The 230,686-nt window shown below is 54.6% G+C and carries 208 protein-coding genes, 3 tRNA genes, 3 rRNA genes and 1 pseudogene (2 of these 215 cut by a window edge); 83 read left to right on the top strand and 132 right to left on the bottom strand.

Translation table 11 applies throughout. From position 1 onward, the window contains the following. Both lysM and AC6I8L_RS04640 read left to right on the top strand, forming a co-directional pair. Positions 1 to 168, top strand: partial view of a peptidoglycan-binding protein LysM gene (lysM, locus tag AC6I8L_RS04645; RefSeq protein WP_045833917.1) — the end only. 270 nt of this gene lie to the left of the window's left edge; only the last 168 of its 438 coding nucleotides appear in the window; its start codon lies beyond the left edge, outside the window; it ends in the stop codon at positions 166 to 168. 15 nt (positions 169 to 183) lie between these two features. Further along, on the top strand, positions 184 to 747 hold the full coding sequence (locus AC6I8L_RS04640; protein WP_058961445.1) for a SadB/YajI family lipoprotein: 564 nt from the start codon (positions 184 to 186) through the stop codon (positions 745 to 747). Positions 748 to 806: 59 nt separating this feature from the next. Here AC6I8L_RS04640 and secF read toward each other — a convergent pair whose 3' ends face one another. From secF to queA, 5 genes are read right to left on the bottom strand one after another with little or no spacing between them, the layout of a single operon-like run. After that, positions 807 to 1,775 carry a protein translocase subunit SecF gene (gene secF, locus AC6I8L_RS04635; RefSeq protein WP_058961446.1) on the bottom strand — a complete coding sequence of 323 codons (969 nt, stop codon included), beginning with the start codon at positions 1,773 to 1,775 and terminating at the stop codon, positions 807 to 809. Between the two features lie 10 nt (positions 1,776 to 1,785). Next, a complete protein-coding gene (secD, locus tag AC6I8L_RS04630) occupies positions 1,786 to 3,633 on the bottom strand; it encodes a protein translocase subunit SecD (RefSeq protein WP_072017072.1) in 1,848 nt (615 codons plus the stop codon). Between the two features lie 25 nt (positions 3,634 to 3,658). Further along, positions 3,659 to 3,991: a preprotein translocase subunit YajC gene (gene yajC, locus AC6I8L_RS04625; protein WP_034831018.1), complete on the bottom strand. Its 333-nt coding sequence runs from the start codon at positions 3,989 to 3,991 to the stop codon at positions 3,659 to 3,661. Between the two features lie 25 nt (positions 3,992 to 4,016). Beyond that, complete coding sequence (tgt, locus tag AC6I8L_RS04620; protein ID WP_034831015.1) at positions 4,017 to 5,141, bottom strand: tRNA guanosine(34) transglycosylase Tgt; 1,125 nt, start codon at positions 5,139 to 5,141, stop codon at positions 4,017 to 4,019. Positions 5,142 to 5,179: 38 nt separating this feature from the next. Beyond that, complete coding sequence (gene queA / locus AC6I8L_RS04615; RefSeq protein ID WP_058961447.1) at positions 5,180 to 6,250, bottom strand: tRNA preQ1(34) S-adenosylmethionine ribosyltransferase-isomerase QueA; 1,071 nt, start codon at positions 6,248 to 6,250, stop codon at positions 5,180 to 5,182. Positions 6,251 to 6,355: 105 nt separating this feature from the next. Between queA and AC6I8L_RS04610 the strand changes: the two genes are divergently transcribed. The 3 genes from AC6I8L_RS04610 (at position 6,356) to AC6I8L_RS04600 (ending at position 10,145) form a co-directional block, all read left to right on the top strand. Continuing rightward, the gene (locus tag AC6I8L_RS04610) at positions 6,356 to 6,937 is read left to right on the top strand and encodes an ACP phosphodiesterase (protein ID WP_058961448.1); all 582 of its coding nucleotides are present in this window, start codon (positions 6,356 to 6,358) and stop codon (positions 6,935 to 6,937) included. Positions 6,938 to 7,100: 163 nt separating this feature from the next. Further along, positions 7,101 to 7,910, top strand: coding sequence for an inositol monophosphatase family protein (locus tag AC6I8L_RS04605; RefSeq protein ID WP_058961449.1), 810 nt, complete (start codon positions 7,101 to 7,103; stop codon positions 7,908 to 7,910). A 282-nt stretch (positions 7,911 to 8,192) separates the two neighbouring features. Further along, the gene (locus AC6I8L_RS04600) at positions 8,193 to 10,145 is read left to right on the top strand and encodes an acyltransferase family protein (protein WP_058961450.1); all 1,953 of its coding nucleotides are present in this window, start codon (positions 8,193 to 8,195) and stop codon (positions 10,143 to 10,145) included. 136 nt (positions 10,146 to 10,281) lie between these two features. On the opposite strand, the gene proY is transcribed toward AC6I8L_RS04600, so the two are convergent. The 6 genes from proY to phoB form a co-directional block, all read right to left on the bottom strand. Then, positions 10,282 to 11,637 carry a proline-specific permease ProY gene (gene proY, locus AC6I8L_RS04595; RefSeq protein ID WP_058961451.1) on the bottom strand — a complete coding sequence of 452 codons (1,356 nt, stop codon included), beginning with the start codon at positions 11,635 to 11,637 and terminating at the stop codon, positions 10,282 to 10,284. A 67-nt stretch (positions 11,638 to 11,704) separates the two neighbouring features. After that, the gene (brnQ, locus tag AC6I8L_RS04590) at positions 11,705 to 13,024 is read right to left on the bottom strand and encodes a branched-chain amino acid transporter carrier protein BrnQ (RefSeq protein WP_058961452.1); all 1,320 of its coding nucleotides are present in this window, start codon (positions 13,022 to 13,024) and stop codon (positions 11,705 to 11,707) included. 402 nt (positions 13,025 to 13,426) lie between these two features. Then, positions 13,427 to 14,530 (bottom strand): cobalamin-independent methionine synthase II family protein, encoded by a 1,104-nt coding sequence (locus AC6I8L_RS04585; RefSeq protein WP_058961453.1) that lies wholly within the window; start codon positions 14,528 to 14,530, stop codon positions 13,427 to 13,429. A gap of 173 nt (positions 14,531 to 14,703) precedes the next feature. Then, positions 14,704 to 15,624 (bottom strand): PstS family phosphate ABC transporter substrate-binding protein, encoded by a 921-nt coding sequence (locus tag AC6I8L_RS04580; protein WP_058961454.1) that lies wholly within the window; start codon positions 15,622 to 15,624, stop codon positions 14,704 to 14,706. Between the two features lie 92 nt (positions 15,625 to 15,716). Further along, positions 15,717 to 17,027: a phosphate regulon sensor histidine kinase PhoR gene (gene phoR, locus AC6I8L_RS04575; RefSeq protein ID WP_058961455.1), complete on the bottom strand. Its 1,311-nt coding sequence runs from the start codon at positions 17,025 to 17,027 to the stop codon at positions 15,717 to 15,719. 15 nt (positions 17,028 to 17,042) lie between these two features. Then, positions 17,043 to 17,732 (bottom strand): phosphate response regulator transcription factor PhoB, encoded by a 690-nt coding sequence (gene phoB / locus AC6I8L_RS04570; protein ID WP_034830536.1) that lies wholly within the window; start codon positions 17,730 to 17,732, stop codon positions 17,043 to 17,045. 197 nt (positions 17,733 to 17,929) lie between these two features. Here phoB and sbcD point away from each other — a divergent pair, with 197 nt between their 5' ends. The 3 genes from sbcD to AC6I8L_RS04555 all read left to right on the top strand — a co-directional run bounded on the left by sbcD (position 17,930) and on the right by AC6I8L_RS04555 (position 23,427). Beyond that, complete coding sequence (sbcD, locus tag AC6I8L_RS04565) at positions 17,930 to 19,141, top strand: exonuclease subunit SbcD (protein WP_058961456.1); 1,212 nt, start codon at positions 17,930 to 17,932, stop codon at positions 19,139 to 19,141. After that, the gene (locus tag AC6I8L_RS04560; RefSeq protein WP_058961457.1) at positions 19,138 to 22,815 is read left to right on the top strand and encodes an AAA family ATPase; all 3,678 of its coding nucleotides are present in this window, start codon (positions 19,138 to 19,140) and stop codon (positions 22,813 to 22,815) included. Before sbcD ends, AC6I8L_RS04560 begins: the two co-directional genes overlap by 4 nt. A 192-nt stretch (positions 22,816 to 23,007) precedes the next feature. Then, complete coding sequence (locus AC6I8L_RS04555; protein WP_058961458.1) at positions 23,008 to 23,427, top strand: cell envelope integrity TolA C-terminal domain-containing protein; 420 nt, start codon at positions 23,008 to 23,010, stop codon at positions 23,425 to 23,427. Here the strand turns inward: AC6I8L_RS04555 and qhpR are convergent. After that, positions 23,387 to 24,448, bottom strand: coding sequence for an AraC-like transcriptional regulator QhpR (gene qhpR, locus AC6I8L_RS04550; RefSeq protein ID WP_058961459.1), 1,062 nt, complete (start codon positions 24,446 to 24,448; stop codon positions 23,387 to 23,389). The two genes, AC6I8L_RS04555 and qhpR, sit on opposite strands and share 41 nt — an antisense overlap. Before the next feature lie 471 nt (positions 24,449 to 24,919). Beyond that, complete coding sequence (locus AC6I8L_RS04545) at positions 24,920 to 25,924, bottom strand: phosphotransferase enzyme family protein (RefSeq protein ID WP_058961460.1); 1,005 nt, start codon at positions 25,922 to 25,924, stop codon at positions 24,920 to 24,922. A gap of 270 nt (positions 25,925 to 26,194) precedes the next feature. Here AC6I8L_RS04545 and eat point away from each other — a divergent pair, with 270 nt between their 5' ends. Next, positions 26,195 to 27,559 (top strand): ethanolamine permease, encoded by a 1,365-nt coding sequence (gene eat, locus AC6I8L_RS04540; RefSeq protein ID WP_034830527.1) that lies wholly within the window; start codon positions 26,195 to 26,197, stop codon positions 27,557 to 27,559. Positions 27,560 to 27,624: 65 nt separating this feature from the next. Here eat and mak read toward each other — a convergent pair whose 3' ends face one another. Next, positions 27,625 to 28,536, bottom strand: a complete 912-nt coding sequence (mak, locus tag AC6I8L_RS04535; RefSeq protein WP_058961461.1) for a fructokinase — start codon at positions 28,534 to 28,536, stop codon at positions 27,625 to 27,627. A gap of 145 nt (positions 28,537 to 28,681) precedes the next feature. Here mak and rdgC point away from each other — a divergent pair, with 145 nt between their 5' ends. Next, the gene (rdgC, locus tag AC6I8L_RS04530; protein WP_034830523.1) at positions 28,682 to 29,593 is read left to right on the top strand and encodes a recombination-associated protein RdgC; all 912 of its coding nucleotides are present in this window, start codon (positions 28,682 to 28,684) and stop codon (positions 29,591 to 29,593) included. Positions 29,594 to 30,134: 541 nt separating this feature from the next. Here rdgC and AC6I8L_RS04525 read toward each other — a convergent pair. From AC6I8L_RS04525 to aroL, 8 genes are all read right to left on the bottom strand, one after another. Beyond that, positions 30,135 to 30,326: a hypothetical protein gene (locus tag AC6I8L_RS04525; protein WP_058961462.1), complete on the bottom strand. Its 192-nt coding sequence runs from the start codon at positions 30,324 to 30,326 to the stop codon at positions 30,135 to 30,137. Between the two features lie 155 nt (positions 30,327 to 30,481). Continuing rightward, a complete protein-coding gene (gene ppnP / locus AC6I8L_RS04520; protein ID WP_034830521.1) occupies positions 30,482 to 30,766 on the bottom strand; it encodes a pyrimidine/purine nucleoside phosphorylase in 285 nt (94 codons plus the stop codon). A gap of 104 nt (positions 30,767 to 30,870) precedes the next feature. Next, positions 30,871 to 31,548 carry an AroM family protein gene (locus AC6I8L_RS04515; protein ID WP_058961479.1) on the bottom strand — a complete coding sequence of 226 codons (678 nt, stop codon included), beginning with the start codon at positions 31,546 to 31,548 and terminating at the stop codon, positions 30,871 to 30,873. Positions 31,549 to 31,550: 2 nt separating this feature from the next. Then, positions 31,551 to 32,483, bottom strand: a complete 933-nt coding sequence (locus AC6I8L_RS04510) for a DUF1177 domain-containing protein (protein WP_034830519.1) — start codon at positions 32,481 to 32,483, stop codon at positions 31,551 to 31,553. A 15-nt stretch (positions 32,484 to 32,498) separates the two neighbouring features. Then, a complete protein-coding gene (locus tag AC6I8L_RS04505) occupies positions 32,499 to 34,058 on the bottom strand; it encodes an OPT/YSL family transporter (protein ID WP_058961463.1) in 1,560 nt (519 codons plus the stop codon). Positions 34,059 to 34,228: 170 nt separating this feature from the next. Beyond that, positions 34,229 to 34,981, bottom strand: a complete 753-nt coding sequence (locus AC6I8L_RS04500; RefSeq protein ID WP_034830515.1) for an IclR family transcriptional regulator — start codon at positions 34,979 to 34,981, stop codon at positions 34,229 to 34,231. A 290-nt stretch (positions 34,982 to 35,271) separates the two neighbouring features. After that, the gene (locus AC6I8L_RS04495) at positions 35,272 to 35,463 is read right to left on the bottom strand and encodes a YaiA family protein (RefSeq protein WP_058961464.1); all 192 of its coding nucleotides are present in this window, start codon (positions 35,461 to 35,463) and stop codon (positions 35,272 to 35,274) included. A gap of 111 nt (positions 35,464 to 35,574) precedes the next feature. Beyond that, positions 35,575 to 36,099 carry a shikimate kinase AroL gene (gene aroL, locus AC6I8L_RS04490; protein WP_058961465.1) on the bottom strand — a complete coding sequence of 175 codons (525 nt, stop codon included), beginning with the start codon at positions 36,097 to 36,099 and terminating at the stop codon, positions 35,575 to 35,577. Positions 36,100 to 36,385: 286 nt separating this feature from the next. Here aroL and AC6I8L_RS04485 point away from each other — a divergent pair, with 286 nt between their 5' ends. Then, a complete protein-coding gene (locus AC6I8L_RS04485) occupies positions 36,386 to 37,090 on the top strand; it encodes a DUF2076 domain-containing protein (protein WP_058961466.1) in 705 nt (234 codons plus the stop codon). On the opposite strand, the gene AC6I8L_RS04480 is transcribed toward AC6I8L_RS04485, so the two are convergent. Beyond that, positions 37,091 to 37,534: a YaiI/YqxD family protein gene (locus AC6I8L_RS04480; protein WP_058961467.1), complete on the bottom strand. Its 444-nt coding sequence runs from the start codon at positions 37,532 to 37,534 to the stop codon at positions 37,091 to 37,093. A 141-nt stretch (positions 37,535 to 37,675) separates the two neighbouring features. Between AC6I8L_RS04480 and proC the strand changes: the two genes are divergently transcribed. After that, positions 37,676 to 38,488, top strand: coding sequence for a pyrroline-5-carboxylate reductase (proC, locus tag AC6I8L_RS04475; protein ID WP_034830503.1), 813 nt, complete (start codon positions 37,676 to 37,678; stop codon positions 38,486 to 38,488). A gap of 62 nt (positions 38,489 to 38,550) precedes the next feature. Here proC and AC6I8L_RS04470 read toward each other — a convergent pair whose 3' ends face one another. The 7 genes from AC6I8L_RS04470 to AC6I8L_RS04440 form a co-directional block, all read right to left on the bottom strand. Continuing rightward, positions 38,551 to 40,086: an FAD-dependent oxidoreductase gene (locus AC6I8L_RS04470; protein ID WP_058961468.1), complete on the bottom strand. Its 1,536-nt coding sequence runs from the start codon at positions 40,084 to 40,086 to the stop codon at positions 38,551 to 38,553. A 159-nt stretch (positions 40,087 to 40,245) separates the two neighbouring features. Next, positions 40,246 to 41,394 carry an N-acetylglucosamine-6-phosphate deacetylase gene (locus AC6I8L_RS04465; protein ID WP_064511358.1) on the bottom strand — a complete coding sequence of 383 codons (1,149 nt, stop codon included), beginning with the start codon at positions 41,392 to 41,394 and terminating at the stop codon, positions 40,246 to 40,248. A 1-nt stretch (position 41,395) separates the two neighbouring features. Further along, positions 41,396 to 42,169 (bottom strand): 6-phosphogluconolactonase, encoded by a 774-nt coding sequence (locus tag AC6I8L_RS04460; RefSeq protein WP_058961470.1) that lies wholly within the window; start codon positions 42,167 to 42,169, stop codon positions 41,396 to 41,398. Between the two features lie 2 nt (positions 42,170 to 42,171). Next, complete coding sequence (locus AC6I8L_RS04455) at positions 42,172 to 43,695, bottom strand: sodium:solute symporter family protein (protein WP_058961471.1); 1,524 nt, start codon at positions 43,693 to 43,695, stop codon at positions 42,172 to 42,174. Between the two features lie 235 nt (positions 43,696 to 43,930). Continuing rightward, the gene (locus tag AC6I8L_RS04450) at positions 43,931 to 44,233 is read right to left on the bottom strand and encodes a PsiF family protein (RefSeq protein WP_034830548.1); all 303 of its coding nucleotides are present in this window, start codon (positions 44,231 to 44,233) and stop codon (positions 43,931 to 43,933) included. Between the two features lie 136 nt (positions 44,234 to 44,369). Next, positions 44,370 to 44,624 (bottom strand): anti-adapter protein IraP, encoded by a 255-nt coding sequence (iraP, locus tag AC6I8L_RS04445; protein WP_034830496.1) that lies wholly within the window; start codon positions 44,622 to 44,624, stop codon positions 44,370 to 44,372. 210 nt (positions 44,625 to 44,834) lie between these two features. After that, a complete protein-coding gene (locus AC6I8L_RS04440; RefSeq protein WP_167347131.1) occupies positions 44,835 to 44,981 on the bottom strand; it encodes a hypothetical protein in 147 nt (48 codons plus the stop codon). Between the two features lie 253 nt (positions 44,982 to 45,234). Between AC6I8L_RS04440 and AC6I8L_RS04435 the strand changes: the two genes are divergently transcribed. Then, positions 45,235 to 48,315 (top strand): beta-galactosidase, encoded by a 3,081-nt coding sequence (locus AC6I8L_RS04435; RefSeq protein ID WP_058961472.1) that lies wholly within the window; start codon positions 45,235 to 45,237, stop codon positions 48,313 to 48,315. On the opposite strand, the gene AC6I8L_RS04430 is transcribed toward AC6I8L_RS04435, so the two are convergent. Further along, complete coding sequence (locus AC6I8L_RS04430) at positions 48,254 to 49,561, bottom strand: multidrug efflux MFS transporter (protein ID WP_058961473.1); 1,308 nt, start codon at positions 49,559 to 49,561, stop codon at positions 48,254 to 48,256. The genes AC6I8L_RS04435 and AC6I8L_RS04430 overlap by 62 nt on opposite strands. 393 nt (positions 49,562 to 49,954) lie before the next feature. Here AC6I8L_RS04430 and AC6I8L_RS04425 point away from each other — a divergent pair, with 393 nt between their 5' ends. Continuing rightward, positions 49,955 to 50,209, top strand: a complete 255-nt coding sequence (locus AC6I8L_RS04425; protein WP_034830488.1) for a biofilm development regulator YmgB/AriR family protein — start codon at positions 49,955 to 49,957, stop codon at positions 50,207 to 50,209. Positions 50,210 to 50,323: 114 nt separating this feature from the next. Here the strand turns inward: AC6I8L_RS04425 and AC6I8L_RS04420 are convergent, their stop codons facing one another. The 3 genes from AC6I8L_RS04420 to AC6I8L_RS04410 all read right to left on the bottom strand — a co-directional run bounded on the left by AC6I8L_RS04420 (position 50,324) and on the right by AC6I8L_RS04410 (position 54,030). Next, positions 50,324 to 50,641: a hypothetical protein gene (locus tag AC6I8L_RS04420; RefSeq protein WP_058961474.1), complete on the bottom strand. Its 318-nt coding sequence runs from the start codon at positions 50,639 to 50,641 to the stop codon at positions 50,324 to 50,326. 172 nt (positions 50,642 to 50,813) lie between these two features. Continuing rightward, positions 50,814 to 51,113 carry an I78 family peptidase inhibitor gene (locus AC6I8L_RS04415; RefSeq protein ID WP_045833892.1) on the bottom strand — a complete coding sequence of 100 codons (300 nt, stop codon included), beginning with the start codon at positions 51,111 to 51,113 and terminating at the stop codon, positions 50,814 to 50,816. Between the two features lie 322 nt (positions 51,114 to 51,435). Beyond that, the gene (locus AC6I8L_RS04410) at positions 51,436 to 54,030 is read right to left on the bottom strand and encodes a bifunctional diguanylate cyclase/phosphodiesterase (RefSeq protein WP_058961475.1); all 2,595 of its coding nucleotides are present in this window, start codon (positions 54,028 to 54,030) and stop codon (positions 51,436 to 51,438) included. Between the two features lie 215 nt (positions 54,031 to 54,245). Here AC6I8L_RS04410 and AC6I8L_RS04405 point away from each other — a divergent pair, with 215 nt between their 5' ends. Next, positions 54,246 to 54,893 (top strand): CPBP family intramembrane glutamic endopeptidase, encoded by a 648-nt coding sequence (locus AC6I8L_RS04405; RefSeq protein ID WP_034830547.1) that lies wholly within the window; start codon positions 54,246 to 54,248, stop codon positions 54,891 to 54,893. 42 nt (positions 54,894 to 54,935) lie between these two features. Here the strand turns inward: AC6I8L_RS04405 and AC6I8L_RS04400 are convergent, their stop codons facing one another. After that, on the bottom strand, positions 54,936 to 55,121 hold the full coding sequence (locus tag AC6I8L_RS04400; protein ID WP_034830477.1) for a hypothetical protein: 186 nt from the start codon (positions 55,119 to 55,121) through the stop codon (positions 54,936 to 54,938). A 213-nt stretch (positions 55,122 to 55,334) separates the two neighbouring features. Here AC6I8L_RS04400 and AC6I8L_RS04395 point away from each other — a divergent pair, with 213 nt between their 5' ends. After that, entirely contained in the window at positions 55,335 to 55,505 is a 171-nt protein-coding gene (locus AC6I8L_RS04395) for a hypothetical protein (protein WP_007887091.1), read from the top strand. Between the two features lie 111 nt (positions 55,506 to 55,616). Next, the gene (locus tag AC6I8L_RS04390) at positions 55,617 to 55,850 is read left to right on the top strand and encodes a hypothetical protein (protein ID WP_034830475.1); all 234 of its coding nucleotides are present in this window, start codon (positions 55,617 to 55,619) and stop codon (positions 55,848 to 55,850) included. Between the two features lie 111 nt (positions 55,851 to 55,961). Here the strand turns inward: AC6I8L_RS04390 and yniD are convergent, their stop codons facing one another. The 6 genes from yniD to AC6I8L_RS04360 all read right to left on the bottom strand — a co-directional run bounded on the left by yniD (position 55,962) and on the right by AC6I8L_RS04360 (position 61,663). After that, positions 55,962 to 56,069: a small membrane protein YniD gene (gene yniD, locus AC6I8L_RS04385; RefSeq protein WP_097117533.1), complete on the bottom strand. Its 108-nt coding sequence runs from the start codon at positions 56,067 to 56,069 to the stop codon at positions 55,962 to 55,964. Positions 56,070 to 56,147: 78 nt separating this feature from the next. Beyond that, positions 56,148 to 56,576 (bottom strand): OsmC family protein, encoded by a 429-nt coding sequence (locus tag AC6I8L_RS04380; protein WP_034830472.1) that lies wholly within the window; start codon positions 56,574 to 56,576, stop codon positions 56,148 to 56,150. A 66-nt stretch (positions 56,577 to 56,642) separates the two neighbouring features. Beyond that, the gene (gene lldD, locus AC6I8L_RS04375; RefSeq protein ID WP_479398062.1) at positions 56,643 to 57,833 is read right to left on the bottom strand and encodes an FMN-dependent L-lactate dehydrogenase LldD; all 1,191 of its coding nucleotides are present in this window, start codon (positions 57,831 to 57,833) and stop codon (positions 56,643 to 56,645) included. Continuing rightward, positions 57,833 to 58,618: a transcriptional regulator LldR gene (gene lldR / locus AC6I8L_RS04370; RefSeq protein ID WP_034830467.1), complete on the bottom strand. Its 786-nt coding sequence runs from the start codon at positions 58,616 to 58,618 to the stop codon at positions 57,833 to 57,835. The genes lldD and lldR overlap by 1 nt, the downstream gene beginning before the upstream one ends. After that, the gene (lldP, locus tag AC6I8L_RS04365; RefSeq protein ID WP_058961477.1) at positions 58,615 to 60,264 is read right to left on the bottom strand and encodes an L-lactate permease; all 1,650 of its coding nucleotides are present in this window, start codon (positions 60,262 to 60,264) and stop codon (positions 58,615 to 58,617) included. The genes lldR and lldP overlap by 4 nt, the downstream gene beginning before the upstream one ends. Positions 60,265 to 60,493: 229 nt before the next feature. Further along, positions 60,494 to 61,663 carry a cyanate transporter gene (locus tag AC6I8L_RS04360; protein ID WP_479398061.1) on the bottom strand — a complete coding sequence of 390 codons (1,170 nt, stop codon included), beginning with the start codon at positions 61,661 to 61,663 and terminating at the stop codon, positions 60,494 to 60,496. A gap of 87 nt (positions 61,664 to 61,750) precedes the next feature. Here AC6I8L_RS04360 and AC6I8L_RS04355 point away from each other — a divergent pair, with 87 nt between their 5' ends. Together AC6I8L_RS04355 and AC6I8L_RS04350 are read left to right on the top strand one after the other, a co-directional pair. After that, on the top strand, positions 61,751 to 62,611 hold the full coding sequence (locus tag AC6I8L_RS04355; protein ID WP_058961528.1) for a LysR family transcriptional regulator: 861 nt from the start codon (positions 61,751 to 61,753) through the stop codon (positions 62,609 to 62,611). 89 nt (positions 62,612 to 62,700) lie between these two features. Beyond that, positions 62,701 to 64,068: an amidohydrolase family protein gene (locus AC6I8L_RS04350; RefSeq protein ID WP_058961529.1), complete on the top strand. Its 1,368-nt coding sequence runs from the start codon at positions 62,701 to 62,703 to the stop codon at positions 64,066 to 64,068. A gap of 78 nt (positions 64,069 to 64,146) precedes the next feature. On the opposite strand, the gene AC6I8L_RS04345 is transcribed toward AC6I8L_RS04350, so the two are convergent. Next, positions 64,147 to 64,344, bottom strand: a complete 198-nt coding sequence (locus AC6I8L_RS04345) for a hypothetical protein (RefSeq protein ID WP_058961530.1) — start codon at positions 64,342 to 64,344, stop codon at positions 64,147 to 64,149. A 388-nt stretch (positions 64,345 to 64,732) separates the two neighbouring features. On the opposite strand from AC6I8L_RS04345, the gene dbpA reads away from it, so the two are divergent. The 3 genes from dbpA to AC6I8L_RS04330 all read left to right on the top strand — a co-directional run bounded on the left by dbpA (position 64,733) and on the right by AC6I8L_RS04330 (position 69,058). Continuing rightward, complete coding sequence (dbpA, locus tag AC6I8L_RS04340; RefSeq protein WP_058961531.1) at positions 64,733 to 66,112, top strand: ATP-dependent RNA helicase DbpA; 1,380 nt, start codon at positions 64,733 to 64,735, stop codon at positions 66,110 to 66,112. 126 nt (positions 66,113 to 66,238) lie between these two features. Further along, positions 66,239 to 67,201: a chemotaxis protein gene (locus AC6I8L_RS04335; protein ID WP_058961532.1), complete on the top strand. Its 963-nt coding sequence runs from the start codon at positions 66,239 to 66,241 to the stop codon at positions 67,199 to 67,201. Between the two features lie 300 nt (positions 67,202 to 67,501). Further along, a complete protein-coding gene (locus tag AC6I8L_RS04330; protein WP_058961533.1) occupies positions 67,502 to 69,058 on the top strand; it encodes a methyl-accepting chemotaxis protein in 1,557 nt (518 codons plus the stop codon). A 53-nt stretch (positions 69,059 to 69,111) separates the two neighbouring features. On the opposite strand, the gene AC6I8L_RS04325 is transcribed toward AC6I8L_RS04330, so the two are convergent. The 11 genes from AC6I8L_RS04325 to proB all read right to left on the bottom strand — a co-directional run bounded on the left by AC6I8L_RS04325 (position 69,112) and on the right by proB (position 81,753). After that, positions 69,112 to 70,401 carry an HAAAP family serine/threonine permease gene (locus tag AC6I8L_RS04325; RefSeq protein WP_058961534.1) on the bottom strand — a complete coding sequence of 430 codons (1,290 nt, stop codon included), beginning with the start codon at positions 70,399 to 70,401 and terminating at the stop codon, positions 69,112 to 69,114. A 497-nt stretch (positions 70,402 to 70,898) separates the two neighbouring features. Then, the gene (locus AC6I8L_RS04320) at positions 70,899 to 71,894 is read right to left on the bottom strand and encodes a glycosyltransferase family 2 protein (protein WP_058961535.1); all 996 of its coding nucleotides are present in this window, start codon (positions 71,892 to 71,894) and stop codon (positions 70,899 to 70,901) included. Continuing rightward, positions 71,891 to 73,198 (bottom strand): oligosaccharide flippase family protein, encoded by a 1,308-nt coding sequence (locus AC6I8L_RS04315; RefSeq protein ID WP_058961536.1) that lies wholly within the window; start codon positions 73,196 to 73,198, stop codon positions 71,891 to 71,893. The genes AC6I8L_RS04320 and AC6I8L_RS04315 overlap by 4 nt, the downstream gene beginning before the upstream one ends. A 1,179-nt stretch (positions 73,199 to 74,377) precedes the next feature. Then, complete coding sequence (locus AC6I8L_RS04310) at positions 74,378 to 76,123, bottom strand: putative phage tail protein (protein WP_058961537.1); 1,746 nt, start codon at positions 76,121 to 76,123, stop codon at positions 74,378 to 74,380. 201 nt (positions 76,124 to 76,324) lie between these two features. Beyond that, a complete protein-coding gene (locus AC6I8L_RS04305) occupies positions 76,325 to 76,618 on the bottom strand; it encodes a hypothetical protein (RefSeq protein WP_058961538.1) in 294 nt (97 codons plus the stop codon). Next, positions 76,615 to 76,959, bottom strand: coding sequence for a DUF7940 domain-containing protein (locus AC6I8L_RS04300; protein WP_176505737.1), 345 nt, complete (start codon positions 76,957 to 76,959; stop codon positions 76,615 to 76,617). Before AC6I8L_RS04300 ends, AC6I8L_RS04305 begins: the two co-directional genes overlap by 4 nt. A 2-nt stretch (positions 76,960 to 76,961) precedes the next feature. Further along, on the bottom strand, positions 76,962 to 77,429 hold the full coding sequence (locus AC6I8L_RS04295; protein WP_034825324.1) for a glycoside hydrolase family protein: 468 nt from the start codon (positions 77,427 to 77,429) through the stop codon (positions 76,962 to 76,964). 181 nt (positions 77,430 to 77,610) lie between these two features. Further along, positions 77,611 to 77,889, bottom strand: coding sequence for a transcriptional antitermination N peptide (locus AC6I8L_RS04290; RefSeq protein ID WP_034825325.1), 279 nt, complete (start codon positions 77,887 to 77,889; stop codon positions 77,611 to 77,613). Positions 77,890 to 78,302: 413 nt separating this feature from the next. Next, complete coding sequence (locus AC6I8L_RS04285) at positions 78,303 to 79,034, bottom strand: S24 family peptidase (RefSeq protein ID WP_058961539.1); 732 nt, start codon at positions 79,032 to 79,034, stop codon at positions 78,303 to 78,305. Positions 79,035 to 79,385: 351 nt separating this feature from the next. Next, entirely contained in the window at positions 79,386 to 80,639 is a 1,254-nt protein-coding gene (gene proA, locus AC6I8L_RS04280) for a glutamate-5-semialdehyde dehydrogenase (protein WP_058961540.1), read from the bottom strand. Between the two features lie 10 nt (positions 80,640 to 80,649). After that, the gene (proB, locus tag AC6I8L_RS04275) at positions 80,650 to 81,753 is read right to left on the bottom strand and encodes a glutamate 5-kinase (protein ID WP_058961541.1); all 1,104 of its coding nucleotides are present in this window, start codon (positions 81,751 to 81,753) and stop codon (positions 80,650 to 80,652) included. Between the two features lie 246 nt (positions 81,754 to 81,999). Here proB and ompC point away from each other — a divergent pair, with 246 nt between their 5' ends. Continuing rightward, the gene (gene ompC, locus AC6I8L_RS04270; RefSeq protein ID WP_058961542.1) at positions 82,000 to 83,118 is read left to right on the top strand and encodes a porin OmpC; all 1,119 of its coding nucleotides are present in this window, start codon (positions 82,000 to 82,002) and stop codon (positions 83,116 to 83,118) included. 112 nt (positions 83,119 to 83,230) lie between these two features. Here the strand turns inward: ompC and crl are convergent, their stop codons facing one another. The 3 genes from crl to gpt all read right to left on the bottom strand — a co-directional run bounded on the left by crl (position 83,231) and on the right by gpt (position 85,569). Next, positions 83,231 to 83,632: a sigma factor-binding protein Crl gene (crl, locus tag AC6I8L_RS04265; protein WP_058961543.1), complete on the bottom strand. Its 402-nt coding sequence runs from the start codon at positions 83,630 to 83,632 to the stop codon at positions 83,231 to 83,233. A gap of 109 nt (positions 83,633 to 83,741) precedes the next feature. Next, positions 83,742 to 84,989: an esterase FrsA gene (gene frsA, locus AC6I8L_RS04260; RefSeq protein ID WP_034825336.1), complete on the bottom strand. Its 1,248-nt coding sequence runs from the start codon at positions 84,987 to 84,989 to the stop codon at positions 83,742 to 83,744. 121 nt (positions 84,990 to 85,110) lie between these two features. After that, positions 85,111 to 85,569: a xanthine phosphoribosyltransferase gene (gpt, locus tag AC6I8L_RS04255; RefSeq protein WP_007887137.1), complete on the bottom strand. Its 459-nt coding sequence runs from the start codon at positions 85,567 to 85,569 to the stop codon at positions 85,111 to 85,113. Positions 85,570 to 85,825: 256 nt separating this feature from the next. Here gpt and pepD point away from each other — a divergent pair, with 256 nt between their 5' ends. The 4 genes from pepD (at position 85,826) to AC6I8L_RS04235 (ending at position 91,215) form a co-directional block, all read left to right on the top strand. Further along, positions 85,826 to 87,286 carry a beta-Ala-His dipeptidase gene (gene pepD, locus AC6I8L_RS04250; protein ID WP_058961544.1) on the top strand — a complete coding sequence of 487 codons (1,461 nt, stop codon included), beginning with the start codon at positions 85,826 to 85,828 and terminating at the stop codon, positions 87,284 to 87,286. A gap of 330 nt (positions 87,287 to 87,616) precedes the next feature. After that, a complete protein-coding gene (locus AC6I8L_RS04245; RefSeq protein WP_058961545.1) occupies positions 87,617 to 89,122 on the top strand; it encodes a sugar ABC transporter ATP-binding protein in 1,506 nt (501 codons plus the stop codon). Then, a complete protein-coding gene (locus tag AC6I8L_RS04240) occupies positions 89,119 to 90,117 on the top strand; it encodes an ABC transporter permease (RefSeq protein ID WP_058961546.1) in 999 nt (332 codons plus the stop codon). The genes AC6I8L_RS04245 and AC6I8L_RS04240 overlap by 4 nt, the downstream gene beginning before the upstream one ends. Positions 90,118 to 90,144: 27 nt before the next feature. Next, a complete protein-coding gene (locus tag AC6I8L_RS04235) occupies positions 90,145 to 91,215 on the top strand; it encodes a sugar ABC transporter substrate-binding protein (protein ID WP_034825344.1) in 1,071 nt (356 codons plus the stop codon). Between the two features lie 73 nt (positions 91,216 to 91,288). Here AC6I8L_RS04235 and dinB read toward each other — a convergent pair whose 3' ends face one another. Then, positions 91,289 to 92,344: a DNA polymerase IV gene (gene dinB, locus AC6I8L_RS04230; protein WP_038648775.1), complete on the bottom strand. Its 1,056-nt coding sequence runs from the start codon at positions 92,342 to 92,344 to the stop codon at positions 91,289 to 91,291. 243 nt (positions 92,345 to 92,587) lie between these two features. Between dinB and dpaA the strand changes: the two genes are divergently transcribed. After that, on the top strand, positions 92,588 to 93,331 hold the full coding sequence (dpaA, locus tag AC6I8L_RS04225; protein WP_058961547.1) for a peptidoglycan meso-diaminopimelic acid protein amidase: 744 nt from the start codon (positions 92,588 to 92,590) through the stop codon (positions 93,329 to 93,331). On the opposite strand, the gene AC6I8L_RS04220 is transcribed toward dpaA, so the two are convergent. Both AC6I8L_RS04220 and lpcA read right to left on the bottom strand, forming a co-directional pair. After that, complete coding sequence (locus tag AC6I8L_RS04220; protein WP_058961548.1) at positions 93,302 to 94,069, bottom strand: class II glutamine amidotransferase; 768 nt, start codon at positions 94,067 to 94,069, stop codon at positions 93,302 to 93,304. The genes dpaA and AC6I8L_RS04220 overlap by 30 nt on opposite strands. Positions 94,070 to 94,118: 49 nt before the next feature. Continuing rightward, complete coding sequence (gene lpcA, locus AC6I8L_RS04215) at positions 94,119 to 94,697, bottom strand: D-sedoheptulose 7-phosphate isomerase (protein ID WP_034825351.1); 579 nt, start codon at positions 94,695 to 94,697, stop codon at positions 94,119 to 94,121. Positions 94,698 to 94,940: 243 nt separating this feature from the next. On the opposite strand from lpcA, the gene fadE reads away from it, so the two are divergent. Then, positions 94,941 to 97,385 carry an acyl-CoA dehydrogenase FadE gene (gene fadE / locus AC6I8L_RS04210; RefSeq protein WP_058961549.1) on the top strand — a complete coding sequence of 815 codons (2,445 nt, stop codon included), beginning with the start codon at positions 94,941 to 94,943 and terminating at the stop codon, positions 97,383 to 97,385. A 124-nt stretch (positions 97,386 to 97,509) separates the two neighbouring features. On the opposite strand, the gene mtnK is transcribed toward fadE, so the two are convergent. Next, positions 97,510 to 98,709, bottom strand: a complete 1,200-nt coding sequence (mtnK, locus tag AC6I8L_RS04205) for an S-methyl-5-thioribose kinase (protein ID WP_058961550.1) — start codon at positions 98,707 to 98,709, stop codon at positions 97,510 to 97,512. Between the two features lie 105 nt (positions 98,710 to 98,814). On the opposite strand from mtnK, the gene mtnA reads away from it, so the two are divergent. Continuing rightward, positions 98,815 to 99,834, top strand: a complete 1,020-nt coding sequence (mtnA, locus tag AC6I8L_RS04200; protein WP_058961551.1) for an S-methyl-5-thioribose-1-phosphate isomerase — start codon at positions 98,815 to 98,817, stop codon at positions 99,832 to 99,834. 168 nt (positions 99,835 to 100,002) lie between these two features. Here the strand turns inward: mtnA and AC6I8L_RS04195 are convergent, their stop codons facing one another. From AC6I8L_RS04195 to AC6I8L_RS04185, 3 genes are read right to left on the bottom strand one after another with little or no spacing between them, the layout of a single operon-like run. Beyond that, on the bottom strand, positions 100,003 to 100,545 hold the full coding sequence (locus AC6I8L_RS04195; RefSeq protein WP_034825366.1) for a 1,2-dihydroxy-3-keto-5-methylthiopentene dioxygenase: 543 nt from the start codon (positions 100,543 to 100,545) through the stop codon (positions 100,003 to 100,005). 1 nt (position 100,546) lies between these two features. Beyond that, positions 100,547 to 101,230 carry an acireductone synthase gene (gene mtnC, locus AC6I8L_RS04190; RefSeq protein WP_058961552.1) on the bottom strand — a complete coding sequence of 228 codons (684 nt, stop codon included), beginning with the start codon at positions 101,228 to 101,230 and terminating at the stop codon, positions 100,547 to 100,549. Continuing rightward, complete coding sequence (locus tag AC6I8L_RS04185; RefSeq protein ID WP_058961553.1) at positions 101,227 to 101,841, bottom strand: methylthioribulose 1-phosphate dehydratase; 615 nt, start codon at positions 101,839 to 101,841, stop codon at positions 101,227 to 101,229. Before AC6I8L_RS04185 ends, mtnC begins: the two co-directional genes overlap by 4 nt. 130 nt (positions 101,842 to 101,971) lie before the next feature. Between AC6I8L_RS04185 and AC6I8L_RS04180 the strand changes: the two genes are divergently transcribed. From AC6I8L_RS04180 to AC6I8L_RS04165, 4 genes and pseudogenes are all read left to right on the top strand, one after another. After that, positions 101,972 to 103,132 carry a pyridoxal phosphate-dependent aminotransferase gene (locus AC6I8L_RS04180; protein WP_058961554.1) on the top strand — a complete coding sequence of 387 codons (1,161 nt, stop codon included), beginning with the start codon at positions 101,972 to 101,974 and terminating at the stop codon, positions 103,130 to 103,132. Next, positions 103,120 to 103,890 (top strand): amidohydrolase, encoded by a 771-nt coding sequence (locus AC6I8L_RS04175; RefSeq protein ID WP_058961555.1) that lies wholly within the window; start codon positions 103,120 to 103,122, stop codon positions 103,888 to 103,890. Before AC6I8L_RS04180 ends, AC6I8L_RS04175 begins: the two co-directional genes overlap by 13 nt. Positions 103,891 to 104,007: 117 nt before the next feature. Beyond that, positions 104,008 to 104,319: pseudogene (locus tag AC6I8L_RS04170) on the top strand (type II toxin-antitoxin system HigB family toxin). After that, the gene (locus AC6I8L_RS04165; protein ID WP_034825376.1) at positions 104,316 to 104,732 is read left to right on the top strand and encodes a helix-turn-helix domain-containing protein; all 417 of its coding nucleotides are present in this window, start codon (positions 104,316 to 104,318) and stop codon (positions 104,730 to 104,732) included. The pseudogene AC6I8L_RS04170 and the gene AC6I8L_RS04165 overlap by 4 nt, the downstream one beginning before the upstream one ends. Before the next feature lie 44 nt (positions 104,733 to 104,776). Here AC6I8L_RS04165 and katG read toward each other — a convergent pair whose 3' ends face one another. The 10 genes from katG to hpxU form a co-directional block, all read right to left on the bottom strand. After that, positions 104,777 to 106,975: a catalase/peroxidase HPI gene (gene katG, locus AC6I8L_RS04160; protein ID WP_058961556.1), complete on the bottom strand. Its 2,199-nt coding sequence runs from the start codon at positions 106,973 to 106,975 to the stop codon at positions 104,777 to 104,779. Positions 106,976 to 107,238: 263 nt separating this feature from the next. Next, positions 107,239 to 107,574, bottom strand: coding sequence for a hydroxyisourate hydrolase (uraH, locus tag AC6I8L_RS04155; RefSeq protein WP_034825380.1), 336 nt, complete (start codon positions 107,572 to 107,574; stop codon positions 107,239 to 107,241). Then, positions 107,571 to 108,065 (bottom strand): 2-oxo-4-hydroxy-4-carboxy-5-ureidoimidazoline decarboxylase, encoded by a 495-nt coding sequence (gene uraD / locus AC6I8L_RS04150; RefSeq protein WP_058961557.1) that lies wholly within the window; start codon positions 108,063 to 108,065, stop codon positions 107,571 to 107,573. The genes uraH and uraD overlap by 4 nt, the downstream gene beginning before the upstream one ends. A gap of 11 nt (positions 108,066 to 108,076) precedes the next feature. Continuing rightward, on the bottom strand, positions 108,077 to 109,336 hold the full coding sequence (hpxK, locus tag AC6I8L_RS04145) for an allantoate amidohydrolase (RefSeq protein ID WP_058961558.1): 1,260 nt from the start codon (positions 109,334 to 109,336) through the stop codon (positions 108,077 to 108,079). After that, positions 109,333 to 110,568, bottom strand: a complete 1,236-nt coding sequence (locus tag AC6I8L_RS04140; protein ID WP_058961559.1) for a pyridoxal-phosphate-dependent aminotransferase family protein — start codon at positions 110,566 to 110,568, stop codon at positions 109,333 to 109,335. Before AC6I8L_RS04140 ends, hpxK begins: the two co-directional genes overlap by 4 nt. A gap of 20 nt (positions 110,569 to 110,588) precedes the next feature. Then, positions 110,589 to 111,320, bottom strand: coding sequence for an amino acid ABC transporter ATP-binding protein (locus AC6I8L_RS04135; protein WP_058961560.1), 732 nt, complete (start codon positions 111,318 to 111,320; stop codon positions 110,589 to 110,591). Further along, positions 111,301 to 111,957, bottom strand: a complete 657-nt coding sequence (locus AC6I8L_RS04130) for an amino acid ABC transporter permease (protein ID WP_058961561.1) — start codon at positions 111,955 to 111,957, stop codon at positions 111,301 to 111,303. Before AC6I8L_RS04130 ends, AC6I8L_RS04135 begins: the two co-directional genes overlap by 20 nt. Continuing rightward, positions 111,954 to 112,622: an amino acid ABC transporter permease gene (locus AC6I8L_RS04125; protein ID WP_038648825.1), complete on the bottom strand. Its 669-nt coding sequence runs from the start codon at positions 112,620 to 112,622 to the stop codon at positions 111,954 to 111,956. Before AC6I8L_RS04125 ends, AC6I8L_RS04130 begins: the two co-directional genes overlap by 4 nt. 4 nt (positions 112,623 to 112,626) lie before the next feature. After that, positions 112,627 to 113,412, bottom strand: coding sequence for a transporter substrate-binding domain-containing protein (locus AC6I8L_RS04120; protein WP_058961562.1), 786 nt, complete (start codon positions 113,410 to 113,412; stop codon positions 112,627 to 112,629). A 194-nt stretch (positions 113,413 to 113,606) separates the two neighbouring features. After that, positions 113,607 to 114,446 (bottom strand): MurR/RpiR family transcriptional regulator HpxU, encoded by an 840-nt coding sequence (hpxU, locus tag AC6I8L_RS04115; protein WP_058961563.1) that lies wholly within the window; start codon positions 114,444 to 114,446, stop codon positions 113,607 to 113,609. A 179-nt stretch (positions 114,447 to 114,625) separates the two neighbouring features. Here hpxU and AC6I8L_RS04110 point away from each other — a divergent pair, with 179 nt between their 5' ends. From AC6I8L_RS04110 to hpxZ, 4 genes are read left to right on the top strand one after another with little or no spacing between them, the layout of a single operon-like run. Beyond that, on the top strand, positions 114,626 to 116,212 hold the full coding sequence (locus AC6I8L_RS04110) for a gamma-glutamyltransferase family protein (RefSeq protein ID WP_058961564.1): 1,587 nt from the start codon (positions 114,626 to 114,628) through the stop codon (positions 116,210 to 116,212). Positions 116,213 to 116,223: 11 nt separating this feature from the next. Then, the gene (hpxX, locus tag AC6I8L_RS04105) at positions 116,224 to 116,409 is read left to right on the top strand and encodes an oxalurate catabolism protein HpxX (RefSeq protein ID WP_034825399.1); all 186 of its coding nucleotides are present in this window, start codon (positions 116,224 to 116,226) and stop codon (positions 116,407 to 116,409) included. Continuing rightward, positions 116,406 to 117,803: an AtzE family amidohydrolase gene (locus tag AC6I8L_RS04100; RefSeq protein WP_058961565.1), complete on the top strand. Its 1,398-nt coding sequence runs from the start codon at positions 116,406 to 116,408 to the stop codon at positions 117,801 to 117,803. The genes hpxX and AC6I8L_RS04100 overlap by 4 nt, the downstream gene beginning before the upstream one ends. Positions 117,804 to 117,805: 2 nt before the next feature. Continuing rightward, a complete protein-coding gene (gene hpxZ, locus AC6I8L_RS04095; RefSeq protein WP_058961566.1) occupies positions 117,806 to 118,189 on the top strand; it encodes an oxalurate catabolism protein HpxZ in 384 nt (127 codons plus the stop codon). A gap of 107 nt (positions 118,190 to 118,296) precedes the next feature. Here the strand turns inward: hpxZ and puuE are convergent, their stop codons facing one another. Genes puuE through AC6I8L_RS04080 form a run of 3 tightly spaced genes read right to left on the bottom strand, consistent with a single transcriptional unit; the run spans position 118,297 to position 120,741 of the window. After that, positions 118,297 to 119,256 carry an allantoinase PuuE gene (puuE, locus tag AC6I8L_RS04090; protein ID WP_058961567.1) on the bottom strand — a complete coding sequence of 320 codons (960 nt, stop codon included), beginning with the start codon at positions 119,254 to 119,256 and terminating at the stop codon, positions 118,297 to 118,299. Between the two features lie 34 nt (positions 119,257 to 119,290). Beyond that, positions 119,291 to 120,022 carry an allantoin racemase gene (gene hpxA, locus AC6I8L_RS04085; RefSeq protein WP_058961568.1) on the bottom strand — a complete coding sequence of 244 codons (732 nt, stop codon included), beginning with the start codon at positions 120,020 to 120,022 and terminating at the stop codon, positions 119,291 to 119,293. Beyond that, on the bottom strand, positions 120,019 to 120,741 hold the full coding sequence (locus tag AC6I8L_RS04080; protein WP_058961569.1) for a GntR family transcriptional regulator: 723 nt from the start codon (positions 120,739 to 120,741) through the stop codon (positions 120,019 to 120,021). The genes hpxA and AC6I8L_RS04080 overlap by 4 nt, the downstream gene beginning before the upstream one ends. 145 nt (positions 120,742 to 120,886) lie before the next feature. Between AC6I8L_RS04080 and AC6I8L_RS04075 the strand changes: the two genes are divergently transcribed. After that, positions 120,887 to 122,380, top strand: a complete 1,494-nt coding sequence (locus AC6I8L_RS04075) for an NCS1 family nucleobase:cation symporter-1 (protein ID WP_034825407.1) — start codon at positions 120,887 to 120,889, stop codon at positions 122,378 to 122,380. A gap of 79 nt (positions 122,381 to 122,459) precedes the next feature. On the opposite strand, the gene AC6I8L_RS04070 is transcribed toward AC6I8L_RS04075, so the two are convergent. Together AC6I8L_RS04070 and dnaQ are read right to left on the bottom strand one after the other, a co-directional pair. Further along, positions 122,460 to 122,536 (bottom strand) — tRNA-Asp (locus AC6I8L_RS04070). Positions 122,537 to 122,670: 134 nt separating this feature from the next. Continuing rightward, a complete protein-coding gene (dnaQ, locus tag AC6I8L_RS04065) occupies positions 122,671 to 123,402 on the bottom strand; it encodes a DNA polymerase III subunit epsilon (RefSeq protein ID WP_034825408.1) in 732 nt (243 codons plus the stop codon). 53 nt (positions 123,403 to 123,455) lie between these two features. Here dnaQ and rnhA point away from each other — a divergent pair, with 53 nt between their 5' ends. Continuing rightward, entirely contained in the window at positions 123,456 to 123,923 is a 468-nt protein-coding gene (gene rnhA, locus AC6I8L_RS04060; protein WP_058961570.1) for a ribonuclease HI, read from the top strand. Here the strand turns inward: rnhA and AC6I8L_RS04055 are convergent. Further along, entirely contained in the window at positions 123,908 to 124,642 is a 735-nt protein-coding gene (locus tag AC6I8L_RS04055; protein ID WP_058961571.1) for a class I SAM-dependent methyltransferase, read from the bottom strand. The genes rnhA and AC6I8L_RS04055 overlap by 16 nt on opposite strands. Before the next feature lie 40 nt (positions 124,643 to 124,682). Between AC6I8L_RS04055 and gloB the strand changes: the two genes are divergently transcribed. From gloB to AC6I8L_RS04035, 4 genes are all read left to right on the top strand, one after another. Beyond that, positions 124,683 to 125,438 (top strand): hydroxyacylglutathione hydrolase, encoded by a 756-nt coding sequence (gene gloB, locus AC6I8L_RS04050; protein ID WP_058961572.1) that lies wholly within the window; start codon positions 124,683 to 124,685, stop codon positions 125,436 to 125,438. A 71-nt stretch (positions 125,439 to 125,509) separates the two neighbouring features. Then, positions 125,510 to 126,880: a murein transglycosylase D gene (mltD, locus tag AC6I8L_RS04045; RefSeq protein ID WP_034825415.1), complete on the top strand. Its 1,371-nt coding sequence runs from the start codon at positions 125,510 to 125,512 to the stop codon at positions 126,878 to 126,880. Between the two features lie 305 nt (positions 126,881 to 127,185). After that, a complete protein-coding gene (locus AC6I8L_RS04040; RefSeq protein WP_182058504.1) occupies positions 127,186 to 128,505 on the top strand; it encodes an MFS transporter in 1,320 nt (439 codons plus the stop codon). Between the two features lie 7 nt (positions 128,506 to 128,512). Continuing rightward, on the top strand, positions 128,513 to 129,208 hold the full coding sequence (locus AC6I8L_RS04035; RefSeq protein WP_058961573.1) for a cyclase family protein: 696 nt from the start codon (positions 128,513 to 128,515) through the stop codon (positions 129,206 to 129,208). Here the strand turns inward: AC6I8L_RS04035 and AC6I8L_RS04030 are convergent. Both AC6I8L_RS04030 and AC6I8L_RS04025 read right to left on the bottom strand, forming a co-directional pair. Beyond that, positions 129,205 to 130,005: an endonuclease/exonuclease/phosphatase family protein gene (locus AC6I8L_RS04030; protein ID WP_058961574.1), complete on the bottom strand. Its 801-nt coding sequence runs from the start codon at positions 130,003 to 130,005 to the stop codon at positions 129,205 to 129,207. The two genes, AC6I8L_RS04035 and AC6I8L_RS04030, sit on opposite strands and share 4 nt — an antisense overlap. A 148-nt stretch (positions 130,006 to 130,153) precedes the next feature. After that, entirely contained in the window at positions 130,154 to 131,332 is a 1,179-nt protein-coding gene (locus tag AC6I8L_RS04025; RefSeq protein WP_058961575.1) for an MFS transporter, read from the bottom strand. A 100-nt stretch (positions 131,333 to 131,432) separates the two neighbouring features. Here AC6I8L_RS04025 and yafC point away from each other — a divergent pair, with 100 nt between their 5' ends. Further along, a complete protein-coding gene (gene yafC / locus AC6I8L_RS04020; protein ID WP_058961576.1) occupies positions 131,433 to 132,341 on the top strand; it encodes a DNA-binding transcriptional regulator YafC in 909 nt (302 codons plus the stop codon). Between the two features lie 12 nt (positions 132,342 to 132,353). Here yafC and dkgB read toward each other — a convergent pair whose 3' ends face one another. The 7 genes from dkgB to gmhB all read right to left on the bottom strand — a co-directional run bounded on the left by dkgB (position 132,354) and on the right by gmhB (position 139,521). Beyond that, the gene (gene dkgB / locus AC6I8L_RS04015; RefSeq protein ID WP_058961577.1) at positions 132,354 to 133,157 is read right to left on the bottom strand and encodes a 2,5-didehydrogluconate reductase DkgB; all 804 of its coding nucleotides are present in this window, start codon (positions 133,155 to 133,157) and stop codon (positions 132,354 to 132,356) included. Between the two features lie 170 nt (positions 133,158 to 133,327). After that, positions 133,328 to 133,404 (bottom strand) — tRNA-Asp (locus AC6I8L_RS04010). Positions 133,405 to 133,505: 101 nt separating this feature from the next. Beyond that, positions 133,506 to 133,621: ribosomal RNA gene (rrf, locus tag AC6I8L_RS04005) — 5S ribosomal RNA — on the bottom strand. A 105-nt stretch (positions 133,622 to 133,726) separates the two neighbouring features. Beyond that, positions 133,727 to 136,633 (bottom strand): 23S ribosomal RNA (locus AC6I8L_RS04000). A 215-nt stretch (positions 136,634 to 136,848) separates the two neighbouring features. Beyond that, positions 136,849 to 136,923: transfer RNA gene (locus AC6I8L_RS03995), tRNA-Glu, on the bottom strand. Positions 136,924 to 137,012: 89 nt separating this feature from the next. Further along, a 16S ribosomal RNA gene (locus tag AC6I8L_RS03990) occupies positions 137,013 to 138,552 on the bottom strand. Together the 16S, 23S and 5S rRNA genes with 2 tRNA genes alongside form the textbook arrangement of a ribosomal RNA operon. A gap of 408 nt (positions 138,553 to 138,960) precedes the next feature. Continuing rightward, entirely contained in the window at positions 138,961 to 139,521 is a 561-nt protein-coding gene (gmhB, locus tag AC6I8L_RS03985) for a D-glycero-beta-D-manno-heptose 1,7-bisphosphate 7-phosphatase (RefSeq protein ID WP_058962050.1), read from the bottom strand. Between the two features lie 188 nt (positions 139,522 to 139,709). On the opposite strand from gmhB, the gene metN reads away from it, so the two are divergent. The 6 genes from metN to proS all read left to right on the top strand — a co-directional run bounded on the left by metN (position 139,710) and on the right by proS (position 145,267). Next, positions 139,710 to 140,741: a methionine ABC transporter ATP-binding protein MetN gene (metN, locus tag AC6I8L_RS03980; protein WP_058962051.1), complete on the top strand. Its 1,032-nt coding sequence runs from the start codon at positions 139,710 to 139,712 to the stop codon at positions 140,739 to 140,741. Then, positions 140,734 to 141,387, top strand: a complete 654-nt coding sequence (locus AC6I8L_RS03975; protein WP_058962052.1) for a methionine ABC transporter permease MetI — start codon at positions 140,734 to 140,736, stop codon at positions 141,385 to 141,387. Before metN ends, AC6I8L_RS03975 begins: the two co-directional genes overlap by 8 nt. Before the next feature lie 37 nt (positions 141,388 to 141,424). Next, positions 141,425 to 142,240 (top strand): MetQ/NlpA family lipoprotein, encoded by an 816-nt coding sequence (locus tag AC6I8L_RS03970; protein ID WP_034829430.1) that lies wholly within the window; start codon positions 141,425 to 141,427, stop codon positions 142,238 to 142,240. 115 nt (positions 142,241 to 142,355) lie between these two features. Beyond that, positions 142,356 to 142,757: an envelope stress sensor lipoprotein RcsF gene (rcsF, locus tag AC6I8L_RS03965; protein WP_058962053.1), complete on the top strand. Its 402-nt coding sequence runs from the start codon at positions 142,356 to 142,358 to the stop codon at positions 142,755 to 142,757. Next, a complete protein-coding gene (gene tsaA / locus AC6I8L_RS03960; protein ID WP_034829435.1) occupies positions 142,754 to 143,458 on the top strand; it encodes a tRNA (N6-threonylcarbamoyladenosine(37)-N6)-methyltransferase TrmO in 705 nt (234 codons plus the stop codon). Before rcsF ends, tsaA begins: the two co-directional genes overlap by 4 nt. A gap of 90 nt (positions 143,459 to 143,548) precedes the next feature. Next, positions 143,549 to 145,267: a proline--tRNA ligase gene (gene proS, locus AC6I8L_RS03955; protein WP_058962054.1), complete on the top strand. Its 1,719-nt coding sequence runs from the start codon at positions 143,549 to 143,551 to the stop codon at positions 145,265 to 145,267. A 30-nt stretch (positions 145,268 to 145,297) separates the two neighbouring features. On the opposite strand, the gene arfB is transcribed toward proS, so the two are convergent. Then, positions 145,298 to 145,708 carry an alternative ribosome rescue aminoacyl-tRNA hydrolase ArfB gene (arfB, locus tag AC6I8L_RS03950; protein WP_058962055.1) on the bottom strand — a complete coding sequence of 137 codons (411 nt, stop codon included), beginning with the start codon at positions 145,706 to 145,708 and terminating at the stop codon, positions 145,298 to 145,300. Positions 145,709 to 145,924: 216 nt separating this feature from the next. Between arfB and AC6I8L_RS03945 the strand changes: the two genes are divergently transcribed. Beyond that, positions 145,925 to 146,125: a YaeP family protein gene (locus AC6I8L_RS03945; RefSeq protein WP_013507964.1), complete on the top strand. Its 201-nt coding sequence runs from the start codon at positions 145,925 to 145,927 to the stop codon at positions 146,123 to 146,125. Further along, positions 146,112 to 146,375, top strand: a complete 264-nt coding sequence (rof, locus tag AC6I8L_RS03940) for a Rho-binding antiterminator (RefSeq protein ID WP_058962056.1) — start codon at positions 146,112 to 146,114, stop codon at positions 146,373 to 146,375. Before AC6I8L_RS03945 ends, rof begins: the two co-directional genes overlap by 14 nt. Before the next feature lie 40 nt (positions 146,376 to 146,415). Here rof and AC6I8L_RS03935 read toward each other — a convergent pair whose 3' ends face one another. From AC6I8L_RS03935 to rpsB, 21 genes are all read right to left on the bottom strand, one after another. Further along, a complete protein-coding gene (locus AC6I8L_RS03935; RefSeq protein WP_034829444.1) occupies positions 146,416 to 146,724 on the bottom strand; it encodes a c-type cytochrome in 309 nt (102 codons plus the stop codon). Between the two features lie 14 nt (positions 146,725 to 146,738). Then, positions 146,739 to 148,040, bottom strand: a complete 1,302-nt coding sequence (gene tilS, locus AC6I8L_RS03930; RefSeq protein WP_058962057.1) for a tRNA lysidine(34) synthetase TilS — start codon at positions 148,038 to 148,040, stop codon at positions 146,739 to 146,741. A 53-nt stretch (positions 148,041 to 148,093) separates the two neighbouring features. Beyond that, entirely contained in the window at positions 148,094 to 148,483 is a 390-nt protein-coding gene (locus tag AC6I8L_RS03925; RefSeq protein ID WP_058962058.1) for a VOC family protein, read from the bottom strand. Positions 148,484 to 148,555: 72 nt separating this feature from the next. Continuing rightward, positions 148,556 to 150,706, bottom strand: coding sequence for a lysine decarboxylase LdcC (locus tag AC6I8L_RS03920; protein WP_058962059.1), 2,151 nt, complete (start codon positions 150,704 to 150,706; stop codon positions 148,556 to 148,558). Between the two features lie 331 nt (positions 150,707 to 151,037). Continuing rightward, positions 151,038 to 151,997: an acetyl-CoA carboxylase carboxyl transferase subunit alpha gene (accA, locus tag AC6I8L_RS03915; RefSeq protein WP_034829454.1), complete on the bottom strand. Its 960-nt coding sequence runs from the start codon at positions 151,995 to 151,997 to the stop codon at positions 151,038 to 151,040. A gap of 12 nt (positions 151,998 to 152,009) precedes the next feature. Next, on the bottom strand, positions 152,010 to 155,492 hold the full coding sequence (gene dnaE, locus AC6I8L_RS03910; RefSeq protein ID WP_058962060.1) for a DNA polymerase III subunit alpha: 3,483 nt from the start codon (positions 155,490 to 155,492) through the stop codon (positions 152,010 to 152,012). A gap of 31 nt (positions 155,493 to 155,523) precedes the next feature. Next, a complete protein-coding gene (gene rnhB / locus AC6I8L_RS03905; RefSeq protein ID WP_058962061.1) occupies positions 155,524 to 156,150 on the bottom strand; it encodes a ribonuclease HII in 627 nt (208 codons plus the stop codon). Beyond that, positions 156,143 to 157,291: a lipid-A-disaccharide synthase gene (lpxB, locus tag AC6I8L_RS03900; RefSeq protein ID WP_058962062.1), complete on the bottom strand. Its 1,149-nt coding sequence runs from the start codon at positions 157,289 to 157,291 to the stop codon at positions 156,143 to 156,145. Before lpxB ends, rnhB begins: the two co-directional genes overlap by 8 nt. A gap of 3 nt (positions 157,292 to 157,294) precedes the next feature. Beyond that, positions 157,295 to 158,083: an acyl-ACP--UDP-N-acetylglucosamine O-acyltransferase gene (gene lpxA, locus AC6I8L_RS03895; protein WP_034829465.1), complete on the bottom strand. Its 789-nt coding sequence runs from the start codon at positions 158,081 to 158,083 to the stop codon at positions 157,295 to 157,297. A gap of 3 nt (positions 158,084 to 158,086) precedes the next feature. Beyond that, the gene (fabZ, locus tag AC6I8L_RS03890; RefSeq protein WP_013507953.1) at positions 158,087 to 158,542 is read right to left on the bottom strand and encodes a 3-hydroxyacyl-ACP dehydratase FabZ; all 456 of its coding nucleotides are present in this window, start codon (positions 158,540 to 158,542) and stop codon (positions 158,087 to 158,089) included. Between the two features lie 196 nt (positions 158,543 to 158,738). After that, positions 158,739 to 159,764, bottom strand: a complete 1,026-nt coding sequence (lpxD, locus tag AC6I8L_RS03885) for a UDP-3-O-(3-hydroxymyristoyl)glucosamine N-acyltransferase (protein WP_045813806.1) — start codon at positions 159,762 to 159,764, stop codon at positions 158,739 to 158,741. Positions 159,765 to 159,767: 3 nt separating this feature from the next. Continuing rightward, a complete protein-coding gene (locus AC6I8L_RS03880; protein WP_034829472.1) occupies positions 159,768 to 160,268 on the bottom strand; it encodes an OmpH family outer membrane protein in 501 nt (166 codons plus the stop codon). Positions 160,269 to 160,363: 95 nt separating this feature from the next. Next, positions 160,364 to 162,775 carry an outer membrane protein assembly factor BamA gene (gene bamA, locus AC6I8L_RS03875; protein WP_058962063.1) on the bottom strand — a complete coding sequence of 804 codons (2,412 nt, stop codon included), beginning with the start codon at positions 162,773 to 162,775 and terminating at the stop codon, positions 160,364 to 160,366. 51 nt (positions 162,776 to 162,826) lie between these two features. Next, positions 162,827 to 164,176 (bottom strand): sigma E protease regulator RseP, encoded by a 1,350-nt coding sequence (gene rseP, locus AC6I8L_RS03870; RefSeq protein WP_058962064.1) that lies wholly within the window; start codon positions 164,174 to 164,176, stop codon positions 162,827 to 162,829. A 12-nt stretch (positions 164,177 to 164,188) separates the two neighbouring features. Continuing rightward, positions 164,189 to 165,046 carry a phosphatidate cytidylyltransferase gene (cdsA, locus tag AC6I8L_RS03865; protein ID WP_034829478.1) on the bottom strand — a complete coding sequence of 286 codons (858 nt, stop codon included), beginning with the start codon at positions 165,044 to 165,046 and terminating at the stop codon, positions 164,189 to 164,191. Between the two features lie 18 nt (positions 165,047 to 165,064). After that, positions 165,065 to 165,817 carry a (2E,6E)-farnesyl-diphosphate-specific ditrans,polycis-undecaprenyl-diphosphate synthase gene (gene ispU, locus AC6I8L_RS03860; protein ID WP_034829480.1) on the bottom strand — a complete coding sequence of 251 codons (753 nt, stop codon included), beginning with the start codon at positions 165,815 to 165,817 and terminating at the stop codon, positions 165,065 to 165,067. Positions 165,818 to 165,983: 166 nt separating this feature from the next. Then, positions 165,984 to 167,186 (bottom strand): 1-deoxy-D-xylulose-5-phosphate reductoisomerase, encoded by a 1,203-nt coding sequence (gene ispC, locus AC6I8L_RS03855; protein ID WP_201785694.1) that lies wholly within the window; start codon positions 167,184 to 167,186, stop codon positions 165,984 to 165,986. Positions 167,187 to 167,301: 115 nt separating this feature from the next. Continuing rightward, complete coding sequence (frr, locus tag AC6I8L_RS03850; RefSeq protein WP_034829486.1) at positions 167,302 to 167,859, bottom strand: ribosome recycling factor; 558 nt, start codon at positions 167,857 to 167,859, stop codon at positions 167,302 to 167,304. Between the two features lie 143 nt (positions 167,860 to 168,002). After that, the gene (gene pyrH, locus AC6I8L_RS03845) at positions 168,003 to 168,728 is read right to left on the bottom strand and encodes a UMP kinase (protein ID WP_034829488.1); all 726 of its coding nucleotides are present in this window, start codon (positions 168,726 to 168,728) and stop codon (positions 168,003 to 168,005) included. A gap of 154 nt (positions 168,729 to 168,882) precedes the next feature. Next, positions 168,883 to 169,734, bottom strand: a complete 852-nt coding sequence (gene tsf / locus AC6I8L_RS03840; RefSeq protein WP_034829489.1) for a translation elongation factor Ts — start codon at positions 169,732 to 169,734, stop codon at positions 168,883 to 168,885. 181 nt (positions 169,735 to 169,915) lie between these two features. Further along, positions 169,916 to 170,635, bottom strand: a complete 720-nt coding sequence (gene rpsB, locus AC6I8L_RS03835; RefSeq protein WP_034829491.1) for a 30S ribosomal protein S2 — start codon at positions 170,633 to 170,635, stop codon at positions 169,916 to 169,918. A gap of 320 nt (positions 170,636 to 170,955) precedes the next feature. On the opposite strand from rpsB, the gene map reads away from it, so the two are divergent. The 5 genes from map to AC6I8L_RS03810 all read left to right on the top strand — a co-directional run bounded on the left by map (position 170,956) and on the right by AC6I8L_RS03810 (position 176,908). Further along, entirely contained in the window at positions 170,956 to 171,750 is a 795-nt protein-coding gene (gene map / locus AC6I8L_RS03830; protein ID WP_034829494.1) for a type I methionyl aminopeptidase, read from the top strand. A 67-nt stretch (positions 171,751 to 171,817) separates the two neighbouring features. Continuing rightward, the gene (glnD, locus tag AC6I8L_RS03825) at positions 171,818 to 174,472 is read left to right on the top strand and encodes a bifunctional uridylyltransferase/uridylyl-removing protein GlnD (RefSeq protein WP_058962066.1); all 2,655 of its coding nucleotides are present in this window, start codon (positions 171,818 to 171,820) and stop codon (positions 174,470 to 174,472) included. A 76-nt stretch (positions 174,473 to 174,548) separates the two neighbouring features. Further along, on the top strand, positions 174,549 to 175,373 hold the full coding sequence (gene dapD / locus AC6I8L_RS03820) for a 2,3,4,5-tetrahydropyridine-2,6-dicarboxylate N-succinyltransferase (RefSeq protein ID WP_038648942.1): 825 nt from the start codon (positions 174,549 to 174,551) through the stop codon (positions 175,371 to 175,373). Positions 175,374 to 175,667: 294 nt separating this feature from the next. After that, the gene (locus AC6I8L_RS03815) at positions 175,668 to 176,060 is read left to right on the top strand and encodes a DUF3461 family protein (protein ID WP_034829501.1); all 393 of its coding nucleotides are present in this window, start codon (positions 175,668 to 175,670) and stop codon (positions 176,058 to 176,060) included. Positions 176,061 to 176,203: 143 nt separating this feature from the next. Beyond that, the gene (locus AC6I8L_RS03810; RefSeq protein ID WP_058962067.1) at positions 176,204 to 176,908 is read left to right on the top strand and encodes a FadR/GntR family transcriptional regulator; all 705 of its coding nucleotides are present in this window, start codon (positions 176,204 to 176,206) and stop codon (positions 176,906 to 176,908) included. Positions 176,909 to 176,916: 8 nt separating this feature from the next. Here the strand turns inward: AC6I8L_RS03810 and AC6I8L_RS03805 are convergent, their stop codons facing one another. The 4 genes from AC6I8L_RS03805 to dgt all read right to left on the bottom strand — a co-directional run bounded on the left by AC6I8L_RS03805 (position 176,917) and on the right by dgt (position 182,685). Beyond that, on the bottom strand, positions 176,917 to 178,185 hold the full coding sequence (locus AC6I8L_RS03805; protein ID WP_058962068.1) for an alginate lyase family protein: 1,269 nt from the start codon (positions 178,183 to 178,185) through the stop codon (positions 176,917 to 176,919). A 25-nt stretch (positions 178,186 to 178,210) separates the two neighbouring features. Beyond that, positions 178,211 to 179,368, bottom strand: a complete 1,158-nt coding sequence (locus AC6I8L_RS03800) for a CdaR family transcriptional regulator (protein WP_034829508.1) — start codon at positions 179,366 to 179,368, stop codon at positions 178,211 to 178,213. Between the two features lie 241 nt (positions 179,369 to 179,609). Continuing rightward, positions 179,610 to 181,055 carry a serine endoprotease DegP gene (degP, locus tag AC6I8L_RS03795; protein ID WP_058962069.1) on the bottom strand — a complete coding sequence of 482 codons (1,446 nt, stop codon included), beginning with the start codon at positions 181,053 to 181,055 and terminating at the stop codon, positions 179,610 to 179,612. A gap of 136 nt (positions 181,056 to 181,191) precedes the next feature. Next, the gene (gene dgt, locus AC6I8L_RS03790; protein ID WP_058962070.1) at positions 181,192 to 182,685 is read right to left on the bottom strand and encodes a dGTPase; all 1,494 of its coding nucleotides are present in this window, start codon (positions 182,683 to 182,685) and stop codon (positions 181,192 to 181,194) included. Between the two features lie 98 nt (positions 182,686 to 182,783). Between dgt and mtnN the strand changes: the two genes are divergently transcribed. From mtnN to AC6I8L_RS03775, 3 genes are all read left to right on the top strand, one after another. Continuing rightward, positions 182,784 to 183,482 (top strand): 5'-methylthioadenosine/S-adenosylhomocysteine nucleosidase, encoded by a 699-nt coding sequence (mtnN, locus tag AC6I8L_RS03785; RefSeq protein WP_166934113.1) that lies wholly within the window; start codon positions 182,784 to 182,786, stop codon positions 183,480 to 183,482. After that, positions 183,475 to 184,284: a vitamin B12 ABC transporter substrate-binding protein BtuF gene (gene btuF, locus AC6I8L_RS03780; RefSeq protein ID WP_479398035.1), complete on the top strand. Its 810-nt coding sequence runs from the start codon at positions 183,475 to 183,477 to the stop codon at positions 184,282 to 184,284. The genes mtnN and btuF overlap by 8 nt, the downstream gene beginning before the upstream one ends. Positions 184,285 to 184,391: 107 nt before the next feature. Further along, positions 184,392 to 184,643 carry a hypothetical protein gene (locus tag AC6I8L_RS03775; protein WP_034829521.1) on the top strand — a complete coding sequence of 84 codons (252 nt, stop codon included), beginning with the start codon at positions 184,392 to 184,394 and terminating at the stop codon, positions 184,641 to 184,643. A 35-nt stretch (positions 184,644 to 184,678) separates the two neighbouring features. Here the strand turns inward: AC6I8L_RS03775 and erpA are convergent, their stop codons facing one another. Then, positions 184,679 to 185,026, bottom strand: coding sequence for an iron-sulfur cluster insertion protein ErpA (gene erpA, locus AC6I8L_RS03770; protein WP_034829523.1), 348 nt, complete (start codon positions 185,024 to 185,026; stop codon positions 184,679 to 184,681). Between the two features lie 222 nt (positions 185,027 to 185,248). On the opposite strand from erpA, the gene hemL reads away from it, so the two are divergent. Continuing rightward, a complete protein-coding gene (gene hemL / locus AC6I8L_RS03765) occupies positions 185,249 to 186,529 on the top strand; it encodes a glutamate-1-semialdehyde 2,1-aminomutase (RefSeq protein ID WP_058960858.1) in 1,281 nt (426 codons plus the stop codon). A gap of 194 nt (positions 186,530 to 186,723) precedes the next feature. Here hemL and fhuB read toward each other — a convergent pair whose 3' ends face one another. From fhuB to hrpB, 6 genes are all read right to left on the bottom strand, one after another. After that, entirely contained in the window at positions 186,724 to 188,700 is a 1,977-nt protein-coding gene (gene fhuB, locus AC6I8L_RS03760) for a Fe(3+)-hydroxamate ABC transporter permease FhuB (RefSeq protein WP_058960859.1), read from the bottom strand. Beyond that, positions 188,700 to 189,578 (bottom strand): Fe(3+)-hydroxamate ABC transporter substrate-binding protein FhuD, encoded by an 879-nt coding sequence (gene fhuD / locus AC6I8L_RS03755; protein ID WP_058960860.1) that lies wholly within the window; start codon positions 189,576 to 189,578, stop codon positions 188,700 to 188,702. Before fhuD ends, fhuB begins: the two co-directional genes overlap by 1 nt. A 9-nt stretch (positions 189,579 to 189,587) precedes the next feature. After that, a complete protein-coding gene (gene fhuC / locus AC6I8L_RS03750; protein ID WP_058960861.1) occupies positions 189,588 to 190,382 on the bottom strand; it encodes a Fe3+-hydroxamate ABC transporter ATP-binding protein FhuC in 795 nt (264 codons plus the stop codon). A gap of 95 nt (positions 190,383 to 190,477) precedes the next feature. Further along, the gene (gene fhuA, locus AC6I8L_RS03745) at positions 190,478 to 192,685 is read right to left on the bottom strand and encodes a ferrichrome porin FhuA (protein WP_058960862.1); all 2,208 of its coding nucleotides are present in this window, start codon (positions 192,683 to 192,685) and stop codon (positions 190,478 to 190,480) included. A gap of 214 nt (positions 192,686 to 192,899) precedes the next feature. Then, positions 192,900 to 195,446, bottom strand: a complete 2,547-nt coding sequence (gene mrcB, locus AC6I8L_RS03740; protein ID WP_058960863.1) for a bifunctional glycosyl transferase/transpeptidase — start codon at positions 195,444 to 195,446, stop codon at positions 192,900 to 192,902. A 98-nt stretch (positions 195,447 to 195,544) separates the two neighbouring features. Further along, positions 195,545 to 198,016: an ATP-dependent helicase HrpB gene (gene hrpB / locus AC6I8L_RS03735; RefSeq protein ID WP_058960864.1), complete on the bottom strand. Its 2,472-nt coding sequence runs from the start codon at positions 198,014 to 198,016 to the stop codon at positions 195,545 to 195,547. Positions 198,017 to 198,041: 25 nt separating this feature from the next. Between hrpB and thpR the strand changes: the two genes are divergently transcribed. From thpR to panD, 9 genes are all read left to right on the top strand, one after another. After that, positions 198,042 to 198,581, top strand: a complete 540-nt coding sequence (thpR, locus tag AC6I8L_RS03730) for an RNA 2',3'-cyclic phosphodiesterase (RefSeq protein WP_058960865.1) — start codon at positions 198,042 to 198,044, stop codon at positions 198,579 to 198,581. Beyond that, complete coding sequence (sfsA, locus tag AC6I8L_RS03725; RefSeq protein WP_058960866.1) at positions 198,582 to 199,298, top strand: DNA/RNA nuclease SfsA; 717 nt, start codon at positions 198,582 to 198,584, stop codon at positions 199,296 to 199,298. Positions 199,299 to 199,556: 258 nt separating this feature from the next. Continuing rightward, the gene (dksA, locus tag AC6I8L_RS03720; RefSeq protein ID WP_034829547.1) at positions 199,557 to 200,012 is read left to right on the top strand and encodes an RNA polymerase-binding protein DksA; all 456 of its coding nucleotides are present in this window, start codon (positions 199,557 to 199,559) and stop codon (positions 200,010 to 200,012) included. Between the two features lie 70 nt (positions 200,013 to 200,082). Further along, the gene (gene gluQRS / locus AC6I8L_RS03715) at positions 200,083 to 201,018 is read left to right on the top strand and encodes a tRNA glutamyl-Q(34) synthetase GluQRS (RefSeq protein WP_058960867.1); all 936 of its coding nucleotides are present in this window, start codon (positions 200,083 to 200,085) and stop codon (positions 201,016 to 201,018) included. A gap of 36 nt (positions 201,019 to 201,054) precedes the next feature. After that, entirely contained in the window at positions 201,055 to 202,470 is a 1,416-nt protein-coding gene (pcnB, locus tag AC6I8L_RS03710; RefSeq protein ID WP_236699748.1) for a polynucleotide adenylyltransferase PcnB, read from the top strand. Beyond that, on the top strand, positions 202,467 to 202,952 hold the full coding sequence (gene folK / locus AC6I8L_RS03705; protein WP_058960868.1) for a 2-amino-4-hydroxy-6-hydroxymethyldihydropteridine diphosphokinase: 486 nt from the start codon (positions 202,467 to 202,469) through the stop codon (positions 202,950 to 202,952). The genes pcnB and folK overlap by 4 nt, the downstream gene beginning before the upstream one ends. Before the next feature lie 82 nt (positions 202,953 to 203,034). Beyond that, entirely contained in the window at positions 203,035 to 203,829 is a 795-nt protein-coding gene (gene panB, locus AC6I8L_RS03700; protein ID WP_058960869.1) for a 3-methyl-2-oxobutanoate hydroxymethyltransferase, read from the top strand. A 15-nt stretch (positions 203,830 to 203,844) separates the two neighbouring features. Beyond that, positions 203,845 to 204,699 (top strand): pantoate--beta-alanine ligase, encoded by an 855-nt coding sequence (gene panC, locus AC6I8L_RS03695; RefSeq protein ID WP_058960870.1) that lies wholly within the window; start codon positions 203,845 to 203,847, stop codon positions 204,697 to 204,699. A gap of 40 nt (positions 204,700 to 204,739) precedes the next feature. After that, positions 204,740 to 205,120, top strand: a complete 381-nt coding sequence (gene panD / locus AC6I8L_RS03690; RefSeq protein ID WP_034829560.1) for an aspartate 1-decarboxylase — start codon at positions 204,740 to 204,742, stop codon at positions 205,118 to 205,120. Between the two features lie 37 nt (positions 205,121 to 205,157). On the opposite strand, the gene AC6I8L_RS03685 is transcribed toward panD, so the two are convergent. The 3 genes from AC6I8L_RS03685 to hpt form a co-directional block, all read right to left on the bottom strand. After that, the gene (locus AC6I8L_RS03685) at positions 205,158 to 205,928 is read right to left on the bottom strand and encodes an ABC transporter permease (RefSeq protein ID WP_034829563.1); all 771 of its coding nucleotides are present in this window, start codon (positions 205,926 to 205,928) and stop codon (positions 205,158 to 205,160) included. Further along, positions 205,925 to 206,848, bottom strand: a complete 924-nt coding sequence (locus AC6I8L_RS03680) for an ABC transporter ATP-binding protein (RefSeq protein ID WP_034829565.1) — start codon at positions 206,846 to 206,848, stop codon at positions 205,925 to 205,927. Before AC6I8L_RS03680 ends, AC6I8L_RS03685 begins: the two co-directional genes overlap by 4 nt. A gap of 245 nt (positions 206,849 to 207,093) precedes the next feature. Beyond that, the gene (gene hpt / locus AC6I8L_RS03675) at positions 207,094 to 207,630 is read right to left on the bottom strand and encodes a hypoxanthine phosphoribosyltransferase (protein WP_039331277.1); all 537 of its coding nucleotides are present in this window, start codon (positions 207,628 to 207,630) and stop codon (positions 207,094 to 207,096) included. 166 nt (positions 207,631 to 207,796) lie between these two features. Here hpt and AC6I8L_RS03670 point away from each other — a divergent pair, with 166 nt between their 5' ends. Then, positions 207,797 to 209,086 carry a cystathionine gamma-synthase family protein gene (locus AC6I8L_RS03670; RefSeq protein WP_058960871.1) on the top strand — a complete coding sequence of 430 codons (1,290 nt, stop codon included), beginning with the start codon at positions 207,797 to 207,799 and terminating at the stop codon, positions 209,084 to 209,086. A gap of 248 nt (positions 209,087 to 209,334) precedes the next feature. Here the strand turns inward: AC6I8L_RS03670 and cueO are convergent, their stop codons facing one another. Next, complete coding sequence (gene cueO, locus AC6I8L_RS03665; protein WP_058960872.1) at positions 209,335 to 210,957, bottom strand: multicopper oxidase CueO; 1,623 nt, start codon at positions 210,955 to 210,957, stop codon at positions 209,335 to 209,337. A 177-nt stretch (positions 210,958 to 211,134) separates the two neighbouring features. Here cueO and AC6I8L_RS03660 point away from each other — a divergent pair, with 177 nt between their 5' ends. The 3 genes from AC6I8L_RS03660 to speD all read left to right on the top strand — a co-directional run bounded on the left by AC6I8L_RS03660 (position 211,135) and on the right by speD (position 213,269). Next, positions 211,135 to 211,482, top strand: coding sequence for a YacC family pilotin-like protein (locus tag AC6I8L_RS03660; RefSeq protein ID WP_007888732.1), 348 nt, complete (start codon positions 211,135 to 211,137; stop codon positions 211,480 to 211,482). Between the two features lie 108 nt (positions 211,483 to 211,590). Next, complete coding sequence (gene speE, locus AC6I8L_RS03655; RefSeq protein WP_058960873.1) at positions 211,591 to 212,454, top strand: polyamine aminopropyltransferase; 864 nt, start codon at positions 211,591 to 211,593, stop codon at positions 212,452 to 212,454. Positions 212,455 to 212,459: 5 nt separating this feature from the next. After that, positions 212,460 to 213,269, top strand: coding sequence for an adenosylmethionine decarboxylase (speD, locus tag AC6I8L_RS03650; protein WP_058960874.1), 810 nt, complete (start codon positions 212,460 to 212,462; stop codon positions 213,267 to 213,269). Positions 213,270 to 213,387: 118 nt separating this feature from the next. On the opposite strand, the gene AC6I8L_RS03645 is transcribed toward speD, so the two are convergent. From AC6I8L_RS03645 to dtnK, 3 genes are read right to left on the bottom strand one after another with little or no spacing between them, the layout of a single operon-like run. Next, entirely contained in the window at positions 213,388 to 214,149 is a 762-nt protein-coding gene (locus AC6I8L_RS03645; RefSeq protein WP_034829581.1) for a DeoR/GlpR family DNA-binding transcription regulator, read from the bottom strand. A gap of 6 nt (positions 214,150 to 214,155) precedes the next feature. Continuing rightward, complete coding sequence (locus AC6I8L_RS03640) at positions 214,156 to 215,136, bottom strand: D-threonate 4-phosphate dehydrogenase (protein WP_034829583.1); 981 nt, start codon at positions 215,134 to 215,136, stop codon at positions 214,156 to 214,158. Then, positions 215,129 to 216,400 (bottom strand): D-threonate kinase, encoded by a 1,272-nt coding sequence (gene dtnK / locus AC6I8L_RS03635; protein WP_058960875.1) that lies wholly within the window; start codon positions 216,398 to 216,400, stop codon positions 215,129 to 215,131. The genes AC6I8L_RS03640 and dtnK overlap by 8 nt, the downstream gene beginning before the upstream one ends. 189 nt (positions 216,401 to 216,589) lie before the next feature. Between dtnK and AC6I8L_RS03630 the strand changes: the two genes are divergently transcribed. The 6 genes from AC6I8L_RS03630 (at position 216,590) to AC6I8L_RS03605 (ending at position 223,566) form a co-directional block, all read left to right on the top strand. Then, the gene (locus AC6I8L_RS03630) at positions 216,590 to 217,738 is read left to right on the top strand and encodes an iron-containing alcohol dehydrogenase (protein WP_058960876.1); all 1,149 of its coding nucleotides are present in this window, start codon (positions 216,590 to 216,592) and stop codon (positions 217,736 to 217,738) included. Between the two features lie 17 nt (positions 217,739 to 217,755). Then, positions 217,756 to 218,640 (top strand): dihydrodipicolinate synthase family protein, encoded by an 885-nt coding sequence (locus AC6I8L_RS03625; protein ID WP_034829589.1) that lies wholly within the window; start codon positions 217,756 to 217,758, stop codon positions 218,638 to 218,640. Positions 218,641 to 218,694: 54 nt separating this feature from the next. Continuing rightward, on the top strand, positions 218,695 to 219,648 hold the full coding sequence (locus tag AC6I8L_RS03620; RefSeq protein WP_058960877.1) for a phosphoglycerate dehydrogenase: 954 nt from the start codon (positions 218,695 to 218,697) through the stop codon (positions 219,646 to 219,648). Between the two features lie 150 nt (positions 219,649 to 219,798). Further along, positions 219,799 to 221,118 carry an MFS transporter gene (locus AC6I8L_RS03615; RefSeq protein ID WP_058960878.1) on the top strand — a complete coding sequence of 440 codons (1,320 nt, stop codon included), beginning with the start codon at positions 219,799 to 219,801 and terminating at the stop codon, positions 221,116 to 221,118. 70 nt (positions 221,119 to 221,188) lie between these two features. Next, the gene (locus tag AC6I8L_RS03610) at positions 221,189 to 222,526 is read left to right on the top strand and encodes an MFS transporter (RefSeq protein ID WP_058960879.1); all 1,338 of its coding nucleotides are present in this window, start codon (positions 221,189 to 221,191) and stop codon (positions 222,524 to 222,526) included. Further along, positions 222,523 to 223,566, top strand: coding sequence for a cyclase family protein (locus AC6I8L_RS03605; RefSeq protein ID WP_058960880.1), 1,044 nt, complete (start codon positions 222,523 to 222,525; stop codon positions 223,564 to 223,566). The genes AC6I8L_RS03610 and AC6I8L_RS03605 overlap by 4 nt, the downstream gene beginning before the upstream one ends. Before the next feature lie 243 nt (positions 223,567 to 223,809). On the opposite strand, the gene yacL is transcribed toward AC6I8L_RS03605, so the two are convergent. From yacL to AC6I8L_RS03590, 3 genes are all read right to left on the bottom strand, one after another. Continuing rightward, the gene (yacL, locus tag AC6I8L_RS03600) at positions 223,810 to 224,172 is read right to left on the bottom strand and encodes a protein YacL (RefSeq protein WP_058960881.1); all 363 of its coding nucleotides are present in this window, start codon (positions 224,170 to 224,172) and stop codon (positions 223,810 to 223,812) included. Positions 224,173 to 224,346: 174 nt separating this feature from the next. Next, entirely contained in the window at positions 224,347 to 226,944 is a 2,598-nt protein-coding gene (gene acnB / locus AC6I8L_RS03595; protein WP_072017054.1) for a bifunctional aconitate hydratase 2/2-methylisocitrate dehydratase, read from the bottom strand. Positions 226,945 to 227,181: 237 nt separating this feature from the next. Continuing rightward, positions 227,182 to 228,177 carry an aldo/keto reductase gene (locus AC6I8L_RS03590; RefSeq protein ID WP_058960882.1) on the bottom strand — a complete coding sequence of 332 codons (996 nt, stop codon included), beginning with the start codon at positions 228,175 to 228,177 and terminating at the stop codon, positions 227,182 to 227,184. 98 nt (positions 228,178 to 228,275) lie between these two features. Here AC6I8L_RS03590 and AC6I8L_RS03585 point away from each other — a divergent pair, with 98 nt between their 5' ends. Together AC6I8L_RS03585 and AC6I8L_RS03580 are read left to right on the top strand one after the other, a co-directional pair. Next, the gene (locus tag AC6I8L_RS03585; protein WP_058960883.1) at positions 228,276 to 229,175 is read left to right on the top strand and encodes a LysR family transcriptional regulator; all 900 of its coding nucleotides are present in this window, start codon (positions 228,276 to 228,278) and stop codon (positions 229,173 to 229,175) included. A 280-nt stretch (positions 229,176 to 229,455) separates the two neighbouring features. Further along, positions 229,456 to 229,602 carry a Hok/Gef family protein gene (locus tag AC6I8L_RS03580; protein ID WP_097118356.1) on the top strand — a complete coding sequence of 49 codons (147 nt, stop codon included), beginning with the start codon at positions 229,456 to 229,458 and terminating at the stop codon, positions 229,600 to 229,602. Between the two features lie 144 nt (positions 229,603 to 229,746). Here AC6I8L_RS03580 and lpdA read toward each other — a convergent pair whose 3' ends face one another. Further along, positions 229,747 to 230,686, bottom strand: partial view of a dihydrolipoyl dehydrogenase gene (lpdA, locus tag AC6I8L_RS03575; protein WP_034829692.1) — the 3' portion only. 485 nt of this gene lie beyond the right edge of the window; 940 of the gene's 1,425 nt are visible here — the last part of the coding sequence; its start codon lies beyond the right edge, outside the window — the gene reads right to left on this strand; the stop codon is at positions 229,747 to 229,749.

Genomic DNA, 230,686 nt, shown 5'->3' with positions numbered 1-230,686 from the left:
CCAGAAGCCGATTTCTATACGGTGAAAAAAGGAGACACCCTGAGTGCGATTTCCAAACAGGTCTACGGGAATCCCAATGAATACAACAAGATTTTCGCAGCAAACAAGCCAATGCTGACGCATCCTGATAAGATCTACCCCGGCCAGGTATTACGTATTCCGAAATAACAGAAAGGACAATGCATGACGATCAGGACGTTTTGGGCGCCCGCCGCACTTTCGCTGCTGGTGCTCAGTGGTTGTAGTTCAACGCCGACTTCACCGCAGGTCAAAGAGTTACATCAGGAAGTCAGCCAGCTTAACCAGCAGATGCGCAAGCTCACCAATCAGGCAACGGCGCTGGAAATTCAGGGTCAACTCAATGGGCAATCGACCCAGGGGGCATGGCTGTTGCCGCAAGCCAACACTCCCGTCGAGTTACAGACGCAGGTGGGCAAATTGCGCCTGTCACTGTCTCGCGTCGAGGGGGAAGCCAGTGGTAGTCGCGCCAACCTGAATATCCGTTCCACCGATGACCAGCCGGTCCCTGCCCTAACCGCCACGGTGGTGTGGGGTGAACTGGATCCGGCGAGTGGCAAACCGCTGAATGTGGAGAGTCTGAGCCAGACCATTCAGGTTGAGGCGAGTCTGATGCCACGCAGTTCGGTAACAGTGCCGCTGCGCCTGAGCGGACTGACGCCGGAGCAACTCGGCTTTGTGCGCGTGCATGATGTGCAGAGCACAGCAGCCACCAAAACCGCGCCCTGATCAGCAGGCATAAAAAAACGGGCTGCCCTTAGGCTGCCCGTTTCATTTCATCAGCAGAATTAAGGCAGGATCGAAGGCTGATCTGCGCCCTCTTTCTCCACTTTCTGCACCAGCATGTGTTCACGCTTCATACCCAGTTTCAACGCCAGAGCAGAAGAAACATAGATAGATGAAACGGTACCGATGGTGACACCGATCAGCATGGTCAGCGAGAAGCCTTTCAGCAGCGCACCACCAAAGATGAACAGAATCAGAATCATCGCCAGCGTGGTCAGCGAGGTGATCAGGGTACGGCTCAACGTTTGGGTCAGCGACACGTTGGTGATGTCGTAAGAGGAGCCGCGACGGATCTTGCGGAAGTTCTCACGAATACGGTCGGAAACCACGATTTTATCGTTAAGCGAGTAACCAATCACCGACATCAGTGACGCGACAATCGTCAGGTCGATCTCGATGTGTGACAACGCCAGAATCCCGCAGGTGATGATTACGTCATGCGCCAGTGCCAGCACAGTGCCCAGCGCCAGACGCCACTCAAAGCGGAAGCCGATATAGATCAGAATCGCAATCAGTGCCGACAGCAGCGCCATCGCACCGGCTTGCGCCAGATCGCTACCCACGCTTGGGCCGACGAACTCAATGCGCTTCACGGTCGCGTTCTGCTGCGTCGTCTCATTGATGGAGGTCACGACTTTGTTGCCGAGCTCCTGACCTGCTGCACCGGTGGCTGGCGGCATACGCACCATCACGTCACGGCTGCTGCCAAAGTTCTGCACCAGCGGCTCCTGGAAGCCCGCTTTCACCAAACCTTCACGCAGTGCGTCCAGATCGGCCGGTTTTTCCAGGTTAATCTCAATCACCGTTCCGCCGGTAAAGTCGAGGCCCCAGTTGAAGCCTCGCACACCGATAATGGCGATAGACGCCACAATCAGCAGACCGGAGATGATGAATGCCAGCGTATCCCAGCGCATAAAGTCGACGACCTTACGCCCGTGGTTCAGCTGCTCAATACTATAGTCCTGTGCCACAACGCACTCCTCAGATGGACAGCTTGTTGATGCGTTTGCCGCCGTAAACCAGGTTAACGATGGCACGGGTGCCGACGATAGCGGTGAACATTGAAGTCGCGATACCGATAGCGGTGGTGATCGCAAAGCCTTTAATGGAGCCGGTACCGACCGCATAAAGAATGATAACTTTGATCAGCGTGGTGACGTTGGCATCGACGATACTGGAGAAGGCGCCTTTGTAGCCCTCATGAATCGCCTGCTGTACCGAGCGTCCGTTACGCAGTTCTTCTTTAATACGTTCGTTAATCAACACGTTGGCATCGACAGCAACCGCCAGCGTCAACACGATACCGGCAATCCCCGGCATGGTGAGGGTCGCACCCGGCAGCAGTGACATGATGCCGACAATCAGCACCAGGTTGCACAGCAGCGCGCTGGTCGCAATCAAACCAAATTTCTTATAGAACACCACCATAAACAGAATGGACGCGATCAGACCCCACAAGCAGGCTTCGAGACCCTGAGTGATGTTCTGCTGGCCCATTGTTGGACCAATGGTACGCTCTTCCACAATCTGAATTGGCGCGATCAACGCACCGGCACGCAGCAGTAGCGACAGCTGACGCGCTTCGTTCGGGTTGTTGATACCGGTGATGCGGAAGCTGTTACCGAGGCGCGACTGAATGTTCGCCACGTTAATCACTTGCTCCTGTTTCACCAGGATTGCACGACCGTTGGCGTCTTTCTTACCGCTGTCCTTGTACTCCACAAACAGGGTCGCCATCGCTTTACCGATGTTGTCCTTGGTGAAGTTCGACATCATGTTACCGCCCGCGCCATCCAGTGAAATGTTCACCTGCGGCTGGTTGTACTCGTCCATACTGGACGTCGAATCGGTAATATGGTCACCGGTCAGAATCACACGCTTGTACAGCACCACTGGCTGGCCTTCACGCGTCTCTTTCACTTCCGAATCACCCGGCACACGGCCACTCGCCGCGGCAGTTGGATCAACGGTGGTGTTTACCAGACGGAATTCCAGGGTCGCAGTGGCACCCAGAATCTCTTTGGCACGCGCCGTGTCCTGAATACCCGGCAGTTCCACCACGATGCGGTCAGAACCCTGACGCTGCACCAGTGGCTCGGCAACGCCAAGCTGGTTCACACGGTTACGCAAGATATTGATGTTCTGCTGAACCGCATACTCACGGGCTTCGCTCAGACGCGCATCGGTCATCACCGCACGCAGCGTATCGCTGCCGACGCTGGAGATCACCAGATCGCGATGACGCGGTGACAGGTAGCTGATCGCCGCATCACGGCTGGCGCCGTCGCGGAAACGCACTTCTACACCGTAGTTAGCGATTTTATTGACGTTGGTATACGGGATGCTTTTGTCGCGCAGGTCACTGCGCAGGCCATCGGCATTCTGCTCTTGCAGCTTGCCCAGAGCGGTATCCATATCCACTTCCATCAGGAAGTGTACGCCGCCACGCAGATCAAGACCGAGTTTCATCGGCTGTGCAGCCAGCAGGGTCAGCCAGCGCGGGGTTGCCGGCGCGAGGTTGAGTGCCACAACATAGTTGTCGCCCAACGCGGTAGTGATGGCATCACGCGCGCGCAGCTGTGCATCCTGATTGTCAAAACGGGCCAGAATGGCGCCATTTTCCAGAGCGAGGGATTTGCTCTGGATATTATCTTGTTTTAATAAAGTCTGGACCTGATCCAACGTCTGTTCACTGGCGGCGCCACCGCGCGCACCAGTGATCTGAACGGCCGGATCCTCTCCATAAAGGTTAGGAAGCGCATAGAGCAGGCCGACGAGAATCACGACGACCAGCATGATGTACTTCCACAAAGGATAACGGTTTAACACGGCAGTTCCCTTCGGGAAGAAAAAATTACAGCGCCTTCATAGTACCTTTCGGCAGAACGGCGGCCACGAAATCACGTTTTACAACTACTTCAGTGGTGTCGTTCAGGGCGATAGAAACGTAGCCGTTGTCAGCCACTTTGGTCACACGACCTACCAGGCCACCGCTGGTCAATACTTCATCACCTTTAGAGATGGAATCCATCAGCTTCTTGTGATCTTTAGAACGTTTCTGCTGCGGGCGCAGAATCATGAAATAGAAGATCAGACCAAACACCACCAGCATGATCACCAGAGAATAAGGACTTCCCTGAGACGGAGCGCCTGCTGCGGCAACGGCGTCAGAAATGAAAAAGCTCATTAAATTTCCCTCATTGATAGAATTATCAGACGTTTAACGGTGGAACCGCTTTACCCGTCCGTTGGTAGAACTCGCTAACAAAGTGCTCTAATTTACCCTCTTCGATGGCCTTACGTAAACCCGCCATCAGACGCTGGTAATAGCGCAGATTGTGAATCGTATTCAGACGTGCGCCCAGTATTTCGTTACAACGATCAAGATGATACAAGTAGGCGCGACTGTAATTGCGACAGGTGTAACAATCACACTCCGCATCCAGCGTTGTCGTGTCATCTTTATACCGGGCGTTACGGATTTTCACCACGCCATCGGTCACAAACAGGTGACCATTACGCGCATTACGCGTTGGCATGACGCAGTCAAACATATCGATACCGCGGCGAACGCCTTCCACCAGATCTTCTGGCTTGCCGACGCCCATCAAATAACGCGGTTTATCTTGCGGAATTTGCGGACAGACGTGTTCCAGGATACGGTGCATGTCCTCTTTAGGTTCACCCACCGCCAGGCCGCCCACAGCGTACCCATCAAAGCCGATATCTACCAGACCTTTAACCGAGACATCTCGTAAATCTTCGTAAACACCGCCCTGAATAATGCCGAACAGCGCATTTTTATTACCGAGTGAATCAAAGCGATCGCGGCTACGCTGCGCCCAGCGCAGTGACATCTCCATCGAACGTTTGGCGTAATCCCAGTCTGCTGGATACGGCGTACACTCGTCGAAAATCATTACCACGTCTGAACCGAGGTCGTACTGAATTTCCATCGATTTTTCCGGATCGAGGAAAATCGGATCGCCGTTGATCGGGTTACGGAAATGCACACCCGCTTCGGTGATCTTACGAATGTCACCGAGGCTGAACACCTGGAAGCCGCCGGAGTCAGTGAGGATCGGTCCCTGCCAGTTCATGAAATCGTGCAGGTCACCGTGCAGTTTCATGATCTCCTGGCCCGGGCGCAGCCACAGGTGGAAGGTATTACCGAGCAGGATCTGCGCACCGGTGTCTTTCACTTCTTCCGGCGTCATGCCCTTTACGGTGCCGTAGGTGCCCACAGGCATGAATGCCGGGGTTTCCACCACACCACGATCGAACACCAAACGGCCACGGCGCGCGCGCCCGTCGGTGGTATCTAATTCAAATTTCACATTGACCTCATTAGATAATCAGAGAAACAGTCTGATTATTAAGCTCCAACCACTTCGTCAGGAGCCTGTGGATTACGGGTGATGTACATGGCATCCCCGTAGCTAAAGAAACGGTACTGCTCTGCCACTGCGCTTTGATAAGCCGCCATGGTATTTTTGTAACCGGCAAATGCTGACACCAGCATAATCAGCGTCGATTCCGGCAGATGGAAGTTGGTGATCAGCGCATCAATCACCTGATAGTGATAGCCGGGATAGATGAAGATCTGCGTGTCGTCGAAGAAGGGTGCAATCAGCGCATCCTGAGCCGCCTGCGCCGCGCTCTCCAGAGAACGCACGGAGGTGGTGCCCACCGCGACCACTTTGTTGCCACGCGCTTTACACGCCAGCACCGCATCCACCACATCCTGCGGCACTTCGGCATACTCAGAGTGCATGATGTGGTCATTGATGTTCTCGACGCGCACCGGCTGGAAGGTACCTGCGCCAACGTGCAGCGTGACAAATGCCATTTCGATGCCTTTCGCGCGCAGCGCGTCCAGCAGCGGTTCGTCAAAGTGCAAACCGGCGGTCGGCGCGGCTACCGCACCCGGACGCGCACTGTAAACGGTTTGATAAAGTTCGCGATCCGCTTCTTCGTCCGGACGATCAATATACGGCGGCAACGGCATATGGCCGACGCTGTTAAGGATATCCAGCACTGCGCGGTCATCCGCAAATTCGATTTCAAACAGCGTATCGTGGCGCGCGACCATGGTGGCTTTGACGCTTTCGTCATCGCCCAGCAGCAGCTCTGCACCCGGCTTCGGCGCTTTTGAGGCACGCACGTGCGCCAGCACGCGTTTGTCATCCAGCATGCGCTCTACCAGCATCTCGATTTTGCCGCCACTGGCTTTTCGGCCGAAGACACGCGCCGGAATAACGCGGGTATTGTTAAACACCAGCAGGTCGCCCGGATTGAGTTTATCCAGTACGTCGGTAAACACTTCATGGCTTAACGCCCCACTTGGGCCATCCAGCGCCAGCAAGCGGCAACCGCTGCGCTGCGCCTGCGGATAGTGGGCGATCAAAGATTCTGGCAACTCAAAAGCAAAATCGGCTACACGCATGCATCACTTCTTTCAGGACTCAAAAAACAGGCGGCATAGTTTAGCGGAAAAGCGGCAAATTCTGAACAACTGGCTGCATATCTGTGATTCTGCCTATAATGCGCCATGAACTTTCTCGCTCACCTTCACCTCGCACAGCTGGCAGACAGCTCCCTGCTGGGCAATCTGATGGCCGACTTCGTGCGCGGCAATGTGCAATCGCAATGGCCGGAACCGGTTGTGGCGGGCATCGCTATGCATCGCCGACTGGATGTTTTGACGGATAACCTGCCGGAAGTGCGTGAAGCGCGGCAATTCTTTCGCGCTGAAACTCGTCGCGTTGCGCCCATCACGTTGGATGTCATCTGGGATCACTTCCTCGCGCTGCACTGGGACCAGCTGCACCCTTCCCAATCGCTGGTCGCGTTCACGGCGGCAGCCGAGCGTGAAATCATGCCGCAACTGCCCGGCACGCCAGAAGGATTCATCGAACTCAATTCGGTGATGTGGCGTGAACGCTGGTTTGAGCACTATGCCGAACCCGCGCGTTTGGCTCGCGTGCTTAATGGTATGGCACACCGCCGCCCGCGTCTGGCAGCACTGCGCGACTCCTATCAGGATTTCGTCGATCATTATCAACAACTTGAACCGCTGTTCTTCCAGTTCTATCCGCGCCTGATGGACGCTGCGCGCCACCAGCAACTCTAAACCGCTTTTTTTCACAATCCCTGCATTTCCGCCTCTTGCCAGCCGCAGTCATCTGCGGCTTAATGAAACCTTTCTTTACTTTTGTTAAGTAGGTCACACCGCCAGGTCGCCTGTTTCGGCGTTTTTTGTCACTTCGTTTGCCAGAAAATGATAAGAGGGAAAGATGTCATCAGCTACGCTAACCGAACTTGACGCGCGTTATCACTTTGCCTGTGATGTCGCTAAAACTGCAGCCAGCCGTGCTTTATCCTGGTATCAGCAGCGTCATCAACTGGTGATTGAGCATAAAAAGGATTTACAGGATGTGGTCAGCGAAGCCGATCGCAACGTGGAAGAATTGGTCAAGCACCTGATTTACGAACGCTTTCCCGATGACGCTGTATTGGGTGAAGAGAGTGGTGGTGAAACTACCGGTGCGCGCTTTGTCTGGGTCATTGACCCGATTGATGGCACCAGTAACTTCCTGAATGGATTACATAACTGGTGCGTGTCACTGGCGATTGTCTGTGAAAATGAGCCGGTAATTGGCGTGGTCTGCGATCCCAACCATCATGAGACCTTCCATGCCTGTCGCGGTAAAGGTGCCTGGGTCAATGAAAAGCGCATTCAGGCGCACCGCGCTCAGCATCTCAATCAGGGCGTGCTCGGCATTAGTAGTTCCAACAGCCAACCGGTGGAACCGTTGACAGCCTTTATTGGTGGCTTGCTGTCACAGGGCGGGATGTTCATCCGTAATGGCTCTGGCGCATTAATGAGTGCCTGGGCCGCAGCTGGTCGTTTAATTGGTTATTACGAAGCGCATATGAATCCTTGGGACGGTTTACCCGGTATTGTATTGATGCGTGAGGCCGGCGGCATAACCAATGATTACCTTGGTCACAACGGTCTGCAGCAGGGCAATCCTGTGCTGCTCGCCAATAGCGTTATCTACCCTCAGCTCAAAGCACTGTTACCCGCGCATATCAGCCTGTAGCCGATTCACCACATCATGAAAGATAAGCCTGAAGGATAATCCGGGCTTATCTTTTCGCTATTTATGCTTCAGCGGTGTAAATACAAATACCACCTTAATCTGCGATTATTCTAATTTTCTTCCGCCCTGATATTTAGCGGCTAAAAGCGCGTATTCTGTCAGCGTCAATCATCCCTTGTAATACCCATTTTTCTCCTTTGTAACTTTTTTCGGCGACAGGATGCGCCGATTTATTTTTTCTGGAACGCATAACCATTCTTATTCTAACTTCTGGGTTAAATTATGACTGCGAATGCCTCTCACCGTTATCGGGCGGATATTGACGGCCTGCGCGCCGTCGCCATCATTCTGGTGGTGCTCTTTCACTCCGGCGTCACCTCGCTGCAGGGCGGCTTTATTGGTGTCGACCTCTTCTTTGTTATTTCCGGCTTTCTGATCGGCGGTATTATCAGCAAGGAAATATCCGAGGGTCGCTTCTCATTTTATCAATTCTATTTACGCCGCATTAAACGTATCGCTCCCGCGTTATTTTTCATGATGACGATATTGCTGCTACTGGGCTTCATCCTGCTCTCACCGCTAGAGTTCAGCCAGCTGGCCAAATACAGCCTGGCGGTATTTATCGCCGTACCCAATATGCTGCTACTCAAGAGCGGTGACTATTTCAGTACCGATTCCGATTTAAATCCCCTGCTCATGACCTGGTCATTGGGAATAGAAGAACAGTTCTATATTGTGCTGCCATTCATTCTGCTTTTGGCCGTACGACTCAAACGTTCGATGCGCTCTGTGGTACTGATACTGAGTGTGATCTCTTTGGTGGCCTGTATCGGGATCACACCGTTTGCCACCACCCATGCCTTTTATCTGTTGCCAACCCGCGCCTGGGAACTCGGTGCCGGTGTGCTGCTGGCGCTGTGGAAACCACAACCCCTCACCGGCCGAGCGGCCAGCCTGCTCAATCTGCTGGGCTGGATGATGATTATCTCCGCCAGCCTGTTGCTCAGTAGCCATAGCCAATTTCCGGGCTGGTTGGCGATCATTCCCGTGCTGGTGGGTTGCCTGATGATCGGTGCGCGCAGCGAGCTTAACCAGTTACTGTTAGAAAATCCGCTGATGCGCTTTATCGGCAAGATCTCTTATTCCTGGTACCTGTGGCACTGGCCGCTGCTAAGTCTGGCGCGCATCTGTAGCGATCACCCCCTTACCGTCTGGCAAGGTTTGATGATCTGCGGCGCAGCGCTGGGTCTGGCCTGGTTTTCGTGGCGCTTTGTCGAGCAGCCCTTCCGCCAGACGCGCATGGGCACGCGTTGGGTGATCCCCGGCTACTGTGCCTCATCCCTGATTGCGGCGGGTGCGATGCTGCTGTTGTGGCAAACCGGGGGCATGAAATCGCGGGTTAGTGAACTCGTCGTGAATGCGGACAGCTGGAAAATTTCGGCGCAGCGTAATCCGTGCTTGCTTGATTACGGGGCAAACCTGCCCTCCAGGCATGAGGAGTGTCATCCAAACACCGATCGCCCCGGTATCGCCTTAATTGGCGACAGTCACGCTGCCGCACTGCGTGCTTCGGTGTCGGGCTATGCACAACGTCAGCATAAACCGCTGTATCAACTCACTAAAGCCTCCTGTCCGTTCCTGATTGGTGCCACACGCGTGGTGAGCCAAATGCCACATCATGCGCAACAATGCATCACCTTTAATCAGGAAGTGCTGAAGATGGTGCTGAGCGACAAGGTGGACGAAGTGGTAATCAGCGCCTATTGGGCATCGGGTATGAGCCTGTTGCCAGGTGCCGGTTTCCGCGAAACCGATCATCCTGAAAAGAGTAATCTTCAGGCGCTGCAAGCGGGTATGGATCGCGTGGTGGCTCAGCTGACTCAGGCGGGCAAAAAGGTCACGGTAATAGAGGATGCGCCTTCAGTGGACGTTGACCCGCTGCGCTACAGCAATAACCGTAACATTCCGATTCGTCGCGAACTGAGCGCCTGGCTGAGCAAGTGGGAAGCTCCGCCGCTGCTCTCTGAGCGCACCCGATTGTTCCAGTTCCCGGAAGAGGCCGTGGAGAAATTATTGCAGCGCTATAAGCAACAAGGCGTACGCGTGCTATCACTGCGAGAGAATCTGTGTAATGAACAGGGCTGTTTGATCACCAGCGGAGGATTGCCGCTCTATTATGACGACAATCACCTGAGTCCGGCGGGTGGCGAGATTGCGTTGGGGAGCAATTGGTAGTTGCGCTACGATCTGAAACGTTGAGCACGTTTACCCTGCTCAAAAGCTCAGGGCGGGAATCTCTCCCGCCCTGAAGGATAACCCTCTGACCACGCTTAACGGGCAAGCACTCCGCCCGTTATGCGCATCGGGATAATCAGGCTTTACGTTTCTTCGCCAGCGGCCAGGCCAGCAACAGCAGCACAATCCACGCGAAGCCAACATACAACGACACGCGCGTATCGGGGAAATAACCGATCAGGGCAATGATAAACACCAGGAAGGCCACGCCAACCCAGGCGGTTTTGCTGCCGCCAGGCAGCGCAAATTGCAATTTACCCGCCTGCTCTTTGCCAATCTTGCGGCGAAACGCAATTTGCGACAGCAGAATCATGATCCACACCCACACCGTGGCAAAGGTCGCCAGCGAGGCGATCACCAGGAACACTTTCTCCGGCATCAGGTAGTTGAGATACACGGCGATCAGCATCGCCACCATCATCACCACTACCGTGACCCACGGAATTCCGCGATCCGAGACCTTCTGGAACATCTTCGGGGCATGGCCCTGCTGCGCCATGCCGTGCAGCATACGTCCGACGCCAAACACGTCGCTGTTGATCGCCGACAGTGACGCCGTCAATACCACAAAGTTAAGAATCGATGCCGCCGCCGCAATGCCCAGATGCTGGAAAGTCAGCACAAAGGGACTGCCGGAGGTGCCGACCTGGTTCCACGGATAGATCGACATGATGACAAACAGCGTGCCGACATAGAACACCAGAATGCGCAGCGGAACCGAGTTGATGGCGCGCGGAATCGACTTCTCAGGCTCTTCCGCTTCACCGGCGGTGATACCGATAATTTCAATGCCGCCATAGGCAAACATCACCATCTGCAGTGACAGCAGCATGCCGACAATGCCGTGAGCGAAGAAGCCGCCGTTGGTCCACAGGTTATGGATACCCGTAGGCTGACCGCCGTTGCCGATGCCCCAGAAAATCATGCCAAAACCGGCGATGATCATGATGATAATGGTGGCGACTTTGAAGAAGGAGAACCAGAACTCGACTTCACCAAACACCTTCACGCTCATCAGGTTAATGGCACCGATAATCAGCACCACCGACAGCACCCAAATCCAGTGCGGTACTTCCGGGAACCACACGCCCATGTAGATACCAAAAGCCGTCACGTCGGCAATCGCCACAATCAGGATTTCAAAACAGTAGGTCCAGCCGGTGATGTAACCTGCTAACGGCCCCAGATAGTCCTGCGCGTAGCGCGAAAACGAGCTGGCCTGCGGGTTATTCACTGACATCTCACCCAAAGCACGCATGATGATGTACGCCACCGCACCGCCGATGATGTACGCCAGCAGCACGCTGGGCCCTGCCATTTTGATCGCATCCGCCGAGCCGTAAAACAGCCCGGTACCGATTGCCGATCCCAGCGCCATAAAACGGATGTGGCGCGTGCTCAGTCCGCGTTTGAGCTTGTTGGTTTCTTGCATAACACCAATACCTTGTAAATGAAAAAACCACGGGCAAGCCCGTGGTTGAAATTAACAGCAATGTCGATTACGAGTGGGCAGCGACCTGTTCGCGTCCTTTTGCCCGATCGACCACCGCGGCAATCACCAGCATCACCAGCGATGGCGGCAACCAGGAAAGTCCCTGATCGGCCAGCGGCAGATGCTGGCTAAACAGCGGCAGCACATCTTTAAAGTTGGTAGTTTTGATGGCATCAACGATGCCAAACAGCAGGCTCACCAGCATGGTTGGCGCGATGATACGCGAGCTTTTATTCCACCATTTCAGGGTGAAGCTCAGCACCACCAGCACGATGCACGGTGGATAAATCGCCGTCAGCACCGGAATCGAGATCTGAATCAGGTGGCTCAGGCCGAGATTCGACACCACCATCGAGAACAGACCCAGAATAAAGACCAGCGCCTTATACGACAACGGCAGGTATTGCGCAAAGAATTCTGCACAGGCGCAGGTCAGGCCAACCGCCGTGACCATGCAAGCCACGAAGATCAGTGCTGCCAGGAAGAAGCTGCCCATGCCGCCAAAGGTCTGCTGCACATACGCATGCAGAATCGCTGCACCATTGGCATTCTGATCAACCAGGCCAGCACTGCCAGAACCGAGTTTGAACAGGCTCAGGTACACCAGCGTCAAGCCAACACCGGCAATCACGCCCGCCAGCATGGTGTAACGGGTCAGCAGTTTAGCATCTTCAACACCGCGAGAACGCGCCGCATTGACGATAACAATACCGAACACCAGCGCCCCCAGCGTATCCATCGTCAGATAGCCGTTAACGAAGCCACTGGAGAAGGCCGCACGCTGGTAATCAGCCGTGGCAGGCGCGATACCCCCCGCAGGCCACAGCAGTGCTGCCACACCCAGAACGGTCAGCGCCACGATTTTCAGCGGAGCGAGAAAGTGGCCGACGGTGTCCAGCAATTTGCCAGGATACAGGGAAATGCCAATCACCAGCGCAAAGTAAATCAGGCTGTAGATAAACAGCGGCAGCGCGCCATCACCGGTCAGCGGAGCAATCCCCACTTCAAACGACACGGTCGCCGTACGCGGCGTGGCGAACAGTGGGCCCACTGCCAGATAGCAAACCGTTGCCAGCAGCAGACCTGCGGCTTTACCAATTGGCGAGCTGAGGGCATCAATGCCGCCGCCCACGCGCGCCAGGGCGATAACGGTCATCACCGGCAAGCCAACGGCCGTAATCAGAAAGCCGAAAGCGGCAACCCAGACGTGTTCGCCAGACTGAATCCCCACCATCGGTGGAAAGATAATGTTTCCTGCGCCTACGAACAGGGCAAACGTCATGAAGCCCAGCGCCAGGATATCCCTGGAGGTTAAACGATGTGTCATAAACTTCTGTACTGCCTGTAGCTGATGTTGCGGTGGAAGTTGAGTGCGTGTTGTCCTCTGCATGCACAAAAACAAAGGCTTATCTGATGAGTTCAGAGCGTTATGCGGGCCTAATCGTTAAAGCGCAGGTGATTTAATCTACTTTTCTTCTGTTCGCAGAGGGATAAATCGACAACGGCGCAAATTAAAACGTTTATAGCGAAGAAAGGCAATACGAGATCGGAAAACCAGAAGGATATAACAAGAAAGTGACGCAAAGCAGTGTATCAGCGGGGAATAGCGTGAAAACACCTCAGATGATTTGCTTAAAGTTTCCGCATCACGGGAGATCTCCTCGCAAAACCGGGCTTTAAAATGCACAAAAGGCGCGATTTACGCGCCTGTTTGCACAAGTTTACAGCATCACCACACCTGATTGGCGATATCGACCACCAGACGAATCTTCTGCCACTGTTGCGCTTCCGTCAGGCTGTTGCCCTCTTCCGTTGAAGCAAAGCCACACTGTGGGCTGAGGCAAATCTGGTTCAGGCTCACAAACTGAGAAGCTTCCTGCAGGCGCGCTTTCACCTGCTCCGGATCTTCCAGTTCACCGTTCTTAGTCGTGATCAGACCCAATACCACTTGCTGATGGCCGGGTTTGATAAAGCGCAGCGGCTCAAAACCACCGGAACGCTCGTTGTCATATTCGAGGAAGTAAGCATCAATATTCACCTGACCAAACAGAATCTCGGCCACCGGCTCATAGCCACCTTCGGAAATCCAGGTTGAGCGGAAGTTGCCGCGGCACACATGCAGACCAATGGTCAGGTCAGCCGGTTTATCTTCCAGCGCTTTGTTCAGCACCTCAGCGTAAATACGCGCCAGTTCCTGCGGATCTTCACCGCGCTCACGGATCTGCTGCTGCTGATCCGAAGAGCACAGGTAAGCCCAAACAGTGTCATCCAGCTGCAGAAAACGGCAGCCCGCCGCGTAGAAAGCCGCGATCGCATCTTTGTATGTCTGCGCCAGGTCAGCAAAGTACTCTTTCAGATCGGGATAGACGGTGGCATCGATCACTTTACGGCCACCACGGAAGTGCAGCACGCTTGGGCTTGGGATGGTCATTTTCGCCACGGCGTCGCCCGCAATGCTTTTCAGGAAGCGGAAGTGATCCAGCATCGGGTGATGTGGATTAAAGGCCACCTTGCCGGTGACTTTCACGCCGTGCGCTTTGGTTTGCACGCCGTTGAACTGGATGCCCTGCTCCGCTTCAAATAGCTCAACGCCTTGCAGATCGCCAAAGAAGTCAAAGTGCCACCAGGCGCGACGGAACTCGCCGTCGGTGACCACTTGCAGGCCGTTAGCGCGCTGCTGCTCGACCACGTGGCGGATTTCTTTATCTTCTACCTGACGCAGCTGCTCAGCCGTGATCTCGCCATTGGCAAACTGCACGCGCGCTTGCTTGATCGCCGCAGGGCGCAGAAAACTGCCGACGGTATCGGCACGGAACGGTTGTTGTTGTGGCATGTTCACTCCTGGCTAAACGCATAATTGCGTCAGGGTATAATTTCACCCGGTTATTTATAGCCATCTGGATGGCTAAATGTCCAGAAAGAGTGACATGCTGAAACAAATTGGGCAATGGAAGAAAATTCAGGTGACGTGAATAAAATTCATGATCGGGTGCTCGTTCTTCCATTTTACTCAATGGCGGCACGTGCCTGAGCCATCTGGCTTTCGGAAAGTGGCAAATACCCGGCTTCAGTTACCCGGCGCTGCCCTTCAGGTGATAACACCTGATGCAGGAACGCATTCACCAGCGGCGGCAGCGGTTTGCCCGGCGCTTTATTGACGTAAATATAGAGCGGACGCGACCACGGATAGCGGCCGCTGCGAATGGTTTCGGCGTCCGGCATCACGCTATCGCCGCTGGCAGTGACGATGGGCACCATCTTCACGCCGCTTAAGTGAAAACCAAAACTGGCATAACCAATGCTGTTGGGTGTTGCCGCGACGGCCTGCACCACCGCCGCCGAGCCGGGAAACTCCGCGACGTCCGAGCGGAAATCCCCTTTACACAGCGCCTGCTGTTTGAAGAAGCCCCAGGTACCTGATGCCGAATTACGGCCAAAACGCTGAATACTGCGTCGCGCCCAATCTCCCTGGTTGAGGCCAAGATCGCCCCAGTGCTGCGGCACCAAGTGCGCACCACACAGACGAGTGACAGAGAAAAGGGCATCGAGTTGCGGTTGATCGATACGCGTTAGCGGGTTGTCCTGATTGACCACCACCACCAGCGCATCCATCGCCACCGGCACCGCCAGCGGGGGATAGCCGTAGCGCGTGGTAAACAGTTGGCGTTCATCAATTTGCATCGGGCGGCTCATCGCCCCGAGCTGGGCAGCGCCTGCCGCCAGCGCGGTGGGTGCGGTTGAGGATCCAGCCGCCTGTACCTGAACGTTAACGCCCGGTGACTGGCGGCTGAAATCCTCGCCCCATAAGGTCATCAGATAGCCGAGGGTGTCGGAACCGACGCTGCTCAAATTGCCGGTGAGCATGGTTTGTTGGCTTTGTGCCTGCGTAGAGCACAGCAGCAACGTGAACAGCAACAGCGATCTCATCAGGTCTTCCGCAAATCAGGTCAGGAACATTGAACTGCACATTCTGTCGCGCCGCGATTCATCACGCAATCAATTGCGCCACTTCATCGTGCTTAACTGACCTTACTGTGCACGCTCTTCGCCACAATCAAACGTGGCGGCAGCACGAAACTAAAACAGGTTTCCTGATGCGGAATACTGGTGATTTCCAGCCGTGCATTATGGTGGCTCAATGCATGCTTAACGATCGCCAACCCTAAGCCACTGCCCCCGGTGGCGCGCGATCGGGCTTTATCCACCCGATAGAAACGCTCGGTGAGGCGCGGCAAATGCTCCTCGCTGATCCCCGGTCCGTTATCGCACACTTTGAACTCCGCGCCCTCTTTGTTACGCAGCCAGCTAATATCGAGGCGCGTCCCTTCCGGCGTGTGATTCACCGCGTTGTACACCAGATTGGAAATGGCGCTGCGCAGCTGTTCATCATTACCGAAGACTTTGAGGTGCGGATCGGTGTGGAAATGGATGCTGTGTCGGCCCTGGCTGAGCGTTTCCGCCTCGCGCTGCAGCAGTTGCAGCATGCCTGGCACATCCACCGTCTCTTTGAGATCGATAGCCGGGGCGGCCTCGATACGCGACAAGGTCAGCAGCTGTTTCACCAGGCTATCCATGCGGCGCGTTTGCTCCTGCATGGTGTGCAACGCCTTGCCGCGCGTGCGCTCGTTCATCGCCGCATCGTCCATCATTTCCAGATAGCCCTGCAACACCGTTAGCGGGGTACGCAGTTCATGACTGACGTTAGCAAAGAAGTTACGCCGCGCCCCTTCCAGCTGATGCATCTGGGTGACATCGCGCGCCACCATCAACCATTGTCCTTCGCTATAGGGCATCACACGAAATTCCATATGATGTTGATTGTTCAGCACCAGCGTCAGCGGCTTGTCAAAATCGCGTTGGCGAATATAGCGTGAAAACTCAGGATAGCGCAGCAAGTTGAGGATGTTCTGGCCATTATCTTCCGGCCAGCGCAGCCCGAGATGCTGTTGTGCCAGCCCGTTGCACCAGAAAATGGTGCCCTCTTCGGTGGTCAGGATCACTGCATCGGGCAGAGATTCCGCGCCGCTACGAAAGCGCTTAATCAGGTTACCCAGCTCGCGACGTCGACGGCGGTTACGCAGTTGCATCTGGTACAAGCCGTAGAACAAGGGCTCCCAGCTACCGCGACCGGCGGGCGGCGTCATGGAACGATCGACCCACAGCCAGTGCGACAGACGCATCAGATTTCTAAAGTGCCAAAACATCACACCCGACACCGCGATCAGCAGTAGCCAGGGCAGATAACCGAACAACAGACCAAGCACCAGCGCGGGCAAACAGACCAGCGCCAGCTCAGTCAATAATCTCTTCCAGGAGAGTCGTTCCAGCACGGTAAAAGACTCCGTTTAGTAGCGGGCAGAGAAACGATACCCTGTTCCGCGTACGGTTTGAACCATGCGATCGTGGCCAGATACTTCCAGTGCTTTACGTAAACGACGGATATGCACATCAACGGTACGATCTTCCACGTAGACGTTGGTGCCCCATACATGGTTCAGCAGCTGTTCGCGGCTGTAAACACGCTCCGGGTGTGTCATAAAGAAGTGCAGCAATTTATATTCGGTCGGTCCCATTTCCAGCGGGGTACTTTCCGACATCACGCGATGTGAGGACGGATCGAGGCTCAGGCCCTGCATCTCAATCACCTCTTCCACCGCCATCGGTGAAATACGGCGCATCACCGCTTTAATACGTGCCATCAGCTCTTTCGGTGAGAAAGGCTTGGTGATGTAGTCATCCGCGCCCACTTCCAGACCGCGCACGCGATCTTCTTCTTCACCGCGCGCCGTCAGCATCATCACCGGGATGTCGCGCGTCATGGCTTCACGTTTCAAATGTTTAATAAACTGAATACCGCTGCCGCCAGGCAACATCCAATCCAGCAGAATTAAATCAGGCCAGGGTTCGATTAGCTTACCAATCGCGCTGTCATAGTCTTCTGCCTCAATAGGCTGGTAATCATTCTGTTCCAGCACGAAACATAACATTTCACGGATGGGAGCTTCGTCTTCCACAACCAAAATGCGCTTAGCCATTATAACTCCTGCTTTTGTGACAATAGGTCACTGGGATTTGCGGCGCCATTATGCGTCAGTTTTATGACACTTTTATGAAAAACCCTCCCTATGATAGATAGTGATAAAACAGAAATGTGACAACGATTATCGCTTTTTTTTCTTTGCGATCTGAAGAGGTTATAATTCGCCTTCGCTTAACGAAGCAGGGAGTATTCATGCGCATCATTCACACCGCGGATTGGCATCTCGGTCAGTTCTTTTACAGCAAAAGCCGGGCGGCCGAGCATCAGGCCTTCCTGGACTGGCTGCTGGCACAGATTACCCAGCATCAGGTGGATGCTTTAATCATCGCGGGAGACCTGTTTGATACCGGTTCGCCACCGAGCTATGCGCGTGAAATGTTTAACCGCTTCGTGGTGGCGCTACAGCCGACGCACTGTGAACTGATTGCGCTGGCGGGCAACCATGATTCCGTCGCGACCCTGAATGAATCACGCGAGTTACTCGCCTGTTTAAATACGCGAGTGATCACCAGCGCCACACCACAGGGCGAACAGCAGGTGCTGACGCTGCATCAACGCGATGGCACGCCGGGCGCACTGCTGTGCGCGATTCCCTATTTACGTTCGCGCGATATTTTGCGCAGCCAGGCGGGGCAATCCGGGCGCGAGAAGCAGATCTCACTGCTGGAAGCGATTGAGCAGCATTATCAGCAGTGTTATGCCGCAGCGCTGGCCGAGCGGGCAAATCGCGCACTTCCCATCATTGCCACCGGTCATCTCACCACCGTTGGCGTGACGAAAAGCGACTCGGTGCGCGATATCTATATCGGCACGCTGGATGCCTTCCCGGCGCAGGCGTTTCCCGCCGCGGATTACATTGCCCTTGGCCATATTCACCGTGCGCAGCGCATTGCCGATAGCGATCATATTCGCTACAGCGGCTCACCGATTCCGCTCAGTTTTGACGAACTGGGCCGCGAAAAGAGCGTGTTCCTGCTGGAGTTCAGCGCTCAGCTGGATAGCGTCACTCCCCTCCCGATCCCGCAGTTCCAGCCGATGCAGATGTTAAAAGGCTCAATGGCGGAGATCGAACAACAGTTGGGCGAGTTTAGCGAGGGAGATCGCGAGCAGCCCGTCTGGCTCGATATTGAAATCACCACGCAAGAATATCTCAGCGATTTGCAGCGCCGCGTTGAGCAACTGACCGAAGCCCTGCCGGTGGAAGTGCTGCTGGTGCGCCGCAGCCGTGAACAGCGTCAGCGCAGCCTGGCGCGCATGGATAATGAAACGCTAAGCGAATTGAAAGTCGAAGAGGTGTTCGCCCGCCGTCTGGCGCAGGAAGAGCAGTTGGATGCCGAACAAGCCGAACAGCTCACGCAACTGTTCCGCACCACCCTCGCCGCGCTGGAGAACCCGTCCGCATGAAAATCCTGACGTTACGTTTTAAAAACCTCAATGCGCTGCGCGGTGAATGGTTTATCGATTTCCGCCGTGAACCCTTTGCCAGCAACGGATTGTTTGCCATTACCGGCGCGACCGGCGGGGGGAAAACCACCTTGCTGGATGCCATTTGCCTGGCGCTTTATCACCAGACGCCGCGCCTTGGCGTGCTGTCGCAGACACAAAACGAACTGATCACCCGCGACACCGCCGAATGTCTGGCAGAAGTGGAATTTGAGATCAAAGGCGAAGCCTGGCGCGCCTTCTGGAGCCAGAACCGCGCACGCGGCCAGGCGGATGGCAAATTGCAGGCACCGCGTGTCGAGCTGGCGCGCGTGGCGGATAACCAGATTGTGGCCGATAAGGTGGGTGACAAACTCAAGCTCATCGAAACCCTTTCTGGCCTCGATTTTGACCGTTTCACCCGTTCAATGATGCTGTCGCAAGGCCAGTTCGCTGCCTTCCTCAACGCCAAGCCGGGCGAACGCGCCGAACTGCTGGAAGAACTCACCGGCACCGAAATTTACGGCCAAATCTCGATGCAGATTTACGAGCGCTGGCGCACCGCACGCAGCGATCTGGAGACACTGCGCGCCCGCGCTGGCGGCATGATGCTGCTGGATGAGACGCGTCGCACAGAGCTGATGCAGCAGGTTGAAGCCTTAACGGCGCAGGAAAAAACGCTGAGCGAGCAGCTTGAGCAAGCGCAACAGCAACAACAGTGGCTGACGCACTCGCAACAGCTGGCGCAGGAGCAGCAGCAAGCCGCACAGGCGTACCAGGATGCCGAACAGGCATGGCAGCAGGCGGAGAGCGATCGCCAACGCCTGGCGCGCGCGGAACCGGCTGAAAAGCTGCGAGAAAAACTTCAGCAGCGTGAGCAGTTGCAACAAGATTACCAGCTCGCAACCCAGCAGGCGCAGCAGCTCCACACGCAGCAGCAAAATGCACAAACCGCGCTGCAGCAGGGTGAAAAAAGTTATCAGGCGGCACAACAGGCGCGTGAGCAGGCACTCGCCGATCAGCGGCAGCTGGAAACCTTGCTTACCGAACAGGTGATTCCGCTCGACCAACAGCTCGCCAGCCTCGCACAGCAGTTGGCGGAGCAGCAGCGCCTGCATGCGCAACAGTCACAGACATTGCAGCAAAGCCAGATCGCGCTCAGTCAGCATCTGCTAACACGTGAGCGCTTACAACAGCAGCTGGCAGAGCAGCAGACATTTCGCAGCCGTGAAGCGGCGGTAGCAGACTGGGGGCCAGAACTGACGCGCTGGCAAGCTGATATCGCCCGTTTCGATGAACGCGAGCAGGCGCTGACACAACTTCGTGCGCAACAGCAGCAGCAAAACGCGCAGCTGACCCAGCAGCAGCAGGCGATTGCCGAAGGTGATCGCAGGTTACAACCTCTGCAGCAGGCTGAGACGCAGGCCAGCCAGCAACGTCAGCAAGCGGAGCAGGTACTCACTTCACTTGAGACTGAAATCAGCAGCACCTCACTGCGTGACGCGCTGACACAGCATCAACAGCAGCGCGCGGCACGCCACCAGCTCAGCTTACTGGCGGCACGCTGGCAGTCGCTGCAGCCGCAGTTGCAGCAGCGGCAACAAAAACTCACGCTGTTACAGCAACAGCATCAGCAAGACGAACGCGCTTTGCAGGCACTGCGCGACGATTACAAACGTGAGAACCAGACGCTGCTCGATCTGCGCAAAATCTGCGAGCTGGAGCGCACCATTGCACAGTTGGCTGATGAACGCGCCCGGCTGCAGCCCGATCAGCCCTGCCCGCTGTGCGGTTCGTGCCAGCATCCGGCTATTGCGCAGTATCAGCAATTACAACCGGGTGAAAACCAGCAGCGGCTGGCGGCACAGGAAGCGCGGGTTAACAGACTCAAAGAATCAGGCACGGCGAAAAGTGAACAGCACAAGCTGTCGCTGCAACAGCAGCAGGTGCTGCAACAGGAGATTGCCGAATTCGAACAGCAACTCGCGGTGGCGCGCGAGCAGTGGCAAGCTTTCAGCAGTGAGCTGGCACTTACCTGCACGTTAGATCAGCAGGAAGTCTTTACGGCGTGGCAACAGCAGCAGGATGCGCAGGAAGCCACGCAGCAGCAGCAACTGCAGCAGCGCGAAAATGCGGCGCGAGCGTTACAACAGGCCAAAGACGCGCATCTGGTACAGCAACAACAGTGGCAGCAGCAGCATAGCGCCCAACTGCTGGCACAACAGCAACTGAACAACCTGCAGCAAACGCTGGATGAACTTAATCAGCGGGAAACTCAGGAACACAGCGCCTGGCAGCAGTTAGCGCAGCAACTGGAACAGCAGCTTACGGCACATCAGTTTGCGCTGCCCGAACGCGATGCCCGTGCCAGTTGGCTGGCTACGTTGCAGCAGCGCTGGCAAGCCTGGCAGCAGAGTGAGCGCTTGCTGGCCGAGTTACAGCCGCAACTGGCTAAAGCCGACAGCGAGCAGAACAACCTGCAAAGCAACCTGATGCGCGAGCAGCAACAGCTGGAGACATTGCAGCACGCGCTCAGCAGCCTTCAACAGCAGCACGCAGAACAGCAGCAGCAGCGTCAGCAACTGTTTGGCGATCGTCAGGTGAGCGTTGCGCGTCAGCAGCAGCAGGCCTTGCTGCAACAGTGCGAACAGGCGCTGGCGCAGCAGTTGCAACTGTGGCAGCAGGCACAAAGTCAGCTGCACAGCCTGAATGGTCAGTGTGAGCAAATTGATAGCCAAATTCAGGCCATGCATCTGCGTATGCAGGCGGCAGAAACGGCGTTTAACAGCGCACTCCAGCAGAGCGACTTCGCCGACGAGCAGACATTGCGCAGCGCGTTGCTGGACGAACAGGACATTCAGCATCTGCGCCAGCATCTGCAAGCCCTGGAGCAACAGCGTCAGCAGCAGATCGCGCTGCGCCAACAGCTGGCGCAGCGCGTCACTGCCCATCAGCAACAGCGCCCTGCCACGCTGAGTGACGAAGTGGCGGCGGGTATCGCTGAACAGCTGGAATCCCTGCGTCTGGCCCTGCGCGACAATGCCCGCCAGCAAGGTGAAGCACAGCAGCAGTTGCACAGCGACGCCCAACAGCGTCAGCAGCAGCAATCATTACTGACGCAGATTGCCAACGACGAGGTGGAGCTGACGCAACTGGGTCGCCTGAATGATTTAATCGGTTCAGCCAAAGGCGACAAATTCCGCCGCTTCGCCCAGGGATTAACGCTCGATCATCTGGTATGGCTGGCGAACCGTCAGCTGGATCGCTTACACGGACGCTACCTGTTGCAACGCCGTGTCACCGATGAGCTGGAGCTGGAAGTGGTCGATACCTGGCAGGCCGATGCCACGCGCGATACCCGCACGCTGTCCGGCGGCGAAAGCTTCCTGGTGAGTCTGGCACTGGCGCTGGCGCTGTCTGATTTGGTCAGCCACAAAACGCGCATTGAATCGCTGTTCCTTGATGAAGGCTTCGGCACGCTGGACGCCGAAACACTCGACACCGCGCTGGATGCCCTCGACGCATTGAACGCCAGCGGTAAAACCATCGGCGTGATCAGCCACGTTGAAGCGATGAAAGAGCGGATTCCGGTGCAGATCAGGGTGCGGAAGATGAATGGACTGGGTTACAGCAAGCTGGAGTTGCCAGGGGAATAAACGTCCGGCCCGCCATCAAATGAGCCTCTTTTCACAGGGTGCGGCTGTCTGGCCGCACCTGACATTCAGCTGTGCGTCGTGCGAGCCATTGAGCGAAAAATTCTGGATCTAATCAGAGTCAGAGAAATGCCATAGCAATCCCCTTACTGCTCGGTAAACTGGCCACCATGTTTTGCAAATCTGGGCAAATAGATGAACGCATTTCGCCGTGTTGCTGGCACATTGTTGTTGAGTACCCTACTCAGCGCCTGCCAGCATGCCCCATCGCATCCCATGGAAAGTATGACCAACCTGTGCCAGCCACAGAGCGAACCGGGCAGCGCATCCTGCAAATGGGCTGATGAGATGCAGCGACAGCTCAACCGGAAATTCACCGACGCGGTACATTACGCAGGACAGCAATGCATGGTGCGACTGGAGTGGCAAAACAGCGGGCGCTATGCAGTCACGCAGACGCAAGGTGATGAAACCCTGTGTCTGCGCGCCTGGCGGTTAATTGGTCAGTCGAAAGGATTACCGCCGCCGCCGGATCGTACCCAGCCCGCGTGGTTCGGCTTTGCACCGCATCAGGCTAACTCGCCAGCCCATCCTGTCGCCACTGGCGCGGGCTAATGCCAAACCAGCGCCGGAATGCGCGTGAAAACGCACTGACTTCGGAATAGCCCAGCAGCAGCGCCATCTCCGAGATGGGTAGCTGCTTCTGTTGCAGATAATGCGTGGCCATTTCGCAACGCACTTTATCCACCAGCGCGGTGAAGCTGATGCCCTCTTCGCGCAGCCGCCGTTGCAGCGACCAGCTCGACAGCCCCATTTTATCCGCGATCTCTTCCAGCACCGGTTCGCCCTGCATCAACGATAAGTTGACCTGCGAACGCGCCTGCTCCACCACGCTTTGCAGTGAAGCGCTGCTATTCAGACGGCGGATGGCATCCTGCATCACCATTAACAACATCGGATCCTGCTCTGGCATGGTGCGCAGCAGATCGCGTTTAGGGATCAGCAGTGAGTTGAACGGTTGATCGAACCATACCGGCGCATCAAACACTTTGCAGTGCTCGTGCCACTGCTCCGGCCGGGGATGCTCAAAATGCACCTCGCGCGGCGCCCAGTTTTTGCCGGCCACGTGACGGATCAGATTGAGGAACATGCCGAGCGTCAATTCCGCATCCTGCCGACGCGACAGGATCGCCCCGTGTCGCACCTGATAATCCAGCCGCCAGCAGTCGCCTTTATCGACCAGGCGCGTCAGCGTATCGTGCTGATGCCAGGGGAAAGCATTCACCACGTTATGCAGCGCCTGCTCCAGCGTCGGTGAGCATAAGCCGATATAGCCAATCAGCCCTAATGACTGCGGTTTGAACTGCTTGCCGTAATGCAAACCGAAGTTATCAAAACCAGAGTGGCGCGCCGCTTCTTCCATCACACGGCAATAGTTGACCAGACCAAGGCTGAGCGTTGGGCTGGCCAGCAGTTCGGAATCAATGCCGCTGATACCAAAAATACGATCAACATCGCCGCCTTTGTCGGTGATGAAGGTGCTTAAGCCGGTGGCCGCTGCCGCCAGTACGCCACGGTTGTTGGCCTGAGCTGAGAGCGAATTGTACGCTTCAGAGGGAGTCATCAGTGATTGCATCGGAACCTCACAGGGATCGCGCGAGTGAAACTAATGGTGGGATCCAGCAAGATTCGTACCATGACGCACTCAGTGGTCGTCATCAATGACGATGCGGCAAGGTTCGGGAGTATTCTCCGGCATGCGCGTTGGTGCACACGCGGCCCAATGGTCCGGTGACGTACCGTAACGTGCACATTGCTGCACACCTGGCTAAAAGCAGCCCAATGATCCGGTGATATTCGGTAACGTGCGCATTCCTGCTCAACAGAATAAAAGCGGCTCAATGGCCCGGTGGCATTCAAAATGCATGCACATTGATGCACATCTGGCTAAGCGCGGCCCAAAGGTCCGGTTGCATTTAGTTTCGCCGCGACCGCTTTCTGTTCATATCATAGCGGCGCGATTTATCGCGCAACGGCGTGAAGGTCATCTCACAGAGCGCAATAAATTGCGCCGCTACGACGCACTGCTGCCCGCTACTGGTGCAACTCAAACACCAACCGGCAGCTGATTGGTTTCCAGATAGCGACGGCATAGACGCACCGAGTGATCGGCCCAACGCGGCCCCAGGCTCAGCGCCATCTCGGTGTCTGCATGGGTGCCCATCCATGCGGTCATCTGGATACGACGTTGAATCAACAGCGTCGGCACCAGCGCCATCTCCTCATCAGTGATGTGCGCCACACGCTCGTAGCCCTGGATCCAGTTATCCACCCATTCGGCGGCACGCGGATGATGCTCAACAAAACTGATCGCCGCCGCCAGATCGTGCAGATACCAGCCCATGCCGCAGTCATCAAAATCGATCACCCGGGTTTCACCTTTGTGCAGCAGCAAATTGGTGAGGCGCAGATCAGCGTGGATCAAGCCATAACGATCCTGTCCTTTACCAAAGCCCTGCAACTCTTGCCCGACCCGCGCCACCGCTTCAGCCACGATGCCATGATCGGCAGGATTGAGATTGGGCGCATCCTGCCAGCGGCCCCAGTGGCTGTGATCGCTGACCATGGTGTGATGATCCCAGATGATACGCTGGAAGCCAGCCGGTTTTTGCCAGCTGCGACTGTGCTGATGCAGGCGCGCAGTGATGTGCCCGAGCTGCTGGAAGGCTTTGGGATCGACCTCGGTGGTGGGCATCTCGCCCTCGATCCAGTGGAACAGTACCGCATGTCGCATGCCTCCATCGGGCATGGCTATTGTCAGCACCGTTTCGCCATCACTGGCCGGGATCGCCTGCGGCACCATAATGCCAATCTCACGCAGCGCGTCGAGCCACAGCAGCTCACTCTGGATATCCGCTTTGCTGTGATAGTCAGGTCGATGCAGGCGCAACGCATAACGTTTACCGCCCGCCAGCAACAGAAAGGTGGCGTTCTCCGAGCGACAAAGTAGCTTTAGCTCGCCGTGGAATGGCGCGGGGTAACAGGCCAGCGCCTGCTGTGCCAATAGCGTCATTGCAGCATCGGTCAGGGAATCGGATTGTTTCGCGCTCATTCATTTTTCTCCAGCATCAATCTTATGGGTAGCAAGTGTTATCAGCATGGGATGACAGCGTTCTGACTGCTTGACCGCAGATAACCCAAAGTTGACCGCAGCGTACATCTGGCACTTTTCTTGCCTCAGAGTTGACCGTGGAGGACAAAACTCACTGCGCCTGCGTCAAGTTTTCCCGCTGCAGGCGGCGGCATTATCACTTCACTGTAGTGCATAGAACAAAACAGCGCGGTGCAGCCGCCGCACAACAATCACGACGGGGAGACGATTATGACGAGTAAGCTCAAACCCACGCTGGGCACTCTGCATTTGTGGGGTATCGCGGTTGGACTGGTAATTTCCGGGGAGTATTTTGGCTGGAGTTATGGCTGGGGCGTGGCGGGCACGTTGGGGTTCCTGATCACCACCGCGCTGATCGCCACCATGTATACCTGCTTCATTTTTAGCTTTACCGAACTGACCACCGCCATTCCACACGCCGGTGGCCCGTTTGCTTACAGTCGCCGCGCCTTTGGTGAAACCGGCGGTTTGATTGCCGGTCTGGCGACGCTGATTGAGTTTGTGTTCGCCCCGCCGGCGATTGCCATGGCGATCGGTGCCTATCTCAACGTGCAATATCCCGATCTCAACCCGAAAACCGCCGCCGTCGGTGCGTATCTGGTATTTATGACTCTCAATATCCTCGGCGTGAAGCTGGCGGCGATGTTTGAGCTGGTGGTGACGGTGCTGGCGGTGCTGGAACTGCTGGTGTTTATGGGCGTAGTGTCGCCGGGATTCAGTATCGCCAATTTTGCCGCTAACGGTTGGGCGGGAAGCGATCACTTCGGCATGCCAGCCCTTTCGGGCATCTTCGCGGCTATTCCGTTCGCCATCTGGTTCTTCCTCGCCATTGAAGGCGCCGCCATGGCCGCCGAAGAGGCCAAAGATCCGAAGCGCACCATTCCCAAAGCTTACATCACCGGTATTCTGACGCTGGTGGTACTGGCGATTGGCGTGATGCTGCTGGCGGGCGGCGCAGGCGACTGGCGTAAACTGTCTGACATCAACGATCCGCTGCCGCAGGCGATGAAGATGATCGTCGGCGAGCATTCAAACTGGATGCATATGCTGGTGTGGATTGGCTTGTTCGGACTGGTCGCCAGCTTCCACGGCATTATCCTCGGCTATTCACGTCAGTTCTTTGCCCTGGCGCGCGCCGGTTATCTGCCGCAGGGGCTGGCAAAACTGTCACGTTTCCAGACGCCGCATCGCGCCATTATTGCCGGTGGCGTAATCGGTATCGCGGCAATCTACAGTGATGGTCTGATCAACCTGCAGGGCATGACGCTGACGGCAGCGATGATCACCATGGCGGTATTTGGTGCCATCGTGATGTACCTGATGAGTATGCTGAGCCTGTTCAAATTGCGCCGCACCGCACCCGACATGGAACGCAGCTTCCGCGCGCCGGGCTATCCGATAATTCCCGGTATCGCGCTGGTGCTGTCACTGGTGTGTCTGATTGCCATGCTGTGGTTCAACCCGGTGATTGGCGGCCTGTTCGTGGGGATTATGGTGGTGGGATATATTTACTTCCTCGCGACCAAAACCCAGCGTCAAAATGCGCCGCAGGATGCGATGTTGATGGGTGAGTAATCACGGGACCAGAGGGCGCAAAACTGCGCCCTCGTCCAAAGGTCGCTATTGAGGCGACCTTTTTTCTAGGATTTCAGCGGCCACAACCATGCTGCGCCGCGCACGCCACTTGAATCGCCGTGCACCGCTTTCAATACCGGCGTTTCACACTCGCGACCAAACACCCACTGCTTCATCAGGGCTGGCACTGTCTGATACAGGCGATCGTTATTACTCATCCCGCCGCCCAGCACGATCACATCCGGATCGAGCAAATTCACCACTTGCGCCAGCGACTTAGCTAAGCGCATTTCGTAACGGCTCATCGCCAGCTCTGCTACCGGATCCTGCTGCTCAATCAGTTTGATGATCTCTGCGCCCTTCAATGCTTTACCGCTCAAACGCTGATAATCGATGGCAAAGCCGGTACCCGATACAAAGGTTTCAATACAGCCCTGCAAACCGCAATAGCAAGGTACTTCTTCGCGATGGCGAAGTTCATCTTCATCCATCCAAGGCAAAGGATTGTGGCCCCACTCGCCCGCATTACCATTGCCGCCAATGCGCGATTCACCGCCAATCGCCACGCCCGCGCCCGAACCGGTGCCGATGATCACCGCGAACACCAACGGCTGACCCGCGCCTGCACCATCCACCGCTTCGGAAACCGCTAAACAATTCGCGTCATTGGCGATGCGCACGTCACGATTCAGCGCCTGCGCCAAATCCTTGTCCAGCGGCTGTCCGTTCAGCCAGGTGGAGTTGGCGTTTTTTACCCGCTGGGTGTACGGCGAAATGGTGCCGGGAATGCCAATGCCCACCGTGCCTTTCTCGCCGGTTTTCTCTTCTGCCAGCAGCACTAAATCCACAATCGCCTGCACCGTGGCAGCATAGTCATCGCGCGGGGTATTGACGCGGTGACGGAACAGCTCTTGCCCCTGATCGGAGAGCGCAATCACTTCAATCTTGGTACCACCTAAATCAATCCCAATACGCACGATTTATTCCTCATTATTCGTTCAGGTGACAGATACAGTAGAAGGCTGAATCGGGAAAGGCAATGAAACCAATCCGATGTTTCGCTATCATGCGCGCTGACTTTGAGACTTGTGCGCCCGATCGCACCCACGGTAAGGAATCCCGATGTTGTGGTTTAAAAATATGATGGTTTATCGTCTGAATCGTGACATCCCACTGTCCGCAGACGATCTGGAAAAACAGCTCGACGCCTTCACGTTTTCGCCGTGCGGCAGCCAGGATATGGCGAAAACCGGCTGGGTTTCACCGATGGGCAACCGCGGCGAAGCGCTGACGCATGAAATCAACGGCCAGATCGTGATTTGCGCCCGCACCGAGCAAAAGATCCTGCCTTCGCCGGTGGTGAAGCAGGCGCTGGAAGCGAAGATCGATAAGCTGGAAGCGGAACAGAGCCGCAAGCTGAAGAAGACCGAAAAAGACTCGCTGAAAGATGAAGTGCTGCATAGCCTGCTGCCACGCGCTTTTAGCCGTTTCAGCCAGACGTTCATGTGGATCGATACCGTGAACAACCTGATCATCGTCGATTGCGCCAGCGCCAAAAAAGCAGAAGACACTTTAGCGCTGTTGCGTAAGAGCATCGGTTCACTGCCGGTGGTGCCGCTAACGCTGGAAACCCCGATTGAGCTGACGCTGACCGAATGGGTGCGTTCTGGTGAATTGCCGGCCGGTTTCGCGCTGATGGATGAAGCAGAGCTGAAAGCGATTCTGGAAGACGGCGGCGTGATCCGGTGTAAGAAACAGGATCTGATCTCCGATGAGATCGCCACCCACATCGAAGCTGGCAAAGTGGTGACCAAACTGGCTCTGGACTGGCAGGAGCGTATTCAGCTGGTGATTGCCGACGATGCCTCGATCAAGCGTCTGAAGTTCAGCGACACGTTGCGTGAGCAGAATGACGACATCGACCGCGATGATTTTGCCCAGCGTTTTGATGCCGATTTCACCCTGATGACCGGCGAACTGGCCGCGTTGATCAGTAATCTGGTGGAAGCGTTAGGCGGCGAAGCCAAGCGCTGAAGCCTTTATTGATCACCCCCCGCTGTAGCGTAGTGCTTGTCCGTTAAGCGACGGTTGATAACGCAGTCTGGTGCCGTTCAGGGGCTGGCGGTCCTCGCGCCGCTAACGCGGTACCTTCACTTCATTCATCTGCCTGACGGACCGGCGGGGATGGCACATCGTGTGCCGCCCCGCCTTTCGCCCGCATCCATGCGTGCTCTCCTGGCATCCTCATTACGTTCCGCGCTGCGGATTGCCAGCCCCTGAACGGCACCAGCCTGCTCTGAAGCTTCAGTGCGTGTTGTTAAAGAGGGCACGATAGTGAAGGTCAGAGCACCTCTGCTGCTGCAAGGGCTATCCGCAGCGCTGAGGCTGCAACGTTGTGCCAGGAGACTGGCGCATGGATGCGCCAGTCAGTTCGGGTCGGCCATGGATGGCCATACCCGAACGATCCGCCCGGCACGACGTTGCAGCCGAAGGCACCGCGAAGCGGCGTGAGGACGGCCCGGCAGCAACAGAGGTGCACTGGCCCGCACTTCCGCACAAAAGAAAACACGGCAATTTACCGATGTCTCGTTCTGGCAATGCGTAATTTCGCCAGAGCTTCCCTCAATGTCATTCCCTGATCGTTTGCGATTTCATGTTTTGCGATTATTGCCAATTCAAACAATGCGTTCTTCTGGCGTTCATCTTCAGGCTGTTCAGGACTAACCAAACGTTCAAGCGCGGCTTTATTGAATATGATCTGTACCATGGGAAAACATCCTTTCCTATTCTCATGAAGATAGCTTTACCAGACTCAACATAGACACACCTCAGTTTGATTCCTGGCTATGCTGAAGCCAAAAAGAAACCGGGAATGCTAAAAGCATTCCCGGCTTAATAATGACTCATGCTGAAAGTCAGCGTTTACAAGTAGCGGCACAGATAAGACGTTGGCTCAGCCACCTGCAAGTGGAATTCGCTGTGGCCCGGCACGTTGAAAACCGAACCGGCTTCGTACCATTTCCACTCGGTTTCACCTGGCAGCAGCACCTTCAGTGCGCCGCTCACGACCGTCATCTCTTCCGGCTGTCCTGTACCGAAGGTATATTCACCTTCTGCCATCACGCCAACGCTGGCACGGCCAATGGTCACGCTGTCGAAACCAATGGATTTCACTTTCCCGTCGAAATACTCACTTACGTTGAGCATGTTACTTCCTCACAGCACATTATGGTGTCTGGCAGATTACAAGGGAACTCGCTGATCTGTCACGCGAAAAAGCAATACAGATCGCGACTTGTGATCGGCCTCAGTCAGACGATCAACTCTGCCGCTAACTTCGCCACCAGCACGTTGGATAACAGTACCGGAATGCCCAGCATTTTCTGCAGGAAATCCCGGTGCTTCTGGTGATAGCCAATACAGTCGAGCACCACCACATCCGCCCCCTGCTCTTGCAGCGACAGGCCCGCCTCGATCAAATCATTTTGCTGTGCCAGATAAGGGCTGGCGACGGCAAAGCATGGCTCGCTGTTCAGATTCCGCCATTTACTGGCCTGCTCAGCGATCTGCTCTTCTACCGGCACGACAATCCCCACTTTATGTTCCTGCACGATGGCCTTGACCAGTGGTGGGATAATGCGGTCCGGCTCCAGCAACAGCGCCTTTTCGGTTTTCAGCGTGCCAAATTCACCGGTACACAGCAGCAAAATCGTATCGTAGCCCTGCTGTTCCAGCGCCGTAATCTTGCGTTGCAGTCCCTGCTCAACTTTTGGCCCCGACAGGCGCACCTGCTCGCCGGTGGTCATACGCGAAACCAGCACTTTCTCACCCGCTTCAGGCGAGAAGAACTGCTCCACCTCAGCGAGTGTCAGCCCGTCGAGTAATCCGGCATGAGCGACTTGCTCTTCCGGTAAGTGATCCTGCAGCAGCGGCAGAATATCGCTACGCGGGGATTGACCAATCGTTAAGGTAACCAGGGACTGTTTCATCATTAAGCTTTCCGCGTACGCAGGTGACTGAGACTACCATACAAAGAGTGTAGTAATGCGTACTCTTGTTTGTCATAGAACTGACAGGTTTCACGGCCAAACTCTTTCGCCACTTCCACCGCAAACTTCACGGTCGCCGCTATATCGACTTCATGGCTGGCACCGGTGCCGCAACCTGGCACGACCGATTCCGCGCAGATCGCCACGCCAACCACTGGCACATCGGTGGCGGTTGACGGCTGCAGGATGCTGTTAAGGTGATACACACCATTGCCATAAGGCGTGATGTCCTGCGTAGTGATCGGGAAGGTCACAGCAGGAAGACCGCTGGTCATCTCCATAATGCGCAGCAGATCTTCTGATACGCGCAGGATGTAACCCTCTTTCACTGTCGGCGAAATCGCGTAGCCTTTATGATTCAGGATACGGTTACCTTTGGTGGTATCGATGGAGAGAATCGCGTCCACGCCGTCGATCACTTCGTTGTCATTCATGGTGATGTCATCGCATGGCGAGTCCATGAAATCCACCGGCTCATGCGGACGGGTTGGCGCATCCGGACAGATGTGAGTAGTGATAATCACGTCACCCGCCAGCACATCGCCTTTGGTCTGCATCTGTGCCAGCTTCAGCGCACTGCTCACCGCCGCCACTGCGCCATCTGCATCCGACACCATACCGATACGCGTTGGACGCGCACCGATGCCACCTAAACGACCGACAATGCCCAGCGTGGGTGCGGTGCCGCCTTTGCTCTTGCCCTGCGCACCAGGAATATCAATGCGCACGAAATCAGTACGCCCTTTCGGGCCGGTGACGCGCTTGAAGCTGGCGGTCACGCCTGGGTAACTGGCAAAAAGATCCACCACCTGCTGGCCATCCACGTAGGCGCTATCGAGTAACTCAAAAACCTGCAGTGTCTGCTGTAAACTCATATTGAATTCCCTGGGTTATTTCTTGGTGCTACTGGCAAAAAGAGAATGGAAGAAGCTGTACAGCGCGTCGCCCGCAATAAACCCTGCGGCCATCACCTCCATCGGTGAACGTCCACGCTCGCCCCACACTCGAATGATCAGGATACGCAGTGCGATCCCCACCATCACCGCCCAACCTGCTGCGGCGTTGTTGATTAACAAACCGGTCGCCAGCAATACGCCTAACTGACGCTTCGGCCCACCGATAAACTGAATAATCGCCCCCGGAATCGCCCACATCAGCAAACTTCCGGCAATGCCTGGCTCGGCACCGGCCTGAATGGTTTTGGCGTAAACGCGTGCCACTGGCGGCAGCAGGTTTTCGGCGAAGAACAGGTTGTGTGCGTACCACACCACTGGAATACAGATCACAAAGGCGATCATCGCGGCGATTAACTGGATACGGCGGCCCCACAGCTCTTGCTGCAGATCGGCACCGTTACCGCGCAGGATAAAACCGGCTTTCAGGTCGTAGCCCATATCAGCAAAGGCAGGTCCTGTTGCGGCGGTGAAGCCACACAACAGGCAGAGCGCCAGCGGCGGGAAGCCGAGCAGAATACCGAGGATCAGGGTTATCAGCGCTACGGCAAAGGCCGGGAACCAGCCTGAGTGCATCGCGGCGATGCCGACAATCAATTCATGCACGAAGGCAGCAAACGCGGCATACACGATAAACAGCACCAGCATCGGCAAGCCCATCTGGCTCCACAAACCGCCCGCCAGTGCCAGCAGCGTGGAGATGATGATGTAGCCAACGGTGCCGAAGCCGAGAGAACGCTTCACTTCGCTGTCGCTGCGGCTGACATTCAGCTGATCGTTGCGACGGCTGACAATCACCTGCACGACCTGAATCAGCGCCACCAATCCTGCGCCGACCATCATGCCGTGTGGGATATACAACGCATTGATATCGATACCAGCAACCGGTTGCGCATAAGCACGCAACAGAAAACCAATACCCAACATGCTCAGCGCCCAGATATTGCCAATAAAAGCAGTACCGAAGGCCGACATGGGGATTTTCAACATCGAACCGGCAATGCCGCCGACAATACCCACCACCAGCAACCACGCCTGACGGCCGCCTTTATCGCCGGCTTTGATCGCTTCCGCGGCTGCTACGCCCGGTGGCCACGCATTGCTGGCCGGGAACACGCGGGTATCGAACAAGCGGTATAGCAGATAGGCATCCAGCAGCATCGCCGCACTGACACCGACAAACAGCGGCAGTACCAGCTGCGGTTCACCCAGCGCCCACGGCACGGCAATCGGCATCAGCAGACTGTTCGCCGCACCAAAGGTGGCAGAAGAGATGGCGGTTTGCGCAAGGTTCTGTACTTCGATGGAGCGATAACGACGGAACCATTGCAGAGGAATGCGCGCCAGCAACATGGCAAACAGCGCACCGATAATAGAGGTATTGGGTGTCACCCCAATGGTGGTAATCAGCTGAACCCCGATGATGGCACCTGCTACAGACAGCAGAACCAGCATTAAGCCCACGCCGATACTTTTTATTGGATTATGTTGACGCATATTATCCCCGTATTTTCACCCTGTAGAAAACGCGTAATACGTTTTATGCCCGACACGCGGGACATCAACGCTTTTAATAAATCGTTCCCTGATTTTTGAAATAGGCAGGTCCGAAGACCTGCTATTTCCCTGGTGTGGCGCGAATAAACGCCTTTAAATCGAAAATAAGGTTATGCGCCGTATTTCTCGGCCATCAATGCAGCCGTTGCGCGCAGTTCGCTGAGCAGCGCGTCCGGATAACCCGGGGCCGCTTCTTGCGAGAGAAACGAGAGACACAGTGCGGCACTTTCGCCGCGATGCTTATTGGTGACCGCCACCGCCAGTGAGCTGATGCCTGGCAACGTCTCATTGCGTGCCAGTGCCCAGCCCTGCTGGCGAATCACCGCTAATTCTTTACAGAGTGCATCAATGTTCAGCGGCGAGTTTGCGGATGCGGCTTGCCAGTCATCGGCAAAACGCGCACGCACTTCGTCATCACTCAACTGTGCCAGCAGCACGCGCCCGGTAGAGGTACCAGAAAGGGAAACACGCGTACCTGGCGGCGTGACGAGTTGGGTGAAAAAACGGCCGTGATACATGCGCATCACCAGAACGTCTTGCCCATCCAGCACGGAGATGTACCCCATACAACCACTGCTAGCCGCCAACTGCGCCATTGGCGCAGAAGCGCTATCCACCAACGGCGTAGATAAGTAGTGCCCCGCAACTGAAAGCAACACACGACCAATCTGGAAACAGCGACTATCGGGATCACGCTCAAGCAATCCTTCACTTTCCATGGTCGCCAGCAGGCGAGAAACGGTACTTTTCGGCAATCCCAACGCGTCAACCACCTCGGTGAAGGTCAGGCCCGGATGGCCCTGCGTCACGCCAAAGCGCTGGAAAAGCTTAAGTACGGCAGCGGCGTTTTCGAGTGTGGTCATGGCGTCGGTTTCACTATGTGGAACTGAGTTCCTATATCAATACAGTGAAAGTAATTCGCTCTGCTGATCGGGTCAAGCGCAAATTTTGAACCGGCTAAATTTGCGTCGATTTAACGCAGCATAAAATACGGCGCAAACTGAAAATAAAGTAACGTTATCAGGCAAGCAGGAATAACAGCAAAAAAGGATGGCGGTTCTGGCGGGCATATTAGTCATTTTAAGGCAGTTGAAAATAACTGTTTAGCCACGGAAAGTAATCACTGATTAACAGGCGTCCCTGCCCGCGAGATTTACTCTTTATCCGCGTCTTCATAACGCGCTTTGGCATCCTGCGCTTCGGCTTCAGTTTTGTGCTCACTGATCAGTGAATCGGGCTTCGGATGGTCAGCGCGTAACTCATACCAGGTCACGGTATTGTCTGCCGCGCCTTTCTCTACGGCAACGATGCGCGCTTCTCGCGGGTACGGTGGTTTGGTTGGCATAGATTTCCCTCTTATGTCTGGTTTCCACACAGACAGCGGCGATCCCCCTGTCTCTAATAAAGTATAGACAATGGAGGATCGCGAGAAAAAAGAGGGATAAATCTGAAGGGGTTAGCTGGCGCGGGCGAGCGAGAGGGATTGCAGAATTTGATCAACAACCTGATCTGGCGCCTGCATGGCATTCACTTCATGGTGCGCGGTCTGGCGGTAAAGATGCGCGCGCTCGCGCAGAATATCGCTCATCTCCTCGGCAATCGGACGACCGGTTAGCGTCGGGCGCTGTGCGGCTTCGGGCTGACGTTCAAGACGATCGGCCAGTACCGTTGACGGGGCATTTAACCAAATCACCTGCCCATGTTCGCGCATAAAGCGACGATTCACCTCAGCCAACACCATCCCGCCGCCGGTGGCAATCACCGTTGCCGGCGCTGTGACCGCCCGCAGCGATTCAGTTTCGCGCGCACGGAAGCTGTCCCAGCCTTCAGCCGCGACGATTTCCGCCACGGTGCGTTGCGTCGTGAGCTGCAGGTTATGATCGGTATCGCTAAAGGCATAACCAAGCGCCTGAGAAAGGGCCTGGCCGATGGTGGTTTTACCGCAACCGCGTGCGCCGATCAGATAGATGGGTAATGACATCCGGGCTCATCCTCCGCCGTATTTATGCCGCACGGGCAAGGTCATCAGGTCAATATTGCGTCGCATGATACCTGGATTTTATTTTATCAGCCACCCGCGAAGCACGATTTACGCGTATTTACGGCCCTGAATTCATTATCAACATGATTAATAAAGATAAAATGATGCGCGTTTCGTGCATCAACCTATTTGTAAGCACGGGCAACATTTCCTTACCAGGCCACTGATTTACTTTCTGTCACGTTGACCACATATAAGGAGGTACGAATCATTGGAGGTTCACACCATGCAGAACGAAGAACAACAGTTAATTGATAATCTCTTTAGCCGACTGAAACAGGCTGAAACCCAGAGCGGACCGCGTGATGCCGGTGCCGAACAGCTGATTAAACAGCACTTGCAGAGCCAGCCTGGTGCGCCTTATTACATGTCACAGGCAATCCTGATTCAGGAAGCAGCGCTGAAAAAACTCAACGCTCAGGTGGCCGATCTGGAGAATCGCCTGGCACAGGCTCAGCAACAACAACAGCAAGCACCGCAGCAGAGCAGCGGTGGTTTCCTGTCGAGTCTGTTTGGCGGCGGTTCTCGCCAGTCTGCGCCGCAGCAGCAACAGCCAGTGTGGGGCAGCGCGCCGCAGCAGCCTCAGCAGCAATACGCGCAGCCCCAACAGCAATATGCGGCTCCGCCTGCGCGCGGCACGGGTTTCCTCGGTGGTGCATTACAGACAGCTGTAGGTGTGGCCGGGGGTGTGGTGATGGCCGATATGCTCACCAGCATGTTCCATCATTCTCAGCCGGAAGAGATTGTGAATATCATCAACGAACCGGCGCTGCCGCAGGTGGATAACAGCCTCGATACCTTTAACGGTAATGACAGCAACAACGCCTTCCTGAACGACAACGCCAGCTGGGATAACAACAGCTTTGCGGATAACAACGACTTCAGTGACTTTGGTGGCGGCGACTACGACGACGATGACAGCTTCGTCTGATTAGCGCTGGCGTAACCACTTATCCAATTCGTTAGCAAACAGCTGGCGGTCACGTTGGTTTAGCGCCGACGGGCCGCCACTTTGCACTCCACTCGCTCGCATTGTTTCCATAAAATCACGCATGGTCAGACGCTGACGAATGGTATCCGGTGAGTAGCGCTCGCCGCGCGGATTCAACGCCGCAGCGCCCTTCTCCAGCACTTCTGCCGCTAAGGGAATATCCCCGGTGATCACCAGCTCGTCCGGCTGCACACGCTTCACAATCTCGTTATCAGCCACATCAAATCCCGCCGCGACCTGCAGCGTTTTCAGCCACGGTGATGGCGGTACGCGCAGCGGCTGATTCGCCACGAAAGTCACGGTGATTTTGGCGCGTTCGGCGGCTCGGTACAGCACTTCTTTGATGACATTGGGGCAGGCATCGGCATCAACCCAAATCGACATGTGTTTTCCTTTTTCCTACAGAATTGCAGGCGATCTTGCCCGCTTGCGGCAGAATGGCAAATATTTTTACGCGGCTTGTTATTCAGCACAGCTGTCGTAAGCTAACTCGCACGAGAAAATGAACACTTAAAGGATAGAGCGATGCTGGAGAAGAAAATCGGGTTTATCGGCTGCGGCAATATGGCGAAGGCCATTATCAGCGGACTGGTCAACAGCGGGCTGATTGCCCCGGCTAACATCTGGGTTTGCGACCGCAAACCGGCCACCAATCAGGCGATGGCAGAGCAATATGGCGTGACAGCGGCTGAAAGCCCAGAGAGTCTGGCACGTGAAGTCGATATCCTGTTTGGTGCCGTGAAACCGAATGTGATTCTCAAAGTGCTGAAAGATCTCGCGGGTCAATTGAAGAAGGATTCGCTGGTGGTGTCGATCGCCGCAGGCGTCACCCTCGATTCACTGGCCGCCGTGCTGGGGCACGACCGCAAAATCATCCGCGTGATGCCGAATACACCGTCGCTGGTGAACGAAGGCATGACTTCGATTACCCCTAACGTACTGGTGGAACCGCATGAAGTCGACGAAGTGGTTGGCATCTTCGAGAGCTTCGGCAAAGCGGCGGTGGTAAATGAATATCTGATTCATGCCGTGGTCGGTGTGAGTGGTTCGGCTCCGGCCTACGTATTTATGTTTATCGAAGCAATGGCAGATGCTGCCGTGCTCGGCGGTATGCCGCGTGCGCAGGCTTATCAATTTGCCGCGCAGGCGGTAAAAGGTTCTGCGCAGATGGTACTGGAAACCGGTAAACACCCTGGCGAATTGAAAGATATGGTGTGCTCACCTGGCGGTACCACCATCGAAGCGGTGAAAGTGCTGGAGGAGAAAGGCTTCCGCGCGGCGGTGATCAACGCGATGCAGCAGTGCATGGCCAAGTCCGAAGCATTAAGTAAGCAGTAACCTATTGGGTTTCATCAGGTGCGTCTGTCCGCGCACCTGATCCCGCCCAGTCTTGCCCCCCTTTACGCGCCCTGTCCCTGATAGGCTTCAAATAGCGCTAGCCCTTGCGCCAGCGTCATCGGTTGCTGCATGGCTTCCACCAGCGTCGCGGTCAGCGTGTACATCCCAGCTGAACACACCGCCGCGATGATGCCCTGACGACAGTAAAAGGCGATAAAGCTTTTGTCCTGAAGCGATCCCAGCAGTCGGTAGTCGTCCCACTCTTCGGCATGGCCCAGATATTCGTAGCGCGTGCCGTAGTGCGCAGTCCAGAAAAACGGCACGCGATCATACATCACTCCTTTACCCAGCATATTGAGTGCCGCGATACGTCCCTGCTGATGTGCCACACGATAGTGTTCAATGCGCTGCGGGCCACGCGGCGTGAGATAACTGGCAATATCACCCGCGACCCAGATATTTTCAGCAACGCGTAGCTGCCCATCGGCGAGCAGGCTGCCATCGTCCTGCAGTGGCAAATCGTGGATGAAATCTGTCGCCGGTTTCACGCCAGTGGCAAACAGCACCTGAGTTGCTGGCACGGATTTACCCCCTTTTAGGCGCACCGCACGCACCTGCTCATCCCCTTCCAGCGCTTCCGGCTTACCCTCAACAAATTTCACCCCATTGCTGCGATGCAGTTCGTAAAAATGGCGTCCAATCTCTTCACCAAACTGCTTTGCAAACGGCAGTGGATGACGGGCAATCACCGTGACATCCACATCCCGATTGCGCAGCGCGCCCGCCATCTCCATACCGATAAAGCTATTGCCGATTATCACCAGCTGCTCTGTTTGATCCACCTGTTTGAGCAGTTCATCCGCCTGATTTAGCGAACGTAACAGATGCACCCCCTGCAAATCCTTACCGGGGATGTTAAGCGGCTGCGGCACGCCGCCGCTGGCAATAAGTAGCTGGTCAAATTTCACTGTCTGACCATCCGCAAGAATCAACGTCTGATCCTGCGCCTTGAGTTGCGCGACCTCACCCTGAATGCGCTGTAGCGAACCCAGCACATCCGGCTTAAGCAGTTTAGGCACATCCTCGATCGCCATTTTTCCCGAGGGCACAAATTTGCTCAGCGCGGTGCGATCGTAAGGGGCGGCAGATTCGCGCTCCACCAGCACAATGCGGCCACTAAAACCTTCATCACGTAGCGTCCAGATCGCCGCACTGCCTGCGGCTCCAGAACCTAAAATCACGCACACCGGCGATTCGCCCTGAGCGGCGGGGGCGCTGGCAGGCGACATCGCCTGCGGATTGACCAGCACCTTGCCCTGTTCAACACGCACCGGATAGCGTTTAAGATTGGCCAATGCCAGCGGCTCACACATTTTGCCATCACGCAGTTGAAATACCGCCTTGTGCCACGGACACACCAGCTTACCGCCGCAGATTGCGCCCTGCTCTAACGGCGCTCCCGCATGGGGACACTTTGCCTGCAACGCCTGCACCCGTTCGCCATCGCGAACCAGCACCATATCGATATCACCCACGGTGAATTTGGTGGGTTTGCGCTGCGCCAGCGACTTGAGTTCCACGACAGATTGATAGCTCACGATTAGCCTCCTGCGTTGTTATTGGATTTGACGACATTACATCCCTACAAACAGTAAGCCTGGCAAAGCAGGAGGATTTCGCTGGAGAAACAAAGCGTAACGGCGGATAAGCTATTACTTATCACACCGTTAGTGAGGAAAATAAAATCGCGCTTCAGGCTAAGCCGTTTGCCACACCTTTTTGCCCTGTTTGATACACGCAACTAACGCCACGCTCCCATCTGGCTGGGGTTTCAGCAACAACACATCCGCCGGCGCGCCGGGTGCCAACCCATGCTGCTGTGGCAAATCTAACTGCCGTGCCGGACGAATCGATGCCATCTCAATCGCCTGCGGCAAAGAGGCTAATTGTTGCCGCAGCAGAAAATTGACGCCATCCAGCAGCCCACGCGCGGAACCGGCCAGCAGCTGGGGCGCATCCGCCATGCTGAGCCGCCCTTCCACGCTCAACTGCACACGTCCACCTATTGCCGAATCGTAAATCCCTGGCGGCTGCCCGGCAAAGCAGGTCACATCACTCACCAGCAGCGCCTGCTCGCCTTTTGCCCGCATAAAGACTTTCAACACCTCTGCGGGCAGATGATTACCATCGGCAATCAGCGTGGCCGCCAGCGCATCTTCCGCCAGCTGCTGCCAGATGTAATTGGGATGGCGCGGCAGTTGCAGGTGCGCACCATTGCCCAGATGAGTTGAAAGCGAAGCGCCTGCCAGCACCGCATCATGAATCTGCGCGGCAGAGGCCGAAGTGTGCCCAATCGCCACCCGAACCTGCTGCGCCACGCAATGCCGGATGAGCTCGCCGCTTTGCGGCCATTCCGGTGAGAGCGTCAGCAAACCAATGCGCTGCTGCGCGGCCCGTTGCCAGCTTTCAAACAGGAACATATCCGGCGCACAGATCGCCTCCCGTGGATGCGCACCACGCGGGCCGTCCTCCGGTGACAAAAATGGCCCTTCCAGATGAAAACCCGGCACCGCCAGCGCGACGTCCGAATAGTGCTCACAGGCGCTGGCCAGCTGCTGCAACGCTTGCGCAATCTCCCCGGGCTGAGCGGTGATCACCGTCGGCATAAAGCTGGTGACCCCTTGTTGCCACAACGCGCGCGTGGCATCCAGCACATCCTGTTCGCTAAAAGGAAAGTGATTAAAGTCCACGCCCTGAAAGCCGTTAACTTGCAAATCCACCAGCCCCGGCGCCAGAATCAGATCGTTGTCGGGCTCTGGCAACGATCGCACCTCTGCCAGCAGGCCTTCACACATGTAGAGCTCAATCGGATCCAGCGTGCGGTAATCGCGACCGCGTAATAGCATTTCAGTCAAAAATCACCTCCGCGCAGGCATCGGCGTCGGTATATAGCGTGCAGTTGGGATGCTGGCGCAATCGGGTTGCCGGGCAAGCCGTGGATATCGCGTCGTGCAATGTTGCCTGCACCGCTGCCCGTTTGGTCGCACCCGGCACCATGCAGAACAACCTGGTGCCACGCATCAAAGCGGGAATGGTCAGCGTCACCGCGTGCGTCGGCACCTGCTCGAGTGTGGGGAAACAGCCGTCGTTGACCTGCTGCTGACGGCAGGCGTGATCCAGTTGCACTGTCTTGACGCTAAGCGGATCGCTGAAATCCGCTACCGGCGGATCGTTAAAGGCCAGATGGCCATTTTCACCAATGCCCAGACAGACCACATCGATCGGTGCCGCCTCCAACTTGCGCGCATATTCGCGACACACTCCCGCAGGATCGCCACCTGAAGGGATGAGATACACTTCGCCAGGTTGTACCCGGTCAAACAGATGTTCACGCAGGAAATGGCTAAAGCGCTGCGGCGCATCTTCATTCAACCCAATGTATTCATCCATATGGAACGCGTGAATACGCGACCAGTCGAGATTCGGCGCGGCAGCCAGCGCGGCAAGAAACTCATGTTGTGAGGGGGCGGCAGCAAATACCATCCGCACCACCCCCTGCTGTTGCAGTAATTGCTGCAAATGGGCGATGGCATCCTCTGCCGCCGCGATACCTAATGCATCACGATGGGCGAAGCGCTTGACCCACAAGCGGTCGCGCTTTCCCTGTTGTAAAAGCGTCATTCTTATTCCTCCTGAGAAGCGTTGTGACTTTTCGGCCAGTGCGCACTGGCGGGCATATCCTGATCCTGATTGAGTGCCGCGAGCAGCGCGTCGACTTCCGGACTGACCGGTGCACGACGCAGCCATCCCATCACCACAAACAGCATCAGCGATGACATCACGGGGGCGGCCACCTGAGTGGCAGTGCTGACATCAGTAAAGATAAATTTCACGCAGAAAAAGGTGCCCACGCCCACGGCCCAACTCATCAGCGCCGCGGCACTGCCGCTACGACGAAATGCGGGCAGTAAGCCTAAAAGCATCGGAATCGAAATGGGCCCCACTAATCCACCGAACCAGATAATCAGCAGAGACAGCACACCGCCGAAACGGCTGGCATTCATGGCGATAATCAACGTGGTGATGATGAAGAGAAAAGCCGTCAGACGCGCGACGAGCAGCGAGCTTTTACCGCGCTGAAAATGGCGCGGCAGCATGCCGGGAAGAATGTCACGCGTAACCACCGCCGTGATGGCATTGGCATCTGATGAAGTCATCGACAGTGTGTGAGTGAACATCGCCACCAGCACTAATCCTATTAACCCATTCGGTAGTAATTCCATCGCCATCACAGAGTATGAACGTGAGGGATCGCTAAGATTGGGGAACAGCAGCGGTGCCGCCCACATCGGCCAGAACAGTATCAGCGGCCAGATCAGGTAAAGTGCGGCCGAGAGCAACGCCGCTTTACGTGCATCGCGACCCGCCGGTGCGGCGATGAAGCGCTGTGCCAGATTCCAGGTGCCGCCGTTGTAGCTCAGGGTGTAAATCACAAAGTAGGCGAGGATAAAGCCGAGCGTATACGGCTCCTGAACGATGTCGGTGTGGGTGGCAGGCAGGTGTTGCCAGATGGTGAGTAGCTCGCCGAAACCGCCCAGATGCATCGCCACGGCCACCACCATGACCATCGCGGCGACAAACTGCACCACAAACTGGCCGAAATCATTGCAGGCATCGGCCCATAAACCGCCCATCACGGTATAAAACAGGCTAAGCGCCCCGGAGATACAGATGCCAATCAACGGATCTAACCCGGTAAAGACATTGATGATTACGGCAATGGCGGCCCATTTGGCGCCGACGTCGAAGGTTTTCAGCAGCACCCCACTCCACGCCAGCACCATTTGCGTTGGCAGGTTATAACGCGTGGCGAGGTACTCCATCGGCGATTCGATATTCATATGGATTCGCAGTCTGGCCCAGCGTGGAGCAAACAACCGCGACCCGATTAATACCGCAACGGAGATGGGAAACGCCCACCAGAAATAGATGGTGATGCCCATGTTATAAGCCACTGCCGCATAGGCCACGAACACGGCCGCACTGTAGCCGGACATATGATGCGAGACGCCCGACAACCACCAGGGCATTTTCCCGCCTGCCGCAAAGAAATCACGCGTGCTGCCGACTTTACGCATCGCCCAGAGCGTAATGGCCACTATCATCAGCGCATAGAGCGCCATCACAGCATAATCAAGCACATTCATAGCCGTCTCCACAGGTCAAATCTGCCCGACGAAAGCATCCGGTTCGAGGGGAAGGATAGATTATTTTTTAATTAGTCCTTATTTAGGATTAATGCATCCTGGCAGCATCACCGCGTTTAAAATGTGACGACGCTCCGGCTATTACTTTTTCTTCTGACCGGTGAATGGGAGCGAGTGAGAAGCAATAAAAAAGGGCTCATACACAGTATGAACCCTTAAATCAGGTGCAATTCGATTAGGCTTTTTTCAGGCAGGAACTCATAAAGGTCTTACGTGCATCGCCGCTGAGTTTTTTATCAGCCGCGTCGGTATTACAGGTTTTCATCTTCATTTGCTGCGGCGTCATGCTGCCCATCTTGCTGTCTTTTTTCAGACAGTCGCTCATGAAGGATTTACGCGCATCCCCTTTTAAATCCTGAGAAGATGCGTGTTGATTACACATGGTCATTTTATTTTGTTGGGCGGTTTTCTCTGCTGCACCCGCATTGCCCGCCAACAGCAGGCCTGCTGCTATCATTGCCAAAAGACACGATTTCATTGCCGGAATCTCCATAGAATTATTGCCTCTTAATCATGGCAGGAAATAAGCAATGCAGAAAAAAATATATTCCCTCGTCCAGAGCTTGCTGCGAGCACGCTAACAGCAAAATCGGTTCTTCAGCGTGGCGTGACGCTTACACGCGGGGATGATTCAGCAGCTTTTCAACGTAGTTACGCAGCAGAGTGGTATCTGGGGTTTCTGCCGCAGGGGCAAGTGGAGGCATCGCGGTGGCGATACCGGCCGCAATCTCGTTGAATTGTTCAGGATCCAGCTTACGCAGCATGGCCGTCAGCACAATTTCTAATGCCTCTACCTGGACCACTAATTCTTTTGACTCTTCTTCTTTCTCAGCCAGTTTTAGCAGAAGTTCCGCGATAAGGTTTTTCATGCGACAGGCTCAATAAGAGATGGAAAACAGACGTTAGCATTGAGGGGGTTAAAACAACAGGGATTTTTGGCGGTTTGCTTAAATTTTAGAATAAGCGCAGCGTTAAAAAAGAAACGGAATTTCAATATGTAACGGCGAAACGTTTCACTTCATTGGTCATGCTTCTTCGAAACGTTTCGCGCGTAATCATGCATTAACGTCTGGCGCTAATTAATGGGGTCCCATAAAGCCATGCCCTGGACCGCCACCGCCGCCAGGACCACCCCAACCGCCTCCGCCACCCGGCGGTGGGAAGATACAACCGCTCAGCGCGGCCACCAATGCCACAACGGCAGCGATTTTAATAATACGGACCATAATTACCTCTGGATGGTGAAATCGGGCTGAGTGTATGAGGCGGTAACGGGCACGACAATACAGAATTCTCTGCAACCCGGCGCTATTCATCTCTGCTCACCACGCTTAACAAATTACTGGCACTACGCCCGCAAAAAAACCACAGAGGCATCATCATATTGAAGAAAATTTCAACCATTGCGGGCGGTCGATCACTTTACACGCCGCGCGAAATGACGCAATGTGAGCGCATTACAATCAATGAGATCTTACCATGACCCTGCCCACCCTTTCTCTCAGTGATATCCTGGCGCGTCGCGACTGGGAAAATCCGGTGATCACTAGCCTGAACCGTCTGGGTGCCCATCCGCCGTTTTCCAGCTGGCGCGATGAAGTCAGTGCGCGCGACGATGCCCCTTCTCCATCACACCAGTTACTGAATGGACACTGGAGTTTCAGCTATTTCTCACAGCCTGAAGCGGTGCCACAAAGCTGGTTGCTGCAGGATTTGCCTGGCGCGCACTCCCTGCCCGTGCCTGCAAACTGGCAGCTGCATGGCTTTGACGCGCCAATCTACACTAACGTGCAATATCCGATTCCTGTGAACCCGCCGTTTGTTCCTCAGGAAAACCCCACCGGATGTTATTCGCTCACATTCAATGTCGATGAGAGTTGGCTGACGCAAGGACAAACGCGCATTGTGTTTGACGGCGTTAACTCGGCCTTTTTCCTGTGGTGTAACGGCCAGTGGATCGGCTATTCACAGGACAGCCGCCTGCCCGCCGAGTTTGATCTCAGTCAGGCATTACAGCGTGGCCAGAACCGACTGGCAGTGATGGTGTTGCGCTGGAGCGATGGCAGCTATTTAGAAGATCAGGATATGTGGCGCATGAGCGGGATTTTCCGCGACGTCAGCCTGCTGCATAAGCCATCGACTCAACTGGCCGATGTGCAAATCGAAACGGCGCTGAGCCCGGAATATATCCGTGGCGATCTGCGCGTGAGTGTCAAAATTCACGCCGGCGAACACCCGCTTAATCAGTGCCGTCTGCGTGTGAGCCTGTGGCAGGACGAAACCTGCATCGGCAGTGAAGAACAAGCGCCGGGCAGTGCGGTGATTGACGAACGTGGGCATTACCCAGAGCGCGCGCTGCTGGTGCTGCCGATAAAAAATCCCCTGCTGTGGAGTGCGGAAACGCCCCATCTCTATCGTGCCGTGGTGACGCTATTGGATGACAACGGGCAGGTGATTGAAGCCGAAGCCTACGATGTCGGCTTCCGGCGTGTCAGCATTGAAAACGGTCAACTGTGCGTCAACGGCAAGGCCCTGCTGATTCGCGGCGTTAACCGTCATGAACATCATCCGGAAAATGGCCAGGTGGTGGATGAAGCCAGCATGCGGCGCGATATTGAATTAATGAAACGCCACAACTTCAACGCCGTTCGCTGTGCGCATTATCCCAACCATCCGCTGTGGTATCGCCTGTGCGATGAATATGGCCTGTATGTCGTCGATGAGGCCAATATTGAAACCCACGGCATGCAGCCCATGAACCGTTTATCGGCCGATCCACGCTGGTTCGCCGCCTATAGCGAGCGCGTCACGCGCATGTTGCAGCGCGATCGTAACCACGCTTGTATCATCATCTGGTCACTCGGCAATGAGTCCGGCCATGGCAGTACCCATGATGCGCTCTATCAATGGGTGAAAAGCAGCGATCCGACCCGTCCGGTGCAATATGAAGGCGGTGGCGCCAATACTGCCGCCACCGATATTGTCTGCCCAATGTATGCGCGCGTTGATCAGGATCAGCCCTTCCCTGCCGTACCGAAGTGGTCATTGAAAAAATGGATTGGCCTGCCGGGTGAAACGCGTCCGCTGATCCTCTGCGAGTATGCGCACGCCATGGGCAATAGCTTCGGTGGCTTCGCCAAATACTGGCAGGCTTTCCGTCAGTTCCCGCGCCTGCAGGGCGGTTTTGTCTGGGATTGGGTCGATCAAAGCCTGACGCGTTATGACGAACAAGGCCAGCCATGGCAGGCTTACGGCGGCGATTTTGGCGACACGCCTAACGACCGCCAGTTCTGTATGAACGGTCTGGTGTTTGCCGATCGAACGCCGCATCCGGCTTTGTTTGAAGCGCAGCGTGCGCAGCAATTCTTCCAGTTCCAGCGCGATGCCAGTAATGCCTGGCGTTTCACGATCTCCAGCGAGTACCTGTTCCGCAGCAGCGATAATGAAGTGCTGCGCTGGTCGATTGAACAGGATGGCGTTTCCGTCGCGCAGGGCGAACTGCCGCTGCATCTCGTCGCGCAGGGCAGCCAGACGATTAATATTCCAGCCGCTGAACATTTACAAGGGAATGCGTGGCTGAATCTCGCGGTACATCAGATCGCTGCCACCGCATGGTCGGAAGCCGATGCCCGCGTGGCCTGGGATCAGTGGCCGCTGCCCGCCGCGTTAATGCCTCGTGTGATTGATGCCACGCCCACCGCGCCAGAGCTGATAGCCAATCACGATTTGGTTGCCGTGCAACTGCCGCAACAGCGTTGGCACTTCTCGCGCCGCAGTGGGGAATTGGTGCAGTGGTTTGTTAACGATGAAGAGACAATGCTGACGTCATTGCAGGAGTGCTTTGTACGCGCGCCGATTGATAACGATATCGGCACCAGTGAAGCCGCCAATGTCGATCCCAATGCCTGGGTGGAGCGCTGGAAACACGCGGGCTATAACCAGCTGGAAGCAGTGCTGCAGGATATGCAGGTCGATAGTCTGAAACACAGCGTGCTGATTGAAACCTGGCATCAGTGGCAGGCCAATGGGCAGGTGATCTTTACCAGCCACAAGCGTTATCAGATCGGTGGCAACGGTGAGTTGAGCGTCAGTGTCGAGGTGCAACAGGCGCCGGGCTTGCCTGCTCCCGCGCGCATCGGGTTGCGTTGTCAGTTGAGGAGCGCGCCGCAGAGTGTGAGCTGGCTCGGCCTGGGCCCGCATGAAAACTATCCGGATCGTCAGCTGGCGGCGCAGTTTTCACACTGGCAGCAGCCGCTGACTTCGCTGAGTACCGCCTATGTGTTTCCCGGTGAAAATGGATTGCGCTGCGGTACGCGCCAGCTTGATACCGGCAGCTGGCAGGCGAGCGGCGATTTTGCGTTCTCGCTCAGCCGCTTCAGCCTCGAACAGCTGCGTGATACCTCGCATCGCCATCTGTTGCGGGAAGAAGAAGGCTGTTGGCTGCACCTTGATGGCTTCCATATGGGCGTGGGCGGTGACGATTCCTGGAGCCCCAGCGTCAGCCCGGAGTTTTTGCTTTCTCAGCAGCAGTGGCACTACGCGCTGACGCTGCGCCAGTAGACTTCTTCGCCGCCTCACCTTGCTGGCTCAGCGGTGGAGACAGCTCGGTTTTCGGGCGGCGATAGAAGCGGCGCAGAAGCAGGACATTCAACAGCACCACCACGGCGGTAGCGAAGAAGACCCAGCGATAGCCGGTCGCAGCAGACACCGCCGCACCCAATAGCGGGCCGGCCACGTTGCCGAGATACATAAAGGATTGGTTGTAGCCAAAGATGCGTCCGGTGACATTATCGCGCGAGTGGCGTACCAGCAGCGTTTGTACTGCAGGCATCATCGCGCCATCGGCAAAGCCCAGCAGGAAACGCAGCACGCCTAACTGAGTGGCGCTGGTAACGAATGACATCGCCATCAGCAACACCAGAGAAAACAGCATGGTGCCCATCAGAATGCGCTGCGTGCCAATGCGATCGCCCAGCTTACCCAAACGAGGGGCGGAGATCAGCGCCGAAACGCCCGGCAGTGCGGCAATCACTCCACTGAGGAAGGCCAGATTCTGCGCATCGGGCGCCAGCTCACGCACGAACAGCGTCAGGATCGGGTTCACCGAGCCGTTACACATCTGGATCACCATGGTGGTGACGAACAGACACATCATCAGGCGAGGATTGTCGAGGCTGCGGAACACCTCGCGTCCGCTCATTTTGTCCTGCTTGCTCACTGGCGTGTAGCCGGTCTCTTTGATCAGGAACAACGTGACAAGGAAGCTCACCATCAACAGCACTGCCGTGACAATAAACACCATGCGCAGTCCCAGCCAGTCAGCCAGAAGCCCGCCAATCATCGGCCCCAAAATCACGCCGCCAATTTGTCCGGTGGAGACACAGCTCAATGCCCAGCCGCTGCGCTCACGCGGAACCTGAGCGGCCACCAGCGCCATCGCATTAGGAATATAACCGGATGTCAGGCCCATTAGCGCACGCAGCAGCAGCAGTTGCCATGCTTCGGTCACAAACGCCTGCAGCAGAATCACCGCGCCCATGCCAAAGGATGCGCGTAACAGCATCAGCTTGCGCCCTTTGCGGTCAGCCAGACTGCCCCACAGCGGTGCCACCGCAGCAGATACGATGAAGGTGATACTGAAGGTGAGACCCGACCAGACGCTCAGTGCATTGGTGCCATGGATACCGAGTTCCTCAACGTAGAGCGGCAGGAAGGGAATGATCTGGCTGATGGCCAATCCAGTGAAAAAGCAGCCAAACCAGACCGAAATCAGATTGACCTTCCAGGACTCGATGGAGCGTAGCATGGGCATCTACATCAGAAAAAATGAAATGAGGGTTCAGTCTAACAACCTCATAACATCGCTGGACGGCAAAACATGGCATCGGGTTAAAAACGCAGTTTTCCGCTGCCGTGCGTGATTCTGCTCACAGCAAATAGTGTAAGGGGCACGATTTTTAGTGTCTTTATGTGCTGAAACAAACAACTCAGCAAGATAAGCGCATCGCGATAGAGAGCAAACGTGAAAAAATATGTCTATCCATTACTGACAATATTCGACGCCGCATCTATGTTTAAAAAATCACCGGCCATCGCTGGCGAGGCGCTGCCCGTTCTGGACAGTTCCCATGCTTAACCCATGTTTCCCAATGCTGCCAATAAACGGCGGTGGGCATCGTTGTCTCTGCGGAGGTCAGCCATGAGAGCACATCCTAACAGCGCCAGCCGGGCGATTACCGACTACTTCAACAGTCCTGCCTGGCATGCGCCGCACGAGAGCGATCTGCTGGCAGCGATCATGCGCGAATTGATGGATGATGGTCAGCCCGCGACCAGTAAAGCGATCATTGCGCGGGTGATTGCCAAACTGGAGTTTGAAGGGGATGAGCAGCAGCTCCAAAGCTATCGCAATCTGTTGGCGCAGTTGCTGGAAGACAGGCAACAAAAGCCGTAAGGTGCCGTCATTAAACCACCGAAGAAATCGCCTTGTGTGCGGCGGATTTAAAGGACATTTACAGCGTTCAGGGATTTCAAGACGCGCCGTAAGCGGGCGCGCCTCCATATCGTGTTACTTCACTGCGCGCAGGTGATCGGCCTCGCTGACCACCGCTTTTCCGCTTGTACGCTGGTACAGGCACAGCTCACGCCCAATCTGATTTTTCATGTGCTTCTGCGGATAACGCCCTTCCAGCAGTACCGCGTCGTAGCCGACGCTGTCGTCATACTGAATCGGTTTCCCCACCACCTTCACCCCTTTCAGGCCGCTGGCTTTCAGACAGGCTTGCTGCCGGGTTTGGCTGTTTTGCTGCCAGGCGGCTTCGCTCGAGGCGTGCGCCAGTGGACTTAATAGCAGGGTGATTAGCAGAATTTTTTTGGTGTGTCTCATCGTCGCTCCTCATCAATCCAGTACGGATTAATAGATAAAAAAATTCCCGCCGAGGCGGGAAGAAACAAGACGAGCATTGCATATTCGAGAGTGACGAGGAAATCTCCGTAATGCGCAGCTATCCTCGCCCGGCGCCATGACAGCCCGATGACAATGCGATGTCCGTTTGAATTTATCCGCAATAAACCCGCGAAATTTTACCACTCTGATCAGCAGTAAAATTCAGGCGGCGCAGGTTGAAGTCCATGGTGACGGCACCGTTCCACGGAATGGCGCGCACCGGCACCGCAAAGCGTTGGGTATCAAGGCTACTCAGTGGCTGGCCGATATAATTCTGATATTGCGATGCGCCACACTGATCGGTTTCGGGATCGTGGCTGACGGCAGCGGTGCTGTCTGGTTTGCTGGCGGACTGACAGGCGGTTAAGGCAAAAAAGGCCGTGGCCAGTAACGCTTTTCCATAATGGGTCACAAGTTTCTCCTCCTGGATAGAAAACGAACCGTTCCCGAGAGTAACAAAGCAAGCCGCTGATGTGAAAATAATGCCAGTGGATTAATCGAAGAATTGTGCTCTAACACGAGATTTCCCTCTCACTTCCCAGGATTAATCGCACGTCGTGTCTAAAATTTATGCGCTCAGACACTACAATTAACTAAGAATTATCTGAGGAGACGATAATGGAACTCGCCATTTTTATCGGTTTTGCCATCCTGATGACCGTGATTGCGGTGCGGGTGCGTTAAGCCCTGATGATACTGGCGGCTAAACGGCCGCCACGACGGAGAAGCCGCACTTATTGAGCGGCTTCTTTTTCATCCTGCAAGCGCACTTTAAACGCCCCAAGTGGCATTGGCTTGCCGAGAAAATAGCCCTGCCCCTCTTCACAGGAAAGCGCCTTCAGCTCATTGAGCTGCGCTTCGGTTTCAATCCCTTCTGCCGTGATGGTGAGTGCAAATGCCCGCGCCAATCCGACAATCCCCGCCACCACTGATTGCGCCTGCCTGGATTCCGGGAACTCTTTCATCCATGATCGATCGATTTTCAAGCCATTGAACGGGAAGGTTTTGAGATAGCCTAAGGCAGCATAGCCAGTACCAAAATCATCCACCGTCAGCCGCACGCCCAGCGCACGCAACCCCTGCATGATTTCCAGCGCACGATCGGGATGCTCGAAGGTCACGTTTTCAGTGATCTCCAGTTCCAGCCGTGTGGCTGGTAAACCGCTCACCGCCAGCGCGTGTGCGACACGATCCACCAGATCGCTGTTACGGAATTCCACCGGAGAGATGTTCACGGATACGTAACGCTGGTCGCCCCAATCGCTGGCATCATGGCAGGCGCGCATTAGCACCCAGTCACTGATGGCAGCGATCAACCCATTCTCTTCCGCCAGCGGAATAAAGCGGTCAGGGGTAATCCATTGATCCTCAGCCACTTGCCAGCGAATCAGCGCTTCTGCGCCAGCCAGCTGTCCACTTTGCAGCTGGTAACGCGGCTGATAGTGCAGGGAAAACGTATTGTTGCGGAGTGCCTCTTCAATCGCCTGCACCATATCGCGTTTCGATTGAATATGGTTGGCCATATCGTTGGAGTACCACACCCAGCGATCGCGTCCAGCCGTGCGTGCCTGACCGAGTGCAATGTCCGCCAGTCGCAGCAAGGCTTCCGGCTGGCTGGCATCCTGCGGTGCGCTGACAATCCCCATGCTGGCGGTAAGGCTCAGTTGGTGTGATCCGGTGATAATTGGCTGATGGACGGCGCGCTGCAGCGCACGGCAACGATACTCCAGCCCGGCACGCGAGCTTTCGCGCAGCAACAGAATAAACTCATCCCCGCCCAGCCGTGCCGCCAGTTCATCGGGACCAATCAGATTTTTCAGCCGCTGAGAAATCTCATTCAGCACCACATCGCCCACCGCATGGCCCCATGAATCGTTGATCGGTTTGAACTGATCCAGATCGAAGCTGATCACAAACAGCGGTGACGCTTGCGTGGCGTGTTCCAGATGCGTGGTCAGAAATTCCTGCAGTTGCATGCGGTTGGCGAGGCCAGTGAGCAGATCGTGGCGTGACAGGAACTGGATGCGCGCTTCCGCATCCACTTCATGGGTGATATCAGATACTGCACCGCGAAAGCCGGTACGCAAGCCGTTGCGGCGAATAGTTTTCGCCATCAGTTCACCGATACGACGCTCACCATTGGCGGCCATAAACTGGCAGCGCAGCGGCACATGCTGCATTTCATCGCCCTGACGCAGCAGCCAGGCCACCAGTGAATGGCTAGGATGGCTAAGGAGTTGATCTAGCGGGCGTCCAATCCAGCTTTTAATATCGTGTCCGGTGACTGCCGCAAAGCGCGAGGAGAGATAGCAAAGGCGCCCCTGATCGTCCACTTCCCAAATCCAGTCCGAAGCGGCTTCAGCCAGGTCGCGGAAACGCTCTTCACTGTTGGCCAGTTCACGCTGGCTGATGGCCAGCATTTCAAAGCGACGATCGGAAATGACGGCGTTATGCAGCGCATGGCGAATGACACGGCGTGTCACCAGCGCAACTGCCAGCGCCGTAAACAGCAACAGTGGCATCATCAGCCAGATCACGCCAAAACCGGGATTTTTGGCCTGCCAGCGCAATACCAGCGGCTCGCCCTGAATCACCGGTTCGGCCAGCCGCGGTTCATACAACGCATCGTTTAAGCCATTGGCGATGCGCGGCGCAATAACATTGAGTGCCTTGCCAAAGGCCTGCAATTTTTCCGGGGTCATGATGTTGACGAACACCATCACCGAAGCTGGGCCCGGAATAGTGGGAAGATCGGGTACCTTGCCTGGCGTGATCGGCGCGGCTACCACCAATGCCGGCTGTTGATTGATTATCGCATTGCGCGTAATGCCATCGTCAGGCTGGTGACGCGCGGCGGCCAACAACAGTGCAGTTTGCCCGCCCAGCCAACTCTCCAGCGAAGCCTCTGACAATTTGCCATCTACTACCGCATAGCGCGTTTTGCCGGCACCATCGATGACAAACACGCCGTCATAGTGATACTCCTTATACAGTCCCGGCCCTAAGTTCTCCTCGTCCCACGCCCAGACTTTATTTACCGTCAGGTGCAGATTCTTCCAGCCTTCACCCCAGTTGGCGTAATCACGTACATCGGTGATCATCTTCTCCTGCTGCTGTTGCCAGGCCTGGCGCATCAGGTTGACATCCTGCTGGATGGAGTCAGTGTTTTGTCGATGGGCAATCACCAGCACCATTACGACAGAAAGCAATAGCACGCCAAAGAGTAGCGACGTTAAGGTGCGCAGACTGCGTCGCGTCACCCGTACCGTGTGTGCTTCCATATTAGCCCTGGCAGGCAAGGTCGCGTGCCGGTGATACTCAGAATTCATGCAATGTGCTCGCAAACAGAGGCAGCAAAAAAGAAGACAGGGTGCGCTTTCGATGCGCCTCCGTCCTGTAATGGTTTTTTTGGTTATCGGCGCAGGCCGCTGCAGATTTAGTCCTCGCGGCGGAATTTTTGAGCAGTGCAATTCTGTGTGGGGCCATCTCGACAGCAATGATCGCCATTGCTACTATGCGTTTTCCTCTGCCCATTGAGCTGACTATGGACACCCAATCCGACAAAGTGACGCTGACGCTGTTCTACGCCGCGAGCTTTGTGGTGTATTACGTTGTGACCATGCTGATTACGCTGTTTCCCAACTACGGGGCGCTGCGCAATAACGGTTTACTGGTGCCGGTGCTCTGCTTGTTTGAATTCGCGGTGATCTACCCGCTGTATCGTTTTTACTGCCAACGCCGGACTGACATTCCACTGGGATATCTGCGTCCCGGCCAGGCGTTGCTGTTTGTGGGTGCGCTGGTGGCGCTGATGGTGGCGCAGACGCAATTCCTGCAACCGGAAGGCTGGTTGATTGCGCAGAGTCAACAGGGACGCAGTTCGATGCTGATCCTGCTGCTGACTGCGGTGCTGCTGGCACCGGTGTTTGAAGAGGTGTTGTTCCGCGGTTTTCTGTTACAAGGATTTTTGTTGTGGGCACCGAAGAGTCGCTTCGCCTGCATGCTGCTCACCTCGCTGCTGTTCGCCGCGATGCACACGCAATACGTGCATTGGGAAACCATCGTGGCCCTGACGCTGTTTTCACTGTTGCTGTGTTACGCCCGTCTGCGCAGTAATAGCCTCGCGCTGCCCATCTTCCTGCATACGCTGAATAACCTGATCGCGATTCTGCCCGCCTGGTTTTACGCATAAAAAAACAGCGCAATCTCTTGCGCTGTTTTCAGAATTAAAGCATCAGGAAATCGCCGAGTCTTTGTGTTTGTCCGCCTCAAAATGGGCTTTGAACTGCTCGTAGATAGAAATCATGTTTGAAGCATCGCCTTGCATTGGGCTGAGTTTGCCTGCACGCACCAGTTCAATCACCAGTTGCAGTGCGGCTTGTTTAGGGCTGCTAGCCGGATGGGCAATTTCGTTCAACATTGGTCACTCACTCATCATTTTTGTCAGGGCCGCACAGTTTAGCCCAGATTGTACTGCTGTTGTGCGTCGGTCTGGTTATAATCTCGCCGTTCGCACCACAAGGCCGCTCGGGGTGATCATTGACTCTGCTGCCGTTTGGCTATACTGGATTAAAAAAAGGAACGAACAGCCACTGCTTCCGTATCATCAGGAACGTGTTTAAGGAGTCCAATCATGCTGATTGGTTTTGTGTTGTTAGTGAGCGCGTGTGGACATGATGCCTGTGACGCCTTACCGGTGTCAGAACGTATCTACCCAACCAAAGTGGCCTGTGAGCAAATGGCCGACCGCATCCATAAAGTTCGACCGAATGTGGTCCTGCTGTGCGGGGAAGTGCACCGTTAATTCGGTGCCAGTTTTATTTAAGCTGTACAAAAATAAGCCAGACGGCATTGCAAGATCGGCGCTTAGCGTCCAAAATATAAGCTGCTTTACACTATTACCGTTGTGAATCCCATGAAGAAAACTCGCCCCCGTCGTCCAAACGGACGCTGGGTTTATTACATTTTGTATGATGGCATTCTCTGGCCCTGCCCGGTGCGCTGGGAGTGGGAGAGCAGCTTTGAAGGCTGGTTGCCATTCTACTACTCGCCGACTTTTGAGTTTGTGGCGGGCGACCCACGCAAGGCCTATCGCATTGCGCGCAGCAGTGTGCGTAATGTTCGCCATCCGGACAGCGAGTACGCCTGAATCAACCAAGTTGCCATGGCAACCAGGAGGCGGTCAGCAGATAGTGCACCCCTTCCAGCACCAGAATCACCATCACTAGCACGCCGAGCTTATGGCGGCAGATCCAGTCTTTCAACCCCATATCATCGCCGCCCAGCGAATCAGCATCAGCGCGCCGCAGATGCACAGCAGCACCACAATCATTTTCCAGTGTTTAGTTGCAGCCAGTTTTTTCCCCACGCATCCTCCAGACGGCAGAAAGCAACGATGCGCCCTGAGGCGCATCGTTATTCTACCGCTGGTAAAGCGTAAGGGCGATTAATTATTCAGCGTATAGTCCAGGCTAATTTCAGCATTCAGGACTTGTGACACCGGGCAGCCAGCTTTAGCTTTCTGAATAATCTCATCAAATTTGGCGCTATCGATGCCCGGCAGCGCGATGGTGCTGGTGAGGGCGATTTTAGTGATGGCAAAACCTTCACCCTTTTTGTCCAGCGACACATCCGCCGTGGTGTCGATACTTTTTGGCGGATGGCCAGCCTGACCCAGCATCAGCGACAGCGCCATGGAGAAGCATGCCGCATGTGCTGCACCGATCAGCTCTTCCGGATTGGTGCCCTTCTCACCCTCAAAGCGGGTATTGAAGCCATAAGGCTGGTTGCTCAGCACGCCACTTTCGGTGCTCACGGTACCCTTGCCTTTGATGTCGCCTTCCCAATGGGCCGATCCTTTCTTATGAATGGTCATGTCATTCCTCCTGTTAGTCAGACAGCAGTCAGTATAGACAACGCCTCTCATTTTGCTTTCCGCAACTCAGCTCACGGCACGTGGTCGAGCCGGATGTAAACCCGCTTCGCTCAGCAGCGCATTCGCCTGCACCAGCGAGTCCTGGGTGATCTCGGCAATGGTTTTGGCCCCGGTCAGCGTCATCGCCACTTTCATCTCTTTTTCGATCAAATTCAGCAAATTCTCAACGCCACGCTGACCACGGGTCGCCAGTGCGTAGATAAAGGCGCGGCCCAGCAGTACCGTGTCTGCACCCAGTGCGATCATGCGCACCACATCCAATCCATTGCGGATACCGCTGTCGGCCAGAATGGCAATATCGCCTTTCACCGCGTCTGCAATGGCGGGCAGAGCGCGCGCCGATGACAGCACGCCATCCAGCTGGCGTCCACCGTGGTTCGACACCACAATACCGTCCGCACCGAAGCGCACCGCATCTCGCGCATCTTCGGGATCCAGAATACCTTTGATCACCATCGGGCCATCCCAGAATTCGCGAATCCACTCCAGATCTTTCCATGAAATCGACGGGTCAAAGTTGTTCGCCAGCCAGCCAATGTAATCTTCCAGTCCGGTAGGTTTACCGAGATAGGCTGAGATATTACCGAGATCGTGCGGACGGCCATGCAGACCCACATCCCACGCCCACTGCGGATGCGTTACCGCCTGCCAGTAGCGACGCATCGCCGCGTTTGGCCCGCTCATGCCCGAATGCGCATCGCGATAGCGTGCGCCCGGTGTCGGCATATCCACGGTAAAGACCAGTGTCGAGCAGCCCGCCGCTTTCGCGCGTTCCAGTGCGTTACGCATGAAGCCACGATCGCGCAGCACATACAGCTGGAACCACATCGGACGATTAATGGCTGGCGCCACCTCTTCAATCGGACACAGCGATACCGTGGAGAGCGTGAACGGAATACCTTTCAGTGCCGCTGCTCGCGCGGCCTGCACTTCCCCGCGTCGCGCGTACATGCCGCACAAACCCACGGGCGCTAACGCGACCGGCATCGACAGCGTTTCGTTGAACAGTTTGGTTTCCAGACTGAGATCGGACATGTTCTTCAGCACCCGCTGACGCAGCGCCACGTCCGACAGATCGGACACATTGCGCTTCAGGGTGTGTTCGGCATACGCGCCGCCGTCAAGATAGTGGAACAGGAACGGGGGCAGGATGCGTTGCGCCGCGGCGCGATAGTCACTGGCTGCAGAGATGATCATCAGTTTTTTTCCTTACGATTATCCAGGGATTCGCCTGGCAAGCGGGTAATGCGCGCCTGCCGGGCTTCATCTTCATGGAGCGATTTCAAGGTGGTATGTACAAAGCCGAGGTGATCCATCGCCGCCTGGCGTGCCGCCTCGGCATCACCGGCCATCACCGCATCGAACATCGCCTGGTGCTGTTCATTCAGGCGATTAAAGATCACCGGCTGGGTGTACATGCGCTGACGGCTGTGCAGTACCGAGGACTGCAGCAAATCGAAGAAACCACGCATGGTTTGCAGCAGCACCACATTGTGCGAGGCCTCAGCGATGGCGAGATGGAAGCGCAGGTCGGCTTGTGCCGCGATATCGGGATCATCACAGTCGTGCATCTTGAGCAGGGCATCAAAAGCGAGGCGCAGCTTCTCTTTATCCGCTTCAGTGGCACGCAAGGCGGCGTGCCAGGCGGTGCTGGCTTCGATAGCGTGGCGCGCTTCCAAAATATCCCAGCGATAATCGGGATCGTCCGCCAGCAGTTGGCGAATCGGCTCAACAATACGCTGTTCCGACCAGGGCTCCTGCGGCTCACACAGCCAGGTACCGCCGCCGCGTTTACTGATTAACACGCCGCTACTGATCAGCTGCTGAATCGCCTCACGCAATGATGAGCGTGACACACCGAACTCAGCGGCCAGCTGGCGCTCGGCCGGTAAGCGCATACCCGGCTCCAGCTGGTGTTCCTCAATCCAGGCGAGCAATCGCGCCCGTAGCGTTTCCGCTAATCGCGGCGTGTTTTCTGTCATGGAATCATCCAGGTTAAGACATAAGCTTGCAGCGTAGTGATCAGCCCCACCATACAGGTGAAGATCAGACTGTGTTTAACGGTAAAGCGGAACAGATCCGACTCTTTACCCACCAGCCCCACGGCGGCGCAGGCGATGGCGATCGACTGAGGTGAAATCATCTTACCCGTCACGCCACCCGTGGTGTTGGCGGCCACCAGCAGCACATCCGACACACCAATCTGCTGCGCGGTGGTGGCCTGCAACGCCGCGAACAACGCATTTGAAGAGGTATCAGATCCTGTCAGAAACACGCCAAGCCAGCCAAGGAACGGCGAGAAGAAAGTAAAGGCATTGCCGGTGTGCGCCAGCGCTAAGGCCAGTGTGGCAGACAATCCGGAGTAGTTGGAGATAAAGGCGAAGGCCAGCACCATACCGATGGAGTAGATGGGCAGTGCCAGTTCTTTCAGCGTCTCACCGAAGGTCTGGATCGCCGCAGCGGGCTTCATACGCAGCCAGATCACGGACAGCACCGCCGCCACGATAATCGCTGTACCGGTGGCTGACAGCACATCAAACTTGAAGATGGCCGCATAAGGCGTTGCCGCACTCACCACCGGCGGCATACGTGCCACCAGCTCATGCAGCAGCGGTACCGGAACGCTGAACACCCAGTCATACATCACGCCACCTTTAGCAAACAGCGCCTTGAACGGCGGAATGCTCCACAGGGTGACGGTAGCCGTGAGGAACAGGAATGGCATCCACGCGCGCACAATCTGGCCCAGCGTATAGCGCTGAGAGGTTTGCGTCGGGTCAACGGCGGTTTTCTCATCGAAACGGAAAATACGTACTGGCTTCCAGCGGCGCAGGAACAGCGTGAGGCAGATAAGAGAGGCCAGTGACGAGATGATGTCCGGCAATTCCGGGCCGAGGAAGTTGGAGCTGAGGAACTGCGCAATGGCAAACGACCCACCGGCGACGATCACCGCTGGCCATGTTTCCTTGATACCGCGCCAGCCATCCATAATCGCCATGATCCAGAACAGCACAATAAGGGTCAGGAACGGCAATTGACGCCCGGCCATCTGGCCAATCTGGAAGCTGTCAAGTCCGGTGACTTGACCGGCGACAATAATCGGAATCCCCATCGCACCAAAGGCTACTGGCGCGGTGTTGACGATCAAGCATAAGCCAGCCGCGTACAGCGGATTAAAGCCCAATCCCACCAGCAGGGCTGCGGTGATTGCCACCGGTGCGCCAAAACCCGCCGCCCCTTCGAGAAACGCGCCGAAGGAGAATCCGACGATCAGCATCTGCAAGCGCTGATCGGGTGTGATGGAGAGGATCGAAGCACGGATGATGTCGAATTGTCCGGTTTTCACCGAGATTTTATACACAAATACTGCCGCGACGATGATCCAGGCGATTGGCCACAGGCCGTACAGGAAGCCATACACCACGGAAGCCAGCGCCTGGCCCAACGGCATGCCATACAGGAACAGCGCCACCAGCACTGCAATCACCACCGTGGCGGTGCCCGCCTGATAGCCTTTCAGCTTGAGCTTCAGCAGGGCGAAGAAGAAAAACACAATCGGGATCACCGCCACCAGGCTGGAGAGCCACAGATTGTTGAGAGGATCGTAGTTTTGTTGCCACACCGGCATGCCGTTATCTCCAGAGGTTACCAGATGAGTGCAGCGCAACGGCAATGCAGGTTTGCGCCGCAGGTCTTGCCCTTCTGCTCAATGAAATTGGTAGGACCAAATTGCAGTGTGGGGGCTTTCTGGCTCCAGATAGTTAATGCATTGTTAACCTAAAGCAACGAGGTTGGGGTTATTTTTCGTGTTATGTGACGATGCGGCAACATTTAAATCGTTTTGGTAGGACCAATCATCATTCTGTCTGACCAAAGGCCCGACGATAACTGTGGGGATGAAAGCGAAGATTCAGCACGATCAATCCCACCGTTACGGCGCCCTGCATCATCCACACGCTGGTAAAACTGTGCGTCAGCACCTGCAACTGACCGGCGATAAACGGCATACACCCGGCGATGATGAAACCTGCGCCCTGCATAAACGCCACCAGGCGTGCACCCGCCTGCGGATGTGGCAGGTGATCGAGCGCCAGCACCATCGCCAGCGGGAACGCAGCCCCTAAACCAAATCCGGCAATCGCCGCCCACAACCATGGCGCCATCAGGGGGGCAAACAGGAAGCCGCACATACCGACCAGCTGGCAAACCAGACTAATGATCAGCTGTGGACGGCGATCCGCCTTGCGCGCCAGCAAGGGCATCAACAGCGCGCCAGCCACCTGGCAAAGGATCATCCCCCCCAGTAACGAGCCGCCCGCCTGTGCTGACCAGCCAAGGTGGTGATAAGCATCCGGAAGCCAGGCGACGCAGGTGGCATAACCGCCATTGACAAGGCCAAAACTGAGTGCCAGCGACCAGGCGCGCGGTTTGCGCCATAGCGAGGGCATAGATACCGACTCTGCGCTTTGCGCCACCGGCACACGCACGATCCACCACAGCACAATCGCCAGCAATACGGGCAGTGCCCAACCGGTGAGCGCCAGTGACCAGCCGAAATGCGCACTGAGCCACGGCGAGAGTGCTGCCCCCAATCCTCCGCCGCCCATTAACGCGCCCGCCCACAACCCGGTAACGGGGGCGCTGCGCTGGGCAAAGCGCTGGCGGATCAACCCTGGCATCGCCATCTGCACCACGCCAACCCCCAGCCCGGCAAAAAGCGCGCTGACCACCAGCCATTGCCCGTCGTGAATCACACTGCGTGCGGCCAGCGCCAGCAGCAGCAGGACCAGCCCGGCGATCAACAAACGTTGCAGCGGAACACGTTGCATCAGGGAGGCGCTGAGTAGCGCCACCGCGCCCATCATCACCATCGGTACGGCGGGTAACAACGAAGCGGCAATGGAAGAGAGGCTCATGGCCTGGCGCAGTTCGCCCAGCAATGGGCTAACAGAAGTCAGTAACGGACGCATATTGAGCCCGGCCAGCACCAAAGCGGCGAGCGTCAATCCGTTGGAATGTCGGTTCATACACAATCCTGCAGTAGAAAGGTTGTCAGGGTCGCAGCAATGGTTACTATTTGGAAATGAAATAACACCATAGCGATCAGTGGAAAAATGAATCGTCAGCCGATGTTTACGCCACAGCAGTTACTCAGTTTTGTTGCGGTATGCGAAACCGCCAGCTTTACGCGCGCCGCCGACCGCGTGCATCTATCGCAATCCACCGTCAGCCAGCAGGTACGCCGCCTTGAAGAGATGATCGGTAAAGCGCTGCTGGAACGCACCTCGCATCAGGTGGTGTTAACTGAAGAGGGAGAGAAATTACTGGGCTATGCCCGCCGGATCATTGCGCTTAACGGCGAAGCGCACGATGTGCTGAGCGACAAGTGGCGCGATGGCGTCCTGCGCCTCGGCGTACCAGAGGATTTTGCTGCCCCCACCGCAGCACTGCTGGCGCAGTTCAGCCGCGAACATCCGCAGCTGCGCCTCGACGTGATGAGCGGCATGTATGTCGACTTGCATCGTGCGTGGCAGCGAGAAGAGCTGGATATCATGCTGATCAAGCAACCCGGCGGTGAACGCCCATTGGCAGCGCGACCGGAACCCCTGCTGTGGCTGGACAGCGCCGAACACCCCTGCTTTGAGCAGACGCCAGTGCCGCTGGTGGTATTTCCCCAGCAGGGACTGTATCGCGAGGAGATGTGTCAGACGCTGGATGCGCTGGGCCGCAGCTGGCGCATCAGCTACAGCAGCGCCAGTCTGGTGGCACTCGCCAGTGCCAGCGCGGCCGGATTAGGTTTAACGCTGCTGCCTGCCAGTTGTCGCCTGCCCGGCCATCGTGTGCTGGACGAAGCCGCAGGCTTACCGCCGATCAGCCACTTTGAGCTGGCGCTGTTTTGCCGCTCTCCACAGGACGATTTGCAACAGGCGCTGGCCGTGGCGTTAGTGGAATTTTGCCAGTTAAAGTGGCAGTGATTTTCCCACTGCTCAGCAGTGGGAAATATCGCAGCGCCGCAGCCCGGGTTTTGCCAGATTAACGTTTTCCTTGTTGACTGGAGCCTCTGATGCACCGCACTTCACCCAGCCGTCGTGATTTTATTAGCCAGGGCGTACGCCTCACAGCTGCCGGTAGCCTGCTGGCAGCCGGTATGAACGCCGCCGCCTCATCGCCCTCTTCCGCCGCAGCGCCAATCTCTACGCAGCCCCCGCGCGTAACCCATTACCAATTGCTCAACGTACGCCTCGAGGAAGGCTTTGAGCGTGAGGGCAACGACATCATCGCGACGCGCACTGCGCTTTACGATATCACCGTCAAAGATGGCAAATTTGCTGCCATCGACGCCGCCGGCAAAGCACGCAACGCCGACATTCCGCAGTGGGATGCCGAAGGTTCGCTGCTGTTGCCGCGCACCCGTGACATGCACATCCACCTGGATAAAACATTTTACAGTGGCCCCTGGCAAGCCCCACGTCCGCGCCAGGGCAAAACCATAATGGATATGATTGCCCGTGAGCAGGTACTGATCCCGCAGTTACTGCCCACCTCACAGGCGCGTGCCGAAGCTTTGATCGGTTTGCTGCACAGTAAAGGCACCACCGAAGCACGCAGCCACTGCAACATCGATCCGGTGAGTGGCCTAAAAAGCCTGGAGCATCTGAAGCGGGCGCTGGCGAACCACCCCGAATTTCCCTGTGAAATTGTCGCCTTCCCACAGCACGGTTTACTGCATTCCAAAGTGGATGGCCTGATGCGCGAAGCGATGCAGATGGGCGTGCAGTACGTTGGCGGATTGGATCCCACCAATGTGGATGGCGCGATGCAGGCCTCGCTGGATGCTATGTTCCAGATTGCGCTCGATTTTGATCGTGGCGTCGATATCCATCTGCACGAAACCGCACCTTCTGGCGTGGCGGCCATTCAGTATATGGTGGACACCATCGCGAAGAACCCGCCGCTCAAAGGCAGAGTGACGCTGAGCCATGGCTTTGCGCTGGCCACGCTGGAAGGCAAAACGCTCGATAAGATGATTGCAGGCATGGCTGAACAACAGATGAGCGTGGCGTCCACCATCCCCATCGGCAAACTCACCATGCCGTTACCGCAATTGCAGGCCGCGGGCATCACGGTAATGACCGGCACCGACAGCGTGATCGATCACTGGTCACCGTTTGGCACCGGCAGCATGCTGGAGAAAGCCAACCTGTATGCACAACTCTATCGCGGTTCGGATGAGTTTGGTTTGAGCCGGGCACTGCACATTGCCACCGGCGGTATCTTGCCGCTATCGAACCAGGGCGAGCGCCAGTGGCCGAAAGTCCAGGATGACGCCAGCATGATGCTGGTTGAGGCGAGCTGCTCCGCTGAGGCTGTCGCCCGCATCTCGCCGGTACGAGCCACCGTCCACAGCGGTATGCCGGTGTTCAGCGTCTGAGATCAAAAAAGCCTCCTTACGGAGGCTTGATGAACGGTAAATGCAGGGGCGGCAAGCGCCCCATACGAGTTGCTGGATTTACGATAACATCTGAATAGCCAGCGCATACAAACGCTGGTTTTCATCGTCGCTAGCTGGCTCTTCTTCCGCGTAACAGGCAATCATGGAGCTGACTTTATCCGAAGATAAGGCCTCTCCGTGCAGATGCAGGGTTAACACGGCGCGGCCGACGATTTTCAGAATGTCTTCGTTTTGTCCCTGGACGTAAAGACTCAAAGTGGACCTCTGAATATATTATTGTTTGCCAAATGGCGCACCAAATATAAAGCAAAACGGCAGGTTATTTTAATCGGAATTTTACCCATCTTAAGTGACACATAAGCGTAACATAGACAAAAACAGGTCAAAAAGACGCTATATAGTCCCTTTATCAACGCTAATTGCACCTTTTCATTCAGGAAAGACGTTTCACACGTTTTGAAGCAACTGGCCATTCAGAAGTAAATGATTAGAACTTTACATCTATTTTAGTTGGTTATTTAACCAAATAATCGCCACGCTAATTGATTTCATGGTGTTATCAATTACGCAATTTGCATTGCCGATAGCAGCCCTTTCTGCGAGACTGACCGCCGCAATCCTGACCGCTATTTGAGACATTCCCGTGACCGCTTTTTCTACCCTGACGCAACTCCCTGCCAGCCAACTCGACAACCTGCGCGAGATGGGCTTCGACGCCATGACACCGATTCAGGCCGCTTCTCTGCCCGCTATTCTTGCAGGGCGCGATGTGCGTGCGCAGGCGAAAACCGGCAGCGGCAAGACGGCCGCCTTTGGGATCGGCCTGCTGCAGCGCATTGACAACACCCGAACCCAAACTCAGGCGTTGATTCTATGTCCAACGCGTGAACTGGCCGATCAGGTGAGTAATGTGCTGCGTCAGCTGGCACGTTTTACCCGCAACATCAAAATATTGACGCTGTGCGGCGGTCAACCGATGAGTGCGCAGCGCGATTCGCTGGTGCACGCACCGCATATTGTGGTCGGCACGCCGGGCCGCATCCTTGATCACCTGAAGCGCGACAACCTCGATCTCACCGCACTGCAAACGCTGGTGTTAGATGAAGCCGATCGCATGCTGGAGATGGGTTTCCGCGACGATATGGAAGCGATTATTAGTTTCACGCCGGATGCACGCCAGACGCTGCTGTTCTCTGCCACCTGGCCGGATACCATCGCCAGCCTCAGCCAGCGTTTCCAGCGCGATGCATTGGCCGTGGCCACGGAAGACAAAGCGGAACTGCCTGCTATTGATCAGCAATTTATCGAAGCCAGCGTCAGTGAGCGTGGCAATCTGCTCAGTGCCCTGCTCAGCCAGCAGCAGCCCGCTTCTTGCGTGGTGTTCTGTAATACCAAACGTGAGTGTGATGACGTCGCAGCGGCATTGAACGATCGTCAAATCAGTGCACTGGCACTGCATGGCGATCTGGAGCAGCGCGATCGTGAACGAGTGCTGATCCGTTTCGCCAACGGCAGCATCCGCGTGCTGATTGCCACCGACGTGGCTGCACGCGGGCTGGATATCAAATCGCTGGCGTTGGTGGTGAACTTCCAGCTGGCATGGGATCCTGAAGTGCATATCCATCGCATCGGTCGTACCGGTCGTGCAGGCGAAAAAGGACTGGCGGTCAGCTTCGTCGCGCCCGATGAAATGGTGCGTGCTAATGCGCTGGAAGAGTATCTGAGCCAGAAACTCAACTGGGTTTCCTCCGCTACCCTGAAAGGGAAAGCGGCGCAAGCTCTGCCTGCCACCAAAATGACGCTGTGCATTGATGGTGGGCGCAAAGCCAAAATCCGCCCTGGCGATATCCTCGGCGCGCTCACCGGTGAAGCCGGATTCAGCGCTGATCAAATCGGTAAGATCGACCTGACGCAAACCCACGCTTATGTGGCGATCGATGCCGCACAAGCGAAGAAAGCGCTGATCAAACTGAAAGAAGGCAAGATCAAAGGCAAAAGCGTCCGCGCCATCCTGCTGAAGTAATCCCCTATGCGCGAGGGTATTCACTCTCGCGCTAAATTTTCTGCCCCGCCCCTTCATTTTTTTTCCGCGCTGCCGATAAGTTAATCATTGCCCCTTTACCCAGCCCAGATTCCGCTTGAGGCCATGATGGATAATTTTCAGAAAGAGATCGATGAACGCGCTAACCTTGCGCTTTCCAATAAATTCGAACTGCTGCTGTTCCGCCTGGGTTCCGATCAGCTGAAAGGCAAATCTGAGCTATACGGCATCAACGTGTTTAAACTGCGCGAAATCGTACCGATGCCCACCATTACCCGTGCAGCGGGTATGCAGTCACCGCTGCTCGGTATGGCCAGTATTCGCGGTCAGTTTATCCCGGTCATCGACCTGCCCGCAGTGACCGGTTGTAAACCGGAAACCGGCCTCAATCTGCTGCTGGTGACCGAATATGCGCGCAGCACCCAGGCCTTCGCGGTGGAGTCGGTGGAGAATATCGTCCGTCTCGACTGGAACCAGGTGCACACTGCCGAAGCCGGCATTGGCAGCCGCAATATCACCAGTATCGCCTGCCTCGATACCGACGGTCAGAGCAACAATCTGGCAATGGTGCTGGACGTTGAGCAGATTCTGTATGACATCATCCCTTCGGTGCGTGGCGTTGAGCCAAGTGCTGAGACGGCGAAAGATTTCAACCTCAAGCCTGGCCAGGTGGCGATTGTCGCGGAAGACTCCAAAGTGGCGCGTCAGTTGCTGGAACAGGGTCTGAAAAGCATGGGCATTCCGGCCATCATGCATAACACCGGTCTGGAAGCCTGGATCAAAATTAACGAGATGCAGAAAGAAGCCGCAGCGGCAGGCGAGTCGATACACGACAAAATCGCACTGGTGTTAACCGATCTGGAAATGCCAGAGATGGATGGCTTTACCCTGACGCGTAATATCAAACGTGATGATGCATTGCGTCAGATTCCGGTGGTGATCCACTCCTCGCTCTCCGGCAGTGCCAACGAAGACCACGTGCATAAAGTCGGTGCCGATGGCTATGTGGCGAAATTTGAGATTAATGAACTGTCGAGCGTGATCCATCGCGTGCTGGAAAAGAAACGTTAATCCTTTCTAATCTCCCCTACCTCCCTATAAGGCGCGTTATTCGCGCCTTTTTTACGTCCTGCCTTCCCAGATAAAACCGATCCACTCATTAATCATGTTAACGGTTTTGTGACGCACCTCTAAAAAATTAAAGTTAAAACATTAACAACCGATAACTGATAGCGCTTGAACCGGCGCTGCCATACCAGATTAATTACGCCCGGAAAGTATCTTTACCTTATAAAACATCAGCCTGATGCGGGCCCTCAGCCTGCTTTTCCGTCTTGAAAACAACACTATTTAGCATTACGGGGAGAACCAATGTTGAGCTTAAAGAATATGAAAGTGGGCGTCCGTTTAGGGATAGCCTTCGCACTTGTTGTGGCCCTTCTGGGCGTAGTCGGTGTGACGTCGATTATGAAAATCAACAACATTAAAAACGGCATCACCTCTATTGTGGAAGACCGCTATGTCAAAGTCCGTCTGGGTTTTGACGTGCGCGATGGTGTGAACGATCAGATCAAATACTTACGCGGCATGGTGATTGATACACTGCGCCCGGAATATAACGTGCAACGCTATAAGCAGCTGGATGAGGCAACCGAACGCACCAACAGCGCCATGAAAAAGATCGAAGCCATTCAGGTTACCGAAATCGGTAAAAAGAAAATCGCCGGTCTGCTGGCCGCCAGCCAGCTGTTTGAGCAGCAAAAGAATGAAGTGCTGGAACTGGTACGTGCAGGCAAGCTCGAGGAAGCCAGCACTTATGTGCTCAAGAAAATCACCAGTACCCAGAACGCCTACCTTGATAGCGCGGTGGCTTTCGCCAACTCACAGTCCGATCAGCTGCGCAAAGAAGGCACTGGCATTATTGATGACGGCTCGACTGCGATTGAAATCACACTGATCTTCTCGGCGATTGCGATTGCCGCCTCCGTGCTGCTTGGCTTTATGCTGACGCGCTCAATTGTCCGCCCGCTCAATGAAGCGGTTGGCATCGCCGAGAAAGTGGCGGCGGGCGATCTCAGCTCCCACATCGAGGTCAGCGGCAAAGATGAAACCGCCGTGCTGATGCAGGCACTGCAGGCGATGAACGATAACCTGCTGACCATCGTGTCCAACGTGCGTGCCGGTTCTGACACGATTGCCGTGGCCTCAAATCAGATCTCCAGCGGCAACATCGATCTCTCATCCCGTACCGAGCAGCAGGCCAGCTCGCTGGAAGAGACCGCCTCCGCCATGGAGCAGATGACCGCCACCGTGAAGCACAATGCGGATAACGCGCGTGAAGCCAATCAGCTGGTGGCCACCACCTCAACCGTTGCCAAAGAGGGTGGCGTGGTGATGGAACAGGTCATCGAGAAGATGGAGGCGATCACTCTCTCTTCTAAAAAAATTGTCGATATCATCAGCGTGATCGACTCCATTGCCTTCCAGACCAACATTCTCTCGCTTAACGCTGCGGTTGAAGCTGCTCGCGCCGGTGAACAAGGCCGTGGATTTGCTGTGGTCGCCACCGAAGTGCGTAATCTGGCACAGCGCTCCGCCTCTGCCGCGAAAGAGATCAAAGTCCTGATTGAAGACTCAGTCTCGAAAGTGGATGAAGGCAGCCGTCTGGTGACGCACGCGGGAACCACCATTGGTGAAGTGGTGAACAGCGTGAAGAGCGTGGCGGATATCATGAGTGAAATTACCATTGCCAGCAGCGAGCAGAGCAGTGGTATTAGTGAGATCAATCTGGCGATTACTCAGATGGAAGCGGTGACTCAGCAAAACGCCGCGTTAGTTCAGGAAGCGTCCGCCGCTTCTCAGGCATTGCAGGAACAGGCCGATCGTCTGGCGCAGTCAATGAGCGTCTTCAAGACAGCGGCAGTGTAGGACAGAGCGGCGCGAGGAGTCGCGCCGCCCTTTTACATCAATGCATCAATGCATCAATGCATCAGCGAATACGCAATCGACGAAATCGCTAACAGGCCAACAATCACCACAAACACATTGCTGATTTTGCCACTGTACTGACGCATCGCCGGGACTTTCTGAATGGCGTACATCGGCATCAGGAACAGAATCATCGCAATGATTGGCCCGCCCAGGGTTTCAATCATGCCGAGAATACTCGGGTTCCAGGTGGCAACCAGCCAGGTCGTCAGCAGCATAAAGCCGGTTGTGACGCGGTTCAGACGCTGAGGCGACACGTTTTTTCCCCGGCTGCGCAGCGATTTCACCACAATTCCATTGAAGCCTTCACGCGCACCCAGATAGTGGCCGAGGAACGATTTGGTGATCGCCACCATCGCCACAATCGGTCCCATCCAGGCAATCATCGGCACATTAAAGTGGTTCGCCAGATAGGAGAGAATTGTGATGTTCTGCTCTTTCGCCGCCTGCAAATCCGCCGGTGACAGGCTCAGCACACAGCTGAACACAAAGAACATCACCGTCACCACCATCATCAAGTGTGCGCTAGCGAGAATGCGTGAGCATTTCTTTTCCGCTGCTGCGCCATACTCGTTGCGCTTCGCCACCGCGAACGACGAGATAATCGGCGAGTGGTTAAAGGAGAACACCATCACCGGAATTGCCAGCCACAGCGTCATCCAGATACTGCTATCGCCCGAACCCTGGCTGAACGACAGCGTTTCCAGGGCTGCGCCGTGCCAGTGTGGCACCAGATAGGCGGCCAGTAGCATCAGCACCGCGACAAACGGGAACACCAGCACGCTCATTGCCTTGACGATCATTTGCTCGCCAAAGCGTACCACCGTCATCATGCCGATGATCAGTACCAATGACAGCAGCACGCGCGGCGGCGAGACCATCCCGAGTTGATGCACGATAAAGCTGTCGACGGTGTTGGTGATCGCCACGCTGTACATCAGCAGGATCGGGAAAATAGCGAAGAAATAGAGCAAGGTGATGATCTTGCCTGCGCCCACACCGAAATGCTCTTCCACCACTTCAGTAATATCTTCACCGGGGTTTTTACCCGACAGCACAAAGCGCGTCAGAGCTCGGTGTGCATAGTAGGTCATCGGGAACGCGAGGATTGTCATAATAATCAGGGGGATTAGACCACCTGCTCCTGCATTGATAGGCAGGAACAAAACGCCTGCGCCTATCGCTGTACCGTAGAGGCCCAGCATCCACACGGTATCACTCTTACGCCAGCCTGTTGAACGGGCCTCAACCGTGCCCTGCGCAACGGTTTGTGAGTTGTCCATCTGTCTCTCCAGAATTTAAAGCTTTTAAACAATGCTGCCGAAATCACGGCGGCTAAACATGCCATTGGTGCGACGGGGCACATGCTACGCGTTTTTGACGACTTAAGGTTGCCTGAACGCAAGACATGCATCACAAAGCCGTCATAAATGCGCGAATCGGTTATTAAATCAACAAAAATGCATGATTCACGCGCGCAAACGTTTGCATGGAGCGCTATTTGACCTGAGAGCATGAAGGAGTGCAAGGATTTGTCGGGTTCGATTTGCAGGCTGAACGGGATGCTGACAGGAGAGTGATGCGCGAGTGGGAGGCGTTGAAAGTGGGCTATGCGGACGGGGAAAATGTGGCAACGGCGAACCGTTGCCACAGGCACTGCAGTAGAGAAAGGTGAAACTCCCCCGGCAACTGCTCTCTGGCGAAGCCAATGTTCCACTCGGTATTCTGAGGAATATCCGCAGCAGACAATGACAGAGAATAATCCCGGGAGAATTTCAAATCAGAATGCGCGCATTCTGTAGAGTGCATAGAGGAAATAGTACGCTGTGATAGTATTCAAATTCATAATCATGTACTTCAGTTTTTCATTTTTATTCAGCAGAATGAAAATACCTTTCGAGTATTTCCCCCGCTTTATTTCATTAATTTCCTGCGCGATATCTTCAGGTGAAAACGACGAATGATACATCGCCGTGACAATTTGCATATCTAACGCCAGCACGCGTTTTGAAATGCCCTTTAGCAGGTAATCGAGATTACTCCCCTGATATTTCTCAACGATAGAATCATACAGCGTGGTCAGAAACTGTTTTCTGACTTTGAGCTCGCTGTAATGCACCTTTTGCTTGGATAATGAACCGGCAACATCTTCATAATGGTAAGCCGTTCCCTGAGTGACCAGAAAATTGCTAATACAGCTGAAGAATTTGAGGTTAAATAAAAGATCCTCACTCATTGAGATCCCCTCAATAAAGCGCAGATTCAGCTCACTCAGTATCTGACGGCGATAACACTTATTATGCAAATAACCAATGTTGTCGCTCATCTCCAGCTCACCGAGCACATAAGGAATATCCTCGTTGCTGAAGAAGCCAGCCTGAGAGACCTTGCCCACACGGCCGTCGTTGAGGTTTCCTACCATCAAATCTACCGACTCCGTTGGCCATGCATCCAGATTCAGTTTGAAGATCATTAGAAAATCATCATCCACCCAATCATCTGCATCGAGGAAAAGAACATATTCCCCACTGGCCTGTTGCAATCCGCTGTTGCGAGCCGCGCTGACACCGGCGTTCCTTTGGTTTATTACCGTGACCTGAGAATAACGTGAAAACTCCTCCAGTACGTTTAGGGTTGAATCAGTGCTACCATCATTGACCACCACAATTTCATAATCGCTGAACGTCTGATTAAGCACACTCAGCAATGTCCGCTTGATGGTTTTTTGTGAGTTATAGACGGGAATAATAATACTGAAAAGTGGTTTTTCATTCATGATAAACTCTCTTTACTGTCTGAGGTTTTGTAATTGACAAATAACTGCCATAGTTTCCTGGGGTTGATAAAAATCTGATGAATACGCATCACCGGTTGCGCAGTGAAGAAATAATTAAGCAGCGAGAAAGAGAGGAATTCGGTTAATACCACGCTGAGGGCAGCGCCGGTTAAACCCAAAAGCGGCACCAATAAAATGGACGATGCCAGGCAGATAATTAATACCGCAAAGGTCTTTTTCACTAAAAAGCGATAACCGTTGTACTTAATAATAAAACGGTCCATGAGGCTGCTGAGCACACCACACATCGCGCCCACACTGAGCAGCAGCGTCGGCGCGATGGCATCGAGATACGCCTCGCCGTAAAAGTCACGGATAAACCAGCCTGCGAGTTGCCATATCGCCATGATCACAATGGCGGACACCCCCACGACCAGCAGATGCAGTTTTTGCGCTTTGACAATTGACTGCTCATCATCACGCTCGGCAAAGAACGCCGGAAAAAATGAGGCCAACAAGGCATTAGGTAAAAACACCCATGAGGTTGCCAGCGTCATGGCAACAGCAAATATCCCCGCCTCCTTTACACCGAGGAAATACGAAACGCTGAGTTGGTTGACGCGGGTATAAATCGCGATAGCGATCACCGAGAACACCAGCGAAATGCCAGAAGCCACCATGTAGCGCGAATACTTTTTGATGTGGCGCAGCGCCGGAATCGGCCCCTGGCGATGATAGCGCCAGAAAATCGCCAGCTTGATGCTGAACGGCAGCAACGTAGCCAGCACAATGGGGATCGCCAGAAACTGAGGGTCCAGTTGCAGATACGAAATAATGAAGCGCACTGACAGACTGATGGCGAGGCCGATCACGTTGGCGATCACATTGAGTCGAGCGTTGAGCATGGCCTCGTTGTAGATATTGACCAGATCAATCGACGAGAACAGACAGGCCATCGCCGCTGCGCAGATAAATACCAGCGCTTCACGGCTCCACGCCTCTCCCATGATCACCATGCCGCTGAGCGCTAAACCGCAGTAAATCAGCATCACCAGCAGAAAAGTCGCCATCATCAGGCGAATACCTGAATGACGATTTTGCGAAATACGCTTCAGCAAAATCACATCGCTGCCCATCACGGCGATCGACTGAATAAACTGAAACACCAGCATGGAGAGTGAGATAATGCCGAAGGTGGTCGGTCCAACATATTTCGCGACATAGGACGTCACAAAAATCAGACCAAACACTGCGATGAGTTTTTCAGCAATCATCCACATCGAATTTTTTAATTTATCTTTCACAGATCAACCTCAGTGAGAATCATGACTAAGCCAAACTTCACGTCCCTTTCGTCCGACTTAACATTAACTTTGATTTATTTAGGAGTTTCCTCAGGCAGAAATCGCCGGCCTTTTAACTCTCATGAAACGGTGGGTTAAATAAGATTATCGCTAATAAAATCGTGCAATTTTATTATTCATTCATTTAACTAAAAGCGCAGGCTACCGCCCCTGGCTTACAGCTACCAGTGTACTGACAACCTGTTACGGGCTATTTTTGGCGTAAAGAAACTACACTGTACTCAGACGAGCTCAGTTAAATATCATGCAGTTACATTAAATATCATGTTAAAGACATGATGACGCTTAGTGCAATCACCGTGACATCAATAAGAAACGCCAATTATCAATATGCCATTCAATATGATTAAAACAGGTGCAGCCTACTGAATTTTTTTGCACCACAAGAAATGCCGACCGGGATTGAAAAGGTACATCTAAAGACGGCCTTCTCAACGAACGTTACGACATTAACGATTTTGCTGTATGCCCTGCCTTTCTATTATCTCGATGCGTCTTTCGCTGTTCGATAATGGCAAGTGGCGTTAATTCAACATGGCTCTCGCAGCCGTGTTGCAATGGGCTCAGGGCCCTAATTTTGCGATCTGATTCAAACTTTTAATCGCATTCTCACCAGACAACGCGATGAGGTCAATGGCCTGGAGGTTAATACGGAATTTACTTAGCTGGAAATGGGATATCGCAGAAGGGGAAAGATTAGCGCGGATGAATCGGTTTTCAGAAAACTGATTAAGGCGACAGTCAAATACTGTTAGGAATAATAAGATCGAAATGGACTTACAAGACCATTTTTCGCTAACACCTTGTTCTGTAAGTTAACCTGCAAATTATCCGGGCAAATTAAACTGTAATGAATCTGGAGATAAGAACGGAGCTGATATATCGAACCGTTTTATTGCCTGGTGCCGTACTGAAAACTACACCATCTCCAGATTAACGTTTTTTTGTACGCATTAACGTAAATAAAAAGAGAATTAACACATTCCATCTGAGAATATCGCCATCCTATGCGGCTGGCGTGCCAGGAACCACTGTTAAAGAGACAACGCACCTGAGACGCTCTGCGTGTATTTTGGTCAAAAAAAAAGCGAGGCCGCAGCCTCGCCAGATAGATGGGTCTCAGTCGTAGTAGGGCAGTTTACGGTCAATACCGTTGATATTGACCAGCACAAAGCCGGTTGGCGCGGTTTTATTGGTTGGCGTGCCGGCGGCAGTGGCTACTGTCAGCACGCCCTTCTCATTAGCACCAATCCCCGCCAGCCCATTGTGCATGCCAAAGCGTGCGGCTGGCTTCAGTGTGCCCATGTTGGTGGTATCGGTAACAACCGACAGATCAGACTGGAACAGCGAGCATGAGCCTGAATCGAAACGCGTTGGGCCGGTGGTTTTCAGGTTCAGCATGGTGTCACCACTGTTCGCTTTCAGCTTCACCCACACCACGGCATAAGTGGTACCGACACGGCCGTAACGCATATCCAGGATGGCGGGCTGCCCCATATGAAAGGCATCCGCCCACACCGTTTCCAGCCGTTGCAAATTGATCCAGGTTTTGCCGCTACTTGCCACGTTAACCGGGGTGCCGGCGGTGCCGGTGGGCTGGGTGGCATCGGCTTTACCAATAAACTCCATCACCCACTGCTGGTTCGCATTCGGGAAGAACAGCTGCCCCAGGCGATACCAGTTGTCAGTTGACGTGTTATTGGTGATCTTGTAGCCGCTATAATAGCCGGCACGTAGCGATCCGGTCAGGAAACTACCGTAACTCTCGTCGCGACGATAACCATATTCGAAGGTGGAGAGCCATCTGCCGGCCACCAGATCGTTCGACACTTTCGCGCCAGATTGCAGGTTGATTTGACGCATCACCACGCGCGCATTATTGAGATTGAAAGGATTGCCGCAATCCTCAATATTGAGCGTATCAATGGTCCAGCCACCATCCGACAAGTCTCCTGGATTGCGCGTGTGCTCGATCCACACATTGCGCAAAATCCCCTGTGTACAGCGCGGCATATACAACGTGGCGTCACCATAACCCGTCTGGAAGTTACAGTTACAAATCTCAATCGCGGTAGAGTGATCCCATACCCCATTCGGTGAATTTGACCAGCCCACATCGAAGACGCGCGCATAGGTGTAGAGGGTATAAATCTGGTCAAATTTGGTGTCCAGCGTATCCAGCACTTTAATCACCGTGCCGCCGTTATTCTGTGCGCGGAAACAGTAGATGTTTACCGTGGTGCCTTCGATACAGGTATTTTCGAAGAACGGCTGAACATTGCTGCACATATCGGCAGTGATGGTGCCTTTGTTGGTGGTGATATCGGCCGAGGCCTGACCATTCCAGGCAATGCCGCGAATTGAGGTGCGGCGCGCCTTCACCTTGAATACCGGGTTGGCACTCTTATCCGAGATAATCGTGGTACGCGGCAGCGAACCCAGCTCAACATCATCACCCTGCAGACCGAAGAAGGCGTTATCGGTGCCGCTGATATCAATTGGACTGATCAGAAACTTCCCGCCGGGAAAACGAATCGGCAGGTCCTTAATATTACCGCTGTAATTCTGCGTCCAGGTTAGCATGCGATTAACCGCGTCCGTGTCATTGGCATAACCGTCTCCTTTGGCACCAAAGTGATAGACGTTCACGTCAGAAGGATCGTTAATCACGCGTTTCCAGTAAAAGCCATTACCGATGGCTAAGGTACCGCCATCGTCTGTCGCAGTAGTGGTGCCAATAAAACCGGTGAAGTCACCGCCTCCATGGAAGGTGGAGTCCGCGTTGTAGCGGCGCAAAAACGCCAGATCGCCATTTTTAGTCGGCGTGGTGGTGCGCAGTTCTGCGAATGAATTAACTTCGATCATCATAGCCTCCTCGGCCTTTTCAGGTTTGCAATGCAAGTGTGGGAACGGCGTTACTGCGCCAATCGGCCGCAGTGCTGATCCCAGAGATCGTTGTGGTTGTTGATGGCGCGCACGGTGCGAACATCCATACGCTCGGCATCATTGCCGTGGGTGTAAATCGGGGAGAAAAGTGTGCAAGCAGAGTCGATAACGACGGGGGATTCAGGGCTGGTTGTATTTCGAGTGCTGCAGCTTGTCGCGAGCAGCAGCGTCATCAAGATTAAGATTGCTGGCTTCCACACGTTTAGCCTCCTCGCGCAACTGTTGTTGCTGCTGGTTAACCGCGACAGCCTGCACGGCCGCTTTGTTCGCGGAGTCCACCTCTGATTTGGCTTGTTGCTGCACCTTGCCAATCTTTCTGCCACCGAAGTAGCTGACCACCAGTGCCGCAACAATGCCCGCCAGCGCAGCCAGCCAGTGCCAGCTGCCACCAAGCAGTGAAGTAATAAGCGTCATGGTTTCTCCTCCAGCGTCTTGCGCTGTTCAATCAGGTTTTTCTGTCGGACAAACTGCGCCAGAACCCCCATCGCCACCATGAAGGCACCAATCAACCCGAGGTAGTTGTGGGGAAGAATGTCTTTGATGTCCTGAGGCAATGCATTCCAGGCATCCAGCGCGGATGAGGGGAAGGATTGCGCCCAGGCGCTGAGCATCGAACCCAATGAAGCCAGCCATACTGACCAGGTTTTGAACAACAGACGCGCATGCTTCACAAACTCCAGCGTGGTAAAACGCTGGAGCAACAACAGCACAATCACTGCTGCCAGCACCGCGATGACAAACACCATCCATCTCATGTTCATAACAGCCCCCGATAAATGTCGTAGCTGCCGCTGCGCATGACTTCAGCGTGACGCCGTGCGCGCCCGGGCGTTTGCCGTGCCCACAAGCTGTCGAGCATGGCATTGGCGGCGCCATTAAAGTCCCCCTGGGTGATGGCGCTCAGCATGCCGCGAAACAGGGATAACCCATCAACGCCCAATTGATATGCCATGCTGATCAGCACATCACAGCGCGCCTCACTGCACTTGCTTAGCGCTTGCTGCACCAGAGCACGCTGGTTCATCTCCAGCACTTTGTTCTCCACAATGCACTGCTTCCACACATCCCCGACTCGTCGCGGTACCTGGAAGATGTAGTTGCTGAGTGAGGCTCCTTTAGGCCCGATGCGGATACCGCCGGCCACGGTAGGAAACCCTTGCGTATCAAGGTAGGGCGCCTCGCGGTAGCCCTCTTCAAAATTCAAAATGGCAATAATCTGGCTCATAGCGATTCCTCTTTGACGGGCGCAACGATGCAAAAATGACTGCGCAGAGACTCCAAAACATAAATCTCACTGATCTATCCGCCCTTCTGAGACCACGCGTAATCCGCGCTACGCTCAAGCCAGGCTAAACAGTGAGCAATAACGAAACGTTCCGCTTAAAGCTGGGAAATATGACAAGGATTTAGCGCACGGCGTACAAATGGACGTGGGGCAGACAGCAGTTGTCGAAGCTGGCGCTTTCGGCCTGACGTGGTGTGGGGGCCATTACCGCACAGTCGACTCGCGATTGCGTCTGGCGCTGGCAGATGCGTTCTGCGCTACGCAGGCTTGGATTATCGGGCTCAAGGCCTAAGGCGCAGTCGATACTGCGCTTCAGGCGGCTAAGTGACTGGCGGCGTCGGTGACGGCGGGTGCGCGCGTTCCCGGTGAAGACTGACTTGCCATACTGGATAATCGCCATAACTCCTCCTGTGAATGAGTCTTTGGCGATGGGGTGGCAGGCGCGGCGTGTCGGCTGAAGCCGAGGCGTCCGTGATTCCACTGCAAACACTCGACATCGACCCGCCCGGCTGCGTTCGCGGCCAGGGATAAGCAGAGGAGAGTGAAGTCAGAAGAGAGCTGACGACGCTGCATAATGCGCATCCACCCCATCCCAAAATTCACTGACTTTGGGTGGTGGGTATCGCGCTTGTGCAGCGCCTCAATTGTTTAAGAGCGGGCTCATCCGGGAGCAGTGATGTCGTCCTTCCATGGTCAAATTATTAACAGGTTCTAATGCATTGGCAAACACCAACAGTTAATTTTTTATTTACCAACGGTTAAATTTATGATTTCAGCCGGAATATTTTTTTACCTGCTCAGCGCGTTTTGTGATCAACCTAAAATCTGGTAATCACGCGCCTGGCTCATGATGACGCGCGCCACGACCTGCAATGAGGCCGCCTCATCCAGCGTTAAGTACCAGGTCTCATAGCGCTTGTTGTCGGAGATGACCGCGACCTTTCTGTGTTGCAACTGCAGACGTTTGAGATAAAGTTGATCATCCAGCGTAAACAGGTAAATCCCGTCTCCGTCAAAGCGATGCACGCTGATGTCCACGAACAGCTGATCACGTGGCGCAAAGGTGCCGGCCATCGAATCATTGTTTAGCGCGATGAGGCGGATGCTCTCTGCCGGACGGCCGCTGAACAGCACGCGTGCCTCATCCAGCCCATACTCGATAGCCTGAATGGTTTCGACCAGTTCATCACGCGCAGCAATGCCCCGGGCGCTTCGCTGCCCAATATCCAGACTCTCGACGCGGAACCGATGTTGCGGGTCAATAAGTGCATGCTGGCTCACCGTGGCATCGGGTTGCTCCATACCAAACTGCAGCCACTCTACGCGCACGTCCAGCAACTGGCTGAGCGCCAGTAGATTACTGTCATCCGGAATCGATTGAGCGTTAAACCATTTCCAGACTCCCGGTGTTGAGATCCTGCATCCCCTTTTCTGCAGCGCCTGTGCAACCTGTTTGTTTCGTCCATGTCCGACAATTCCCGCGCTATCACACGCGGCAATCAGCCTGGCAGTAAAAGCTTGTCTGCTACTCTCTTTTTTAACCATCAGTTAATAATCTGCCATCAGTTAAAGACTGAATGTTATTTTCTTTTTTGCTACCAGTTCATTTTATATTACCGTCAGTTTACTACCCAACAGCTTTTATCAATGAAGCTGGATGATCATTATCCTCTTCGACGGGGTGGAAACCAGCAATGAATGCCCTACAGCTTGTTCTGACAGGGGTTTTCAGGATTGTTCTGTGACGCTGATACCAGCACCTAAAACAAAAAATGCGCGAAAAAGCGCGTCGGCGCCATAGATGACAGAAATAAATCAAAAAGCTCTGGAAATAATTGGATCGGAAGCAAAAAAATGGGCACCCTTACGGTGCCCATTGTGTTGCAGAAGTGAAAATTAGCCGCGCAGCGTATCGTCGCCCCAGCCAATCCACTTGTAGGTCGTCAGCGCTTCCAGCCCCATCGGGCCACGCGCATGCAGCTTCTGCGTACTGACCGCGACTTCCGCGCCCAGACCGAACTGCCCGCCATCGGTGAAACGCGTACTGGCATTGACATAAACGGCGGAGGAATCGACCTGATTCACAAAGCGGTTGGCGTTGCCAATGCTGCGCGTCAGGATGCCATCCGAATGCTGCGTACCGTGTTCGCGAATGTGCGCAACCGCATCGTCGAGATCCGCCACCAGCTTGACGTTAAGATCGTTGGATAACCACTCATCGTCATACTGTTCGGTTTTCACCGCCACCACGCTGGCCGGGCCGTTTTGCAGCAGCGACAGGACATTTTCATCGCCGTGCAGCGGGATGTTTTCCTGCGCCATGCGCTGCAAAAATGCAGGAATAAAGCGTTCAGCCTGATCGCGGTGAATCAGCAAGGTTTCCAGTGAATTGCAGGCGCTTGGACGCTGTTTTTTCGCATTAACAATCACCTCCAGCGCGGGTTCGATTTCCATGGTTTCATCAAGATAGAGATGACACACACCGATACCCCCGGTGATCACCGGAATCGTCGAATTTTCACGACACAGCTTGTGCAGCCCTGCACCGCCGCGTGGAATCAACATATCGACGTAGCGATCAAGTTTCAGCAGTTGGTTAACCAACTCGCGATCCGGGTTTTCAATCGCCTGCACCGCACCTTTTGGCAGGCCATGCTCGCTCAGCGCGTTTTGGATTACGCGAACGGTAGCCGCGTTAGTGCGATAGGTCTCTTTACCGCCGCGCAAAATCGCCGCATTGCCGGTTTTCAGGCACAGAGAAGCCACATCCACAGTGACGTTAGGACGCGCTTCATAAATCACCCCAATCACGCCCAATGGCACACGGCGACGTTCAATACGTAAACCGCTGTCCAGCACGCCGCCATCGATCAACTGTCCGACCGGATCGGCCAAACGGCACACCTGACGCACATCGTCAGCGATACCTTTCAGACGCTGTGGATTGAGCGTCAGGCGATCCAGCAATGCCGCGCTCATGCCATTCTGCCGCGCATCGGCCAAGTCCAGCTCGTTAGCCGCCAGAATGTCGGCACTTTCCGCTTCCAGGCGATCGGCAATCGTCAGCAGCACCTGATTTTTTTGTTCAGTGGAGAGTTCTGCCAGCTTGTACGACGCTGCACGCGCCGCTTTTCCCATTTCTTCTAACATCATCTGCTCCTTAACTGACGATCATGTCGTCACGATGCACCGCAACCGGACCATATTCGTAACCGAGGATGTCGCTGATTTCCTGGCTGTGATGACCGGCAATCATGCGCATGGCGTCGCTGTTGTAGCGCGTCACGCCGTGAGCGATATCGCGGCCTTGCAGGTTACGAATGCGGATCACTTCGCCACGAGAGAAGTTGCCCTGCACTTCACGCACGCCTTTCGGCAGCAGTGAGCTGCCGCGCTCTAATACCGCAGCCAGCGCACCGTCATCAATCACAATTTCGCCAGCCGGCGGGGCGCCGAAGATCCAGCGCTTGCGGTTCTCCAGCGGTGATTGCTGTGCGTGGAAACGGGTGCCGACCGGTTTGCCATACAGCACGTCGCTGATCACATCCGGGCGGCTACCCGCCGCAATGATCACGTCGATACCGGCGCGGCAGGCCACATCCGCCGCCTGCAGTTTGGTCGCCATGCCACCCGTGCCGAGGCCGGAAACACTGCCTCCGGCCAGCGTGCGCAACGCATCATCAATCTGGTGCACATCGCTGATCAGTTCCGCTTCCGGATCGGTGCGAGGATCGGCGGTGAACAGGCCCTGTTGATCGGTCAGCAGCAGCAGTTTATCCGCGCCGCCGAGCATCGCCGCCAGCGCAGACAGGTTGTCGTTATCGCCCACTTTGATTTCAGCGGTAGCAACAGCATCGTTCTCGTTAATCACCGGCACGATGTGGTTATCGAGCAGCGCACGCAGCATGTCACGTGCGTAGAGGAAGCGTTCACGATCTTCCATATCCGCACGCGTCAGCAGCATCTGACCGATATGAATCCCGTAAATTGAGAACAGCTGCTCCCACAGCTGAATCAAACGGCTCTGCCCCACTGCAGCCAGCAGCTGCTTTGAGGCGATGGTGGGCGGCAGTTCGGGGTAACCCAGGTGTTCGCGTCCGGCGGCAATCGCGCCTGATGTGACGATAACGATACGATGACCCGCCGCGTGCAGTTGTGCACACTGACGAACCAACTCCACCATGTGCGCACGATTCAGCCGACGCGAACCGCCGGTGAGGACGCTGGTACCCAATTTGACCACAAGGGTCTGACTGCCACTCATGTTTTTCCTGCCATATAAGAAAAAAATTCTGCGAAGGGACGTTTTATCAGGAGTGAGCGAGGAAGCCAATAACAGCAAGGGGAAAAGCACAAAAATCCCCTGACAATGCAGTAGACCAAAAGTTCGCGATTAACAAGAAATCAGAAAAACTGTCATAAAACTTTCATCACCAGTCGGTAAAAAGTCCCCTGTTTTACAAACCCTTTCAAGGGTACAACAAATTTTACTCATTGGGATTGATAGCAAATGAAGAAGAGCACACTGGCATTAGTCGTATCAGCGCTGGCATTGACCTCCGCTGCTCACGCCGCAGAAGTTTATAACAAAGACGGTAACAAGCTGGACTTCTACGGCCGCGTTAAAGCTGAGCATTACTTTAGTGATGCCGCTTCAAACGATGGTGACAAATCTTACGTTCGTATCGGCTTCAAAGGTCAGACCCAGATCAACGATCTGATGACCGGCTACGGCCAGTGGGAATACCAGTACAACGTTAACAACTCTGAAGGTTCTGACGCTAACTCAGGCAACAAAACCCGTCTGGGCTTTGCAGGTCTGAAATTCGGTCAGTACGGTTCATTCGACTACGGTCGTAACTACGGCGTGCTGTACGACGTTGAGGCATGGACTGACGTATTCCCAGAGTTTGGTGGTGACGGTACTGCGCGTACTGATAACTTCATGACTGCACGTGCGACTGGTGTTGCGACTTATCGTAACAGCAACTTCTTCGGTCTGGTTGATGGCCTGCGCTTCGCGCTGCAATACCAGGGTAAAAACGACTCTACCAGCGCCAACGCACGTGGTAGCGCCACCGACACTTCTCGCCAGAACGGCGACGGTTACGGTGCATCTCTGGGCTACACCATCGGCAGCACTGGCATCAGCCTGATGTCAGCCATCACCTCTTCTGACCGTACTAACCAGCAGCAAGCGCGTGCTTACGGTTCTGGTGACAAAGCGGATTCATGGGGCGCGGGCATCAAGTATGACGCTAACAGCGTTTACCTGGCCGCAATCTACACCGAAACCCGCAACATGACCCCAATCAGCGGCACCAACTCAGTGACCGGTTTAAGCGTGTCAGGTGCAGCGAACAAAGCACAGAACATTGAATTGGTTGCTCAGTACCAGTTCGACTTTGGCCTGCGTCCGTCCATCGGCTATGTGCAGACCAAAGGTAAAGACATCGAAGGTATCGGCGATGCGGACCTGGTTAAATACATCGACGTTGGCGCGACTTACTACTTCAACAAGAACATGTCTACCTTCGTTGATTACAAAATCAACCAGCTGAACGACGACAACCGCCTGTCACTGAACAACGACGACATCGTTGCTGTTGGTCTGACTTACCAGTTCTAAGTCGTCTGATTTACCCTCAATGTGTCTATAAAAAAAGAGCCGGCTCATCACCGGCTCTTTCTTCTTTTTGTCTGTTTAGCTGGCTTAACAGCCGAGCCCGACGATGGCGTGCTTAAGCGCTGAGCTTGACCGGCTCTTCTTTAAAACCCGATGCCGGTTTGAGATCCAACTTAAGATCCTTCAACACCGCTTTCAAACGCTCATGGAAATTACGCAGCGTACTTTCCACTCTCTCGTTGTTCTCTTTGCCTTTGATCGTTTCCACACCCCAGTCACCGTCTTTATCAAACAACCCAAAGTGGTATTCATAGGTGAAATGGTCTTCGTGCGCTTCCAGCGTCATCCACCAGCCCCAAAATTCACGGAGTTCAGGAGCAGGTTTAACGTTGACACATGCCGCCAGGCAATCGAAGAAAAAACGCTGCTCTTCGCATTTTCCTTCACGGATGTACGGCCCCAATTCGGTGAAGCGCTTCAGCAGGCGACTACGGGGATGACCACTCGGTAACGTCATGCTAATTCTCCCTCAAATAACCGTAAAATTGTTTCTCGCTACGCGAATCACGCGCGCAACGCAAAATATTCCGGATATAAGTAGTAGCAGAGCGTCGAATTTTTGCCAGTCATACACCCAATTGTTTTGCTAACCAGTCACAGATTTGATTTAACGCTTTCTCAAAACTGGAGAACACCGGCGTGGCGGGTATTGCCAATACTTTGCCCTGTGCGGAAGAGTTGGCAATCAATTGAGCCTCTTCTTCTGGGCTGAACAAATCGCCCGGCCAGTATGCCGCCAGCATCGGCGTCGGCGTGCGACGCCCCAACAGACCCTGCACCTTCAGTGAATAGCGATTGAGCTCAATGCGCAGGTTGCTGTCAGACGCGGACGGCATCCCCAGGCGACTGGCCAGCATGTCCATGTACATGTCCGGTAGTTGCTGCTGGCGTTGCTCATCGACAAACACGTTATGCACCATCGCGCCCAGTGTCGCGACCGCACGCAGGCGTGGCACTTCCAGATAAGCCAGTCGGGTGGCGACATTGGCGCCAAAGCGATAGCCAAACAGCGCAACGCGCGTGTGATCAATCCACGGCACATTGCTCAGCTCACGCAGCACCTGCTGGTGAAGCTGGCTGGTGTCCTGGTTCAGCTTCCATTTGCTGCTGAAGCCCACAGAGGGCATATCCAGCGTCAACATGGCGATGCCACGCGGGGCCAGATAATCGTGGAACAAGCGATAATGATCGCTCTGCAGCGAATCCAGGCCACCGCACAGCAGCACCGTTGGGTATGGGGCTTTGGCCTCAGCAGGCATATGCAGGAAACCGGTGACCGGGCTGCCACCGCTGATCTGGAAGGTCAGCGCTTTCAGCTCACCCGGCAGACGCTGCGTGGCCTCTTCGTATGCCCGGTTTGCCAGCACCTGTGCCTGATCGGCCAGATCATCGCCTTTGATATAGGGATAGGCGGCAATACTGTAGAGATTAGATGCGCGCATCCACTGATGCCCAGCTTCCTCGTGATCTTCATTCTCCATCGCGCGCTGTTGCCATAAGGCGGCCTGCTTCGACCACTCAAAGTTCCAGTTCCCACCGCGATAACCAATCACCGTGTCGAGTTGGGTGTCATCAGTGTGCTCATACTCACTGATAGCGATGCGCGCCAGCACTTCGCTGATCTCCTGCGGAGACAGGCCGCGCCACGTCCACAGCAGCTTGTTGAGCATGCGATACCAGCAAGGTTGGGTATCCCCTTCGAGGGTGTTGTGCACCTGAACCGGATGATGGTGCTGACGGTGCACCAGAGAGGAGGTTTCCGGGTGTTTAAAGCGGGGCTTAAAAAGCTCTTCGCTGAGGTTTTTATCCGACATCTTAGACGTTCTCCCGCGATAGTCGCATAGATGCCTAAGAGTGTACTGCACCCGCATGTTGGGTGCGAGGCGTAGAATGCACAACGCCCGGCATAACCGGGCGTTGTTTGCGTTGCATCAATCAGCTTTTGACGATTGGCGGGATGTAAACCACGCCCATGTCCCACGGCTGTTCGATCCAGGTGTTCTGCGGAATATCGACAATGTAGTCGTCCACCAGCGCACGGCCAGCGGGCTTAGCGAAGATGGTGCAGAAACGCGCTTTTGGATACATATCGCGAATCGCCTGCGCGGTGCCGCCGGTATCCACCAGGTCATCAATCACGATGAAACCTTCACCGTCGCCTTCCGCACGCTTCAGCACTTTCATTTCGCGCTGATGATCGTGGTCATAGCTGGAGATGCAGACGGTATCGACATAGCGAATACCCAGTTCACGCGCCAGCAGCGATGCCGGAACCAGACCACCACGGCTTACCGCAATGATACCTTTCCACTGTTCCACAGGAAGCAGGCGCTGGGCCAGTTTACGGGCATGGATCTGCAACATGTCCCAGGTGACGACGTATTTTTCGCTCATAAAAGAAATCCCGACCAACAATCGTTGGTTTAAAAAATAGACAAGGGGGAAAAGGTTGCGCGAGATTATAAGGATCTGACGCGTTAAAAACCAGCATCTGTCGAACTGGATGCAGGATTTTAGCGCGCCTGAGTACGCACCCGGTGAAAAACAGTGATATTCTCAGCCACATCACGTCAGATGTGCTGACGGCGATCTTTCACTGGAACCCGGCGTGCGAGCGGTATGTCCGCCGCGCTGACACAGGAGATGCATTGTGTCTGAATTGTCGCAACTTTCCCCCCAACCGCTGTGGGATATTTTCGCTAAAATCTGCTCCATCCCACATCCTTCTTATCATGAAGAAGCACTGGCTGAGCACGTGGTCAGCTGGGCAAAAGAGCAAGGATTTTGGGTTGAGCGCGATCAGGTCGGCAATATCCTGATTCGCAAACCGGCTACTGCGGGTATGGAAAAACGTACTCCGGTTGCGCTGCAGGCGCACCTTGATATGGTGCCGCAGAAGAACAACGATACGGTGCACGACTTCACTAAAGACCCGATCCAACCTTATGTTGATGGTGAGTGGGTCAAAGCGCGCGGCACCACGCTGGGCGCAGACAACGGCATTGGTATGGCTTCTGCGCTGGCGGTGCTGGCCGATAACAGCCTGACCCACGGCCCGCTGGAAGTCCTGCTCACCATGACCGAAGAATCGGGCATGGATGGCGCATTTGGTCTCCAGCCAAACTGGCTGCAGGCCGATATCCTGATCAACACCGACTCAGAAGAAGAAGGTGAGATCTATATGGGTTGCGCAGGCGGTATTGATTTCATCTCCACCCTGCCATTAAGCCGTGAAGCCGTACCTGCGGGCTTTGAAACCCTGAAGCTAACGCTGAAAGGCCTGAAAGGCGGCCACTCCGGTGCCGATATTCATCATGGTCTGGGCAACGCCAACAAGCTGCTGGCGCGTTTCTTTGCGGTCTACGTGCAGGAACTGGATGTGCGTCTGATTGAGTTCACTGGCGGCACGCTGCGTAATGCGATTCCGCGCGAAGCTTTTGCCACGCTGGCGATCGACAGCCATAAAGTGGATGCCCTCAAATCGGCTGCGGCTCATTTCCAGGCCACGCTGCTGAACGAGCTGGGCATTAAAGAGAAGAACATTGCGTTAACCACCGAGCCGCTGGCACATCAGGGCCAGGCGCTGACCACCGAAAGCCGCGATCGCTTCATCAACCTGCTGAACAGCACCCCGAACGGTGTGATTCGCAACTCTGACGTGGCCAAAGGCGTGGTGGAAACCTCGCTGAACGTCGGCGTGGTGACCATGGATCAAGACAATGCCGAAATCATCTGCCTGATTCGTTCACTGATCGACACCGGCAAAGATTGGGTGGTGGAAACCCTGACTTCACTGGGCCAGTTGGCTGGCGCGAAAACCGCACCAAAAGGCGGTTATCCTGGCTGGCAGCCTGATGCTGATTCACCGGTGATGGCGCTGACGCGTAAAACCTACGAAGCCCTGTTTGGCAAAACGCCAAACATTCAGGTGATTCACGCGGGTCTGGAGTGTGGTCTGTTCAAGAAGCCGTATCCGAACATGGATATGGTGTCGATTGGGCCAACCATTACCGGTCCACACTCACCGGATGAGCAGGTGCACATTGAGAGCGTCGGTCTGTACTGGAAACTGCTGACTGCGCTGCTGAACGTGGTGCCAGAGAAGGCGTAAGTCTTTGCGATGCTGTAAGGAACCAGGCTAAGGCCTGGTTTTTTTATGCCTGCAATCCTGAGGTTAAGGATTCTCTTGCTAATAAGGTCGCAATATTTGCCGGAACCCATTTTGAGACCGACAGTAACATGCAGCATATTTCACTATAAATCCTGCTTATTACCCCAGCATTCTACCACTCCACACTCCCTCTCTAGTTTTAGCCGCCGTTACGCCCAGATGTCTGGATGGCTAATAAGATTTCGTGCTAGCTTATGCGCTTTCGTTTGTTGCCCAGCGTTATGGGTTCAGAAAAAATGCCACCCACTCTTTTAATGAAAGGCCTGTCCCATGAGTGCGATTAACCGCCTGGAGATGCGTAATATCTCCATCGCTTTTGGCGGTTTTGCCGCACTGACCCAGGTCGATTTTCTGACCGAGGGCGGATCGGTGCATGCGTTGACCGGAGCCAATGGCGCAGGAAAATCCACCCTGATGGCGGTGCTATCCGGCGCGCACAGTGATTACAGCGGCGAGATTCTGCTGGACGATGCGCCGGTCTCCATTCGTTCACCGCGCGATGCCAAAAAACTCGGTATTCATTTGGTGCAGCAGGAGGTGGATGTGGCGCTGGTGCCGCAGCTCAGCGTGGCAGAAAACATTCTGCTCGATCAGCTGGCAGAACCCGGCCATGTCTATAGCTGGCGTGAAATCCGTCGCCAGGCGCGTGCCCTGCTCAATCAGCTGGAAGTGAACATCGATGTTAATCGTCTGGTGGAACGCTGCTCACTGGCGGAGAAACAACAAATCCTGCTGGCGCGCGCCCTCTCCCATCACTGCCGTTTTCTCATTCTGGATGAACCGACCGCGCCGCTGGATCAGCATGAAAGCGAGCGTCTGTTTACCGTGGTGCGTCGTTTACAAAGCAACGGCATTGGCGTGGTGTTTATCTCCCACCGCATTCACGAACTCAAAGCGATTTGCGATCGCTTAACCGTGCTGCGTGATGGCCGCTTGATTGAAAGCAGCCCGATGGCGGCACTGAGTGGCGAGCAGATTGTTGAGAAAATGCTGGGGCACCAGTTGACTGATGTCTATCCACCTCGCCGTGAACAGAGTGAGCAACCGCTGCTGCTGTCGGTGGAAGGTCTGCACGATGATCAACTGCTGGCGGACATTTCACTGCATCTGCGCAAAGGCGAAATCCTCGGCATTGCCGGCTTAGCGGGTGCAGGGAAAACCGAGCTGTGTAAGGCGCTGTTTGGCGCAAGCAAAAGCCGCGTCGAAAAAGGCGAGCTGCACGGCAAACCGTGGCGGCCGCGTTCACCGCACGATTCGGTGGAAAACCGCATGGCGCTGGTGCCGGAAGAGCGTCGCAAGGAAGGTATTTTTATCGATGAACCGGTGAGCATGAACCTGAGCGTCAGCGCGGACAACAGTTTTTCCCGCTGGAGCCTGTTCGGTCATCGTCAGGCCTGGCGCTGGGCTGAAGAGGTGATTCAGCGCCTCAACGTGCGTACCACCGGCCCGGCGCAGATTCTGCGTCGTCTGTCAGGCGGCAACCAGCAAAAAGTGGCAATTGGCAAATGGCTGCGCAACAACGCTGACGTGCTGATCTTTGATGAGCCGACCAAAGGTGTCGATATCAAAGCCAAAACCGATCTGTTCAGCCTGATTGACGGCCTGGCACGCGAAGGCAAAGGCATCATCTACGCTTCGGGCGAGTTTTCCGAACTGGTCGGCTTATGTGACCGTATTTGTGTGCTCTGGGATGGGCGCATTGTGGCAGAGATGGAAGGTCGTCAGGCCACAGAAGAGATGCTATTGCTTTATTCCACCGGAGGAACCCCTGCGTGAGCAGCAAAGAACTATCCCTGAACCCGCAGGTTTCTCTGCGTCATAAACTATTCGATTTTCTCTATAAATGGGGCATGTTGCTGACCGTGGTGATTCTGATCGCTGGGTTTGGTCTGGCATCGGACAGCTTCCTCGAGCCCACCAACATCATCAACATCCTGCGTTCGATTGCTATCGTCACGGTAATTGCGATTGGTGTGTCGATTTCGCTGACCATCGGCGGCTTCGATTTGTCGGTAGGCTCAACCGCCTCACTGGCCAATGCGCTGGTGATTTCGCTGTTTGTCTGGCACGGCTTTGGCACCACCGAAGCCATTATCATCACGCTGCTGCTGTGCACTCTGGTGGGGCTGCTCAACAGCTTCCTGATCGTGATTCTGCGCATTCCCGACATGCTGGCTACACTGGCCACCCTGTTTGTCATACAGGGCGTGGCGATGACTTACAGCTTCGGCGGTTCGATTACCGAGAATATGGTGATGCCAAGCGGCGATATGGCGGAGGGCACTATCCCCGCAGCGTTCGGTCTATTGGGTCAGGTGCCGACCATTGTGATCATCATGCTGGTGGTGACGATTGTGGCACAGCTGGCGCTGTCATTGACCAAGCATGGCCGTCGCATGTACGCGCTGGGTGGCAATCCAGAAGCCGCACGCCTTTCCGGTATTCGCACCACGCGCTACCGCGTTTTGGCCTATGTACTCGCATCGCTGCTGGCCGGATTAGGCGGCATTCTGCTGGCATCGCGTATTGGATCTTCGCAGGTGAACGCCGGCAGTGGATATTTGATGGATGCCGTTGCCGCGGCATGGATCGGCTTCTCGCTGGCCGGTTCCGGCAAACCTAACGCGCTCGGTACGCTGGTGGGCGCGGTGATTCTGGGTGTGTTGCAGAACGGGCTGGTGATGTTGTCCGTGCCTTATTACGTCATGGACATTATCAAAGGCCTGGTGCTGGCTCTGGCCCTGGCGATTACCTACATTCAGCGCCGCTAAGGCGCGTTTACTGAGAAAGAGATTCTAATGAAAAAAATTACCCTTTCGCTGCTGGCATTAAGCCTGCTGAACGCCAGCGCTGCCTTTGCCGATACCGTTACCCCGGTTCCCGCAGCGATTGCGAATCACGAAGGTCCGGTGCGCATCGCCATCATCCGTAACCTGGGGTCTGACGATAACACCACGCAGTTTATTGCCGGTGCCATTCAGCAAGGTCGTCAACTGGGCTTTAAAGTCAGTACTTTCCTGAGTAACGGCGATGATGCGCGTTTCCAGGACTTTGTTAATCAGGCGATCAGCCAGAAATACGATGGCATCATTCTCTCTCACGGCAAAGAACCCTACTCCACCGCTCTGGTGCAACACATTGTCGATGCAGGTATCAAACTGTCCGTCTTTGATACCCCGGTAAATACGCCGGTCAATGGCGTTACCGTCACTGCGCAAGATGATGCCTCGCTGGCGCAGGCGTCACTGGGTCAGTTGATCAGTGATTTCCATGGTAAAGCCAACATCATCAAACTGTGGGTCGCAGGCTTCCCGCCGCAGGAACGTCGCCAGGTGGTGTATGAGAAACTGCTGAAAGAGAATCCAGGCATTCATCAGCTGGAATCCATTGGCGCAGTTTCTACCGATGTACAGGGCGACACCGCCAACAAAGTGGGTGCGATCCTGGCAAAATATCCAAAAGGTAAAATAGATGCGATTTGGGCGTCGTGGGACGCGTTCAGTCAGGGTGCTTATAAAGCGCTACAAGAGAATGGTCGTACTGAAATCAAAATCTACAGTATTGACGTGTCCAACCAGGACTTGCAGTTGATGCATGAGAAGAACAGCCCATGGGTGCAGACGGTCGCGGTCGATCCAAAAACCATCGGTGCGGTCAATATGCGCTTAGTGGCCAATAAAATCGCGGGTGAAGCCACTCCGGCAAGCTACGAGTTTAAAGCGTCTTCCATTTCGCAGCAGTTGCTGAATAGCCAGCAAGGGGCGATTAACGTAGCAACCCTGAACAAGATTATTCCAGGCTGGGGTGTGAACAACGATTTTGTTGCGCCGTGGTTTGCCACGCTGGAAGCGAAGTACGCTAAGAAGTAATTCAGTGGCCGAATAGGGCATCCTGGCGGCGCTTCAAGCCGCCAGGATGATAGCCAAGGCCATACTCAAGGTTTTACCAACCCAACACTAGCTGCCGCTCCAATTGCGGATCCACCAGCGTCACATGCAATCCCACCAACCGCACGCCGCGCCCGGCACGCCTTTCATCCCATGCCTGCCGCGCCACTGCGATCATGTCATCCTTGTTCAACACCGGCCAGACATGCTCCTGCGTGGTCTGCTGGAAATCATTAAATTTGAGCTTCACGCCCTGACGCGCGATTTGCTTGTCGGGACGGATATTTGTCAGGCGTCGATCCAGCTCAGCATAGAGGTAATCAATGATTGCCAGACACTGCTCCCAGTTGTGGATGTCCTCCATCAATGTGCGTTCGACACCGAGCGATTTGCGTTCGCGCTCCACCACCACATCGCGTTCATCAATGCCGTTGCTGCGTTCCCAGAGCACGCGGCCGAATTTACCAAATCTCTTCAGCAGCAAGGCGAGATCGGCTCTCTGCACATCGGCGCAGGTGCGCAGTCCCATCTCTTCCAGTTTTTTGGTCGCCACTTTTCCTACGCCAGGAATTTTGCTCAACGGTAGCGTCAGTAAAAAGTCCGGCATCACTTGCGGTGTAATGACGTATTGCCCGTTGGGCTTATTTAAATCGGAAGCGATCTTGGCGAGGAATTTGATCGGCGCAATGCCAGCCGAGGCGGTTAAACCGGTTTCGCGCAGGATATCGGCACGTATCGCCTGCGCCATTAGCGTCGCTGATCCCTGACAATGCTCGCTATCGGTGACATCAAGATACGCTTCATCCAGTGATAAGGGCTCAATCAATGGGGTGTAGCGTGCGAAAATATCGCGTATCTGGCGTGACGCCTCTTTATAGGCATCGAAGCGTCCAGGCAGTAATTTCAGATGCGGGCAGAGCTTGAGCGCCATTGCCGTCGGCATCGCGCTGCGCACGCCATATTTGCGCGCGGGATAGTTGGCGGTGCTGATGACACCACGCTGCACACGGCTGCCGCCAATGGCGATAGGTATATCCGTTAATGAAGGATCGTCGCGCATTTCAACGGCCGCGAAAAAGCAGTCCATATCGACATGAATGATTTTGCGCATACGCCCTCCGAATACTGGATAAGTATACAGCAGTAAAAAACTTCGGCAATATTTGTTGAGCGATGAATTAAAGTTTACAAAATTCTGGTCGTAATCCCTTTAGGATTGCACCATTTTCACGGAGACTGTCTTGATTAAACCTCAGACAATGTTAATGTTGCGCTGCGGTAGCGGATATTTCCGATAATGCAATACCAAGACGCTCAGCGTCATCGTCTCTCTTCACTTCAAGGTACACACAGAATGGGCAGAATCGCATTGTGGCTTGCGATGATTCTTATGCCAGTCCTTAGCTGGGCCATTTCGCCAGAGCCAACGCAACTGTCGGCACCGGTGAGCAAAGAGTTAAAGAAACAATTACTTGGCACTCCTGTTTTTATTCAGATCTTCAAGGAAGAGCGTACGCTGGAACTGTACGGCAAAATCGGTAATGAATATCGTCTGCTGGACAGCTATCGCATTTGTAATTTCTCTGGCGGATTAGGGCCTAAGCGTCGTCAGGGCGATTTTAAAAGTCCGGAAGGGTTTTATAACGTTAAGCTGAACCAGTTAAAACCGGACAGCCGTTTCTACCGCGCGATTAATACCGGCTTCCCGAATCAATACGATCGTGATAAAGGCTATGACGGTAACTATTTGATGATTCACGGTGATTGCGTCTCAATTGGCTGCTACGCCATGACCAACGCATCAATGGACGAGATCTTTACCTACGTCAACGCTGCGCTGCGCAACGGTCAGCAGGATGTACAGATCAATATCTATCCGTTCCATATGACCGATAGCAACATGCAGCGTCATCGCTACTCAACGTACATCAACTTCTGGCGTGAACTGCAGCCGGGTTATGCGTACTTTGAGAAGTACCACATACCGCCAACGGTTAACGTGACGACGACGGGTCAATATGCGGTGAACAGCACGCCGGTGATTTCTACACCGGATGCTGCCTCGAAGTCATTCCTGGCGCTCACCCAGGCAAAATAATGCCCACTCGCCTGGCACTATTCGGTGCCAGGTTTCATTTCCTGTCAGCGGCTGTGTCGCAATCACCGTCACAACGTCCTTCGGTGTTGTCTGCTGCATAAAATCAATTTCTACATCCTGATCGAGCAATTTGGCTTTGCCAAAAGGCGCACGACGAGTGATCCAATACAGATTGGTCGAGCAGAACGCCATCAGATAACGACCGTCCGACAGCAGCATGTTAAACACGCCCTTCTCGCGCATCTCAGCCGCCAGCTCAGCAATGTAGCGAAATACCGCCGGCCAGTTGCCCGGAGTGCGCGGATAACGCTCAGACAGCTTATGCAGGATCCAGCAAAACGCTTTCTCACTGTCCGTTTCGCCAACGGGGCGGAAAGTCCCGGTTTCCAACTGTTTGTAGCCTTTCAGCTGCCCGTTGTGCGCGTAGGTCCAGTTACGTCCCCACAGCTCACGGGTAAACGGATGGGTGTTTTCCAGCGACACTTCACCACGATTCGCCTGGCGGATATGAGCGACCACGGAATGTGATTTGATCGGATATTCCTGCACCAAACGGGCGATCGGTGAGTTAAAGCTGGGCTGAGGATCTTTGAATGTGCGGCACCCTTTTCCTTCATAGAAAGTGATGCCCCAGCCATCTTTATGTGGCCCGGTTCCGCCGCCACGCTGCACCAGACCGGTAAAACTGAAACAGATGTCCGTGGGGACATTGGCGCTCATCCCGAGCAATTCGCACATAGCAACCGCCTTAAGTCAGCACTCCCGCGTGAGCAGGAGTGACGCGTCATTACTTAACCATCTCTTTTTCGATCAGCAGCATCAGGATATGAATCACTTTAATGTGAATCTCCTGAATGCGGTCAGCGTAGCCAAAATGCGGTACGCGAATTTCGATGTCCGCTGTGCCTGCCATTTTGCCGCCATCTTTACCGGTCAGGGTAATCACTTTCATCCCTTTGGCGCGTGCCGCTTCGACCGCTTTGATGATGTTCGCCGAGTTACCTGAAGTGGACAGGCCCAGCAGCACGTCGCCTTCACGGCCTACGGCTTCGATATAGCGCGAGAACACATGGTCATAACCAAAATCGTTGCTGACGCAGGAAAGGTGGCTCACATCAGAGATGGCAATCGCCGGGTAGCCAGGACGATTTTCACGGTAGCGCCCCGTCAGCTCTTCAGCAAAGTGCATCGCATCACAGTGAGAACCACCGTTGCCACAGGAGAGCACTTTGCCCCCTGCTTTGAAGCTGTCTGCCAGCAAGACTGCCGCGCGCTGAATCGCGTGAATGTTCGCTTCGTCACTCAGGAATTTATTAAGCGTATCGGCTGCTTCATTAAGTTCTGAGCGAATAATGTCCTGATACATAGGGATGTCCTTTAGAGGAAAGATTTACTCTGCAAGTTTAACGGAATGGGACAAAGCCGCAAAGCGCCTGCATCGGGGAAAAAGGCCCAGGCTTTGCCATTCCTGCTCTGTTGGTGTCCAGAGAGTGCGATTTTGTGAGTTCTGTTGTAATTGCGATGTAAACAGATTGCTAAAAAGCGATCACTGCTCTAAACCTTACCCTATAACAGGTCAGACCTCTTACAACTTACGGAGCGGTTCATTATGTTGCTTGCCTCGATTGTCGCGACGCTGATTGTCATTAGCGCCCTCTTTTACCATCAAGTTTCGCTGCGGCTCAGCAGCGTAATCCTGTTGCTATGGACCGCCGGGCTGGCTGCTGCAGGCCTGTGGACGCCGTGGCTGCTGCTGCCACTGGCGATTATCCTGCTGCCCTTCAATCTGCCGGCCATGCGTCGCAGCATGTTCTCCAAACCTGCGCTGCACAGCTTCCAGAAAGTGATGCCGCCGATGTCGCGTACGGAAAAGGAAGCGATTGATGCCGGTACGACCTGGTGGGAAGGGGATCTGTTTCGTGGCAAGCCAGACTGGCAGAAACTGCACAACTATCCGCAGCCACGTCTGACGGAAGAGGAACAAGCCTTCCTCGAGGGGCCGGTCGAAGAAGCCTGTCGTATGGCGAATGATTTCCAGATCACTCACGAACTGGCCGATCTTCCGCCGGAACTGTGGGCGTATCTCAAGCAGCATCGCTTCTTCGCCATGATCATTAAGAAAGAGTATGGCGGCCTCGAATTCTCCGCCTATGCTCAGGCGCGCGTCTTGCAAAAACTGGCGGGCGTTTCCGGGATCCTGGCGATCACCGTGGGTGTACCTAACTCACTCGGCCCAGGCGAACTGTTGCAACATTACGGCACCGATGAGCAGAAAGATCACTATTTACCACGTCTGGCACGCGGCGATGAAATTCCGTGCTTCGCGCTGACCAGCCCGGAAGCGGGTTCGGATGCGGGTGCCATTCCGGATACTGGCGTGGTGTGCATGGGCGAATGGCAAGGCCAGCAAGTGCTGGGCATGCGCCTGACATGGAACAAGCGTTACATTACGCTGGCACCGATTGCTACCGTGCTTGGACTGGCCTTTAAACTCTCCGATCCCGATCATCTGCTGGGTGAGACGGAAGAGCTGGGCATTACCTGCGCCCTGATCCCGACGCAAACACCGGGCGTAGAGATTGGCCATCGCCACTTCCCGCTTAACGTGCCGTTCCAGAACGGTCCAACACGCGGTAAAGATATTTTCGTGCCAATCGATTTCATCATCGGTGGCCCGTCGATGGCCGGTCAGGGCTGGCGTATGCTGGTTGAATGTCTGTCAGTCGGTCGCGGTATCACCTTGCCTTCCAACTCGACCGGTAGTCTGAAAAGCATTGCGCTGGCAACCGGAGCTTATGCGCATATCCGTCGTCAGTTCAAAGTCTCTATCGGTAAAATGGAAGGCATCGAGGAACCGCTGGCACGCATTGCCGGTAACGCCTACGTGATGGATGCGGCGGCTACACTTATCACTAGCGGCATTATGCTGGGTGAAAAACCGGCGGTGCTGTCGGCGATTGTGAAATATCACTGCACCCACCGCGGCCAGCGCGCCATTATCGATGCGATGGATATCGCCGGCGGTAAAGGCATTATGCTGGGCGACAACAACTTCCTGGCGCGAGCTTATCAGGGCGCACCGATTGCGATTACCGTGGAAGGCGCCAATATCCTGACGCGCAGCATGATCATCTTTGGCCAGGGCGCGATTCGCTGCCATCCATGGATGCTGGAAGAGATGAACGCTGCGGCGAAAAACGATCTGGTGGCCTTTGACCGTGCCTTGTTCAGCCATATTGGCCATGTCGGTAGCAACAAAGTGCGCAGTCTGTGGCTCGGTTTAACCGGAGGCCGCACCAGCGCGTCGCCAACCCGCGACGTGACCCGCCGCTACTATCAGCAGCTCAACCGCCTGAGCGCCAACCTGGCACTGCTGTCAGATGTGTCGATGGCAGTGTTAGGCGGCAGCCTGAAACGTCGTGAACGTATCTCAGCACGTCTGGGGGATGTGCTGAGCCAGATGTATCTCGCCTCTGCCACCCTGAAACGCTTTGACGACGAAGGCCGCAATGAAGCCGATCTGCCGCTGGTGCACTGGGGCGTGCAGGATGCGCTGCATCAGGCTGAAGTGGCGATGGATGACCTGCTGCGTAACTTCCCTAATCGCCTGGTGGCAGGCGCGCTGCGCATGGTGATTTTCGCCGGTGGCAAACACTGCCCGGCACCGTCTGACAAACTGGATCACAAGCTGGCGAAGCTGTTGCAACTGCCGTCAGCCACCCGTACGCGTCTGGGCCGTGGCATGTACCTGACGCCAAGCGAACACAATCCAGCAGGCCAACTGGAGCAGGCGCTGCAGGATGTGATGGCAGCGGAAGTGATTCATGAACGTCTTTGCCAGCAGCAGAAAAAACATCTGTCGTTTACCCGTCTGGATGCGCTGGCACAGCGTGCGTTGAAAGAGGGCTGGATTGATGAGAGCGAAGCCAAAGTACTGACGCGCGCTGAAGCCAGCCGTCTCAAAGCCATCAACGTCGATGAGTTTGTGCCGGAGGCACTGGCCTCACCGAAGCCGCAGGATAAAGGCGCCCCGCGCGCCAGTGAAGCCGCGTAAAAACGAAAAAGCCTCCTGACGGAGGCTTTTTTAATGGGGCCAGGCATAACTTATCCCGCATACATAAGCGGTTTCGCTGCCAAAGCGGGCAGTGAATGGCGCAGTTATAAGATTGAAGCCTGACTTACCCCGCCTGACGAATGCGCGCAATCAGCGCATCGACATCCGCAATATGATCTGCCGCCAGAATTAGCGTACGTCCCAGGGTAATGCAGCTACGAATACATTCGGTACGCATGGTGTCATCAGCAATCTGTTTAAAATCGGCAACGTGAGACATGCCCACGGTGCGGCGAATCAACTCCGTGCCACAATAGCCAATGGTATCGCTCCATACTTTGCGCAGGAAGGCTTCCGCATAGCCCGGATACGCCAGCGCCACATCAGAAGTGTTGGCGTGTGCCAGTTCGAGGAAGCGGCTGGAGAACTGCGTCCAGACTTCATGCGCATCGCTCAGACGACGCTCACGCCCTTCTGCCGCTTCACGCGGGGCCAGCAGGCCCGGCAGGCAGCAGTAGTTAATCAGCAGATTGCCAATCGCGCTGCCGACATCAAAGCCTATCGGACCGAAATAGCCAAACTCCGCATCGATCACCTTCAGGCTACCATCGGCCACGAAGATGGAACCGCTGTGCACATCGCCGTGCAGTAGCGCTTCGGCATCCGCAAAGAAGCGGTGCTTCAGCCCGGCCACCGCGATTTTCAGCGCATCGTCAGTGCGCAGGCTGACCACCAGCGGCTCCAGTGCCGCCGGGTATTTATTACGCTCGTGATCGATAAAGGGATCGTTGAAGAACAGGTCTTCGGTGATTTCGCACATTTCCGGGTTGATGAAACGCGCGACTTCGGCCTTTTTCTTGTGCGGATGCAGGAAAAAATCAGAAGTATGGAACAGCGTCTGCGCCAGATATTCGCCCAGCTGACGACCCGCTTCAGGGTAGTAAGCCCCTTGCACCAGCTCGCCGCGCCAGATGCGATGGCTGGAAAGATCTTCCATCACCATCACCGCCAGTTCGGCATCGTAATGGGTGACGTTAACCGTGTGCTCTGGGCAATGTTTATAGTGCTCAACCAGCGTCTGCGCTTCAAGGCGCGCGCGATCCAACGTTAACGGCCAGGACTCACCCACGCAACGCACATAAGGCAGTGCCTGTTTCACTACCACACGGCTCTGTCCCAGGTTATCGAAAATCTTGAACACCAGGTTGAGATTACCATCGCCGATCTCTTCTGCGCTGACCAGCGCTGACGGATCGTCCACACCGCCAAATTTTTTAGCATATTCCACCGCATCAGCAGCGGTGAAGGTACGGTATTGCGACATTGCCTGTTCCTCGACATTCGATAGTAATAAGCCGTTTGGACGTCTATACATCCGTCACGCATGTTGGCACAATAGCCGCTATTAACGCAACAGGGATTTCACACCATGCAAACACTTCGTACCACCAGTCTTGAGGTCCGCGATAATCAACTGTGGATCCTCGACCAGCAAGCGCTGCCACAACAACAAAACTGGCTGCCTGCGCACACTGTGACGCAGTTGGTTGATCATATCCATGCGCTACGCGTGCGCGGCGCCCCGCTGATTGGCCTTTCAGCCAGCTTGCTGCTGGCGCTGTTGGGCGAGCAAGGTGTCACCCGCGCGGCATTGGCGGAAGCGCTGGAGGTGTTGCGTGCGTCACGCCCGACTGCCGTCAACCTGATGAACAATCTGGATCGTATGAAGATTGCGCTGGCGGAGAGCGATCACGTAAACGCCCTGAGCGCCGAAGCGCTGCGCCTGGTGGCAGAAGATAAGCAGCTGTGTGACAACATTGCCCGCGCCGGCAGCGCGCTGGTCAAGCCGGGCAGCCAGCTGCTGACGCACTGTAATACCGGCGGTCTCGCCACCGCTGGCGTGGGCACCGCACTGGGCGTGATTGCGCATGCCCATCAGCAAGGTTTAGTGAAAAACGTTTGGGTGGATGAGACGCGACCACTGCTGCAGGGCGGCCGTTTAACCGCGTGGGAACTGGGCGAACTGCACATTCCTTACCAGCTGATCACCGATTCGATGGCTGCAAGTTTAATGGCGCGCGGCGTGGTCGATGCGATTTGGGTCGGCGCAGACCGCATTGCCGCTAACGGCGACGTGGCGAACAAAATCGGCACCTACAGCCTGGCGGTACTGGCGCACTATCACGGTATTCCGTTCTATGTGGCGGCGCCGCACACCACGCTGGATCGCCTTTGTCCTAACGGCGATGCCATTCCCATTGAGCAGCGTGCCGCCAGTGAAGTCACCGGTGTGTCAGGCAGTTTTGGTAATGTGCAGTGGGCACCGGATAATGCGGTGGTCTACAACCCAGCGTTTGATGTCACGCCAGCTGCACTGATTAGCGGTTGGGTGTTGGATACTGGCGTCGTGACGCCAGAGCAGGTTAAGGAAGGGATTTTTCAGCCTTAAGGGTGCGCCAGATGGCGTATCCTGTGCTTACGGTGCGCCAGAAATGAAAAAGTCGCCATAAATGGCGACCTTATGATGACGAGCCCTATGTTGTCAGATGCACCCTGAAGAGTGCCCCTTCAATGGCTGATTCCATTTATGCGTATGCAGGTTTAAGCACACAGCGCGTTATGCCAGACGAGGATAAGCATCCGCAATCTTGTCGCCGGTAAAGTTGGCGATCCAGCCTTCCTGATTATCGAAAATACGAATCGCGGTAAAGTGCGGTTCAGAGCCCATATCAAACCAGTGTGCCGTGCCTTCAGGTACTGAAATCAGATCATTCTTCTCGCACAGAATCTGGTAAACCTCACTGCCAATATGCAGGCAAAACAGGCCAGACCCTTCGACGAAGAAACGCACTTCATCTTCGCTGTGCGTGTGTTCATTCAGGAACTTCTCGCGCAACGCCTGCTTGTTAGGATTGTCTGCACGCATACTCAGCACATCCCAACTCTGATAGCCCTTCTCTGCCACCAGACGATCGATCGCGTGCTGATAGGCTTTGATCACCGTTTCAGCGTCAGGGTCGTTACCCAGATCGCGATCCGCTTCCCAACGCTCAAAGCGAACGTTTTTGGCGTTCAGGCGCTCGCGAATCGCCTCGGCATCGGTACTGTGCCACAGTGGCTGGCTGGACTCGGTATCGCTAAAAATTGTCAGTGCACTCATGTTAAATCGACTCCGGATTAATCTGCGAAAAATCGTTTACCTGGTGATGGCGACTGGCGTTATCGGCCTCGCCACGAATTAACTGCAATGTGTGCCAGCCTGCTTGTGCCGCGGCATCCAGTTCCTGATGGATATCTGACAGGAACAGCAACGAAGAGGGTGCCAGGCCAATGTGTTCGGCGATGTTGTGATACGACTGGGTTTCACGCTTGGCGCCAACCGCTGTATCAAAATAGCCGCTAAACAGCGAGGTTAAATCACCTTCATCGCTGTAGCCAAATAACAGTTTCTGCGCAGGCACCGATCCCGAGGAATAAACATACAGGGCAATCCCTTGTTGCTGCCAGCGTTCAAAGGCGGGCAGCACATCGGGATAAAGGTGGCCGGTGAACTGACCTTCAACATAACCCGCACGCCAGATCATCCCTTGCAGCGCTTTCAGCCCCGGCGATTTGCGATCTTCATCAATAAAACCGATCAGCGTGGCGATGAGGTCATCCAGCGATGCCTGGGGCGTCGCTGACTCTTCACGCACTGCGTTTAGCGCCGCAACCACCTTCTCATCCGTTTGGTTATCCCGCACGAAGGCTGCCAGATGCTGACGTGCATAAGGAAACAGGACATTGTGCACAAACTGGATATCACTGGTGGTGCCTTCAATATCAGTAACAATCGCGCGAATCATTGGGTCTCCAGCAGTCGACGTTGCAGTTCACATTCAAACAGGAATTCCAGCCCTTCCAGGTGGCGGCGCGCTTCGTTGACGTCTTTGCCCCAGCAGGTTAAGCCATGACCACGTAACAGGAAGCCGTACCGCAACGGCGTGTCCGCCGCAAAAGCTTCAATGCGCTGCGCCAGTGCCTCAATATCCTGGTCGTTATCAAACAGCGGAATCGCAACGGTATTGAGATGCGTGTCCTGACCCGTGAGGGTTTTCTGCATCTCGTAGCCGCTCAGCAGCAACGCACTGCCCTTCTCTACACGCGACAGTACGGTAGAATTCACCGTATGGGTATGCAGTACAGCCCCGGCCTGCGGGAACAAGCGATAAATCAGGGTATGCAGCCCGGTTTCCGCCGACGGTTTACGTCCCGAAGGGACACTGTTTGTCGCGATCTCCACCTGAATAAAGTCATCACGCGTCAAACTGCCTTTATCTTTACCTGATGCGCTTAGCAGGCAATATTCGGCATCCTGGCGCACCGACATGTTTCCGCCCGTCGCGGGTGCCCAGCCTTTTGCGCCAATCCAGTGGCAGGCGGCCACTAAATGTTCCAGTGGGAGAAAATCCGTCATAGTGAAGGTGAGGCTCCGCAGTTGTTTTAGACGTCTAAGCGTCTCGATTGCCAAATATTAGCATCCTGTGTAGAGTGGCAGCAACACAGGGTTTCTCCGCATCGACATTCGCGCTTAAGGCCACTAAATAATGACGCAGCTCAACCTGACTCCCGAGAGCAAATTACCGGCGCTCGGCACCACGATTTTCACGCAAATGAGCGCCCTTGCCGCGCAGTTCAACGCCATCAATTTATCACAGGGTTTTCCGGATTTTGACGGCCCGCAATATTTACAGGATCGTCTGGCCTATCATGTGAGCCAGGGCGCAAACCAATATGCGCCGATGATCGGTGTGTTACCCCTGCGTGAAGCGATTGCCGATAAAACGGCTGAGCTTTACGGTCACACGCCCGATGTTAACAGTGATATCACTGTAACCGCCGGTGCGACCGAGGCACTGTATGCCGCGATTACGGCGCTGGTGCGTCCGGGCGATGAAGTGATCTGCTTCGATCCCAGCTACGACAGTTACGCGCCTGCTGTTCAACTGGCCGGCGGCGTGCTGAAACGCATTGCATTGCAGCCACCGGGATTCCGCGTTGACTGGAGTGAATTCCGCAGCTTGCTGAGCGCGAAAACCCGTTTAGTCATTCTGAATACGCCGCACAACCCTTCTGCGACCGTGTGGCGAAAAAGCGATTATGCCGAGTTATGGCAGGCGATCGCTGAGCAGGAAATCTATGTGTTGAGCGATGAAGTCTACGAACACATCTGTTTTGATGCAGAGGGCCACGCCAGCGTGTTAGCGCATGCCGAGTTACGCCAGCGTGCCGTTGCCGTCTCTTCGTTTGGCAAAACCTTCCATATGACCGGATGGAAAGTGGGCTACTGTGTTGCACCAGCAGCGATCAGCGCCGAAATCCGTAAAGTACACCAGTATCTGACGTTTTCGGTTAATACCCCGGCGCAGCTGGCGATTGCCGATATGCTGCGTCAGGAGCCGGAACACTATCGTGACCTGCCGGCCTTCTATCGCGAACGCCGCGATTGTCTGGTTGATGCATTGTCGGGTAGCCGCTTCAAGGTGTTGCCGTGCGAAGGCACTTACTTTGTGCTGCTGGATTACAGCGCCATTTCCGATCTGGATGACGTCAGTTTCTGCCAATGGCTAACCAAAGAAGTGGGCGTGGCAGCCATTCCGTTGTCGGTATTCTGTGCCGATCCGTTCCCGCACAAGCTGATTCGCCTGTGCTTTGCCAAACAACCCGCGACACTTATCGCCGCTGCGGAGCGCTTATGTCAGCTTTAAAAATTACCGTTCTGCAGGAAACCCTGAGCTGGATGGACGGCGAAGCCAACCTGCATCACTTCGATGGCGTATTGAAAGGCATTGAAGGTCGCGATCTGATTCTGCTGCCCGAAATGTTCACCACGGGTTTTGCCATGGAAGCAGCAGAGAGTTCGCTGCCGCAGCAACAGGTCATTGAATGGCTGCACAGCCATGCGAAAACCAGCAATGCGCTGGTCGGTGGCAGCGCAGCCATCCAGACCGAAAAAGGCGCCGTGAACCGTTTTCTGCTGGTTGAACCGAATGGCACCGTGCACCAATATGACAAACGTCATCTGTTCCGCATGGCCAATGAACATCAGCATTACGTTGCGGGTGATACGCGAGAAGTGTTCACCTGGCGCGGCTGGCGTATTCTGCCGCAGATTTGTTACGACCTGCGTTTCCCGGTGTTCTCTCGCAATCACAATGATTACGATCTGGCGCTCTATGTTGCCAACTGGCCAGCACCACGTGCGCTGCACTGGCAGTCACTGCTGTTAGCGCGTGCGATTGAAAACCAGGCGTACGTTGCCGGTTGCAACCGCGTTGGCAGCGACGGCAACAGCCATCAATACAGCGGGGACAGCCGGATTATTTCGCCATTGGGCGAGATTCTGGCCGCAGGCGAGCCTTTCGCCCGCGCCCGTCTCGATGCGGAATTGTCACTGGACGATCTGCAAGCCTACCGCGAACGCTTCCCGGCGTGGCGCGATGCCGATGGCTATACATTGAAGTAAACGTCTTGCCGCGTCTTTCTGGCGCGGCTTCCTCTCTTTTTTAATTTTTGTTTCCACATTGGAAACACCCCTAACTTCGGCTACAATGTTTCCATGTTGGAACATGCCGAGGGAATGATGCACGTTATTTCAAGGAAGATGTTTGCTGAGGCTGCATTGCGTTTTCCCAATGATGCAGCAGCACTGGACGCCACTTACCGGACTTTACATGGCAGAGATTTTGCCGATCCTGAAGCGCTTAAAGATTTCTTTCCAAGCCTGGACCGAATGAAATATCGGGCGTAATGGTGGGTAATCAATGTTGGCGGTAACAATCTCAGGTTGATGTTTTTCGCCGATTTCATCGCTGGACGTATTTTCATTAAGCACATCAGTACTCATGCTGAATACGACAAATTAGTTACGTTCTATCGGGAGAACAAAGAATGATCGCCGAAGCTATTCAGGCCTCAGATAACCTGATTAAAGCCGTCCCCCTGCTTGGCGGTAGTCAATCGAAAGCAGATTATGAGCAAGCGCTAGAGCTGGTTGAGTATTTGGTTGAGCATCAGCCTTCTCATCCACTGATTGATATGCTGGCTGATAAAGTCGCGAAATACGAAGAGCACGCGCCGGAATTTTCAGCCTTCAATGCACGCATTAAGACTCTGCCAGGTGGAGTCGCGCTGCTACGAGTTTTGATGGATCAACACGATTTGAACCAATCATCTTTCACTCAGGAAATTGGTCAGCGTTCGTATGTTAGCCGGATTTTGAAAGGTGAACGTAAGTTAACGGATAAGCATAAAGCTGCGCTGGCAAAACGTTTTAACGTGCCGTTTGAGGCATTCCGCGAAGATTAAACAGAAAAAAGCCGCAGCGTGTCACCGCTGCGGCTTTAATGTGATTACAGATCGAAACGATCCAGATTCATCACTTTGGTCCAGGCTGCCACGAAGTCATTGACGAACTTCTGTTTGGCATCGCTGCTGGCATAGACTTCAGCCAGTGCGCGCAGGATAGCATTGGAACCAAATACCAGATCGGCACGGGTGGCGCTGTACTTCACTTCACCGCTGGCACGATCGCGGCCTTCGAACAGCTCGGCGCTCTCATCGGTAGCGCGCCATGCGGTGCGCATATCCAGCAGATTGACGAAGAAGTCATTGCTCAGTACGCCGACACGATCGGTTAACACACCGTGCTGACTACCATCGAAGTTGGTGCCCAGCACACGCAGACCACCCAACAGCACGGTTAATTCCGGTGCGCTCAGCGTCAGCTGTTGTGCTTTATCCAGCAGCAGGGTTTCGGTGGATGAGCCACCTGCGATACGACGATAGTTACGGAAACCATCGGCCAGCGGTTGCAGCACGTCAAATGACTCTACCTCAGTTTGATCCTGACGCGCATCCACACGGCCCGGTGTAAACGGTACTTGCACCGCCACGCCCGCCGCTGCGGCAGCCAGTTCAATACCCACGCTGCCGGCCAGAACGATCACATCCGCCAGTGATGCTTTACCAGACTCCTGCTGAATTTTCTGCAGGGTTGGCAGCACATCGTGAATCACGCTGGCATTCACTGCCCAACCGTTTTGCGGTGCCAGTGCCAGACGTGCACCGTTGGCCCCGCCACGTTTGTCACCGCCACGGAAAGTGGAAGCAGATGCCCAGGCAGCAGAGACCAGTTGGCTGGCGCTGAGACCGGAAGCAGCAATCTTCGCTTTCAGATCGGTGATCTCATCAGCGGTTGGCTGGTGGATCGCGGCTGGCAATGGATCCTGCCAGATCAGATCTTCTTTTGGTACTTCCGGGCCGATGTAACGCGCTTTTGGCCCCATATCGCGGTGGGTCAGTTTGAACCAGGCGCGGGCAAAGGCTTCATTAAAGGCCTGTGGATCGTTGAGGAAACGGCGGGAGATCTTGCCGAACTCTTCGTCAAAACGCAGCGTCAGATCGGTCACCAGCATGGTGGGCTTGCGCTTTTTCTCTGGATCGAACGGGTCTGGAATGATCGCTTCCGCATCCACCGCTTCGAACTGGATCGCGCCTGCTGGGCTGTGTGTCTGTACCCATTCGTATTTGAACAGGTTCTCGAAGAAGTAGTTGCTCCACTGGGTAGGCGTCTGCGTCCACACCACTTCCAGACCGGAGGTAATCGCATCCGCACCGGCACCGCTGCCGTAGCTGCTGCTCCAGCCGAGGCCCTGCGCTTCAATTGGCGAGGCTTCTGGATCAACACCCACGTGGCTGGCGGCAGCCGCACCGTGGGTTTTCCCCAATGTATGACCACCGGCAATCAGCGCGACGATCTCTTCATCGTTCATGCCCATATTGCCGAAGGTGGCGCGAATCGCTGGCGCCGCTGATTTCGGATCGCCGCTGGCTTCCGGGCCTTCCGGGTTGACGTAAATCAGGCCCATTTCGGTGGCACCCACCGGCGCATTGGCAAGACTTTCTGGGTGGCGATGCGCCAGCCATTCAGTTTCGTTACCCCAATCCACATCCAGATCCGGTTCCCACACGTCTTCACGTCCGGCACCAAAACCAAAGGTGCGGAAGCCGGCATTTTCCAGCGAGACGTTACCCGCCAGAATATAGAGGTCGGCCCAGGAAATTTTCTGACCGTATTTCTGTTTTACCGGCCACAGCAGGCGACGTGCTTTATCGAGGCTAACGTTGTCTGGCCAGGAGTTTAGCGGCGCGAAACGCTGCTGCCCACGACCGGAACCGCCACGACCATCCACGGTGCGGTAAGTACCTGCACTGTGCCACGCCATGCGAATGAACAGCCCAATATAGCTGCCCCAGTCGGCTGGCCACCAGGATTGAGAGTCGGTCAGAATAGCGCGGATATCCGCTTTTAACGCCGGGTAATCCAGCTTGCTGAACTCGTCGCGGTAGTTGAAGTTTTCACTGAGGGGATTGGAACGGTTGGAGTGCTGATTTAACAGGTCGACACGTAACATATTTGGCCACCAGTCGCGGTTGGATGTTCCGCTCCCCGCGCCACGTGCCAGTACGCTTTTTTCTTCAGACGCCCCGTGATGAAAGGGGCACTTACCTGACGCTGCTGCATTATCGTTATTGTCGTGCGTGCTCATTTTTCGGCTCCGTTTGCTTCACATTGTCCGGTAAAGATAACCGTACCTTGTGAAAGAATATATTTGGATGAACCGAAGGTTTTGATAGTTACTGTCTTTCAAGCGCAGCGTGTGACATGGCGCACAAAAAGTAGGGTTTTATCGTCAACTGCGCATAATTTCGTCACTAAAACAGGTGTCGTTGGCAGCCAGGTGTCCCTAAATGCGCACCCTGCAGTCACTGGAGTGTTGCAGGGTCGCCATTTAGGGTGGCCGTGACAAAATTAGCTGCCGCGATAGGTTGACCACGACCACGGTGAGATCAGAAACGGCAGATGATAATGGCTGCCCGCCGAACCAATCACAAAATCAATCTGTGCACTGACGTACAGCGCATCGCGTCCGTCAGCAGCGAAATAGTCACCGATCTCTGCGGTCAATCGATAATGGCCCGGTGCTAACGGCTCGGGCGTTAAATCTTTAATACGGCCATCGCTATCGGTTTCCCCCTCCGCCATCGGCAACCAGCCTTCCGGGCTGTTCTGCTCCAGGGATATGGCCACGCCGATAGCGGGTTTACCCAGCGCGGTATCCAGAATGTGAGTGGTAATGGTGCTCATACAATGCTCTCCTTAAGCCGTAACAGGGTGATTTCACGCAGTTGCGTCAGCGCTTCCTGCTGCTCTGTCTCTGCATCATTGTTGAGCCTGCGCTGCAATTCCGCCAGCATCTCCTCGCCACTCCGCCCTTTGGCACGAATCAAAAACACCCGGCTGAAGCGCTGTTCATAGGATTGATTGCCCGCCAGCATGGCAAATTGCAGCGCGCCATCGGCCTGCTGCATCGCCGACTGCTCATTGCGTGACAATACTGCCTCTTTGCCCGCGCCCGCGGCTTTTTCACCAATACGGGGGTGAGCGCGTAATGCTTGTTCCAGTTCGGCACCTTGCCAGCGCTTTGCCAGTGTTTCGGCGGTCGTATAGAGCGCTTCCACATCCGCAAAAGGCCGTGCGGCCACCAGCGCCTGCTGCCAGTCAGGAATTGCCACGCAGTGGGCTATCGCTGTGTGTGCCTCATTGGGCGTGACATCGTTAAACACCGCTAACTCCATGCAACGGCTCCTTAAGCCTGTGCCAGATCGTTGACCGCTTGCAGATAAGCCTGCACGCCCAATGCCACATCGGCTACCTGCACGGACTCGGCTGGATGATGGCTAATACCGCGATAGTTGCGCACGAACAGCATACCCACTGGCCAGCGATCGGCGATCGCAATCGCGTCGTGCCCTGCGCCGCTTGGCAAAGAAACGCTGCGGCCCTGTACGGTTTCCACCGCATGGCTCAGCGCCTGTTGCAAACGTGCATCACAGGCGGTTGCCGCAATACGGTAATACTCGCTAGCGGTAAAAGTCAGTCCACGCCGCAAGGCAATCGCTTCGGCTTGTGTCAGCAGCGCGGACAACAGGCGCTCCAGCGGCTCATCCTGCGGCCCACGCACATCCAGTGAAAACTGCACTTCACCGGGGATAACATTCACGGCGCCCGGCAAACAGCTCAGGGTGCCGACCGTGGCCACCAGTTGTGGATCTTGCTCGGCAGTGGTGTGTTCAACAAACACCATCCACTCGGCGGCGGCGGCCAGTGCGTCTTTACGATGGGTCATCGGCACCGTGCCAGCGTGGCCCGCTTCACCGATAAAGCTGCAATTCAAACGACGCGCGCCGTTAATCGCGGTCACCACGCCAAGCGCCAAATCTTCCTGTTCCAGACACGGCCCTTGTTCTATGTGCAGTTCAAGGTAAGCCGCAATGTCGTTGACGTCGCGTGCTGCCTGCAAAATGTTGGCAGCGTCCAGACCGAGATCCTGCATCGCTTCCGCCACAGTTATACCGTTTCCATCCGGATGCGTTACCCAACTCTCGGGCCATGTGCCGGTAATCCCCCGGCTGCCCAACAGCGTGATGCCAAAGCGCGTGCCCTCTTCATCGCCGAACCCGACAATCTCAATCGCCAGCGGTAAGCGCAGCTGACGATCGTGCAGCCACTGTACGGTTTCAATAGCACTCAGCACACCCAGCATGCCGTCATAGCGCCCGGCATTGCGCACCGTGTCCAGATGAGAGCCCAACAGCAGCGCCTGCGCGCCGGGTTCAGCAGACTCATAACGACCGCAGATATTGCCCACAGCATCTTGCCAGGTGGTCATGCCGGCCGCCTGCATCCATTCTGCCACGCGGGCGTTGGCGCGGACCTGTTCAGGCGAGAGATAGACACGCGTCAGACCATCCTCACTTTCACTGATTTCAGCCAGGGCATCGCAGCGTGCCATGACGCGGGCAGCGGCGGACTGCGCCTCGCTGGCGGTCATCAGGCTGTTGCTCATGCGTGGCTCCCGTAATGATCCCACGCCGCCTGCATGGCCGCGCCTTGTGTCGAACGGTAACCCACATGGTTCAATACCGCTTCCAGCGCGCTCAGGGTTTGCATCACGCAATCTTTGCGCGCGTTGTAGCCCATGGTGCCGATGCGCCACACTTTGCCGTGTAGCGGGCCAAACGAGGTGCCGATCTCAATACCAAAATCTTCCAGCACCAATTTGCGCACCTGGTCGCCATTCACACCCTGCGGGATCACCACACCGAGCACGTTGTTCATTTTGTGTTTCAGGTCGCCAAAGGTTTCGAGGCCCATGCCCTGAATGCCTTTCAGCATCGCCTCGCCGTGCAACTTATGACGTGCAATGCCGTTATCCAGCCCTTCCTGCATCATCAAACGCGCGCACTCACGTGCACCAAACAGCGCGGTGGTGGCTTCGGTGTGGTGGTTCAGACGTTCCGGCCCCCAATAATCCATGATCATGCCGAGATCGAAATAGTTGGAATAAATCATCTCCTCATCACCATCCTGATGATCCGCGGTACGGATGCCCTCTTCCACACACTTACGTTTGCGGATCACCGCTTCCATCTGCGGGCTGAGGGTGATCGGAGAAGTACCCGACGGACCGCCAAGGCACTTCTGCATACCGGCAGAGACCGCATCCAGTCCCCAGGCATCGGTTTCCAGCACGTTACCGCCCAGTGAAGCGGTGGCATCGGTATAGAACAGCACGCCGTATTTCTGGCAAATGGCGCCAAGTTCTTCCAGCGGCTGCAGCATGGTGGTAGAGGTATCGCCCTGCACCGTTAGCAGCAGGCGCGGCTGCACTTTTTTGATCGCGTCTTCGATCTGATCCGGAGTGAATACTTCACCCCACGGCACTTCAATAGTGTGCACTTCCGCGCGGCAGCGGCGGGCAATTTCACACAGCAGATGACCAAAGCGGCCAAACACCGGCACCAGCACTTTGTCGCCCGGACGGATAGCCGAGAGCAGAATCGCTTCGATACCGGCGCGCGAGGTGCCGTCAATCAACATGGTCCAGCGGTTTTCGGTACGAAATACACCACGATACAGCGCCATCACTTCATTCATGTAGTGCGTCATCGCCGGATCGTACTGACCCAGCAGCTGGCTCGACATGGCGCGCAGGACACGCGGATCGGCGTTGATAGGACCAGGGCCCATCAGCAGGCGTTGTGGTGGATTAATTTGCGAAAACTGACTGATATCCATGTGCTATTCCTTTTGAAGACTTAAAGACGGACGCTGGAGATAAACTGTTTAAGCTCGGCGGTCTGCGGATTGGCAAACAGCGTTTTGCTGTCACCCTGCTCCCAGACACGGCCCTGATGCATAAACACCACGCGATCGCCCACATCACGGGCGAAGTTCATTTCATGGGTAACGAGGATCAAGGTCATGCCCTCGGCAGCCAGCTGTTCCAGCACCTTCAGCACTTCGCCCACCAGCTCAGGATCGAGCGCTGAGGTGATCTCGTCACAGAGTAATACTTTCGGCTGCATTGCCAGCGCACGGGCAATCGCCACACGCTGTTGTTGTCCACCGGATAAATTGGCCGGGTAGTAGTTGATGCGTTCGCCGAGGCCGACCTTTTCCAGCATCTGCGTGGCCAGCTCGCGACATTCGGCTTCGCTTTTCTTCAGCACCCGGCGCGGCGCCAGCATCACGTTTTCCAGCGCGGTCATGTGCGGGAACAGGTTGAAGTTCTGGAACACCATGCCCACCGAGCGGCTGATTTCACGCGCCTGGGATTCACGGTCGGTGATCGTCATACCGCCGAGTTTGATGCTGCCTTCCTGGTAGCCCTCCAGTCCGTTCATGCAGCGCAGCAAGGTACTTTTGCCCGAGCCGCTGCGGCCGATGATCGAAATCACCTCGCCGTTGTCGATATCCAGATCGACACCTTTCAGGACGTGGTTGTCGCCGTAGTACTTCTGGACCTGATTAATGGTGATGAGCGGCATTGAATTTTTTCTCCAGGTACTGGCTGTAACGCGACAGCGGATAACACATCAGGAAGTAACCCAGCGCCACCAGGCCAAATACCTTAAAGGGCTGATACGTCACATTGTTCAAAATTGTGCCGGCTTTCGTCAGCTCGACGAAACCGATAATCGAGGCCAGCGCGGTGCCTTTAATCACCTGAACGGCAAAGCCCACGGTCGGCGCGATGGCGATGCGAATAGCCTGCGGTGCCACCACGCGAAACAGCGTTTGACCAAAAGTCAGTCCGAGGCAACGCGATGCTTCCCACTGGCCCTTCGGCAGCGCACGAATACTGCCGTGCCAGATATCCACCAAAAATGCGCTGGTGTAGAAAGTTAATGCCAGCGAAGCGGCGGTCCAGGGCGCCACATCAATGCCAAACAGCCCGACGCCAAAGAAGGCGAGGAACAGCTGCATCAACAACGGCGTGCCCTGAAACAGTTCGGTGTAGCAGCGAATCAGGCGCGTCAACCATGGGCGCTTCAGCAGGCGTAAAAACAGCAGCGGTAAGGTCACCAGCGTGCCGCCAAAGAAGGCCACCAGCGACAGTAAAATCGTCCAGCGCGCCGCCAGCAGCAGGTTGCGCAGGATGTCCCAGTCAGTAAAGGTTGTCATGCGGGCTGCGCTCCAAACCATTTACGCCCCAGCGCCAGCAGCAGCTGTCGCATGGCAATCGACAACGCCAGGTAGATCAACGTGGTCACCAGATAGACTTCAAAACTCAAGAAAGTGCGTGACTGAATCAGGTTGGCGGCGAAGGTCAGCTCTTCGTACGACACCTGCGACACCACCGATGAACCCAGCATCACAATGATGCATTGGCTGACTAGCGCCGGATAAATACGTTGCAGCGACGGCGGCAGAACCACGCGGATAAAAGTCTGCGTGCGGGTCAACCCCAGCACACGGCCCGCTTCCCACTGCCCTTTCGGCGTCACCTGAATCCCGGCGCGGATAATTTCAGTGCTGTACGCGCCAAGGTTAATCAACATCGCCAGCAGCGCTGCTTCGCCCGCCGTCAGTTTCAGACCAAGATTGGGCAAACCAAAGACGATAAAAAACAGCTGTACCACGAATGGCGTATTACGGATCAGTTCGACATAAACGCCCCAGATGCGACTCGCCCAGCTCGGTTTGCCACTGCGCAGTGCCGCGCCGAGAATCCCCAGGCTCACCCCGCCGACGGTGGCCAGCACCGTTATCTGAATCGTGACCCACAGCCCTGCCAGTAACTCTGGCCAGTGCGGCCAGAGATCTGCAAAATTGAGTTGCCCAATCATTGCGTTATGCGCCGAGGTTAGCTGGCAGTGGGGCTTTCAGCCACTCTTCTGACAGTTTGTTCAGCGTGCCGTCTTTAATGCCCTGCTCAATCAACACGTTCACTTTGTCTTTCAGCGCTGGCTCATCTTTCTTCAGGCCGATAAAGCACGGTGAATCTTTTAGCATGAACTGCGGCACCGGCGCTTTTTCTGCGTTCTGGCGCGCAATGGCAGCCACCACGAGGTTACCGGTCGCGACATACTGCACCTGACCTGACAGGTAAGCTGACAGCGTGGTGTTGTTATCTTCATAACGCTTCACCTGCGCATCTTTTGGCGCCACATCGCTCAGCACCATGTCTTCCACCGCGCCACGCGTCACACCAATTGATTTACCGCTTAACGCTGCAGCATCTTTCAGTGGCTCACCTTTCGGGCCAAATACCCCAAGGAAGAACGGCGCATAGGCACGGCTGAAATCGATCACTTTCTCGCGTTCGGCGTTTTTGCCCATGCTGGAGATCACCAGATCCACTTTATCGGTTTGCAGATAAGGCACGCGGTTGGCGCTGGAGACCGGCACCAGCTGCAACTTCAGTTTCATCTGCTTCGCCAGATACTTGGCCATGTCGATGTCATAGCCTTGTGGCTGTAAATCGGTACCGACTGAACCAAACGGCGGGAAGTCCTGCGGCACCGCAATGCGGATGACGCCACGCTTCTGAATGTCTTGTAGCTGATCGGCCATCGCACTGCCGACCTGAGCCATCAGCAATGCTGCGCCTGCGACTGCCAGTAAAACTTTTTTCATTATGCACCCCGGTGAGTTTATCGTGAAACAAAAGATTCTTGATAAAACGATTTGCAACTAATGTGCCAACCGCAGGGTGTGGGGCGCAAAGGGAAGAAAAACGAATAAACACGGAGTTTAAGGCGATAAAAACGGGCATTACGCCCGTATTAAAACCCGATCAAAAAAGGTGCAAGGCACCAAAGTGGTGCCCACTATCGGTGTTCCAGTTCATCCAGGTGCTGATAAAGATCGGCAATTTGATGAATACGCTGACGACCTTGCGACAGCATTTCATGCAGCAGTGCATTTGCCAGCAGGTTGATCAGACTCATCGCCGAGGCATAGCTATCAAAGGCGGAGACGCTATCAAGCGGCGCGCACAGCTGCCAGTGTGCCATGGTGATAATACCCTGCGCCTGCGGCTCGCACAGCGCCAGCACCGGGATGTTGCTCTGCTGTAGCTGCTGCATCAGCGGGCGGATGATACGTGGACGGCGGCGGAAGGCCATCACCACCACAATATCTTCGGGTGTGATATCCACCAGCTCCTCGCCCAGCGTCTGGCCGGGTTGTGGTAACACATGTACCTGCGGACGCGCCTGCATCAGCTGCTGACGCAGGTGCAATGCCACCGGATAGGCGTTACGCATGCCGATAATAAACACCCGCTTTGCAGCACCCAGCGCCTGAATCACTTCGCCAAACTGCTGCGGGTCGATGCTGTTCACCCACTGCGTCAGGTTGGCCATCTCCTGCTTGTAATGACGCGACAGTAAGGTATTGCCCTGCACTGCATCGCGATTGTCGGTGAGGGGCATCCCACTCTGACGCAGCGTACGCAGCTCATCACGCATGTCCTTGTATTTCTCATAGCCCAGACGTTTAAACAGGCGGCTGACTGTCGCCTTCGATACCCCGCTCAGCCGCGCCAGCTCTGCGCTGTTGTAGCTGATCAGGTCATCAAAATGGTCAAACACAAAATCGGCAATACGCTGCTCCTGCGGCGACAGTTGCGGATAGTGACTGCGAAGGCGTTCATCAAGCTGTTTCATCATTGGTCCTGTAACTTTCGTTTCATCACAAGCTAGCACAAATCGATCCACATTGATGCCCAACCCAAAACTGGAACAGCTCTTGCTTAGATCACCTCACGGATTTGTAGGGTCACTTTTTATGACCAACACCAACCCCATTCACACCCTACAAAAGAATCAACAATGAAGAGTTCACTATGATACAGAGCAACATGGCCCCGCTCGGCATGGCCGTCACCCCTCACCATCTTGCCAGTGAAAGTGCACTGGCGGTTTTACGCGAAGGCGGTAACGCGATCGAAGCGATGGTAGCGGCAGCGGCCACTATCGCGGTTGTCTATCCGCACATGAACGGCTTGGGTGGCGATGGGTTTTGGTTGGTCGTGCCGCCCAATGGCGATCCTATCGCTATCGATGCCAGTGGCGCAGCAGGCTCACTCGCCCACCTCGACTTCTATCACGGCGAAAGCCATATTCCGCATCGCGGTCCTAAAGCAGCGCTCACTGTAGCAGGCACGGTGAGTGGCTGGCAGGAGGCGTTAACGCTAGCTGAAGAGCTAGGTTCTGCGCGGTTGCCGTTAGCCCGTTTGCTGCGTGACGCCATTCGCTATGCTGCCGATGGCATTCCTGTTACCGCATCGCAGGCTGCAGCCACTGCCGCAAAGCAACATGAATTGCTTGATCAACCCGGCTTCGCTGCGACCTTCTTGCCTGACGGCACCGTGCCTGGTGCCGGTAGCCGTTTTACCCAGCCCGCGCTTGCCAATACACTTAGCGTGTTGAGTGAACAGGGTCTGGAGAGTTTCTATCGCGGCGAACTGGCCCACCATCTGGCACGTGAGATGACCGCGCTGGGGATGCCGATCACCCTGGAAGATTTGCAAAAACACCACGCGCGCCGCTGTACGCCGCTGCATCTGGCACACAGTGAAGGTGACATCTGGAATATGACGCCACCAACGCAGGGTTTGGTATCGCTGGCGATTTTGGGTATCACCGACCGCCTGAACATGGCGGAGGCCGATGAAGCACAAACCGTACACCGCATTGTTGAGGCCACTAAAAAAGCCTTTGCCTTGCGCGACAAACACATCACCGATCCGCGTCAGATCGACTTCAATGTGCAAGATCTGCTGGATGCCGATCACCTTGCCACACTGGCGGCACAAGTTGATGACCAACAAGCCGCGCCGTGGGGAACCGGACGAGGTCCTGGCGATACCGTATGGATGGGGGTGATGGACAGCAGCGGGCTGGCCGTTTCCTTTATCCAGAGCATCTATCACGAATTTGGCAGCGGCGTGGTGCTACCGGGTACAGGCATTACCTGGCAAAACCGCGGTGCAGCCTTTAGCCTGCAACCGGGCCATCTGCTAGCGCTGGAGCCCGGTAAACAACCGTTCCATACCTTAAATCCAGCGGCTGCGCGCCTGAAAGATGGTCGCACGATGGTTTACGGATCAATGGGGGGCGATGGCCAACCACAAACGCAGGCGGCGATTTTTACCCGCCACGTGATTCAGGGTCAGCCGCTGCAACAGGCGGTCAGTGCACCGCGCTGGTTGCTGGGGCGAACCTGGGGACAATCCTCTGACTCTCTCAAACTCGAAGCGCGCATGTCAGCAGAAACGGTGCAGCAGTTGCGCGAACTCGGTCATGACGTTGAGCTGTTGCCTGATTTCAGCGAAGTCGTCGGCCACGCTGGCGCCATCGTCAGACACAATAACGGCATGCTGGAAGGTGCCTTCGATCCACGTAGCAACGGCAGCGCAGCCGGCTTTTAAAGGAAACCATCATGCATTCGCAACCGGACTGGGCGGCCTATATCGCTCAAATGGAACAGATTCTGGCTCTGGAGCTGGACGAAGCACGTCGCGCTGAATTGCTGGTGCAGTTCAATCGCATCGCCGCCATGGCTGAACCGCTCATGGCTTTCCCGCTGGATGACCGGCTGGAAGTAGCAGGAGTGTTTCATCCATGAAACTGGCATCGTTATCCATCAAAGCGCTCAATCATGCGCTGAATCAAGGTGATATTAGCGCCCGTGAAGTGGCGCAACAGACGTTGAACGCCATTGAACAGCACAATCCTGCACTCAATGCGTGGACCGAAGTCACCGGTCAGCGCATGTTGCGCGAAGCGGATCAGGTCGATTTGCAACGCCAGCGCGGTGAAGTATTGCCTGTGCTGGCGGGTATTCCTTATGCGGTTAAAAACCTGTTTGATGTCGCCGGTCACAGCACCCTTGCTGGTGCCAGCTTATTCAGTGAACGTGCAGCGGCCCGCGAAGATGCGTGGGCGGTGAGTCGACTGCGTCAGTCCGGTGCACTGCTCTCCGGCATGCTGAATATGGATGCCTATGCTTACGGCTTTACTACCGAAAACACCCATTATGGCCCGACCCATAATCCGCGCGATTTGAGCCGCGTGGCCGGTGGTTCCTCAGGCGGCTCGGCGGCGGCTGTCGCGTCAGGCTTAGTGCACTTCTCACTGGGCACCGATACCAATGGTTCGATCCGCGTGCCGGCCTCGTTGTGCGGTATCTATGGACTCAAACCGACCTTTGGTCGCTTATCGCGCAGTGGCAGCCATCCTTTTGTCGCCAGCCTCGATCATATCGGTCCGTTTGCTCGCTCGGTAGAAGATTTGAGTCTGGTGTACGATGCGCTGCAAGGTCACGATGCCAGCGATGCTTTCCAGGCAGCGCAGGCGAAGGAACCGACCAGTGACGGATTAGTAAAAGGCGCAGAAGGCATACGTAGCGCAGTGCTGGGTGGTTTCTTTTCGACCTGGTGCAGCGAAGAAGCGCGTGCCGCCGTGCAAGTGGTGGCACAAGCGCTGGATGCCAGCGAAGCCGTCACGTTAGCCAACGCGGAAATTGCCCGTTCAGCGGCCTTTATCCTCACCGCCTCAGAAGGCGGCAATCACTATCTGCCCGCTTTGCGCAATATGCCCGAGCAATTCGAACCGAACTCTCGCGAGCGTCTGCTGGCCGGAGCGATGCTGCCTTCCGCGTGGTATGTGCAGGCGCAGCGCTTCCGCCGTCATTTCCAACAGCAGGTGTTACCGCTGTTTGAACAATTCGATGTCCTGATTGCACCGGCGACCCCTTGCACCGCGACCACCATTGGGCAAGAGACGATTCATATTAACGGCCAGGATTTGCCGACGCGCGCCAGTATGGGCATGTTAACGCAGCCAATTTCCTTCCTCGGCTTGCCGGTCTGTACCGTGCCTTTGCAAACTGCCAGCGGATTACCGATTGGCTTACAGTTAATCGCAGCACCGTTTAAAGAACATCTTGCACTGCGCGCCGCCTGGGCACTGCAGCAGCAAGGGTTGACCCTGCCACAAACTACCCTGATGGATGCGTAACCATGACACCTGAACATATTGATCGTCCTGCTGTGCTGGCTGAGGTGACCGCTGCGTTTTATCGCTATGAAGAAGCGCTGGTAAGCAACAATGTTGATGTGCTGGATGAATTGTTTTGGCACGACGATCGCGCCGTGCGTTTGGGCGCAGGGGAAAATCTGTATGGCATTGATGAGATCCGTGCATTTCGCGCTGCCCGTCCATCGAAGGGATTGGCGCGCACGCTACGTAATACGGTGATCACCACCTTTGGAGATGACTACGCGGTGTGCAGCACTGAGTTTACGCGTGAAGGCGTGGAGAAGATTGGTCGCCAGCAGCAAACATGGGTGCGCATGCCTTATGGGTGGCGGATTGTCGCGGCGCAGGTGAGTTTAATGATCTAGCGGGGTAAACCGGCGCTCGTCAGTATGACTTAACTCGCGTGGTCAGGGCCGGTACGACAGTTCATGTCGTACCGGCCAAATGTGTCGGCGCGGAGTATCGCTGGTCGTTAAACAGCAGGAGCCGGGTGCGTCTCCATCCAGTGATCGGCGATTTGCTGGCGCGTACAAACCCACACATTCTCATGCTGCTGGATATGGTCAAGGAAACGCTGCAAGGCACGGAATTTGCCCGGGCGGCCCAGCAGTCGACAGTGCATGCCAATCGACATCATCTTCGGCGCGGTGTCGCCCTCTTCATACAACACATCAAAGGTGTCACGCAGATAGACAAAGAACTGCTCAGCGGTATTAAAGCCCTGCGGCGAGGCAAAGCGCATGTCGTTACACTCCAGCGTATAAGGAATGATCAGATGCGGTTTCACCGTGCCATCCTGACAGGTCACCTGCGTCCAGAACGGAAGATCGTCGCCGTAGTAATCGCTGTCATAACTGAAGCCGCCGTTCTCCACCACTAAGCGGCGCGTATTCGGGCTGTCGCGGCCGGTGTACCAGCCGGTAGGTGCTTTACCAAACAGATCGCGCAGCACATCCACCGCCTGCTGCATATGCTGGCGCTCGGTTTTAGCATCCATCGACTGATAATGGATCCAGCGCCAGCCGTGGCTGACCACGTCATAATCCGCGGCTTTGATCGCTTCCACAATCTCCGGGTGACGCGCCAGCGCCATCGCCACGCCAAACACCGTCAGCGGCAACCCGCGCTTCTGGAATTCGTTGTGAATGCGCCAGAAACCGGCGCGCGAACCGTACTCGTACAGGGAATCCATCGACATATGGCGATCGGCATAACTGGCGGCGCCAATGATATCGGACAGGAATTGTTCAGATCCTGCATCGCCGTGCAGCACATTGTTTTCTGCCCCCTCTTCATAGTTGAGGACAAACTGCACCGCCACTTTCGCGTTGCCCGGCCACTGTGCGTGCGGCGGATGGTTAGCATAACCAATCAAGTCACGCGGGTAGTTTTTGTTGAAGCTGTACTCTTTCTTTTCAGATACATCACTCATTCTGTAAATTCCTTAGTCAGTCCTCAACCAGCACTTAGTTTAGGTGCTGAAATGCGCCGCTGAGCGGTTTTTCAATCGGGTAATCTAAATCGCCATGTTTGCTGGTACCCAAGCCCAGCGCCACCAGTGATTCCACCATTTTTACCGCCGCGCTGACGCCATCAATCACCGGCAGACCCAGCTCTTTCGTCAGCTCCTGTGCCAGTGAGGCCATACCGCCACAGCCCAGAACTATCGCGCCGCTGCCATCTTCTCGCTTCGCCTGAATGCAACGCTGGCGCACTTTTTCCTGCGCCACACCGCTGCCATCTTCCAGCGCCAGCACCGGGAGATCGATAGCGTGCAACGCCGCACAATGATGGGTAAAGCCATATTGTTGCAGCAGATGGCGGGCAATCACCAGGGTGCGCGGTAGCGTGGTGACGATTGAAAAGCGTGTCGCCACCAGCGTTGCCGTGTGCATCGCGGCTTCCGCAATGCCGATCACCGGACCGCTGGCCAGTTCACGCGCGGCCAGCAATCCCGGATCGCCGAAACAGGCAATAATGTGGCCACTCACGCCCTGTGCTTTGCCGACCCTGACCTGTTCCAGTACGCCGATCGCCGCAATGGCTTCATCGAAGTGCCCTTCAATCGATGGCACACCCTGGCTTGGACACACTGCAAGGATCTCAGTACCCGGCGCCGCTACCGCACGTGCGGCTGCACCGATGGTTTCTGTCATCGCCAGGCTGGTATTGGGGTTGATCACCTGAATCAGGCTCATGATGCGGCTCCATTGTGACCGGAAAATAACCGGGTGAAGTCGGGTAAGGTTTCGCCGCTGCGCTCAAAATGCAGGCTGGCCACGATGTGTTCGAAGTGATGCTGTAAGGCTGCGGTGAGCGCGGGAAGATCTTTCTGCCGCAGTAGCTCCACCAGCCGATCGTGATGATCGCAACGACACCCGCGCTGCCAGGGCGCACCATAGGCGGCAATCACTAATGATGAGCGCTGTGTCAGGCGCGTCACCATATCCGTCAGCACCTGATTACCGGAAATCGCCTGTAGCTGAATATGAAAAGCCGCAGAGAGCCGAATTGCCGCCGCACCATCGTGCTGTTCGTGAGCCTGCTGCTCTTCCTCAATGAGTGTGCTCAGGGCAGCAAGGTGTGGTGGCTGAACGTGAGCCAGCACCGCGGGCAAATTGGCGCACTCGAGTAAGCAGCGTGTGGCAAAGATGTCGCGCGCCTCGTCAACGCCCGGCGTGGCCACTTGTGCACCACGCCTGGGCGACAAGGTGATCATTTGCACCGCCGCGAGGCGTTGTAGCACCTTGCGAATGCCGGTTCGGCTCACACCAAAAGCTTCTGATAGCGCCTCTTCTGGCAATTTGCTGCCCGGTGGCAGCTGATGTTCCACAATGGCGGTGAGTAATGCCTGATAGATGGGTTCGTCGCGATCATTCAGATCGGCAGCCGTTTTCTGGCCTGTTTCGCTCTTCATTACCTGCTCCGGTAAGTGTCTGTGCACAGCACATCGTATACGTGAAATTAATTTTTTGTATACAAGAAATCAATTCTGGCCTGGATCCTGCAATACCGTTTCACGCTGTGATTATTTTTCCCATGTTGTTAGAGGAGCAGGTTTCATGCCAAATCATTCTGAAGTGACCTCCGGGGTGGCCTCTGGCGCCAACGCCCACTACAGTCCACGCCTGTGTAATGAAGATCTGGCGCCCACGCGCGACCAGAACTGGTCGTGGTATAACATTTTCTCTTTCTGGATGTCGGATGTGCACAGCATGGGTGGCTATGTGGTCGCCGCCAGCTTCTTTACGTTGGGACTGGCGAGCTGGCAGGTGCTGCTTTGTCTGCTGGTAGGTATCTGCATCGTACAGTTGTGTGCCAATCTCGTCGCCAAACCGAGCCAGATGGCGGGCGTGCCTTACGCGGTGATTTCACGTCAGGCATTCGGCGTGTTCGGTGCCAATATCCCCGCGGTGATTCGCGGCCTGATCGCTTTCGCCTGGTATGGCATTCAAACCTATTTAGCGGCTAATGCGCTGATGCTGGTACTGCTGAAGTTCTTCCCTTCATTAAGCGGGATGACGCAAAGCAGCTGGCTGGGGTTATCTCAACTGGGCTGGTGCTGCTTCGGCGTGATGTGGTTCCTGCAGGCCATGGTGTTCTGGCACGGCATGAGCGCGATTAAACGCTTTATCGATGTGGCGGGTCCGGCTGTCTACGTGGTGATGGTGGCGCTGGCGGGCTGGATTGTATACAAAACCGGCTTTGACGGTATCTCCTTTACGCTGGCCAGCAAGCAGTTAAGCACTGGTGAGCAAACCTGGCAGATGATCACCGCCACCGCATTAGTGGTCTCTTACTTCTCTGGCCCATTACTCAACTTTGGTGACTTCTCTCGCTACGGTAAAAGCATGGGGGAAATCCGCCGGGGGAACCGCTGGGGCCTGCCGTTTAACTTCCTGCTGTTCTCGATTGTCACCGTGGTGATCGTGTCAGGTACCCAATCGCTGTTCGGCCGCATGATTACCGATCCCATTGAGACCGTGAGCATGGTTGGCAATGATGTCGCCGTCGCGATTGGTTTACTCACCATGATTATCGCCACTATCGGCATCAACATCGTGGCGAACTTTGTTTCCCCGGCTTTCGACTTCTCAAATTGCTCACCGCAGAAAATCAGTTTCCGTACCGGTGGAATGATTGCCGCAGTGGGTTCTGTACTTCTGACGCCATGGAATCTGTTCCAGTCACCGGAGTTGATTCATTACACGCTGGATGTGCTGGGCTCCTTTATCGGCCCGCTATTTGGCATTTTGGTGGCCGATTTCTATCTGATTAAGCGCAGCAAGGTTTACGTGGACGACCTGTTTGATGACACACCAAAAGGACGCTACTGGTATCGCGGTGGCTTTAACCCGAAAGCGATTGCCGCACTGCTGCCGTCGGTAGGTATTTGCCTGGTGATCAGCTTTATTCCGTCACTGCATGCCGTGGCAAACTTCAGCTGGTTTATTGGTGTGGCATTAGGTGCAGGTTGCTATCGCTGGCTGGCTCGCGCCGATCGTGAAGTCTCAGTGGGCACCTATCGTCAGGAAGTGGCGGTGCAGAAGGATTGATCTGATGATCAGGTTGGCGCCGATGCCAGCCTGAAAAAGCAAAAAGCCGATGCATTTCTGCATCGGCTTCTTTAATGATTGGCGGAACGGACGGGGCTCGAACCCGCGACCCCCTGCGTGACAGGCAGGTATTCTAACCAACTGAACTACCGCTCCGCGCTTTGTTCCCCGTCGAGAACGAGGCGAATATTAATGGCAGCCTTATGAACCGTCAATGCTTTTTCTGAGGGAATGAATCGTTTGCCGATTTTTTCAGCTTTACGTTGCTTTTCCACGCAAAATCAGCCCATTCAGGCACGCCACAGGCAGCTTCCGCCCTTCTTCAACACTAAATCCAGACGGCTTTCATGTGCGATAATCTCATCATCGCTGGCGTTGACCACGCGTAATCCTGAACTCGGACGCACGATGCGCTGAATGTTATCGCCGGTATTTTGGCTGCTCTGATCGCCTTCCGCCGAGAAAGCCAGCGAAGTTTGGCCGCCCGTCATCATCAGGAACACTTCAGCCAGAATTTCGGCATCGAGCAATGCGCCGTGCAGCGTACGTTTGCTGTTGTCGATTTCGTAGCGATTACACAGTGCATCGAGGCTATTGCGCTTGCCTGGATACATTTTACGCGCCATCGCCAGGCTATCTGTCACCTGACAGAAGGTGTCGGTTTTGCCGATACCGCGCTTAAGCATGCCAAACTCATAATCCATAAAGCCGATATCGAACGACGCGTTATGGATCACCAGCTCTGCACCACGGATGTATTCGAGGAATTCATCGGCGATGTCTGCAAACATCGGCTTATCGGCAAGAAACTCATCGGCAATACCGTGAACGCCGAAAGCTTCCGGATCCACCAGCCGATCGGGCTTGAGATACATATGGAAGTTGTTGCCGGTCAGGCGACGGTTAATCACCTCAACCGCACCGATTTCAATGATGCGATGTCCTTCATAGTGCACACCGATCATGTTCATGCCGGTGGTTTCGGTATCGAGGACGATCTGGCGGTTATTTGCAGTGCTCATAGGACTCGTTTTATGTCAGACTTGGCGTTTTGTCAGAAGGAAGTCTACCAGAGATGCGCAAACAGGTAGAAATATTCACCGATGGATCCTGCCTGGGCAATCCCGGCCCCGGCGGTTACGGTGCCATTTTACGTTATGGCCCACATGAAAAAGAGTTCAGCGCCGGTTATCGACTCACGACCAACAACCGCATGGAAATGATGGCGGCGATTGTAGCGTTAGAGGCGCTAACGCAGCCCTGCGAAGTGGTGCTCAGCACCGACAGTCAGTATGTGCGCCAGGGCATCACCAGTTGGATCCATAACTGGAAAAAGCGCGGCTGGAAAACGGCCGATAAAAAGCCGGTGAAAAATGTCGATCTCTGGAAGCGACTCGATCTCGCGCTCAGCCACCATGAAATTAAGTGGGAATGGGTAAAAGGCCACGCCGGTCACCCGGAAAACGAGCGCTGCGACGAACTGGCACGCAGCGCAGCCGGTCATCCGACGCAGGATGATGTCGTCTATCAGGTCGAATCCTGATCCTTCACTTCACGAAATTGCCGGGTGGCATTCACCGTTTGTCTGACCTGCGCTTTGTTTAAGCTCTTCTTCGCTTTGGTGGGCGTTAATGGGAATGTTCGTTTGCGTGCCACCACAATGTTCAGACATCCCAGCGCGGGCAGGTGCGCACTGATCACTTTGCCGCCCTGCCGATGCCACGGCACCACTTGAAAACGGGTGCGATAGACCACTTCATAGTTGAGCAGGCTGAGCCAGTCGAGTAAGCGTACCTGGCTGAACATGCGTCCGCTCCATGGCGCACGGGCGTGCAAACCCGGGATACCTTTGCTGATCCCCAGCAAGCTGAACGGGTTGAACCCGCTGATAATCATCCAACCATCGTCAATCAGGACGCGATCCACTTCTCGTAACACGCGATGGGGATCCTGACTCCATGCCAGGGTATGCGCCATCAAACAAGCATCAATCGATTTCGCTTCAAAAGGTAATTGCGTGGTATTGGCGATCACCTGCAAGTCATCGCCCTCAATGCCCACATTTACCTGATGCGATATGGCACACTGACGGGTATTGATTTCTGCGCTGAGGCTGCCAAGTTTAAGCATATGAAAGCCATACAGCTTTCCAAGGTAAGGCTGCAACTGCTGCGTGAGTGCATCGCGAAAATAATCGCCCCATGGCATATCGCGCCAGGAGCGCGGCGCAGTCAGAACCTGGCGTGTTTTCGCTGGCTTCATGCTCTACCATCATCCTTTTTCTACGACCTGAGAGGTGTTTATGAATCTTACCAGTATTCCCGCGTTGCAGGATAACTACATCTGGACACTGACGGACGATGATAAAAACTGTCTGATCGTCGATCCCGGCGAGGCTCAACCGGTGCTGGATAAAATCAGAGTCAACAAGTGGCAACCGGTGGCCATTTTACTCACGCATCATCATCACGATCATGTCGGCGGTGTCGCCGAATTATTGCAACACTATCCCGATATCGCGGTTTACGGACCAGAGGAAACCGCGGATAAGGGGGCAAAACATATCGTCGCCGAGAATGATGAATTTACCCTGCTTGGGCTAGATTTCCGTGTCATCGCAACACCCGGACACACTTTAGGACATATCTCATATTTCAGTTCACCTTATCTTTTCTGTGGTGACACGATGTTTTCTGGCGGCTGTGGAAGATTATTTGAAGGCACAGCAGAACAAATGTTTGATTCATTTCAAAAGCTTAATAAACTCCCCGCAGATACCCTGATTTGTTGCGCTCATGAGTACACTTTATCCAATATGAAGTTTGCTGCGGCTATTCTGCCTCATGACCCGAAAATTTTGGCAAGGTATCAGCAAATTAAGGACTTACGTGCAGAAAATCGCATTACTTTGCCAACAAAACTGGCACTTGAGCGGGATATAAATTTATTTCTCCGTACGCAAGATGCTGATTTACAAAAGGCTTTGGGGACTAATGTTGCTTCCTCCCCGTTATGGCAAACTTTCGCTGATCTACGCGAGAAGAAAGACCGTTTTTGATATTTAAGGTTGTGTTGTGTGTACCCCTAACGTATAGTTGCTCGTCTTTTAAGCGAACTATTGACACACACATGAAGGCTAAAGCGATCTTACTCGCCTCGGTCTTGCTGGTAGGATGTCAGGCATCAAGGAATGACGCCAATATCCCCGTACAGCATGCACAGAGCCTGTCTTCAGCTGGTCAAGGTGAAAATGGAAAGTACGGAGATCAATTATTATCGCAGCGCTGGCAGGATGATGGAACAAGCCTCGCAGAAGATACCGATCTCTGGAATCACATTAGTGACGAGTTGAAGATGGGGATTCCGGAAAACCCCCGGATCCGCGAACAAAAAACAAAGTTTTTAAAAAATAAGAGCTATCTCCACGATGTAACATTACGGGCAGAGCCGTACATGTACTGGATTGTCGAGCAGATACAGAAACGTAAAATGCCGATGGAACTGGTACTGCTACCCATAGTGGAGAGCGCTTTTGACCCACATGCAACATCTTCTGCGAATGCCGCTGGCATCTGGCAGATTGTTGCACAAACGGGCAAAAACTATGGTTTGAAACAGAACCAATGGTATGACGGACGCCGCGATGTGGTGGCCTCGACCAAAGTTGCGCTGGATATGATGCAGCGTCTGAACGGTATGTTTGACGGTGACTGGTTGTTAACAGTGGCCGCCTATAACAGCGGTGAAGGACGCGTGCTGAAAGCGATAAAACAGAATAAGGCGCGCGGCAAGCCGACTGATTTCTGGCACTTATCGTTACCACGCGAAACCACGGTCTATGTACCTAAGATGTTGGCCTTGAGTGAAATCCTCAAGAACAACAAGCAGTACGGTATCAAATTGCCGACCCCGAACGAAAGCCGTGCTTTAGCACGTGTGGAAGTGGGACAGCAAATTGAACTGACGCAGGCTGCAGATATGGCCGGCATGTCGCTCAACAAGTTGAAGAGCTTCAACGCCGGTTATAAAAATGGCACCACTGCGCCAAACGGACCGCACTATATTATGGTGCCTAAGTCCAACGTTGCTAAGCTGCGCAATTCACTGGCATCCGGTGACATTGCATCCGTGCAGCCTGTTGAAATGGCGAAAGTCAGTGCAGCAGGAAACAACTACACGGTACGCAAAGGCGACACCTTGTCAGCAATTGCTAACAAGCTTGGCGTCAGCGTCAGTGCACTGAAACAGCAGAACAACTTGCGTAGCGCTTCCGTTCGCATCGGTCAGAAATTGACGGTGGGCGGTAAAGCAACGCAGTTGGCGGATAACGGCAACAGCATCACCTACCGTGTACGTAAGGGTGATTCTTTTGCCAGTATTGCAAAACGTCATGGTGTGAACACCCAGGATGTTATGCGCTGGAACAGTGATGCTAAAGACATTCAGCCGGGCGATAAGCTCACGCTGTTTGTGAAGAATAGCGCAACACCTGATACCTAATGCGTCGAAAAGGCTGACTTTTGTCAGCCTTTTTCATTTTTATTACCTCAACGAGGTCGTGGCAACCTGTTATCTCTCTCCTCTCTCCTCATTCCCCTTCTGAAGACTTTTATCCCGATTAAAAACCCTTAGACGTGATGTTGGTCAAATATCCACCTGGAGCAACTTGTATGGTAGAAGCCAACCGATAGTGTTAACGAAAGGCGCCGCATTCGTAATTTAAATGTTACATGGCGCGCATTCACTCTATCGCTGAACCGTGAGTTCAGTGATTCGATAAACCATCGGTAGGATAAGGGTTGAGAATGAGCGATAGCCTTAACGAACAGCTTAAGGAAGCAGATAATGCTTCAGGGCAGCAAACGAACACGACAACACCACGCTGGTTACCACGTGCCCATCCTTTATCATGGGCCATGCTGGTCATCACGACACTTGCTATCTTGATGAACTCGATAGATCGTATCATCTTACCCACCCTATTGCCGGCAATAATGAAGGATTTCAATCTTAGTGAAGTGCAGGCTGGGTGGATTAACTCGCTAAGCTTCTTCGGTACGTTATCAGGTGCGGTGCTATTTGGCCTGCTTTCCGATTATATCGGTAGCGGTTATCGCCGCTGCTATAGCTGGTGCCTGGCAGTTTTGGTGGAGATCATATCTGGTGTTGCTACAGCATTTTGCAAATCGCTGGGGGCATTTCAGGCGCTGCGTGTTTTTATGGGGATGGGTACCGGCGGCTCAGAGCCAATTAATGTGGCATTGCTCGGCGAGTGGTGGCAAAAAGAAAATCGAGGTTTCGCCATTGGCGTACATCACACCGGTTTTCCGCTTGGGCAATTCATTGGTCCGATTTTAATTGCTGCGATTTTAATGTTTGGTGATTGGCGCCATGCATTTCTGTTTATCCCTTTGATCGGATTAATCATCGTGGTATTGCAGTTGATTATAGGAACCAAAAAAAATCATCAACGCGTCTTTAATTGGATCGACGAACACAAACTGACTCGCCCGATCGAAGCCAAACCGCAGAAATCCAGCCTGAAAAATTCCTTTAGCTGCCTTAAAAACCGTAATTGCCTGATGGCGATTGCACTGGTCTTTGGTTTTATCTGGGCTGAAATGGGGATTGCAAACTTCTTAACCCTCCAACTCACACGTGAGGTCGGTTTGGACCTATCCACCGCCGCCATCATTTCGGGTGCTTCGGGCATCACTGGCTGGATTGGTCAGATCGTTTGGGGCAGTTTTTCGGATAAACGCGGGCGTAAGACATCTCTGACGATCATTATCGCGGGCTGGATCCTTGCCTGTTCGCTCTGCATTTTTATTCATTCTGCCGCACTTGCCTGGGGGATCCTGATTTTTTGGGGGCTGTTCCGCAATTCGCCCTATCCTGTTGCGTATGCGCTGCTGATTGATTCTTCACCTCATGCAGCAGCTTCGAGCCTTGGATTGATGATTGGTTTGGCGGTGGGTATCGCTGGCATTCTGGTCGCCCCTGTTAGCGGCTGGATTATCCATACGTGGGGTTTCAGCGTGCACTATGCCGTAATCGTCGGGATGCTGCTGCTTTCTTGCATTCCCCTTGCCCTGCTCAAAGAAACGGTAAATGTGAATAAGTGAGGATGACATGACAGCTCTTTGGAAACAGATTCGCAGCAGCAAAATAGTAGAACTTAGTCATTTACATCAAACCAGCATGCCCGTATGGCCGACACACCCGAAATTTATCCGTGCGGATAATGAAACTTATTCAACCGGCGATGGAAATTATAACTGCCAGATAATCATGGGGGATCATTGCGGGACCCATGTCGATGCTCCCTCACACTTTATTGAAGGTGGCAAGACAATTGAAAACATTGATGTATGCCAGTTAATGGGCCGGGGCCTGCTGCTGGATATGCGACATATTGCGCCCTGCCACACTTTTGGTGTTAAGGATATTCAACTTTGGGAAAGGGACTTTGGCGCAATTGAGGCTGATGACATCGTCATTTTTCGCACAGGCTGGCATGAAAAATGGGCTCTTAAACCCGATCACAACGCATTTCTGCAGGATTGGCCGGGGCTTTCTGCGGCAGGTGCTGCTTATCTGATTGCAAAAGGTGTAAAGGTATTTGGCACCGATGCCCTCTCGCTCGATGCCTTTGGCAATGCAGAAAATCCCGCACATTTAGCTGTACTGGGTAACGATAATCTTATTATCGAAAATCTGGCCAACTTAGAGATGTTGCCTGCGCATTTTTGCTTTCTTGCACTACCACTTCGAATTGAGCGCGGGTCAGCCTCGCCGGTGCGGGCGATTGCGTTCATTGAGACTTAGCGGGCAAGCGCTGTTGGCGTGAACTCGACTAACAGTGGATTGTGATCAGAAGCGCGCGTGACCAGCACAGAAGCCTCGCTAACTTTCATATCACGGTAGAAGACAAAATCTAACGGACGGCCAAACGCTTTACGCCGATGGTCATCCGTGAAATTCACTTCGTGTAATGCCATCTCTGCGGCAAAGCGATACAGCGCGTTCATGCGCTGGCGGCTCCAGGCATTGAAATCGCCGGCCATGATCACCGGTCCGCGATGATGCTGAATCTGTTCGCCAATCGGCCCAAGTTGCTTGCTGTAGACATCCACACCCAGGCTGAAATTCACCGCGTGAATATTGACCACCATCAGCATTTCGCCGGTCGGCAGTGGATAGGCCGTCACCAGCGCCGACTTAGCCAGGCGTAACAAAGGTTCGCGTTCACGCAATGGACAACAATACACAGGATGCGCAGAAGCGAGCGTCATCACGCCGGAGGGATGTTGGGGTAAGACGAAGGCAGGTACCTGATCGGCCGCCAGATAGTTACTGGTGGCGAATTTGACCAACTCAGGGGTGGTTTGTGCTTCCTGAAGTAAAACAAGGTGAGCATCTTTGCCGAAACCCTGCAGTACGGACATCCAATCAGCCCGCTGCTGCTTGAAGATATTCCATACTAAAACCCGCAATGCAGGATCCGCAGGTAACGGTGCACCAGGCGGCAGCGCCTGTCCCAGATGCAACATCGCCCCAGGCGGGAATATCCGCTCTGCAGGCTGACCCGCTGTATAACGCATTGCATATGTTTTCTTTCGCACTTTCCCGCCTGGCTGATTTACGACTACAACTTCACCTGACAGTTATAGGGATTTTAGGACAGGGTTTCAATTGGCGTTGTTAATTGTCGGAATTAGCTTCACAGCATATTACGGTAACAACCCGCCCTTTAGCGGGTTGTTGACCTCATTATTCCGTGGCAAATGCAGTACGGGGTTTGTCGAGCTGACCGCTCAGTCTTACCAGCAATAGCGCGATAAAAACAATGACAGCACCAACCCAGGGGGTTTGAGCCAGACCATAGTGTTCGACAATATGACCACCAACCAATGACCCTAGTGCAATCCCGATGTTAAACGCCGCGATATTCAGTCCTGACGCCACATCAACTGCACCAGGCGCATAGGACTCAGCCTTCTGCACCACATAGACCTGCAGGCCCGGTACGTTAGCGAAGGCAAAAATCCCCATCACTAGCACCGTTGCCAGCGCCATAAAGTGTGTATTAGCCGTAAACTGGAATATCAACAGCAATACCGCCAATGCGCTGAAGATCAGGGTCAACGCGGGCACAGCGCCGTGACGATCGGCTAGCTTGCCGCCCCAGATATTGCCGATGGCTACAGAGATACCATACCCCAGCAGAATGATACTGACCGCTGTCGGGGAAAAACCGGCTAATGACTGCATCATCGGCGCCAGGAAAGTGAAGGCAGTAAACACACCACCGTAACCCAGCGCGGTGATGGCATAAATTAATAGCAGGCGTGGATTCACCATGACGCGCGCTTGCTGCGCCAGAGTAGTAACAGGTGGCTGCGCAATATTACGCGGTATCAGTACCATGCTGCTGACTAAAGCAATGACACCTAACAAGGAAACTGCGAGGAAACTTTCACGCCACCCAAAGTGTTGACCAATCAGTGTACCCAAGGGCACTCCTGTTACCAATGCCACCGTCAGACCGCCAAACATGATGGCGATGGCACTTGCAGCCTTCTCCTTACTCACCAGACTGGTCGCAATCGTTGAACCGACCGAGAAGAATACACCGTGCGCGAGTCCCGTTAGCAAGCGAGCAACGACCAACGTCTCATAGTTCGGTGCCAACCACGCGACCAGGTTGCCCACCGTAAAAAGCACCATCAGCCCTATCAGCAGTGGCTTGCGCGGCACTTTGCCGGTTAAAGCAGTCAGCACTGGCGCCCCCACGGCGACACCAAGGGCGTAAATTGAGACCAACATACCTGCTGAAGGTAGCGTGATGTTAAGTTGTTCCGCAATCGTAGGAATAAGACCGACGATAACGAATTCAGTGGTTCCGATAGCGAAGGCGCTGATAGTCAGCGCCCAGAGTGCAAGTGGCATGATTGACTCCCATGAATGTTTTGATGGGCGCCATTATCGACTCATGCTTTAATGACAAAAAGATGCAAAGTGAGAATAGACTTTTGCCTCGGGGAGCATAATGAAAGCATCGTCGGATGAGTTGAAAGTTTTTATTGCTGTGGTAGAAAGCGGCAGTTTTAGCCGTGCGGCGGAACAACTGCAGATGGCGAATTCGGCTGTGAGTCGCACTGTCAAAAAACTGGAGAACAAACTTGGAGTGGCTTTACTCACGCGCACCACCCGGCAGCTCGCACTGACTCAGGAAGGTGAGCACTACTTTAAACGCGTTCAGAAGCTCCTACAGGAGATGTCGACTGCTGAAAATGAGTTAATGGAACGTCAGCAAGCTCCGCAAGGTCTTCTGCGCATAGACGCTGCCACGCCGGTCATTCTGCATTTGATTCTGCCGATGATTAAACCCTTCCGTGAGCGCTACCCCGACGTCACCCTGTCGCTGATTTCGTCTGAGAGTTTTATTAATCTGATTGAACGTAAAGTCGATGTGGCTATTCGCGCAGGCAACCTGACGGATTCGACCTTACGAGCACGTTTGCTGTTTATCAGCTATCGCAAATTGGTAGCAACTCCGGCTTATCTGGCGAAAAGGGGTGTCCCCCTCTCTACATCGGATTTGATAAATCATGAATGCCTTGGATTTGTAGAACCGCTGCGCCTGAACCGTTGGCCTGTGTCTGAGAATGGTCATGACCTTTATGACATCGTGCCGGGAATGTCCTCAAACAGCGGTGAAACTATTAAACAACTTTGTCTCGATGATCAAGGTATCGCTTGTTTGTCCGATTATATGGTAGACAGTGAAATCGCGGATGGGACATTTATTGAGGTGTTGGCACAACAGCGAGTACCCGTAGCGATGCCGTTCAACGCGGTCTATTACAGCGATCTGGGCGTTAGCCAACGTGCACGTGCTTTTATCGACTTTCTCAGTGAGTGGGTTAAGCAACAGCCCTGGCGAATGCAGGGCTGAATACTTCGTCACTTAATCCCAGTCCGGAGCCAATCCTTCAGGGCTGACCAACCGCTGCTGGCGATCCAGTGATGAGATGATTTTCATATCCTCCGCATCAAGCGTTAAGTTAGCAGCATCCATATTGCTGGCCAGATTATCGCGCTTAGTCGAAGAAGGGATCACGCTGAAGCCAGATTGCATCGCCCACGCCAGAACGATTTGTGCCGGTGTCGCCTGATGTTTGCGTGCAATCGACTGGATGGTCGCATCCTTTAGTGCCTCACCGTAAGCCAGAGTCATGTAAGACGTGATGTGCATTCCTTGCTGCTTAGCAAATTCAACTACCTCGCTGTTTTGCAGGAAGGGATGGAGTTCAATCTGGTTGGTGGCGATATTTTCAATGCCAACTGCGGCAATGGCCTCTCTCATTAGCGCAATCGGGAAGTTTGATATGCCAATCTGGCGCGTCAGGCCCGCCTCTTTCGCTGCCATTAATGCCTGCATACTCTCTTTCACCGGGACTGCTGCGCCAGGTGAAGGCCAGTGGATCAATGTAAGATCGACATAATTGGTGCGCAGTTTTGACAGACTTTGTTGCAAACTCGGTATGAGTTTTTCAGCAGTGAGATTTTCGATCCAAATCTTGGTGGTAATAAAGAGTTGGTGACGATCTATTCCACTTTCAAAAATGGCCTGACCAACAGCAGCCTCATTTTCATAGATTTGCGCGGTGTCGATGGCACGATAACCTAGTTCCAGTGCTGTCTTTACGGAATGAATTACAACATCGTCTTGCAGGCGGAAAGTACCTAAACCAAAGGCAGGGATTGTCATGTTTTCCTCATCGTATTGTGAATGATTTCGATGGGGAACATTGTGGCAGCATTATTATTGCTGAAAAATCTGCTTATAAGCAGAAGAATATTGCGATTAAATCAACAATTGAGCTGGAATTTTAGACATGAAAAAGCCCTGACTTATTAAGTCAGGGCTTATCAATTAAGTGGCGGAACGGACGGGGCTCGAACCCGCGACCCCCTGCGTGACAGGCAGGTATTCTAACCAACTGAACTACCGCTCCACCGATTCTGTACCAAAATCAGAAACCGTTCTGACTTCGGGTGTTTCGCCCTTTCAGTGTCACCTGAAAGGTCACGACTCACGAATGAGTCTTAAATTAATGCCTGGCAGTTCCCTACTCTCGCATGGGGAGACCCCACACTACCATCGGCGCTACGGCGTTTCACTTCTGAGTTCGGCATGGGGTCAGGTGGGACCACCGCGCTACAGCCGCCAGGCAAATTCTGTTTATTCACGCCGTGACATCCGTCACCACGCGAACCAGTCCGTGAACAAGCTGAAAATCTACTTCTGCGTCTCTCAAAAAACGCCTCTGGCGTTGTAAGGTTAAGCCTCACGGGTCATTAGTACCGGTTAGCTCAATGCATCGCTGCACTTACACATCCGGCCTATCAACGTCGTCGTCTTCAACGTCCCTTCAGGACTCTCAGAGAGTCAGGGAGAACTCATCTCGGGGCAAGTTTCGTGCTTAGATGCTTTCAGCACTTATCTTTTCCGCACTTAGCTACCGGGCAATGCCATTGGCATGACAACCCGAACACCAGTGGTGCGTTCACTCCGGTCCTCTCGTACTAGGAGCAACCCCCCTCAATTCTCCAGCGCCCACGGCAGATAGGGACCGAACTGTCTCACGACGTTCTAAACCCAGCTCGCGTACCACTTTAAACGGCGAACAGCCGTACCCTTGGGACCTACTTCAGCCCCAGGATGTGATGAGCCGACATCGAGGTGCCAAACACCGCCGTCGATATGAACTCTTGGGCGGTATCAGCCTGTTATCCCCGGAGTACCTTTTATCCGTTGAGCGATGGCCCTTCCATTCAGAACCACCGGATCACTATGACCTGCTTTCGCACCTGCTCGAGCCGTCACTCTCGCAGTCAAGCTGGCTTATGCCATTGCACTAACCTCCTGATGTCCGACCAGGATTAGCCAACCTTCGTGCTCCTCCGTTACTCTTTGGGAGGAGACCGCCCCAGTCAAACTACCCACCAGACACTGTCCGCAGCCCGGATTACGGGCCTACGTTAGAACATCAAACATTAAAGGGTGGTATTTCAAGGTTGGCTCCACGCAGACTGGCGTCCACGCTTCAAAGCCTCCCACCTATCCTACACATCAAGGCTCAATGTTCAGTGTCAAGCTATAGTAAAGGTTCACGGGGTCTTTCCGTCTTGCCGCGGGTACACTGCATCTTCACAGCGATTTCAATTTCACTGAGTCTCGGGTGGAGACAGCCTGGCCATCATTACGCCATTCGTGCAGGTCGGAACTTACCCGACAAGGAATTTCGCTACCTTAGGACCGTTATAGTTACGGCCGCCGTTTACCGGGGCTTCGATCAAGAGCTTCTCCTTGCGGATAACCCCATCAATTAACCTTCCGGCACCGGGCAGGCGTCACACCGTATACGTCCACTTTCGTGTTTGCACAGTGCTGTGTTTTTAATAAACAGTTGCAGCCAGCTGGTATCTTCGACTGGCTTCAGCTCGGGGAGCAAGTCCCTTCACCTACGCGCCAGCGTGCCTTCTCCCGAAGTTACGGCACCATTTTGCCTAGTTCCTTCACCCGAGTTCTCTCAAGCGCCTTGGTATTCTCTACCTGACCACCTGTGTCGGTTTGGGGTACGATTTCGTGTTACCTGGAGCTTAGAGGCTTTTCCTGGAAGCAGGGCATCAGTTACTTCACCACCGTAGTGGCTCGTCATCACACCTCAGCGTTAAAAAGAGTCCGGATTTACCTAAACTCTCCGCCTACATGCTTAAACCGGGACAACCGTCGCCCGGATAACCTAGCCTTCTCCGTCCCCCCTTCGCAGTAACACCAAGTGCAGGAATATTAACCTGCTTCCCATCGACTACGCTTTTCAGCCTCGCCTTAGGGGTCGACTCACCCTGCTCCGATTAACGTTGAACAGGAACCCTTGGTCTTCCGGCGAGCGGGCTTTTCACCCGCTTTATCGTTACTTATGTCAGCATTCGCACTTCTGATACCTCCAGCAAACCTCACAGTTCACCTTCAACGGCTTACAGAACGCTCCCCTACCCAACAACACATAGTGTCGCTGCCGCAGCTTCGGTGCATGGTTTAGCCCCGTTACATCTTCCGCGCAGGCCGACTCGACCAGTGAGCTATTACGCTTTCTTTAAATGATGGCTGCTTCTAAGCCAACATCCTGGCTGTCTGTGCCTTCCCACATCGTTTCCCACTTAACCATGACTTTGGGACCTTAGCTGGCGGTCTGGGTTGTTTCCCTCTTCACGACGGACGTTAGCACCCGCCGTGTGTCTCCCGTGATAACATTCTTCGGTATTCGCAGTTTGCATCGGGTTGGTAAGCCGGGATGGCCCCCTAGCCGAAACAGTGCTCTACCCCCGAAGATGAGTTCACGAGGCGCTACCTAAATAGCTTTCGGGGAGAACCAGCTATCTCCCGGTTTGATTGGCCTTTCACCCCCAGCCACAAGTCATCCGCTAATTTTTCAACATTAGTCGGTTCGGTCCTCCAGTTAGTGTTACCCAACCTTCAACCTGCCCATGGCTAGATCACCGGGTTTCGGGTCTATACCCTGCAACTTAACGCCCAGTTAAGACTCGGTTTCCCTGCGGCTCCCCTATACGGTTAACCTTGCTACAGAATATAAGTCGCTGACCCATTATACAAAAGGTACGCAGTCACCTGACAAATCAGGCTCCCACTGCTTGTACGTACACGGTTTCAGGTTCTGTTTCACTCCCCTCGCCGGGGTTCTTTTCGCCTTTCCCTCACGGTACTGGTTCACTATCGGTCAGTCAGGAGTATTTAGCCTTGGAGGATGGTCCCCCCATATTCAGACAGGATACCACGTGTCCCGCCCTACTCTTCGAACTCACAAGATGTGCATTTTTGTGTACGGGAGTATCACCCTGTACCCTGCGACTTTCCAGACGCTTCCACTAATGCACAAACTGATTCAGGTTCTGGGCTGCTCCCCGTTCGCTCGCCGCTACTGGGGGAATCTCGGTTGATTTCTTTTCCTCTGGGTACTTAGATGTTTCAGTTCCCCAGGTTCGCCTCGCAACACTATGTATTCATGTTGCGATGATGCACAGAGTGCACCGGGTTTCCCCATTCGGACATCGTCGGCTGTAGCGGTTCATATCACCTTACCGACGCTTTACGCAGATTAGCACGTCCTTCATCGCCTCTGACTGCCAGGGCATCCACCGTGTACGCTTAGTCGCTTAACCTCACAACCCACAGGCGTTTTACAACGCATGCAGACTGCAAGCATTTGAGAGACTCGAACACATCGTTTATTCATTCTTATTACGGAGAATGAATACGACGTGTCGTTTCAATTTTCAGCTTGTTCCGGATTGTTAAAGAGCAATATCTCAAACTCGACGTTACCGTCAGTTTTGAGATATTTCGTGGAGACACCTTTCACCTGTCACCAAGCAAGTGGCGTCCCCTAGGGGATTCGAACCCCTGTTGCCGCCGTGAAAGGGCGGAGTCCTAACCGCTAGACGAAGGGGACACATACATGTCACGACTTCGCAGCCGTCTTGCTCATTACTTTTCTATCAGACAATCTGTGTGAGCACTTCGCGGGAAGGTATCTTCAGGTAAGGAGGTGATCCAACCGCAGGTTCCCCTACGGTTACCTTGTTACGACTTCACCCCAGTCATGAATCACAAAGTGGTAAGCGCCCTCCCGAAGGTTAAGCTACCTACTTCTTTTGCAACCCACTCCCATGGTGTGACGGGCGGTGTGTACAAGGCCCGGGAACGTATTCACCGTAGCATTCTGATCTACGATTACTAGCGATTCCGACTTCATGGAGTCGAGTTGCAGACTCCAATCCGGACTACGACGCACTTTATGAGGTCCGCTTGCTCTCGCGAGGTCGCTTCTCTTTGTATGCGCCATTGTAGCACGTGTGTAGCCCTACTCGTAAGGGCCATGATGACTTGACGTCATCCCCACCTTCCTCCAGTTTATCACTGGCAGTCTCCTTTGAGTTCCCGGCCGGACCGCTGGCAACAAAGGATAAGGGTTGCGCTCGTTGCGGGACTTAACCCAACATTTCACAACACGAGCTGACGACAGCCATGCAGCACCTGTCTCAGAGTTCCCGAAGGCACCAAAGCATCTCTGCTAAGTTCTCTGGATGTCAAGAGTAGGTAAGGTTCTTCGCGTTGCATCGAATTAAACCACATGCTCCACCGCTTGTGCGGGCCCCCGTCAATTCATTTGAGTTTTAACCTTGCGGCCGTACTCCCCAGGCGGTCGACTTAACGCGTTAGCTCCGGAAGCCACGCCTCAAGGGCACAACCTCCAAGTCGACATCGTTTACGGCGTGGACTACCAGGGTATCTAATCCTGTTTGCTCCCCACGCTTTCGCACCTGAGCGTCAGTCTTTGTCCAGGGGGCCGCCTTCGCCACCGGTATTCCTCCAGATCTCTACGCATTTCACCGCTACACCTGGAATTCTACCCCCCTCTACAAGACTCTAGCCTGCCAGTTTCGAATGCAGTTCCCAGGTTAAGCCCGGGGATTTCACATCCGACTTGACAGACCGCCTGCGTGCGCTTTACGCCCAGTAATTCCGATTAACGCTTGCACCCTCCGTATTACCGCGGCTGCTGGCACGGAGTTAGCCGGTGCTTCTTCTGCGGGTAACGTCAATCGATGTGGTTATTAACCACATCGCCTTCCTCCCCGCTGAAAGTACTTTACAACCCGAAGGCCTTCTTCATACACGCGGCATGGCTGCATCAGGCTTGCGCCCATTGTGCAATATTCCCCACTGCTGCCTCCCGTAGGAGTCTGGACCGTGTCTCAGTTCCAGTGTGGCTGGTCATCCTCTCAGACCAGCTAGGGATCGTCGCCTAGGTGAGCCATTACCCCACCTACTAGCTAATCCCATCTGGGCACATCCGATGGTGTGAGGCCCGAAGGTCCCCCACTTTGGTCCGAAGACGTTATGCGGTATTAGCTACCGTTTCCAGTAGTTATCCCCCTCCATCGGGCAGTTTCCCAGACATTACTCACCCGTCCGCCACTCGTCACCCGAGAGCAAGCTCTCTGTGCTACCGTTCGACTTGCATGTGTTAGGCCTGCCGCCAGCGTTCAATCTGAGCCATGATCAAACTCTTCAATTTAAAGTTTGATTTGCTGCAACAAGTGCAGCGATGCTCATCTGTAAAACGTCATAATGAATTTCATTATGTGTTCACTCGTGAGACTTGATATTTTTTACGTCCGGAGACGCTGATATCAATCCTGCGAGTGCCCACACAGATTGTCTGATAAATTGTTAAAGAGCGGTGCAATCAGCGCCTTAAGCTGCTGTTGCGAGGTGGCGTATATTACGCTTTCCTCCTTCAGAGTCAAACACTTTTTTCAGCGTTTTTCTCCGGCGGGATGAATTTCTTCACTCCCTGCTAAGCCGTCTGCGTTGCCGCTTTGCCGTCTCAGTGGTGGCGCATTATAGGCAGGTTCTGAGGAAGCGCAAGGGCAATTTTCAAGTTTTTATTCGTTCGCTTGAAAATTGCACAAAACCGCCTAAATCAGCCCTTTTTAATGCGTCCAGGCAGCTCTGACAGGCTGTTAAGCACCCAATCTGCTGCATTTTCGCCTTCAGCGGTGACCGGCTTACCAGTACGCACCAACACTTTCGTGCCCACACCTGCTGCTGCTGCTGCCTGCATATCTTCTATTTTGTCACCTACCATATAAGAAGCAGTCATATCGATGTTCAGATGCTTCTGCGCAGAGAGCAGCATACCCGGCTGCGGCTTACGGCAATCACATACCTGGCGATACTCTTCTACAGTTGCATCTGGCAGATGAGGACAGAAATAGATGCCATCAAGATCGACATCACGATCCGCCAGCGACCAATCCATCCATTCGGTAAGCTGCATAAACTGGTCTTCGGTAAACATGCCGCGCGCAATACCGGACTGATTAGTCACCAGTACCAGCGCGAAGCCCATCTTCTTTAGCGCCTGTAACGCTTCAATGGTGCCATCGATGAATTCAAAATTATCGATTTCGTGAACATAACCATGATCGACATTCAGGGTGCCATCACGATCCAGGAAAATAGCGGGGACTTTGTTCGACACGTAGAAACTCCTGCTGCAAATAATGCCGCACAGTATCGCATGATTGCATATATAGAGAGAACGGCAGATTGAATGACTTCGATTGATTTAGCCGTCTGGATGCCTTAACATCCATCCAAATTTCACGCAGCACAATCGCGTGAAACCCGATACACCACGGACAACGCAACACGATAACTATTAAATTAATGATTAAACTCGAAAACATTACCAAAGTGTTCCAGCAAGGTTCACGCACCATTCAGGCGCTTTCCAACGTCAGCCTGCACGTGCCTGCTGGACAGATTTATGGCGTCATCGGTGCTTCCGGTGCCGGTAAAAGTACGCTGATCCGCTGCGTTAACTTGCTTGAGCGTCCAACATCAGGACGCGTTCTGGTTGATGGTCAGGATTTGACTGCCCTGTCCTCCTCAAAACTGACGCTGGCACGCCGTCAGATTGGCATGATTTTCCAGCACTTCAATCTAATGAACTCACGTACCGTAGCCGGTAACGTTGCGCTGCCGCTCGAATTGGGCAACCTGTCTCGTGAGCAGATCAAAAACCGCGTAACGGAACTGCTGGAGTTAGTTGGACTGGCGGACAAGCACGACAGCTGGCCTGCGAATCTTTCGGGTGGACAAAAACAGCGTGTGGCGATTGCGCGTGCGCTGGCCACGAATCCAAAAGTTTTGCTGTGCGACGAAGCCACCAGCGCCCTCGACCCAGCAACCACGCGTTCCATCTTAGAGTTACTGAAAGACATCAACCGCCGTCTGGGGATCACTATTCTGCTGATCACTCATGAGATGGATGTGGTGAAACGCATCTGCGATCAGGTTGCCGTCATCAGCAATGGTGAACTGATCGAGAAAGACAGCGTCAGTGAAGTGTTCTCACATCCTAAAACGCCACTGGCTCAGCAGTTTATTCAATCGACGCTGCATCTGGATATCCCGGACGATTACCAGCAACGTATGCAGCCGCAAGCTTCGGCTGAAAGCGTCCCGCTGTTGCGTCTGGAGTTCACCGGCAAATCAGTAGATGCGCCGCTGCTGTCAGAAGCTGCTCGTCGCTTCAATGTGAATAACAACATCATCAGTGCCCAGATGGATTATGCCGGCGGCGTGAAGTTCGGCATCATGCTGGCCGAGATGGATGGCAGTGAAACAGACACACAGGCAGCGATTGCCTGGCTGAAAGAAAATCATGTGAAAGTAGAGGTACTGGGTTATGTCTGAAGCGATGCTGTGGTTACTGACGCGTGGCGTCTGGGAAACGCTGATGATGACCTTCGTCTCTGGTTTCTTTGGTTTTGTACTCGGCCTGCCCGTCGGCGTGCTGCTGTATGTCACTCGCCCAGGACAGATTCTGGCCAATGGCACGCTCTATCGCGTGCTCTCTGCGGTGGTGAATATCTTCCGCTCAATTCCCTTCATTATATTGCTGGTGTGGATGATTCCTTTCACGCGCATGATTGTCGGCACTTCCATTGGTTTGCAGGCTGCAATCGTGCCACTGACAGTTGGCGCCGCACCTTTCATTGCGCGTATGGTCGAGAATGCGCTGTTAGAGTTGCCAACCGGTTTAATCGAAGCCTCACGCGCGATGGGCGCGACTCCCCTGCAGATCGTACGTAAAGTGCTGCTGCCAGAAGCCCTGCCGGGTCTGGTGAATGCCGCTACAATTACTCTGATTACGCTGGTCGGCTATTCCGCCATGGGTGGCGCGGTCGGCGCAGGTGGCTTGGGTCAGATTGGCTATCAGTATGGTTACATTGGCTATAACGCCACAGTGATGAATACCGTTCTGATTCTGCTGGTTGTTATGGTGTATCTCATTCAATTCTGTGGCGACCGCATCGTCCGTGCTGTGTCACATAAATAAGTAAACAACATCAATAGTCCTCTATTAAGGAAGGGATATGTCTTTCACATTTAAAAAGATTGCCGCTGTGGGTGCTCTGATTGGCGCAATTGCGCTGGCAGGATGCGATCAGAAAGCTAAAGATCCAAACCACATCAAAGTGGGTGTGATTGTCGGTGCTGAGCAGCAGGTTGCTGAAACCGCAGTGAAGGTCGCTAAAGAGAAATACGGTCTGGATGTTGAGCTGGTGACCTTTAACGATTACGTGCTGCCGAACGAAGCATTAAGCAAAGGCGATATCGATGTTAACGCCTTCCAGCATAAGCCTTATCTGGATCAGCAGATCAAAGACCGTGGCTATAAGCTTGTGCCAGTGGGTAACACCTTCGTTTATCCGATTGCTGGCTATTCAAAGAAAATCAAATCACTGGATGAACTGCAAAACGGTGCACAGGTTGCGATTCCTAACGATCCAACCAACCTCGGTCGTTCACTGCTGCTGCTGCAGAAAGTCGGCCTGATCAAACTGAAAGATGGCGTGGGCCTGCTGCCAACCTCTCTGGATATCGTTGAGAACCCTAAAAACCTGAAGATTGTTGAGCTGGAAGCACCACAGCTTCCACGTTCACTGGACGATCAGCAGATTGCGCTGGCGGTGATCAACACCACTTACGCCAGCCAGATTGGTCTGACCCCAGCGAAAGATGGCATCTTTGTTGAAGATAAAGATTCTCCTTACGTGAACCTGATCGTCAGCCGTGAAGATAATAAAGATGCGGAAAACGTGAAGAAATTTGTTCAGGCATATCAGTCTGATGAAGTTTCTGAAGCCGCGAACAAAATCTTCAACGGTGGTGCAGTTAAAGGCTGGTAATTTTCGCCTTTGATGCCATCCAGGGCGGCTTCGGCCGCCCTTTCTTTTTGCTGACTTGTTATTTAATCCCGTCCTTGTTTCAATAACGCCACTTTTTACTACTGAGGATGTTGCCATGCGTTTTTTACCGCTCTGCTTGTTAGCATTGATGCTAACCGGGTGTGTCCGTGAATATCACCCAATAAGCAGTGCTCCCGCCCGCCCGCAACCATCATCCAGCGAACCAGAACGCAAGCCTGCTCCACGTCCTGCACCGGTAAAAATTTATACCGATGCCACCGATCTGGTCAGTAATCCGTTCCGCGATCTGGGCGAAGTCTCTGCCGATGATTGCCAAAGCAGCAGCCAGGATTCGCCACCGAATATCAATACCGCGCGTAAGCGTCTGCAGATTAAAGCAGCCGGGATGAAAGCAAACGCGATATTGCTGCATAAATGCGAAATCGTCACCAGCACGCCGGGCTGTTATCGTCAGGCGATTTGCCAGGGCTCAGCACTGAAAGTTTCCAATCAATGAGTGATTTTGCCTTTGCGCAAATCGGCGTCATTCGTTCGCCGTGGAAAGAAAAATTTGCCGTACCGCGCCAGCCTGGGCTAGTTCAGGATGGCGGCGGCGAGCTGCATCTCCTGCCGCCTTATAATCAGCCAGAAGCGGTGCGCGGGCTTGAAGCCTTCAGCCATCTTTGGGTGCTGTTTGTTTTCCATCAGACCATGGAAGGCGGTTGGCGCCCAACCGTACGCCCTCCTCGCTTAGGCGGCAACGCACGCATGGGAGTCTTCGCCACCCGATCCACCTTTCGCCCTAACCCCATCGGCATGTCGCTGGTCGAATTGAAAGGCATTCGATGTGAAAAGCAGCAAGTGATTCTTCAACTCGGTAGTCTGGATTTAGTCGATGGCACACCGGTAGTCGATATCAAACCGTACCTGCCGTTTGCTGAAGCCCTGCCCGATGCCCGCGCCGGCTTCGCGCAGAGCGCACCGGATGCCACCATGCCCGTGCGTTTCTCTGCTCTGGCGCAGAACCAAATCCAGCAGCAGAAAAACTATCCCCATCTGGCACGTTTTATCGCTGACGTTTTAGCGCAGGATCCCCGCCCAGCTTACCGTAAAGGTGAAGCGGAAGATCGTGAGTATGCTGCCTGGCTACTCGACTTTAACGTGCGCTGGCGTATCGATGAGATCGGCACAGAAGTGATCGCTCTCGATCCACGCTAAAACAAGCTTTTGAGTGAATGATCTCGCTGGTACACTAGCCGCCAGAAAATTTATTGTCCGTGTCCTTCCGTACAACTGGAATCGTAATCAATGCGTACTACTCAATATCTGCTCTCTACTCTGAAAGAGACGCCATCCGATGCGGAAGTGATCAGCCACCAGCTGATGCTGCGCGCCGGTATGATCCGTAAACTGGCTTCTGGTCTTTATACCTGGCTGCCGACCGGTGTTCGCGTGCTGCGAAAAGTTGAAAACATCGTACGCGAAGAGATGAACAACGCGGGTGCGATTGAGATCTCCATGCCGGTGGTTCAGCCTGCCGATTTATGGGAAGAGAGCGGCCGTTGGGAGCAGTACGGCCCAGAACTGCTGCGCATTAAAGATCGCCACGAGCGTCCATTCGTGTTAGGTCCAACTCACGAAGAAGTGGTCACCGATTTGATCCGCAACGAGCTGAGCTCGTACAAGCAGCTGCCGCTGAATCTGTATCAAATCCAGACCAAATTCCGTGACGAAGTGCGCCCTCGTTTTGGTGTGATGCGCTCACGTGAGTTCATCATGAAAGATGCATACTCCTTCCACACCTCACAGGAATCCTTACAGGAAACCTATGATGCGATGTATCGCGCTTACAGCCAGAGCTTCAGCCGTATGGGGCTGGATTTCCGTGCGGTGCAAGCGGATACCGGTTCGATTGGTGGTAGCGGCTCTCACGAATTCCAGGTGCTGGCGCAGAGCGGTGAAGATGATGTGATCTTCTCCAGCGAATCCGATTACGCCGCTAACATCGAAAAAGCCGAAGCACTGGCGCCAGCAGGCGAACGTCCGGCTGCGACTCAGGCGATGACGCAGTTTGCTACGCCAAACGCGAAAACCATTGCTGAGCTGGTCGAGCAACATCAAATCCCGGTTGAGAAAACCGTGAAGACGCTGATTGTGAAAGGTACTGAAGAGAGCGGCCATGCACTGGTTGCCCTGCTGGTTCGCGGTGATCACGAACTGAACGAAATTAAAGCCGAGCATCTGGATATTGTTGCCTCTCCACTGGAGATGGGCAGTGAAGAAGCGATTCGTGCAGCCGTTGGCGCAGGCTTTGGTTCAATCGGCCCGGTGGGTTTGAACATGCCTGTGATTGCCGATCGCACCGTTGCCAAGATGAGCGATTTCTCTGCAGGCGCCAACATTGATGGTCAGCACTTTGCTGGCATAAATTGGCTGCGCGATCTGCCAGAAGCGCGCGTAGAAGATATCCGTAACGTGGTTGAAGGCGATCCAAGCCCGGATGGCAAAGGCACGCTGCAAATCAAACGTGGTATCGAAGTCGGTCACATCTTCCAGTTGGGTACCAAGTATTCTGACGCAATGAAAGCTGCCGTTCAGGGTGAAGAGGGTCGTAACCAGATTATGACCATGGGTTGCTACGGCATTGGTATCACCCGTGTTGTCGCCGCGGCCATTGAGCAGAACCATGACGAACGCGGCATCATCTGGCCAGCCGCGCTGGCACCGTTCGAAGTGGCGATTTTGCCAATGAACATGCAGAAATCTTTCCGTGTGAAAGAGTTGGCTGAAGAGCTTTACAGCCAGCTGCGTGCCAAAGGCATTGATGTGATTCTGGATGACCGCAAAGAGCGCCCAGGCGTGATGTTCGCTGATATGGAACTGATTGGCGTGCCACATACTATCGTCATCGGTGACCGTAACCTCGATAACGAAGAGATCGAGTACAAGTCGCGTTCATCCAGCGAGAAGCAGATGATCAAACAGCACGATATTGTCGAGTTCCTGGCAAAAGCGCTGAACAAGTAAGACTAAAACGCCTCCAGCTGGAGGCGTTTTTCATTGCACTTTTCCCCGCATCGCCTTCACATTACTGCGCCGTGATTTCCCCTCGAGCCGCCGCGCTTTAGATGCACGCGTGGGTCGTGTCGCCCGCCGGGTTTTTTCCACCGTGGTTAACTCACGAATCAGATTGATCAGCCGCTGCAGGGCCGCCTCGCGATTCATTTCCTGGCTGCGATACTCCTGAGATTTGATGATCACCACGCCTTCTGCCGTAATCAAATGGTGGCTCGCAGCCAATAGGCGTTCCTTGTAGAACGGTGGCAGCGAAGAGGCATGGATATCAAAACGCAGATGGATAGCAGTAGACGTTTTATTCACATGCTGCCCGCCCGCACCTTGTGCACGAATGGCACTGAGCTCGACCTCGTTGTCTGCAAGTGAAACTGAACGCGACAGCACGATCATCTGTCACCTGCCTTTAAGAACGATGTTGTGTCGCGGAATAACCTGTTCATCAACTTAACCTTTTGTGCGCCGCCTTCCTGCTTAAGGCCAGCGCTGTGTGTCACTTTTACACTTTTCTTTGCACAGATCGCGGCTTCCCCTGGCTGATTTCCATGAAAATCCTGTGATATAGTCGCTTATCAACCAGAGTATTTAAGCTCTGCTGAGGAGGTGTATGTGCAAAAGTATTGTGAGTTAGTTCGCCAGAAGTATGCCGAAATCGGCAGTGGCGACCTGGGGTATGTGCCAGACGCGATAGGTTGCGCGCTAAACGCACTCAACGATATTGCCGCTAATTCTGCGCTAAACTCTTCTGTCAGGGAACAAGCAGCTTATGCTGCTGCTAACTTATTGGTGAGCGACTATGTTGACGAATGAAGCCTACAAACCCATCAACTGCGATGACTACGATAGCCTCGAGCTCGCCTGCACCAAACACTGGATGCTGTCTTTGGAGTTAAAAAACGGCGATCAGCTTAAGGCGAAAGCCGTTGACATGGTCTCACGTAAAAACGTGGAGTACCTGACGGTCGATCTCTCCGGTGAAACCCGCGAACTGCGTCTTGACCATATCGCCAGCTTCAGTCATCCCGAGCTGGGCACCGTCATCGTTAGCGAAGACGAATAACTACCACATTCGGGCGGGAATGCTATCCCGCCCCCCTCGCTTACGGCTTCAGCGAACTGTAATACGCCGATAAATCTTCCATATCCTGATCGCTCAATCCTGCCACAAACGCTTTCATCACTTCTGCCTGACCACCGCTACGCTCCCCTTTTTTATATGCCTGCAAGGAGTGCAGCAGGTAAGGCGCATGTTGCCCGGCAAGATTGGGATAAAGCGGCACAGCACTTTTCCCTTCCGCACCATGACACGCCAGGCAGGTTGCTGCTTTTTGCGCGCCTGCATTCACATCTCCGTCGGCAAAAGCCGGCAACGCTGCGGCCAGCAATGCTGCCGCCATCCAGTGTTTCATCATTGCTCTCCATCTTATTGTTGTTGTAACCAGATCGCTTGCCAGCCTTGCTCATGACTGGCCGCACCTTCGTGGGTGACAAAGATTCCCGGTGCACAGATCAGCGTCTGGTTGTAGTAAATCAAGGGGATACGCTCCCGCTGCCAGGGTGGCACACCTAATTCCTGCCACAATTTTTTTATCTCGCGGCCTCCGGCGCGGCCCAGCAGATGATAATAGCCGCTGGCCTGAAAACGAACGTTGATCGATTCGTCCTCGGTGGGATGACGCAAGGTGGCGATCGCCGGGTTTGCCTGTAATACGCCTAAATTCTCGGGCAGCCGCAGCAGTTGTTCACGATCATGCCAGGTTAGCGAGTGCTGACTCAGCGATGCATGCGCGTTAAGCCAATACAGCCGCTGTCGATACCGGCGGAGTGTAAAGGCAGCAAAACTCAGGCTGGGATTGGCATCTTCACGGCTACACATCACTTCATCGGTGATACGTTTTAAGGCATCACGTGAAGGCATCGCGCCGCCCTGCTGTGCAATCCAGCGACGCAAAAGCGCATGGCGCCGCGCTTCGCTCATCGTCAGCAATGGCGGAAAATGCAGTGCGCCCTGTTCATCAGTGAGCTGGGCCAACTGTTCTGCCAGCAGTTCATCCAGCAATTGTTCCTGCTCACCACACAACGCGGCACTGCGGGCGCTGGCGGCGCTAAAATGTGGCCAGCGCGTCTGCAGCAACGGCAGAATGTCCTGACGAAGAAAATTACGGTCATAGCGGCTGTCGGCGTTACTTTCATCCTCGATCCAGCGTAAGCGGTGCTCCGTCGCATAGGTTTCGAGTTGCTGACGACTGATATCCAGCAACGGGCGCAGGTGCGAATGTTTTCCCACCTGACGCTGGATGGGCATCGCCGCCAATCCTGCTGGACCACTGCCCCTTTTTAACGCCAACAACAGCGTTTCACACTGATCGTCAAGGTGCTGAGCCGTAAGTAAGTGCTCACCGGGTTGCAGCTGTTGCAATAACGCCTGATAGCGTGCTTCACGGGCCGCCGCCTCAATGCCCTTTACACGACCATCCACCTGAACGCGCAACACTTCACAGGGAATCTGCCACTGCTGACAGATTTGCAGGCAATGTGACGCCCAGCGATCCGCATTTGGGCTTAATCCATGATGGACGTGCAACGCGCGCACCTGCAGCTGTGGCATCAGGCGTTGCCAACTCACCAGCTGATGCAGCAGTACGGTGGAATCCAACCCGCCACTGAACGCCAGCACACAGCGGGCGTCGGGTTTCAGTAACGAAGCAAGATGGGAAAAGGACATAGCGTAATCCGTCAACGCGAACCGCCTGATTGCGGCCCGCAGCGGTGGCTAGTTTACGCTTGATAGAGCTCCAGCGGCAAACCGTCTGGATCCGGAAAGAAAGTGCACGCTTTGCCGGTCAGGGCATCAATGCGGATGGGTTCGCACACCACGCCTTTCGCAGCCAACGCGGCAATCGACTGTTCAACATCATCAACACAAAACGCCAGATGACGCAGACCGCAGGCTTCCGGCCCACTGACGCGCGGCGGCGGCGAGGGGAACGAGAACAGTTCGATGGTATAAACCCCGTTCAGTCCCAAATCCCCTTTCCACGAATCACGCTCGGCGCGGTAATACTCACCCAGCAAATCAAAACCTAACACGTCACAGTAAAACGCCTTACTGCGCTGATAATCGGTGGCAATAATGGCAATGTGGTGAATCTGTTTTATCTGCAGCATAGCGGCTCCTAAAGAATCAGCCGCTAAGCCTACGTGCTCGGTAGCGCGCTGAAAAGGGGCAATTGTCCGAAGTTAACGGCTGTTTTCCTCACGGAGCACGCGCACCAGATAGCGCCCATCGTCGGTGAGCGTTGCACCATGGATATCGGTTTCAAATCCAGGATAGTGCCGTCCAATCGTGCAGAGCATCAGCAGAAAATCGAGCACCGCGCGACTCTCCTCCGTGATCATCTCGCCTGGCATCACCAACGGCACGCCCGGCGGGTAAGGCAGAATCATGTTGGCAGAGACCCGGCCCACTAACTCACGGATATCGACGGTTTCGACTTGCCCCTGCACCTGGCGCTGGAAGGCCTGATGCGGCGTCATTTTTGATTCAGGTAAAACGTCGAAAGCCTTAAGCATCAGGCGTGGCAGATCGTGTTGTCGAATCAGATTATGAATGCCCTGCGCCAATGTCTGGATACGCATATTGCGATAGAAGTCGGGGTCTTCCGCGTAGAGATCCGGCAGCATGTTTTTCACCCGCAGATTAAGATCGTAGGCGCGTTTGAATTCAGTCAGACCACGTAGCACGCTCATGGCTTTGGTTTTATCGATGCCGATACTGAACAGGAACAGCAAATTGTACGGCCCGGTCTTCTCTACCACCACGCCGCGCTGATCGAGGAACTTCGCCACCAGCGCCGCAGGAATGCCTTCATCCGCCATTTTCCCCAATTCACTCATTCCGGGCGTCAGGATGGTGACTTTGATCGGATCGAGGTACATGTGATCACGATCGGCATGGGTGAATCCATGCCAGTCCTCTTCGCCAGGCTGGATCGGCCAGCATTCGGCTTCATCCACTTGCTCAGGCTGCCAGATATCGAAGAACCAGCCATCACACTCTTCGCGCAGCCGTTGAATCTCACGACGGAAATGCAAAGCGCGCTCAACTGAGCGATTGATCAATCGCTTTCCCGGATTACCGCGCAGCATCGCCGCCGCCGTTTCAATCGATGAGACAATCGCGTAACTCGGCGATGTGGTGGTGTGCATCATGTAGGCTTCATTAAAGGTGTCGTGGTCGTAATCACCTTTGATGTGAATCAGCGAGGCCTGCGAAAACGCCGCCAGCAGTTTGTGCGTCGACTGCGTTTCATAAATCACTTTGCCGGGAATACGCTCCCCGCTCATACCACTTTTGCCGCTGTAGATCGGGTGGAAGTTAGTGTACGGCACCCAAGCCGAATCGAAATGAATCGACGGCACATCCAGCGTCTCTTTGATGTACTGGGTGTTATACAACAGGCCATCGTAAGTGGAGTTGGTGATGACGGCATGCACCGGCCAACTGGCGCGTGGTGTCTGATTAACTTTCTGCTGAATGCTGTCGCGTGTGAATTCCCGCTGCGGGATCCCCCCTAAAATGCCCAGCGCATTACGCGTCGGCTTGAGCCAAATCGGGATGATGTCGCTCATCATCAGCAGATGGGTGAGTGATTTGTGGCAGTTACGGTCAATCAGCACCGTACTTCCTGCGGGTGCAGCGTACATCCCAACAATTTTGTTCGAGGTTGAGGTGCCATTGGTCACCATATAGCTCTGTTCAGCACCAAAAGTACGCGCCACATACTCTTCTGCTTCGAGGTGCGGGCCGGTGTGATCGAGCAGAGACCCCAGTTCGGTGACGGAGATGGAGACATCCGCCTTGAGCGTGTTTGCACCAAAGAAGTCATAGAACAGGCTGCCCACCGGGCTTTTCTGGAAGGCGGTGCCGCCCATGTGGCCCGGCGTACAGAAGGTGTATTTGCCCTCTTTCACATAGGTGAACAGCGCCTTGGTGAGCGGCGGCATGATTTTATCGATGTACTCATCGGTGTACTGCCGAATGTGCAATGCGATGTCGTCAGCGGCATTGAGCGCGTACTCAAAGAATTGCAGCGCCATGCGCATTTCGTTAATGCTGACATCCATCTGCGAATGGGTGTTAATAAAGGCATACAGCGGCAGATATTCGTTGAGCTGGTTGATGTCGCTGCACAGCGCCAGACTGTAATCGTCCCAGTCAAAAACCACGCCGCAGATACGCGGGTTGTGTTCTATCAGTTTCAGCAGGTCGCTGGCATTGTTGGGATAGACGGTCTGGAACCCTTGCAGCTTGAGGGCTGCGTCCAGTTCACGAATCGGTTCATCTTTGTAGAACGCGCCGTGCGGTCCCATGATCGCGATAATATTCAATGCTCACCTCCTGTGGTGTTATGGCACTGAATAAGGATAGCGAAAAGTGAGAGGTGAATGTTCTGGAATGCGGTGTTGTTGTTCAGGGGGGATTGCTGTCAATTGGGTGCGAGGGCCAGAAAAGGCCAGCCCGATCGCAAAGGAACAACGCATCCATGCAGATCGACCGGGCCGTCCATGGCCCGGACGCTTTGCTCTTCGGGCTGGCCTTCTCTGGCCGGTTAGAGCTTCATGGCTGCCCAATGCATAGCCGTCTGAACGATCTCGCTCAGTAATTCGCGGGCATAAAAAAAGCGGACCGGAGTCCGCTTTTCTTCATGAGCAAGCCAGCTTACGCGTAGCCGTAGCTCATCAGGCGCTGATAACGACGGTTAAGCAGTTCTTCAGTGCTCAGTACGTCGAGATCCGCCAGATCCGCCAGCAGTTGCTTTTTCAAGCTTGCCGCCATATCCACTGGTTGACGATGCGCGCCGCCCAATGGTTCAGGGATGATCGAGTCGATCAGCTTCAGCTCTTTCAGGCGATCGGCGGTGATGCCCATCGCTTCCGCAGCCAATGGCGCTTTATCGGCGCTTTTCCACAGGATTGACGCGCAGCCTTCCGGTGAAATCACCGAGTAGGTGCTGTACTGCAGCATGTTCACTTTGTCGCCCACGCCAATTGCCAGCGCACCACCGGAACCGCCTTCGCCAATCACGGTGCAGATCACCGGAATTTTCAGACCTGACATTTCACGCAGGTTGCGTGCGATGGCTTCAGATTGTCCACGCTCTTCGGCGCCCACACCAGGGTATGCACCCGGGGTGTCGATGAAAGTGATCAGTGGCATTTTGAAGCGTTCAGCCATTTCCATCAGTCGCAGCGCTTTACGATAGCCTTCTGGTGCTGGCATACCGAAGTTACGACGGATTTTCTCTTTGGTTTCACGGCCTTTCTGATGGCCAATCACCATCACCGGACGACCATCAAGACGGGCAATACCGCCGACAATCGCTTTGTCATCGGCATAAGCGCGGTCACCAGCCAACTCATCGAAATCATCAAACGCGTTGCGGACATAGTCCAGCGTGTAAGGGCGCAGCGGGTGACGCGCGAGCTGCGCAACCTGCCATGCACCTAAATCGGAGAAGATTTTACGGGTCAGCTCAACGCTTTTTTCGCGCAGACGCTGCACTTCTTCATCCAGATTAATATCGTGTTTCTCATCCGAACGGCCAATTGACTTCAGCGAGTCGATTTTCGCTTCCAGTTCTGCGATTGGCTGTTCAAAATCCAGGTAATTAAGACTCATAATGTTCCTGTTTTAGTCAAACTCCAGTTCCACCTGCTCCGATCCTACTAACGACCGCAAATCGTTGAGTAAACGATCGCTGGGCGAAATACGCCACGCTGCACCAAAGCGCAGCTTCGCCCGCGCATCTGCTCTCTGATAATAGAGATGCACCGGAATGGTCCCGGAGCGATGAGGCTCCAGAGACTGGCGGAGACGGTTTAAAAGCTGGTCATCAATTTGCCTGTCCGTCAGCGAGATAGCAAGTCCGCGCGCGTATTTTTCCCGCGCTTCGTCGATGTCCATCACTTCTCGAGCGGTCATTTTAAGGCCACCGCTAAAGTCATCAAAGCTGACCTGTCCACTGACGATCAGGATACGGTCTTTCTCCAGCAACTGCTGGTATTTATCTAACGCATCGGTAAATAACATCACTTCCAGACGACCAGAGCGATCGTCGAGAGTACAAATACCAATTCGGTTGCCGCGTTTCGTGACCATCACGCGAGCGGCAATCACCAGCCCCGCCGCGATGGTTACTTTACCACGATCCGTCGGATGCATGTCCTTCAGGCGCATGCCGCCAACGTAGCGATCAATCTCTTTAAGATACTGATTAATTGGGTGGCCGGTGAGATACAAACCCAGCGTCTCACGCTCACCGTCCAGTTGAATCTGTTCCGGCCATGGCGTGATGTTGGTGTATGACTTTTCCACCTGCTCAGGCTCTTCGGCCAGCACGCCAAACATATCTGCTTGTCCGGTCGCTTCCGCTTTTGCGTGCTGATCCGCAGCTTTCAATGCATCGCTGAGCGCGCTCATCAAGGCTGCACGATGCGGACCGAGGCGATCAAAAGCTCCCGACATGATCAGCTTTTCCATCACACGACGGTTAATCTTTTTCGTATCGGTGCGAGCGCAGAGATCAAACAACTCTTTGAAGTAGCCGCCTTCATTACGTGCTTCGATGATGGCTTCAATCGGCCCTTCACCCACGCCTTTAATGGCGCCGATACCATAGACGATTTCGCCTTCATCATTCACATGGAACGGATACAAGCCAGAGTTGATATCGGGCGGCAGCACTTTCAGGCCCATGCGCCAGCACTCATCCACCAGGCCAACGACCTTCTCGGTGTTGTCCATATCGGCGGTCATTACCGCTGCCATAAATTCTGCCGGGTAGTGCGCTTTCAGCCACAGCGTCTGATAAGACACTAAAGCATAGGCTGCCGAGTGCGACTTGTTAAAGCCATAACCCGCAAACTTCTCTACCAGATCGAAGATCTTCATCGAGAGTTCACCGTCAACACCCATGCTTTCTGCACCGTCCTGGAACACCGAACGTTGTTTAGCCATCTCTTCGGGTTTCTTTTTACCCATTGCACGGCGCAGCATATCCGCGCCACCCAGGGTATAACCCGACAGCACCTGAGCGATCTGCATCACCTGTTCCTGATACAGGATGATGCCGTAGGTGGGTTCCAGTACCGGCTTCAGGGTTTCGTGCTGCCACTGAATATCCGGGTACGAAATTTCTTCACGGCCGTGCTTACGGTCAATGAAGTTATCAACCATGCCCGATTGCAGCGGTCCCGGGCGGAACAGGGCCACCAGTGCGATCATATCTTCAAAGCAGTCCGGCTTCAGACGCTTGATCAGATCTTTCATGCCGCGTGATTCAAGCTGGAAAACCGCTGTGGTTTCCGAGCGCTGCAGCATATCGAAGCTTTTCTTGTCATCCAGCGGGATGGCGGCGATATCAATCGGCTCCAACCCTTCTTTGGCGCGGCGCGGGTTAATCATCTTCAGCGCCCAGTCAATGATGGTCAGCGTGCGCAAGCCGAGGAAGTCAAACTTCACCAGGCCGGCGTATTCCACATCATTTTTATCAAACTGGGTTACCGGGAATTGGCCATTCTCATCACAGTAAAGCGGCGCAAAATCAGTGATTTTGGTCGGTGCGATAACCACCCCACCGGCGTGTTTACCGGCGTTACGTGTGACACCTTCCAGCTTGCGCGCCATATCGATCAGCGCTTTGACCTCTTCATCTGCCTCGTAGATTTCCGGCAGCTGCGGTTCCGCTTCAAAGGCTTTTTCCAGCGTCATGCCGGGATCCGGCGGGATCAATTTGGAGATGCGATCCACAAAGCCATACGGATGCCCCAGCACACGTCCTACGTCGCGGATAACCGCTTTCGCCGCCATGGTACCGAAGGTGATGATTTGCGAAACCGCTTCGCGCCCATACATCTCGGCAACGTGATCGATCACCTGATCGCGCTTTTCCATGCAGAAATCGACGTCGAAGTCGGGCATGGAGACACGTTCCGGGTTAAGGAAACGTTCGAACAGCAGGTCAAATTCCAGCGGGTCGAGGTCAGTGATTTTCAGCGCATACGCGACCAGAGAACCAGCACCCGAGCCACGGCCCGGCCCAACCGGGATACCGTTATCCTTCGACCACTGGATAAACTCCATCACGATCAGGAAGTAGCCTGGGAAGCCCATCTGATTGATAACGTTGAGTTCAATCTCAAGACGTTCATCATATTCTGGCCGCTTCTCTGCACGCACCTTGTCATCCGGGAACAGGAATTCCAGACGCTCTTCCAGCCCTTCACGAGACTTCATGACGAGGAAATCTTCAGTCGTCATTTCCCCGGTGGGGAATTGCGGCAGGAAGTATTCACCCAGGCGTACCGTGACGTTACAACGCTTAGCAATCTCTACGCTGTTTTCCAGCGCTTCCGGGATGTCCGAGAACAGCTCGCACATCTCCTCTTCGCTGCGCATATATTGCTGAGGACTGTAATGACGTGGGCGTTTTGGGTCGTCCAGCGTGAAGCCATCATGAATCGCCACGCGAATTTCATGGGCGTCAAAATCTTCTTCGTTGAGGAAACAGACTTCGTTGGTGGCCACCACCGGCACACCTTCGGCAATCGCTAACTCAACGGCGGCATGCAGATAAGCCTCTTCATCGGCGCGTCCGGTACGTGTCAGCTCGAGGTAATAACGATTGGGGAAATGTTCCTGATAGAAACTGAGGCACTGCGACACAAGCGCACTGTTGCCGCGCAGTAGACTGCGGCCAACATCGCCCTTGCGTCCACCGGAGAGCAGAATGATGCCTTCACCCAGTTCGACCAGCCAGTCACGGTCAATAATCGGTCCGGCAATGCCATATCCACGCTGATAGGCACGCGAAATTAACAACGTAAGGTTCTGATAACCGGTGTTGTTGGCGGCAAGGACCGTGAGTTGTGTCAGCTCATCGCCCATCAACTCGCTGGCGACGTGGAAATCCGCACCAATAATCGGTTTGATGCCTGCATCGTGCGCACTGCCGTAAAAACGCACCAACCCGCAAAGGTTGATGTAATCGGTAATCGCAATCGCCGGCATACCCAGCGCAGCCGCCTTCTTGACCAATGGCTTAGTTTTCGCCAGGCCATCGACCATCGAATAGTCGCTGTGTACGCGCAGATGTATAAAACGAGGTTCAGCCATATCAGTTTCCGATTAAAACAGCGTCAGGCTATTAAAGCGCAGTCGGCTGACGCGCGGCCAGCACATCAGCATCAATCAGGGCATTTCGCACCGGGGCAAAGCTGCGGCGATGATGTGGCGTGGCACCAAACTGCGTCAATTTTTCCATATGCAACGCAGTTGGGTAGCCTTTGTGCTGGGCAAATCCATATTCCGGGAACAACAGATCCAGCTCGGCCATTTCACGATCGCGCGTAACTTTCGCGATGATCGAGGCTGCACTGATCTCTTGTACCAGGCTATCGCCCTTCACCACCGCCCGCGATGGCATGGGCAATGCCGGACAACGGTTGCCATCGATCAACACAAAATCAGGCGTAACAGGCAGACCCGCTACCGCACGCTGCATCGCCAGCATAGTGGCGTGCAGAATGTTGAGTTGGTCGATCTCTTCAGGCTCCGCCCGGCCGAGGCTCCAGGCTAGCGCTTTCTCTTTGATCTCGTCATACAGCGCCAGCCGACGCTTTTCGGAAAGCTTCTTTGAGTCGGCCAGCCCTTTAATCGGATTCGCGGGGTCGAGGATGACTGCTGCGGTGACAACGGCGCCTACCAGCGGACCTCGCCCCACTTCATCCACGCCAGCAATGCGCTGTGCGTTTGGGTAGATAAACTCAGTCATTGGCAATCTCCAGTACGGCGTCCGCGGCTTGCTCATCAGCATTCCAGCGAATCTGTTGATGCAACTCGTTGAAGGTGTTCAGCAGGTCATCGCGCTCTGGTCCGGCATGCAACAGAGGTTCCAGCGCAGCCGCCAGTGCCTCTGGCTGGCACTCTTCCTGCAACAGCTCTTTGACCAACTCCCGACCCGCCAGCAGATTGGGCAGTGAAACGTAAGGCGTTTTCACCAAACGCTTCGCCAGCCAGAAGGTAAAGGGTTTCATGCGGTAACCGACCACCATCGGACACTTCGCCAGCATGCACTCCAGCGCAGCAGTGCCGGATGCGAGAATCGCCGCATCGCTGGCGATCATCGCCTGACGGCCTTTGCCATCCAGCAAATGCATCGGTAGCTCGGGCGCCACTTCAGCTTTAATCTGTTCAAACTGTTCGCGGCGTTTGGCATTGACCAGCGGCACCACGATTTCCAGCGCGGGATAACGCTGACGCAATAACTGCGCCGCACGCAAGAAATCCGCACTCAGCATTTCCACTTCTGCACCACGGCTACCCGGCAGCAAGCCCAGACAGATCGCATCCTCCGCGATGCCTAACTCACGTCGCGCCGCAGATTTGTCTGGCTGCAGCGGCATGGCATCTGCCATGGTGTGGCCGATAAAGCGGCAAGGTACGTTGAATCGATCGTAAAACGCTTTTTCAAACGGCAGAAACGCCAATACCAGGTTGGTGTTGCGGCCAATTTTGAACACGCGTTTTTGTCGCCACGCCCAGACGGAAGGACTGACGTAATGAATGGTGCGAATTCCTGCGCGCTTCAGGCTGCCTTCCAATGTGATATTGAAATCTGGCGCATCAATGCCGACGAAGACATCAGGCTTGAGTTCGGTGAAGCGCTGCGTTAAATCCTTGCGAATTTTCAGCAAGCGGCGCAAGCGGCCGAGCACTTCAACAATGCCCATCACCGCCAGCTCTTCCATCTCATACCAGACTTCACAGCCTTCGGCCTGCATCAGCGGACCGGCAACGCCGACAAAGCGGGCATCAGGATGACGCGCTTTGAGCGCACGGATAAGACCTGCACCAAGAATATCGCCGGAGGTTTCTCCGGCGACCAGGGCAATCGTTAAGGGACGCACTGACATGGATTAACGAATCAATCCACGCGTCGAACGGGCAAAGAAGTCATAGAAAGGCTGCACTTCGCTGTGTTGTTTTGCCAGCTCTTCAATCTCTGGTTTCACTTCATCCAGCGTTTTACCACTGCGATACAGCAGTTTGTACGCATTGCGAATCGCGTGCAGTGCTTCTTTGCTAAAGCCACGGCGTTTGAGGCCTTCGATGTTGATACCGAACGGGGTCGCGTGGTTGCCCTGCGCAATAACGTACGGTGGGACATCCTGCGCGACGCCTGAACAACCGCCAACCATCACGTGTGCACCAATGGTGCACCACTGGTGGACTGCCGTCATCCCGCCGATAATCGCGAAATCATCCACGGTGACATGGCCACCCAGCGTGGCGTTGTTGGCAAAGATGCAACGGTTACCAATGACGCAATCATGCGCGATATGCGCATTGACCATCAGCAGGTTATCACTGCCGACTTTAGTGAGGTTGCCACCCTGCGTAGTGCCACGGTGAATAGTCACACTCTCGCGGATGCGGTTGCGATCGCCGATTTCAACACGGGTCGGTTCACCGGCATATTTCAGGTCCTGGTTCACTTCACCAATCGAAGCAAACTGATAGATCTGATTGTCTTTGCCGATACGCGTGTGGCCGTTCACCACCACGTGCGATTTGAGCACCGTACCTTCACCAATTTCCACGTTAGCGCCGACAAAGCAGAACGGGCCGATGTGAACATTGGCGCCGATGACGGCACCTTCTTCAATAACGGAACTGGGATGAATATTGGCGGTTGAATCAATCACTAATTATGCCTCCCGGCTACGGGCACACATCATGGTCGCTTCACAGACAATCTTGCCGTCTACAGTTGCCACGCCTTTGAAGCGCGTCAGACCACGACGAGTTTTCTCGAAGGTCACTTCCATGATCATCTGATCGCCCGGTACCACTGGACGTTTGAAGCGGGCTTCGTCGATACCGGCGAAGTAGTACAGCTCGCCGGGTTCCAGTTTTCCAACGCTTTTGAACGCCAGAATACCGGTTGCCTGCGCCATTGCTTCCAGAATCAGAACGCCTGGGAAAATCGGCTTACCAGGAAAGTGTCCCTGGAAAAACGGTTCATTAACAGAAACGTTCTTCACCGCACGCAGATATTTATGCTCTTCAAATTCCAGCACGCGGTCAACCAGCAAGAACGGATAGCGGTGCGGCAGCAGTTCTAAAATCTCTTCGATTTTCAGAGTATGCGTTTCAGTTGTCAAAATACTCTTCCTGTCCTAAAAAATCTGATGGCAATAATAACACGGCCTGCACAGATCAAAATGATCCTCCGCAGGCCGCAAATCAGTTCGGTGGCGTAACGCTTTCCTGAGAGACCTCCTCACACGCATTCGGGGTAAGCCGAAGTCGCAAGAAGGCACGCTGCTTTATTATGAAAGCGGGTCGCGAGCGATGCGTTTAGTCGTCTTTGCCGACCTTACGTTCGATGGCTTTTAAGCGTTTGCTTATTTCATCGATATTCATCACCAGCGCTGCCGTTTTACGCCAGGTTTTGTTGGGTTGCAGTGGGATACCCGATGAGTATACCCCAGGCTCTGTGATCGGGCGCATTACCATGCCCATGCCCGTTACGGTCACTTTGTCACAGATTTCCATATGGCCGTTAATGACGCTGGCGCCGCCAATCATACAATAACGTCCAATCTTCAGACTACCCGCCATGATCACACCGCCCGCAACGGCCGTGTTATCTCCAATCACAACGTTGTGCGCAATCTGACACTGGTTGTCTATGATAACACCATTGCCGATCAGAGTGTTATCCAGTGCACCGCGATCGATGGTGGTACAAGCACCAATTTCAACGCGATCACCAATTACCACGGTTCCCAGCTGTGGAATTTTCACCCAATTGCCACGGTCGTTAGCATACCCGAAACCATCGGCACCGATCACGGTACCCGACTGAATCAGACAATCCTGACCAATCTCGATCTCATGGTAAATCGTCACGTTAGCCCACAAACGTGAGCCGCGACCGATACGCGTCTGCTTACCGACAAAACATCCTGCGCCAATCACGACGTCGTCGCCCAGCTCAACGCCAGACTCGATCACCGCATTCGCGCCCACCGAAACGTTCTTACCCAGCGTCGCTGTCGGATCGATCACCGCACTGGGCGCGATATTCTGCGCGGGCTGCGGCGTTGTGTCCAGCAGTTGTGCCATGCGAGCGTACGTTAAGTAAGGATTTTTCACCACCAGGGCAGCGGTTTTACACCACTCCAGATCCGCTTCCGTCAGCACCACGGCTGAAGCCTGGATATGAGCGAGCTGCTCGCGGTAGCGGCTGTTTGCAAGAAAAGTGATTTGACCAGTGGTGGCGGATTGCATAGAAGCAATGCCGGAGATGGCGATATCGCCATCTCCGTGCAATTCTGCATCCAACTGCTGGGCTAAATCAGCCAGTCGAATTGATGACATCGATTATTTAACCTGTTTTACAACGTCAGCAGTAATGTCTTTAGCATCAGCAGAAGAGTACAGAACGGCCTGAGAATCCAGCACCAGATCGTAACCATCGCTTTTCGCTACAGACTGAACAGCGGTCTGGATTTTAGCCAGCAGCTTGTTACGCTCCTGCATCTGACGAGTCTGGTTGTCTTTGTCGAAAGCCTGCGCTTTCTGTTCAAAAGCAGCACGCTCAGAAGCAATCTGCTTCTCTTTCTTGGTACGGTCGCTGGCCTTCATGGTTGACGCATTGCGCTGCAGATCCTGGATTTCACCCTGGATTTTCTGCTGCTGCGCCTGGAGGTCAGAAGCACGGCTTGAGAACTCGCCCTCAAGCTGTTTAGCAACAGCGGCACGCTGCGGAGACTGCTGGAATACCTGGCTCAGGTTCACGACGGCGATTTTATCGGCCGCCTGGGCACCCGCAGAAGCAGCTAAAGCAACACCCAGAGCAGCAGCACAGAACAACTTTTTCACTATAAACTCCTTACCTCGACGTGTGTGTTTGCAGCGTGTCACGACAGAGCGCGACACGGATGCAAGACGGTATTTTCACTTCCTTGTTCAGAGCCTTACCAGGTTTTACCAATGTTAAACTGGAACTGCTCTGACTTGTCTCCCTCGACTTTCTTCATCGGCTGAGCATATGAGAATACCAGCGGACCTAATGGCGACATCCATTGCAGGGCGACACCCGCAGAGACACGAATGTTATTCGGATCGCTGTAGTCCGGAATGCCCGCCGCACGGGTTTCTGCAGTGTTCTGCCATTTGGTATCCCAGACGGTACCGGCATCCATAAACACCGAAGTACGGACTGAGTTAGCGTATTTCTCGCTCAGGAACGGCGTTGGCGTGATCAGCTCAAGGCTGGCAATCGCCATAGCGTTACCACCCACCGCATCATCTGACTTACAGACGCCATTGGCATCCGTCAGGTTACAGGTGGAGGAGTGATCGTTCAGATAAGCCGCTTTCGGACCAATGGTATTGGACTGGAAGCCACGAACCGTACTTGAACCACCGCCGTAGAAGTTCTCATAGAACGGCATCTCTTTTCCACCGAGCCCGTCACCATATCCGACACGGCCACGTCCCAGCACCACCCAGGTGCCATCACGGTTCAGTGGCACGTACTGCTGGCTATCCAACGTCGCTTTGTAGAAGGCGTTGTCGGAACCCGGAATGGTCACTTTGCCGTTCAGGTTGGTACGGTTACCCTTGGTTGGGAAGAATCCACGATCCAGCGTGTTATACGTCCAACCGTAGTTGAAGGTGAAGTCATCTGCAGAGAAATCACCATCATCATTCAGACCCTGATGGCGTCCAACCGAGTCCAGATAACGCCACATCGCAACCTGCGGCTGCATGTTGGACAGATCGTTATGCACATAACCCAGGCCGACACGCAATGTGTTGTTTTCATTAACCGGGAAGCCCAAAGTGCCATCCACACCATAACTTCTGTTGGTGTAGTCAGACAGGTCAGCATCATCCGCTTTGAAGTCGTTATAGAAGACACGACCACCCAGGCTCACACCGTCGACCGTGAAATACGGATCGGTCAGTGAGAATTCAGCATAGGTCTGGTAATCGTTTTTGGTACCGCTGATGCCAACGGTATTACCGGTGCCGAGCCAGTTTTCCTGGGTCACACCTACCTGGAAGCTGACGCCACTTTCAGTACCGTAACCCACACCAAAGTTGAAGGTACCGGTGTTACGTTCTTTAACCTTATAAACTACATCCACCTGGTCCGGAGAACCTGGCACACGCTGCGTGTCCACATCGACGGTTTCAAAGTAACCGGTACGGTTCAGACGCTCTTTACCCTGGTCAACCAGGTCGCTGCCCAACCATGCGCCTTCCATCTGACGCATCTCACGGCGCAGTACGGAATCTTTCGACGTATCGTTACCTTCGAAGCGCACTTTGCGCACGTAATAACGGTTACCGGCATCCACATTGATATGCAGTTTAACGGTTTTGTCTGCATCGTTAATTTCCGGCTGTGTCACCACACGCGGATAGGCATAGCCATAACGACCCAGCAGTTTTTTGATGTCGTCTTCCATCTGGGTAACTTTGGTGCCGTTGTACAGCTCACCCGATGGAATACGCGTCATCTTTTCGATTTCCGCAGAGTGGCCCGCCATGCTGCCGTTCACGATCACGCCGGCAATCTTATACTGATCGCCTTCATTGATGTTCACAGTGATGTAGATGCCTTTTTTATCTGGCGTCAGGCTCACCTGAGTGGAATCGATGTTGAAGCGCGCATAACCGCGATCCAGATAGAAGCTACGCAGGGTCTCAAGATCCCCGGCCAGCTTTTGTTTCTGGTATTTACGATCGCCAACCACGTTCCACCATGGCACTTCATCACGCAGTGAGAAGCGCGAGATCAATTCGTCAGAGCTAAAGGCTTTGTTGCCAACGATGTTGATCTGCTGAATCTGAGCAGACACGCCTTCCTGGAAGACGAATTTCAGATCCACGCGGTTACGGGGCAGCGGTGTCGCAATCGCTTTCACGCTGGCGGTGTATTTACCGACGCTGTAGTAGAAGTCTTCCAGGCCCTTCTCAATCGAAGAAAGCGTGGTGCGGTCGAGGGCTTCACCGACGCGCACACCAGAAGCTTCAAGGTTCTGCTTCAGCTGATCTTCTTTCACCGCTTTGTTGCCGGAGAAAGTGATGCTGGCAATGGTCGGACGCTCTTTCACCTGAACAATCAGGGTTGTTCCATCACGCAGAACCTGAACATCTTCAAAGTTGCCGGTGGCGAACAGAGAGCGAATGGTGTTTCTGACGTCATCGTCAGAAATGGTATCACCGACACGTACGGGCATGCTGAGCAGAGCCGCGCCGACGGCGACTCGCTGGAGACCTTCGAAATGAATGTCCTTCACTACGAAATCGTCTGCACCGTAAACGGTGGCGCTGCTAAACAGCAGCGACGCTATGAGCAACTTTTTCATCGCCATCGTTGTTATGCGTTTTCCTAACACATCCCGCGCCTGTCCGCAGTCCAGCTATTACAGACGTGAGAAATCATTGAAAAGTGCAAGCCCCATTAATAACACCAGCAGAATTGAGCCAATGCGATAACTGAAGTCCTGAACTCGCTCGGACACCGGTCCACCTTTGATCTTTTCGATCGCCAGAAAGAGCAGATGTCCACCATCTAATACCGGCAGAGGGAACAGGTTGATGATCCCCAGATTGACGCTGATCAGCGCCAGGAACATCAGATAGTAAATCACCCCGTACTCCGCTGATAATCCGGCACCTTGCGCAATCGAAATTGGCCCGCTCAGATTATTCAGCTTCACATCCCCGGTAATCAACTTGCCCAGCATTGAGACCGTTAACTTCATCAGTTGCCAGGTTTTGACACTGGCTTCACCGATAGCGGCAAAGGGCCCATACTGCCTAACCGTTTTATACTCATCCGGCAGCGGAATGACGCGCGGAATCACTCCCGCAAAGCCTTCCGCTTCATTGCCCGGTTTCGCTTCTGGCGTTAACGTCAACGCCACGAGTTCGCCGTTACGTTCCACATCCAGCGCCATGTTTTTGCGCGGATTATCGCGCACCTGCGCCGCAAAAGCCTGCCATTGTGTTAACGGCTGACCATCGACTTTAACGATCCTGTCGCCTGCTTGCAAACCGGCAGCGCTGGCCGGCGAATTTGCCTGCACTTCAGCTAAGGTCGTTTCGATTTGTGGCCCACGAGGACGAATCCCTAATGCCACAACCGGGTCCTGTTTATCCGGTTCAAACTGCCATTCGCGCAAATCGACCTGCTTCTGCTGCGTGGCATTTTCACCGAATTGCGAGACGGTAAGCGTGGTACTGCTGTCGCCGATTTTTCCGATCAGCGCCATGCGCACTGCATCCCAATCAGGCGTTTCGATACCATCTACCGCTTTAAGTTCCATACCGGAGGTAATTTGCGCTTCAGCTGCGACGGAACCGTTCAGAATTTCGCCAACAACCGGACGCACACCGGGTACGCCGTGGATAAAGACGACCCAATAAGCGAAGACGGCAAAGATAAAGTTAGCAATGGGGCCGGCCGCGATGATCGAAGCACGCTGCAGCACAGTTTTATTGTTGAAGGCCTGATGGCGGAGTTCAGCGGGAACGCTCTCTACGCGTTCGTCGAGCATTTTGACGTAGCCGCCGAGCGGGATCAGGGCAATGACGTATTCCGTGCCCTGACGATCGCTACGACGCCACAACGCTTTGCCAAAGCCAATCGAGAAACGTTCGACTTTAACACCGCAGCGGCGGGCGACCCAAAAGTGGCCGAATTCGTGCACGGTGATCAGTACGCCAAGTGCCACGATAAAGGCGACAAAACTCCAGAGTATGCTCAACATTGTCGCTAATCCTCAGAGGGTGCGGAACACCAGCAGCAGCAGGCAGGCAAAAACCGGCACCGCAGCGGTCAGGCTGTCGATACGATCGAGGATACCACCGTGACCCGGAATCAAGTTACCGCTGTCTTTGATGCCCGCTTCACGTTTGAACATGCTCTCGGTCAGATCCCCCAGAACCGAAGCCAGCGTAGCAATAACGGCACAGATAATCAGCGTACCCGGCGCCACAGAAAGCGGAGCCAGCAGCGCAAACAGCCAGGCGATAATCGCGGATGACAGCAGGCCGCCAAAGAAGCCTTCCCAGGTTTTACCCGGTGACACTTTTGGCGCCAGCTTATGTTTACCAAACAAACGGCCAAACATGTAAGCGCCAGAATCTGCGCCCCAGACCAGCAGCATCACAAACAGCAACCACCATGCTCCCGCAAAGTGATCGGTATCGTAATGATACTGGCGCAGCGCCATCATGCCCCAGAAGAAGGGAATCACGGTCAGGATGCCGAATAACACGCGGAGTGGGCGCGAAGTGCGCCACAACGCCGCAGAGGCAGGATAAAACAGCACGAGAAACAGGGCGACAATCCACCATCCCAGCGCGGCCCAAAGTGAGCCCTCCATCTGGAACTGGTGCAGATTGCGTTGATAGGGTTGCAGGGTGAACAGCATCACTGAGAGCAATAAACCGCATAACACGGCGAGCCAGATACGCTGCTGACGTGTCTTCATACCCGCCAGCTGCCCCCATTCCCAGGCGGCAAGCATACAGATGATGATAGTGGTAATCGCAAATCCGGACAGCGGTAACCAAAACAGAGCAGCGATCACCAGCGGAATCAGAATAAACGCGGTGATCAGACGAGACTTCAGCAAAGGTTACCCCCAGATTGCTCAGGCGCCGCCTGGTGCCGCGCCGCCAAAGCGTCGCTCCCGCGAAGAGAATGCATTCAGTGCACCTTCAAAAACGTGTTCATCAAAATCAGGCCAAAGAACATCGGTAAACCAAAACTCAGCATAGGCGATCTGCCACAGCAGGAAGTTGCTAATCCGATGCTCTCCCCCGGTCCTTATCACTAAATCCACCGGCGCCAGCTCCTGCATACACAGATAGGGAGCCAGACTTTCTTCGGTTATCTGGTCAGGACGTAATAAACCTTCCTGAACCTGTTCAGCCAGTTTTCTGGCACCCTGGATAATATCCCAACGGCCACCATAGTTGGCAGCAATGTTGAGGGTGAGTCCATTATTTTGCTGAGTCAGTTCCTCGGCGCGACGAATGCGTTCCTGAATACGATTATTGAAACGACTGATATCGCCAATCACGCGCAGACGCACGTTATGCTTGTGCAGGCTTTTGACTTCGCTGTCGAGCGCCCAGACAAACAATTCCATTAAGGCCGTCACTTCCTGTACCGGTCGGCTCCAGTTTTCACTGCTGAACGCATAGAGCGTGAGCGCTTCCAGTTTATGGCTGACCGCAAAGCTGACGGCCCGGCGTACTGATTTTACCCCGGCTTTGTGGCCTGAAATACGCAGTTTGCCCTGATTTTTTGCCCAGCGACCATTACCATCCATAATGATGGCCACGTGACGTGGCGTGCAGTACGACTCGTCATCGATTGTGTTGTGATTGTTGGACGACATAACGCGTAATAATTCCTTTCATCAGAAATGCTGTGGTTTCTGAATACATTGCGCCTGCGGCAAACCCCGGCATCGCTACCAGATGACATCGAAACAATGTCGGGCCGAAAAACGCGAGCGAGCGACTATACCATTTTCACCCTGAGCGAACAAATAGCGGGAAGTATCAACCTGCTAAACGAAAGCGTGGTAGCAATTCTGTGGCACAGATACGCGCTAACCGATCGATCTCCATCACATCCTCAATGCTGCCCGGCTCCTGGCATATCAGGGACGCCAGCACTTCGCTGTTGATGGCGGCGATGTCGGTAAAGCGAATCTGATGCTGCAGAAATGCCGCAACGGCCACTTCGTTTGCCGCATTCAGCGTGGTGGTGGCGGCCTGCCCTGTTGAGCAAGCATCGATTGCCAGCTTCAGGCAGGGATAGCGCTCATAGTCCGGCTCAGCAAACGTCAGTGACTTCATTCGCGTGAAATCGAGTGGCGTTACGCCGGCCGAAATACGTGCTGGCCATGCCATGCTGTGCGCGATAGGGGTTCGCATATCAGGCGACCCTAGCTGCGCCAGCACACTGCCATCGCAGTAACGCACCATGGAGTGAATCACCGACTGCGGATGCAGGATGACTTCCATCTGTGCGTCAGTGGCATTAAATAGCCAGCGGGCTTCAATGTATTCAAGACCTTTATTCATCATGGTGGCCGAATCAACGGAGATTTTACGCCCCATTGACCAGTTCGGATGTGCGCACGCTTGATCTGGCGACATAGCGGCCAAATCCGCTAATGGCGTGTCACGAAAAGGACCACCCGATCCCGTAAGGAGAATAGAATCAATGCCATTCTCTCGCAGATCAGCGTACCCCAACTGATGCTGTATGGAAGCGGGTAAACTCTGAAAAATGGCGTTGTGCTCGCTGTCGACCGGCAACAGCTGTGCCTTGTGATGACGCACAGCCTCCATAAACAGGCGGCCGCACGTGACAAGTGACTCTTTGTTCGCGAGTAAAACGGTTTTGCCAGCACGAATTGCGGCAAGTGTGGGTTGCAGCCCGGAGGCGCCAACAATAGCCGCCATCACCTGATCCACTTCATCGAGTGCCGCCAGCTCGCAAGCCGCCTGAACGCCGGAGAGCACTTCGGTAGGAAGATTCAATGCTCTCAGTCGCTCACGCAGCGCTTGTGCGGAGGCTTCATCAGACATCGCCGCATAGCGTGGGGTAAATTGCTGACACTGTTCAGCCATCAGCGCTACGTTTTGACCCGCCACCAACGCGATGACCTGGTACAAGTCTGGATTGGCTGCGATGACTGCCAGTGTGCTGGTACCAATCGAGCCGGTGGAACCCAGCAGAGTTAATCGCTTCATCATGCTATCCCTGTGACGTCGTGGATCGTGCCTGCAACAGCGCCAGGCACAATGTAAAACGCCGCCAGAGTCGCACAACGTCTCTGAACGGCGTTTTTAAAGGCAGTAGATGGAATTAGAAATCCATCAGTTCCTTTTCTTTTTCGGCCAATGCGACATCAACATTTTTGATGTAGCCATCGGTCATTTTCTGGATCTCATCCTGCGAGCGACGTTCGTCGTCTTCGCTGATCTCTTTGTCTTTCAGCAGCGCTTTGATCTTGTCGTTAGCATCGCGGCGCACGTTACGAACAGAAACACGCCCCTGCTCCGCTTCACCACGCACGACCTTGATCAGATCTTTACGACGCTCTTCGGTCAGCGCTGGCAGTGGCACACGAATATCGGTACCTGCTGAGCTTGGGTTCAGACCCAGGTCAGATGCCATAATCGCTTTTTCAACGGCCGGGCTCAGTGAGCGGTCAAACACGTTGATTTTCAGCGTACGAGAATCTTCTACCGTGACGCTAGCCAGCTGACGCAATGGCGTAGGTGTACCGTAGTAAGGCACCATAATGCCGTCGAGCAGTGAAGGCGAAGCACGACCGGTGCGCACTTTGCTGATTTGGTTTTTGAATGCTTCCACGCATTTTTCCATGCGCGTGTCGGCATCTTTTTTAATGTCGTTAATCACGTTAAAACCCTTGGATTCGGTTTGACCTGGCCATCTCCGGGCAGCCCGGAAGTGGTATCGATAAACATCGATCATCCTGAAAGCTGCGCGATGCCACTGCATCGCGCCAACAGAATATACCTTATTTTATCTTGCGTCGGGTATTAATGCGTAATCAGAGTGCCTTCTTTTTCACCCATCACTACGCGACGCAGTGCGCCAGGCTTGTTCATGTTGAAGACGCGGATCGGCAGTTGATGGTCGCGAGCCAATGTAAAGGCCGCCAGATCCATCACTTTCAGCTCTTTATCCAGTACTTCGCCATAGGTCAGCTGTTCATACAGCGTCGCGTCCGGGTTTTTCACCGGATCATCTGAATAAACACCGTCAACTTTGGTGGCTTTCAATACCACATCGGCTTCGATTTCGATGCCACGCAGACAAGCGGCGGAGTCAGTGGTAAAGAACGGGTTGCCAGTACCGGCGGCGAAAATCACCACGCGGTTATTGCGCAGCAGGCTGATCGCTTCTGCCCAGCTGTAGTTATCACACACGCCATTCAGCGGAATCGCGGACATCAGACGCGCGTTAACATACGCACGGTGCAATGCGTCTCGCATTGCCAGACCGTTCATCACGGTTGCCAGCATACCCATGTGATCGCCGACCACACGATTCATGCCTGCCTGTGCCAGGCCAGCGCCACGGAACAGGTTACCGCCACCAATAACCACACCCACCTGGATGCCCAGCTCAACCAGCTCTTTCACCTCTTGCGCCATACGGTCAAGCACGCTCGCGTCAATACCAAAACCTTCGGCACCTTGCAGTGCTTCGCCACTCAGTTTTAGCAGGATACGTTGATATACAGGTTTTGCGTTGGTCGCCATGGTCAATTCTTCCTGGAAGATATGATGAATGAGAAGTTAAATCTGATCGATCATCCGCTTAGCGAACGAAAAAAGCTATTGGGATGAGACTGAAAAGTGGTCCACGCAAAACGCAGACAAAAAAGAACCGCCTTCCGGCGGTTCTTTCGGAGCATTAAGACTGTTTGGACATTGCAGCAACTTCTGCTGCGAAGTCAGCTTCAACTTTCTCGATGCCTTCGCCCACTTCGAAGCGGATGAAGTTAATCACGTCTGCGCCTTTCTCTTTCAGAGCCTGGCCAACAGTTTTGCTTGGATCGATAACGAAAGCCTGACCGGTCAGAGAAACTTCGCCGGTGAATTTCTTCATGCGGCCTTCAACCATTTTCTCTGCGATTTCTTTAGGCTTGCCAGACTGCATGGCGATGTCCAGCTGAACCTGGTACTCTTTCTCAACCACATCAGCAGACACGTCTTCTGGCTTAACGAATTCTGGCTTGCTTGCCGCAACGTGCATCGCAACTTGCTTGCTCAGCTCTTCATCAGCACCGGTGGTAGAAACCACTACGCCGATACGTGCGCCGTGCTGGTAGCTGTTCAGCTGAGCACCTTCCAGGATAGCAACACGACGGATGTTGATGTTCTCACCGATTTTAGCAACCAGCGCTACGCGTTCTTCTTCGAACTGCGCTTTCAGAGCTTCAACATCAGTCACTTTACCAGCAACAGCTGCATCCAGCACTTTGTCAGCGAAAGCCTGGAAACCAGCATCTTTAGCAACGAAGTCAGTCTGGCAGTTAACTTCCAGAATCACTGCGAAACCATCAGCGATTTTGGTTTTGATCACGCCGTCAGCAGCAACGTTGCCTGCTTTCTTAGCGGCTTTGATCGCGCCAGATTTACGCATGTTCTCAATCGCCAGCTCGATGTCGCCGTTCGCTTCGGTCAGCGCTTTTTTGCAATCCATCATGCCTGCGCCAGTACGCTCACGCAGTTCTTTTACCAATGCAGCGGTAATTTCAGCCATTCCAGAATCCTCGATTCGTCTCTGTGTGCGTTAACACTGTCAGAAACTTGTTGCGGAAAATTTACTCTGCCCCGCTTACCCGAAAGAAGCGTGACAAACTTAGATAAATAAAAGGGGCCTGTGCGGCCCCCTTAACAGATAACATCTGATGTCTAAGGGCTCTTAGAAAGAGCGAACCTTATTAAGCTTCAGCAGCTTCTTCAGCCTGCTCAGCCAGATCCTGTGAACGGCCTTCGCGCACGGTGGTCGCAACAGCAGTCAGGTACAGGCTTACAGCACGGATCGCATCGTCGTTACCTGGGATAACGAAATCAACGCCATCTGGATCAGAGTTGGTATCAACGATAGCAAATACTGGGATACCCAGGTTGTTTGCTTCTTTGATTGCGATGTGTTCGTGGTCAGCGTCAACAACGAACAGTGCATCCGGCAGACCGCCCATATCTTTGATACCGCCCAGGCTGTTTTCCAGCTTGGCCAGTTCACGAGCACGCATCAGTGCTTCTTTTTTGGTCAGTTTGTCGAAAGTACCGTCCTGAGACTGAGTTTCCAGATCTTTCAGACGCTTGATTGACTGACGAACAGTTTTCCAGTTGGTCAGCATACCACCCAACCAGCGGTGGTTAACGAAGAACTGGTCGCAGCTCAGAGCTGACTCTTTTACCGCTTCGGCAGCAGCGCGCTTAGTACCAACGAAAAGGATTTTGCCTTTACGTGAAGAGATCTTCTGCAACTCAGCCAGAGCTTCGTTGAACATTGGTACAGTTTTCTCAAGGTTGATGATGTGAACCTTGTTACGAGCACCGAAGATGAATGGCTTCATTTTCGGGTTCCAGTAACGGGTCTGGTGACCAAAGTGAACACCAGCCTTGAGCATGTCGCGCATTGAAACAGTTGCCATGATTACCTCTAAAGTATGATTGGGGTTGGGCCTCCATGTATCCCATACAACCGACCTCTTTCAAGGCACCCCGGCGTATGTGTCGATACATGTGTGTTTTAGTACACATAATGAGTTTTATGCGTTTCCTGCCAGCCAACAAAACGAAGGTGACAGAGAATCGTCGGCGCGCTTTATACCATAACGCGCAGGAATACGCCAACAGTTGTTAGCAGCGTGAGCGAGGAGTCATCCCGATTTGGCAGCCTAATGACTGACTGCTAACATGACTGCCACAGAACTCATTATTGTCGAAAATGTCGGCAATTGCGGATTATTTAATGGCCATTTCAATCAAAACCCCTGAAGAAATCGAAAAAATGCGCGTGGCGGGCCGTCTGGCTGCTGAAGTGCTGGAAATGATCGCCCCGCACGTGGTGCCGGGTGTGACCACAGGTGAACTCGACCGCCTCTGCCACGATCACATCACGAATAAGCAGCAGGCTATCTCAGCCTGCCTTGGCTATCACGGCTTCCCGAAATCGGTGTGTATTTCGGTTAATGAAGTGGTGTGCCACGGCATCCCGAGCGATGACCGCGTTTTAAAAGATGGCGATGTAGTCAACGTTGACGTCACGGTGATCAAAGACGAGTATCACGGCGATACCTCGAAGATGTTCATCGTCGGCAAACCGACTATTCAAGGCGAGCGCTTGTGCCGTGTCACCCAGGAAAGCCTCTACATTGCACTGCGTCTGGTTAAACCGGGCATCCGCCTGCGCGAGCTGGGCCGTGCGATTCAGCAATATGTTGAAGCACAGGATTTCTCTGTGGTACGTGAATACTGCGGCCACGGCATCGGCAAAGGTTTCCACGAAGAACCACAAGTGTTGCACTATGATGCCGATGACGGCGGCGTGGTGTTGCAGGCGGGGATGACCTTTACCGTAGAGCCGATGGTCAATGCCGGTGATTATCGTATCCGCACCATGAAGGATGGCTGGACCGTAAAAACCAAAGATCGCAGCTTGTCCGCGCAGTATGAGCATACTATTGTGGTGACAGAAAACGGCTGTGAGATTCTTACGCTGCGTGAAGATGACACCATTGCTGCGGTGCTCGAAAACAACGCGTAACGTTCTTCAAGACAGTACCAGGCCGGCATAATGCCGGCCTTTTTTATGGCGCTTACGAGGCATGTCGATGAGTGGTAGCGTGACCGAAGCAGTACACAAAGGCCTGACTGATTCCCCCGCCAGCTGGCCCGATGAAGCCCTGACGCGTGACAAATTAAAACTCTATCTGGAGCAATTCCAGCAGCATCTCGGTATGGCCTTTGATGCCGGTACTGACGTTGAATCACTGATTGATGCCCGCACGCTATTTATCGATCGTCTGTTGCGCCGACTGTGGCGCTTCTACGGCTTCGATAAAATGAAAGAGATTGCGTTGGTTGCGGTGGGCGGCTATGGCCGTGGTGAACTGCATCCGCTCTCCGATATCGATGTCTTGATACTCAGCCGCCAGCCACTGGATGATGCGGCCGCGCAACGCACCAGCGAACTCCTGACGCTGATGTGGGATTTAAAACTCGAAGTTGGCCACAGTGTGCGCACGCTGGAAGAGTGTTTACTGGAGGGGTTGTCCGATCTTACTGTCGCGACCAACCTGATCGAATCCCGCATGCTGACAGGCGATGTCGCCCTGTTCCTTGAGTTGCAGAAGAACATTTTCAGCGATGGCTTCTGGCCGTCCTCTCGCTTTTTCGCGGCCAAGATTGAAGAGCAGCAGGAACGTCATCAGCGCTACCACGGCACCAGCTACAATCTCGAACCCGATATTAAAAGCAGCCCGGGCGGCCTGCGCGACATCCACACCTTACAGTGGGTGGCGCGCCGCCATTTCGGTGCCACCACCATGGATGAAATGGTCGGTTTTGGCTTTATCACGGAAGCCGAACGTAATGAGATCAATGAATGCCAGGAGTTCCTCTGGCGAATTCGCTTCGCGCTGCACTTAACGCTCACACGCTACGACAATCGATTGTTGTTTGATCGCCAGCTCACTGTGGCACAGCGGCTCAACTATCTCGGCGAAGGCAATGAGCCGGTTGAGCGCATGATGAAAGATTTTTACCGGGTGACGCGCCGCATTGGTGAGCTCAATCAGATGCTGCTGCAGCTGTTTGATGAAGCGATCCTCGCGCTCTCCACCACCGAGAAACCGCGCAGCATTGATGATGATTTCCAACTGCGCGGCAATTTGATTGATCTGCGTGACCCCACGTTGTTCGAACGTGAACCGCAGGCCATTCTGCGCATGTTCTATGTGATGGTACGTAATGAGAACATCACCGGCATTTACTCCACCACGCTACGTCATTTACGCCATGCGCGTCGTCATCTGAAGCAGCCGCTGTGCCAGATTGCCGAAGCGCGTGACACCTTTATGGCGATTCTGCGCCATCCGGGCGCGGTAAAGCGGGCGCTGGTGCCGATGCATCGCCACAGTGTCCTTTGGGCGTATACGCCGCTGTGGGGCAATATTGTCGGCCAGATGCAGTTTGACCTGTTCCATGCTTACACGGTGGATGAGCACACCATTCGCGTCCTGCAAAAGCTGGAAAGTTTCGCCAACGAAGCCACGCGTCCGATGCACCCATTGTGTGTAGAACTCTGGCCGCGTTTGCCACAGATCGAACTGCTGCTGATGGCTGCCTTATTGCACGATATTGCCAAAGGGCGCGGCGGTGACCACTCGATTCTGGGGGCGCAGGACGCGCTTGATTTTGCCGAATTGCACGGGCTCAACTCGCGGGAAACGCAGTTGGTGGCCTGGCTGGTGCGCCATCATCTGTTGATGTCGGTCACCGCCCAGCGCCGTGATATTCAGGACCCGACGGTGATTCAGCAATTCGCTGAAGTCATGCAGAATGAAAACCGCCTGCGTTATCTGGTGTGTCTCACCGTGGCCGACATCTGCGCCACTAACGAAAGTCTGTGGAACAGCTGGAAGCAGAGCCTGCTGCGTGAATTGTTCTTCGCGACCGAAAAACAGCTGCGTCGCGGTATGGAAAACAGCCCGGACTTGCGCGAACGCGTGCGTCATCATCGCTTACAGGCTCTCGCGCTGTTGCGGATGGAAAACCTTAACGAAGAGCGCCTGCACCATATCTGGAGCCGCTGCCGTGCTGACTATTTCCTGCGTCACACGCCGAATCAACTGGCATGGCACGCACGTCATCTGATCGACCATGACCTTACAAAGCCGCTGGTGCTGGTCAGCCCGCAGGCCACTCGCGGCGGGACTGAAATCTTTATCTGGAGCCCGGACCGCCCTCACCTGTTTGCCGCAGTAGCCGGTGAGCTGGACCGCCGCAATCTGAGCGTGCACGATGCTCAGATCTTTACCAGCCGCGACGGCATGGCGATGGATACCTTTATTGTGCTGGAACCGGATGGCAGTCCGCTGGCCGCCGATCGTCATCCGATGATTATGCAGGCACTGGAGCAAGCGATTACCCAAACCGAGTGGGTGCCGCCGCGCACGCGTCGCCAGTCTGCACGCCTTAAGCACTTCAGTGTCGATACCGAAGTGAATTTCCTGCCGACGCACACCGATCGTCGTAGCTATCTGGAGCTGGTCGCGCTGGATCAACCAGGCTTGCTGGCGCGTGTAGGGGAAGTGTTTGCCGACCTCGGTGTGTCACTGCACGGCGCGCGCATCAGTACGATTGGCGAACGAGTTGAGGATCTTTTCATCCTGGCGGACAGCGAACGGCGCGCACTTGATGTCGAAATGCGCAATGTGCTGCAACAACGGTTGACAGAGGCCCTCAATCCAAACGATAAAGTGTGACCGCAATCGATTTATCGACTTAATTCTCTGTGTCAGCGCGACGCTGGCACCCGTATGACAGACTCAGGAAATTATTATGCAACAGTTACAGAGCGTTATTGAATCTGCCTTTGAGCGCCGCGCCGATATCACGCCAGCCAGCGTGGACAGCGTGACCCGTGAAGCCATCGAACAGGTTATTGGCCTGCTGGATAGCGGCGAACTGCGCGTGTCTGAAAAGATCAACGGGGAGTGGGTAACGCATCAGTGGCTGAAGAAAGCAGTACTGCTGTCGTTCCGCATCAATGACAACCAGGTGATGGAAGGCGCAGAAACCCGTTTCTACGACAAAGTCCCAATGAAGTTCGCGAACTGGGATGAAGCACGCTTCAAAAATGCGGGCTTCCGCGTTGTTCCCCCTGCTGCCGTGCGTCAGGGCGCGTTCATTGCACGTAACACCGTGCTGATGCCTTCTTACGTTAACATCGGCGCTTACGTTGATGAAGGCACCATGGTTGACACCTGGGCCACCGTGGGTTCTTGTGCCCAGATCGGTAAAAACGTTCACCTGTCTGGCGGCGTCGGCATCGGCGGTGTTCTGGAGCCACTGCAGGCTAACCCAACCATCATCGAAGACAACTGCTTCATCGGCGCACGTTCTGAAATCGTTGAAGGCGTGATCGTGGAAGAAGGTTCAGTGATCTCCATGGGCGTTTACATCGGTCAGAGCACCAAAATCTACGATCGTGAAACTGGCGAAGTGCATTACGGCCGCGTGCCAGCGGGTTCAGTGGTGGTATCGGGCAACCTGCCGTCTAAAGATGGTAGCTACAGCCTGTACTGCGCCGTAATTGTGAAGAAAGTGGACGCTAAAACGCTGGCGAAAACCGGCATCAACGAACTGCTGCGTACCATCGACTAAGTCAGAAATTAGTCCGGTTGCCCTGCCAACGGGCCTGTATTCTGGCCCGTAATTTTTTCTTTACACTCTTACCTAAACTACCTGCTTCGCGCCGCGAATTATCTGGTGCGTTTATTTTTCAAACAGTTCATAATCCGCGCCAGTTAACTCCGGTCGCGCACTGTTCATCCCGGTTTTTGTGTCTACAGTTGATTAAGTATGCCGTAAGCGTTCCGGTTGCTGCGTATCTGCCGCATCCCGAATGATGATGATAGTCCTGCGCGCTCACCCACTCTTAGATGGAATATAAACGCTATGTACGACAACCTGAAAAGCTTAGGTATCAGCTCTCCTGAAGACATCGACCGTTACAGCCTGCGTCAGGAAGCCAGCAACGACATTCTGAAAATCTACTTCCGCAAAGACAAAGGTGAATTCTTCGCCAAAAGCGTGAAATTCAAATACCCGCGTCAGCGCAAAACTGTCGTCGCCGATCACACCAGCCAGGGCTATAAGGAAGTACAGGAAATCAGCCCGAACCTGCGTTACGTGATCGATGAACTGGACCAGATTTGCCAGCGCGATCAGGTCGAAGTCGATCTGAAACGCAAAATCCTCGCGGATCTGCGTCATCTGGAAAACGTGGTATCCAATAAGATCGCTGAAATTGAATCCGATCTGGATCAACTGACCCGCAACGGTCGTTAATTTCCTCCCCGCGTTCCCAGGGCCAGCTTATGCTGGCCTTTTTTTTGCCTTAATTCAGTTTTATCTGGGCCTGTTTCACCTATCTGAATTCATAATCCCTGGCTAGTATCGGGTTATGTCTGACTTCAGGTATCACAAAATCCATGCAATTTGCAGCCATCACCTCAGGACAGCGCGGTCTGGATGTTCATATCGCCGGTGACCTCGCGCAAAAAATTCTCTCTGGAACGCTAAAGGCTGGTGATGTTCTGCCCAGCGAAGTCGAGTTGTGTAGCCACTTTGGCGTCAGCAGAACTGCCGTGCGTGAGGCCCTCAAACTCCTCTCTTCGAAGGGATTAATAGAATCGCGTCCCAAACTCGGCACGCATGTGCGCGATCGCACATACTGGAATCTGCTTGATGTGCAGCTGCTGGAATGGATGCAGGGCATCGAATCTACGGCAGAGATGTATCAACAGTTTCTGGACTTCCGTGAGGCTATCGAACCGCAAGCTGCCAGACTGGCTGCGCTACACGCTACGCAGGCACAACGCACCGAACTTTCTCTGTTATTTCGCGAAATGATCGCTGTTTGCGCTGCGAGTAAATTCGATCTTGCTCGCTGGCTGGAGGCAGACAGTGCCTTTCATCGCCTGATCTTTCACTCTACCGACAACTGTTTTTACATCCCGTTAGGTAATTTGCTGGAAACCATCTTTAAATGCTTTTTTACCTGGCCTTCCAGCGCGCAGGATATTTTTTTGGACGAGCACCGCAAGATTTATGAAGCGATCATGATCGGCGATGCCGATGCAGCGCACAGGGCATCGATGAATTTAATGCTTAACAGCACACAGCCTCGGCTATAACTTTCCCCTCACCGATACGTGGGTGGCCGAGATAACAACCACAGATCACGCAGCGCTTCTCTTTCCGCACCGCGCGCTGCTGGGCTGATAGGAGCCGCCGATTGCGTTTCGATTGCGCGATGAATCCAGGGCTGATAACGGTCGCTGTTCAGGCTGCGATCCGTGAGCGAGAGCAGTGGAATCAAGCGCAGACTGACACGATCGCGATTTTTCCATGGCCAGGTTTTGCTGTCATCACTAAACGGTGCCATATAATTCAGCGCACTCAACAATGAACCGCTCTGCTGTTGATAGTGCCAAAGATCGCCCGCGCCGCTTCGCTGTGCCAGTTGCGCGAGGCTGGTCAGAGACTGCAAATTGAAATAGCTATAGTGGAACGAGCGTGTGCGTGCCAGTTCCATTGGCTGCGTTCCGTCCGCACGAATTTGCCCGGCGATTTTATCCTGAGCTAAAACCACCATCTGCTTAATCACCTGAGGTTGATGCAAATACCACGCGATGCCCGCCACCTGTGCGGCATACCAACTGCCATGGTTATTAGGTGCATCACGCTCGCCTTGTGCCAACTGACTGTGCAATAGCCAGCCGAGATAATCGCTAAACCATGCATGTATCGCAGCCTGATCCTGCGGGTGCCAGCCGGGCGAATCGTGCAGTAGCTGCAGTGCATCCACTATGCGCGTGGCAAAGTAACGCCCATCCAGCACACCGGTGTGTCGGCCCTCAGCCTTACCCGGCACACCCTGAGCATAATTAAGATTGGGATTCATGCGGGTGGTGGGATCGATGAACCAGCTGCGAATCATCGATTGGGCTTTGGCTGCATAACGGGTTTCGCCGGAGAAATACCAGGCAAGCGCCAATGCCTGCACGTCTGCGGTGAAACGAGCCAGACGCACACCATCGCTTTGGTCGTTTTTACTCGCCGGATTGACCGCACCATCGCGGCGTACCCATGGCAATCCATTGGGCTTGTCGGGATTCGGCCACCAGTAGGCACTCAGGCTGAGATAATCATGGCGGGAACCGCTGGGAGGTAACATCCCTTTCTGCGTCACGCTGGGATTGGGCTGTTTAAGCGCGCGATCGGCAGCCTGCTTGAGTTGCTGCCACGCCCGCTCTGTCTGTGGCGCAGCCTGATGATTTTGCAGCGCAGTTCGCGTCTGTTGCATCTCTTCGCCAGATAAAAAGGCCAGCGAAACAGCTTTGGCATGACAGGTCGCGGTCATCAGCAAGCCGGCCAACAGCCAAATCAGGCGCACATTCAATCGGGGCATCTTCCTCTCCTGGCCCTGCTAAGGGTTAGCTCTGTTCATCCAGTTGCAGCGCCACATACAGCAACAATCGATCGTCAAAATTGCCGAGGTTTAATCCGGTTAGCTCGGAGATGCGGTTCAGGCGATACTCGAGCGTATTACGATGGATAAATAGTGCGCGTGCCGTGGCGCTGGGCTGCACGTTATGACTGAACCACGCCACCAGCGTACGTCGCAATAATCCATTATTATCATTGGCTTTGAGTTTCGCCAACGGACGCGCCAGTTCATTCGCTTGCCAGCCACCGCGCAGGCTATCCAGCAGTACGGGCAGCACCAAATCCTGATAGAAGAAGCTGCGCTGTTCCGGCATGCGCTGTTTGCCCACCATCATGGTAGTACGCGCCGTACGGTAGGAACGTGCAATACTGCCGGGACCGGTAAAGAAATTGCCGAGCGCGATGCGCATCCGCACCTGCCCACTCTCTTTCATACGCTGTAATAACTGATCCACGCGACGGCGGTGATCGTCTTGATCGTAACGGCCGTGGGCATTGAGCGCCGGCTTCAACACCACCATTTCAGTGAGTGAAACGATAGCAATCAGGTTGTCACGATCCGGCGTTGTCAGCAGAGTTTGTAAATGCTGCAATTCCGACATCGCACTGTCAACGCCAAGCTGGCCGCTGTCGACTTCCACCACCGCCACCACGCGCGGTTGATTGAGATCGATGCCCAGGCGCTGCGCCCACTCACTCAGCGCAGGTGAAAGAGTGTCGCTGCGGATCAAATTCAGCACCAGCTCTTCGCGCAAACGACTGTCCTGCGCCAGCATGTGCAACAGCCGCGCTTGTTCCAGCATCATTTCGGCGGTCATACACACCAGTTCACCGTAGTGACGCAGTGCTGCTGGCTGACCGGTCAGGCCGATAACGCCGACAATCTCGCCGTCAATACGCAACGGCAGGTTGATGCCCGGACGTACGCCATGCAGATGTTTCGCCACGGCCTCATCAATGTCCACCACCCTTCCCTGTGACAACACCAGCAGCGCACCTTCGTGCAATTCGCCAATACGCTCACGATCGCCGCTGCCAATAATGCGGCCGCGTGCATCCATCACGTTGACATTGCTGTCAATAATTTGCATGGTGCGGGCAACAATATCCTGAGCCAGTCGCGCATCGAGATGATAGGTGGCCATCAATCACTCCAGAGAAAGGGAAGAATTGACAGAATACGCATCCCACGCACGGCTGGCATTGTGCAACTGCACATAGCCGGATAGAGAATACGGGAATTGCGGTAGGCGTCACATTGCACAACGGACATTTGCACAATCCGGACAACGTTAAAGTGGTGCTGATGCTAGCGAATAGCGCTGCTGCGCCATACAAAAACAAAAAAGGCGAGCCGAAGCTCGCCTGTTCTCAATTATCTAAAACTTACTGCATCAGCAGATAGAGGCTGCTGTCGCCACGCTGCACGTTCAGGGCCAGCACCGACGGTTTGGTGTCAAGGATTTTGCGCAGTTCACCAAGGTTGGCAATCGCCTGCTGGTTAACGCCCCTAATCACGTCACCTTTCTTCAGACCAATACGCGCTGCAGCACTACCTGCCTTCACATTATCCACGCGCACGCCTTTCTGGCCGTTGCTGTCGATGTTGCTCAGGTCGGCACCTTCAATGCCGGTGTAGATCGTGGCGGACTGCACTTTTTCCTGCGAGCTCTGCTGCAGTTCAACCGTAATCGTCACCGGTTTACCGTCACGTAACAGACCCAGCTGCAGTTTAGTGCCCACTGGCAGTGAACCCACTTCTGCACGCAGTGCGGCAAAACTGGTCAGCGGTTTGCCATTCATCGACACCACGACATCGCCGGCTTTCACACCCGCTTTTGCCGCTGCCGAGTTAGGCAGGACCTGGCTCACAAAGGCACCGCGCTGGGCATCGACTTTCATCGCTTTCGCCAGCTCAGAGTTAAGCTCGGTACCCATAATGCCCAGCTCGCCACGCTTCACCTGACCATACTCGATCATCTGCGCCGTCAGGTTTTTCACCATCGCGCTTGGGATAGCAAAGCCGATACCGATATTGCCGCCGTCTGGCGCCAGAATCGCGGTGTTAATCCCAATCAGTTCACCGTTCAGGTTCACCAGCGCACCACCAGAGTTACCACGGTTGATGGCGGCATCGGTCTGGATGAAGTTCTCGTAGTTCTCGACGTTCAAGCCGCTGCGGCCCAACGCTGAAACGATACCGGAGGTCACCGTTTCGCCGAGTCCATACGGGTTACCGATCGCTACCGTGTAATCACCGACACGTAAGTCATCGGAGTCAGCAATCTTAATCGCCGTCAGGTTCCTGGCGTCCTGCAGTTGAATTAGAGCAATATCAGACTGCGGATCTTTACCAATCACTTTGGCGTCATAGCGACGGCCATCGCTCAGCTGCACCTGAATTTTGGTGGCGTTATCTACCACATGGTTGTTGGTGACGACATAGCCTTTATCGGCATTAATCACGACACCCGAACCGAGTGCACGGAATTTTTGCTGCTGGGTGTTGGCGCCGCCGTTGTCACCGCCCTGGCTGCCATCACCGCCGCCCTGGCACATTGGCGAGCTTTGGAATGGCGAACCGTCCTGGCAGAATGGCGAGTTATCACCAAAGAATTGCTGGAATTGCTGCGGCATGCGCGGGGTTTTCACCGTGGTGCTGCCTTCAACGCTAATACTCACCACGGAAGGCATCACTTTTTCCAGCATCGGCGCCAGGCTTGGCAACTGTTGGTTCGAGGAGGAAGCACTTTCCGCCGCGAAACTGACAGGGCTCAATGCCATGCCCAGACTAAGCGCCAGCGCACTTAACATTAATGTGCTTTTTTTCATTTGTCTGTGTCTCTCTAAGATTTACGGCCAGACCATTGCTGTGGTCGTGATGGTGAGATTAAGTTTTTAGCGCGAAGTTCCTAATGAAGTTTTGGGTAAAGGTAAAAATTTATTCTTCATCTTTACAAAACTCTGCTTATTCCACGGCCATCAAACGACGATACTCATCCCACGCATAATTGTCTGTCATTCCGCTGATATAGTCCTGAATCAAGCGCGAACGGTAATAACGCTCCCACAACAAACGTTGATATTTATGCTCGACAATCAGTGTACGCATCTGCTGCTGATAAGCTTTGCGATGTTTTCCTGAAAGCTTATGAAACAGTCGCGTTTCTATCGGATATTTCGGCAGAAAATCGTCGTTCATCAGCGTAGTAAATTGTTCATAATCCAGCAACATTAATGACTGATAGATTTCCAGCAACCCTTTTATTACCCGATAACCTTGTAATTCGAGTTGCTCAACTTCCGGATGATTAAATACCTGCTGGCGCGCCACGGTTTTAAATAATTTCAACAGACGGCCTTCATCACCGTCATCTTCCAGCAGCGCATGATTGAAGTTTCCTTCAAAAATAGCCGGGAGATTTTCGACAAAACGGCGCACGGCATGGCTAACCAACACATTTTGCACGTTAACCCGTAATGACATGAAAAATTGATCGCTCAGGCTACGGCGTTTTTTCTGGTTGGCTTCTTTCCATGCCTCGCTCACTGTGCGACTGAACGCATCACCACTATTTACCGGCCCCCAGGCTTTGAGCAGAGACGTATACAAAGTCTCAACATCAAAAATATCTTTTTCGACCGCATCATCTAAATCGGCAATACAGTAAGAGATATCGTCCGCGGCTTCCATAATCCAGGTGAGAGGATAGCGATGATGCTCTTTAATATGGGTCGCTGCGCGTAAGTCAGCCACATATTCACGCTCGGACAAATAAAAACCTGGCTTCTTCATCAGCACGCTAAATTCTGCCGGCTTATCGCCCTGCCACCATGCGGGGGCGGTATATTTTAAAATACAGGCCACCTGCGCATAGCTAAGATTGAGCTGCAGCAGCGTATGCACCAGGCGAATCGCCTGCGCATTGCCTTCGAAGTGGCACAAATCCTGACGAATCATTGCATTTAGCTGGTCAAAATCAGTGCGCTGATGCTCATCTGCCACGCCCGCCACCAGCGGGTCCACGAGTTCAAGAGGCAGATTGTCGTCAAACCAGTCATTGATCGCAGCTTCACCAAAGTGACCAAACGGCGGATTACCCACATCATGCAGCAGGCAGGCCATCTCAATCAGACTCTCAAACGCGCCTTCAAACTCATCCAGCCCGTAATTTGCCAGTCCACCGCCCTGCGTTTTCAGGTATTGCAGGATCTCTTTGGTGATATAGCGCCCGGTTTGCTGCACTTCCAGCGAGTGGGTCAAACGTGAACGCACCGCTGCATTACGCTCCAGAGGAAATACCTGAGTCTTTTGTTGCAGGCGGCGGATCGCGGCAGAATTGATGATGCGGCCACGGTCACTCTCAAAGTGCCGTGTAATAAAGTATTCGCCCTCTGGATCTTTGCGGCTGGTATAAGGGCGGGTGAAACTGATCTTATTTTTGAAATTGATCGGCGCCATCATTACCCCTTATTTTTTGGTGAATTCATCCTCTGCCAGCCATGGTAGACTATGCCTCACTTTTAAGCTTTACATCCATAACTACAGCGAGATTCTTTATGAAAGCAGGCATTATTGGCGCGATGGAGCAGGAAGTCACCCTGCTGCGTGACAAAATCGAAAACCGTCAGACGCTGACGCTGGCTGGTTGTGAAATTTATACCGGCACGCTGAACGGTGTTGAGGTTGCTCTGCTGAAATCAGGCATTGGTAAAACCGCGGCGGCGCTCGGTACTACCCTGTTGCTGGAGCTGTGCAAACCCGACCTGGTGATCAATACCGGCTCTGCGGGTGGTCTGGCCGCTTCACTGAAAGTGGGCGATATCGTGGTTTCCGATGAAGTGCGTTATCACGATGCCGACGTGACCGCATTTGGTTACGAACCGGGTCAGATGGCCGGTTGCCCGGCAGCCTTTGTGGCGGATGAAAAACTGATCGCCGCTGCAGAGCAGGTGATTAAGCAGTTGGATCTCAACGCGGTGCGCGGTTTAGTGGTCAGCGGTGATGCCTTCATCAACGGTGCTGAGCCACTGGCACGCATTCGCACCACCTTCCCACTGGCGATCGCCGTGGAGATGGAGGCCACCGCCATCGGTCACGTTTGCCACCAGTTCAAGGTGCCGTTTGTTGTGGTGCGTGCAATTTCCGATGTCGCGGACAAAGAATCCCACCTGAGCTTTGATGAGTTCCTGGTTGTTGCCGCTAAACAATCGTCACTGATGGTTGAAAACCTGCTGGCACAGCTGGCGCGTGGCTAAATATTGGCTACTGGGGCTATTGCTGATCGGCAATAGCCTGTTTGCTGCTGCCCCACGCGTTATCACGCTATCGCCCCATCTGACCGAACTGGCTTTTGCAGCGGGCATTACGCCGGTGGCGGTGAGTGCTTATTCGGATTTCCCGGCGCAGGCCAATCAGCTGGAGCAGGTGGCAAACTGGCAGGGCATCAAAGTCGAGCGCATCCTGCAACTGAAACCGGATGTGGTGCTGGCCTGGCGCGGTGGTAATCCACAGCGGCAGATCGACCAACTGCAACGTTTAGGCGTTAAGGTTGAGTGGATCGATCCGCAATCTATCGATCAGATGATTGATGCGTTAGCAGCGCTAAAACAGTGGAGTCCACAACCTCAGCAGGCAGAAGCTGCCGCAAAGGCACTACGTCAGCAAGAGGATGATCTGCGTAAACAGTATCAACAGCGCACGCCAATTCCACTGTTTCTGCAGTTCGGCCAGCAGCCGCTGTTTACAGCCTCACGCAACACGCTGCAAAACGAGGTAATCACCCTGTGCGGTGGCAAAAATATCTTTGCCGACAGCCGTGTCAGCTGGCCGCAGGTGAGTCGTGAGCAAGTATTAGCACGTCATCCTCAGGCGATTGTGATCGGCGGTGGCCCCGCGCAAGCCGCGAATATCGTGAAATTCTGGCAGCCACAACTGACGGTGCCGGTGATTGCCATTAACGATGACTGGCTGAGTCGACCGGGTCCACGTATCCTGCTGGCAGCCAAACAGCTGTGTGCAGATTTACATCCGGCGAAAAATAGCACCAAAAAAGATTAAAGATTCGGCAAAAATTGTCGAAAATCAAAATACAGGGCACTGCGGCCACGTATGCTCAGTGCCCTTTTTGCGCAACGCGCAACTTTTGACTTCACCAGGAATTATCAATGACCAGAGCACTGCTCCTGGCCATAGGGCTTGCGATGGCTGCGCCAATTGGCGCGGCGACCTCCACCGGCTCTATTGCCGTCACGTTGACCATATTTTCCCGCTGCGATATCTCACGGCAAAGCGAACAAACATTGCCATCGATTGATTGTGGACGTCACTTCAGTGCACAGCCGCGCGTGACCGAAAGCGTGTTAAAGCGCGATGCGAAGCGTCGTGAGTCGTCACGATTAGTGACTGTAGAGTGGTAACGTTCTGACCGCCAGAGCGGCGGTCAGAAAAGGGATCAGATGCTGAAGGAAGAACCACAACCGCAAGTCGTTTTCGCGTTCGGGTTTGTCACGATAAAACGTGAACCCTCAAGACCTTCGGTATAATCAACCGAACCGCCCACCAGATACTGCAGGCTCATTGGATCAACCACCAGCGCCACGCCCTGCTTTTCAATGGTCATGTCGCCGTCATTCATTTGATCGTCAAAAGTAAAACCGTACTGGAAACCACTGCAACCGCCACCGGTGATGTACACGCGCAGTTTCAGCTCTGGATTCTCTTCATCCGCGATCAAATTTTTCACTTTTTTCGCTGCTGCTTCAGTGAATTGCAAAGGCAGCGCTGCTACGTCGTCACTCATGTTTTACTCCGGGTAAACGTCCAGGTCAGAAAACGACCTTAATTTCACTATTATCTGCCAGCCGCCCAGTGCAATCAAGTACTGCGCTTGACACTGTGTGCCGCCTGCGCTGCGCTAAAGTATAGCTTTAAAAGGCTTTCGCACCCGCTTGCCTTTCTAATCTGGCGACTCTTCCCTTAGAATGGCGCCAGAATTTTTTTCCAGAACAGCAGGAGCCGAGCAATGAGTAAGTCTGAAAACCTGTATGCCGAAGCGCAACGCCTGATCCCTGGCGGTGTGAACTCCCCGGTACGTGCTTTTACCGGTGTGGGCGGCGTGCCGCTGTTCATCGAACGCGCCGACGGCGCTTATCTGTATGACGCCGATGGCAAAGCCTACATCGACTATGTCGGTTCATGGGGCCCAATGGTGCTGGGGCATAACAACGCCAATATCCGCAATGCGGTGATTGAAGCGGCATCTCGTGGTTTGAGTTTCGGTGCCCCAACCGAAATGGAAGTGAAAATGGCCGAGCTGGTGTGTGAGCTGGTGCCAGGTATGGATATGGTGCGTATGGTGAACTCCGGCACCGAAGCCACCATGAGCGCGATTCGTCTGGCTCGTGGCTTTACCCATCGTGACAAGATCGTCAAATTTGAAGGCTGCTACCACGGCCACGCCGACTGTCTGCTGGTGAAAGCGGGTTCCGGCGCATTGACCCTGGGCCAACCGAACTCACCGGGTGTTCCGGCTGATTTCGCTAAACACACCCTGACCTGCACTTACAACGATCTGGCGTCAGTACGCGAAGCCTTCGAGCAATATCCAGAAGATATCGCCTGTATCATCGTTGAACCCGTTGCGGGCAATATGAACTGCATCCCACCGCAACCGGACTTCCTGCCGGGCCTGCGTGCACTCTGTGATGAGTTTGGTGCGCTGCTGATCATTGATGAAGTGATGACCGGCTTCCGTGTGGCGCTGGGCGGTGCTCAGGCTTATTACGATGTCACGCCGGACCTGACCTGTCTCGGCAAGATCATCGGTGGCGGCATGCCGGTGGGCGCATTTGGTGGTCGTCGTGATGTGATGGCTGCACTGGCACCAACGGGTCCGGTTTACCAGGCGGGTACGCTTTCCGGTAACCCGATTGCCATGGCGGCCGGTTTTGCTTGCCTGACGCAGATTGCTCAACCGGGCACGCACAGCACTCTGACCGACCTCACCACCCAACTGTCTGAAGGCTTGCTGGCAGCGGCAAAAGCAGAAAACATTCCGCTGGTGATCAACCACGTTGGCGGCATGTTCGGTATCTTCTTTACCGATGCCGAAAGCGTAACCTGCTATGCCGACGTGACAAAATGCGACGTTGAGCGCTTTAAGCGCTTCTTCCACCTGATGCTGGAAGAAGGTGTTTACCTCGCACCTTCTGCTTTTGAAGCGGGCTTTATGTCGCTGGCACACAGCCAGGAAGATATTCAGCGCACCATTGATGCGGCACGCCGCAGCTTTGCGAAGCTGTAAGCCATTAGCGGGCGCCAGGAATGGCGCCCCTTCATTGATGTGCCCGGCTGTCCCTTGAGGCACAACGTCCCCTAAAGACACCCTTGCCGTTCGTTCGCATCGTTATGCTCAGCTACACGCATACCCCCATTTCCGTTAGGTTGCACAATTATGCGCAGCTGCCCTGTAAGCGCCGATTGACGTAGGTTGCGCGTTTATGCGCGACGCAACAGCCAGATAAAATACGGCGCGCCGAAGAAGGTCGCCATTAAACCTGCAGGGATCTGATCCGGGAACGCCAGCATCCTGCCGCACCAGTCTGCTAACACCATCAATCCGCCGCCTAATAATCCCGCCATCAACACCTGCGGTAATGCGCGCCTGAAGCCCAGCATGCGCACGATATGCGGCGCCATCAAACCGACAAAACTCAACGGGCCGATGGTCAAGGTCGCCGTGGCCGTTAACGCCGCCGCCAGCAGCAGCAGGGCCAGACGCGAACCTGTTAATGCCATCCCCGCTGAACGTGCCGTCACACTACCCAGCGGCAGCAGTGTGAGCCAGCGGCTCGCCAGTGGCGCAAGCGCAATAAATACGATACCCACCACGGCGCTTTGCACTGCCTGCGGCATATTGATGTTGTAAGTCGAACCGGAAATCCAGCTTAGCAGGCCGCCCATGCGCGGATCGCCACTCGCCATTAACACCATCAGCAAGGTGACAAAGGCACTGTTGAGCGCCATGCCCGCCAGCAACATACGCTCCGGTGAGAAACCTCCGCGACTGGCGACCAGCATAATGACCAGCAGCGTCAGCGCCGCGCCTAATGCGCCAGCGGGCAGCAACCACGCCACGGCGTCACCCGGCACAAAGAACATCATCACGACCACACCACAGGCCGCGCCGGAACTGATGCCTAACACTTCCGGACTGGCCATCGGGTTGCCAGTGAGGCGCTGAATCAACGCACCTGCAACACCCAGCATCATCCCCACGACTAATGCCGCCAGCACGCGAGGTGCACGCCACGGCAGCAGTTGATGCAGCATCTCACCACTCACCCACGTCCAGCTGTGTGCATCACGACCAAAGGAGATGCCGATAACGCTCAGCAGCGTCAGCACCCCAAGGCCAATGCCACACCACAGCACCACCTTCTGGCGCTCTGCCGGCACCTTGTCGCCCATATTCATTGCCGGTGGAACCGAGCCGGTACGTAAACGCGGCAACAGCCACAGCAGAATCGGTACGCCAATCAACGCGGTCGCTGTGCCGGTGGAAACCTCGCGCCAGTGGCTGGTCAGCCACAATACGCACTGATCGGCCAGCCACAGCAGTAAGGCACCAATCAGCGGAGCCAGCAGCATACGGCTGAGTAAGCGACGCCCCCCGAGCATTTTCGCCAGCAGTGATGCAAACAGCCCGATAAAACCGATAATCCCGGCGACGTTCACCAATTGCGCACTTAACAGAATCGCCAGAGCGAGTGCGCCGACACGCGCAGCAGACAGTGCCAGACCGAGATTTTTTGCTACGCCGTCATCAAGCCCCATGAGCGTCAAGGGGCGCAGCAATGCCAGCGCCACGACAAAAGCCAACAGCAGACGCGGCCACAGCATCGCGACGTTATGCCCATCCATCTGATTCAGTGTGCCGGTGCTCCACAAGAACATATTCAGCAGCTGATCATGATTGAAGATGGCAAAGATTTGATTCACCGAACCGGCATACAGGCTCAGGACCAGCCCGGCGAGGATCAGCATCACGGGGGACAGCCGTTTGCCCCAGGCCACGCCAAATACCAGGATGCCCACCAGCACTGCGCCCGCCATCGCAGCAAATTGCTGTGTCAGCTCACCACCCGGCAAATGCCAGAGCGTGACGACCGTAATACCGAGCTGTGCACCGGATGACACACCCAAAGTGGTCGGTTCCGCCAGCGGATTGCGCAGCACCTGCTGAAACAGTAAACCGGCCAATCCGAGACCCGCCCCCACCAACAGCGCCAGCGCCAGACGCGATAACAGGCTGTGATGAAACACCACCTGCTGAATACTGTTGATGTCCGGTGCGAAGATGGCCTGCGACCACTGTGCCACAGGCAGTGCGTCACGCAGATTGATAAAGGTCAGCGCCAGCGCCAGCAAGAACATGCTGCTTAGCAGCATCAACGGAAAGAGACGATGGCGCATCAGTGCGACTCCAGCGCGTGTTCCAGCACGCGGACAAATTTCAGCGCTGAATAGGTCGCGCCGTAATACCACACGGCAGGCACACGCTGGAAGCGGCCCGCGCGGATAAACGGCAGCGCCTGCCACAGCGCAGTTTTCATCACCTGCTGCATGTCACGATCGTTATCGTGATCAAAACAGATCACCTGCACATCGCCGACATCGGCTAACCGCTCAAGCCCAACCACGGCACTGCCCCAGAAATTGGTTTCACCCTGCCAGGCGTTACTCAGGCCAAGGGTTTCCATCACTTCGAGGAACAGGCTGTTGGTGCCAAACGTGATGGCGTGGCGGCTGTCCATCAATGACATCAACAGCACCGGACGATCTGCACAGGGTTTAAGACGCTCGCGCGCTGCCGCGAGCTGCTCATCCAGGAATTGCAGATGCTGTACCGCCTGCGCTTCCCGGCCCAGCCGGGCACCGAGCGCATGCAGTGATTGGCGCGCCGTACTGAGCGGTTTACCGTCCCCGCTATTCAGATCAAAGCCCATGGTCGGCGCGATGCGATCGAGTTTATCTAATCCCGGACCGTAGCCGTTGGAGTGCAGGATTAAGGAAGGTTCGAGCTGCGTCATCAGTTCCAGATTGGGTTCGGTGCGCAGGCCGAGATCGATGGTGCTGGCGGATAGCATCGGCTCACCAACCCAGATGTTGTAGTTGCGCAAATCAGCCACACCGAGCGGCGAGACACCGAGCGCCATCAGTAGCTCAACGGGTAGCCATTCCAGCGCCAGGATGCGCTGCAGATCGGGTGTTGCCGCACGCAATGGGGCAACGTTCATCAGTGGCGTCAGTGCCAGCGCCGTCAGCAAGCGACGGCGTGAAATGTCGAACATGGCGAGGCCTCAGTAAACAAAACTGACGGGAGCACCGCCTTGTGGATGGGGCAAGATGCCCATCGGAATACCGTAGATATTGCCCAGCACATCGGCCTGCATGATGACATCAGGCCCGCCTTCCGCAATCATTTCGCCGCCTCGCAGCGCCACCAGACGGTCGCAATAACGTGCCGCCATGTTGATGTCATGCAGCACGGCAATCACCGTTAACCCGCGCTCGCGGCTGAGACGTTGAATCAGAGCCAGCACATCCACCTGATGCGCAATATCCAGTGCGGAAGTGGGTTCATCCAGCAGCAGGCAACGGCTGTTCTGCGCCACCAGCATCGCCAACCACGCGCGCTGGCGTTCGCCGCCTGACAGGCTGTCCACCAGACGCCCGGCAAACGGTTTCAGGCCCACCAGCGTAATCGCTTCTTCCACGCGATCGCGATCTTCCTGCCCGTAGCGCCCGAGCGCCCCGTGCCAGGGATAACGACCAATCGCCACCAGCTCACGCACCGTCATCCCTTCCGCCGCCGGTAACTGCTGCGGTAAATAGGCCACCTGGCGCGCAAAATCTTTGCTGCCCCAGTTCTCCACCGCATCGCTATTCAACAGCACCTGGCCTTCACTTGCCGCATGATGGCGACCGAGCATTTTCAGCAAGGTGGATTTACCCGAGCCGTTGTGGCCAATCAACGCCGTCACTTTACCCGGCGCAAAGGTGAGTGAAAGTGGATGCAGCAACGTGCGCCCAGGCACGCGAAAGCTGACATTATCCAGCGTGAAGGTGGTTTCTTCGTGATGCGGATGCTGCATGGTGATCCCTGATTAATAAGCACAAAACAGATCTGATTTTGAAGTGGGCGGCCCTGAGGCCGCCCCTTATCACAACATTGTTCGCCCTGACAGAATCAGAAGCGGAAGGTCGCCGTACCGACGATTTGACGTTCAGCACCCCAGTAGCAGGCGTAATCACGATAGCAGCTGGCAACGTATTCACGATCGAACAGGTTGTTGATGTTCACACCGACAGAAGAGCCCGGTAAACCGAAACGACCGAGGTCATATTTCAATGCTGCGTCGACAGTGGTGTAACTGGCTACCGCAAAGTTCTGGTTAGCATCGGTGCCACTCGCGTACAAGCCCTGACTCTCACCCACGTAACGCACACCGGCACCCAGCGTCACACCTGACAACGCAGTTTCATGGAAGGTGTAATCCCCCCACAGCGATGCCATATGCTTCGGCACCTGTACCGGCGTTTTGCCCTTCAGCACAGTGTCTTCGGTATATTCCGCATCGGTATAGGTGTAGGACGCCGTCATATTGATGTTGGCGTTAAGCGCCGCTTTGGCTTCCAATTCAACACCGCGAGAACGGATTTCACCGCTCTGAATGCTGGCAAACTGATGCGTTGGATCAGGATCGGCTGTAAGGTTCTTGGTTTTAGTCAGCTCATATACTGCTGCCGTCAAGACGACTGGGCGATCTTTGGGTACATACTTCACACCAGCTTCATACTGTTTAGCGCGCGAGGGGTCAAATGCCTGACCTCCCCAGGTTGAGCCTGAGTTAGGGATGAAAGCTTCGCTATAGCTGAAGTAAGGTGCTATACCGTTGTCAAAGACATAGTTTAGACCTCCACGCCAGGTAAACGCTTGATCATTTTGACGATCAACAGAATCGGCAACGCGATCATACACGGAGGTCATCGCGTAATCGTAACGACCACCTAATGTCAGCACCCAGCGGTTCCATTCCATTTGATCTTGAGCATAAAGGCCTGTTTGGCGCTGCTTATTAAGATGCTGATAAGGGTCGGCATATGGGAACGTGGTGTCATCACCATATTGCGGGTTAAAAGGGTTCAGACTGTTAGCCGTACCGAATTGAGCATCAATATCATTACGCATGCGTTGGAAATCCACCCCAAGCAACAAAGTGTGTTCAACGGCACCTGTATCAAATTTTGCCTGCGCCTGAGTATCCACGGAGAACTCATTCAGCTTCTCATCAGATAAGGCTGAGTAACGTGTAATATTCCCGGCAGTTTCGTTGTAACCAAAGCCGTAAATACTGCGATATCCGGTACGCATATCCGCATAACGCAGATTCTGGCGCACCGTCCAGGTATCGTTGAAGCTGTGCTCGAAGTTGTAGCCCACCATCTTGGTGTTGCGCGAAATCTTGTTGCTGTCTTCGCCTTCATCAAAATTGGTTGGCAGTTTGTAGCTGCTACCGTCCGGGCGGGTAATGCCGACCACGGTGCCCTGACGCGGCAACCAGCCGTAATAACCGGTTTCCGGCTCGTTCTGGAAATAGGTCAGCAAATCAAAGCGGGTATTGGCATCCGGACGCCAGCTGAACGAAGGCGCGATGGTATAACGCTTCTCTTTGTTCATATCCTGCTGCGCGTCTGCACTGCGAGCCAGACCCGTCAGGCGATAGCTGTACACGCCGTCATCATCCAGCGATCCGCCGAAATCGAAGCTGGTAGAGAACAGGTTATCGGTGCCCATCTGGAACTGCACTTCATGCAGTGTTTCCTGCGTCGGGCGCTTGCTCACCAGCGACACCACGCCGCCTGGGTTGCTTTTGCCGTACAGCACCGACACCGGGCCACGCAGCAGTTCCGCACGCTCAAGGAAGTAAGGATCAATGGCGAACTCGGAGTAGTTATCCCCTTGCAGCTTTAGTCCATCAAGATATTGGTTAGTGTTGGTTTCGCTAAAGCCACGAATTGACAGCGCATCGATTACGCTTGAGCTGCCGCGGTTACCCGTCAGCACGCCAGCCGTGTAGTTAAACGCACCTTTTACGCTGGTTACAGCGTGCATCGCCATCTCTTCCTGCGTCACCACCGAAACCGACTGTGGGTTTTTCTCAATTGGCGTATCGGTTTTGGAGCCGGTAGCACTGTGTTTCGCGGCAATGGTAGGAGCCGGACCCCATGCGCTTTCCTGCGCGACGGTGTTGCCGCCATTGGCGGTCACCACCACGGTATCTTCTGCCAGCGCCTGTGCGCTCAGCGTACCCAGTGTTAAAGAAATCATTAAAGCGAGCGGACGACGGGAGTTCGCAGCACGTGCAGAACAAGGATTAGAATTTCGCGCATTCATAAAAAAGGATCTCTCGAAAAGGAAACGATGCAGGCGAATGAAAACGAGAATGATTATTAGACGCACGGATTTTAGGCGAAGTTTGGCGAGATCCGCAAGATGTAATGCCTGATGGCGGTGCGTTTGCGACCAGATCGTGCATGTCCATGATCGCGATTAATAAATCACAGGCATGAAAAAGGGCGCCGTAGCGCCCTCTGTTTTCTGCAGCTAACTATTTGCTGCCAAACATATCCTTGATCCAGCCCGCCACGCCGTCAGCATCTTTCTGCTCACCCTGTTGCTGCTGAGGTGACTGCTGCTGCGGTTGCGACTCTTGCTGCTGTTGGATCTGCTGCTGTTGCTGGATCTGTTGCTGCTGTTGCTGGCACAGCGCGTTGGGATCCAACGTCCATACCGGCAGTGAACGCCAGGTGCTGCTGCCAGAACCACACACGAAGTTACCGGCAGAGTCGACGTTCATCTGCGTAATATCTTCTGGCGGTGTCAGCACCAGCGGCATTGGCGCCTGGTTGTCGAGATAACGGCGATAAATCTGCATCGCACCGCTCGCACCGTACAGCTTCGACGTCTGGTTGTTGTCGCGGCCAACCCAGGTGATCGCCACTTCCTTGCCATCAATACCCGCAAACCAGCTATCGATCAGGTCATTGGTGGTACCGGTTTTACCCGCCAGATGGGCATTCGGATAACGCGCGCCCAACGCACGGGCGGTGCCGTGGTCAGCGACCTGCTGCATGGTGTACAAGGTCATATAAGCCGCCTGCGCCGGCTCAACGCGCTGCGCCTGCGGGAAGCTCTGATACAACACCGTGCCATCTTCGGCGATCACCGAGCGTACCGCTGAGAGATCGGCGCGGTTACCGCCGCTGGCAATCGACTGGAACGCCTGTGCTGCTTCGATCGGTGTCAGATTAAGAGCTCCCAGTAACATCGCTGGCACCGGATTCAGCTGATCTTTCGGCACGCCCAGCTTCGTCCAGGTATCCACCACCGAAGGCAGACCCAATGTCATCCCCAGATTTACGGTAGGCACGTTCATGGAGTTGGTTAAGGCATCCACCAGCATCACTTTGCCGCTGAAACGCTTGTCGTCGTTCATCGGTTTCCAGATGGAACCGTTCGGCTGTTTCAGCGCAATCGGCTCATCCGCCAGCCAGGTGTTCAGACGATAGGTATTCGGCTGGCTCAATGCGGTGAGATAGGTCGCCGGTTTAGCCAGTGAGCCAATAGAACGACGCGCCTGCAGCGCACGGTTATAGCCCGCGAACTGCGGATCGGCACCGCCCACCATGGCACGCACTTCACCACTGAAGCGATCCACCACCACCATCGCGGTTTCCAGATCCTTCAAGCCACGCTGTTTTTTCAGCGCCGGGATGCCATCTTCAACCGCTTTTTCCGCCGCATCCTGAGAGATAGGATCGAGCGTGGTGAAGATCTTCACGCCAGACAGATCTTTAATCTTGTCGCCCAGTTTGGCCTGCAACTCGTTACGTACCATCTGCATAAAGGCAGGCTGCGGCGTGATCACGCCCCCTTTCGGCTGCACACCCAGCGGACGCGCCGAGAGCATGTCATACAGCTCCTGGTCGATCACGTTTTGCTGCTGCAGTAAACGCAGCACAAGATTACGACGCTCCAGCGCCAGTTTCGGGTTGCGCCACGGGTTGTACAGCGACGCACCTTTCACCATACCAACCAGCATCGCCTGCTGATCGAGGCTCAACTCATCCACCGGACGACCAAAGTAGTACAGACTCGCCAGTGGGAAGCCACGGATCTGATCGTTGCCCGCCTGACCGAGATACACCTCGTTCAGGTAAAGTTCAAGAATGCGATCTTTGCTGTAGCGCGCATCCATGATCACCGCCATGTAAGCTTCACGCGCTTTACGCCACAGTGAACGTTCGTTGGTCAGGAACAGGTTTTTCACCAGCTGCTGCGTCAAGGTACTGCCGCCCTGCACCGCTTTACCGGCAGTGATGTTGGCGAGGAACGCACGACCAATCGAGTACGGGCTGATGCCATCATGCTCGTAGAAGTGGCGGTCTTCGGTGGCGATCAGCGTACTGACCAGCAGATCCGGGAAGCCCGCACGCGGCACGAACAGACGCTGCTCACCGTTCGGCGATTGCAGCATGGTGATCAGACGCGGATCGAGGCGGAAGAAGCCAAAATCACGTCCGGTATCGAGGTTTTTAATCTCGCTCAGTTCGTTGTTGCTGAACGTCAGACGGGCGTTGATCTGCCCCTCTTTGCTGTCCGGGAAGTCAAACGGACGACGCAGCAGATCGATGGTGTTGCCTTTGACGCTAAATTCGCCCGGACGGGTAATGCGCGACACTTCGCGATACTGCGTGCCTTCCAGCAGCGCAATCATCTCTTTTTTGTCGTACGACATTCCCGGCTCAAGGCTCACCATGCGGCCGTATACGGCAGCAGGCAGCTGCCACACTTTACCGTCGATGCGGCTGCGGATTTCTGAGTCAAGATAAATGCCCCAGGCCACCATCACGACCACAAAGACCAGGAAGAGCTTAATCAACCAGCCTAACCAGCGACGTTTGCCGCGTGGCGGACGTTTTCCTTTCCCTTTACCTTTTGGTGGCACCGGTGTGCTCTCCTCATCATCTTCGTCAAAATCGTCCTGATCGATATCATCATCGAGCTCCCTGCGGCGACCCCGACGGGCAGTGCTGCGCGGCGGCTTTGGCGCTTTTCCTTTACGCCCAATAGGTTCGCGATCGTTCCCAGACATGCTTTTATTCTCCAGGCATAGCTACGGCTGCGGCCGTTACTCTAACTGCTTTCTCGTGCTGCGCATGGCAGAACCCTCTGAATTCGATCCACAGAGTGTCACGATGAAAATTTCTTGGTGCGCCTTGTCGGTAAGGCGTTTGCCGGATCGTCGGGCCAGGGATGTTTGGGATAGCGCCCTTTCATCTCTTTCTGCACTTCAGGATAGGCTCCGCGCCAGAACGCTGCGAGATCACGGGTGATCTGCAACGGACGCTGCGCCGGTGACAGCAGCTCCAATACCAGCGGAATACGGCCTTCAGCCACCGCCGGATTTTGCGCTTCACCAAACATCTCCTGAATGCGCACTGCCAGCGCAGGGGGCTTATCCACTGCGTAGCGAATCGGCAGGCGACTTCCGGTCGGCACAGTGTAATGAGTTGGCAGCACAGTATCCAGCCGCTGACGTTGTGACCATGTCAGCAAATGTAATAATGCGCTGACAAGATTGACGGCCTGCAGGCTCCTGAGATCGCGCACGGAACCCATCTCGGGCAACAGCCAACGCTCCAGCGAGTCGAGCAGGCTCTCATCGTCCAATGGCGGCCACGCCTCTTCCGGCAGCCACTCGGCGGCACAATGCAAACGCAAACGCAACTGTTCCGCTTCGGGGGTCCAGCCGAGTACCGAGAGCCCTTTTTCGCGGATCCAGCGCAACATCGCCGGGTGTAAAATCTCCGGTTCCGGTCGCGCCTGCGGCTGTGCTTTTAGGACCAGCGCACCCACGAGTTCCCGTTTCCAGACGCGCAATGTCCCTTTCTCTTCATCCCATTCCACATCTATGCGCTGCGACACCAGTTCAGGACATTGCTGGCGTAACGCACTTATCTCTACCGGCAGCGCCAGTAACATGCGGGCTTCGGCGGCACTGGCGCCCTGTAACAGGGTCGGCGCGATTAACCACTCATAGCGGCTCAGGCCATCCTGTTCATCCAGCATGGCGCCAATACCGTTAGCCAGCTGATAGCGTGCGCTTTCGCCTCGTCGCTGCGCCAGACGATCGGCAAAGCCTGCCACCAATAATGCGGGGAAAAGATCGGGATTGACGCGGCCATCGCTGGCATTCAACCGTTGCTGCCACTGACGCGCGCGCCTTTGCCAATGCGGCTGTGGTCGATTAAGGGCGTCGCGCAAATCTGCACTACCGTTGCGCGGTGGATCTTCAAGTATCGCCACCAGCAGAGCGGCACTGGCGATGGCATCCTGACTTTGTGCCGCACACAGAATCGCCGTCAAACGTGGATCGCTGCCAAGCGTCGCCATTTTACGGCCGCGCGCGTTAAGCCTGCCGTTTTCTAATGCGCCTAAGCGCGTTAGCAAAGCCTGTGCCGCTCGCAAGCTGAGTTGCGGTGGCGCGTCCAGCCAGCAGAGCTGTGACGCATCCTGGCAACCCCATTGCAGCAAATCGATCTGCAGCGCAGCCAAATCGCTATTGAGGATTTCGGGTTCACTTTGCGCCGCTGCACGCATCGCCTGCTCCTGCGGCAGCAAATGCAGGCAAATACCGGGTTCAAGACGCCCGGCTCGCCCGGCTCGCTGGGTCATGGAAGCCTGGCTGATGCGTTGCGTTTGCAGGCGCGTGACGCCGCTACGCACATCAAACTGTGCCGAACGCTCCAGCCCGCTATCCACCACTAAGCGGATACCTTCAATAGTGAGACTGGTTTCGGCAATGTTTGTGGCGAGCACCACTTTGCGGCGACCGGCAGGCGCAGGCAGAATCGCTCGACGCTGCGCATCCATTGACAGCGCACCATATAAAGGAGAGAGAGCCACGTCTTCATCGACGCGGGATTCCAGCTCGCGCTTTACGTGCTCAATTTCTGCCACGCCCGGCAGGAACAGCAGCAGCGAGCCCGACTCCTCACGCAGCAACTGCGCCACTTCTCGCGCCACCGCTTCGTCAAAACGTTGCTGCGGGTTGAGTGAGGCATAACGGCGCGTCACCGGAAAGCTGCGTCCTTCAGAAACAATAAAAGGCGCAGCAGGCAGCAGCTGACGCAACCGATCGTTATCCAGCGTTGCGGACATCAGCAGAATTTTCAGGTCATCGCGCAGCCCTTGTTGCACATCCAGCAGCAGCGCCAGCGCCAAATCAGCCTGTAGGCTGCGCTCATGAAACTCATCGAGGATCACCAGCGACACACCTTCGAGCATCGGATCGCGCTGCAACATGCGCGTCAGAATGCCTTCGGTCACCACTTCCAGTCGCGTATGGGGGCCGCAGCAGTTTTCACCGCGCATGCGATAACCCACGGTGCCACCGGGCTGTTCCCCCAACTGATCCGCCAGGCGCTGCGCCACATTTCGCGCCGCCAGACGACGCGGCTCAAGCATAATGATGCGCCCCGGCAGCACCGACTGCTGTAGCAGTTGCAGCGGCAGCCAGGTCGATTTTCCCGCGCCGGTGGGTGCCGCCAGTAAAACTTGTGATGACTGAGACAATGCATCGAGCAATGCAGGCAGCACCTCACTTACCGGTAATTCACTCACACTTAACTCCCACTCTGCCTGTGCTAACATGGCGCGCATTGTAGCACTCAACGGCCACGTCACCATGTCGATACAACGTCTGTTTTTTGCCCTCGAACTGCCCGCGCCACTCCAGCAACAGCTGGTACAGTGGCGCGCAGATCACTTTGCAGAAGGGGCAGGAAAACCGGTGGCCGCCGCCAATCTGCATCTGACGCTGGCGTTTCTGGGGGATGTCAGTGCCGAGACCTCGCAGCAGTTACAGCAGTTAGCTTCGCGCATTGTTCAGCCCGGTTTTAGCCTGGATTTGGATGATGCGGGACACTGGCCGCGCCCCGGTGTCGTGTGGCTTGGCTGCCAACGTGCGCCACGCGGCTTGTTGCAGTTAGCGAGCCTGCTGCGTGCTCAGGCGGCACGCCATGGCTGCGCCCAGAGTGCGCAGCCTTTTCACCCGCATATCACCTTGTTGCGCCACGCCACACAAAAAGTGGCCTTACCCCCGCGCGGCTTTCACTGGCAGTACGATGTCAGTGACTTTGCGCTGTTCTCATCGACCTTTAGCCAGGGACGCTCCCGCTATCGGCGGCTGGCGCGCTGGCCATTGCCCTCTTCGTCAGGAGCCTGAATGCAGTTTGATCCACCGCTGAAACCCGCCCGTCTTATTGCCCGCTATAAGCGCTTTCTTGCCGATGTCGTGACACCAGAAGGCGAGACTTTAACGATTCACTGCGCCAATACCGGCGCGATGACCGGCTGCGCCACACCGGGCGATACCGTGTGGTACTCCACTTCAAACAGCATCACGCGCAAGTATCCGCACAGCTGGGAATTGACCGAGACACAACAAGGCCACTGGATCTGCGTGAACACCCTCAGAGCCAATCAACTGGCGCGTGAAGCCTTAACCCTTGACGCCATTCCAGAATTGTCCGCTTACAGCCACTGCCAACCTGAAGTGAAATACGGTACGGAAAAAAGCCGAATTGACTTCCTGCTGCAAGCGGAGGGCAGATCAAACTGCTATATTGAAGTCAAGTCCGTCACCCTTTTACAGCAGGGTAAAGGCTTTTTTCCGGATGCGGTGACGGCTCGAGGACAAAAGCATCTGCGCGAACTCAGTGCTATCGCGGCAGAGGGTCATCGAGCTGTTTTGTTGTTCGCCGTTCTGCATACGGGGATTGAGGACGTCTCCCCGGCGCGCCATATCGACGCACACTACGCAGAACTACTGGGACAGGCTCAACGCTGTGGAGTAGAGGTGTTGGCGTATCAGGCTCAGATATCACCTGCTCAAATGTTACTCACTCAGCCCGTCGCCGTGACGATTAACGTAGAGTTGTAATATTTATAGCAATTTGCTGTGATAGGAATGTTCTGGGCGGTGCGCTAAATACGCTGTTCCTCACAGGCTTGTCAAGGTGCGAATATGAATAATTGCCAACCTTGACTGCTTCTGCTATTTATAGCGGCCTGTTTTTTCCCTGATGGGAATCGATATACCCCTTAATAATTCGCGTTGCAGGCAGTCGGTGGTCAATTTAGCCAATGCACATGCAACCTGAAGTATGACGGGAAGGGCGTGTTATCCAGGAGAAACAACATGCAAGAAGGGCAAAACCGTAAAACATCGTCCCTGAGTATCCTCGCCATCGCTGGTGTGGAGCCGTATCAGGTGAAACCGGGCGAAGAGTATATGAACGACGCCCAACTGAGCCATTTCCGCAAGATTCTGGAAGCCTGGCGCAACCAACTTCGGGATGAAGTAGACCGCACTGTGTCGCATATGCAGGACGAAGCTGCGAACTTCCCGGATCCGGTAGACCGTGCCGCACAGGAAGAAGAGTTCAGCCTGGAATTACGTAACCGCGATCGTGAGCGTAAACTGATCAAAAAGATCGAAAAAACGCTGAAGAAAGTGGATGACGACGATTTCGGCTACTGTGATTCTTGTGGTGTAGAAATTGGTATTCGTCGCCTTGAAGCGCGTCCGACCGCCGATCTCTGCATCGACTGCAAAACGCTGGCTGAAATCCGCGAGAAGCAAATGGCAGGCTAATGGCCGTGAGCAGAATGTCGCCGCACTGCCGGGAAAACCACTGTTTTCCCGACGTGCGGTGCACCTCAAAATGAACTCTTCAACCTCTTCCTGCGTCGGGCGTTTCGCTCCCTCTCCTTCTGGTGATCTGCATTTTGGTTCGCTGATAGCCGCCTTAGGCAGCTACCTGAGCGCGCGTGCGCAACAAGGCCGCTGGCTGGTGCGTATTGAAGATATCGATCCGCCGCGAGAAGTGGCTGGCGCAGCGACACGCATCCTGAAACAGCTGGAGCATTATGGCCTGCAGTGGGATGGCGACGTGTTGTGGCAGTCGCAGCGTCATGATGCCTACCGGGAAGCGCTGAGCTGGCTGCAACAGCACCGTCAAAGCTACTTTTGTACCTGCACGCGCAGCCGTATTCAGCAGCTTGGGGGGTTCTACGACGGTCACTGTCGGGAATTACATCTCCCTTCAGACAACGCCGCGCTGCGCCTGCGTCAGCATGCGCCGGTTTATGGCTTTGACGATCGCCTGCGCGGTCATTTAGCGGCCGAGCGCTCGCTGGCAGAAGAAGATTTTATTATCCATCGCCGGGATGGTTTGTTTGCTTACAACCTGGCGGTGGTAGTAGATGACCATTTTCAGGGTGTGACGGAAATCGTACGCGGGGCAGATTTGATTGAACCCACGGTGCGTCAAATCGCGCTCTACCAGCAGTTCGGCTGGCCGGTGCCTGCGTATCTGCACCTGCCGCTGGCCATCAATGACGATGGCAATAAGCTCTCTAAACAGAATCATGCGCCCGCTCTACCTGATGGAGATGCGCGCCCATTGCTGGTATGCGCGTTGCACTTGCTGGGGCAATCGGTTTTAGAGAGTTGGCAAGATGCCACAGTGGAGCAACTGCTCGATAACGCGGTGGCACAGTGGAGTATCCAACTGATCCCACAACAGAACGCGCGAATCACGGATGAGGCGACATCGCCATTCCTAAATGGTTCGCAACAGGCTATGATTAGCCGCTGATTTATTAACACCCTTTTATCACTGTCGAGGTGTCCCATTTTTACCCGAGTCGCAAATTTTTGCCGGAGAGTCCTCAAGCGTGACGAGGAGGCGCCTGAAGAGGTGGAAACTGAAAGTCTGATGACCGTCATTCCCCGTGAAAGCCATAACATCTCACGCAAAGATATCAGCGAAAACGCCCTTAAAGTGCTGTATCGCCTGAATAAAGCCGGTTTCGAAGCTTACCTGGTAGGCGGCGGCGTGCGCGATTTGCTGCTGGGTAAGAAGCCAAAAGACTTTGATATCACCACCAACGCCACGCCTGAGCAGATGCGCAAATTGTTCCGCAACTGCCGTCTCGTCGGTCGTCGTTTCCGTCTGGCACATGTGATGTTCGGTCCTGAAGTGATCGAAGTCGCGACTTTCCGTGGTCATCACCAGGAAGAAGCTCAAGACGATCGCAACAACTCCCAGCGCGGCCAGAACGGCATGCTGCTGCGTGATAACATTTTTGGCAGCATCGAAGATGATGCCCAGCGCCGCGATCTCACCATCAACAGCCTGTATTACAGCGTGGCGGATTTCTCCGTACGTGATTACGTGGGTGGGTTGCAGGATCTGGAAGACGGCGTGATCCGTTTGATTGGCGATCCGGAAACACGTTATCGCGAAGATCCGGTACGGATGCTGCGCGTGGTGCGTTTTGCCGCCAAGCTGGAGATGCGCATTGCCGCGGAAACTGCCGAGCCGATTCCACGCCTGGCCACGCTGCTGAATGACATTCCGCCTGCGCGTCTGTTTGAAGAATCCCTTAAATTGCTGCAAGCCGGTTACGGATTCCGTACCTATCAGATGATGCGTGAGTACCATCTGTTCCAGCCGCTGTTCCCTACCCTGACGCGTGGCTTCACCGCCGAAAGCGACAGTCTGATGGAGAAAATGCTGGCTCAGGTGCTGAAGAACACCGACAACCGCATTCAGAACGATATGCGCGTCAATCCGGCCTTCCTGTTTGCCGCGATGTTCTGGTATCCGCAGCTGGAATCGGCCCAACGCATTGCGCAGGAAAGCGGACTGACCTATTACGACGCCTTTGCGCTGTCGATGAACGAAACGCTGGATGAAGCCTGCCGTGCGCTGGCGATTCCTAAGCGTATCACCACCCTGATTCGCGATATCTGGCAGCTGCAGTTGCGCATGTCACGTCGTCATGGCAAACGCGCATGGAAGCTGATGGAGCATCCTAAATTCCGTGCCGCTTATGATCTGCTGGCGCTGCGAGCCGATGTGGAAAACAACCGCGAACTGCAAAGCCTGACCCATTGGTGGGGCGAGTTCCAGGCTGCGGCGCCGGTCGAGCAGAAAACCATGATGAACACGCTGGGCGATGATCCGGTGGCACCGCGTCGCAAACCGCGTCGTCCGCGCCGTCGTCCAACCGGCCCGCGCCGCGATATCAATAGCGCATCATGATTCGTGTTTACCTCGCCTTAGGCAGTAATCTGGCCGACCCGCTGCATCAGGTTGATGCAGCGCTGGCCGCGATTGATGCGATCCCGCACACCTCGCGCGTCGCCACCTCTTCACTGTACCGCACGCCACCGTACGGCCCGCCAGACCAGCCTGATTACCTGAATGCGGTGGTCGCGCTGGACACCACGCTGGAAGCTGAAGCGCTGCTCGATCATACGCAACGTATCGAGCTGGAGCATGGGCGTGTGCGCAAAGCGGAGCGCTGGGGACCGCGCACCCTCGATATCGACATCATGCTGTTTGGTCAGCAGACGATTCACACTCCACGTCTCACCGTGCCACACTACGACATGCACAACCGTGCGTTTATGCTGGTACCGCTGCTGGAAATCGCGCCAGGCCTGCGCTTGCCCAACGGTCAGCCACTGACCGGCATCCTCGCCACGCTGGATCGCAGCACCATCCGCTTGTGGTCTGAGTAGGCGGCAATAATCGCACTACGGTCGTATCGCCTTTTCAATCAATCCAGTACACTGCGCGCATCAGAAAACTCTGGAGTGTGCGATGAAACCGACAACCATCTCCCATTTACGCCAGCTCAAAGCCAGTGGCCGCAAATTTGCCACCCTGACGGCCTACGACTTTAGCTTTGCCCGCCTGTTTGCCGATGAAGGCATTCAGGTGATGCTGATTGGCGACTCCCTTGGCATGACCGTGCAAGGTCATGAATCCACATTACCTGTCACCGTGGCGGATATCGCTTATCACACCGCGGCCGTGCGCCGAGGCGCGCCGAATGCGTTGGTGATGGCCGACCTGCCGTTTATGAGTTACGCCACACCGCAGCAAACCTTCGATAACGCCGCTCAACTGATGCGTGCCGGTGCCAACATGGTGAAGCTGGAAGGCGGTGAATGGCTGGCAGACACCGTGCGTATGCTTACCGAGCGCGCCGTGCCGGTCTGTGGTCATCTAGGCCTGACGCCACAGTCAGTGAACATCTTTGGTGGCTACAAGGTGCAGGGCCGTGATGAAGCGGGCGCGGAGCGTTTGCTGGCCGATGCACTGGCGCTGGAAGCCGCAGGAGCACAATTGATGGTGCTGGAGTGTGTGCCGGTGGCGCTGGCAGAGCGTATCACCAAAGCGTTGAGCATTCCGGTCATCGGTATTGGTGCGGGTAACGTCACCGATGGACAGATTCTGGTGATGCACGATGCCTTTGGCATTACCGGCGGTCATATTCCTAAATTTGCCAAAAATTTCCTCGCGGAAACCGGCGACATTCGCGCGGCAATTCGCCAGTATATTGCCGACGTTGAGGCGGGCATCTACCCTGCCGCCGAACACAGTTTCCAGTAAATCAGGAGAGTTGCAGTGCTGATTATTGAATCGCTGCCGATGCTGCGACGAGAAATTCGTCGCTGGCGGCAGGAAGGCAAACGTATCGCGCTGGTGCCCACCATGGGCAACCTGCATGACGGCCACCTGACGTTGGTGGATGAAGCGCGCGAGCGGGCCGATATCGTGGTGGTCTCGATCTTCGTCAACCCGATGCAGTTTGAACGCGCCGATGACCTGGCGCGTTATCCCCGTACCTTGCAGGACGATTGCGAGAAGCTCAATCGTCATAGTGTCGATTTGGTGTTTGCCCCTGCGCCAGCGGATGTGTATCCCAAAGGGCTGGATAGCCAGACCTTCGTTGAAGTTCCGGGGTTATCGTCTTTGCTGGAAGGTGCCAGTCGTCCCGGTCACTTCCGCGGTGTGTCCACTATTGTGAGCAAACTGTTTAATCTGGTGCAGCCCGATATTGCCTGTTTTGGTGAGAAAGATTTCCAGCAGTTAGCCATTATTCGCAAGATGGTGGCCGACATGGGCTTCGATATCGAGATTGTCGGCGTGCCAACCGTACGCGCGCAAGATGGTTTGGCGTTGAGCTCACGTAACGGTTATCTCACCAGCGAAGAGCGCGCGATCGCTGCGGGTCTGAGCCAGGTGATGAACAGCATGGCCGAACGTCTGAACAACGGCGAACGCCATGTTGAAGAGATTATCGAAACGGCCGAGGTCGCATTGCGTGAGAAAGGCTTCCGCCCTGATGGTCTGGCTATTTGCGATGCCGACAATTTGCAGCCGCTGACGGTGGATAGCCAGCGCGCCGTGATTCTGATGGCCGCCTGGTTGGGCAATGCGCGCCTGATCGATAATCAGCAAGTGGATCTGACGGAGTAACCTCCGTCGTTTAATCGCAGCTTAATAAGGTTATCCCGTTATGATTCGTACCGTACTTCAGGGCAAACTGCACCGCGTGAAAGTCACGCAGGCAGATTTGCACTACGAAGGTTCCTGCGCCATCGACCAGGATTTTCTTGATGCATCCGGCATTCTGCAATACGAAGCCATCGACATTTATAACGTCACCAACGGTCAGCGTTTCTCCACCTACGCGATTGCCGCTGAGCGTGGCTCGAAGATCATCTCCGTTAACGGTGCCGCCGCCCGTTGTGCCTGCGAAGGTGACATCATGATCATCTGCTCTTATGTGCAGGTGGAAGATGAAGTCGCCCGTAGCTGGCAGCCCAAAGTCGCTTATTTCGAAGGCGACAACGAGATGAAACGCATCGCTAAAGCGTTGCCGGTTCAGGTGGCTTGATACAACGAGGGCGGCCATTCGGCCGCCCTCGTAAAACTTAAGTCCGCAATCCGCGACCGCGCTGAATCAACGCATACACCAGTACGTAAAACACCACAATAAAGGCAATCAGCACTGACAGGGTAAACACCAGCGGCACGTCATTGATGCCGAGGAAACCGTAGCGGAATCCACTGATCATATATACCACCGGGTTCAGTTTCGACACCGCCTGCCAGAACGGCGGCAGCAGCGTCAGCGAATAGAACACCCCCCCCAAATAGGTTAACGGTGTCAGCACGAAGGTGGGGATCAAGCTGATATCGTCAAAGGTACGCGCAAACACCGCATTCAGCAGGCCAGCCAGCGAGAACAGAATCGCAGTCAGCAGCAGCGTCAGGGCCACCATTGACCACGAGTGCACGTGGAACGGCACAAAGAACAGCGAAATAGCCGTCACCAGAATACCAACGCACACGCCACGCGCCACGCCGCCGCCAACATAACCAGCGATGATAATGTGCGTGGGCACCGGCGCCACCAGCAGCTCTTCAATATTGCGCTGGAATTTGGCGCTGAAGAATGAAGAGGCCACGTTGGCGTAAGCGTTGGTAATCACCGCCATCATGATCAGACCCGGCACGATGAACTGCATATAGCTGAAGCCATGCATATCGCCGATGCGTGAACCAATCAGGTTACCGAAGATGATGAAATAGAGCGTCATGGTGATCACCGGTGGCACCAGCGTCTGAATCCAGATGCGGGCAAAACGGTTGATCTCCTTGGCCCAGATACTCTTGAGCGCCACCCAGTATAAATGTGTCATGCTTTCACTCCTTTACCCTGGGTCAGGCTGACGAACAGCTCTTCAAGGCGGTTCGCTTTGTTACGCATACTCAGCACCTGCACGCCCTGCGCACTCAGCTGGCTGAACACGCTGTTGAGCCCCTGCTCACGCATCACTTCCACTTCCAGCGTAGAGGTATCCACCAGGCGATACTGGAAGCCTTCCAGCTGCGGCAGTGGGCTGCGCGGCGCCAGATCGAGGATGAAGGTTTCCGATTGCAGCTTTGACAGCAGGCCTTTCATCGAGGTGTTTTCCACCAGCTCACCGCTCTGAATAATGCCGATATTGCGGCACAGCATTTCTGCTTCTTCCAGGTAGTGCGTGGTGAGAATAATGGTGGTGCCTTTGATGTTGAGATCTTTCAGGAAGGTCCACATTGAACGACGCAGTTCGATATCGACACCTGCGGTCGGTTCATCCAGAATCAGCAGTTTTGGCTCGTGCATCAGCGCACGTGCGATCATCAAACGGCGTTTCATCCCGCCCGACAGCATGCGTGCACGCTCGTTGCGTTTGCCCCACAGATCGAGTTGGTTAAGGTATTTTTCCGCGCGCTTGTTAGCTTCAGCCCGCTCCACGCCATAGTAACCCGCCTGATTGACCACAATCTGCATCACGGTTTCAAACGGGTTAAAGTTGAACTCCTGCGGAACCAGACCCAGCTGGCGTTTCGCATTGACCACGTCTTTTTCCAGGTCATAGCCAAACACCCGCACGCTGCCGCCGGATTTATTCACCAGCGAACTGATGATGCCGATAGTGGTCGATTTACCCGCGCCGTTTGGCCCGAGCAGTGCGTAAAAATCGCCTGCCTCAACGTTGAGATCAAGCTTCTTCAGCGCCTGAACGCCGCCGGGATAGGTTTTGGTGAGCCCGGAAAGTTCCAGTGCATAAGTCATTGCGAATCCATACCCTGTTGTAGTGACATCAAAGCCCTATGAAATGATAGTGCGCTCACGCCGAGCATGCGGGGTTATTCAGAGATAACGAGTGAAAAATCAAAGATGAAGCGCTGAGCGATAACCCGCGACACTTTACCACTCTGCATGCGGTAGGGGAACGCAAGCGCAGCCCGTCAGTCATTGACTCGCGGGCTGCGCATCTTATCGCAGGCTGGCGGGATTAGCCTTGGAAGATTGTGCGGTTATTCACCGGTCGGGATAACTTTGCCAATATACGGCAGATGACGATAGCGCTGCGCGTAGTCGATACCAAAGCCGACCACGAACTCGTCAGGAATGGTGAAACCAACGTATTCCACGGTCACTTCCACTTCGCGACGCTCTGGTTTATCCAGCAGCGTGCAGATGGCCAGTGACTTTGGCTCGCGCAGGCGCAGGATCTCGCGCACTTTGCTCAGCGTGTTGCCAGAATCGATAATGTCTTCCACGATCAGCACGTCTTTGCCGCGAATGTCCTCATCCAGATCTTTCAGGATTTTCACGTCGCGGGTCGATGACATGCCACTGCCGTAGCTGGAGGCGGTCATAAAGTCGACTTCATGCGGGACATCGATGGCACGACAGAGATCGGCCATAAACATAAAGGAGCCACGCAGCAGACCCACCAACACCATTTCGCTGCCGCTGCTACGGTAGTGTTCGCTAATCTGCTTGCCCAGTTCGGCAATACGGGTTGCAATCTCCTGCTCAGAGATCATCACGTCGACGGTGTGTTTCATTGCATTCGCTTGGTTAAGGTTTTCAGAAAGCCACGAAGTCTATCATAGTCGAACCAACCTCTAACGCCGCGCACAGAACGCAAACGATACCGTGGCAAAATTTATTGCGCTGGCCTTAACTACAGAAAACCCACCCGCACTCTCACCGGTATTCTCTGGAGATCCTATGGCCGCTTCATCCAGTAAAAAAACACAGATTGGCACCCACGATCTGCATCCGGAAACGCAGATGCTTAATTACGGTTACGATCCGCGGCTATCGGAGGGCGCAGTCAAACCTCCTGTATTCCTGACTTCGACCTTTGTGTTCAACAGCGCCGAAGAGGGACAGGACTTTTTTGATTTCGTTGCCGGACGTAAGCAGCCGCCGGAGGGCAAGAGCGGTGGGCTGGTATACTCACGCTTTAACCATCCCAACAGCGAGATTGTGGAAGATCGGCTGGCCATCTATGAACAGGCAGAAAGTGCCGCGCTGTTCTCCTCCGGAATGTCGGCCATTGCCACCACGCTGCTGGCGTTTGCGCGGCCGGGTGAAGTGATTTTGCATTCTCAGCCGCTGTACGGCGGCACTGAAACGTTGCTAAGCAAAACGCTACACGATTTAGAGATTAAAGCCGTCGGCTTCAGCGATGGCACCGATGAAGACAAAGTGTATGAAGCAGCCAAACTGGCGTGGCAGCGCGGTCGTGTGGCGCTGATTCTGATTGAGACGCCGGCCAACCCGACCAACAGCCTGGTGGATATTCAGCTGATGAAGCAGGTAGCAGATGTCATCACCCAGCAGCAAGGTTCGCGCCCGATTCTCGCCTGCGATAACACCTTGCTCGGCCCGCTGTTTCAACGTCCTTTGCAGCACGGTGCCGACTTGTCGCTCTACTCGCTCACCAAATATGTCGGCGGCCATTCGGATCTGATTGCCGGTGCGGTGCTGGGCAGCAAAGCGCTGGTGAGCAAGGTGCGATCGCTGCGCAGCGCCATCGGCACCCAACTTGATCCGCACTCCAGCTGGATGATTGGACGATCGCTGGAAACGCTGTCGTTGAGGATGGAGAAAGCCGCCAGCAATGCAGACAAAGTCGCCGCGTTTTTGCGTGATAATCCGCAGGTAGAAAAATTGCACTGGCTGCCCTATCTCGATGCGGACACCTCTGCGGGTGAAACCTTCCAGCGACAATGCAGCGGCGCAGGTTCCACGTTCTCTTTTGATATCAAGGGTGGCCAGCCGGCAGCGTTTCGTTTTCTCAATGCCCTTGCGTTGTTTAAATTGGCCGTGAGCCTGGGCGGTACCGAATCACTCGCCAGCCATCCGGGCAGCACCACCCATTCCGGCGTACCGCAGGAAGTACGCCAGCGTATTGGCATTACCGATGCCACGGTACGTTTGTCGATTGGTATCGAACATGCTGATGATTTGATTGAGGATATCCGGCTGGCACTGGAAGCGGCTCAGGCCTAATCACTTGCCTGGCACGCTCAGTGCGTGAAGGGCGGCGTTGACCAGGCATCGAGCAGCTGGATAAGGCTGCCCGATGTCCACGCTCGTGTGCTGCCGTAAACCAGGCCACTTGTGCCCTGCCCCTGTAACAGGAAATCAGGCCATTAGCGCCCTGATACTGCTGAGCAGTAAAAGTCCCGCTTATGCCCTGGTATTGCTATACAACCCGCAGCGAAGACGTTTAGGCTTCGCTGCGGTGTGGCAGTCACTTAGCCGACGGTGAAGCCCAGCATCATGCCGGTATCTTCATGCTCCAGCAGATGGCAATGCGCCATGTAGGCGTTATCGGCATTGGCAACGTAGTTAAAGCGCACCAGCACCTCACTGCGCCAGCCGTTGACGCTGACCATGTCTTTCCAGCCTGCACGATGCGGCGCTGGCGGCTTGCCGTTTTCTGACAGGATGCGGAACTGGGTGCCATGAATGTGGAACGGATGCAGCATAGCATCGCCCTCACCGGAAATGGTCCATTTTTCCACTTTGCCGAGTTCGGCGTTAAACATCGGCTTGGTCATGTTAAACGCCTGACCGTTGATTTTATTGCCGTTGTGGAAATCGTAAGCCGCTGTTTTTGCGTGATCCATCGGCATACTGCCATGGTCCATCTTCATGGCACCGCCGCTCATGTCCATGTTGCCATGATCCATCTGCATCGCCCCGCCCTTCGAGTCCATGCTGCCGTGATCCATTTTCATCCCGGCCATGGCTTGATGACCGTAACGATCCATCAGCGCCTGCATGCCTTGTTGATCCAGTTGCGGATCCATCATCAGTTGTAGCCAGCGGCTTTGCACGCCTTCCACTGATGGCAGCGGCGGCAGATCCACCAGCTTATCCGGCATAGAACCACTTGCCATCACGCGCAGTGGCAGAATTTGCACCAGCGGCAAGGGTTGATCAAAGGGTGCCAGCGTCATGCCCATCTGCGTCACCGGCAGCGTCACCATGTCGAAGGTTTTGCCGTCTGAAGTATCAATCATCACTTCGAAACGCTCGCCGGGCAGCAGCGGCAGGCTATCCACTTTTACCGGCTCGGCCAGCAAACCGCCATCGCTGGCAATCACGTACATTGGGCGCTTATCACTGGTGGCGATATCCAGCGAACGGGCATTGCAGCCGTTCAACAGACGCAAGCGCAGCCAGCCGCGTGGCACCGCTTGCTGCGGATACTGCACGCCGTTGGTTAACATCATGTCACCAAACCAGCCCACCGCCGCGCGCATGATGTCGAGTTGGTAATCGATTTTTGCGCCGTCTCTGGTCAGCTGTTTATCCTGGAAAATCAGCGGCACATCATCTTCGCCCCACTGCATCGGCAGACGCAATTTGCCGGAATCTTCGTCCTCTAACAGCACCAGTCCCGCCAGCCCCTGCGCCACCTGATAGCCGGTTTTGCCATGCTGATGCGGATGGAACCAACAGGTGGCAGCCGGTTGATCGGGCGTAAAGGTCACCTGACGTGAGGCACCGGGCGCAATCAGTGCTTGCGGTCCACCATCAACATCGCCAGGAATTTCCAGACCGTGCCAGTGCAATGTCGTTGCTTCCGCCAGCCGATTATGAATATTCACCGTAACGGCTTTCTCGCGCGGCAACCGCAGCGCCGGGCCGAGCAGACTGCCGTTATAGCCCCACGTCGGGACGGATTTGCCGTTCCATTGGCTGGTGCCACTCATCGCGGTGAGTGTGTACGCTCCGCGTGCATCGGGCTGCAAAATAGAGGGGATCGGTAACAGCGGGCGCGTGGCCGCCATTAACGAACGGCTCCACAAAGGCAGCGCACCTGCCGCGCTGAGTGCGGCGGTCAACTTTAGAAAATGACGACGTTGCATATTCTTATCCTTGTCGTGAATAAGGGCACAGCGTAAACCTTTACCCTGCGGGAGGGTCAAGCCCCTTAACAGAATGCGCCGATAAAAACCGTGGGAATGCCCCATTTGGGCAAATTTAGCGGAATCCCTGCAATAACTGTGCTAACGTCAATAAATTGTCCCTTGTTGAGAATGATTATGACGAAAAGCATCAAGATCCTGCTGCTGGCGGGACTCCTTGGCTTCTCCTCCACCAGTTTTGCCCTGAGCGAATCCGAAGCTGAAGATCTGGCCGATCTGACCGCGGTGTTTGTTTACCTGAAGAACGATTGTGGCTATCAGGATCTGCCCGATGCGCAAATTCGCAAAGCGCTGGTGTTTTTTGCCCAGCAGAACCGCTGGGATCTGAGCAATTACAGCAACTACAACATGAAGTCGCTCGGCGAAGAGAGTTACAAAGATTTGAGCGGTATCGCCATTACCAATGACAAGAAGTGTAAGTCGCTGGCGCGTGACTCGCTGAGTCTGCTCGCTTACGTCAAATAGCCCGCCATCCCGCTCTGCTGCTGAAGATTTGACCGTGCAACCACGGTCATATTTCGCTATGCTTTTTCCCCTAATTTCATGGCGATGACATTCGAGGAGAGCCCCATCATGGCCCAGAATGAAATGTGGTATGAGACGCTTCATGCCGGATTTGGACAGTATTTCACGGTAGATAAACTGCTTTATCGCGACAAAACGGCGCATCAGGATCTGGTGATCTTTGAAAATGCCGCCTTTGGTCGTGTCATGGCGCTGGACGGTGTGGTGCAAACCACCGAGCGCGATGAGTTCATCTACCACGAAATGATGACCCACGTGCCAATCCTGGCGCACGGCAAGGCGAAGCGCGTGCTGATCATTGGCGGTGGCGATGGCGCCATGCTGCGCGAGGTCTCACGTCACCAAACGATTGAACAGATCACCATGGTTGAGATCGATGCCGGCGTGGTAAGTTTTTGCAAGACGTATCTGCCCAATCACAGCGCCGGTGCCTACGACGATCCACGGCTGAATCTGGTGATTGATGATGGTGTGAATTTCGTCACCCAGACGCAAGAGAAGTTCGACGTCATTATTTCCGATTGCACCGATCCCATCGGTCCCGGTGAAAGTCTGTTTACCTCTGAATTCTATGCCGGCTGTAAACAGGCGCTAAATCCCGGCGGAATCTTTGTGGCACAGAACGGCGTCTTTTTCCTGCAGCAGGACGAAGCGATCAACAGCCATCGTAAACTTGGCCATTACTTCTCCGACGTCAGCTTTTATCAGGCGGCGATCCCCACCTATTACGGTGGCATTATGACGTTTGCCTGGGCAAGCGACAACGAGACGCTACGCCAGTGGGATGCTGTCACCCTGCAATCACGCTTTGACGACGCGGGCCTACGCTGCCGCTACTACAATCCCGCGATTCATGTCGGTAGCTTTGCCTTACCGCAATATCTGCTGAATGCCTTGTCGTGTGAGGAGTGACGAAATTGCAAAAGCTGAAACTACACGGCTTCAATAATCTGACGAAGAGCCTGAGTTTTTGTATTTACGATATTTGCTACGCCAACAGCGAAGCGGAGCGTGATGGCTACATCGCCTATATTGATGAGCAGTATAATGCGAATCGCCTCACCGAAATCCTGACGGAGACCTGCTCAATCATTGGTGCCAACGTGCTGAACATCGCGCGACAAGATTATGAACCGCAGGGTGCCAGCGTTACCATTCTGGTCAGCGAAGAGCCGATCAATCCGCAGGATATCGACAAATCTGAGCATCCGGGTCCGCTGCCCAATTCGGTGGTGGCGCATCTGGATAAGAGCCATATTTGCGTGCACACCTATCCAGAAAGCCATCCTGAGGGGGGATTGTGCACCTTCCGCGCTGATATCGAAGTCTCCACCTGTGGGGTGATTTCGCCGCTTAAGGCGCTGAATTATCTGATTCACCAACTGGAATCGGACATCGTTACCATTGATTATCGCGTGCGTGGTTTTACCCGTGATGTGAATGGCTTAAAGCACTTTATCGATCACGAGATCAATTCGATTCAGAACTTTATGTCCGAGGATATGAAGGCGATGTACGACATGGTGGATGTGAACGTCTATCAGGAAAATATCTTTCACACCAAGATGTTACTGAAGGAATTTGACCTGAAATACTACCTGTTCAATACCAGGCCTGAAGAACTCAACCCGCAGGAGCACAAGCGCATCACCAATCTGCTGTGGAAAGAGATGCGTGAAATCTACTACGGCCGCAATATTCCGGCGACGGGATTGAAGCTATCGTAGTGGGCTGCGATTAACGGGTGCGCATCAATGGGCACCTACGCAAGCAAGTGTCGGTGCAGGGCTAGCATTGGGTTAACCCTACTGCTGAAGGGTCGCCTTTGATGGCGACCTTGTTACATCAGGCTGTCAGCTGCAAACCAATGCCACGCTCACGCAACGCGCGACAAACTGCGTCGTCGAGACGCGCATCCGTCACCACATCGGTCAAACTATCAATCGGTGCGGCGCAGTATAGCGACCAGGAACCGTACTTACTGCTGTCAGCCAGCAGAATGCGGCGGCGTGCATTCGCCAGCAGATCCATCTTCAGACCGGCTTTATCTTCCGTCGGCGTCGTAATCCCGCGTTCGATACTCCACGAGTTACAGCTAACGAACGCGATATCCGGATTAATGCTGCGCAGCAGGCGTCGGCCATGCTCTCCAATACAAGACTGACTGGAGTCATCAATACGGCCACCAATAATGGTGGTTTCAATCTGCTTGAATTCAGACAGGAACAGCGCGATATGCAGGTCGGCGGTGATCACTCGCAGTTGCAGATGCGTGAGCTGGCGCGCCAGTTCCAGCATGGTGGTACCGGCATCCAGCACCACGGAGTCGCCCGACTGCACATAACTGGCGGCAAACTGCGCGATGGCCTGCTTCTCTGCCAGATTACGCTGCATTTTTTCCAGCGTGGTCGGCTGCGCAGGTATAAAACGATTGAGCGTCACTCCGCCATGGCTGCGGCTAATGACGCCTTCCTTGTCGAGCTTGATCAGATCGCGGCGGATCGTCGCCGGTGAAGCCGAGATCGCACTCACCAGCTGTTCTACAGTGACCAGATTATGACTTTTCAGATAGTCCATAATCTGGTCGAGACGGCTTTGTCCCTTCATATTTCCCTATGCTAGCTGCATCGCGAGTTTAATGGAGATCGCCATGCTCGCAGAGTTCGCTTTACCTGTCCAGGCGATATCAAACGCCGTGCCGTGGTCCGCGGAAGTACGGATAAACGGCAGGCCAGCGGTGATATTGACGCCATCATAAAAACCTAACAATTTCAGAGGGATGTGCCCCTGATCGTGATACATCGCCACCACCATATCGTACTGACCTTGCTGGCACTGCAGGAACACGGTATCCGGCGGGCAAGGGCCATAAACATCAATGCCCTGCTCTTTCATCACTTTGATTGCCGGTGCTACGGTGGTGATCTCTTCGTCACCAAACAGGCCATTTTCGCCCGCATGCGGATTCACCCCAGCTACGGCAATGCGCGGCTTGTCGAAACCGACGCGGCGCAGGAAGGTATCCGCCATGCCAATTACCGTCTGGATGCGATCGCCATTCAGGGTATCCAGGAACTTACGCAGCGCGATATGCGTCGTGACGTGGATCACCTTCAGATGATCGGTGTACAGCACCATGGCGTAGTTTTTGGTGTTAGTTAGTTGCGCCAGCAGTTCGGTGTGTCCCGGATAAATGTGCCCTGCTGAGTGCAGTGCTTCTTTATTGAGTGGAGCTGTCGCGATTGCGTGCACTTCCCCGGCCAGTGCCAGTTCGGTGGCGCGTTTCACACAGCGCCAGGCCAAATCACCGGCTTCTTTCTGCACCACACCCGGTTTTAACGCCTCTGGATTGGCCAGCGGTTCATCAATTACGTTGATGATGCCCGGTGCGAAATGCGCATCTTTGACGTTATCCAGTACGCGTAATTCAGCCTGCGGCGTAATGTTCAATCCCATCACCCGACGCAGCGTACTGGCACAGCCGACCACCACCGCCGGGATCCCCGCCAGGTCGCCTTCCGCTAACGCTTTAATGATGATCTCCGGGCTGATGCCCGCCGGATCGCCCATGGTCACCGCAATAATTTTATTCACTCGACTTCTCCTCAATGAAACGGATGGCTTCTATCAGGGTGTTTTCGTCACCAAAGCCACCCGCTTTGGTCATCACCGGCAGGTGTAATTCGCTATTTAGCAGAACCCCGTGCGGCACACAGCCCGCCACCAGGCCCTGAATCTGAAAACCACTGGCGCCGAGCGCTTGTGCGACGGCAATTGCCACGTCGCCGCCCGAAAGATACAACCCGGCAGGCAAGGCCTGGCGGCAAACGTTGTGGGTCAATTGGGCGAGGAAGTGGCAGATGCGTTCTCCCAGCTCCTGGCGTGACACCTGATGTTGCTGACACAGCTGTTCAATCTCATGGCGTTGCTCTGCATGCTGTGTGGTGCGCACTACGCAGTGTGCGCCGTCGCGTAAAGCCTGTTGCATCGCTTGCTGCCACTCGACAGCCTGCGGCCACGCGGGCTGAGCAAACAGCTGACGGATATCAATATCGATAATGCGAATGTCACGTTGGGTCGCGAGGCGGGCGATTTGCTGCTGCGCGATGGCGCTCATCGAACCCACCACGGCCAGCACCGGCCTGGCCGGACGCGTCGCCAGATATTCGCCCAATGCATCACCTAATCCGGAAGCGCCTGCGAGTAAGGGTCGTGCGGGTAAACTCGCCGCCGCCGCCACAATCAGCGCAATATCAGCATCCTGCTCGGCATCCAGCACCACTAAGCCTTGCCTACTGGCAAGCACCTGTGCCAGCTTGCCACTGCGCACCGTTGCCAGGTCCAGAGTTTCACCGGTCAGATCGCTTTGCATGTGCAGGCGGGTTAACACATGGCTACTGGTCACCGGGGTTTTCGGGTCGCTGGCAAATTCGGTGTCCGTCAGACGCTGCTGGTTGATCCAGACTTCACCTTCACGCGTGGTACGGCCCAGTTTCGGCACAGCGGGCACCACCAGCGCTAAGGTTTTTCCGCTGGCGTGCAATGCGGCCTCAATCTCTGCGCCCGGATTGCCGCGCAGCGTGGAATCAATCTTTTTAAACAGCCAGCCATCCTGGGCAATCGCCTGATGCTGCTGTAATGCTAGCGTTGTACGATGCGCTGCTTCTGCTGCACTGACTGCACGGCTGTCGGTGCTGATGACCAGCACATCGGCGCTGCTGGCATCGTGGGCTGTACTGCTATCAAACAGCACATGCACCTTTGCACCTGCTCGCGCCAGTCCGCTGCCGGCGTCGTTGGCACCGGTAAAATCATCCGCGATCACTAAGACGGGTGTTTTCCATGGCTGTGAAGTCATTCTCTTTCCTCTGCCGGCAGTTCGCCGTGTTAAGATTGATTATATTCAATCATGATTGATTATATGTGAGCAAGATCAAATTATTTGAAATCAATTTGTCCTATAAATTTAGGCACTGTAGTGACAGAACCCGCACTGAATGAGCAAAATTAATCATTTAGTACGAAAAAACCGCGATAAGGGTATGAAATGAATATCAACAGCACCGTGATCAGTGGCTTCCAGGCGCTTAATGACCTCAGCTATTTACTGCAGAGTAAAGACAAAGCGCTTCTGGTCACCGACAAGAATATCGAAGGCATTCCAGCGGTTCAGTCGCTGATCGCGCAGCTGAAACAGCAGATCAGCAGTTTGAGCATCGTCAACAGCGTGCCGCCGGAGCCAAGCCAGCACGATGTCGCCGCCATTGTTGCCGCACTACCTTCTACCGACGTCGATCTGGTGATCGGCGTGGGCGGCGGCAGCGTGCTGGATGTCGCCAAACTGCTGTCGATTCTGTGCGTTGATGGCGCGCCGACACTGGATGCCCTGCTGGCCGGAGAGAAACCGCTGACCCGCACCACGTCACTGTTGATCCCGACCACCGCCGGTACCGGCTCCGAAGCCACGCCAAACGCAATCCTGGCGATCCCAGAGAAAGAGACCAAAGTTGGCATCATCACTCCGGTGATGCTGCCCGATTATGTCGCACTGGTGCCTGAACTGACCACCAGCATGCCGCCGCATATCGCCTCTTCCACCGGTATCGATGCACTCTGTCATCTGATCGAGTGCTTTACCGCCACCGTGTCCAATCCGGTGAGTGATAACTATGCGCTGATCGGCATGAAAAAGCTGTTTGCCAGCCTGGAGACCACCATTGCCGAACCGGGCAATCTGGAAGCGCGCCTGAATATGTTGTGGGCTTCTTATTACGGTGGCGCATCGATTGCCCACGCCGGTACCCATCTGGTGCATGCGATGTCCTATCCGCTGGGAGGCAAATATCATCTGCCGCACGGCGTGGCGAACGCCATTCTGCTGGCACCGTGCATGCGCTTTGTGCGCCCCGCCGCCGTGAGCAAATTTGCGCAGGCCTACGATCTGCTGCCGGACGCCGATGCCTCACTGGATGTAGAAGCCAAATCGCATGCGCTGGTGGAGTACTTTGCCGCGCTGGTGAAACGGCTCAAACTGCCTGCCAGTCTGGAAGAACTGGGTATCGGCCCGGATCACCTGCCGTATCTGGTTGAAGCCGCGCTCGACGTGCAGCGACTGATGAAGAATGTACCGATGAAAGTGAGCGCCGATGACGTACGAAACGTCTACCTGACGCTGTTTCCGGCTTTGAATCACTAAGGATTAATGAGGGAATCATGAGCAAGAAAATTCAGGGCGTATTAACCGCCATCGTCACCACCTTTGACAGTGAAGGTGCGTTTAATCCCGCGGCTCAGCGCCTGCAGGTACAACGTCAGCTCAGCGCGGGTAACGGCATCTTCTGCGGCGGTACCAACGGTGAGTTCTTTGTGCTCAACGAGCAGGAGAAGTTAGCGGTTACCGAAACCTGCGTAGATGAAGTGAACGGCGCTGCCCCCGTTGTGGCGCACATCGGTGAGATCTCTACCCGTGAAACCATCCGCCTCGGCAAACAAGTCGCCAAACTGGGCGTGGATGCGGTTTCGGTGATCACTCCGTATTTCGTGCCGCTGAAGCAGGAAGAGTTGATTGCCCACTACCGCGCGGTGGCAGATGCGATTGAAGTACCGCTGTATCTGTACAACATCCCTGCACGCACCGGCAACACCTTACAGCCGGAAACCGTGCGTGCGCTGGCTTCACATCCCAACATTATCGGCATCAAAGACAGTGCGGGCAGCTATGAGAGCCTGAGCGGTTTCCTGAAGGCCGCTGAAGGCGTGGAAAACTTCAACGTGCTGACCGGCCCTGACTCGCTGATCCACCGTGGCTTTGTTGAGGGTTGTACTGCCTGTATTTCGGGTCTCGCCAACGTGGCACCGAAAGAGATCAACGCTATCTGGGCACGTTTCCACGCGGGCGACATTGAAGGCTCGCGTCAGGCGCAGGAAAACATTACAGGCCTGCGTACCGATCTCTACAGCGTCGGTTTCCCACCGGCCACCGTTAAGAAAGCTGTTTCACTGCTGGGTTCAGATGTGGGTAACAGCCGTTATGCGGTGAGCTTCTCTGCCGAAGAAGAGCAGAAGATCCGCCAGATCGTGAATCAGTACCTGCAGTAAAGACCGATTGGGCAGCGGTTGCTGCCCGTTCCAACACCAGGATTGGGAAACGCTATGAAAGTTATCTGTACTTCACCGTCTTTCGCCAAATACGACGCTGCGCCTATTGATGCGCTGGAACAGCAGGGTTTTGAGCTGATCACCCTGCCCGCCGATGCACCGCTTAGCGCGCTGGAACCGCATCTGGCCGAGACCGTGGCGATGATCGTTGCCTTTACCGATGTGAATGAAGCACTGCTGGCAAAAGCACCTCAGCTGAAGATCGTGTGTAAGCATGGCGTGGGCGTCGACAACATCAATCTGGATGCCACCCGCGCACGCGGCATTTACGTCACCAATGTGCCGGATGCCAATAAACATGCCGTGGCTGACTTCGCGTTCGCGTTGATTCTGAATAGCGCACGCCAGATTACCCAGGCTGCAATTGGAACCCGTGCCGGTAACTGGCCGCGCATCTTTGCCACCGATGTATATGGCAAAACGCTGGGCATTATCGGCCTCGGGAATATCGGTAAACAGGTTGCGCTGCGTGCCAAAGGCTTCAACATGCGCGTGATTGCTTTCGACTTTTATCCGGATGAAAAATTTGCCGCCGAGCATGGCATCGAATTCGTCAGCCTCGATCAGCTGACCGAAAGCAGCGATTTCATCACCTTGCACAAGCCGCTCACCGATAAAACCCAGAATCTGTTCGATGCTGCGCGCATCAAGCGCATGAAGAAGAGTGCATTCCTGATCAATGCCTCACGCGGTGGCATCGTCAATGAGCAGGATCTGTATCAGGCGCTGCTGGACAACGTCATCGCTGGCGCGGCCGCCGATGTGTTTGAGCAGGAACCGCTGGCGGAACATCCGCTGTTCACCCTCAGCAACTTTATCCCGACTTCGCATATCGCGGGTTACACCGACGGTGCCATCAGTGCCATTGGTGAACGTTGCGTCGCGCAGATTGTGCAGTGCATCAAACAGGGCGAGCGCCCGACAAATGTTATGAACGGGCTGGATTAATTTTCTCAAAACCCTACTTAATCCAAATTTTAATCCCCAGTCATTGGTGCTGACGCCAGCGACAAGGTCATCTGTCCCCCGAATGTGGGGTGGATGATTGCAGTCAACGCCGCGACAGCGCGAAAGACGCCGGGAAGGTGAAAAAATATTATGAACAACACCTCTCGCTCTACCCGAATTCGCTGGTGGATTGCTGGCCTGATGTGGCTGGCGATCGCCATTAACTATATTGACCGTACCGTACTCTCTGCGGCTGCCCCGCATTTGATCAAAGAGCTCGACATTCATCCCGAGATGATGGGCTTTATCATGGCAGCGTTCTTCTGGTCTTACGCGCTGTTGCAGATCCCGGCAGGCTGGTTTGCCGATCGCTTCGGTCAGAAAAAAGGTCTTGGTATTGCGGTGGCCTGGTGGTCAATTGCTACCATGGCGATGGGCCTGGCAACCGGCTTTAAATCTCTACTGGCGCTGCGTTTAGCGCTGGGTGTCGGTGAGGCCGCCGCCTATCCGAGCAACGCCGGGATAACCGCGCGCTGGTTCCCGGATCGTGAACGTGCCACCGTTTCAGGCCTGTTCGACAGCGCCTCGAAGTTTGGTGGTGCCGTGGCCATGCCGCTGATCGTATTTATGATCGCCATGTTCGACTGGCGCATCACCTTCCTGGTGATTGGATCACTCGGTGTGTTCTGGGTGATCGCCTGGTACTTTATCTATGCGGAAAACCCGGAAGATCACAAAGCGATCAGTCAGGACGAAGTGCGCTTTATTCGTGATGGCCAGGCGCAGAAACACGGCGACAAAAGCGTACGTCCGATGAAGTGGTACAAGCTGCTGCGTTACCGCAATATCTGGGCAATGTGCATTGGCTTCTTCACTATCAACTACACCTCATACTTCTTTATCACCTGGCTGCCGACTTATCTGGTGAAAGATAAAGGCATGGATTTCCTCAAGATGGGGATGGTGGCTGCACTGCCGCTGATTTGCGGCATGGTGATTGAAGTGCTGGCCGGTTGGGCATCGGATCGCATGGTGCACAAAAAAGTGCTGTCACTGACCGCCACGCGCAAGCTGTTCCTGACTATTGGTCTGATGATGGCACTGTGTATCGGCTTCGCCCCGTTCACTGACTCGGTATTTATGACCGTGCTGTTGCTGTGTATCGCCAAATCGGGCACCACCGTTGCGGCTTCGCAGGTGTGGGCACTGCCTGGCGATGTGGCACCGCAGAACAGCGTGTCGATCGTGGCAGGCCTGCAAAACACCGTATCCAACATGGGCGGTGCGGTGGGGCCGATTATTACTGGTGCCATCGTCGGGGCGACAGGCCACTTCACCTGGGCGCTGGTGTTCTCTGCTGTATTAGTGGTTATCGGTATTCTTAACTACCTGTTCCTGATGGGCAAAGTCGAACCCATCGTGGATGAGGAACAGGCGCATCATCCACACTCCGTGGTAAGCGGCGCGTAAGTGCCAAACTCGCCGCATCGTCCTGATGCGGCGTTTCCCCTACAGAAAATAAAAAACAATTGGAGGCGACATGTCGCTGAATTCCAATGGATCACCTGCTGCAATTCAGGCAAGTAAAGCGAAAGGGAAATTTCGTTTCGTCATTCTCACGGTGCTGTCAGTCGGCATCGCCATCAACTATATCGATCGCGCCGCCATGAGTGTCGCCATGCCGTTTATGAGCCAGGAGCTGCACTTCTCGCCCACGGACAGCGGCTTATTACTCTCGGCATTTTTCTGGAGCTATGTGCTGTTCCAGCTACCCGGCGGCTGGCTGGTGGATAAACTCGGCCCGCGCATCACTTTTGCTGTCAGCAGCCTGGGCTGGGGTTTAGCCACCGCCGCCTGTGGCCTGGCCAGCTCCATCGCTGCTCTGGTGGGCTTCCGCTTTGTTTTAGGTGCCGTGGAAGCGCCCAGCTATCCCGCCAGTTCGTCGACGGTCACGCGCTGGTTCCCGCGTCAGGAGCGCAGCTTTGCCGCTGCCACCTTCAACAACGGCAGTAAGATCGGTGGCACGCTGGCGATCCCGATCATCTCTTTCCTGATCGCGCTGGTCGGCTGGCGTATGACATTTGTCATCTCCGGCGTGGTGGCGGTGGTGTGGGCGCTGGCATGGTACTTGTGGTATCGCGATCCGCGCGATCACAAAAGCGTCTCGCTTGAGGAAGTGGAATTCATCGAGGCCAACCAGGATCCGCAAACCGGCGAGCCGATGAGTGTGCGACAGTTGCTGGGCCAACGTGCCGTACAGGCAATGATGGCCGGCTTCTTCTGCATTAACTTTGTTTCCTACTTTTTCTTTACCTGGTTCCCAACCTATCTGGTGGAAACCTTCCATCTCTCACTGATGAAATTCGGCCTGCTCGGCATGCTGCCAGGGCTGGCAGCGATTGTTGGCGGCTGGTGCGGCGGGTTGCTGTCCGATTCACTGGTGCGTCGCGGCTACTCGCTGAGCGTGGCGCGCAAAATTCCGCTGGTGGGCGGCATGTTGGGTAGTGCCACCATCGGTCTGGCGGCATTTTCCCCAACTGTTGGCCTGGCGCTGGCGGCACTCTGCTTTGCCAACTTCGCCGCCACGTTTGCCTCTGCCGCGCTGTGGGCACTGCCGTCTGATGTCGCACCCAACCGCGCGAACGTCGCCACCATCGGCGGTATCCAGAACATGGCGGCCAATCTGGCCGGGATTATTTCACCTATCCTGATCGGGGTGATCATGCAATACACCCACTCCTTTGTGATCCCACTGGAGATCGCCGGGGTGATCGGTGTCGTCGGAGCGCTGATTTACGCCTTCTGGCTGCCGCGTGTGCAGCCGATGGGCACCGAATCTGCCGCAGCACTGGAAGGCAACTTAAGGAGGGAAGTATGAATACTCGCTGGAAGCAACGCCCGGCGCACGCGACCTGGGGGGATTTTGGTCCCGACGATCAACTCGGTCGATTGAATCTCCTGACCGCGCAAAAGGTGCTGGAAGGCGTAGCCGAAGTGAAAACCGGGCAAACGTTCTGCCTGAGTTTACCGCTCGACTTACCGGGCGGCACGGCGATGAACCCGCGCCGTCCGCCGCCGCAGCTCAATGCCACACGACGCGGCGAGCATGCCAATATGACCTATCCGTTATCGCGCGATAATCCACTGCTCACCGACGTGATTTGCGATGATACCGTGACGCTGGCGCTGCAATACTCAACGCAATGGGACAGTTTGGCGCATATGGGCCAGTGGTTTGATGTCAACGGCAACGGCGAGCCCGAGATGGTGTTCTACAACGGCTACAAAGCCAATGTCGATATCGTTGGGGAAACGGATTATCGCGGCGGCTGTGGCTGCGACCACGGCAGCCATTTGGGCGCGAAGAAACTCGGCATCGAAAATGTGGCGCAGCACGGCATGCAAGGCCGCGCGGTGATGATTGATATTAAACGTCACTTTGGCACCGAGCGGTTTGCCTTTGGTTATCAGCATCTGCAGCAGATTTTACAGGCGGATGGTATCGAGGTGCGCCAGGGCGATATGGTGTGTTTCCGCACCGGCATGGATGAAGCGATTCTGGCGATGCAGGGCGAGCCGGATATGACGTTTTTAAACAGCCACTTTGCGGGTCTGGATGGCAGTGATGAGCAGCTGCGCAACTGGATCGTCGAGAGCGGCGTGGTGGCGCTGATCGCCGATAACCCAGCGGTAGAGATTTTACCAGCACGCCCAATGAACGATGATTTTTATCCGTCGCATCCGCTGCACGATCTCTGTCTGTTCCGGCTGGGAGTGTATCTCGGCGAACTGATGTTACTCAGTCCGCTGGCGGATTGGCTGGCGCAGCAACAGCGCCATGCGTTTCTGCTCACCGCCCCACCACTGCGGCTACCTGGCGCAGTGGGTTCACCGGCGACACCGATTGCCACGGTTTGATGTGCCAACGGTAGCTATGGGCCGTACGAGTTTGAGGCGGCAATGTGGTCGTAGGGAGCGCAATAAATTGTGCCGCTACGGCCCGTGCGTGTTTGAGGCAGCACTATGGCCGTGGGGAGCGCAATACATTGCGCCGCTACGGCCCGTGCGCGGCTGAAGCAGCACTGAGGGTGCAGAAGGCCGAAAAAATTACGCTGTCTGGCGTGCAAGACGATCACGACAACGCATGCGCATTCGTGCGGGTTATTTCCCCGCCAGAAATTGACGATACGCCGCGATCACTGCGAGGAAATCTTCCACGCCGCAAAATGACAGACTCTCTTCGTCGTAATACGTCATGCCCTCTTCCATGCCATCGTCTTCCAGTGCCAGCTGGTTGGCTCGGATCATCACCTCTTCTTCATCCAGCCAGATGGTGTACTCATGTCCGACGCGCTGCCACTGATTGATAGTGCCTTTCACTGCCCGCGCGGCCGCTTCCACTTCATCCAGCAGGGCCAGATTATCGCTGGCCTCTTCATTGAACCAGTGCCCCACCGCTTCGTGGTCCATCGACATACGTACTTTGACCTGCCCGGTCAAATCACGCAGAAATTCATACTCCATGGGTTTGCCTCGTGTAGCTAATGGCGCGACATGCAGCACCGATTAGGTGCATTTTGTGCGTAGCGCGCTGAATAAAGTGGGATCGCGCTCGCATTATGCCTGGACATGCTCGAGGAAAAAAGCGCATAAAAAAAGGGACGATTCGCATCGTCCCCTCTTCATCCTTCGCGCCGATTAAACAGCGGTCTGGAAGATCACACCGTCAGCTTTTTCAGTGTACTGACCCAGCTGGTCAAAGTTGAGATAGCGGTAAGTATCTGCCGCCGTCTTATCAACCTGAACCATAAACTGCTGATACTCATCTGGCGTTGGCAGTTTACCCAGCAGGGATGCCACCGCAGCCAACTCAGCCGAAGCCAGGAACACGTTCGCGCCGGTACCGAGGCGGTTCGGGAAGTTACGGGTTGAGGTGGAAACCACCGTCGCACCGTCTTTCACACGCGCCTGGTTACCCATGCAGAGTGAGCAACCTGGGATTTCGATACGCGCACCGCTCTTACCGAAGACGCTGTAATAGCCCTCTTCCGTCAGCTGTGCGGCATCCATCTTAGTAGGCGGCGCCACCCACAGACGGGTTGGCAGTTGGCCTTTGTGCGCATCCAGCAGTTTACCTGCAGCACGGAAGTGACCGATGTTGGTCATACAAGAACCGATGAACACTTCATCGATCTTCTCGCCCTGCACATCAGACAACCAGCGCGCATCGTCCGGATCGTTTGGTGCACACAGGATTGGCTCTTTGATTTCGGCCAGATCGATATCGATCACTGCCGCATATTCTGCATCCGCATCGCCTTCCAGCAGTTGCGGATCCGCCAGCCATTTCTGCATGCCTTCTACACGGCGCTCCAGCGTACGACGATCGCCGTAACCTTCGGAGATCATCCACTTCAGCAGCACGATGTTTGAGTTCAGATACTCAATGATCGGCTCTTTATCCAGCTTGATGGTACAGCCCGCTGCAGAACGCTCAGCTGACGCATCGGTCAGTTCAAATGCCTGCTCCACTTTCAGTTTCGGCAGACCTTCGATTTCCAGCACGCGGCCAGAGAAGATGTTTTTCTTCCCTTTCTTCTCAACAGTCAGCAGACCCGCTTTGATGGCGTACAGTGGGATGGCGTGAACCAGATCGCGCAGGGTGATGCCCGGCTGCATTTCGCCTTTGAAGCGCACCAGCACTGACTCAGGCATATCCAGTGGCATGACGCCGGTCGCAGCAGCAAACGCCACCAGACCAGAACCTGCCGGGAAGGAGATCCCGATTGGGAAACGGGTGTGTGAATCGCCGCCGGTACCCACGGTATCTGGCAGCAGCATACGGTTCAGCCAGCTGTGGATAACGCCGTCACCCGGACGCAGTGAGACACCGCCACGGTTCATAATGAAGTCAGGCAGGGTGTGATGCGTGGTCACGTCAACCGGCTTAGGATAGGCTGCGGTATGACAGAATGACTGCATGACTAAATCGGATGAGAAGCCCAGGCACGCCAGGTCTTTCAGTTCATCACGGGTCATTGGACCGGTGGTGTCCTGAGAACCTACAGAGGTCATTTTAGGTTCACAGTAGGCACCCGGACGGATACCTTCAACGCCACAGGCACGGCCAACCATTTTCTGCGCCAGTGAATAACCACGGGTGCTTTCTGCAACGTCTTTGGCTTTCACAAACACATCGCTGTGCGGCAGACCCAGAGACTCACGTGCTTTGGTGGTCAGGCCACGACCAATGATCAGTGGAATACGGCCACCGGCACGCACTTCATCCAGCAGCACTTCGGTTTTCAGCTCGAAGGTCGCCAGCAGTTCGTCGGTTTCATGATTGCGCACTTCACCCTTGTACGGGTAAACGTCAATCACATCGCCCATGTTCAGACGGTCAACGTCCACTTCGATCGGCAGTGCGCCCGCATCTTCCATAGTGTTGAAGAAGATCGGTGCGATTTTACCGCCGAGGCACAGACCGCCGCCTTTTTTGTTTGGCACGTACGGAATGTCATCGCCCATGAACCACAACACCGAGTTGGTGGCAGATTTACGGGAAGAACCGGTACCCACCACGTCACCGACGTAGGTCAGCGGGAAGCCTTTTTTCTGCAATTCTTCGATCTGTTTGATCGGCCCAATGTTGCCGGCATCGTCGGGTTCGATACCATCACGTGGGTTTTTCAACATCGCCAGTGCGTGCAGTGGAATATCCGGGCGAGACCATGCATCCGGTGCCGGAGAGAGGTCATCGGTGTTGGTTTCGCCGGTCACTTTAAACACGGTGGTGGTGATTTTTTCAGCCAGCTTAGGACGCTTCAGGAACCACTCAGCATCGGCCCAGGACTGGATAATTTTTTTCGCGTGGGGGTTACCCGCTTTCGCTTTCTCTTCGACATCGTAGAAGTTATCGAACATCAGCAGCGTATGGGAAAGGGCTTCAGCGGCAATCGGAGCCAGTGCTTCATCGTCAAGCGCTTCGATCAGGGCATGGATGTTGTAACCACCCTGCATGGTGCCCAGCAGTTCAACTGCCTTTTCGCGAGTAACCAGAGGAGAGAGGGCTTCGCCCTTCGTGACAGCTGCCAGAAAACCAGCTTTTACATAAGCCGCTTCATCAACACCTGGGGGTACACGGTTGACCAATAGATCGGTCAGGAATTCTTCTTCACCCGCTGGCGGGTTTTTCAGCAGTTCAACCAGCGCGGCCATTTGGGAAGCATCTAACGGCTTAGGTACGATTCCCTGGGCAGCACGCTCGGCAACGTGCTTACGGTATTCTTCTAGCACGACGTTCTCCTCGCTCTCATTGTATAGCTTTCCGGTACACCCCTTGAGCTGTCAAACAGTAGGGTGAGGTGCCCGGTTCCGCGTCGGCCAGCATAGCAGCATTTCGGCTGATTGTTAATCTGTTTACAAAAAAGCAACATCCGCGCGTTATTTAGCAGATTTATCTGGATTTTGAGCGGGGTCACACAAAAAAGCAGGCCACCTGAGCCTGCCATTTTGTGATTGAAGGGCTAAAAATTAGCGATCGACCAGGGTGAATTCGCTTTCGTTGTAGCGCTCACCCTGAATATTTTGTGGATTGAATAGCGTATCCAGGGCCTTAATATCGGCTGAATGAAGTGTGAGAGCGGCCGCAGCACAGTTCTGTTCCAGATTGGCGATTTTACTGGCACCAGGGATCGGCACGATATCCTCACCTTTCGCCAGCACCCACGCCAGCGCCAGTTGTGCTGCTGTCGCATCATAACCTGCAGCCATCTCTGAAAGCTGATTCACTAACTTCTGGTTATGCGCCTGTGCGCCCTGTTGGAAACGCGGCAGGTAGCGACGAAAATCATCTTCCGCCAGCGTGGTCGCCGCCGGGAATTTACCGGTGAGGAAACCGCGGCCTAACGGACTGTAAGGGACAAATCCGATATTCAGCTCACGGCAGGTGGCGAGAATTTCTTGGTCCGGATCGCGCGTCCACAGAGAGTATTCGCTCTGCAGGGCCGAAATCGGATGCACCGCCTGCGCACGGCGTAACGTGGCGGATGAGACTTCGGATAAACCGAGATACTTCACCTTCCCTTCACGCACCAGATCCGCCATCACGCCTACCACATCCTCAATCGGCACGGCTGGATCAAGACGATGCTGATACAGCAATTCAATGGTTTCCAACCCCAGGCGCTGGAGTGAACCTTCCACGGCGCGGCGGATATGCGCCGGTTCGCTATTGGCACCGGTAATGCGCTCCCAGCCCTCCCCATGATCGGTGATGCGGAAACCAAACTTGGTCGCCACTTTGATATCGCTACGGCCTTTAATTGCTTTCGCCAGCAGCGTTTCATTGGTGAAAGGACCATACACTTCAGCGGTATCGAGGAAATTGACGCCGAGTTCAAACGCACGCGCCAGCGTATTCAACGCCTGCTTCTCATCATTCTGACCATAGGCAAAGCTCATGCCCATGCAGCCTAATCCTAACGCTGAAACCTGTAATCCCTGACTGCCCAGTTGACGTTGTTGCATTGATGTATCCTCTTCGCTTACGGTGTTAATGTTATAAACCTCAGCAATCGCAGCAACAATTGCGCGATTTTCGTTGATTTAGTGAATGGAATTCAGCAATGAACAACTACCGTGCATCAATGCAGGAACTGGAGATGTTTGCCGCTATCGCGCAGCATTTGAGTTTTCGCAAAGCCGCAGAGGAGCGAAATGTCACGCCCTCGAGCCTGAGCCACGCCATGCGCAACTTTGAGGAGAGGCTGGGAGTGCGTCTGCTGCACCGCACCACGCGGAGAGTGGCGCTGACCGAAGCCGGCGAGCGATTCTTGCTGCGTATCCAGCCTGCGCTGGCCGATCTTTCACAGGCGGTGGATGAACTGAATGACTGGCGTCGCGATCCTCGTGGCGTGTTGCGCATCAGCATGCCGCGTTCGGCGGAGGCGCTGTTTTTCCAATCCGTCATTTTACCGTTCGTGCAACGCTACCCTGAGATTACGCTGGAGATCGACAGCAATGACGCGCTGGTGGATATCGTTGAGAGCGGTTTTGATGCGGGCGTGCGCTATGGCGATGTACTGGCGCAGGATATGATTGCGGTGCCTTTTGGTCGGCCGATGCGTGCACTGGCGGTGGCCAGTCCGGCTTTTCTTGCTCAACATGGCGTTCCGCAGCTCCCGGCAGAGCTGTTGCAGTTTCCCTGTATTGAAAGACGCTTTCCCAGCGGACGTCGCTATCGTTGGGAATTTTGGCAGGATGGGCGCAAGCAGGAAGTGGCGGTAAAAGGCTCACTGGTGCTGGACAATAATGAGCGCATTCTGCAAGCGGCATGTGCCGGATTAGGTATCGCCTTTTTACATCAGGACGCGGTCAACGCTGCTTTGGCGGAGAGAGAATTAGTTGAAATACTTACTGAGTATACGCAGATTGAAGAAGGATTCTGGCTTTATTACCCCAGCAGGAAATACCTTTCCGCACCGCTAAGGCATTTTATTGATTGGATTAAAGATATCAATAATTAATTACATGAACACTTAACATCTTTAATTAAATACTAACGATAAAACTGAGAAGCTTAATTAAAATTAAAGATAAATTAGACGTGAAATAAGAAATAAACCGCGTAGACTGCCTGCGGGCGCTTGAGGCAATCTGCCTCAAGCATTATCAATTGAGGTGGGTTGTGGTATGAGAAACTCATGCGGTCAATTTTCATCAACCGCACGAGCGAGCAACTACCCACAACACATAAGCAATGTTAGGGTAGTTGCTTGCTCGTGCTAATGCAAGGAGTAAGTGATTATGAAGTTATCATTCAGCAAGCTGATTATCGGCGGGCTCATGCTATTAGTATTGTGCCTGGTGAATCGCAATACACTCTGTGAATTACGATTCAAGGTATTCACTGCTGAATTATCTGCGGTAATGGCTTACGAAGTCAGGCCGTAACACTTCAATAGCAGGGGTTCGCCCCTGCTATTTCCGGCAGGGCTTATGCATTAGCTCCAGCGCCTTATTTATCGATTCAATTTAATAGAACCCGTAATAAAAAACGGCTCCATTAAGGAGCCGTTTCTTTATTTAGCAAAAAAATTATTTCTTTTTCGCTTTCGCGTTTGGCAGGTCAGTGATGCTACCTTCAAACACTTCTGCCGCCAGACCAACTGACTCATGCAAGGTTGGGTGCGCGTGAATGGTCAATGCGATGTCTTCTGCATCACAGCCCATTTCAATCGCCAGACCGATTTCACCCAGCAGCTCGCCGCCGTTGGTGCCGACAATCGCGCCACCGATCACACGGTGAGTTTCTTTGTCGAAGATCAGTTTGGTCATACCGTCTGCACAATCAGAAGCGATTGCACGGCCAGAAGCAGCCCACGGGAAGGTGGAGACTTCGTAGCTGATGCCTTTCTCTTTAGCTTCTTTCTCGGTCAGACCTACCCAGGCAACTTCTGGCTCGGTATAGGCGATAGAAGGAATCACTTTCGGGTCGAAGTAGTGTTTCAGACCAGAAATCACTTCTGCCGCGACGTGACCTTCGTGCACACCTTTGTGCGCCAGCATTGGCTGACCGACGATGTCGCCGATAGCAAAGATGTGTGGCACGTTGGTACGCAGCTGTTTGTCGACGCGGATGAACCCACGATCGTCCACTTCCACGCCCGCTTTACCCGCATCCAGGCCTTTACCGTTTGGCACACGGCCAATCGCCACCAGCACTGCGTCATAACGCTGCGCTTCAGCCGGGGCTTTTTTGCCTTCCATTGACACGTAGATACCATCGTCTTTCGCTTCAACAGCGGTCACTTTGGTTTCCAGCATCAGGTTGAATTTTTTGCTGATACGTTTGGTGAAGACCTTCACCACGTCTTTATCGGCAGCAGGGATAACCTGGTCGAACATCTCAACCACGTCGATCTCTGAACCCAGCGCGTTATACACGGTGGCCATTTCCAGACCGATGATGCCGCCGCCCATAACCAGCAGACGCTTAGGCACTTCTTTCAGTTCCAGCGCATCTGTTGAATCCCAC

The sequence above is a fragment of the Type-E symbiont of Plautia stali genome, assembly GCF_059731115.1.
This window is presented reverse-complemented; position numbering and strand designations above follow the sequence as displayed.

Bases quoted from the DNA above. Each gene is read 5' to 3' on its own strand.
- aroL (WP_058961465.1), bottom strand. From the start codon at position 36,099: ATGTCATTACCCATCTATCTGATCGGCGCACGCGGTTGCGGTAAAACC.
- AC6I8L_RS03610 (WP_058960879.1), top strand. From the start codon at position 221,189: ATGTCGCTGAATTCCAATGGATCACCTGCTGCAATTCAGGCAAGTAAA.
- speE (WP_058960873.1), top strand. From the start codon at position 211,591: ATGGCCCAGAATGAAATGTGGTATGAGACGCTTCATGCCGGATTTGGA.
- AC6I8L_RS04360 (WP_479398061.1), bottom strand. From the start codon at position 61,663: ATGAACCGACATTCCAACGGATTGACGCTCGCCGCTTTGGTGCTGGCC.
- AC6I8L_RS04460 (WP_058961470.1), bottom strand. From the start codon at position 42,169: ATGACGCTTTTACAACAGGGAAAGCGCGACCGCTTGTGGGTCAAGCGC.
- AC6I8L_RS04525 (WP_058961462.1), bottom strand. From the start codon at position 30,326: ATGGTACAGATCATATTCAATAAAGCCGCGCTTGAACGTTTGGTTAGT.
- lpcA (WP_034825351.1), bottom strand. From the start codon at position 94,697: ATGTATCAGGACATTATTCGCTCAGAACTTAATGAAGCAGCCGATACG.
- AC6I8L_RS04335 (WP_058961532.1), top strand. From the start codon at position 66,239: ATGGATAATTTTCAGAAAGAGATCGATGAACGCGCTAACCTTGCGCTT.
- panB (WP_058960869.1), top strand. From the start codon at position 203,035: ATGAAACCGACAACCATCTCCCATTTACGCCAGCTCAAAGCCAGTGGC.
- AC6I8L_RS03935 (WP_034829444.1), bottom strand. From the start codon at position 146,724: ATGAAACACTGGATGGCGGCAGCATTGCTGGCCGCAGCGTTGCCGGCT.
- fadE (WP_058961549.1), top strand. From the start codon at position 94,941: ATGTTGCTTGCCTCGATTGTCGCGACGCTGATTGTCATTAGCGCCCTC.
- hemL (WP_058960858.1), top strand. From the start codon at position 185,249: ATGAGTAAGTCTGAAAACCTGTATGCCGAAGCGCAACGCCTGATCCCT.
- ispC (WP_201785694.1), bottom strand. From the start codon at position 167,186: ATGAAGCGATTAACTCTGCTGGGTTCCACCGGCTCGATTGGTACCAGC.
- AC6I8L_RS04420 (WP_058961474.1), bottom strand. From the start codon at position 50,641: ATGAGACACACCAAAAAAATTCTGCTAATCACCCTGCTATTAAGTCCA.
- hpxX (WP_034825399.1), top strand. From the start codon at position 116,224: ATGCATTCGCAACCGGACTGGGCGGCCTATATCGCTCAAATGGAACAG.
- AC6I8L_RS04110 (WP_058961564.1), top strand. From the start codon at position 114,626: ATGATACAGAGCAACATGGCCCCGCTCGGCATGGCCGTCACCCCTCAC.
- hrpB (WP_058960864.1), bottom strand. From the start codon at position 198,016: ATGCGCGCCATGTTAGCACAGGCAGAGTGGGAGTTAAGTGTGAGTGAA.
- lpxD (WP_045813806.1), bottom strand. From the start codon at position 159,764: ATGTCATCAATTCGACTGGCTGATTTAGCCCAGCAGTTGGATGCAGAA.
- queA (WP_058961447.1), bottom strand. From the start codon at position 6,250: ATGCGTGTAGCCGATTTTGCTTTTGAGTTGCCAGAATCTTTGATCGCC.
- AC6I8L_RS04585 (WP_058961453.1), bottom strand. From the start codon at position 14,530: ATGCCACAACAACAACCGTTCCGTGCCGATACCGTCGGCAGTTTTCTG.
- katG (WP_058961556.1), bottom strand. From the start codon at position 106,975: ATGAGCACGCACGACAATAACGATAATGCAGCAGCGTCAGGTAAGTGC.
- phoB (WP_034830536.1), bottom strand. From the start codon at position 17,732: ATGGCTAAGCGCATTTTGGTTGTGGAAGACGAAGCTCCCATCCGTGAA.
- AC6I8L_RS04305 (WP_058961538.1), bottom strand. From the start codon at position 76,618: ATGACGCTTATTACTTCACTGCTTGGTGGCAGCTGGCACTGGCTGGCT.
- AC6I8L_RS04560 (WP_058961457.1), top strand. From the start codon at position 19,138: ATGAAAATCCTGACGTTACGTTTTAAAAACCTCAATGCGCTGCGCGGT.
- sfsA (WP_058960866.1), top strand. From the start codon at position 198,582: ATGCAGTTTGATCCACCGCTGAAACCCGCCCGTCTTATTGCCCGCTAT.
- AC6I8L_RS04545 (WP_058961460.1), bottom strand. From the start codon at position 25,924: ATGAGCGCGAAACAATCCGATTCCCTGACCGATGCTGCAATGACGCTA.
- yajC (WP_034831018.1), bottom strand. From the start codon at position 3,991: ATGAGCTTTTTCATTTCTGACGCCGTTGCCGCAGCAGGCGCTCCGTCT.
- rnhB (WP_058962061.1), bottom strand. From the start codon at position 156,150: ATGACTGAGTTTATCTACCCAAACGCACAGCGCATTGCTGGCGTGGAT.
- mltD (WP_034825415.1), top strand. From the start codon at position 125,510: ATGAAGGCTAAAGCGATCTTACTCGCCTCGGTCTTGCTGGTAGGATGT.
- erpA (WP_034829523.1), bottom strand. From the start codon at position 185,026: ATGAGTGACGACGTAGCAGCGCTGCCTTTGCAATTCACTGAAGCAGCA.
- AC6I8L_RS03605 (WP_058960880.1), top strand. From the start codon at position 222,523: ATGAATACTCGCTGGAAGCAACGCCCGGCGCACGCGACCTGGGGGGAT.
- fhuA (WP_058960862.1), bottom strand. From the start codon at position 192,685: ATGAATGCGCGAAATTCTAATCCTTGTTCTGCACGTGCTGCGAACTCC.
- AC6I8L_RS04425 (WP_034830488.1), top strand. From the start codon at position 49,955: ATGAGAGCACATCCTAACAGCGCCAGCCGGGCGATTACCGACTACTTC.
- ispU (WP_034829480.1), bottom strand. From the start codon at position 165,817: ATGTCGTCCAACAATCACAACACAATCGATGACGAGTCGTACTGCACG.
- AC6I8L_RS04165 (WP_034825376.1), top strand. From the start codon at position 104,316: ATGATCGCCGAAGCTATTCAGGCCTCAGATAACCTGATTAAAGCCGTC.
- AC6I8L_RS04235 (WP_034825344.1), top strand. From the start codon at position 90,145: ATGAAAAAAATTACCCTTTCGCTGCTGGCATTAAGCCTGCTGAACGCC.
- panD (WP_034829560.1), top strand. From the start codon at position 204,740: ATGATTCGTACCGTACTTCAGGGCAAACTGCACCGCGTGAAAGTCACG.
- dpaA (WP_058961547.1), top strand. From the start codon at position 92,588: ATGGGCAGAATCGCATTGTGGCTTGCGATGATTCTTATGCCAGTCCTT.
- map (WP_034829494.1), top strand. From the start codon at position 170,956: ATGGCCATTTCAATCAAAACCCCTGAAGAAATCGAAAAAATGCGCGTG.
- AC6I8L_RS04480 (WP_058961467.1), bottom strand. From the start codon at position 37,534: ATGTCGATTTGGGTTGATGCCGATGCCTGCCCCAATGTCATCAAAGAA.
- AC6I8L_RS04330 (WP_058961533.1), top strand. From the start codon at position 67,502: ATGTTGAGCTTAAAGAATATGAAAGTGGGCGTCCGTTTAGGGATAGCC.
- tilS (WP_058962057.1), bottom strand. From the start codon at position 148,040: ATGTCCTTTTCCCATCTTGCTTCGTTACTGAAACCCGACGCCCGCTGT.
- AC6I8L_RS03810 (WP_058962067.1), top strand. From the start codon at position 176,204: ATGCAATTTGCAGCCATCACCTCAGGACAGCGCGGTCTGGATGTTCAT.
- AC6I8L_RS04430 (WP_058961473.1), bottom strand. From the start codon at position 49,561: ATGCTACGCTCCATCGAGTCCTGGAAGGTCAATCTGATTTCGGTCTGG.
- rdgC (WP_034830523.1), top strand. From the start codon at position 28,682: ATGTTGTGGTTTAAAAATATGATGGTTTATCGTCTGAATCGTGACATC.
- arfB (WP_058962055.1), bottom strand. From the start codon at position 145,708: ATGATCGTGCTGTCGCGTTCAGTTTCACTTGCAGACAACGAGGTCGAG.
- tsf (WP_034829489.1), bottom strand. From the start codon at position 169,734: ATGGCTGAAATTACCGCTGCATTGGTAAAAGAACTGCGTGAGCGTACT.
- AC6I8L_RS04640 (WP_058961445.1), top strand. From the start codon at position 184: ATGACGATCAGGACGTTTTGGGCGCCCGCCGCACTTTCGCTGCTGGTG.
- dgt (WP_058962070.1), bottom strand. From the start codon at position 182,685: ATGGCGCCGATCAATTTCAAAAATAAGATCAGTTTCACCCGCCCTTAT.
- ompC (WP_058961542.1), top strand. From the start codon at position 82,000: ATGAAGAAGAGCACACTGGCATTAGTCGTATCAGCGCTGGCATTGACC.
- fhuB (WP_058960859.1), bottom strand. From the start codon at position 188,700: ATGCGCCATCGTCTCTTTCCGTTGATGCTGCTAAGCAGCATGTTCTTG.
- puuE (WP_058961567.1), bottom strand. From the start codon at position 119,256: ATGAGTGATGTATCTGAAAAGAAAGAGTACAGCTTCAACAAAAACTAC.
- AC6I8L_RS04300 (WP_176505737.1), bottom strand. From the start codon at position 76,959: ATGAGATGGATGGTGTTTGTCATCGCGGTGCTGGCAGCAGTGATTGTG.
- AC6I8L_RS03775 (WP_034829521.1), top strand. From the start codon at position 184,392: ATGACCAGAGCACTGCTCCTGGCCATAGGGCTTGCGATGGCTGCGCCA.
- folK (WP_058960868.1), top strand. From the start codon at position 202,467: ATGATTCGTGTTTACCTCGCCTTAGGCAGTAATCTGGCCGACCCGCTG.
- mrcB (WP_058960863.1), bottom strand. From the start codon at position 195,446: ATGTCTGGGAACGATCGCGAACCTATTGGGCGTAAAGGAAAAGCGCCA.
- fhuD (WP_058960860.1), bottom strand. From the start codon at position 189,578: ATGTTCGACATTTCACGCCGTCGCTTGCTGACGGCGCTGGCACTGACG.
- AC6I8L_RS03615 (WP_058960878.1), top strand. From the start codon at position 219,799: ATGAACAACACCTCTCGCTCTACCCGAATTCGCTGGTGGATTGCTGGC.
- lldR (WP_034830467.1), bottom strand. From the start codon at position 58,618: ATGACAGAAAACACGCCGCGATTAGCGGAAACGCTACGGGCGCGATTG.
- AC6I8L_RS04040 (WP_182058504.1), top strand. From the start codon at position 127,186: ATGAGCGATAGCCTTAACGAACAGCTTAAGGAAGCAGATAATGCTTCA.
- lpxB (WP_058962062.1), bottom strand. From the start codon at position 157,291: ATGTCAGTGCGTCCCTTAACGATTGCCCTGGTCGCCGGAGAAACCTCC.
- AC6I8L_RS04125 (WP_038648825.1), bottom strand. From the start codon at position 112,622: ATGATTGGGCAACTCAATTTTGCAGATCTCTGGCCGCACTGGCCAGAG.
- AC6I8L_RS04130 (WP_058961561.1), bottom strand. From the start codon at position 111,957: ATGACAACCTTTACTGACTGGGACATCCTGCGCAACCTGCTGCTGGCG.
- uraH (WP_034825380.1), bottom strand. From the start codon at position 107,574: ATGAGCACCATTACCACTCACATTCTGGATACCGCGCTGGGTAAACCC.
- AC6I8L_RS04120 (WP_058961562.1), bottom strand. From the start codon at position 113,412: ATGAAAAAAGTTTTACTGGCAGTCGCAGGCGCAGCATTGCTGATGGCT.
- AC6I8L_RS04485 (WP_058961466.1), top strand. From the start codon at position 36,386: ATGCAGAACGAAGAACAACAGTTAATTGATAATCTCTTTAGCCGACTG.
- sbcD (WP_058961456.1), top strand. From the start codon at position 17,930: ATGCGCATCATTCACACCGCGGATTGGCATCTCGGTCAGTTCTTTTAC.
- AC6I8L_RS04390 (WP_034830475.1), top strand. From the start codon at position 55,617: ATGAAGAAAACTCGCCCCCGTCGTCCAAACGGACGCTGGGTTTATTAC.
- AC6I8L_RS03660 (WP_007888732.1), top strand. From the start codon at position 211,135: ATGACGAAAAGCATCAAGATCCTGCTGCTGGCGGGACTCCTTGGCTTC.
- AC6I8L_RS03680 (WP_034829565.1), bottom strand. From the start codon at position 206,848: ATGACTTATGCACTGGAACTTTCCGGGCTCACCAAAACCTATCCCGGC.
- uraD (WP_058961557.1), bottom strand. From the start codon at position 108,065: ATGGAGTTAGCGGTGTTTAACGATGTCACGCCCAATGAGGCACACACA.
- hpxU (WP_058961563.1), bottom strand. From the start codon at position 114,446: ATGAAACAGCTTGATGAACGCCTTCGCAGTCACTATCCGCAACTGTCG.
- degP (WP_058962069.1), bottom strand. From the start codon at position 181,055: ATGAAAAAAAGCACATTAATGTTAAGTGCGCTGGCGCTTAGTCTGGGC.
- hpxZ (WP_058961566.1), top strand. From the start codon at position 117,806: ATGACACCTGAACATATTGATCGTCCTGCTGTGCTGGCTGAGGTGACC.
- AC6I8L_RS04140 (WP_058961559.1), bottom strand. From the start codon at position 110,568: ATGGATATCAGTCAGTTTTCGCAAATTAATCCACCACAACGCCTGCTG.
- AC6I8L_RS04080 (WP_058961569.1), bottom strand. From the start codon at position 120,741: ATGAAGAGCGAAACAGGCCAGAAAACGGCTGCCGATCTGAATGATCGC.
- AC6I8L_RS04465 (WP_064511358.1), bottom strand. From the start codon at position 41,394: ATGCTATTACGCGGTCGCGATTACCGCACGCTGGATCCGATTGAGCTC.
- AC6I8L_RS04440 (WP_167347131.1), bottom strand. From the start codon at position 44,981: ATGGTCCGTATTATTAAAATCGCTGCCGTTGTGGCATTGGTGGCCGCG.
- dksA (WP_034829547.1), top strand. From the start codon at position 199,557: ATGCAAGAAGGGCAAAACCGTAAAACATCGTCCCTGAGTATCCTCGCC.
- AC6I8L_RS04410 (WP_058961475.1), bottom strand. From the start codon at position 54,030: ATGAATTCTGAGTATCACCGGCACGCGACCTTGCCTGCCAGGGCTAAT.
- AC6I8L_RS03620 (WP_058960877.1), top strand. From the start codon at position 218,695: ATGAAAGTTATCTGTACTTCACCGTCTTTCGCCAAATACGACGCTGCG.
- AC6I8L_RS04180 (WP_058961554.1), top strand. From the start codon at position 101,972: ATGACGCAGCTCAACCTGACTCCCGAGAGCAAATTACCGGCGCTCGGC.
- lldP (WP_058961477.1), bottom strand. From the start codon at position 60,264: ATGCCGGTGTGGCAACAAAACTACGATCCTCTCAACAATCTGTGGCTC.
- AC6I8L_RS04610 (WP_058961448.1), top strand. From the start codon at position 6,356: ATGAACTTTCTCGCTCACCTTCACCTCGCACAGCTGGCAGACAGCTCC.
- rnhA (WP_058961570.1), top strand. From the start codon at position 123,456: ATGCGCAAACAGGTAGAAATATTCACCGATGGATCCTGCCTGGGCAAT.
- AC6I8L_RS03645 (WP_034829581.1), bottom strand. From the start codon at position 214,149: ATGAAGGGACAAAGCCGTCTCGACCAGATTATGGACTATCTGAAAAGT.
- hpt (WP_039331277.1), bottom strand. From the start codon at position 207,630: ATGAAACACACCGTCGACGTGATGATCTCTGAGCAGGAGATTGCAACC.
- AC6I8L_RS04495 (WP_058961464.1), bottom strand. From the start codon at position 35,463: ATGCCAACCAAACCACCGTACCCGCGAGAAGCGCGCATCGTTGCCGTA.
- proY (WP_058961451.1), bottom strand. From the start codon at position 11,637: ATGCAAGAAACCAACAAGCTCAAACGCGGACTGAGCACGCGCCACATC.
- hpxK (WP_058961558.1), bottom strand. From the start codon at position 109,336: ATGAGCAACAGCCTGATGACCGCCAGCGAGGCGCAGTCCGCCGCTGCC.
- AC6I8L_RS04135 (WP_058961560.1), bottom strand. From the start codon at position 111,320: ATGCCGCTCATCACCATTAATCAGGTCCAGAAGTACTACGGCGACAAC.
- gluQRS (WP_058960867.1), top strand. From the start codon at position 200,083: ATGAACTCTTCAACCTCTTCCTGCGTCGGGCGTTTCGCTCCCTCTCCT.
- iraP (WP_034830496.1), bottom strand. From the start codon at position 44,624: ATGAAAAACCTTATCGCGGAACTTCTGCTAAAACTGGCTGAGAAAGAA.
- AC6I8L_RS04435 (WP_058961472.1), top strand. From the start codon at position 45,235: ATGACCCTGCCCACCCTTTCTCTCAGTGATATCCTGGCGCGTCGCGAC.
- AC6I8L_RS04350 (WP_058961529.1), top strand. From the start codon at position 62,701: ATGCACCGCACTTCACCCAGCCGTCGTGATTTTATTAGCCAGGGCGTA.
- cueO (WP_058960872.1), bottom strand. From the start codon at position 210,957: ATGCAACGTCGTCATTTTCTAAAGTTGACCGCCGCACTCAGCGCGGCA.
- dnaE (WP_058962060.1), bottom strand. From the start codon at position 155,492: ATGGCTGAACCTCGTTTTATACATCTGCGCGTACACAGCGACTATTCG.
- AC6I8L_RS04055 (WP_058961571.1), bottom strand. From the start codon at position 124,642: ATGAAGCCAGCGAAAACACGCCAGGTTCTGACTGCGCCGCGCTCCTGG.
- metN (WP_058962051.1), top strand. From the start codon at position 139,710: ATGATTAAACTCGAAAACATTACCAAAGTGTTCCAGCAAGGTTCACGC.
- proB (WP_058961541.1), bottom strand. From the start codon at position 81,753: ATGAGTGGCAGTCAGACCCTTGTGGTCAAATTGGGTACCAGCGTCCTC.
- AC6I8L_RS04320 (WP_058961535.1), bottom strand. From the start codon at position 71,894: ATGAATGAAAAACCACTTTTCAGTATTATTATTCCCGTCTATAACTCA.
- AC6I8L_RS04175 (WP_058961555.1), top strand. From the start codon at position 103,120: ATGTCAGCTTTAAAAATTACCGTTCTGCAGGAAACCCTGAGCTGGATG.
- AC6I8L_RS03670 (WP_058960871.1), top strand. From the start codon at position 207,797: ATGGCCGCTTCATCCAGTAAAAAAACACAGATTGGCACCCACGATCTG.
- rseP (WP_058962064.1), bottom strand. From the start codon at position 164,176: ATGTTGAGCATACTCTGGAGTTTTGTCGCCTTTATCGTGGCACTTGGC.
- AC6I8L_RS03625 (WP_034829589.1), top strand. From the start codon at position 217,756: ATGAGCAAGAAAATTCAGGGCGTATTAACCGCCATCGTCACCACCTTT.
- mtnC (WP_058961552.1), bottom strand. From the start codon at position 101,230: ATGATTCGCGCGATTGTTACTGATATTGAAGGCACCACCAGTGATATC.
- AC6I8L_RS03815 (WP_034829501.1), top strand. From the start codon at position 175,668: ATGTACGACAACCTGAAAAGCTTAGGTATCAGCTCTCCTGAAGACATC.
- AC6I8L_RS04035 (WP_058961573.1), top strand. From the start codon at position 128,513: ATGACAGCTCTTTGGAAACAGATTCGCAGCAGCAAAATAGTAGAACTT.
- brnQ (WP_058961452.1), bottom strand. From the start codon at position 13,024: ATGACACATCGTTTAACCTCCAGGGATATCCTGGCGCTGGGCTTCATG.
- lldD (WP_479398062.1), bottom strand. From the start codon at position 57,833: ATGATCATCTCTGCAGCCAGTGACTATCGCGCCGCGGCGCAACGCATC.
- AC6I8L_RS04450 (WP_034830548.1), bottom strand. From the start codon at position 44,233: ATGAAATCGTGTCTTTTGGCAATGATAGCAGCAGGCCTGCTGTTGGCG.
- AC6I8L_RS04245 (WP_058961545.1), top strand. From the start codon at position 87,617: ATGAGTGCGATTAACCGCCTGGAGATGCGTAATATCTCCATCGCTTTT.
- proS (WP_058962054.1), top strand. From the start codon at position 143,549: ATGCGTACTACTCAATATCTGCTCTCTACTCTGAAAGAGACGCCATCC.
- AC6I8L_RS04285 (WP_058961539.1), bottom strand. From the start codon at position 79,034: ATGGTTAAAAAAGAGAGTAGCAGACAAGCTTTTACTGCCAGGCTGATT.
- AC6I8L_RS04100 (WP_058961565.1), top strand. From the start codon at position 116,406: ATGAAACTGGCATCGTTATCCATCAAAGCGCTCAATCATGCGCTGAAT.
- dinB (WP_038648775.1), bottom strand. From the start codon at position 92,344: ATGCGCAAAATCATTCATGTCGATATGGACTGCTTTTTCGCGGCCGTT.
- AC6I8L_RS04510 (WP_034830519.1), bottom strand. From the start codon at position 32,483: ATGAGTTTACAGCAGACACTGCAGGTTTTTGAGTTACTCGATAGCGCC.
- hpxA (WP_058961568.1), bottom strand. From the start codon at position 120,022: ATGAGCCTGATTCAGGTGATCAACCCCAATACCAGCCTGGCGATGACA.
- fhuC (WP_058960861.1), bottom strand. From the start codon at position 190,382: ATGCAGCATCCGCATCACGAAGAAACCACCTTCACGCTGGATAATGTC.
- dtnK (WP_058960875.1), bottom strand. From the start codon at position 216,400: ATGACTTCACAGCCATGGAAAACACCCGTCTTAGTGATCGCGGATGAT.
- qhpR (WP_058961459.1), bottom strand. From the start codon at position 24,448: ATGCAATCACTGATGACTCCCTCTGAAGCGTACAATTCGCTCTCAGCT.
- AC6I8L_RS03685 (WP_034829563.1), bottom strand. From the start codon at position 205,928: ATGACACATTTATACTGGGTGGCGCTCAAGAGTATCTGGGCCAAGGAG.
- AC6I8L_RS04355 (WP_058961528.1), top strand. From the start codon at position 61,751: ATGAATCGTCAGCCGATGTTTACGCCACAGCAGTTACTCAGTTTTGTT.
- AC6I8L_RS03805 (WP_058962068.1), bottom strand. From the start codon at position 178,185: ATGCCCCGATTGAATGTGCGCCTGATTTGGCTGTTGGCCGGCTTGCTG.
- AC6I8L_RS04505 (WP_058961463.1), bottom strand. From the start codon at position 34,058: ATGCGTCAACATAATCCAATAAAAAGTATCGGCGTGGGCTTAATGCTG.
- dnaQ (WP_034825408.1), bottom strand. From the start codon at position 123,402: ATGAGCACTGCAAATAACCGCCAGATCGTCCTCGATACCGAAACCACC.
- AC6I8L_RS04220 (WP_058961548.1), bottom strand. From the start codon at position 94,069: ATGTGCGAATTGCTCGGGATGAGCGCCAATGTCCCCACGGACATCTGT.
- AC6I8L_RS04455 (WP_058961471.1), bottom strand. From the start codon at position 43,695: ATGAATGTGCTTGATTATGCTGTGATGGCGCTCTATGCGCTGATGATA.
- AC6I8L_RS03580 (WP_097118356.1), top strand. From the start codon at position 229,456: ATGAAGTTATCATTCAGCAAGCTGATTATCGGCGGGCTCATGCTATTA.
- tsaA (WP_034829435.1), top strand. From the start codon at position 142,754: ATGAGTGATTTTGCCTTTGCGCAAATCGGCGTCATTCGTTCGCCGTGG.
- AC6I8L_RS03975 (WP_058962052.1), top strand. From the start codon at position 140,734: ATGTCTGAAGCGATGCTGTGGTTACTGACGCGTGGCGTCTGGGAAACG.
- eat (WP_034830527.1), top strand. From the start codon at position 26,195: ATGACGAGTAAGCTCAAACCCACGCTGGGCACTCTGCATTTGTGGGGT.
- AC6I8L_RS04515 (WP_058961479.1), bottom strand. From the start codon at position 31,548: ATGAAACAGTCCCTGGTTACCTTAACGATTGGTCAATCCCCGCGTAGC.
- gloB (WP_058961572.1), top strand. From the start codon at position 124,683: ATGAATCTTACCAGTATTCCCGCGTTGCAGGATAACTACATCTGGACA.
- dapD (WP_038648942.1), top strand. From the start codon at position 174,549: ATGCAACAGTTACAGAGCGTTATTGAATCTGCCTTTGAGCGCCGCGCC.
- dkgB (WP_058961577.1), bottom strand. From the start codon at position 133,157: ATGACAATCCCTGCCTTTGGTTTAGGTACTTTCCGCCTGCAAGACGAT.
- AC6I8L_RS04380 (WP_034830472.1), bottom strand. From the start codon at position 56,576: ATGACCATTCATAAGAAAGGATCGGCCCATTGGGAAGGCGACATCAAA.
- pyrH (WP_034829488.1), bottom strand. From the start codon at position 168,728: ATGGCGACCAACGCAAAACCTGTATATCAACGTATCCTGCTAAAACTG.
- mtnA (WP_058961551.1), top strand. From the start codon at position 98,815: ATGCAAACACTTCGTACCACCAGTCTTGAGGTCCGCGATAATCAACTG.
- bamA (WP_058962063.1), bottom strand. From the start codon at position 162,775: ATGGCGATGAAAAAGTTGCTCATAGCGTCGCTGCTGTTTAGCAGCGCC.
- AC6I8L_RS04600 (WP_058961450.1), top strand. From the start codon at position 8,193: ATGACTGCGAATGCCTCTCACCGTTATCGGGCGGATATTGACGGCCTG.
- AC6I8L_RS03970 (WP_034829430.1), top strand. From the start codon at position 141,425: ATGTCTTTCACATTTAAAAAGATTGCCGCTGTGGGTGCTCTGATTGGC.
- AC6I8L_RS04500 (WP_034830515.1), bottom strand. From the start codon at position 34,981: ATGACCACACTCGAAAACGCCGCTGCCGTACTTAAGCTTTTCCAGCGC.
- AC6I8L_RS04075 (WP_034825407.1), top strand. From the start codon at position 120,887: ATGCCAAATCATTCTGAAGTGACCTCCGGGGTGGCCTCTGGCGCCAAC.
- rpsB (WP_034829491.1), bottom strand. From the start codon at position 170,635: ATGGCAACTGTTTCAATGCGCGACATGCTCAAGGCTGGTGTTCACTTT.
- proC (WP_034830503.1), top strand. From the start codon at position 37,676: ATGCTGGAGAAGAAAATCGGGTTTATCGGCTGCGGCAATATGGCGAAG.
- AC6I8L_RS04555 (WP_058961458.1), top strand. From the start codon at position 23,008: ATGAACGCATTTCGCCGTGTTGCTGGCACATTGTTGTTGAGTACCCTA.
- AC6I8L_RS04310 (WP_058961537.1), bottom strand. From the start codon at position 76,123: ATGATCGAAGTTAATTCATTCGCAGAACTGCGCACCACCACGCCGACT.
- AC6I8L_RS04025 (WP_058961575.1), bottom strand. From the start codon at position 131,332: ATGCCACTTGCACTCTGGGCGCTGACTATCAGCGCCTTCGCTATCGGA.
- thpR (WP_058960865.1), top strand. From the start codon at position 198,042: ATGTCGATACAACGTCTGTTTTTTGCCCTCGAACTGCCCGCGCCACTC.
- AC6I8L_RS03590 (WP_058960882.1), bottom strand. From the start codon at position 228,177: ATGCAACAACGTCAACTGGGCAGTCAGGGATTACAGGTTTCAGCGTTA.
- proA (WP_058961540.1), bottom strand. From the start codon at position 80,639: ATGTTAGAAGAAATGGGAAAAGCGGCGCGTGCAGCGTCGTACAAGCTG.
- frsA (WP_034825336.1), bottom strand. From the start codon at position 84,989: ATGTCGGATAAAAACCTCAGCGAAGAGCTTTTTAAGCCCCGCTTTAAA.
- AC6I8L_RS04290 (WP_034825325.1), bottom strand. From the start codon at position 77,889: ATGGCGATTATCCAGTATGGCAAGTCAGTCTTCACCGGGAACGCGCGC.
- AC6I8L_RS04605 (WP_058961449.1), top strand. From the start codon at position 7,101: ATGTCATCAGCTACGCTAACCGAACTTGACGCGCGTTATCACTTTGCC.
- ppnP (WP_034830521.1), bottom strand. From the start codon at position 30,766: ATGCTCAACGTAAGTGAGTATTTCGACGGGAAAGTGAAATCCATTGGT.
- rof (WP_058962056.1), top strand. From the start codon at position 146,112: ATGTTGACGAATGAAGCCTACAAACCCATCAACTGCGATGACTACGAT.
- gpt (WP_007887137.1), bottom strand. From the start codon at position 85,569: ATGAGCGAAAAATACGTCGTCACCTGGGACATGTTGCAGATCCATGCC.
- crl (WP_058961543.1), bottom strand. From the start codon at position 83,632: ATGACGTTACCGAGTGGTCATCCCCGTAGTCGCCTGCTGAAGCGCTTC.
- AC6I8L_RS04400 (WP_034830477.1), bottom strand. From the start codon at position 55,121: ATGTTGAACGAAATTGCCCATCCGGCTAGCAGCCCTAAACAAGCCGCA.
- AC6I8L_RS04195 (WP_034825366.1), bottom strand. From the start codon at position 100,545: ATGAGTGCACTGACAATTTTTAGCGATACCGAGTCCAGCCAGCCACTG.
- AC6I8L_RS04295 (WP_034825324.1), bottom strand. From the start codon at position 77,429: ATGAGCCAGATTATTGCCATTTTGAATTTTGAAGAGGGCTACCGCGAG.
- glnD (WP_058962066.1), top strand. From the start codon at position 171,818: ATGAGTGGTAGCGTGACCGAAGCAGTACACAAAGGCCTGACTGATTCC.
- AC6I8L_RS04395 (WP_007887091.1), top strand. From the start codon at position 55,335: ATGCTGATTGGTTTTGTGTTGTTAGTGAGCGCGTGTGGACATGATGCC.
- mtnN (WP_166934113.1), top strand. From the start codon at position 182,784: ATGAAAGCAGGCATTATTGGCGCGATGGAGCAGGAAGTCACCCTGCTG.
- mtnK (WP_058961550.1), bottom strand. From the start codon at position 98,709: ATGTCGCAATACCGTACCTTCACCGCTGCTGATGCGGTGGAATATGCT.
- AC6I8L_RS03585 (WP_058960883.1), top strand. From the start codon at position 228,276: ATGAACAACTACCGTGCATCAATGCAGGAACTGGAGATGTTTGCCGCT.
- yacL (WP_058960881.1), bottom strand. From the start codon at position 224,172: ATGGAGTATGAATTTCTGCGTGATTTGACCGGGCAGGTCAAAGTACGT.
- yafC (WP_058961576.1), top strand. From the start codon at position 131,433: ATGAAAGCATCGTCGGATGAGTTGAAAGTTTTTATTGCTGTGGTAGAA.
- AC6I8L_RS04325 (WP_058961534.1), bottom strand. From the start codon at position 70,401: ATGGACAACTCACAAACCGTTGCGCAGGGCACGGTTGAGGCCCGTTCA.
- AC6I8L_RS04405 (WP_034830547.1), top strand. From the start codon at position 54,246: ATGGACACCCAATCCGACAAAGTGACGCTGACGCTGTTCTACGCCGCG.
- AC6I8L_RS04580 (WP_058961454.1), bottom strand. From the start codon at position 15,624: ATGAGATCGCTGTTGCTGTTCACGTTGCTGCTGTGCTCTACGCAGGCA.
- AC6I8L_RS04185 (WP_058961553.1), bottom strand. From the start codon at position 101,841: ATGACGGATTTTCTCCCACTGGAACATTTAGTGGCCGCCTGCCACTGG.
- AC6I8L_RS03630 (WP_058960876.1), top strand. From the start codon at position 216,590: ATGAATATCAACAGCACCGTGATCAGTGGCTTCCAGGCGCTTAATGAC.
- accA (WP_034829454.1), bottom strand. From the start codon at position 151,997: ATGAGTCTTAATTACCTGGATTTTGAACAGCCAATCGCAGAACTGGAA.
- AC6I8L_RS03925 (WP_058962058.1), bottom strand. From the start codon at position 148,483: ATGCTGCAGATAAAACAGATTCACCACATTGCCATTATTGCCACCGAT.
- rcsF (WP_058962053.1), top strand. From the start codon at position 142,356: ATGCGTTTTTTACCGCTCTGCTTGTTAGCATTGATGCTAACCGGGTGT.
- AC6I8L_RS03800 (WP_034829508.1), bottom strand. From the start codon at position 179,368: ATGGCCACCTATCATCTCGATGCGCGACTGGCTCAGGATATTGTTGCC.